197 protein-coding genes, 4 tRNA genes and 1 pseudogene (2 of these 202 cut by a window edge) are annotated in these 230,686 nt (G+C 66.1%); 97 read left to right on the forward strand and 105 right to left on the reverse strand.

Annotated elements, in window-relative coordinates; translation table 11 throughout:
* The 3 genes from WBP06_RS13710 to WBP06_RS13720 form a co-directional block, all read left to right on the forward strand.
* A protein-coding gene (locus WBP06_RS13710) for a GGDEF domain-containing protein (protein ID WP_395328754.1) crosses the window boundary here: on the forward strand, nucleotides 1-12 show its end. 855 nt of this gene lie to the left of the window's left edge; 12 of the gene's 867 nt are visible here — the last part of the coding sequence; its start codon lies beyond the left edge, outside the window; its stop codon occupies nucleotides 10-12.
* A gap of 116 nt (nucleotides 13-128) precedes the next feature.
* Entirely contained in the window at nucleotides 129-533 is a 405-nt protein-coding gene (locus WBP06_RS13715) for a DUF983 domain-containing protein (protein WP_395328757.1), read from the forward strand.
* Entirely contained in the window at nucleotides 530-1,327 is a 798-nt protein-coding gene (locus WBP06_RS13720) for a HesA/MoeB/ThiF family protein (protein ID WP_395328760.1), read from the forward strand. The genes WBP06_RS13715 and WBP06_RS13720 overlap by 4 nt, the downstream gene beginning before the upstream one ends.
* Here WBP06_RS13720 and WBP06_RS13725 read toward each other — a convergent pair.
* Both WBP06_RS13725 and WBP06_RS13730 read right to left on the reverse strand, forming a co-directional pair.
* On the reverse strand, nucleotides 1,306-1,644 hold the full coding sequence (locus tag WBP06_RS13725; RefSeq protein WP_395328763.1) for a GFA family protein: 339 nt from the start codon (nucleotides 1,642-1,644) through the stop codon (nucleotides 1,306-1,308). The two genes, WBP06_RS13720 and WBP06_RS13725, sit on opposite strands and share 22 nt — an antisense overlap.
* Nucleotides 1,641-2,342: an NAD-dependent deacylase gene (locus WBP06_RS13730; RefSeq protein ID WP_395334166.1), complete on the reverse strand. Its 702-nt coding sequence runs from the start codon at nucleotides 2,340-2,342 to the stop codon at nucleotides 1,641-1,643. Before WBP06_RS13730 ends, WBP06_RS13725 begins: the two co-directional genes overlap by 4 nt.
* A gap of 36 nt (nucleotides 2,343-2,378) precedes the next feature.
* On the opposite strand from WBP06_RS13730, the gene dapB reads away from it, so the two are divergent.
* From dapB to WBP06_RS13745, 3 genes are read left to right on the forward strand one after another with little or no spacing between them, the layout of a single operon-like run.
* Nucleotides 2,379-3,107 (forward strand): 4-hydroxy-tetrahydrodipicolinate reductase, encoded by a 729-nt coding sequence (gene dapB, locus WBP06_RS13735; protein WP_395328766.1) that lies wholly within the window; start codon nucleotides 2,379-2,381, stop codon nucleotides 3,105-3,107.
* On the forward strand, nucleotides 3,104-3,763 hold the full coding sequence (gene nth / locus WBP06_RS13740) for an endonuclease III (protein WP_395328769.1): 660 nt from the start codon (nucleotides 3,104-3,106) through the stop codon (nucleotides 3,761-3,763). The genes dapB and nth overlap by 4 nt, the downstream gene beginning before the upstream one ends.
* 15 nt (nucleotides 3,764-3,778) lie before the next feature.
* A complete protein-coding gene (locus WBP06_RS13745) occupies nucleotides 3,779-4,171 on the forward strand; it encodes a hypothetical protein (protein ID WP_395328771.1) in 393 nt (130 codons plus the stop codon).
* Nucleotides 4,172-4,318: 147 nt separating this feature from the next.
* Here WBP06_RS13745 and WBP06_RS13750 read toward each other — a convergent pair whose 3' ends face one another.
* Together WBP06_RS13750 and dapE are read right to left on the reverse strand one after the other, a co-directional pair.
* Nucleotides 4,319-5,638: a dicarboxylate/amino acid:cation symporter gene (locus WBP06_RS13750; protein WP_395328774.1), complete on the reverse strand. Its 1,320-nt coding sequence runs from the start codon at nucleotides 5,636-5,638 to the stop codon at nucleotides 4,319-4,321.
* Nucleotides 5,639-5,800: 162 nt separating this feature from the next.
* Nucleotides 5,801-6,958 (reverse strand): succinyl-diaminopimelate desuccinylase, encoded by a 1,158-nt coding sequence (gene dapE, locus WBP06_RS13755; RefSeq protein ID WP_395328777.1) that lies wholly within the window; start codon nucleotides 6,956-6,958, stop codon nucleotides 5,801-5,803.
* A 68-nt stretch (nucleotides 6,959-7,026) separates the two neighbouring features.
* On the opposite strand from dapE, the gene WBP06_RS13760 reads away from it, so the two are divergent.
* Nucleotides 7,027-7,491, forward strand: a complete 465-nt coding sequence (locus tag WBP06_RS13760) for a cupin domain-containing protein (RefSeq protein WP_395328780.1) — start codon at nucleotides 7,027-7,029, stop codon at nucleotides 7,489-7,491.
* Between the two features lie 161 nt (nucleotides 7,492-7,652).
* Here WBP06_RS13760 and WBP06_RS13765 read toward each other — a convergent pair whose 3' ends face one another.
* The 9 genes from WBP06_RS13765 to rpmH form a co-directional block, all read right to left on the reverse strand.
* Nucleotides 7,653-8,513, reverse strand: coding sequence for a S1/P1 nuclease (locus WBP06_RS13765; protein WP_395328782.1), 861 nt, complete (start codon nucleotides 8,511-8,513; stop codon nucleotides 7,653-7,655).
* An 8-nt stretch (nucleotides 8,514-8,521) separates the two neighbouring features.
* Entirely contained in the window at nucleotides 8,522-9,184 is a 663-nt protein-coding gene (locus WBP06_RS13770) for a glutathione S-transferase family protein (protein ID WP_395328784.1), read from the reverse strand.
* 330 nt (nucleotides 9,185-9,514) lie between these two features.
* Nucleotides 9,515-10,516: an anion permease gene (locus WBP06_RS13775; RefSeq protein ID WP_395328787.1), complete on the reverse strand. Its 1,002-nt coding sequence runs from the start codon at nucleotides 10,514-10,516 to the stop codon at nucleotides 9,515-9,517.
* A gap of 15 nt (nucleotides 10,517-10,531) precedes the next feature.
* Entirely contained in the window at nucleotides 10,532-11,668 is a 1,137-nt protein-coding gene (locus WBP06_RS13780) for a DUF47 family protein (RefSeq protein ID WP_395328790.1), read from the reverse strand.
* Between the two features lie 500 nt (nucleotides 11,669-12,168).
* A complete protein-coding gene (gene yihA, locus WBP06_RS13785; protein WP_395328793.1) occupies nucleotides 12,169-12,813 on the reverse strand; it encodes a ribosome biogenesis GTP-binding protein YihA/YsxC in 645 nt (214 codons plus the stop codon).
* Nucleotides 12,814-12,817: 4 nt separating this feature from the next.
* Nucleotides 12,818-14,590 carry a membrane protein insertase YidC gene (gene yidC, locus WBP06_RS13790; protein ID WP_395328796.1) on the reverse strand — a complete coding sequence of 591 codons (1,773 nt, stop codon included), beginning with the start codon at nucleotides 14,588-14,590 and terminating at the stop codon, nucleotides 12,818-12,820.
* Between the two features lie 72 nt (nucleotides 14,591-14,662).
* Entirely contained in the window at nucleotides 14,663-14,908 is a 246-nt protein-coding gene (yidD, locus tag WBP06_RS13795; RefSeq protein ID WP_395328799.1) for a membrane protein insertion efficiency factor YidD, read from the reverse strand.
* A complete protein-coding gene (gene rnpA / locus WBP06_RS13800; RefSeq protein WP_395328802.1) occupies nucleotides 14,905-15,291 on the reverse strand; it encodes a ribonuclease P protein component in 387 nt (128 codons plus the stop codon). The genes yidD and rnpA overlap by 4 nt, the downstream gene beginning before the upstream one ends.
* 151 nt (nucleotides 15,292-15,442) lie before the next feature.
* Nucleotides 15,443-15,577 carry a 50S ribosomal protein L34 gene (gene rpmH / locus WBP06_RS13805; protein WP_039388288.1) on the reverse strand — a complete coding sequence of 45 codons (135 nt, stop codon included), beginning with the start codon at nucleotides 15,575-15,577 and terminating at the stop codon, nucleotides 15,443-15,445.
* A gap of 273 nt (nucleotides 15,578-15,850) precedes the next feature.
* On the opposite strand from rpmH, the gene WBP06_RS13810 reads away from it, so the two are divergent.
* Nucleotides 15,851-16,093: a hypothetical protein gene (locus WBP06_RS13810; protein ID WP_395328805.1), complete on the forward strand. Its 243-nt coding sequence runs from the start codon at nucleotides 15,851-15,853 to the stop codon at nucleotides 16,091-16,093.
* Here the strand turns inward: WBP06_RS13810 and WBP06_RS13815 are convergent.
* The gene (locus WBP06_RS13815) at nucleotides 16,090-16,854 is read right to left on the reverse strand and encodes an alpha/beta hydrolase (protein ID WP_395328808.1); all 765 of its coding nucleotides are present in this window, start codon (nucleotides 16,852-16,854) and stop codon (nucleotides 16,090-16,092) included. The genes WBP06_RS13810 and WBP06_RS13815 overlap by 4 nt on opposite strands.
* Before the next feature lie 169 nt (nucleotides 16,855-17,023).
* On the opposite strand from WBP06_RS13815, the gene WBP06_RS13820 reads away from it, so the two are divergent.
* The 3 genes from WBP06_RS13820 to WBP06_RS13830 all read left to right on the forward strand — a co-directional run bounded on the left by WBP06_RS13820 (nucleotide 17,024) and on the right by WBP06_RS13830 (nucleotide 20,526).
* Complete coding sequence (locus WBP06_RS13820; protein ID WP_395328811.1) at nucleotides 17,024-18,532, forward strand: YifB family Mg chelatase-like AAA ATPase; 1,509 nt, start codon at nucleotides 17,024-17,026, stop codon at nucleotides 18,530-18,532.
* A gap of 107 nt (nucleotides 18,533-18,639) precedes the next feature.
* On the forward strand, nucleotides 18,640-19,566 hold the full coding sequence (locus tag WBP06_RS13825) for a hypothetical protein (protein WP_395328814.1): 927 nt from the start codon (nucleotides 18,640-18,642) through the stop codon (nucleotides 19,564-19,566).
* Nucleotides 19,567-19,641: 75 nt separating this feature from the next.
* Entirely contained in the window at nucleotides 19,642-20,526 is an 885-nt protein-coding gene (locus tag WBP06_RS13830; RefSeq protein ID WP_395328816.1) for an EamA family transporter, read from the forward strand.
* Here WBP06_RS13830 and WBP06_RS13835 read toward each other — a convergent pair.
* Both WBP06_RS13835 and WBP06_RS13840 read right to left on the reverse strand, forming a co-directional pair.
* Nucleotides 20,523-21,257, reverse strand: a complete 735-nt coding sequence (locus tag WBP06_RS13835; protein ID WP_395334168.1) for an esterase/lipase family protein — start codon at nucleotides 21,255-21,257, stop codon at nucleotides 20,523-20,525. The two genes, WBP06_RS13830 and WBP06_RS13835, sit on opposite strands and share 4 nt — an antisense overlap.
* Nucleotides 21,258-21,309: 52 nt before the next feature.
* A complete protein-coding gene (locus tag WBP06_RS13840; RefSeq protein WP_395328818.1) occupies nucleotides 21,310-21,846 on the reverse strand; it encodes a DUF3617 domain-containing protein in 537 nt (178 codons plus the stop codon).
* Between the two features lie 134 nt (nucleotides 21,847-21,980).
* Between WBP06_RS13840 and uvrB the strand changes: the two genes are divergently transcribed.
* The 4 genes from uvrB (at nucleotide 21,981) to WBP06_RS13860 (ending at nucleotide 28,956) form a co-directional block, all read left to right on the forward strand.
* On the forward strand, nucleotides 21,981-24,167 hold the full coding sequence (gene uvrB / locus WBP06_RS13845) for an excinuclease ABC subunit UvrB (protein WP_395328820.1): 2,187 nt from the start codon (nucleotides 21,981-21,983) through the stop codon (nucleotides 24,165-24,167).
* A 265-nt stretch (nucleotides 24,168-24,432) separates the two neighbouring features.
* Nucleotides 24,433-25,545, forward strand: a complete 1,113-nt coding sequence (locus tag WBP06_RS13850; protein WP_395328822.1) for a helix-turn-helix transcriptional regulator — start codon at nucleotides 24,433-24,435, stop codon at nucleotides 25,543-25,545.
* A gap of 127 nt (nucleotides 25,546-25,672) precedes the next feature.
* Nucleotides 25,673-27,178: an acetyl-CoA hydrolase/transferase family protein gene (locus WBP06_RS13855; protein WP_395328825.1), complete on the forward strand. Its 1,506-nt coding sequence runs from the start codon at nucleotides 25,673-25,675 to the stop codon at nucleotides 27,176-27,178.
* Between the two features lie 272 nt (nucleotides 27,179-27,450).
* Entirely contained in the window at nucleotides 27,451-28,956 is a 1,506-nt protein-coding gene (locus WBP06_RS13860; protein WP_395328828.1) for a S10 family peptidase, read from the forward strand.
* Nucleotides 28,957-29,067: 111 nt separating this feature from the next.
* Here WBP06_RS13860 and WBP06_RS13865 read toward each other — a convergent pair whose 3' ends face one another.
* The 5 genes from WBP06_RS13865 to tsaD form a co-directional block, all read right to left on the reverse strand.
* Nucleotides 29,068-29,709, reverse strand: a complete 642-nt coding sequence (locus tag WBP06_RS13865; RefSeq protein WP_395334170.1) for a hypothetical protein — start codon at nucleotides 29,707-29,709, stop codon at nucleotides 29,068-29,070.
* A gap of 169 nt (nucleotides 29,710-29,878) precedes the next feature.
* Entirely contained in the window at nucleotides 29,879-30,598 is a 720-nt protein-coding gene (locus WBP06_RS13870; protein WP_395328830.1) for an OmpA family protein, read from the reverse strand.
* Between the two features lie 42 nt (nucleotides 30,599-30,640).
* Nucleotides 30,641-32,164, reverse strand: coding sequence for a lipopolysaccharide biosynthesis protein (locus WBP06_RS13875; protein ID WP_395328833.1), 1,524 nt, complete (start codon nucleotides 32,162-32,164; stop codon nucleotides 30,641-30,643).
* Entirely contained in the window at nucleotides 32,161-33,174 is a 1,014-nt protein-coding gene (locus WBP06_RS13880; protein ID WP_395328836.1) for an NAD(P)H-dependent glycerol-3-phosphate dehydrogenase, read from the reverse strand. The genes WBP06_RS13875 and WBP06_RS13880 overlap by 4 nt, the downstream gene beginning before the upstream one ends.
* Nucleotides 33,171-34,205 carry a tRNA (adenosine(37)-N6)-threonylcarbamoyltransferase complex transferase subunit TsaD gene (gene tsaD, locus WBP06_RS13885; protein ID WP_395328838.1) on the reverse strand — a complete coding sequence of 345 codons (1,035 nt, stop codon included), beginning with the start codon at nucleotides 34,203-34,205 and terminating at the stop codon, nucleotides 33,171-33,173. The genes WBP06_RS13880 and tsaD overlap by 4 nt, the downstream gene beginning before the upstream one ends.
* A gap of 60 nt (nucleotides 34,206-34,265) precedes the next feature.
* On the opposite strand from tsaD, the gene hemC reads away from it, so the two are divergent.
* From hemC to WBP06_RS13900, 3 genes are all read left to right on the forward strand, one after another.
* A complete protein-coding gene (gene hemC / locus WBP06_RS13890; RefSeq protein ID WP_395328841.1) occupies nucleotides 34,266-35,219 on the forward strand; it encodes a hydroxymethylbilane synthase in 954 nt (317 codons plus the stop codon).
* A 68-nt stretch (nucleotides 35,220-35,287) separates the two neighbouring features.
* Nucleotides 35,288-35,917, forward strand: a complete 630-nt coding sequence (locus WBP06_RS13895; protein ID WP_395328844.1) for a uroporphyrinogen-III synthase — start codon at nucleotides 35,288-35,290, stop codon at nucleotides 35,915-35,917.
* 19 nt (nucleotides 35,918-35,936) lie between these two features.
* Nucleotides 35,937-36,857, forward strand: coding sequence for a hypothetical protein (locus WBP06_RS13900; RefSeq protein ID WP_395328846.1), 921 nt, complete (start codon nucleotides 35,937-35,939; stop codon nucleotides 36,855-36,857).
* A 332-nt stretch (nucleotides 36,858-37,189) separates the two neighbouring features.
* Here WBP06_RS13900 and WBP06_RS13905 read toward each other — a convergent pair whose 3' ends face one another.
* On the reverse strand, nucleotides 37,190-38,434 hold the full coding sequence (locus WBP06_RS13905) for a UbiH/UbiF/VisC/COQ6 family ubiquinone biosynthesis hydroxylase (RefSeq protein ID WP_395328849.1): 1,245 nt from the start codon (nucleotides 38,432-38,434) through the stop codon (nucleotides 37,190-37,192).
* The gene (locus WBP06_RS13910) at nucleotides 38,431-40,110 is read right to left on the reverse strand and encodes an alkaline phosphatase family protein (RefSeq protein ID WP_395328852.1); all 1,680 of its coding nucleotides are present in this window, start codon (nucleotides 40,108-40,110) and stop codon (nucleotides 38,431-38,433) included. The genes WBP06_RS13905 and WBP06_RS13910 overlap by 4 nt, the downstream gene beginning before the upstream one ends.
* 99 nt (nucleotides 40,111-40,209) lie before the next feature.
* Between WBP06_RS13910 and WBP06_RS13915 the strand changes: the two genes are divergently transcribed.
* A complete protein-coding gene (locus tag WBP06_RS13915) occupies nucleotides 40,210-42,273 on the forward strand; it encodes a protein-disulfide reductase DsbD family protein (protein ID WP_395328854.1) in 2,064 nt (687 codons plus the stop codon).
* A gap of 138 nt (nucleotides 42,274-42,411) precedes the next feature.
* The gene (locus tag WBP06_RS13920; RefSeq protein ID WP_395328857.1) at nucleotides 42,412-42,627 is read left to right on the forward strand and encodes a hypothetical protein; all 216 of its coding nucleotides are present in this window, start codon (nucleotides 42,412-42,414) and stop codon (nucleotides 42,625-42,627) included.
* Nucleotides 42,628-42,634: 7 nt separating this feature from the next.
* On the opposite strand, the gene WBP06_RS13925 is transcribed toward WBP06_RS13920, so the two are convergent.
* The 11 genes and pseudogenes from WBP06_RS13925 to WBP06_RS13975 all read right to left on the reverse strand — a co-directional run bounded on the left by WBP06_RS13925 (nucleotide 42,635) and on the right by WBP06_RS13975 (nucleotide 57,371).
* Nucleotides 42,635-42,790, reverse strand: coding sequence for a hypothetical protein (locus tag WBP06_RS13925; RefSeq protein WP_395328860.1), 156 nt, complete (start codon nucleotides 42,788-42,790; stop codon nucleotides 42,635-42,637).
* 65 nt (nucleotides 42,791-42,855) lie between these two features.
* Entirely contained in the window at nucleotides 42,856-44,922 is a 2,067-nt protein-coding gene (locus WBP06_RS13930; RefSeq protein ID WP_395328862.1) for an MGH1-like glycoside hydrolase domain-containing protein, read from the reverse strand.
* A gap of 162 nt (nucleotides 44,923-45,084) precedes the next feature.
* On the reverse strand, nucleotides 45,085-47,919 hold the full coding sequence (locus WBP06_RS13935; protein WP_395328865.1) for a TonB-dependent receptor: 2,835 nt from the start codon (nucleotides 47,917-47,919) through the stop codon (nucleotides 45,085-45,087).
* Nucleotides 47,920-48,124: 205 nt separating this feature from the next.
* Nucleotides 48,125-49,568: pseudogene (locus tag WBP06_RS13940) on the reverse strand (family 43 glycosylhydrolase).
* A gap of 103 nt (nucleotides 49,569-49,671) precedes the next feature.
* A complete protein-coding gene (locus tag WBP06_RS13945) occupies nucleotides 49,672-50,688 on the reverse strand; it encodes an arabinan endo-1,5-alpha-L-arabinosidase (RefSeq protein ID WP_395328868.1) in 1,017 nt (338 codons plus the stop codon).
* A gap of 2 nt (nucleotides 50,689-50,690) precedes the next feature.
* Nucleotides 50,691-51,323 (reverse strand): 2-dehydro-3-deoxy-6-phosphogalactonate aldolase, encoded by a 633-nt coding sequence (locus WBP06_RS13950; protein WP_395328870.1) that lies wholly within the window; start codon nucleotides 51,321-51,323, stop codon nucleotides 50,691-50,693.
* Nucleotides 51,320-52,213: a 2-dehydro-3-deoxygalactonokinase gene (locus WBP06_RS13955; protein WP_395328873.1), complete on the reverse strand. Its 894-nt coding sequence runs from the start codon at nucleotides 52,211-52,213 to the stop codon at nucleotides 51,320-51,322. Before WBP06_RS13955 ends, WBP06_RS13950 begins: the two co-directional genes overlap by 4 nt.
* Nucleotides 52,214-52,224: 11 nt before the next feature.
* Nucleotides 52,225-53,802, reverse strand: a complete 1,578-nt coding sequence (locus WBP06_RS13960) for an alpha-N-arabinofuranosidase (RefSeq protein ID WP_395328876.1) — start codon at nucleotides 53,800-53,802, stop codon at nucleotides 52,225-52,227.
* A 22-nt stretch (nucleotides 53,803-53,824) separates the two neighbouring features.
* Nucleotides 53,825-54,751: a Gfo/Idh/MocA family protein gene (locus WBP06_RS13965; protein ID WP_395328878.1), complete on the reverse strand. Its 927-nt coding sequence runs from the start codon at nucleotides 54,749-54,751 to the stop codon at nucleotides 53,825-53,827.
* Nucleotides 54,752-54,754: 3 nt separating this feature from the next.
* A complete protein-coding gene (araD1, locus tag WBP06_RS13970; RefSeq protein WP_395328880.1) occupies nucleotides 54,755-55,759 on the reverse strand; it encodes an AraD1 family protein in 1,005 nt (334 codons plus the stop codon).
* 85 nt (nucleotides 55,760-55,844) lie between these two features.
* A complete protein-coding gene (locus WBP06_RS13975; protein WP_395328883.1) occupies nucleotides 55,845-57,371 on the reverse strand; it encodes an aldehyde dehydrogenase (NADP(+)) in 1,527 nt (508 codons plus the stop codon).
* 130 nt (nucleotides 57,372-57,501) lie between these two features.
* On the opposite strand from WBP06_RS13975, the gene WBP06_RS13980 reads away from it, so the two are divergent.
* Nucleotides 57,502-58,254 carry a FadR/GntR family transcriptional regulator gene (locus WBP06_RS13980; RefSeq protein ID WP_395328886.1) on the forward strand — a complete coding sequence of 251 codons (753 nt, stop codon included), beginning with the start codon at nucleotides 57,502-57,504 and terminating at the stop codon, nucleotides 58,252-58,254.
* Between the two features lie 302 nt (nucleotides 58,255-58,556).
* Here WBP06_RS13980 and WBP06_RS13985 read toward each other — a convergent pair whose 3' ends face one another.
* The gene (locus WBP06_RS13985) at nucleotides 58,557-59,879 is read right to left on the reverse strand and encodes a sugar MFS transporter (protein WP_395328888.1); all 1,323 of its coding nucleotides are present in this window, start codon (nucleotides 59,877-59,879) and stop codon (nucleotides 58,557-58,559) included.
* A 240-nt stretch (nucleotides 59,880-60,119) separates the two neighbouring features.
* On the opposite strand from WBP06_RS13985, the gene WBP06_RS13990 reads away from it, so the two are divergent.
* From WBP06_RS13990 to WBP06_RS14000, 3 genes are all read left to right on the forward strand, one after another.
* Nucleotides 60,120-61,226, forward strand: coding sequence for an aldose epimerase family protein (locus tag WBP06_RS13990; RefSeq protein ID WP_395328891.1), 1,107 nt, complete (start codon nucleotides 60,120-60,122; stop codon nucleotides 61,224-61,226).
* Nucleotides 61,227-61,246: 20 nt separating this feature from the next.
* Complete coding sequence (locus WBP06_RS13995) at nucleotides 61,247-63,043, forward strand: IlvD/Edd family dehydratase (RefSeq protein ID WP_395328894.1); 1,797 nt, start codon at nucleotides 61,247-61,249, stop codon at nucleotides 63,041-63,043.
* A gap of 178 nt (nucleotides 63,044-63,221) precedes the next feature.
* The gene (locus WBP06_RS14000) at nucleotides 63,222-64,088 is read left to right on the forward strand and encodes an SMP-30/gluconolactonase/LRE family protein (protein WP_395328896.1); all 867 of its coding nucleotides are present in this window, start codon (nucleotides 63,222-63,224) and stop codon (nucleotides 64,086-64,088) included.
* 239 nt (nucleotides 64,089-64,327) lie between these two features.
* On the opposite strand, the gene WBP06_RS14005 is transcribed toward WBP06_RS14000, so the two are convergent.
* The 8 genes from WBP06_RS14005 to WBP06_RS14040 form a co-directional block, all read right to left on the reverse strand.
* Complete coding sequence (locus WBP06_RS14005; RefSeq protein ID WP_395328899.1) at nucleotides 64,328-65,083, reverse strand: sigma-70 family RNA polymerase sigma factor; 756 nt, start codon at nucleotides 65,081-65,083, stop codon at nucleotides 64,328-64,330.
* Complete coding sequence (locus WBP06_RS14010) at nucleotides 65,080-67,152, reverse strand: flagellar biosynthesis protein FlhA (protein ID WP_395334172.1); 2,073 nt, start codon at nucleotides 67,150-67,152, stop codon at nucleotides 65,080-65,082. Before WBP06_RS14010 ends, WBP06_RS14005 begins: the two co-directional genes overlap by 4 nt.
* 77 nt (nucleotides 67,153-67,229) lie before the next feature.
* Complete coding sequence (locus WBP06_RS14015) at nucleotides 67,230-68,126, reverse strand: lytic transglycosylase domain-containing protein (protein ID WP_395328902.1); 897 nt, start codon at nucleotides 68,124-68,126, stop codon at nucleotides 67,230-67,232.
* Nucleotides 68,127-68,223: 97 nt separating this feature from the next.
* Nucleotides 68,224-68,577 carry a flagellar protein FlgN gene (locus tag WBP06_RS14020; protein ID WP_395328904.1) on the reverse strand — a complete coding sequence of 118 codons (354 nt, stop codon included), beginning with the start codon at nucleotides 68,575-68,577 and terminating at the stop codon, nucleotides 68,224-68,226.
* A complete protein-coding gene (locus tag WBP06_RS14025; RefSeq protein ID WP_395328906.1) occupies nucleotides 68,577-68,888 on the reverse strand; it encodes a flagellar biosynthesis anti-sigma factor FlgM in 312 nt (103 codons plus the stop codon). Before WBP06_RS14025 ends, WBP06_RS14020 begins: the two co-directional genes overlap by 1 nt.
* Before the next feature lie 153 nt (nucleotides 68,889-69,041).
* On the reverse strand, nucleotides 69,042-69,539 hold the full coding sequence (locus WBP06_RS14030) for a flagella basal body P-ring formation protein FlgA (RefSeq protein WP_395328909.1): 498 nt from the start codon (nucleotides 69,537-69,539) through the stop codon (nucleotides 69,042-69,044).
* Complete coding sequence (locus tag WBP06_RS14035; protein WP_395328912.1) at nucleotides 69,536-70,063, reverse strand: hypothetical protein; 528 nt, start codon at nucleotides 70,061-70,063, stop codon at nucleotides 69,536-69,538. The genes WBP06_RS14030 and WBP06_RS14035 overlap by 4 nt, the downstream gene beginning before the upstream one ends.
* Complete coding sequence (locus tag WBP06_RS14040) at nucleotides 70,060-70,824, reverse strand: MotA/TolQ/ExbB proton channel family protein (RefSeq protein ID WP_395328915.1); 765 nt, start codon at nucleotides 70,822-70,824, stop codon at nucleotides 70,060-70,062. The genes WBP06_RS14035 and WBP06_RS14040 overlap by 4 nt, the downstream gene beginning before the upstream one ends.
* A gap of 220 nt (nucleotides 70,825-71,044) precedes the next feature.
* Between WBP06_RS14040 and flgB the strand changes: the two genes are divergently transcribed.
* The 13 genes from flgB to WBP06_RS14105 all read left to right on the forward strand — a co-directional run bounded on the left by flgB (nucleotide 71,045) and on the right by WBP06_RS14105 (nucleotide 80,966).
* A complete protein-coding gene (flgB, locus tag WBP06_RS14045; RefSeq protein WP_395328917.1) occupies nucleotides 71,045-71,392 on the forward strand; it encodes a flagellar basal body rod protein FlgB in 348 nt (115 codons plus the stop codon).
* A gap of 35 nt (nucleotides 71,393-71,427) precedes the next feature.
* Nucleotides 71,428-71,820 (forward strand): flagellar basal body rod protein FlgC, encoded by a 393-nt coding sequence (flgC, locus tag WBP06_RS14050; protein ID WP_395334174.1) that lies wholly within the window; start codon nucleotides 71,428-71,430, stop codon nucleotides 71,818-71,820.
* Complete coding sequence (locus tag WBP06_RS14055) at nucleotides 71,817-72,167, forward strand: flagellar hook assembly protein FlgD (RefSeq protein ID WP_395328920.1); 351 nt, start codon at nucleotides 71,817-71,819, stop codon at nucleotides 72,165-72,167. Before flgC ends, WBP06_RS14055 begins: the two co-directional genes overlap by 4 nt.
* A gap of 25 nt (nucleotides 72,168-72,192) precedes the next feature.
* On the forward strand, nucleotides 72,193-73,005 hold the full coding sequence (locus WBP06_RS14060; RefSeq protein WP_395328923.1) for a flagellar hook-basal body complex protein: 813 nt from the start codon (nucleotides 72,193-72,195) through the stop codon (nucleotides 73,003-73,005).
* Between the two features lie 15 nt (nucleotides 73,006-73,020).
* Nucleotides 73,021-73,779 (forward strand): flagellar basal body rod protein FlgF, encoded by a 759-nt coding sequence (locus WBP06_RS14065; RefSeq protein ID WP_395328925.1) that lies wholly within the window; start codon nucleotides 73,021-73,023, stop codon nucleotides 73,777-73,779.
* A gap of 13 nt (nucleotides 73,780-73,792) precedes the next feature.
* Nucleotides 73,793-74,581, forward strand: coding sequence for a flagellar basal-body rod protein FlgG (flgG, locus tag WBP06_RS14070; protein ID WP_395328928.1), 789 nt, complete (start codon nucleotides 73,793-73,795; stop codon nucleotides 74,579-74,581).
* Between the two features lie 17 nt (nucleotides 74,582-74,598).
* Entirely contained in the window at nucleotides 74,599-75,405 is an 807-nt protein-coding gene (locus tag WBP06_RS14075) for a flagellar basal body L-ring protein FlgH (RefSeq protein ID WP_395328931.1), read from the forward strand.
* A 53-nt stretch (nucleotides 75,406-75,458) separates the two neighbouring features.
* A complete protein-coding gene (locus WBP06_RS14080) occupies nucleotides 75,459-76,550 on the forward strand; it encodes a flagellar basal body P-ring protein FlgI (RefSeq protein WP_395334176.1) in 1,092 nt (363 codons plus the stop codon).
* A complete protein-coding gene (locus WBP06_RS14085) occupies nucleotides 76,547-76,900 on the forward strand; it encodes a rod-binding protein (protein WP_395328934.1) in 354 nt (117 codons plus the stop codon). The genes WBP06_RS14080 and WBP06_RS14085 overlap by 4 nt, the downstream gene beginning before the upstream one ends.
* A gap of 3 nt (nucleotides 76,901-76,903) precedes the next feature.
* Complete coding sequence (flgK, locus tag WBP06_RS14090; RefSeq protein WP_395328937.1) at nucleotides 76,904-78,241, forward strand: flagellar hook-associated protein FlgK; 1,338 nt, start codon at nucleotides 76,904-76,906, stop codon at nucleotides 78,239-78,241.
* A 20-nt stretch (nucleotides 78,242-78,261) separates the two neighbouring features.
* Complete coding sequence (locus WBP06_RS14095) at nucleotides 78,262-79,185, forward strand: flagellar biosynthesis protein FlgL (protein ID WP_395328939.1); 924 nt, start codon at nucleotides 78,262-78,264, stop codon at nucleotides 79,183-79,185.
* A gap of 82 nt (nucleotides 79,186-79,267) precedes the next feature.
* On the forward strand, nucleotides 79,268-80,131 hold the full coding sequence (motA, locus tag WBP06_RS14100) for a flagellar motor stator protein MotA (protein WP_395328941.1): 864 nt from the start codon (nucleotides 79,268-79,270) through the stop codon (nucleotides 80,129-80,131).
* Between the two features lies 1 nt (nucleotide 80,132).
* Nucleotides 80,133-80,966 (forward strand): flagellar motor protein MotB, encoded by an 834-nt coding sequence (locus tag WBP06_RS14105; protein ID WP_395328944.1) that lies wholly within the window; start codon nucleotides 80,133-80,135, stop codon nucleotides 80,964-80,966.
* A 426-nt stretch (nucleotides 80,967-81,392) separates the two neighbouring features.
* Here WBP06_RS14105 and WBP06_RS14110 read toward each other — a convergent pair whose 3' ends face one another.
* Together WBP06_RS14110 and WBP06_RS14115 are read right to left on the reverse strand one after the other, a co-directional pair.
* Nucleotides 81,393-82,454 (reverse strand): class I SAM-dependent methyltransferase, encoded by a 1,062-nt coding sequence (locus WBP06_RS14110; protein WP_395328947.1) that lies wholly within the window; start codon nucleotides 82,452-82,454, stop codon nucleotides 81,393-81,395.
* Nucleotides 82,455-82,630: 176 nt separating this feature from the next.
* Nucleotides 82,631-83,455, reverse strand: a complete 825-nt coding sequence (locus tag WBP06_RS14115; protein ID WP_395328949.1) for a flagellin — start codon at nucleotides 83,453-83,455, stop codon at nucleotides 82,631-82,633.
* A 271-nt stretch (nucleotides 83,456-83,726) separates the two neighbouring features.
* Here WBP06_RS14115 and WBP06_RS14120 point away from each other — a divergent pair, with 271 nt between their 5' ends.
* From WBP06_RS14120 to WBP06_RS14210, 19 genes are all read left to right on the forward strand, one after another.
* Complete coding sequence (locus WBP06_RS14120; protein WP_395328952.1) at nucleotides 83,727-85,070, forward strand: sigma-54 interaction domain-containing protein; 1,344 nt, start codon at nucleotides 83,727-83,729, stop codon at nucleotides 85,068-85,070.
* Nucleotides 85,067-85,468, forward strand: a complete 402-nt coding sequence (fliE, locus tag WBP06_RS14125) for a flagellar hook-basal body complex protein FliE (RefSeq protein WP_395328955.1) — start codon at nucleotides 85,067-85,069, stop codon at nucleotides 85,466-85,468. The genes WBP06_RS14120 and fliE overlap by 4 nt, the downstream gene beginning before the upstream one ends.
* A 6-nt stretch (nucleotides 85,469-85,474) precedes the next feature.
* Nucleotides 85,475-87,250, forward strand: a complete 1,776-nt coding sequence (fliF, locus tag WBP06_RS14130) for a flagellar basal-body MS-ring/collar protein FliF (protein WP_395328958.1) — start codon at nucleotides 85,475-85,477, stop codon at nucleotides 87,248-87,250.
* The gene (gene fliG / locus WBP06_RS14135) at nucleotides 87,250-88,257 is read left to right on the forward strand and encodes a flagellar motor switch protein FliG (RefSeq protein WP_395328960.1); all 1,008 of its coding nucleotides are present in this window, start codon (nucleotides 87,250-87,252) and stop codon (nucleotides 88,255-88,257) included. Before fliF ends, fliG begins: the two co-directional genes overlap by 1 nt.
* A complete protein-coding gene (locus WBP06_RS14140) occupies nucleotides 88,250-88,936 on the forward strand; it encodes a FliH/SctL family protein (RefSeq protein ID WP_395328963.1) in 687 nt (228 codons plus the stop codon). The genes fliG and WBP06_RS14140 overlap by 8 nt, the downstream gene beginning before the upstream one ends.
* On the forward strand, nucleotides 88,936-90,258 hold the full coding sequence (locus WBP06_RS14145) for a FliI/YscN family ATPase (protein ID WP_395328966.1): 1,323 nt from the start codon (nucleotides 88,936-88,938) through the stop codon (nucleotides 90,256-90,258). The genes WBP06_RS14140 and WBP06_RS14145 overlap by 1 nt, the downstream gene beginning before the upstream one ends.
* A gap of 4 nt (nucleotides 90,259-90,262) precedes the next feature.
* A complete protein-coding gene (locus WBP06_RS14150; RefSeq protein ID WP_395328968.1) occupies nucleotides 90,263-90,718 on the forward strand; it encodes a hypothetical protein in 456 nt (151 codons plus the stop codon).
* An 8-nt stretch (nucleotides 90,719-90,726) separates the two neighbouring features.
* Nucleotides 90,727-92,319: a hypothetical protein gene (locus WBP06_RS14155; RefSeq protein ID WP_395328970.1), complete on the forward strand. Its 1,593-nt coding sequence runs from the start codon at nucleotides 90,727-90,729 to the stop codon at nucleotides 92,317-92,319.
* A 33-nt stretch (nucleotides 92,320-92,352) separates the two neighbouring features.
* The gene (fliL, locus tag WBP06_RS14160) at nucleotides 92,353-92,958 is read left to right on the forward strand and encodes a flagellar basal body-associated protein FliL (protein WP_395328973.1); all 606 of its coding nucleotides are present in this window, start codon (nucleotides 92,353-92,355) and stop codon (nucleotides 92,956-92,958) included.
* An 8-nt stretch (nucleotides 92,959-92,966) separates the two neighbouring features.
* Nucleotides 92,967-93,848 (forward strand): FliM/FliN family flagellar motor switch protein, encoded by an 882-nt coding sequence (locus WBP06_RS14165; RefSeq protein WP_395328976.1) that lies wholly within the window; start codon nucleotides 92,967-92,969, stop codon nucleotides 93,846-93,848.
* A 56-nt stretch (nucleotides 93,849-93,904) separates the two neighbouring features.
* Complete coding sequence (gene fliN, locus WBP06_RS14170) at nucleotides 93,905-94,237, forward strand: flagellar motor switch protein FliN (protein ID WP_395328979.1); 333 nt, start codon at nucleotides 93,905-93,907, stop codon at nucleotides 94,235-94,237.
* 7 nt (nucleotides 94,238-94,244) lie between these two features.
* Entirely contained in the window at nucleotides 94,245-94,538 is a 294-nt protein-coding gene (locus WBP06_RS14175; RefSeq protein ID WP_395328982.1) for a flagellar biosynthetic protein FliO, read from the forward strand.
* Nucleotides 94,535-95,302 (forward strand): flagellar type III secretion system pore protein FliP, encoded by a 768-nt coding sequence (gene fliP, locus WBP06_RS14180; RefSeq protein ID WP_395328985.1) that lies wholly within the window; start codon nucleotides 94,535-94,537, stop codon nucleotides 95,300-95,302. Before WBP06_RS14175 ends, fliP begins: the two co-directional genes overlap by 4 nt.
* Nucleotides 95,303-95,306: 4 nt before the next feature.
* The gene (locus WBP06_RS14185; RefSeq protein WP_395328988.1) at nucleotides 95,307-95,597 is read left to right on the forward strand and encodes a flagellar biosynthetic protein FliQ; all 291 of its coding nucleotides are present in this window, start codon (nucleotides 95,307-95,309) and stop codon (nucleotides 95,595-95,597) included.
* A complete protein-coding gene (fliR, locus tag WBP06_RS14190; RefSeq protein ID WP_395328990.1) occupies nucleotides 95,594-96,376 on the forward strand; it encodes a flagellar biosynthetic protein FliR in 783 nt (260 codons plus the stop codon). The genes WBP06_RS14185 and fliR overlap by 4 nt, the downstream gene beginning before the upstream one ends.
* Complete coding sequence (locus tag WBP06_RS14195; protein WP_395328992.1) at nucleotides 96,373-97,509, forward strand: flagellar biosynthesis protein FlhB; 1,137 nt, start codon at nucleotides 96,373-96,375, stop codon at nucleotides 97,507-97,509. Before fliR ends, WBP06_RS14195 begins: the two co-directional genes overlap by 4 nt.
* Before the next feature lie 76 nt (nucleotides 97,510-97,585).
* Entirely contained in the window at nucleotides 97,586-99,037 is a 1,452-nt protein-coding gene (gene fliD, locus WBP06_RS14200; RefSeq protein WP_395328994.1) for a flagellar filament capping protein FliD, read from the forward strand.
* Nucleotide 99,038: 1 nt separating this feature from the next.
* Complete coding sequence (locus tag WBP06_RS14205) at nucleotides 99,039-99,410, forward strand: flagellar protein FliS (protein ID WP_395328996.1); 372 nt, start codon at nucleotides 99,039-99,041, stop codon at nucleotides 99,408-99,410.
* Nucleotides 99,411-99,664: 254 nt separating this feature from the next.
* Nucleotides 99,665-100,267, forward strand: coding sequence for a response regulator transcription factor (locus WBP06_RS14210; RefSeq protein ID WP_395328999.1), 603 nt, complete (start codon nucleotides 99,665-99,667; stop codon nucleotides 100,265-100,267).
* A 363-nt stretch (nucleotides 100,268-100,630) separates the two neighbouring features.
* Here the strand turns inward: WBP06_RS14210 and WBP06_RS14215 are convergent, their stop codons facing one another.
* Entirely contained in the window at nucleotides 100,631-101,068 is a 438-nt protein-coding gene (locus tag WBP06_RS14215) for a hypothetical protein (protein ID WP_395329002.1), read from the reverse strand.
* 198 nt (nucleotides 101,069-101,266) lie between these two features.
* Nucleotides 101,267-101,983, reverse strand: coding sequence for an alpha/beta fold hydrolase (locus WBP06_RS14220; protein WP_395329005.1), 717 nt, complete (start codon nucleotides 101,981-101,983; stop codon nucleotides 101,267-101,269).
* A gap of 86 nt (nucleotides 101,984-102,069) precedes the next feature.
* Between WBP06_RS14220 and WBP06_RS14225 the strand changes: the two genes are divergently transcribed.
* Nucleotides 102,070-102,630 carry a TetR family transcriptional regulator gene (locus tag WBP06_RS14225; RefSeq protein ID WP_395329008.1) on the forward strand — a complete coding sequence of 187 codons (561 nt, stop codon included), beginning with the start codon at nucleotides 102,070-102,072 and terminating at the stop codon, nucleotides 102,628-102,630.
* 11 nt (nucleotides 102,631-102,641) lie between these two features.
* The gene (locus WBP06_RS14230; RefSeq protein ID WP_395329011.1) at nucleotides 102,642-103,079 is read left to right on the forward strand and encodes a hypothetical protein; all 438 of its coding nucleotides are present in this window, start codon (nucleotides 102,642-102,644) and stop codon (nucleotides 103,077-103,079) included.
* Nucleotides 103,080-103,103: 24 nt separating this feature from the next.
* Here WBP06_RS14230 and WBP06_RS14235 read toward each other — a convergent pair whose 3' ends face one another.
* The 5 genes from WBP06_RS14235 to WBP06_RS14255 all read right to left on the reverse strand — a co-directional run bounded on the left by WBP06_RS14235 (nucleotide 103,104) and on the right by WBP06_RS14255 (nucleotide 109,305).
* The gene (locus WBP06_RS14235; RefSeq protein ID WP_395329013.1) at nucleotides 103,104-104,024 is read right to left on the reverse strand and encodes an SDR family NAD(P)-dependent oxidoreductase; all 921 of its coding nucleotides are present in this window, start codon (nucleotides 104,022-104,024) and stop codon (nucleotides 103,104-103,106) included.
* Between the two features lie 49 nt (nucleotides 104,025-104,073).
* A complete protein-coding gene (locus WBP06_RS14240) occupies nucleotides 104,074-105,282 on the reverse strand; it encodes a CaiB/BaiF CoA transferase family protein (RefSeq protein ID WP_395329016.1) in 1,209 nt (402 codons plus the stop codon).
* Nucleotides 105,282-106,301, reverse strand: coding sequence for an alpha/beta hydrolase (locus WBP06_RS14245; RefSeq protein ID WP_395334178.1), 1,020 nt, complete (start codon nucleotides 106,299-106,301; stop codon nucleotides 105,282-105,284). The genes WBP06_RS14240 and WBP06_RS14245 overlap by 1 nt, the downstream gene beginning before the upstream one ends.
* Before the next feature lie 137 nt (nucleotides 106,302-106,438).
* Nucleotides 106,439-107,575, reverse strand: coding sequence for a MaoC family dehydratase N-terminal domain-containing protein (locus tag WBP06_RS14250; protein ID WP_395329018.1), 1,137 nt, complete (start codon nucleotides 107,573-107,575; stop codon nucleotides 106,439-106,441).
* Between the two features lie 125 nt (nucleotides 107,576-107,700).
* Entirely contained in the window at nucleotides 107,701-109,305 is a 1,605-nt protein-coding gene (locus tag WBP06_RS14255; protein ID WP_395329021.1) for an acyl-CoA synthetase, read from the reverse strand.
* Nucleotides 109,306-109,423: 118 nt separating this feature from the next.
* On the opposite strand from WBP06_RS14255, the gene WBP06_RS14260 reads away from it, so the two are divergent.
* On the forward strand, nucleotides 109,424-110,212 hold the full coding sequence (locus WBP06_RS14260) for an IclR family transcriptional regulator (protein ID WP_395329024.1): 789 nt from the start codon (nucleotides 109,424-109,426) through the stop codon (nucleotides 110,210-110,212).
* A 416-nt stretch (nucleotides 110,213-110,628) separates the two neighbouring features.
* On the opposite strand, the gene WBP06_RS14265 is transcribed toward WBP06_RS14260, so the two are convergent.
* From WBP06_RS14265 to WBP06_RS14295, 7 genes are all read right to left on the reverse strand, one after another.
* Nucleotides 110,629-111,420: a DUF4019 domain-containing protein gene (locus WBP06_RS14265; RefSeq protein WP_395329027.1), complete on the reverse strand. Its 792-nt coding sequence runs from the start codon at nucleotides 111,418-111,420 to the stop codon at nucleotides 110,629-110,631.
* A gap of 148 nt (nucleotides 111,421-111,568) precedes the next feature.
* Nucleotides 111,569-112,123 (reverse strand): hypothetical protein, encoded by a 555-nt coding sequence (locus WBP06_RS14270; RefSeq protein ID WP_395329030.1) that lies wholly within the window; start codon nucleotides 112,121-112,123, stop codon nucleotides 111,569-111,571.
* Nucleotides 112,124-112,464: 341 nt separating this feature from the next.
* Entirely contained in the window at nucleotides 112,465-112,917 is a 453-nt protein-coding gene (locus WBP06_RS14275; protein ID WP_395329032.1) for a MaoC family dehydratase, read from the reverse strand.
* Nucleotides 112,917-114,758, reverse strand: coding sequence for an acetyl/propionyl/methylcrotonyl-CoA carboxylase subunit alpha (locus WBP06_RS14280; protein WP_395329035.1), 1,842 nt, complete (start codon nucleotides 114,756-114,758; stop codon nucleotides 112,917-112,919). Before WBP06_RS14280 ends, WBP06_RS14275 begins: the two co-directional genes overlap by 1 nt.
* A complete protein-coding gene (locus WBP06_RS14285) occupies nucleotides 114,755-115,228 on the reverse strand; it encodes a hypothetical protein (RefSeq protein ID WP_395329038.1) in 474 nt (157 codons plus the stop codon). The genes WBP06_RS14280 and WBP06_RS14285 overlap by 4 nt, the downstream gene beginning before the upstream one ends.
* Before the next feature lie 29 nt (nucleotides 115,229-115,257).
* A complete protein-coding gene (locus WBP06_RS14290) occupies nucleotides 115,258-115,569 on the reverse strand; it encodes a DUF3088 family protein (RefSeq protein ID WP_395329041.1) in 312 nt (103 codons plus the stop codon).
* Between the two features lie 5 nt (nucleotides 115,570-115,574).
* Nucleotides 115,575-117,176: a carboxyl transferase domain-containing protein gene (locus WBP06_RS14295; protein WP_395329044.1), complete on the reverse strand. Its 1,602-nt coding sequence runs from the start codon at nucleotides 117,174-117,176 to the stop codon at nucleotides 115,575-115,577.
* A 126-nt stretch (nucleotides 117,177-117,302) separates the two neighbouring features.
* Between WBP06_RS14295 and WBP06_RS14300 the strand changes: the two genes are divergently transcribed.
* Entirely contained in the window at nucleotides 117,303-118,160 is an 858-nt protein-coding gene (locus WBP06_RS14300) for a LysR family transcriptional regulator (RefSeq protein ID WP_395329048.1), read from the forward strand.
* A gap of 51 nt (nucleotides 118,161-118,211) precedes the next feature.
* Here the strand turns inward: WBP06_RS14300 and WBP06_RS14305 are convergent, their stop codons facing one another.
* The 7 genes from WBP06_RS14305 to WBP06_RS14335 all read right to left on the reverse strand — a co-directional run bounded on the left by WBP06_RS14305 (nucleotide 118,212) and on the right by WBP06_RS14335 (nucleotide 128,791).
* Complete coding sequence (locus WBP06_RS14305; RefSeq protein WP_395329050.1) at nucleotides 118,212-119,210, reverse strand: LLM class flavin-dependent oxidoreductase; 999 nt, start codon at nucleotides 119,208-119,210, stop codon at nucleotides 118,212-118,214.
* Nucleotides 119,211-119,299: 89 nt separating this feature from the next.
* Nucleotides 119,300-122,770: an indolepyruvate ferredoxin oxidoreductase family protein gene (locus WBP06_RS14310; RefSeq protein ID WP_395329053.1), complete on the reverse strand. Its 3,471-nt coding sequence runs from the start codon at nucleotides 122,768-122,770 to the stop codon at nucleotides 119,300-119,302.
* A 222-nt stretch (nucleotides 122,771-122,992) separates the two neighbouring features.
* Complete coding sequence (locus WBP06_RS14315) at nucleotides 122,993-124,081, reverse strand: DUF2889 domain-containing protein (RefSeq protein WP_395329056.1); 1,089 nt, start codon at nucleotides 124,079-124,081, stop codon at nucleotides 122,993-122,995.
* Between the two features lie 31 nt (nucleotides 124,082-124,112).
* Nucleotides 124,113-125,138: an NADP-dependent oxidoreductase gene (locus WBP06_RS14320; RefSeq protein WP_395329059.1), complete on the reverse strand. Its 1,026-nt coding sequence runs from the start codon at nucleotides 125,136-125,138 to the stop codon at nucleotides 124,113-124,115.
* 5 nt (nucleotides 125,139-125,143) lie between these two features.
* Nucleotides 125,144-126,466, reverse strand: a complete 1,323-nt coding sequence (locus tag WBP06_RS14325; protein ID WP_395329062.1) for a cytochrome P450 — start codon at nucleotides 126,464-126,466, stop codon at nucleotides 125,144-125,146.
* A gap of 2 nt (nucleotides 126,467-126,468) precedes the next feature.
* Nucleotides 126,469-127,269 carry an SDR family NAD(P)-dependent oxidoreductase gene (locus tag WBP06_RS14330; RefSeq protein ID WP_395329065.1) on the reverse strand — a complete coding sequence of 267 codons (801 nt, stop codon included), beginning with the start codon at nucleotides 127,267-127,269 and terminating at the stop codon, nucleotides 126,469-126,471.
* 13 nt (nucleotides 127,270-127,282) lie between these two features.
* Nucleotides 127,283-128,791, reverse strand: coding sequence for an aldehyde dehydrogenase family protein (locus WBP06_RS14335; RefSeq protein WP_395334180.1), 1,509 nt, complete (start codon nucleotides 128,789-128,791; stop codon nucleotides 127,283-127,285).
* A gap of 147 nt (nucleotides 128,792-128,938) precedes the next feature.
* Here WBP06_RS14335 and WBP06_RS14340 point away from each other — a divergent pair, with 147 nt between their 5' ends.
* Complete coding sequence (locus WBP06_RS14340; RefSeq protein WP_395329068.1) at nucleotides 128,939-130,393, forward strand: NAD-dependent succinate-semialdehyde dehydrogenase; 1,455 nt, start codon at nucleotides 128,939-128,941, stop codon at nucleotides 130,391-130,393.
* A 328-nt stretch (nucleotides 130,394-130,721) separates the two neighbouring features.
* Nucleotides 130,722-131,471 carry an SDR family NAD(P)-dependent oxidoreductase gene (locus WBP06_RS14345; protein ID WP_395329070.1) on the forward strand — a complete coding sequence of 250 codons (750 nt, stop codon included), beginning with the start codon at nucleotides 130,722-130,724 and terminating at the stop codon, nucleotides 131,469-131,471.
* A gap of 142 nt (nucleotides 131,472-131,613) precedes the next feature.
* Here the strand turns inward: WBP06_RS14345 and WBP06_RS14350 are convergent, their stop codons facing one another.
* A complete protein-coding gene (locus WBP06_RS14350; RefSeq protein WP_395329072.1) occupies nucleotides 131,614-132,708 on the reverse strand; it encodes a TauD/TfdA family dioxygenase in 1,095 nt (364 codons plus the stop codon).
* 65 nt (nucleotides 132,709-132,773) lie between these two features.
* Between WBP06_RS14350 and WBP06_RS14355 the strand changes: the two genes are divergently transcribed.
* From WBP06_RS14355 to WBP06_RS14365, 3 genes are read left to right on the forward strand one after another with little or no spacing between them, the layout of a single operon-like run.
* Nucleotides 132,774-132,977: a hypothetical protein gene (locus WBP06_RS14355; protein WP_395329075.1), complete on the forward strand. Its 204-nt coding sequence runs from the start codon at nucleotides 132,774-132,776 to the stop codon at nucleotides 132,975-132,977.
* A 28-nt stretch (nucleotides 132,978-133,005) separates the two neighbouring features.
* Complete coding sequence (locus WBP06_RS14360; protein ID WP_395329078.1) at nucleotides 133,006-133,488, forward strand: META domain-containing protein; 483 nt, start codon at nucleotides 133,006-133,008, stop codon at nucleotides 133,486-133,488.
* A 56-nt stretch (nucleotides 133,489-133,544) separates the two neighbouring features.
* Nucleotides 133,545-136,115: a mechanosensitive ion channel family protein gene (locus tag WBP06_RS14365; RefSeq protein ID WP_395329081.1), complete on the forward strand. Its 2,571-nt coding sequence runs from the start codon at nucleotides 133,545-133,547 to the stop codon at nucleotides 136,113-136,115.
* A 62-nt stretch (nucleotides 136,116-136,177) separates the two neighbouring features.
* Here the strand turns inward: WBP06_RS14365 and WBP06_RS14370 are convergent, their stop codons facing one another.
* Both WBP06_RS14370 and WBP06_RS14375 read right to left on the reverse strand, forming a co-directional pair.
* Nucleotides 136,178-137,524 (reverse strand): TldD/PmbA family protein, encoded by a 1,347-nt coding sequence (locus WBP06_RS14370; protein WP_395329084.1) that lies wholly within the window; start codon nucleotides 137,522-137,524, stop codon nucleotides 136,178-136,180.
* Nucleotides 137,525-137,790: 266 nt separating this feature from the next.
* On the reverse strand, nucleotides 137,791-138,267 hold the full coding sequence (locus WBP06_RS14375) for a hypothetical protein (protein ID WP_395329087.1): 477 nt from the start codon (nucleotides 138,265-138,267) through the stop codon (nucleotides 137,791-137,793).
* A gap of 262 nt (nucleotides 138,268-138,529) precedes the next feature.
* Between WBP06_RS14375 and lptB the strand changes: the two genes are divergently transcribed.
* From lptB to WBP06_RS14395, 4 genes are all read left to right on the forward strand, one after another.
* Nucleotides 138,530-139,312 (forward strand): LPS export ABC transporter ATP-binding protein, encoded by a 783-nt coding sequence (gene lptB, locus WBP06_RS14380; protein ID WP_395329090.1) that lies wholly within the window; start codon nucleotides 138,530-138,532, stop codon nucleotides 139,310-139,312.
* 98 nt (nucleotides 139,313-139,410) lie between these two features.
* Nucleotides 139,411-140,955 carry an RNA polymerase factor sigma-54 gene (gene rpoN / locus WBP06_RS14385; RefSeq protein WP_395329093.1) on the forward strand — a complete coding sequence of 515 codons (1,545 nt, stop codon included), beginning with the start codon at nucleotides 139,411-139,413 and terminating at the stop codon, nucleotides 140,953-140,955.
* A 175-nt stretch (nucleotides 140,956-141,130) separates the two neighbouring features.
* Nucleotides 141,131-141,814 (forward strand): energy transducer TonB, encoded by a 684-nt coding sequence (locus WBP06_RS14390; RefSeq protein WP_395329096.1) that lies wholly within the window; start codon nucleotides 141,131-141,133, stop codon nucleotides 141,812-141,814.
* Between the two features lie 299 nt (nucleotides 141,815-142,113).
* Nucleotides 142,114-143,478 carry a methyltransferase domain-containing protein gene (locus WBP06_RS14395; protein ID WP_395329099.1) on the forward strand — a complete coding sequence of 455 codons (1,365 nt, stop codon included), beginning with the start codon at nucleotides 142,114-142,116 and terminating at the stop codon, nucleotides 143,476-143,478.
* A gap of 64 nt (nucleotides 143,479-143,542) precedes the next feature.
* Here WBP06_RS14395 and WBP06_RS14400 read toward each other — a convergent pair whose 3' ends face one another.
* Both WBP06_RS14400 and WBP06_RS14405 read right to left on the reverse strand, forming a co-directional pair.
* Nucleotides 143,543-145,051 (reverse strand): arylsulfatase, encoded by a 1,509-nt coding sequence (locus tag WBP06_RS14400; RefSeq protein ID WP_395329102.1) that lies wholly within the window; start codon nucleotides 145,049-145,051, stop codon nucleotides 143,543-143,545.
* A 153-nt stretch (nucleotides 145,052-145,204) separates the two neighbouring features.
* On the reverse strand, nucleotides 145,205-147,433 hold the full coding sequence (locus tag WBP06_RS14405) for a tetratricopeptide repeat protein (RefSeq protein ID WP_395329104.1): 2,229 nt from the start codon (nucleotides 147,431-147,433) through the stop codon (nucleotides 145,205-145,207).
* Between the two features lie 198 nt (nucleotides 147,434-147,631).
* Here WBP06_RS14405 and WBP06_RS14410 point away from each other — a divergent pair, with 198 nt between their 5' ends.
* From WBP06_RS14410 to WBP06_RS14455, 10 genes are all read left to right on the forward strand, one after another.
* Nucleotides 147,632-148,684, forward strand: a complete 1,053-nt coding sequence (locus WBP06_RS14410; RefSeq protein ID WP_395329107.1) for a glycosyltransferase family 2 protein — start codon at nucleotides 147,632-147,634, stop codon at nucleotides 148,682-148,684.
* A gap of 5 nt (nucleotides 148,685-148,689) precedes the next feature.
* Nucleotides 148,690-149,076 (forward strand): GtrA family protein, encoded by a 387-nt coding sequence (locus WBP06_RS14415; protein ID WP_395329110.1) that lies wholly within the window; start codon nucleotides 148,690-148,692, stop codon nucleotides 149,074-149,076.
* Nucleotides 149,073-150,665 carry a hypothetical protein gene (locus tag WBP06_RS14420; protein ID WP_395329112.1) on the forward strand — a complete coding sequence of 531 codons (1,593 nt, stop codon included), beginning with the start codon at nucleotides 149,073-149,075 and terminating at the stop codon, nucleotides 150,663-150,665. Before WBP06_RS14415 ends, WBP06_RS14420 begins: the two co-directional genes overlap by 4 nt.
* A gap of 112 nt (nucleotides 150,666-150,777) precedes the next feature.
* Nucleotides 150,778-151,317, forward strand: coding sequence for a sigma-70 family RNA polymerase sigma factor (locus WBP06_RS14425; RefSeq protein WP_395329115.1), 540 nt, complete (start codon nucleotides 150,778-150,780; stop codon nucleotides 151,315-151,317).
* Entirely contained in the window at nucleotides 151,314-151,985 is a 672-nt protein-coding gene (locus tag WBP06_RS14430) for a DUF1109 domain-containing protein (protein WP_395329117.1), read from the forward strand. Before WBP06_RS14425 ends, WBP06_RS14430 begins: the two co-directional genes overlap by 4 nt.
* Before the next feature lie 230 nt (nucleotides 151,986-152,215).
* Complete coding sequence (locus WBP06_RS14435) at nucleotides 152,216-155,218, forward strand: response regulator (RefSeq protein WP_395329120.1); 3,003 nt, start codon at nucleotides 152,216-152,218, stop codon at nucleotides 155,216-155,218.
* A complete protein-coding gene (locus WBP06_RS14440) occupies nucleotides 155,215-156,171 on the forward strand; it encodes a CheR family methyltransferase (protein ID WP_395329123.1) in 957 nt (318 codons plus the stop codon). The genes WBP06_RS14435 and WBP06_RS14440 overlap by 4 nt, the downstream gene beginning before the upstream one ends.
* Nucleotides 156,164-156,826 carry a chemotaxis protein CheB gene (locus WBP06_RS14445; protein WP_395329126.1) on the forward strand — a complete coding sequence of 221 codons (663 nt, stop codon included), beginning with the start codon at nucleotides 156,164-156,166 and terminating at the stop codon, nucleotides 156,824-156,826. Before WBP06_RS14440 ends, WBP06_RS14445 begins: the two co-directional genes overlap by 8 nt.
* Nucleotides 156,823-157,998, forward strand: a complete 1,176-nt coding sequence (locus WBP06_RS14450) for an ATP-binding protein (protein ID WP_395329128.1) — start codon at nucleotides 156,823-156,825, stop codon at nucleotides 157,996-157,998. Before WBP06_RS14445 ends, WBP06_RS14450 begins: the two co-directional genes overlap by 4 nt.
* Nucleotides 157,985-158,434, forward strand: coding sequence for a response regulator (locus WBP06_RS14455; RefSeq protein WP_395329131.1), 450 nt, complete (start codon nucleotides 157,985-157,987; stop codon nucleotides 158,432-158,434). Before WBP06_RS14450 ends, WBP06_RS14455 begins: the two co-directional genes overlap by 14 nt.
* A 23-nt stretch (nucleotides 158,435-158,457) precedes the next feature.
* On the opposite strand, the gene WBP06_RS14460 is transcribed toward WBP06_RS14455, so the two are convergent.
* The 5 genes from WBP06_RS14460 to WBP06_RS14480 all read right to left on the reverse strand — a co-directional run bounded on the left by WBP06_RS14460 (nucleotide 158,458) and on the right by WBP06_RS14480 (nucleotide 167,195).
* Nucleotides 158,458-158,531: transfer RNA gene (locus tag WBP06_RS14460), tRNA-Gly, on the reverse strand.
* Between the two features lie 164 nt (nucleotides 158,532-158,695).
* The gene (locus tag WBP06_RS14465) at nucleotides 158,696-159,922 is read right to left on the reverse strand and encodes an alpha-galactosidase (RefSeq protein WP_395329134.1); all 1,227 of its coding nucleotides are present in this window, start codon (nucleotides 159,920-159,922) and stop codon (nucleotides 158,696-158,698) included.
* Nucleotides 159,923-159,945: 23 nt separating this feature from the next.
* Nucleotides 159,946-162,396 carry a glycoside hydrolase family 3 N-terminal domain-containing protein gene (locus WBP06_RS14470; protein WP_395329137.1) on the reverse strand — a complete coding sequence of 817 codons (2,451 nt, stop codon included), beginning with the start codon at nucleotides 162,394-162,396 and terminating at the stop codon, nucleotides 159,946-159,948.
* An 8-nt stretch (nucleotides 162,397-162,404) separates the two neighbouring features.
* On the reverse strand, nucleotides 162,405-163,952 hold the full coding sequence (locus WBP06_RS14475) for a tryptophan halogenase family protein (RefSeq protein ID WP_395329139.1): 1,548 nt from the start codon (nucleotides 163,950-163,952) through the stop codon (nucleotides 162,405-162,407).
* Nucleotides 163,953-164,063: 111 nt separating this feature from the next.
* Entirely contained in the window at nucleotides 164,064-167,195 is a 3,132-nt protein-coding gene (locus WBP06_RS14480; RefSeq protein ID WP_395329141.1) for a TonB-dependent receptor, read from the reverse strand.
* 214 nt (nucleotides 167,196-167,409) lie between these two features.
* Here WBP06_RS14480 and WBP06_RS14485 point away from each other — a divergent pair, with 214 nt between their 5' ends.
* Complete coding sequence (locus WBP06_RS14485; protein WP_395329143.1) at nucleotides 167,410-168,717, forward strand: ROK family transcriptional regulator; 1,308 nt, start codon at nucleotides 167,410-167,412, stop codon at nucleotides 168,715-168,717.
* Between the two features lie 136 nt (nucleotides 168,718-168,853).
* The gene (locus tag WBP06_RS14490) at nucleotides 168,854-169,774 is read left to right on the forward strand and encodes an ROK family protein (protein ID WP_395329146.1); all 921 of its coding nucleotides are present in this window, start codon (nucleotides 168,854-168,856) and stop codon (nucleotides 169,772-169,774) included.
* A 134-nt stretch (nucleotides 169,775-169,908) separates the two neighbouring features.
* Here the strand turns inward: WBP06_RS14490 and WBP06_RS14495 are convergent, their stop codons facing one another.
* From WBP06_RS14495 to accD, 7 genes are all read right to left on the reverse strand, one after another.
* Complete coding sequence (locus WBP06_RS14495; RefSeq protein ID WP_395329148.1) at nucleotides 169,909-171,399, reverse strand: carboxylesterase/lipase family protein; 1,491 nt, start codon at nucleotides 171,397-171,399, stop codon at nucleotides 169,909-169,911.
* Nucleotides 171,396-172,187 (reverse strand): GDSL-type esterase/lipase family protein, encoded by a 792-nt coding sequence (locus WBP06_RS14500; RefSeq protein ID WP_395329151.1) that lies wholly within the window; start codon nucleotides 172,185-172,187, stop codon nucleotides 171,396-171,398. The genes WBP06_RS14495 and WBP06_RS14500 overlap by 4 nt, the downstream gene beginning before the upstream one ends.
* Before the next feature lie 2 nt (nucleotides 172,188-172,189).
* Nucleotides 172,190-175,576 carry a glycosyl hydrolase 2 galactose-binding domain-containing protein gene (locus WBP06_RS14505; RefSeq protein ID WP_395329154.1) on the reverse strand — a complete coding sequence of 1,129 codons (3,387 nt, stop codon included), beginning with the start codon at nucleotides 175,574-175,576 and terminating at the stop codon, nucleotides 172,190-172,192.
* Nucleotides 175,577-176,067: 491 nt separating this feature from the next.
* On the reverse strand, nucleotides 176,068-177,015 hold the full coding sequence (locus WBP06_RS14510; RefSeq protein WP_395329157.1) for an acetyl-CoA carboxylase carboxyltransferase subunit alpha: 948 nt from the start codon (nucleotides 177,013-177,015) through the stop codon (nucleotides 176,068-176,070).
* 32 nt (nucleotides 177,016-177,047) lie between these two features.
* Complete coding sequence (accC, locus tag WBP06_RS14515) at nucleotides 177,048-178,397, reverse strand: acetyl-CoA carboxylase biotin carboxylase subunit (RefSeq protein ID WP_395329159.1); 1,350 nt, start codon at nucleotides 178,395-178,397, stop codon at nucleotides 177,048-177,050.
* 13 nt (nucleotides 178,398-178,410) lie between these two features.
* Nucleotides 178,411-178,869, reverse strand: coding sequence for an acetyl-CoA carboxylase biotin carboxyl carrier protein (gene accB / locus WBP06_RS14520; protein WP_395329162.1), 459 nt, complete (start codon nucleotides 178,867-178,869; stop codon nucleotides 178,411-178,413).
* Nucleotides 178,866-179,714, reverse strand: coding sequence for an acetyl-CoA carboxylase, carboxyltransferase subunit beta (accD, locus tag WBP06_RS14525; RefSeq protein WP_395329164.1), 849 nt, complete (start codon nucleotides 179,712-179,714; stop codon nucleotides 178,866-178,868). Before accD ends, accB begins: the two co-directional genes overlap by 4 nt.
* Before the next feature lie 478 nt (nucleotides 179,715-180,192).
* On the opposite strand from accD, the gene WBP06_RS14530 reads away from it, so the two are divergent.
* The 4 genes from WBP06_RS14530 (at nucleotide 180,193) to WBP06_RS14545 (ending at nucleotide 183,785) form a co-directional block, all read left to right on the forward strand.
* Entirely contained in the window at nucleotides 180,193-180,609 is a 417-nt protein-coding gene (locus WBP06_RS14530) for a secondary thiamine-phosphate synthase enzyme YjbQ (RefSeq protein ID WP_395329167.1), read from the forward strand.
* 43 nt (nucleotides 180,610-180,652) lie between these two features.
* Nucleotides 180,653-181,525, forward strand: coding sequence for a cytochrome b/b6 domain-containing protein (locus WBP06_RS14535; protein ID WP_395329170.1), 873 nt, complete (start codon nucleotides 180,653-180,655; stop codon nucleotides 181,523-181,525).
* Entirely contained in the window at nucleotides 181,522-182,286 is a 765-nt protein-coding gene (locus WBP06_RS14540; RefSeq protein ID WP_395329173.1) for a molybdopterin-dependent oxidoreductase, read from the forward strand. The genes WBP06_RS14535 and WBP06_RS14540 overlap by 4 nt, the downstream gene beginning before the upstream one ends.
* 119 nt (nucleotides 182,287-182,405) lie before the next feature.
* Nucleotides 182,406-183,785 carry an L-serine ammonia-lyase gene (locus tag WBP06_RS14545; RefSeq protein WP_395329176.1) on the forward strand — a complete coding sequence of 460 codons (1,380 nt, stop codon included), beginning with the start codon at nucleotides 182,406-182,408 and terminating at the stop codon, nucleotides 183,783-183,785.
* A gap of 211 nt (nucleotides 183,786-183,996) precedes the next feature.
* On the opposite strand, the gene WBP06_RS14550 is transcribed toward WBP06_RS14545, so the two are convergent.
* Together WBP06_RS14550 and WBP06_RS14555 are read right to left on the reverse strand one after the other, a co-directional pair.
* A complete protein-coding gene (locus WBP06_RS14550; RefSeq protein WP_395329179.1) occupies nucleotides 183,997-184,608 on the reverse strand; it encodes an LON peptidase substrate-binding domain-containing protein in 612 nt (203 codons plus the stop codon).
* 14 nt (nucleotides 184,609-184,622) lie between these two features.
* Nucleotides 184,623-185,522 carry a tetratricopeptide repeat protein gene (locus WBP06_RS14555; RefSeq protein WP_395334182.1) on the reverse strand — a complete coding sequence of 300 codons (900 nt, stop codon included), beginning with the start codon at nucleotides 185,520-185,522 and terminating at the stop codon, nucleotides 184,623-184,625.
* 202 nt (nucleotides 185,523-185,724) lie between these two features.
* Here WBP06_RS14555 and WBP06_RS14560 point away from each other — a divergent pair.
* Nucleotides 185,725-185,799 (forward strand) — tRNA-Gly (locus tag WBP06_RS14560).
* 60 nt (nucleotides 185,800-185,859) lie between these two features.
* Nucleotides 185,860-185,934, forward strand: a tRNA-Gly gene (locus WBP06_RS14565).
* Between the two features lie 147 nt (nucleotides 185,935-186,081).
* On the opposite strand, the gene WBP06_RS14570 is transcribed toward WBP06_RS14565, so the two are convergent.
* Complete coding sequence (locus WBP06_RS14570; protein ID WP_395329182.1) at nucleotides 186,082-187,236, reverse strand: aminotransferase class I/II-fold pyridoxal phosphate-dependent enzyme; 1,155 nt, start codon at nucleotides 187,234-187,236, stop codon at nucleotides 186,082-186,084.
* 123 nt (nucleotides 187,237-187,359) lie between these two features.
* Between WBP06_RS14570 and WBP06_RS14575 the strand changes: the two genes are divergently transcribed.
* Entirely contained in the window at nucleotides 187,360-188,424 is a 1,065-nt protein-coding gene (locus WBP06_RS14575) for an aldo/keto reductase (protein ID WP_395329185.1), read from the forward strand.
* A 504-nt stretch (nucleotides 188,425-188,928) separates the two neighbouring features.
* Here the strand turns inward: WBP06_RS14575 and WBP06_RS14580 are convergent.
* The 3 genes from WBP06_RS14580 to WBP06_RS14590 form a co-directional block, all read right to left on the reverse strand.
* Entirely contained in the window at nucleotides 188,929-189,729 is an 801-nt protein-coding gene (locus tag WBP06_RS14580) for an SDR family NAD(P)-dependent oxidoreductase (RefSeq protein WP_395329188.1), read from the reverse strand.
* Nucleotides 189,730-189,754: 25 nt separating this feature from the next.
* Nucleotides 189,755-190,507 (reverse strand): SDR family oxidoreductase, encoded by a 753-nt coding sequence (locus WBP06_RS14585; RefSeq protein ID WP_395329191.1) that lies wholly within the window; start codon nucleotides 190,505-190,507, stop codon nucleotides 189,755-189,757.
* 346 nt (nucleotides 190,508-190,853) lie between these two features.
* Nucleotides 190,854-191,963: a helix-turn-helix transcriptional regulator gene (locus WBP06_RS14590; protein ID WP_395329194.1), complete on the reverse strand. Its 1,110-nt coding sequence runs from the start codon at nucleotides 191,961-191,963 to the stop codon at nucleotides 190,854-190,856.
* 124 nt (nucleotides 191,964-192,087) lie between these two features.
* On the opposite strand from WBP06_RS14590, the gene WBP06_RS14595 reads away from it, so the two are divergent.
* The 8 genes from WBP06_RS14595 (at nucleotide 192,088) to istB (ending at nucleotide 199,849) form a co-directional block, all read left to right on the forward strand.
* A complete protein-coding gene (locus WBP06_RS14595; protein WP_395329197.1) occupies nucleotides 192,088-193,206 on the forward strand; it encodes an LLM class flavin-dependent oxidoreductase in 1,119 nt (372 codons plus the stop codon).
* 2 nt (nucleotides 193,207-193,208) lie between these two features.
* The gene (locus tag WBP06_RS14600; protein ID WP_395329200.1) at nucleotides 193,209-194,372 is read left to right on the forward strand and encodes a sulfotransferase family protein; all 1,164 of its coding nucleotides are present in this window, start codon (nucleotides 193,209-193,211) and stop codon (nucleotides 194,370-194,372) included.
* Nucleotides 194,372-195,181 (forward strand): sugar phosphate isomerase/epimerase family protein, encoded by an 810-nt coding sequence (locus WBP06_RS14605; RefSeq protein WP_395329203.1) that lies wholly within the window; start codon nucleotides 194,372-194,374, stop codon nucleotides 195,179-195,181. The genes WBP06_RS14600 and WBP06_RS14605 overlap by 1 nt, the downstream gene beginning before the upstream one ends.
* A 4-nt stretch (nucleotides 195,182-195,185) precedes the next feature.
* Nucleotides 195,186-196,421, forward strand: coding sequence for a hypothetical protein (locus tag WBP06_RS14610; RefSeq protein ID WP_395329205.1), 1,236 nt, complete (start codon nucleotides 195,186-195,188; stop codon nucleotides 196,419-196,421).
* Between the two features lie 118 nt (nucleotides 196,422-196,539).
* A tRNA-Thr gene (locus WBP06_RS14615) sits at nucleotides 196,540-196,615 on the forward strand.
* A 164-nt stretch (nucleotides 196,616-196,779) separates the two neighbouring features.
* Entirely contained in the window at nucleotides 196,780-197,472 is a 693-nt protein-coding gene (locus WBP06_RS14620; RefSeq protein WP_395329207.1) for a tyrosine-type recombinase/integrase, read from the forward strand.
* An 87-nt stretch (nucleotides 197,473-197,559) separates the two neighbouring features.
* The gene (istA, locus tag WBP06_RS14625) at nucleotides 197,560-199,080 is read left to right on the forward strand and encodes an IS21 family transposase (RefSeq protein ID WP_395334184.1); all 1,521 of its coding nucleotides are present in this window, start codon (nucleotides 197,560-197,562) and stop codon (nucleotides 199,078-199,080) included.
* Nucleotides 199,070-199,849 (forward strand): IS21-like element helper ATPase IstB, encoded by a 780-nt coding sequence (istB, locus tag WBP06_RS14630; protein ID WP_395329209.1) that lies wholly within the window; start codon nucleotides 199,070-199,072, stop codon nucleotides 199,847-199,849. Before istA ends, istB begins: the two co-directional genes overlap by 11 nt.
* Nucleotides 199,850-199,992: 143 nt before the next feature.
* Here istB and WBP06_RS14635 read toward each other — a convergent pair whose 3' ends face one another.
* The 7 genes from WBP06_RS14635 to WBP06_RS14665 form a co-directional block, all read right to left on the reverse strand.
* The gene (locus tag WBP06_RS14635) at nucleotides 199,993-200,751 is read right to left on the reverse strand and encodes a hypothetical protein (RefSeq protein ID WP_395329211.1); all 759 of its coding nucleotides are present in this window, start codon (nucleotides 200,749-200,751) and stop codon (nucleotides 199,993-199,995) included.
* A gap of 182 nt (nucleotides 200,752-200,933) precedes the next feature.
* A complete protein-coding gene (locus WBP06_RS14640; protein ID WP_395329214.1) occupies nucleotides 200,934-201,155 on the reverse strand; it encodes a helix-turn-helix domain-containing protein in 222 nt (73 codons plus the stop codon).
* Nucleotides 201,152-201,571 (reverse strand): CopG family transcriptional regulator, encoded by a 420-nt coding sequence (locus WBP06_RS14645; protein WP_395329217.1) that lies wholly within the window; start codon nucleotides 201,569-201,571, stop codon nucleotides 201,152-201,154. Before WBP06_RS14645 ends, WBP06_RS14640 begins: the two co-directional genes overlap by 4 nt.
* 84 nt (nucleotides 201,572-201,655) lie before the next feature.
* Nucleotides 201,656-203,668 (reverse strand): relaxase/mobilization nuclease RlxS, encoded by a 2,013-nt coding sequence (rlxS, locus tag WBP06_RS14650; protein ID WP_395329220.1) that lies wholly within the window; start codon nucleotides 203,666-203,668, stop codon nucleotides 201,656-201,658.
* A 524-nt stretch (nucleotides 203,669-204,192) separates the two neighbouring features.
* Nucleotides 204,193-205,101, reverse strand: a complete 909-nt coding sequence (locus WBP06_RS14655; RefSeq protein WP_395329223.1) for a HEPN domain-containing protein — start codon at nucleotides 205,099-205,101, stop codon at nucleotides 204,193-204,195.
* 57 nt (nucleotides 205,102-205,158) lie between these two features.
* Complete coding sequence (locus WBP06_RS14660; RefSeq protein WP_395329226.1) at nucleotides 205,159-205,404, reverse strand: RNA polymerase sigma factor; 246 nt, start codon at nucleotides 205,402-205,404, stop codon at nucleotides 205,159-205,161.
* A gap of 71 nt (nucleotides 205,405-205,475) precedes the next feature.
* Entirely contained in the window at nucleotides 205,476-206,390 is a 915-nt protein-coding gene (locus WBP06_RS14665; RefSeq protein WP_395329229.1) for an ArdC family protein, read from the reverse strand.
* Nucleotides 206,391-206,774: 384 nt separating this feature from the next.
* Between WBP06_RS14665 and WBP06_RS14670 the strand changes: the two genes are divergently transcribed.
* Complete coding sequence (locus WBP06_RS14670) at nucleotides 206,775-207,089, forward strand: hypothetical protein (protein WP_395329232.1); 315 nt, start codon at nucleotides 206,775-206,777, stop codon at nucleotides 207,087-207,089.
* Between the two features lie 93 nt (nucleotides 207,090-207,182).
* On the opposite strand, the gene WBP06_RS14675 is transcribed toward WBP06_RS14670, so the two are convergent.
* The 9 genes from WBP06_RS14675 to WBP06_RS14715 form a co-directional block, all read right to left on the reverse strand.
* Nucleotides 207,183-208,391, reverse strand: coding sequence for an HlyD family type I secretion periplasmic adaptor subunit (locus WBP06_RS14675; protein WP_395329234.1), 1,209 nt, complete (start codon nucleotides 208,389-208,391; stop codon nucleotides 207,183-207,185).
* Nucleotides 208,388-210,532, reverse strand: coding sequence for a type I secretion system permease/ATPase (locus WBP06_RS14680; protein ID WP_395329236.1), 2,145 nt, complete (start codon nucleotides 210,530-210,532; stop codon nucleotides 208,388-208,390). Before WBP06_RS14680 ends, WBP06_RS14675 begins: the two co-directional genes overlap by 4 nt.
* Nucleotides 210,529-211,995: a TolC family protein gene (locus WBP06_RS14685; protein WP_395329239.1), complete on the reverse strand. Its 1,467-nt coding sequence runs from the start codon at nucleotides 211,993-211,995 to the stop codon at nucleotides 210,529-210,531. Before WBP06_RS14685 ends, WBP06_RS14680 begins: the two co-directional genes overlap by 4 nt.
* 40 nt (nucleotides 211,996-212,035) lie before the next feature.
* Complete coding sequence (locus tag WBP06_RS14690) at nucleotides 212,036-222,703, reverse strand: Ig-like domain-containing protein (RefSeq protein ID WP_395329242.1); 10,668 nt, start codon at nucleotides 222,701-222,703, stop codon at nucleotides 212,036-212,038.
* A 501-nt stretch (nucleotides 222,704-223,204) separates the two neighbouring features.
* A complete protein-coding gene (locus WBP06_RS14695; RefSeq protein ID WP_395329245.1) occupies nucleotides 223,205-225,604 on the reverse strand; it encodes a TonB-dependent receptor domain-containing protein in 2,400 nt (799 codons plus the stop codon).
* Nucleotides 225,516-226,529, reverse strand: a complete 1,014-nt coding sequence (locus tag WBP06_RS14700; RefSeq protein ID WP_395329248.1) for a FecR family protein — start codon at nucleotides 226,527-226,529, stop codon at nucleotides 225,516-225,518. The genes WBP06_RS14695 and WBP06_RS14700 overlap by 89 nt, the downstream gene beginning before the upstream one ends.
* The gene (locus tag WBP06_RS14705; protein ID WP_395329251.1) at nucleotides 226,526-227,203 is read right to left on the reverse strand and encodes an RNA polymerase sigma factor; all 678 of its coding nucleotides are present in this window, start codon (nucleotides 227,201-227,203) and stop codon (nucleotides 226,526-226,528) included. Before WBP06_RS14705 ends, WBP06_RS14700 begins: the two co-directional genes overlap by 4 nt.
* 235 nt (nucleotides 227,204-227,438) lie before the next feature.
* The gene (locus WBP06_RS14710) at nucleotides 227,439-228,125 is read right to left on the reverse strand and encodes a response regulator (protein WP_395329254.1); all 687 of its coding nucleotides are present in this window, start codon (nucleotides 228,123-228,125) and stop codon (nucleotides 227,439-227,441) included.
* 5 nt (nucleotides 228,126-228,130) lie between these two features.
* A protein-coding gene (locus WBP06_RS14715; RefSeq protein ID WP_395329257.1) for a DUF4118 domain-containing protein crosses the window boundary here: on the reverse strand, nucleotides 228,131-230,686 show its 3' portion. It continues 102 nt past the right edge of the window; the window shows 2,556 of its 2,658 coding nt (coding positions 103-2,658); the start codon falls outside the window, past its right edge; its stop codon occupies nucleotides 228,131-228,133.

Here is a 230,686-nt window from a genome sequence, read left to right on the forward strand (position 1 = left end):
GGCAACGGCTGATCTGCCCCTCCCTCCTGATGCGGGGACGTCCATCCATACCCCCCCCCCGACTGGACGTCCCCGCATCTTCGTTTTGCACTTTGCCCGATACCACCCGATGCTGTAGGCGCGGAGGCATGACGCTTCCCGCCACTTACGGGCAGGCCGCGCTGCGCGGCATTCGCTGCCATTGCCCGCGCTGCGGCGAGGGCCGGCTGTTCCGCAAGTGGCTGAAGCCGCTGGAACGCTGCACCGCCTGCATGCTGGACCTGACGCCGCAACGCGCGGACGACTTTCCCGCCTATATCGCCATGCTGGTCACCGGGCACCTGATGGCGCCGGTCATCATCATGCTGTCCAAGGATTTCGGGATGGGGCCGCTGGGCATGTTCCTGATCGTGGTGCCGCTGGCACTCGTGATGATGCTGGGCATGCTGCAGCCCGCCAAGGGCGGCGTGATCGCCACCCAGTGGTGGTTCGGCATGCACGGCTTCGTGAAGGAACGCCTGCCCTCCGGCACCGGCGAAGCGGGCCGCGAATGATGCTGAATCCCGATCGCCTGGCGCGATTCGCGCGGCATATCGTGCTTCCGGAAGTGGGTGGGGCCGGTCAGGTCGCGCTGGCCGATGCCCATGTGGTGCTGGTCGGCTGCGGCGGAATCGGCAGCCCTGCGCTCCAGTATCTCGCCGCAGCCGGGATAGGACGCCTGACGCTGATCGATGACGACACGGTGGACGTCAGCAATCTGCAACGCCAAACGATTTATACGCCATCGGATATCGGCAAGCCTAAAGCGGAAGCGGCAGCCGAATGGGTGCGGCGCTTTGATTTTGGCCTTGAGATCCTGCCGCACGTTACGCGTCTCGGGGGTGACAACGTGGCAGAGATTCTCTCCGGCGCGAGCGTGGTACTGGACGGGTGTGACAACTTCGCGACTCGGCTGCTGGTGTCAGATTGCTGTGTAGAACTCGGCATTCCTCTGACGAGTGCGGCAGTTGGCCGCTTCCAGGGGCAAGTCGGCAACTTCGCCGGGCACCTGCCAGGCCATGCCTGCTACCGCTGTTTCGTGGGCGATGCCTTCGATGCGCAGGACTGCGATACTTGCGCTGCCGATGGTGTGCTGGGCGCGATGGTCGGCATGGTCGGCACCTTTGCCGCCATGCATGCGATGCGCGTGCTGCTAGACGGCAAGGCGGCGCTGGGCGTGCCGCAATATGGCACGATCCACCTGATCGACGGTATGGCCCCTTCGATGCGACCGCTCAGGATCGCCAAGGACCCCGGCTGTCGCGCCTGCGGCGTAGAAGTTACGGCTCAGGCCGATCTGCCATCGTAGTGATAGACGCGCAGGCCTGCCAGCAGGTCGGGCGCGAACAGGCGCATGTTCACGCCCATCCGGTCGCTCGCCGGATCCACCGGGCTCCAGTGCGTGGTGCACCCGCAGTGCGGGCAGTGCCAGAAGGTCAGCACCCGGTCGCCGGTCTGGTAGCCGACGAGTTCGCCTGCGATCCGCAGTTTCGACGGGCTGTGATAGGACCACAGCGTCCCCAGCCGATGACAGACCGAGCAGTTGCAATCGCAGACCTCGTGCGGCTCGTCTGCCAGTTCCAGCGTGACCGCGCCGCAGTGGCAGCTTCCCCGATGCACCGTCATGCGCCCAGCACCTCTTCCACCCATGCCGTGACCAGTTCGGTGGCCGGGCCATGGCGCGCTTCGTCGAACCACGATGTCCCTTGCGAGGGCTCCAGGTTCAGTTCCAGCGTTTCCGCCCCGAACTCGCGCGCGTTCCGCACGAAACCGGCAGCCGGATAGACCGCGCCCGAGGTGCCGATGGAGACGAACAGGTCGGCCTGTTCCAGCGCCTCGAAAATTGCGTCCATGCGGTAGGGCATCTCCCCGAACCAGACGATGTCCGGCCGCAGCGCCGCCTCTCCGCATTCGGGGCAGGCCGGGCGGTCCAGCAGCGGCCCGGTCCACGGCACGCGCGCGTCGCAGGCGGTGCACCAGGCGTTGAGATGTTCGCCATGCATATGAAGCACGCGTTTGGCCCCGGCCCGCTCGTGCAGGTCATCGACGTTCTGGGTGACGATCAGCAGATCGCCTTCCCACTCGCGGTCCAGCCTGGCCAGCGCGCGGTGGGCGGCGTTGGGCTCCTTGGTCTGGATCGCTTCCCGTCGCATGTCGTAGAAGCGCAGCACCAGATCGGGATCGCGGGCGAATGCCTCCGGCGTCGCCACGTCCTCCACCCGGTGCTGCTCCCACAGGCCGCCTCCATCACGAAAGGTATCGATGCCGCTTTCGGCGCTTACGCCCGCGCCGGTGAGGATGACGATGTTGCGGATGTCCTTCATCCCGGCCATGAGACCAGCCTTCAACGGAGACGGCAAGTGGCACGAATCGGAATTATCGGCAGCGAAGGACGCATGGGTCACGCGATCGCACAGGCCATTGCGGCTGCGGGCGAGGAACTTGCCGGCGGCGTGGACCGCGATGGCGACATCGGCGGGCTGGCCGCGCATTCCGATGTGCTGATCGATTTCTCCAGCCCCACGGCGCTGGAGGCCAACCTCGATGCGGCGGTGGATGCGGGCATTCCCATCGTGGTCGGCACCACCGGGCTTGAGGAACGCCACCACTGGCTGATCGACGCGGCCGCGCAGCACATTCCCGTGCTGCAGACCGGCAACACCTCGCTGGGCGTCACCCTGCTGGCCCACCTCGTGCGCGAAGCCGCCGCCAAGCTGGGCGAGGACTGGGATATCGAGATCGTCGAGACGCACCACCGCATGAAGGTGGATGCGCCCTCCGGCACCGCGCTGCTGCTGGGCGAAGCCGCCGCCAAGGGCCGCGAGATCAGCCTGTCGAACGCCGCCGTCCGCGCGCGTGACGGCATCACCGGCAAGCGCGAAGCCGGCACCATCGGCTTCGCAGCGCTGCGCGGCGGCACCGTGGCGGGCGACCACACCGTGCATTTCCTGGGCGACAACGAGCGCCTTTCGTTCTCCCACCTTGCCGAAAACCGCACGATCTTCGCCAAGGGGGCGGTCAAGGCGGCGCAGTGGCTGAAGGACAAGCACGCCGGCCGCTACACCATGCCGCAGGTGCTGGACCTTTGAACAAGGCCGAAATCTTCGAATTCTTCCGCCGCCTGGCAGAGCTTAATCCCTCGCCCGAGACGGAGCTGGAATTCGGCAACAACTATCAGCTCCTAGTCGCGGTGGTGCTGTCCGCACAGTCGACCGACGTCGGCGTCAACAAGGCCACGCGGGCACTGTTTCGTGAGGTGAAGACGCCTGCGCAGATGGTCGCGCTGGGCGAAGAGGGGCTGAAGGAACACATCAAGACGATCGGCCTGTTCAATTCCAAGGCCAAGAACGTCATCGCCCTCTCCGAAATCCTGGTCGAACGTTACGACGGGGAAGTGCCGGAAGACCGCGACGCGCTGGTCGAACTTCCCGGCGTCGGCCGCAAGACCGCGAACGTCGTGATGAACTGCGCCTTCGGGGCGGAGACCTTCGCGGTGGACACGCATATCTTCCGCGTCGGCAACCGCACCGGCATCGCCAAGGGCAAGACCCCGCTGGCGGTGGAGAAGCAGCTGGAAAAGCGGGTGCCGCAGCCGTTCCGGGTGGGATCGCACCACTGGATGATCCTGCACGGCCGCTACATCTGCAAGGCGCGCACGCCGGAGTGCTGGCGCTGCCCGGTCGTTGACTTGTGCGACTACAAGGACAAGGTTCTGCAGAAGGGAGCCGCGCGCAAGGCTGCCTGATCAGGAGGATGTCCAATGCTCCGTCGTCACATCGCACTCGCTATCGCACCGCTCGCCCTCACCGCCTGTAGCGATCAGGAGGCCAAGCCGCCGCCGCCGGTCAGCCCCGCCGCCGAAGCGATCGGCCCCGCGCAAGACTGCCTGCCGCTTTCCCAGTTCTCCAACACACGCATTCGCGACGACTGGACCATCGATTTCATGAGCGGCACCGGCAATCGCGTCTGGCGCGTGACGCTGCCCAATCGCTGTTCCGGCCTGCGGTCGGCGGACAGCTTCACGTACGGCACATCGCTCTCGCAGCTGTGCCGGCAGGATATCATCTATCCGCTGATGCGCGTGGGCAGTGGCTTCCAGCGTGGCGGCGGCTGCGGACTGGCGCCGTTCGTGCCGGTGAAGCTGGCGCAGTAGGCACGTCCTCCCCGGTTCGGGGAGGTGGCGGCGCGAAGCGCTGACGGAGGGGATTCGCGGCCTGACGCAAGCTGGCGCCGTAACGAGACTCCCCTCCACCACCCTGCGGGCGGTCCCCCTCCCCTTGCAGGGGAGGAGTTTCCAACCTCAGCTTTCGTACTGCTCGGGATCGATGTTGAGCCCGCGGCGGCCTTCCGACGACGAATGCGCGGGCGCCTTGGGCATCTGCTCGTCCGGATCGACCAGTGGCTGCAGCATGCCCTCGCTGCGGGTGATCACCGCCGTCGCCACCGCGTTGCCGACCACGTTGGTGGCGGAGCGGCCCATGTCGAGGAAGGTATCGACACCCAGCAGCAGCGCGATGCCTTCGACCGGCAGACCGAACTGCGAGAGAGTCGCCGCGATCACCACGAGGCTGGCGCGCGGCACGCCGGCGATACCCTTCGAACTGACCATCAAGGTCAGCAGCATCAAGATCTGCGTGCCGATCGGCACGTGGATGCCATAGGCCTGCGCGATGAAGATCGACGCAAAGCTCATGTAGATCATCGAGCCGTCGAGGTTGAAGCTGTAGCCCAGCGGCAGGATGAAGCCCGAGATGCGGCGCGGCACGCCGAAGCGGTCCAGCTGTTCGAACAGCTTGGGCAGGCTCGCTTCCGACGATGCGGTCGAGAACGAGAGCAGCAGCGGCTCGCGGATATAGCGGAACAGGGTGACGATCCGCCCGCGCAGGAACACGCCGCCGATCAGGAACAGCAGCAACCACAACAGCAGCATCGCGAAGTAGAACTCGCTGACAAGCACGCCGTAGGTGACGATGATGCCAAGGCCCTGCTTGGCGATCACGCTCGCCAGCGCGCCGAACACCGCGAACGGCGCGAAGCGCATCACGTAATCGGTGACCTGCAGCATCAGTTCGGACAGGGCCTCGCTCACCTTGACGATGATCGCGCCCTTCTCGCCGATGGCGGTCAGGCCGACGCCGACGAAGACCGAGAAGACGAGGATCTGCAGGATGTTGTTTTGCGCCATCGCATCGACGGCGCTGCTCGGGAAGATTTCCAGAATGAAGTGACGCAACGTCAGTTCACCCATTTCCAGCTTGCCGAGGTCCGATCCGGTGGTGAGGCCCGCGCCGACGCCCGGCTTGAACAGGTTGACCAGCACCAGGCCAAGGCCCAGCGAGATCAGGCTGGCCGAGATGAACCAGCCCAGCGCCTTGCCACCGATGCGGCCCAGCGCCGCACTGTCCCCCATGCCCGAGATGCCGGTGACGATCGTCGCGAAGACCAGCGGCGCGATGATCATCTTGATCAGCTTCAGGAAAACGTCAGGCAGCAGCTTGAAGTAATCGGCCCACTGCGCAAGGCGCGGATCGTCCGCCGGGATGGTCGCATGCAGCAGCCAGCCCATGGCGATGCCCAGCATCATGCCGATAATGATATAAAGCGTCAGCCGCCGGCCCATTCCCACCTCGCAATAAAATTGCTGGCGAGACTAACAGCGTGACCCGCCCGGTCAACGCCGGGCACGCCCTTATTCTTGACGTTGTCCGCGAAAATCAGGCGAATCAGGGCCGATGACAAGGCCGCCACAGACGGATTCTGGCGGCACCGGCCCTCTTCCGCGTCAAACCGCCAGCGCCGCTTCCGTCACCCGGCGATAGATGCGCACCAGCGCTTCCAGATCGTCCACTGCCACCGCCTCGTCCCGCTTGTGCATCGTTGCGTTGCACAGGCCAAACTCGATCACCGGCGACAGGTCCTTCAGGAAGCGCGCATCGGAGGTGCCGCCGCTGGTCGAAAGCTCCGGTTCCACCCCGGTTTCGGCGCGGATGGCGTCGGCCAGCAGGGTGGAGAAATTGCCGGGCTCGGTCAGGAACGCCTCCCCGGAAACGACCGGGCGGGCGGTGCCGCCGTGGCGCGCGGCAATCGCGCTGACGCGCTGCGACAGGCTCTCGCCCGTGTGCAGGTCGTTGAAGCGGATCGAGATGCGCGCCGATGCCTTGGCGGGGATCACATTGGTGGCAGGATTGCCGACGGTCAGGTCGGTCACTTCCAGATTGCTGGCCTGGAACCAGTCCGTCCCCTCGTCCAGCACGATGGCGTCCAGTTCGGCCAGCATGGCGACCAGCTTGGTGATCGGGTTGTCGGCCAGATGCGGATAGGCGACGTGGCCCTGCACGCCCTCGACCTCCAGCCAGATGTTCACCGATCCGCGCCGGCCGATCTTCATCATGTCCCCCAGTCGGCTGACCGAGGTAGGCTCACCCACCAGGCAGAGGTCCGGGATCGCGCCCACGGTGCGCATGTGATCGATCAGCGCGAGGGTGCCGTAACGGGCCGGGCCTTCCTCGTCCCCGGTGATGACGAAGCTGATCGAGCCCGCCTCGGCCGGGATTTGCGCGACGGCGGCGACCATCGCCGCGATCGAACCCTTCATGTCCACCGCGCCGCGCCCATAGAGCAGATCGCCCCCCGGAGCCTTGCGAATCTCGGGCGCGAAGGCCCCGCTCGACCACCCCTCACCCGGCGGCACCACGTCCAGGTGGCCGGCGAAGGCGAAGTGGCGCGATCCTTCCGGCCCCTTGCGGATCGCGAACAGGTTCTCGACCGGGCCGTCCGGCGCTTCGCCCGAAATCGCGCGGTGCACATCGAAGCCCAGCGGCGCCAGCTGCGCCTCCAGGCAATCGAACACCATGCCGGTGGCAGGCGTGACGCTGGGGCAGGCGATCAGGGCTTCGGCGAGCGTGACGACATTCGCGGTGGTCTGGGCGGCTTCGGTCATGCTGCGGGCCATTGCACAGGTCGGCACGCAAGACCATAGCCTCGGCATCGGCCAGCGCGGGAGCACCTATGCCCAAGATCGATATTGACGCCATCACCCCGTCCAACCGCACGGGCTACCCGGCCCCGTTCGACCAGCCGGTGGCCGGCCGCTGGTATCGCCGGCTGGCGCCTGCGAGCGGCTTGACCGAGATCGGGGCCAGCCATGTCACGCTGAAGCCCGGCGCCTGGTCCAGCCAGCGCCACTGGCACGACGATGAGGACGAGATGCTGGTGATGCTCTCGGGAGAGGCTGTGCTGGTGGAGGATGAGGGCCGCACCGTGCTCCGTGCCGGAGACATCTGCGCCTGGCCCAAGGGCGTGGCGAATGGCCATCACCTGATCAACGAGAGCGACGCCGACTGCGTGTTCGTCGCCATCGGCGCGGGCAATCAGGACGGATCGGGCGCCTATTCGGACATCGACATGAAGTTCGATGGCCCCGGCTATTTTCACAAGGACGGTACGCCCTATCCCACGGGCAGGCTGCGGTAGGGCGTTTCCCAGCGCCAAAGCCAGCAACACATCATCCCGTCATCCCCGCGCAGGCGGGGATCCCGCTTGTTCTTCCTTGCTCAGCGCTACGGCTCCAGAAAGCGGGGCCCCCGCCTTCGCGGGGGCGACGAGTACTATTAAAGCCGGAGTTGAGCGCGATCTCAGCCCAGCGCCTCATCCAGCATCTTGGCCAGACGCAGACCGGCCTGCTCGATGCGCTGGTCGACGATCGGGATCGCCGCTTCGATCGCGGCTTCGTTCCAGGTCGCCTTGGCGTCCTTCACATCGCAGGGCAGCTTGCCGCCGTAAGCCGCCGGATAGATCACGTCGCGGCTGATCTCCCACGATTCGCGGGCCCAATCCTCGGTCTTGCCGGTGGCGAGGCGGGCCTTCTCCTCGGCCGAATAGCGGCGCACCAGCGGCGGATTGGCCGAACTGACCGCGCGTTCGGCCAGCAGACCGTCCCACACCGAATGGAGATTGAAACCGGGAACGTCGCCGTAGCCGCTGTCCACCTTGTTGCCGCCCTGGTCGGCATTCTCACCCACATGGAGCGGCTGGTGCACGTCGCCCACGAAGTGCGTGACCAGGATCAGCGCCTCAAGCCGCATCGCCGGGGCCAGCTTGCGGTCCGCCAGCAGACGGGCGTTGCGGTCGATCTGTGCGGTGACGCAGTTGCCATCGCGGCAGTCGTTCTTGAGGTCGAACGTGCCGCAGACCGGCTGGTCGTGATAGTGCCACGACGACATGAAGGCGAAGCGCCAGCGCTCATCCTTGTTCTTGATGCAGTCCGGCCAGACGGCTGCATCCTCGAACGTCTTGGCGCTGCATTCGGGCGTATCGAGTTCGCCCTGATGGCGCAGCAGCGCGGCGATCTGCGCGCGGGTGGCGGGCTTCACGTTCTCCAGCGCGATGGCGGCGACGGTGCGGTGGCCCAGCGCGCCCCAGGCGAACGCGGGGGATGCGGCAAGCGAAACGGCAAGGCCGGCCATCGCGGCCAGCGTCATTACGATCTTCTTCATGGGGGAGGTCACTTAATCGGTGTTTCGTACTGTTCGATGACCCATTGCTCGGTCTGGGCGGCGTTTATCCATTGCTGCATCCACTCATGCTCCCACACCGCCTCCATATAGGCCTGTGCAAAGCCGGGAACGCCGATGCCGTACGTCAGGAAACGGCTGACTACCGGGGCGTAGAACACGTCCGCCGCGCTGAAGGTGCCGAACAGGAATGGCCCCCCGCGCCCGAACCGCGCGCGCGCTTCGGCCCAGAGGGTGAGGATGCGCACGATATCGGCGCGCACGTCATCGCCCAGCGTCGCGCCTTCGACGCGCATGCGGATGTTCATCGGGCAGGCGCGGCGCAGCGCGAAGTAGCTGGAATGCATTTCGGCAACCATCGACCGCGCCATGGCGCGGGCGTCGTCCGCCTTGGGCCAGAACCGATCGCGCCCCACCTTGTCGGCCAGGTATTCGACGATGGCCATGCTGTCCCACACGACCGCGTCGCCATCCCACAGGATCGGCACTTTGCCCTGACTGGGGGCGAGATCGTCCGACGTGCGCTGCACGTCCCATTCGTCGCCATAGAGCGGGACGGTGATCTCCTCGAAATGGAGGCCGGACTGCTTGCACGCCAGCCAGCCGCGAAGCGACCAGCTGGAGTAGTTCTTGTTGCCGATGATCAGCTTCACTTACGCGGATTCCCCATAGGTCCAAGTCCCAGGTCTAAACCCGGGGCCTATCGGTTCAGCCCCGACAAGTCGAGAATGAACAGCGAGTCTTTCGTTCGGCCTGACGGCCGAAAACGGCACCGGCCCACGCCCCCACCTGACTTCCCATCCAGGATACGCTGTTTGGGAGGTCGCCCCCTCAGCGAAAAGGTCCCCCGGACCTTTTCGTGTTCTTCGGGACGGGGCGTGGGCCGGTGCCGCTCAAAACGGGCGGATGCCCGTTTTGCCCGACCGTGAGGCCGGACGAAGGACTCTGCCGCAAACCATTCGCGGATGCGAATGGCGTACCCGTCAAAAGAGTCGCGTGATCTCGTAGAACAGTGCGCCGACAATCGCGCTGGCCGGGATCGTCACGAACCAGGCCACGATCACCCGGCTGGCCACCGACCAGCGCACCGCGCTGGCGCGGCGAGCGGCGCCGGTGCCGACGACGGAGCCGGTGATCGCATGGGTGGTCGAAACCGGAATGCCCATCGCACTCGCCCCGAACACCACGATCGCGCCTGCGGTGGAAGCGCAGAAGCCGGAATGATGGTTCAGCTTGGTCAGCTTCGAACCCATCGTCTTGATGATCTTCCACCCGCCGGACAGCGTGCCGATGGAAATCGCCAGATAGCACGAAATCACCACCCATTCGGGCACGTGGAAGGCGCCCTGCATGTGGCCGGTGGAATAGAGCAGCACCGCGATCACGCCCATCGTCTTCTGCGCGTCGTTACCGCCGTGGCTGATCGAATAAGCGGCGGACGAGAACAAGTGCAGCGTCTTGAACACACTGTTGGACTGGCGCGGGGTGGTGCCCCGAAACAGCCAGGAGGTGACCAGCATCATCAGCATCGCGATCAGGAAGCCCAGCACCGGCGAGGCGACGATGGCGATCACCGTCTTCACCGTGCCGTCCGATTCGACGACGCCCGGCCCGGCCGCGGCAATGCCCGCGCCCAACAGGCCGCCGATCAGCGCGTGGCTGGACGAGGACGGAATGCCCTTGATCCAGGTCAGCACATTCCAGAACATCGCACCCACAAGCGCGCCGAACACCACGGCGGGCGTCACGGCATCCTTGTTGATGATGCCCTTGCCCACCGTCTCGGCGACGTGGAGGCCCATGATCCAGTAGGCGGCGAAGTTGCCGAAAGCGGCGAACAGCACTGCGACCACCGGCGACAGCAGGCGCGTGGCGACGACCGTGGCAATGGCGTTGGCCGCATCGTGCAAACCGTTCAGGAAGTCGAACGCGAGCGCGAGCGCGACGAGGCCGATCAGCAGCGGCAGGGCAAGCGTGTGATCCATGGGAAAGTGCGACCGTCAGGCGTGATCGATGACGAGACCGTCGATCTCGTTGGCGACGTCCTCGAAACGGTCGACCACGCGTTCAAGGCGCTTGAACATCTCCTGGCGGACGATGAAGTGCAGCGCGTCCTTCCCGGTGTCCTGCTTGAACACGCGCTTCAAACCACGCGCGTGGATCTCGTCCGCATGGCCTTCCATGCGCACCAGGCGCTCGGTCAGTTCATGCAGGCGGTGGCCGTTGTCGGCGATCTTGCGCAGCAGCGGCATGATTTCGGCGGTAAGACGCGCGGCGTCGACGATGATCGCCGCCATGTCGATCATCTCGGGCTCGAACTCGGCAACCTCGTAAAGGTTCACCGCGCCGGCCACCTGCTGCATCTCGTCGATGGCATCGTCCATCGTCGTGATCAGGCTGGTGATCGACGAACGATCGAACGGCGTCAGGAAGGTGCGGCGCACGGTCTGCAGCACTTCGCGGGTGATGTTGTCCGCGTCGTGCTCACGCTCCTCGATCTCGCGGATGTGCTGCGCGCGGCCCGAACCGCCCTGCGCCAGACGCGCCAAGGCGTCGGCACCGGCGACGAGCGTCGCGGCCTGCTGCTCGAACAGATCGAAGAAATTGCCCTGCTGCGGAAGCAGCTTCTGGAACCAGGCAAACATTGTATTGATCCCTGTCTTGTCGGCCATGCGGTCAGCCATCGCGCCGATCAGGCGCGCGGGGCTGGCCGCAGCGCGGAACTCGCGCGCACCGAAAGACCGGATCAGCGCGCGAAGATCCTCTTCGTCGACCGCCTTAGCGGCGTCGGCGAGAGAGAACCAGCGGCGTTCGCGCTGATGCTGTTCGTCCCATGAGTCAAGTTCTTCGGTGACGGCGAAGGGAAATACATCCACATCCGCCCAGACCGATGCGCCGGAAGCACGCTGCTTGCGATAGCGGTACGAACCCAGCGGGATCGGGCAAGCCGCGCCCAGCACGCCTGCTTCCTCCTCCGCCTCCGCCGCCGCGGCGGCGTGGGGCAGCAGGCCCTTCATCAGGCCACCCTTGGGGATGACCCAGCGGCGGGTGCTGCGGGAGGTGATCAGCAGGATCTGGATCGGTGCATCGACGGCGGGGCCGATGGTGCGATAGGGAAGAACGGCGATCTGGCGCATGGCGAGTCTCCTTTCTTCTCTGACGCGCGACCGCGTGCCCCTAGGCGAAGCGAGCCGGTCACGCAATCGTCACATACGAGGTTTTCCGATGTGTTCCGGCAAGGATCGGATTCGTGAGGCGCCATTACGCCAGACGAATGCGACGCTGTCGTGACGAGGCACGATGCGATGACATCGTAAGCGATTGCACCAGAACGGAAAGTGCCAGGGCACTTACGACCTCGACAACCTACACTGCCCCGCTCTCCACCTCGTCGCCCCCGCGAAGGCGGGGGCCCCGCTTCTTTTGGGTTCAAGCGGAAGCCATCAGAAGTCGCGCGAACGGCGAAGCCACAGTTTGGCGCCCGTCACTGGGCCGGGCTTGAATGAGCGTCCGCCTCTCCGCGCTTAGAAAAGCGGCATCCCCGCCTACGCGGGGACGACGGATATGGGACACGAGGGGTTAGGGTTGGAGCATCGAACCGGGTCGGCCGGGATTTGCCCGCCCGACCCGATCGAACTCAGATCAGCGAATCGGCCAGAACCGCCGCGCGCAGTTCGGCAATGCCAAGGCCCTTTTCCGACGAGGTGACGTGCACCTCGGGATAGGCGGCCGGATGCTTGCGCGCTTCGGCGATCGTTTCGGCGTGAACCTTTTCCAGTTCGGTCGCCTTGATCTTGTCGGCCTTGGTCAGGACGATGCGATAGCCGACGGCGGCCTCGTCCAGCATCTTCATCATGTCGGCGTCGACGGCCTTCACGCCGTGGCGCGAATCGACCAGCAGCAGCGTGCGCTTCAGTTGCACGCGGCCACGCAGATAGTCGCGCACCAGCCGGCGCCACTTCTCCACCACCGCCGGGGGGGCCTTGGCGAAGCCATAGCCCGGCATGTCGACCAGGCGGAACTGCAGCGGCTCACCCACGTCGAAGAAGTTCAGTTCCTGCGTGCGCCCCGGCGTGACCGAAGTGCGCGCGATCGCCTTGCGGCCGGTCAGCGCATTCAGCAGCGAGGACTTGCCGACGTTCGAACGTCCGCAGAAAGCGATCTCAGGCACATTGGAATCGGGCAGGAACTGGAGCGCAGGCGCGCTCTTCAGGAACGTCACCGGTCCCGAAAAGAGTTTCCGCGCCTGCTCGACGATATCGTCCTCAAGTTCCGGGTTCATCGATTCAAGCCTTCTTCTCGCGCTCGCGGGCACGCGCCTTGTCTTGCGCTTCCTTGTCCGCCTGCGCCTTCAACTGGGGGTGCATCACGTAGAGCAGCTTCTGCTGACCGATCGCGAGCAGGTTGGAGGTGATCCAGTAGACCAGCAGGCCGGATGCGAACGGTGCCATGATGAACATCATGAACCAGGGCATCAGGGCGAAGACCTGCTGTTGCGCCGGATCCATCTGCTGCGGGTTCAGCTTGAACTGCAGGTACATCGTGATGCCCAGCAGCAGCGCCAGCACGCCGATGCCAAGGAAGGCCGGGGGCGTGAACGGCAGCGTGCCGAACAGGTTCAGGATGTGCGCCGGATCGGGCGCCGAAAGATCCTTGATCCACAGCACGAACGGCTGGTGGCGCATTTCGATCGCCAGGTTCAGCACCTTGTACAGCGCGAAGAACACCGGGATCTGGAGGAACATGGGGAGGCAGCCGGCAAGCGGGTTCACCTTCTCCTCCTTGTACAGCTTCATGATTTCAAGCTGCTGCTTCTCCTTGTCGTCCTTGTAGCGTTCCTGGATCGCCTTCATCTTCGGCTGGATGGCGCGCATCGCGGCCATCGAGGCGAAGCCGCGCTGGGCAACCGGGAACATGATGCCGCGCACGATCGCGGTCAGCAGGATGATGGCGACGCCGAAGTTGCCGGTGATGGCGAACAGCTTCACCAGCAGCCAGAAGATCGGCTTTTCGAACCAGCGGAACCAGCCCCAATCGATGGCGAGGCCGAAGTTGGCGACGCCCGCCTTCTCATAGGCGTCGAGCACCGCGTGCTCCTTGGCGCCGGCGAACAGCATGGTCTGGCGGCTGAGTGTCTGGCCCGGCTGGACCACGCTCTGCTCATAGACGGCGTCGGCGCGGAACAGCTGGTTGCCCAGCGAGCGGAACGATCCGGTGGCCTTGCCGTTGGCGGCCGTGTTCACCGGGATCACCGCCGACATCCAGTAAACGTCGGTGAAGCCGATCCAGTCGACCTTGCCGGCCTGGTCCTGCGTGCCCGCGGTGACCAGATCGTCGTACTTGGGGCCGAACACCACCGAGTTGTCGAACGCGCCGATGCCGCCGGTGCGCAGCGTCCAGGCATAGGCGGCGGCAGTGCGGTTGGTGCGGTTCACGAAAGCGAAGGGCTGCACCGTGACCGGCGCCGTGCCCTTGTTGATCACCTGCTGATTGGCGGTGATCATGTAATTTTCATCGACCTTGAAGGTCAGCGCATAGGTCTGGCCCTGGCCGTTGTCCCAGGTGAGCGTGACGGGCGTGGCCGGCGTCAGCTTGGCGCCCGCAGGCGCGGTCCATACGGTATTCACGTTGGGTGCGGCATTGCCCTGGCCAACCCAGCCGAACTGCGCGAACTGCTGCGCCGGCGTGCCGGAGGGCGAGAACATGCGGACCGGGCCGGAGTTCTTCTCCACCGTCTCGCGATGGCGGTTGAGCACCAGATCGTCGAGCAGCGCACCGTTGAGGTTGATCGAGCCCGAGACGCCCGGTGCCTGGATCGGCACGCGGCCACCCTTGGTCAGCGCGGTCTTCAGGTCCTGCTGTTCCAGCGCGACGTCAGCCGCGTTCAGCAGGCCGCCTTCACGGGTGGGCTTGGCAGCCGAAGCGGCAGGCGCGGTGGTCTGCGCCACCGGCGCGGGCTTGTTGGCCTCCGGATAGAAGTGGCTGACGCCGGCTTGCCAACCGAATAGCAGGAGCGCGGTCAGCACGACCGCCAGAATGATGTTGCGCTGGTTATTCACGAAGGCTTTCCTGTCGTAATCCCGTCGAAGGCGATGGACCGCGCGACGGCGCGGCCAATGCCCCAATTCATGTCAGTCCGGCACCGGGTCGTAGCCGTGCCCACCCCAAGGCTGGCAGCGCAATAGACGCTTGAACGCCAGCCAGCCACCCTTAATCGCACCGTGCTTGCGCACCGCAATGATCGCATACTGCGAACACGACGGCGAATAGCGGCAGGACGGCGGCAGCACTTGCGAAGGGCCCAGCTGCCACGCCCGGGCGATGCCGATCAGCAGCAGGCCCGGAAGGCGCGCAAGCAAGGCGAACAGGCGCTTCACTTTCGCGGCTTGCCCTTGCGGCCGCGATGGTTGCGCGGCGGATCGCCCTTGCCAGCCTGGGCCCGGCCCAGCGCCACCACCAGTTCGTCGCGCAGCAGCGCGAAATCGCGCTCCACCCCGCCCTCGCGCCCGATCAGCACGTGATCGGTATCGGCCAGGCCGTGTTCGGGCAGCAGTTCGCGCAGCAGCGCGCGAAAGCGCCGCTTCATGCGGTTGCGCACCACCGCATTGCCGATCTTCTTGGTGACGGTGATGCCCGCGCGCTGCCCCTGCCCGTCGTTGGCCCTGGCCAGCAGCACGAATCCCGGCCGCGCCACGCGAAGGCCACCGTTGGCCGCAACGAAGTCGGCCCGGCGGGTCATCGTGGAATAGGCGGCGGTCATGTCAGCCGGCAGATAGGGAGCGAAGGCGCACGCGCCAACCTCTCAGGCACAAACGGGCTCGGCCCGTGCCGCCACCCGATCTCCCGACTCGCGAGGGATCGGATGGCGGCACGGGCCGGTGCCGCATCCAGCCGTGAGGCCGGAGGAGTGCTTAGGCCGAGAGCTTCTTGCGGCCGCGAGCGCGGCGCGCACGAAGCACCTTGCGGCCACCGACGGTCGCCGTGCGGGCGCGGAAGCCGTGACGGCGGGCGCGGACAAGGCGGCTGGGCTGGAAAGTACGCTTCATGACGTTCCTCGAAAAAACCGAATAAAAGAGGCCGCCCGAACCCGGACGACCGCAAAACAGAGCGCGCCGATACTGGAGCGCCGAAACAGAGTCAAGGCAAAGGCGCCGTCGACACGACGCAAAAGCCGCCGGATGCCGCGTTTTCTTTCGAATCGGCCCTGCCGAACATCGCCTCTACCCCGGAAGGGCAGCGGCGGATAGCCAAGGGTTCGCAAGCCTTGCGCCCGGCCGGCATGATAGGCTGCGGCCAAACGGCAGCTTGCGGATGGTGCGATGGAAGAGAACGATCGGGTGGGCGTGCTGGTGGGATGGTCTTCACAGACCTTCGGCCCGAATCTGATCGTCGATCTGCAGAGTTACGAAAGATCGACCTGGAATTCAGGCGAAAATCCCGAAACCACGCGAATCTTCATGACGCGCAACCAGGCCGCCCTGCTGGCCAGCCACTTGTTCGAGATCAGCGGAAATTCGCCGCCGCCACGCCCCCCGGGGCGATTCGGGCGGTTCTTCGGTTAGGATCGGTCCAGCCGCACCCAGCGCGCCATTTCCGCGGTCCCGAACCACAGCGCCGATTCGAACGGCACCGAATTGGTCATGTCGTAAAAGGCCCGCGCTTCCTGCGCATCCATGCCCATCTGGCGATAGTAATCGAGGTAGCGCCGATTCTCCGGCGAATCGGCCGAATAGTCATCCGCCTCGTGCCCCGAATCGTCGATCCACGAATGGACCGCGAACTCCGCGCCGGCATCGGCATAGCGGCGGGCGCCCGCCAGGAACAGTTCCACCGCGCCGGACCGCACCGATCCGCCATCGGGCACATGGGTGGCGATGCCGCGTGCACGGATCATCCGCCCCAGCCGCAAGTTGGCCAGATCGTCCTCCGTCCCCGGGCATTCGATCATCTCGATCTCGGCAATGGCGGGCCAATCATGCAGCAGCGCCGCGAACTGGGCGGGGCTGCGCGAATCGGTGACGTCGACCAGCGCGACATGGCGGGCATCCACCACGCGGAACGGGCCATAGCGCGCCACCCCGGCCGGAATCGGCGCGGGCGGCGCCTTCTGCCAGCCGGTATCGACCAGTCGTTCGCCACCCGCCACGGCCACCGCCTCGTCGGCGATCATGCCGACGGGCTGCTGCACGTAGCCCGGCTCCTCGAAGAGGACCATTTCGTAGGCGATCGCAGGGGTGGCCGCGTCCTGCGCGCAGGACGGCGTCGGACCCAGCACCAGCAGGGCCATGAGCGATGCAGACAAGGCAGCGACGGTAGAGCGCATGCGGCAAGACTGCGCCGCAAGTCCTTACTCAAGCCGTGAGACTTGCGGTTAAAACGATGTAACGATTGGCTTGGGTAGCGCTTTGAATATCGACAGCCCCGGGGCGCAGTGTCATTCGGTGGATGTACCTAGTTCATCCCTCGTTTTTCCTGAGAGCCAAGGGTCCTTCGTGGTCGCACTCGTTTCGACTGTCGCCTACCTGGGGCTGGAGGCGCGTCCGGTCGAAGTCCAATGCCAGGTGGCGCCGGGAATGCCCGGGTTCACGCTGGTCGGCCTGCCCGACAAGGCGGTGGGCGAAAGCCGCCAACGCGTCAGCGCGGCGCTGACGGCAATGGGGCTGGCCCTGCCGCCCAAACGCATCACCATCAACCTCTCCCCCGCCGATCTGCCCAAGGAGGGATCGCATTACGACCTGCCGATCGCGCTTGCGCTGCTGGCGGCGATGGGCGTGGTCGATGCCGAACAGCTGGTGGATTTCGTGGCGGTCGGCGAACTGGCCCTGGATGGCCGGGTAATCCCCTCGCCCGGGGTGCTGCTGGCCGCGATTCATGCCCGTTCGCTGGACAAGGGACTGATCTGTCCCGCCGCGCAGGGGACCGAGGCCCGCTGGGCCGAAGGCGTGCCGGTGGTGGCGACGCCCAATCTGATCAGCCTGCTCAACCACCTCAAAGGCACGCAAGTCCTGCCGCCGCCCACCCTCGGCCGTGCCGATCCGCCCGAACGCGGGCCGGACCTCAAACAGGTGAAGGGGCAGGAAGTCGCCCGCCGCGCGCTGGAAATTGCCGCCGCCGGATCGCACAACCTGCTGATGAGCGGCCCGCCGGGCGCAGGCAAGTCGCTGCTTGCCTCCTGCCTGCCGGGCATCCTGCCCGAACTGACGCCGGCAGAGGCACTGGAAGTCTCGATGATTTCCTCGGTCGCCGGCACGCTGGAAGAAGGCCGCATCAGCCGCGCCCGCCCGTTCCGCTCGCCCCATCACTCGGCATCGATGGCGGCGCTGACCGGCGGTGGGCTGCGGGTGCGGCCGGGTGAAGTCTCGATGGCGCATCTGGGCGTGCTGTTCCTGGACGAACTGCCCGAATTCCAACGCGCGGTGCTCGATTCGCTGCGCCAGCCGCTCGAAAGCGGCGAGATTTCCGTCGCGCGCGCCAATGCCCACGTCACCTATCCGGCGCGCGTCCAGCTGGTAGCGGCGATGAACCCCTGCCGCTGCGGCTATCTCTCCGACCCGACGCTCGCCTGCTCGCGCGTGCCCAAGTGCGCCGCCGACTACCAGAGCAAGGTCTCCGGCCCCCTGCTCGACCGGATCGACCTGCATGTGGAGGTCGACCCCGTCCGCGCGGTGGACCTTGCCCTGCCGCCACCCAAGGAAGGCAGCGCCGAAGTCGCGGTGCGCGTCGCCCGCGCCCGCCAGGTGCAGACCGCCCGCCTCCACGGTACCGGCAAGCGCACGAACGCCGAACTCGACGGCGACCTGCTCGACGCCCACGCCACGCCCGACGAACCCGGCCGCAAGCTGCTGATGCAGGCGGCCGAGGCCATGCACCTTTCGGCACGCGGCTACACGCGCATCCTGCGCGTGGCCCGCACGATTGCCGACCTTGCGGGAACAGCCGAAGTGGGGCGGGTGCATGTGGCAGAAGCGCTGAGCTATCGGCGCCAGCCACCACGAGGATGATCAGGACAGGCCGCGCATGGAATTTCTGCTGGTCAAGCAGCTGAAATCATGGCGGCTTGATCCGATCCGTTGTTTCTACGCCCGCAATACAGATGGATGAGACGTTCATGCTCCTGATCCCGTCGATTCTGCTTGCCACATCTGCTCTGGCCACGAGCGGAGGCGCGATTCCCAGTGAAGCCGTTGCCGCCAAGGCCTGCACTGTGCCCCAGGGATGGTCCGAAATCGCAACTCGTCACCCGCGCTATGTCGTTTTCGGAGAACTGCACGGGACGCAGGAAAGCCCGGCGTTCCTTGGTAATCTCGCCTGCGGCCTGGCATCGCGCGGCGAACGCATTCTCGTCGCGATCGAACTGCAATCGGCTGCCGACGATGCCTTGCAACAAGCCTGGAAACTGCCCGATGACCGCTTCGTGCAGGCAGCATCTGCGGCGGGCTTCGCCCATCGCGAGGATGGCGTGGCCAGCCAGGCCATGTTCGCCATGCTCGTTCGCCTGCACGGATTGAAAGAAGCCGGCCTGCCTATCGACGTGGTGGCGTTCAACGGCACCGCGGACCAGGCAAGGCGCTTCCCCGAACTTGCGGCACAGGGCCCGCATGAAGCGGCGCAGGCAGAAAACATTCGGGAGGCGGCAAGCCGCGGCACGTACGACAACGTCCTGGTGCTGGTCGGCAATTTCCACGCAGGAAAAGTCCGCCACGGCGACGGCGCGGAAAGCTTCGATCCAATGGCTGTACGCCTTGCGTCGTTCGGCTCCGTGGTCAGCCTCAACATGCGATACGCAACCGGCACGGCATGGAATTGCCTCGTCAAACCGGGAATGAAATTGGTGCCCGGCCATCCTCTGCCCGACGATGCCCTCGATTGCGGCAATCATTCCGTCCAGAGCAGCGTCGATCTGCAACGCGCGCCCTTCATCCAACTCGGTGCCTTTCCGGGAGCCAAAGCGGACTCGGCGCCTCTTTACGACGGCTTCTTCTGGCTGGGTCCAATCAGCGGCTCGGCACCATTCTCGCCGACGAAGAAGCCGTAGCGAAGGCGCGACCAGAGGATCGGTCCTGCCACTATCCACTTGCCCCACGCCGCCGCCAAGGGCATCGCGCCGAACATGACCTCGCAGACCGACCGCACTGCCCTTGTTGCCGGCCTATCCATCATCGTTGCGCAAAGCTCGATCAATCTTGGCGCCGCATTTGCCAAGAGCCTGTTTCCGCTGGTTGGGCCGGAGGGCGTCGCCGCGCTGCGCACGACGATTTCGGCGCTGATCCTGCTGGCCATTGCCCGCCCGTGGCGCATGAAGTTCACCGGGCGGCAGTTGAAGTGGCTGCTGCTCTACGGCCTCGTGCTCGGCTGCATGAACCTGATGATCTACTGGGCGATCCGGCGCATCCCGATCGGCATCGCCGTCGCCATCGAGATCTGCGGACCGCTGAGCCTGGTCCTGGCAAGCTCCCGCTCGGTGAAGGATTTCCTGTGGCTGGCACTGGCGCTGGGCGGCATGGCGCTGCTGATCCCGTGGCAGGCCAATACCCATGCACTCGATCCGCTGGGCATCGTTTTCGCGCTGGCGGCGGCAACGTGCTGGGCGCTCTATATCCTCTGCGGGCGGCGCGCATCGGAAGTGGGCGGTTCGGTCGCGGTGTCGATGGGCATGGTGGTGGCCTGCTGCGTCACCGTACCGTTCGGCCTTGCCTCCGCGCCCGCCAGTCTGCCGCTGCATGCACTGGCGCTGGGCGCGGTGGTGGCCGTGCTGTCGAGCGCGCTGCCCTATGTGCTGGAGATGCGGGCGATGCGTCAGCTTTCCAGCCGCATCGTCGGCCTGCTCAGCAGCATGGCCCCGGCGCTGGGCGCCATCGTCGGCTATCTGGTGCTGGATGAACGGTTGAGCGGGCTGCAATGGCTGGCCGTCGCCATGCTGATCTCCGCCAGCGCCGGTTGTTCGCTGGCGTCGCGGCCGCCGGTCTCACGCCCCAGCGACGACGTGATGGCTTAGGGGGCTGTTTCCTCGACATCCAGCTGACGCAGCACTTCCGCCACCACTCGCGGATCGCTGGCAAAGCCCAGGTGCGAACAGCGGACGGCCACCGCCCGGTCGCGCTCGCCCGGCCAGCCGCATGCCGATCGCGGATGGATCACGCCGTCGCGCGGGCTCCACAGCGCGATCGTCGGCACCGGCGGCTTTGCGGTGAAGTCGCAATCGATCGGCGGCGAATGGACCGAATGGCCGGTCACCACCTGATAGGCCCGCCACGCATTGTTGGCGCGCGGATCGCCGGAGAACGGCGTGCCCATGGTGATCACCTTGGACACGCAATCGGGTTCGCGCCGCGCGATCTCACGCGCGAACAGGCCGCCGAGGCTCCAGCCCACCAGCGCGATCGGGCGCTTGTGCTGGCGTGCCAGCGCGCCCACCCGGCGCATCAGGAAGGTGAAGTTTTGCGGGTTGGGGCCGAGATTGAGGCCAAGGCCCCATTCGTGCACTTCATGCCCGGCTTCCGCCAGCGCCTCTGCCATCGGGCGCATCCGGTTGGGATGCGCGCCGAAGCCCGGCAACAGCATCACCGGCTGGGGATGCGCCGCCTTGCCGACCACAATCGGCTTCTTCCCACCCCGCCGCAACGAGGCGAGTTCGGCCAGGAACAGGCGCAAAGACGGCTTGCTGACGCCTTCGGGATGCGGCTCACGCGCCAGCGCTGCGCGGCGCGCGATGGCGCTGCGCATCATGTCCAGTTGCCGTGGGGCCGATCCGTTCACTTCAATCCTTTATCTGTCGCAACTACTTGCAGTCACCCACGCGCTGCGTGGTCATGTGCATCGCCATCTTCATCTCACCCGTGGGCGCCGGACCGCCGGACATGTCCATCTGGACGGTCACGTCCGAACCTTCCGCAGTAACGGTGCCGGCCAGTTGAATGACCGCCCGCCCCTGATCGTTGGACTTGCAGTCCATTTGGGCATCCAGCCGTCCGCCATCAACATCAAACCGCGAATAAGAGCATTCGCGACCCTTGCCGATATTGTCGAACATGTCGCGGTAGCCCTTGTCGGCTTCGGCCTGGGTCAGGCAGAACTGATTCACCTGCCCCTTCGCCATCATCGTCTTCATCTGCTCGGCCGCCTCGCTGGGCATGCCGGGCACGTCCATTTTCGTGATCTCGACCTTCTGGGTGTACTGGCCCGGCTTCGGACGCTGCAGTTGCGCGGCTTCCTGCTTCACCTCATCCATCGACTTGGCGGCACCGGAAGGGGATTCGCCGGCCTTGTTCTGGTCCTTCGAACCGCAAGCCGCCAAGACAAGCGCCAAGCATACCATCGAAACCGTCGCCATCCGCTGCATAGAATCGAGACCTTTCGCACCGTTCCCAAAGGGAGGGGAAGTATCATCCGGGCCGGCACGCTGCCAGTCTCTCATTGCGACGGCTGCCGACATACCCCATATGTTCTCCCATGGCAGAGCTGATCATTCGCCGGGGCCTTGAGGAACCGGACACTTCGGGCACGTTCGTCCCCCACAAGCCGGCGCGGCCGGACAAGTCGATGCCGGGCCGGCCGTTCACGGTCGTTTCGGACTACGAACCCAACGGCGACCAGCCCACCGCCATCGCCGATCTCGTCTCCACCGCCGAGGAGGGGGAAAAGACGCAGGTGCTGCTGGGCGTCACCGGATCGGGCAAGACCTTCACGATGGCCAAGGTGATCGAACACCTGCAGCGCCCCGCCCTGATCCTGGCGCCGAACAAGATCCTGGCCGCGCAGCTCTATGCCGAAATGAAGGACTTCTTCCCGGAGAACGCGGTCGAATACTTCGTCTCCTACTACGATTACTACCAGCCCGAAGCCTACGTGCCCCGGTCGGACACCTACATCGAGAAGGAAAGCTCGGTGAACGAGGCGATCGACCGCATGCGCCATTCGGCCACCCGCGCGCTGCTGGAACGAGACGACGTGATCATCGTCGCCTCGGTTTCCTGCCTCTACGGCATCGGCTCGGTCGAGACGTATTCGGCGATGATCTTCGACCTGAAGACCGGGGACACGCAGGACCAGCGCGAGATCATCCGCAAGCTGGTCGCCCTCCAATACAAGCGCAATGACGCCGCCTTCACGCGCGGCACCTTCCGCGTGCGCGGCGACAATCTGGAACTGTTCCCTTCGCACCTTGAGGACACCGCCTGGCGCATCTCGTTCTTCGGGGACGAGATCGAGGAGATCGCCGAGTTCGATCCGCTCACTGGCAAGAAGGGCTCCGTCCTCGAAAAGGTGCGGGTCTATGCGAACTCGCACTATGTGACGCCGGGGCCGACGATGAAGCAGGCGAGCGAGGCGATCCGCTTCGAACTGACCGAACGGCTGAAGGAACTGGAAGGCGAAGGCCGCCTGCTGGAAGCCCAGCGGTTGGAGCAGCGCACCAATTTCGACCTTGAGATGATCGCCGCCACCGGCAGCTGCGCGGGGATCGAGAACTATTCGCGCTTCCTCACCGGCCGCATGCCGGGCGAGCCGCCGCCGACCCTGTTCGAATACCTGCCGGACAATGCCCTGCTGTTCATCGACGAAAGCCACCAGACGGTACCGCAGATCGGCGCGATGGCGCGGGGCGACCACCGGCGCAAGATCACCCTGGCCGAATATGGCTTCCGCCTGCCCAGCTGCATCGACAACCGCCCGCTCCGCTTCAACGAGTGGGACGCAATGCGCCCGCAGACTTTCGCGGTCTCGGCCACGCCCGGCCACTGGGAGATGGACCAGACCGGCGGCGTCTTCGCCGAACAGGTGATCCGTCCCACTGGCCTGATCGATCCGCCGGTGGAAATCCGCCCGGTCGAGGACCAGGTGCAGGACTGCATCGTCGAGTGCAAGGCGACGGCCGAGAAGGGCTATCGCACCCTCGTCACCACCCTCACCAAGCGCATGGCGGAAGACCTGACCGAGTTCATGCACGAGGCCGGCGTGCGCGTGCGCTACATGCACAGCGACGTGGAGACGCTGGAGCGCATCGAACTGATCCGCGACCTTCGCATGGGCGTCTACGACGTTCTGGTGGGCATCAACCTGCTGCGCGAAGGGCTGGATATCCCCGAGTGCGGGCTTGTCTGCATCCTCGATGCCGACAAGGAAGGCTTCCTGCGTAGCGAAACCTCGCTGATCCAGACCATCGGCCGCGCCGCCCGCAACGTGGATGGCCGCGTGATTCTCTATGCCGATCGCATGACCGGCAGCATGGAACGCGCCATTGCGGAGACCGACCGGCGCCGCACCCGGCAGCAGGAATACAACGAGGCGCACGGGATCACCCCGCAGACGATCAAGCGCCGTATCGCCGATATCGTGGCGGATACCGCCAGCCGCGACGGCGTGCTGGTAGACATCGACGCGGAAGGGGAAAACAACCTCGTCGGCCACAACTTGCGCGCCTATATCGAAGACCTTGAAAAGAAGATGCGCAACGCCGCCGCAGACTTGGAATTCGAGGAAGCCGGCCGCCTGCGCGACGAGATTCGCCGGTTGGAAGCCAGCGAACTGGGCCTGCCGGACGAACACAAGAAAGCGCCCATCGTCGGCCGCAGCAACGAGGGCAAGCCCGGCACGCGCAAGACGCGCTATGGCAAGATGCAGAAGAAGTGGGGGAAGTGACCGGGCGCTGATCGCCGGCGCCGATCACAGGTCCGATTGCCGGGCCGTTCGTTACCAACGCCGTTCCCCGAAACAAGACGCCCGGGGCCTGCCGTGGCAGGCCCCGGGCCAGTCTCAGGATCGCATTTCGCCGATCCCTCGGGTCGCAAATCCGTTTTGGACGGAATGCGGCAGGTCAGCATACCATGTTCGTGGTAGCCTCTCTGAGCACGAGTGTGCGGTAACAGTACTTGTTAAGTAGTTTTGCAGACGGCATGAAGGTGGTGTGCCGGGAAACAGGGAATTCCGCAGCGACGCGGAAGTGGTGGGCAGCCTCTTCGCGCGTGCACCCTTCGAAAAAGAGGGGTGGAACACTGCGCTCCAGGCTTTGCGCGACGTAACGGGGTCTTCGCGGGCCCAGTTGCTGGCGTTGGGCAGCCGCTTCCAGGCCTTCAACTGGGCGACCGACACCCCCCCCGAATACGAGGCGGAGTTCATTGCAGCGGGCGGATTGCGTGCCGACGTTAACTACCGCGTGGGCGCCACTCGCGCCCCGATGGAGCTGACCTGGGAGGCGCATTATGATCAGGTGCGTCAAAATGGGACGGATGAGGCCTATCTCGACCATGTACGCAAGTACGATGCGGAGTTCGGCGCCCAGATCGTGCTCAGCCAGCGGCCCGGGATGTTCTTCGGCCTTGCCGTGCTGCACGGCCCTGCGGAAGGCCGTACCACCGAAACGCAGCGCGCCATTCTGGAAACGGTGGCGCCGGAAGTGCTGGCGGCGATCCGGATGCAGGATGCGATCGAGCATCAGGGGATAGCCCTGCTGCGCGGATCGCTGGAAGCCTTCCACAGCCCGGCGATCCTGCTCGATGCACTGGGCAAGGTCTGCGATGCTACCGAATCGGCCCGCAATCTGCTGGGCCCCGGCACGCTGCAAATCCGCGAGGGCGTGTTGCGCGCGCCGCGCCCCGATCTCGATCGGCTGCTGCAAGGCCGCATTGTCGCGGCTCTGGCCGGCCAGGGGGAAGGAGCGGCCGACCTCTGGCTGCGATCGGAGACCGGCCTGCTGCTGGTCGACGTGCGCACGCTGCCCCGGCAGGAATGGAGCTTCGGCTTCGCCCCCCGCGTCATCGTCACCTTACGCGCGCCGCTGGGCCCCGCGCAGGCACAGGCGCGCACGATCGGATCGGCATTGGGACTGACGCTGGCCGAAGGTGAAGTGGTGGCCCTGCTGGCCCACGGCCATTCGCGCCAGCAAGTTGCGACTCTGCGCGGCGTCAGCGTGCAGACAGTCATCAGCCAGTTGCGCACGATCTTCCAGAAGTGCGGCGTCAATCGTGAAGCCGAACTCGTGGCACTTGCGCGCGCCGTAATGGAAATGGGACCGCGCTAGAACGGGTTGCGCCTTCCGTGTTACTTGTCATGCGCTGGCCGCAATCGCTTCGGTACACTTTGCACTGTACGCGGGCGCCGGTCGGCGCGACTGGCTCGCTCGGAAAGTCACAATCGAAGAGGTTGCCATGCGGATCGAATGCCCGGAAATGCGTTCCAAGATCATGCCCGCCGAAGAGGCCGCCCGCCTCATCACCAGCGGTTCCACCGTGGGCATGAGCGGGTTCACCGGTTCCGGTTACCCCAAGGCCGTTCCCCTTGCCCTTGCCGCCGAGATCGAGGCCGAACACGCCGCCGGACGCCAGTTCCGCGTGCGCATGTGGACCGGCGCCTCGACCGGGCCGGAGCTTGACGGCGCGCTGGCCAAGGCGGACGGCATCGAATTCCGCCTGCCTTACAATTCCGATCCGATCGCCCGCGAACGCATCAACAAGGGCGAAATGAACTACTTCGACATGCACCTGTCGCAGGTGGCGCCGATGGCCTGGCAGGGCTTCCTGGGCCCGCTGGACACGGCGGTGATCGAAGTGGCCGGCATCCGCGCCGATGGCAGCCTGATCCCCTCCTCCTCCGTCGGCAACAACAAGACCTGGCTGGACCGCGCCTCCAAGGTGATCCTCGAAGTCAATTCGTGGCAGAACGAGGCGCTGGAGGGCATGCACGACATCTATTACGGCACCGCCCTGCCCCCCAGCCGCGTGCCGATCCCGCTGGTGAAGCCCGATGACCGCATCGGTTCGCCCTACCTGAAGGTCGATCCCGCCAAGGTGGTCGCCGTGGTCGAGACCGACCGGCCGGATCGCAACGCGCCGTTCAGCCCGCCGGACGAGAAGGCCAGGGCGATCGCCGGCCACATCCTCGAATTCCTCAGCCACGAAGTGAAGCTGGGCCGCCTGCCTTCGGCACTGCTGCCGATCCAGTCGGGCGTGGGCAATATCGCCAATGCCGTGCTGACCGGCCTGGTCGATGCGCCGTTCGACAGCCTGACCTCCTATACCGAAGTGATCCAGGACGGCATGCTGGACCTGCTCGACTCGGGCAAGCTGCGCATGGCTTCTGCCACCGCCTTCTCGCTCAGCCCGGAGGCCGCCGCGCGCGTCAATGCGGACATGGCCCGCTATCGCGACAAGATGATCCTGCGCCCGCAGGAAATCTCCAACCATCCCGAATTGATCCGCCGCCTGGGCTGCATCGCCATGAACGGGTTGATCGAGGCGGACATCTACGGCGCGGTGAACTCCACCCACGTCATGGGATCACGCATCCAGAACGGCATCGGCGGTTCGGGCGACTTCGCGCGCAACGCCTATATCTCGATCTTCATGACGCCCTCGACGGCGAAGGGCGGCAAGATTTCGGCGATCGTGCCGCAGGCCAGCCATGTCGATCACATCAACCAGGACGTGCAGGTGATCGTCACCGAACAGGGCCTTGCCGACTTGCGCGGCCTCAGCCCCAAGGAGCGCGCCACGGTAATCATCGCCAACTGTGCGCATCCGGACTATCGCCCGCTGCTGGAAGACTACTACGCCCGCGCGCTGAAGGATTCCTACGGCCTGCAATCGCCCTCGCTGCCGGGCGAGGCACTGTCGTGGCACCAGCGCTTCATCGAGACGGGCACGATGATGATGTGATGGATTGAAGGCCTTCATCCCACCGCCCCGCTCAGGCTGAGCCTGTCGAAGCCCCTTGGGGCGTGGCGCCATGCTGCCATCCTTCGACAAGCTCAGGATGAGCGGGGCAGTGGGAACGGAGCGGAAGACGGCTAAGCCGCCAGCCTCCCAGGGATGTGACTACGCGCATTTTAGGTAGTCACACTCTTGCCGTATACTATTTACCCGTTCTAAGCATCGGCCCCATCGGCGCCCCGGTCGTGGGCGCGAACAACAAGGGGTCGTACTTCCCGATGCGTACCGTTTCCCTCGCCTGCGTGGCGCTTTCGCTCGCCCTCGCCGCAGGCCCGGCCGCCACTTATGCCGCTGACAAACCTGCCCCCGACGCCAAGGAAGAGAAGAAGGACGACAGCCAGCTCGCCCCCTTCCCCGAGGCGAAGTCGATCAAGCAGTCGGCAGTGATCGGTGGCAAGACCGTGAACTACGTCGCCACCGTCGGCTCGCTTCCGGTGAAGGACGAAAAGGGCAAGACCATCGGCGAGGTGGTCTACACCGCCTATACGGTGCCCGGCGCCCCCACCAACCGCCCGGTCACTTTCGCGTTCAACGGCGGCCCCGGCGCGGCCTCGGTCTACCTGAACCTGGGCGCCATCGGCCCCAAGCGCGTGCAGTTCGGCGCGCAGGGTGACGCCCCGTCGGACCCGGCAGTGCTGCGCGACAATCCGAATTCGTGGCTGGACTTCACCGACCTGGTCTTCATCGACCCGATCGGCACCGGCTTCTCGCGCAGCCGCGTCGATGCGGAGGCGACCAAGAAGGCGTTCTACACCTCCGAGAACGACATCAAGTACCTCAGCCGCATCGTCTATGACTGGCTGAATGCGAACGGCCGCCTCACCAGCCGCAAGTACCTGGCCGGCGAAAGCTACGGCGGTTACCGCGTGCCGCGCCTGGCCTATTACCTGCAGACGCAGATGGGCGTGGGCATCAATGGCATGACCATGGTTTCGCCCTACCTCGACCCGCCGGCGATCGGCCAGGACGACGCGCTGTCGCCGCTGCCATGGATGATCAACCTGCCTGCGATGGCCGCCGGCCACCTGGAGCGCGAAGGCAAGCTGAGCGCCGAAACCATGGCCCCGATCGAGCAGTACCTGAAGACCGAATTCGTGGCCGATTTCCTGGCCGGCCCGAAGGACAAGGCCGCCACCGACCGGCTTTCGGCCAAGGTTGCCGAGATCACCGGGCTCGATCCCGCGCTGGTCCGTCGCATGGATGGCCGCGTCGACATCGGCACCTATCTGCGCGAAATCCGCCGCGATCAGGGGCTGGTCGGTTCGGTCTACGATTCGAACTTCACCGCGTTCGACCCGTTCCCGGCCAGCGCGCGTGCGCAATATGGCGACCCGCTGCTGACCACGCTGATCGCGCCCACCACGTCGGCCATGGTCGATTTCGTGACGCGTCAGGTCGGCTGGAAGGTCGACGCGCGTTACAACGCGCTGTCGTTCGAAGTGAACGAGGCGTGGGACCGCGACAACAGCGACAATCCGGTGAAGGACCTGCGCCAGGCGATCTCCATCGATCCGAAGATGACCGTGGACATCGTGCACGGCTGGGACGACCTTTCGTGCCCCTACTTCGGTTCGCGCCTGATCGTCGGCCAGATGCCCGAATTCGGCCGGGCGGACCGCGTGCGCCTGCACATGTACCCCGGCGGGCACATGTTCTATTCGCGCACCGACAGCGGCGCGGCGCTGCGCCACGACATCATGGAGAGCTACCGCACCGGGGCCTGACGGTTTCGCGTAACGGTTTCGGGGGCGGCCTTCGCGCCGCCCCTTCCAGCCACGAAAAAGGGGCCGTGCCAGCGAAGGCACGGCCCCTTTTCTGTTTGGCGTCTGATGGGATCAGAGCTTGCCGAACTTCGCCTCGTAATCGCCGGTATCGCCGCTGGCGAGCAGCTTGGCCTGCTCCACCCAGCTATCGCGGCGCGGGCGGCCGGCGAAGGCGCCCAGTTTGCCGTCCAGATCGTCCAGATCGGCATCGGTCCACGCGGCGATCTGGGCGAAGCGGGTGATCCCCAGCGATGTGAGCAGCGTCTGCATCTTGGGGCCAAGCCCCTTGATCTTGCGCAAGTCATCGGCCCCACCGGCGGGGGCAGCGGCAGGGGTTACCGGCGCGGCAACGGGCACCGCAGCCGGTGTTGAAGCCGGTGCGGGAGCAGGCGTTTCAGGCTCGGCGGCGATGGTCTGCGGCGGCACCGCATTGTCCACTTCCTCCTGCGCGGCCACCGCGATCACTTCACCGATCCCGGCCATCAGGCCCGCCATCGCCGGCGGATCGATGTGAACGGGCGCAGTGAACTGCGCGGCGGGCGGCGCGTCGTCTATCAGGGCCTGGTTGCGCTGCGCGGGCGCGGCGCCTTCGTCCAGCACGTCCGGACGGCGATCGCGCGGTGCCGGTTTCGAAGCCCGGGCGAACAGCCAGTAGGCGACGACGATGCCGATCAACAGGGCGGCGATGAAGACCAGCCAGTTGGCCTGGATCATTTGCAGCACGAAACTATCCCTTCCGGTTCCACAGAAGCCAGCCGATGCCGAACCCCGCAAAGTAGGTCAGCAGCACCGAAACGGCCATTTCAAGCCATAGCGGCATGGGCAGCTCCTTTCATAGTCTTTCCGCAGCCCGGAAGCATCAACTGGGGCATCAACTGGGGCATCAACTGGGGCCGGGCGTATCGATCGGCGTCGGCTTCACGGGGGCCGATGCGATCACGGAGAATTCGATGCGGCGATTGGCCGGATCGTGCGGGTCCAGCCCCTCGATCGGCCGCTTGGAGCCAACACCGGTGGCGCGCAGGCCATCGGCCGGGATGCCGCGCCCGATCAGCGCCCAGCGCACCGCCTCCGCCCGTGCACGCGAAAGCGCCACGTTGGCTTCGGGAATGCCGCCCGAATCGGTATGGCCGGTCACTGCGATGATGCTTCCCACGCAAGGTCGAAGCGCCTGCGCCACTTCGTCGAGCAGGCGCACGCTGGCCGGATCGATCTGCGCGCTTGCCTCGGTAAAGCGGATCGATCGGCTGGCCAGGATCGCCTCTACATCGTCCTGGCAGCGCAGCCTGGGGGATGCCGTGTCCTGCCCGGCCCAAGTGATCCCGCCGATCCCGGGCACTTCGGCCACGGCAGCGGCCACGCGGGTACGGGTGGCGTCATCCAGCGCCAGCCCGCCGGAAAGGATCGGGTGCCGGGTGATCCAGCCATAGCGGTCGCGGAACGTCAGCACGACGCCGCGCCCGCCTGCGGCATCGCGCACGGCAATGGCATCACGCTCCAGCCCGCCCACGAAATCCGGCCCTTCGATACGCGTGGCGATGAAGGACAGGGCAAGGCTGACTGCGGCGCCCACGGCGACGATGGAAGCGCGACGAGGATTCATTTGGCTAGCCTAGACGAACTTTTGGCGGACTGGAAAGCCGGCTCAGGCCGTCTTGGCCTTCTGGAACAGCTTGCGGTCCTCGGGGCCGAACGCCTTCTTCCAGATCACCAGGAAGTAGGAGCCCAGGATTGCCGGAATACCGAAGGCCAGTTCGGCCCATTCCGGCAGGAATTCGGTGGCAAGGTAACCGATGATCACCGCCGGCACCGCCGCCCAGACCAGCGCCCAGCGCCAGTTGTTGATCGATTCCCCCAGGAACTTGGCCAGCATGTGCGACTTCACCAGCGAGGCGAAGCCCAGCGAGACCATCAGCGCCGCCGCCGCCGTTGCCGCCTGATAGAGCGAATTGTACCCCCAGTGCTGCATCAGCAGGATGCCGCCGAACGTCAGCACCGCCTGCACGCCGATGGTGACGATGGAGACGACGAGGTTGCGCATCTTGGCGACGTAGATCAGCGCCGCCTCGCTGACGACGGCGGTGGCCGCCACCACTTCGGCGGCCAGCAGGAACGCCAGCGCGCCGGTGCCGCCCACGAATTCGCGGCCGACAAGGCCCATCACACCCTCGCCCGGAAGCCCCAGTGCCAGTGCGATCCCCGCCTGCGCGGCGGTGATCCAGAAGCCCACCTGGCAGACCTGCCGGGCGATCGCGGCATAGTCCTTTTCCTTCAGGTTGCGCGTGATCACCGGGCCCAGCACCGGCTCGAAGCTGGTCTTCAGCTTCTGTGGCAAACTGGCCACCTGCTGCGCGGCGTAATAGACGCCGACCGCAGAGGCCGGCGCCAGGAAGCCCAGCAGGAACAGGTCGACGCGGCGGGTGCCCCATTCGATGGTATCGGCCAGCGCGATCGGCGCCGAACGTAATGCCAGCTTGCGCATCTCGCGCGGCTTCGGCCGCCAGCCCCGAGGCATGCCGTATTCGCGTACGAAGGGGATGAAGGCGGTCAGCGCAGCGGCGAAGATCGAGCCGATATAGGCGATCGACAAGCCGCTGTGCGGCGCGATCCAGATCATTGCCCCGGCCAGGATGGAGATCGTCCACGGCTCCACGATCGCGCGCGACCACACCGTGGGCGTCACCCGCAGGCGATAGGCCAGCGCGGCCAGCCAGATCTCGGTCATGGTCAGCGGCGGAATGGCAATCACCATCAGCCGGTCCATCTCGGTATAATGCCCGCCCGGGAACATCGGGGCGGGCACCAGATAGAAGAACAGCGCGGCCGCGCAGCTGGCGATCACCGCCAGAATCGTGCCGTCGGCAATCACGTTGGCCGGATGGGTCTGCCCTTCGATATTCGAAAGACGCAGCGCCAGTCCGCGCTTTTCGCCCATCGTGCAGATCATCGAGGTCAGCTCGATCACCACCAGCGCCGAAGCGAAACGGCCCAGCGCGGCAGGGCCATAGACCGAGGCACGGCCGGCGATGAACAGGAACGGGATGCGCGCGGCAAGCCGCAGGAAAAATCCGAACAGGTTCGTCCGCCCGCCCTTGGCAAGCGCGGCGATATCGTCACGTTCCTTTTCCTGCCGCACGATGTCGTCGTGGGCGGCGATGCCGTCGGTCAAAGAATCGGCTCCTGCTCGGCGCGCAGGGGGCGGGCAAGGATGTCGCTCACCACGTCGCGGGCTGGCGCCTTGCCTTCCAGCAGGCGGCAGACCGCGTCCGCGATCGGCATCTCGATACCGTCACGCCGGGCCAGATCGACCAGCACGGGTGCGGTGGCGGCGCCTTCGGCCACGGTAGCCTTGCCGGACAGCGCCTGCGCGGCGGTCTGCCCCTCGCCCAGCGCAAGGCCGAGCGAGAAGTTGCGGCTGGAAGTGGACGAACAGGTCAGCACAAGATCTCCAAGGCCGCAAAGGCCCGACAGCGTTTCCGCCCGCGCACCGCGCGCCAGGCCGAACCGCAACATTTCCGCATAACCGCGCGCGATCAGCGCGGCGCGCGCGTTCTGGCCGAGCTTGAGCCCTTCCACCACGCCGCAGGCAATCGCCAGCACGTTCTTGATCGCCCCGCCGACTTCCGCGCCTATGACGTCGTCGGAATAATAGGGCCTCAGTGCCGGCCGTGCGATCAGCGGCGAAAGGCGGTCCCACTGCGCGCGACCGCCCGAACAGGCGAGGGTGACGGCGGTGGGCAGACCGGCAGCCACTTCGTGCGCGAATGTCGGGCCGGAAAGCACGGCAATCTGCGCATCGGGAACGGCCTCGGCGGCGACTTGCGCCATCAGCCGGCCGGTGCCGGCCTCGATCCCCTTGGCGCACAGCACGATATCGCGCGCGCCGCCTGCGAAACCAAGCGCGGGAAGCTGCGCCAGCACCCCGCCCAGGAACTGCGCGGGCACGACCGCCAGCAGCGCCGGCAGCGCGGCCAGTTCGGCAAGGTCCGAAGTCGCGCGGACGCTGGGTGCCAAAGTGGCGGCCGGTAGATAGACGTCGTTTCGGCGCATGGCGTTGATGCGTGCGGCCAGCTCCGGCTCGCGCGCCCAAAGCAGCACTTCGCTGCCGTCGCCAGCCGCAGCTTGCGCCAATGCGGTTCCCCAGGCGCCCGCCCCGATCACTCCAAGAGGCGCACTCATGCCTTCACCCCCGCGCCGCGCACGGCCCCGGCTTCGGGATCGAGCGGCCAGCGCGGCCGGGCCGCAACGTCCAGCGGGTCGGATTGGCCCAGCGCGAAACGTTCCACCCCGGCCCAGGCAATCATCGCCGCGTTATCGGTGCAGAGCGCCAGCGGCGGCGCCACGAAATCGAGGTCGTGCTCGGCCGCCAACGCTTCCAGCGCACCGCGGATCGCCTTGTTGGCCGCAACGCCGCCAGCGACGACCAATGCGTTCACCTTGCCCACCGAAGCCAGCGCCCGCTTGGCGCGGTCGATCAGGCAATCGATCGCCGCTTGCTGGAATGAGGCCGCGATATCGGCATCGCTGTACTGGCCGGACTGCTTGGCGCGCATCACCGCACTCTTGAGGCCGGCGAAAGAGAAGTGCGGCTCGTCCGAGCCCTTCAGCGGGCGCGGCAGCGGCACTTTCCTGGCATCGCCCTCCAGCGCCAGCCGCTCCATCGCCGGGCCACCGGGATAACCAAGGCCCAGCAGCTTGGCGGACTTGTCGAAAGCCTCACCCAGCGCATCGTCGATGGTGGTGGCCAGACGGCGGAACTGGCCCACGCCTTCCACCAGCAGGATCTGGCAGTGGCCGCCCGAAACGAGCAGCAGCATATAGGGATATTGCAGATCGCTATCGGCAAGGCGCGGCGACAAGGCGTGGCCTTCCAGATGGTTGACCGCGATCAGCGGCTTGCCGGTCGCCATGGCCAGCGCCTTGGCGGTGACCAGGCCAACCATCACCCCGCCGATCAGGCCGGGGCCTGCCGTCGCAGCGATCGCGTCCACATCGTCCAGCGTCATGCCGGCATCGGCCAGCGTGGCTTCGATCAGCGGGGCGAGGCGTTCGGCATGGGCGCGCGCGGCGATTTCGGGCACGACACCGCCATAGGGCCGGTGCGCCTCGTCCTGCGAGGCGATGCGCTGTGCCAGAATCGTGCGGTCGCTGGTTACCAGCGCTGCCGCAGTCTCGTCGCACGAGCTTTCGATGCCCAGTATCGTGCTCATCTTTTTAATACCCTGAACGGCCTTCCACTGAACGACATTGGCGGGTAGCACAACCCGCCGATGACGACGCCAACCAAAACGCATGAAACCCATTTCCGCCTCGGCACCCGCCGTTCGCCGCTGGCGATGGCGCAGGCCGAGGAAGCGCGCGACCGGCTTGCCGCCGCGCATGGAATCGATCCAGCGCATATAGAGATCGTGGCGGTGACCGCCAGCGGCGATCGCATCCAGGACCGTGCACTGGCCGAAATCGGTGGAAAGGCGCTCTGGACCAAGGAACTGGACGCCTGGCTGGCCAATGGAGAGATCGATTTCGCGGTCCATTCGGCCAAGGATGTCGAAACGATCCGGCCCGAAATGTTCACGATCGGCGCGATTCTGCCACGTGAGGACGTGCGCGACGTGCTGGTGGGTGCCGAATCGATCCGCGCCCTGCCGCAAGGCGCCGTTGTGGGCACCAGCGCGCCGCGTCGCGCCGCGCAGCTTCTCCACGCCCGGCCGGACTGCAAGGTGGTGACGTTCCGCGGCAACGTGGCGACGCGCCTTGCCAAACTGGCCGCCGGGGAAGCGGACGCGACGTTCCTTGCCGCCGCCGGCCTCAAGCGCCTGGGCGAGACCGGCACCGGTCATCCGCTGGACGCGAACGAATGGCTGCCCGCCCCCGCGCAGGCGGCGATCATGATCGAATGCCGCGCCGATGATGCCCGCACCAAGGCATTCCTTGCCGCCGTCGATCATATGCCAAGCCGCGCCGCCGTCGAGGCCGAGCGCGCGCTGCTGGCCGGGCTGGGCGGCAATTGCCACAGCCCGATCGCGGTGCTGACCCATCACGAGGGCAACGACCTGCTGATGCGCGCCGCGCTCTATAGCCCGGACGGTGCCGAGAAGGTGGAGAGCGAGGCCCGCTTCGCCGCCGGTGACCAGCAAGGCCCCGCTGCGCTCGCCGCCGATTTGCTGGCACGCGCGGTTCCGGCGATTGCCGTTCACTTTGCCGGGGCCGGAGCGGAAAGCTGACCGCCCTTCCCCTCATTGTCATCCGGCCAGAGCCCGGCGCGCAGGCGACATGCGCGGCAGCGCGCGACATGAGCCTCGACGCCCGCGCCTTCCCGCTCTTCGCGGTACGCCCGCTCGATTGGCAGCCGGTGGCGCGCGAAACGATCGACGCCCTGCTGCTGGGCAGCGCCAACGCCCTGCGCCACGGCGGCGCGGCGCTGGAACGCTATCGCGGCCTGCCCGCTTATGCCGTAGGCGAACGCACCGCCGAAGCCGCGCGTGAAGCGGGGCTGGACGTCATCCTCACCGGAAGCGGCGGATTGCAGGGCGTGCTGGGCCGCATCGATCCCGCACACCGCCGCCTGCTGCGCCTGGCCGGGCGGGAGCGGATCGTTCTGGACCTGCCGCCTAGCCTCTCGATCACCACGCGCGAAGTCTATGCCAGCGAAGCGCTGCCCCTGTCGGACAGGTTGAAAGCATTGCTGGCGAAGCCCGCCATCGTCCTCCTCCATTCGGGCGAGGCGGCGGCCCATTTCGCCGGGGCCTGCGCCGAAGCCGGAATCAACCGCGCGGCCATTCGCCTTGCCGCCCTTGGCCCGCGCATTGCCGAAGCCGCAGGCTTCGGATGGGCCGCCATCGCCATTGCCACCGAACCCAACGATGCCGCATTGCTGGCCTTGGCCCGCGACTTGTGCCAAGGCTTTACGCCGGGATCGTGATCTTACAGAAACGAGCGTGATGCAGGACCTGACCTCGCAGCCTTCCTTGATGCCGCACCGCCCGCGCTCCCGCGCCGGGGCGGTCTTCGTTGCGCTGCTCGCCTTCCTGCTGGGCGGCGCGCTGGCGCTGTGGGGCGCGCAGGAGGGCTATTTCGATCGCCTGCTGCCTGGCCACGAGGCGAACCCGCCGGCCACCCCTGTCGCCCTGGCGCCCACGCCCACCCCCGTCATGACGGGCAAGCCTTCTGCTGAGGATCTGGCCGCGCTCAGTTCGGTGGAGGGTCGCGTCGCGCTGTTGGAGGATCGCCTCTCGCGCGTCGATTTCCAGACGAACACCGCCTCCGGCAACGCCGCCCGGGCAGAAGGCCTGCTGATCGCCTTCGCCGCACGCCGCATGATCGACCGGGGCGAGCCGCTTGCCTACGTGGCCGACCAGTTGCGCCTGCGCTTCACCAATGCCCAGCCGCAGGCGGTGGAGACGGTGATCGAATTCGCCAAGAACCCGGTGACGCTGGACGAGCTTTCCGCCCGTCTGGAAGCGCTTTCACCCGAACTGAGCGAGAAGCAGAGCGACGAGAGTCTGTGGCAGAAGGCGCGCGCCGAATTCGCCAGCTTCTTCACGGTGCATCGCGATTCCTCAACACTGCTTTCGCCCACCGCCCGGATCGACCGCGCCCGCCTGATGGTGACCGCGCGGCGCATTTCCAACGCCATCAGCGAAGTGGAACGCCTGCCCAACGCCCAGGCGGCGGACACCTGGATCGCCGACGCGCGCCGCTATCAGGATGCGCAGAAAGCGCTGGATCTGCTGGAAACCACGGCGATGCTGGAGCCAAGCCGCCTGCAGGATTCCACCGGCACCGCGGTCAACCAGCAGAGCCCGCTGGCCACGCCGGGCTCCGAACCCACGCCGACCCCGGAGCCGACCGGCGAGGAGTGAGAGCGGCGCTTTGCACCTCATGATTGATTGAACGGTTGGGCGACGGTTTACGGGGCCCCCAACGCTCCCGATTGCCGATGCCGGCTACCACCACCTACACCCGCAAAATAAAAACCCGTCATCCCCGCGCAGGCGGGGATCCCGCTTAATTCTTCGCGCGCGTGGCAAAAGGAACCGGGGCCCCCGCCTTCGCGGGGGCGACGATGTGTCCTGTTGAAGGCTGGGTGCCTAAGTTAGCTGGGTGTCCAAGCTAGCTTCGGTCGCATAGCGGGCTTTGGATGTTCGCCGCTAAACTGCGGCGTCCAATCCTACCCGCGCAGCCCGCGCCCGCTTCAGCCCTGAAGCAGTTCCGGCAGCTTGCCCGACATGCCCCGCGCCTCGTCCATGAAGAAGCGCTTCAGCGTCGGCAGGCGCTGCACCGCGCCCATGCCCAGGCGACGCACCGCACTCGGCAGGCGACCGGGAATGCCGAACAGACGGGTCAACCCGTCGGTCACCGACATGACCATGAAGGCATCGAGGCTTCGCCACTTCTCGTAGCGCTTCAGCAATTGCATATCGCCCGGCTCCAGCCCGAGGCGCATACCCTCGGTCAGCACCTCGACCAGCGCACCCACGTCGCGCAGGCCAAGGTTGAGGCCCTGCCCGGCAATCGGATGCATACCGTGCGCGGCATCGCCGATCACCGCCAGGCGTTCGTCGATCACATGCCCGGCATGGTGGAAACGCAGCGGATAGCTCATGCGCGGGGCGGAGAGCGAGATCTTGCCCAGCACGCCCTGCATGCGGCTCTCCACCTCGTTCACGAACATCGCATCGCTCATGGCGATCACGCCGGCGGCGTCCTTTTCCGAAACGGTCCAGACCAGCGCGCTGCGGTGGCGGCCTGCGGCATCGTCCAGCAGCGGCAGCAGCGCGAAAGGACCAGCGGGATAGAAGATTTCCCAAGCCGTGTTGTCATGCGGCTTTTCGTGGAACAGCCCGGTCACCATCGCGCGGTGCTTGTAGTCCCACTTGGCGAGCGCAAATCCGGCCTCGTCGCGGGTGGGTGACTGGCGACCCTCCGCCGCGACCAGCAGGCTGGCCTTGAGCACGCGCCCATCGCTCAGTTCCACCTCGACGCCGTGCGGGCCACGGTCGCGCCTCACTGCCTCCGTCTTCACGTGCCAGGCGATATTCGGCTCGCCCTTCGCCGCATCGAACAGGGCAATCCGCAAGTCGCGGTTGGCGAACATGCGGCCCAAGGTGCCTTCATCCGGCTTGGGCGTGAAGTCGATACGGCCGGGCTTCATCCCGTCGGTAACCGCGATCGAATCGATCGGGCAGCCCAGATTCTTCAGCGCCGGGGCAAGGCCGATATTGCTGAACAGGTTCCAGCTAGCGGTGGAGATGGCAGAGGCGCGGCCGTCCGCGCCCTCTGCCGTCAGGTCCGCCGGATCGGCACGGTCGATCACGTGGCTGGTGATCCCCGCCCTCGCGGCCGCCAGCGCCAGCGTCATGCCGACGAGACCGCCGCCGAGGATGATCAGGTCGCGGCGATCCGCCGCTGTATCGAGCCTTGCTGCCGAGTCGTTCATCGACGGCAGCTATCGGCCTCCGATGCGTCGATGTCGAGACACCTTCCGTCCCAAGTACCCGCAGGCGCGGACAAACCCACCGTCGCGGCAAGGGTGGGGGCGATGTCCACCGTCTCCACCGGAGTGGGCTGTTCGAAGCCGGCCATCCCCTTGCGCCAGAACAGCATCGGCACGCGGCGATCGTAATCCCACGGGCTGCCATGGGTGGCGACCTTGCCGGGCGATGCCTTGCCGGGAACGACGCCGCGCTTGGTCAGCATCTGCACTTCGCCCGATCGGCCGGGCACGAACGAGGCGCGCACCTTCTGCTCCATCGTCCAGTCCTGCGGATTGCCCTTGGGTTCGGGCCACTGCATGATCTGGTCCTGCGTATAGACCGCCGCGATCTGCGGATTGGCCTTCAGCCGGGCGACCAGCGCCGGGATCACCTTGGCCTTGTCCGCATCGGTCAGTTCGGCGGAGAGCCAGACGCTGCCCGATTCGCCCGCGCCGTAGAACAGCGGGCCGTTCTTCACGGTCACCCCGGTATCCTGCGAGACGGCGGCTGCCAGCGCCTTGGCGGTCAGCGCGGTGTCGATGCGACGGGCATCGGGATTGCCGCGCAACTGCTGACGCTCCGGCGCGTCGAAGCCGCCATGGTCGGCGCTGAGCACTACCTCATAGTCAATCCCGCGCGCGTCCAACTGGTCGAACAGGTAGCCCAGCGCCTGATCCAGCACGTTCATCTGCACGCACATCTCGACACCCTCGGTGCCATAGGCATGGCCGACCTTGTCGGTGGCCGAGAAACTGACCGAAAGCACGTCCGGCACCGCGTCCTTGCCCATGCCCAATTCGTCCACCATGCGCACGGCCATCTCGGCCGTGGCGGTATCGACGCGCGGGCCGTTCACGAACGTCTTGTAGTCGCCGGCCGCGACCGGAAAGCGCCAGGTGCCGATGGTGAAATCGCCGATCGGCGTCGCGCGGTCGACATTGCCGCACCAGCCGGGCACTGCCAGCGGCCCGTCACCGGCGGCGATGCGGCGGGTGAGTTCGGCGTTCTCCGCCACCGTCGCCTTGGAGATGCGGCGGTTGGCGAAGGTGGTGAAGCCGTTGTCGCCGATCCAGTAGACGGCATCGGTATCGTGGCCGCTCATCATCACCGCCGCGCGGTCCTTGGCGGAAACGGCAGCGTTGATCGTCTTGGGATTGGCCTTCTTCATCAGATCGCCCAGGGTCGGTGCCATCAGGTGGCGGGTCGTCACCACCGGCTTGTCGGGCGTGGACTTCGGATCGGTCTCATCCTCGACGCAGTAGACTTCCTTTTCGGCGCGAGCGATCCCGGGCAGGAACCACGAGTTCGCGGTGATCCCCGTGCGCGCCGGATGCACACCCGTCAGCAGCGTGGAGTGGCCGGGGCACGTCTCTGTCGCGGCGTGCGACTGGAAGCCCTGCGCGAAAACCGCGCCCTGCAGCAATCGGGTGAAGCCCTTGGCATAGTGCTCGCGGTATTGCGCGAAGAGGTCGGCGGAGAACTGGTCCACCGCAATCGCGACGATCAGCTTGGGTGCGTCGGCCGGCACCTGCTCGGTCACCGCCGGCATCGCAGGCGCAGCAGCGGGCGCCTCCTTCGCCATGGCGGGCGCAGCCAGAGCCATGGCCATCGAAGCGAGCGAACAGGTCAGAAAGCGCATCGGGGGGTCTTCCTTGAAATCTGGACGGGTTGAGCGCAGATGCTTGGCTTGATCGGATCGCGAGAGCGACGCAACCCACGATCAACGCTCGGGAGTTTCATGAAAACGCGCCGCTATCGCCTCTCTGTGACAGTCCTGTGGCAAATGTTGGCGTTGCTTCTGCTGCCCCTCGTCGCCCATGCGCAATCCGGGGCGACGCCGCACATCGCCGCCGAACTGGTCGCCGCCCCCGCCACGCCGGGCGGCGAGGCTACGGTGGCAATCCACATGACGCCCGAGAAGGGCTGGCACGGCTACTGGTCGAACCCTGGCGATGCCGGGCTGGGCATGCAGCTGGACTGGACGCTGCCCACCGGCGCGAAGGCGGGTACGCCGAAGTATCCCGTGCCGCAGACGCTGGTGGTGTCTGGCCTGATGAACCATGTGTTCGAACACGACTATGCCGTGCTGGTGCCAATCGCCCTGCCCGCCGACGCGAAACCGGGCAGCCGCCTGCCGATCCGCGTCGCCGCGCAATGGCTGGCCTGTACGGAGCAGATCTGCGTGCCCGAACAGGCCGATCTGGCGGTCGAAATCCCGGTCGTCGCCAAAGCCGCCGCGCCGGACGCGCGCTTTGCCGAATGGACGCGCCGCCTGCCCGCCCCGCTGGACGCCAGCGGCACGTTCTCGCTCGATGCCAAGGCGCTGCGTCTTGCCATTCCGCTGCCCGCAACCACCCCATTGGCATCTCCGCATCTCTTCATCGGCGAGGACAAGCTGGTGGACTATGCCGCCAACCAATCCTTCGCCTGGAACGGCGACAAGCTGATCGTCACCATCCCCCGCGCCAAGCTGGACGCGCGGGACGCGAGCACGCTGACCGGTGTGCTGCGGCTCGATAACGAGGGCAACGGCATCGCCTTCTCGGCCAAGCCCGGCACGGTGCCGGCCGGCGTCACGCCGCTGGCCACCGATGTCGCCCCCACATCTGCCCTGGCATCGCTGCCTCTGCTGCTGTTGGCGGCACTCGCAGGCGGGTTGTTGCTGAACGTCATGCCCTGCGTCTTCCCGATCCTTAGCCTCAAGGCGCTGAGCCTTGCCCGCGCGGGCGAGAGCGAGGCCCATGCCCGGATCGAGGGGCTGGCCTATACCGCCGGCGTCGTCGTCGCCTGCCTTGGCCTGGGCGGCGCGCTGCTGGCGTTGCGCGCGGGCGGAGAGGAAGTGGGCTGGGCCTTCCAGTTGCAGGAGCCGCTGGTCGTCGTCGCGCTGCTGCTGCTGGCCGCCGCGATCACTGCCAACCTGCTGGGCCTGTTCGAACTGACGGTTCCGGGCTTCGTCTCCGGCGGATCACCCTCCAGCTTCACGCGCGGCGCCTTCATCACCGGCCTGCTGGCCGCCTTCGTGGCGACGCCCTGCACCGGGCCTTTCATGGCGAGTGCGATGGGCGCGGCGCTGCTGCTGCCGGTGCTGCCGGCAATGGCGCTGTTCGCAACCTTGGGCATCGGCATTGCACTGCCGTTCCTGGCGATCGCCTTCATCCCGCCGCTGCGCCGACGCATGCCGCGCCCCGGTGCATGGATGGTCACGTTCCGCCGCTGGCTGGCCGTGCCGATGGGCCTGACCGCGCTGGCGCTGGCATGGCTGACCTGGAAGGTGGGCGGGCCGTGGTTCGCCGGTAGCGCCATTCTCGGCCTGGCCCTCGTGCTTGCCGCCCTGTTCGTGATGGGCCGCACCCAGCGCAAGGGTGGATCGGCGCGCCCGGCGGCAGCCATCGCCCTTGCCATTGCGGTCTTCGCACTGGTCGTGCTGCCGCAGCCGGTCGCGCCCGTCGCGGCCGCCGATTCCCTCCTTGGCGCCAAACCCTTCAGCGAGAAGGCGCTGGCCGATGCGCTGGCCGCCGGAAAGCCGGTCTTCGTCTGGATGACCGCGGACTGGTGCCTGTCCTGCAAGGTGAACGAGGAAGTCGCCATCGAACGCGCCGAGACCAAGGCCGCGTTCGACAAGGCCGGCGTCGTGGTCCTGCGCGGCGACTGGACGCGCCGCGATACGGATATCACCCGTTACCTCACCGCGCAGGGCGCGGCCGGGGTCCCGCTCTATGTCTGGTACGGGCGCAACGGCAAGTCCACGCAGCTGCCGCAAGTGCTGACGCCTAGCCTGCTGGTGAGCACCGCCAGCCAGTGAACCGAGCGCCCGATGCGGCGCAATCGCGCGCAGCTAGGGCCCTCACCGTATTGTCTACCAATTAAGTTGAGATAATATGCCGTCATTCAGGGACGTATTCCAAGTCGACCTGTGAAAACCGATCGAGGAATTCCGCCCATGTATCATGCCGCTATCGCTTTCCCCCCGGATCGAAGCGCACAGACTTGCCGCGCCCACCTTTCCCGCCCGCCATCCACGGCGTGGGCGGAGCATCACGCCATCCGCCCGGATGACGGCATCGACCTCGGCAGGCGCTATCCGCTGCTGGGCCTTGCGCTGGCTACGGGCGTTTCGGCGTTGTGCTGGGCGGGTCTTGCTGCCCTGGTGCTCTGACCGCGTCTTACCGGATCTCATGCCGGAGCAGCCCGGCAAACAGCACAGCGCAGACGACATGAACCGTCACCACCCCGGCCAGCCAACCGGGCAGCACCGCCGAAAGGTCGACATAACAAGAGACTGCGGCGACCAGCGAAGCGAATGGATATCCGTGCGACATGGACACCAAAGGCCTCAAACGCGGTTAATTCCGGTTTGAGGCCTCGGGTTTACACGTAGGTAAGGTTAAATTTTTCCACCCGCGAAGGCCTTGATCTCGGCAAGGCGGATGGCCTTGCCGCTCGTCGGCGTCATCGTCACGCGCAGGCGCTCCGCCGTCACCGGCGACCACGAGAGCCGCGTCACGCCATTGGCCAGCGGCGCGGCGGTGGGTGCCGCCACCTGCTGCCAATGGCCATCCACCCACGCCTCGACCACGACCTTGCGCGGTGCCGCGAACTTCGTGCCATCGGCGAAGAAGGCCAGTTCGATGCTGCCCAGCGTCACCGCCTTGCCGAAGTCCACCGCATACCACTGGTCCGTCTTGCCGGCGGCCGAATCCCAGCCATTGGGAAGCTCGGGATAGAACCAAGCGCGGCCGTCGATGGCGTCGTGCAAGTTCTCCGCCTCGCCGCCCGAAGAGGCCGATGCCTTGGGGAAATTGCCGCGCACCAGTTGCACGGCCAGATTGGTCTCGCGCGCGATCGGTGCATTGGCCTTGCGCGCCAGCGGCACTTCCACACGGCCAAGATCGTCGCGATGCGCCACTTCCGCGCCGTCCACGGAGACCGTCAGCCCCTTGCGACCATAACGCTTGCCGTCCGCGTCCCAAGTCACCGAAACTTCGTGTCCGTGATAGGGCACGCGCTCGACATGGAACCAGCCCAGCGCCTGCGCATCGTTCGTGGCCGGCAGCAGCGGGTTCACTTCCAGCACGTCGTCCGCGCGCGGGCGGATGCCAACGAGGCCGGTCATGATCAGATCGATGTAGCCCGAATGGAAATAGTGGTGGCTGCGGTCCAGCCCGACGATCGGCTTGCCGGTCTCCGGATCGTAGTCCTCCTCCAGATCCAGTCGCGTGCCCTGGTAGTGCAATTGCGTGTACTGGCGCAGCATCCGCATGTAATCGCTGCGGGTGACCGGACCGTGATCGTCATAGTGATCGAGCAGGTTGCCCATCGCCGCCAGAACTTGCGTCGTCTGGTAGGGCCAGATCGGCCCGTTCCACTGGCACTCACGCGCGTCGCCCAGATAGCGGTACTGACGCATGTAGTACTCGTACCCCTTCTCGACCGTGCGCATACCGGCCTTGCCAGCCAGCGCATTGGTATCGAGCAGGTGCGACCACGCCGAGGCGTACTGGCCATCATTCGGCACCAGGTCGAACATCCACGGCAGGTAGCCGACCAGTTCGCGACTGCGGATCGGATCCCAGTACTTCACGAACTCGTTGTTCACCTGATAGCGATCGGCGAAGTGGCCCAGCGCGGGGTTCCACAGATCCTGCAGCACATGCGCCTTCAGCGCCTCCGCCCGATCGGCATATTCCTGCGCCATCGCGGTGTCGCCGGCCAGTTCCGCCATCTTCGAGAGAGCGCGGGCATTGGCGAACATGTAGCTGTTGATCGAGGGGCGGAAGGAATCGCCACCCCGGAACCCGTCCTTGCCACCCGATGCGTCGATCGAGGAGACGGTGTACTCGGTCGCGTCCAGCAGCGGCTCCACGAAGTACAGCCCCTTGGAAAAGTCGAACTTCTCGTCCCACAGCCGGTAGACGTGGCGCATCGTCTTCAGGTGCGCGAGCAGCGCCTGCCTGTCACCATCGACGAGATAGCGGCCCCAGACCGAGTCCGCCATGTAATCGGTGAAGTGGCGGTCGTTGCCGCCCTCGTACATGAAGTTGACGTAATCGTCGGTGAAGCGGCGGTCGTTCAGCCAGCGCCCTTCGGCGATGTGAAAGCCGCTGGCGTCGTTGAGGCTGGCGAAAGGCTCTCGCTGCCAGCCCACATCGTCCGCGAATTCGGTGGTGATATAGCCCTGCGCGCCAAGGTCGCGCTGGTGTGCCCGGAACAGGCCCCAGCGGTAGTAGTAGACCGCATCGATCTTGGGGTCGGCGCTTTCGAAGAAGGGGATGCGCTGCTGATACCAGGCGGCATCGTTACCGAAGCGGGCCTTGGCGATCGCGGCGATATCAAGCTGCGGCGCGGTGTGTGCGGCGGCAGCAACAGACCGAGTGGAAACGGCGGCGGGCGGGCTGGCCGCCGTGGCAAGAAGCGCCGCGGTGGCAAGGACAGTCCGTAGATTTCCGCGCATCGTTACCCCTTTTGGTCTGGCGAGCGTCAGGCAGCAATGTTCCTGAAAAAGCAAGAGCGGCCGATCCCCGGGGTATGTTGGGAGAGGAATCCCCCGGGAACCGGCCGCCCGAAGCAACCCGCGACGCGGAATGGCGATGCGTCGCGGGTTGCCGGTATCAAATCAGAACTTGAAGCGTGCGCCGACCGCGAAGGTACGATCGATCAGCAGCGTGCTCGAGTTCATGGTCACCGGACCGCCGGCAGTGTCGTACTTGTAGTAGTTCTGCTGCTTCGACTTGGTCAGGTTCGTGCCATCGAAGGTCAGGCCGATATCCTTGGTGATGTTCCAGGTGATCTGCATGTCGAGGCTGTTCTCAGGCTTGCGCCACATGCCGATCGGGTTGGCGAATGCGCGGGCCTCGTTGTTGTTGAGGAAGCCCTTGCGCCACACGTACGACAGACGTGCACCGATCGGACCGCGCTCGTAAGCCAGCGTGGCGTTGTACGAGAACTTCGACACCGCGAAGAACGCCGACTTGGTCAGCACCGTGTTGCCGAGGCTGTCGGTCTCGGGGATCGTCTGTTCCGAATCCAGGATCGTCGCGCTGCCCTGGAAGCCCAGGCCGTTGAGGATGCTGGGCAGATAGGTCGGGAAGTAGGTCAGACCGATTTCCACGCCCTTCAGCACGCCGTCCGAAGCGTTGGTCGGGCGGGTAACCTGGAAGTAGTCGGTCGCGGTGCTGCCGACGATCGTGTTGTTCGGAATGTATTCCAGCGTGGTGAGCGGAACGACCAGACCCTTGATCTCCCGGCGGAAGCCCGTGACGTAGATCGCGCTGTTGCGTTCGAAGTACCATTCCAGCGCAAGGTCGTAGTTCTTCGAAGTGGTCGCCTTGAGGTTCGCGTTACCGGCAGAACCGGTGCCGAAGCCCAGACCCGACAGGTCGCCGGTCAGCGAAACGTTGGGGTTGAGGGCGTCGAATGCCGGACGGCGCAGGGTTTCACCGTAGTTGAAGCGCAGGCGCAGGTTCGGCGTGATTTCGTAGCGCGCCGTGAAGCTGGGCAGGAACTTCACCTGGCCGGTCGAAACGCCGGTCCGTGCATAACCGTTATAGCGATCGAAGTAATCGTAGTCGGTATCCACGGTGACGAGACGCACACCGCCCTCAACCATCAGCGGGCGACCGAAGATATCGATCTGACCGTCCGCCATCAGGTAGGCAGCCAGAGTGACTTCGTTGATATCGAACACGCGGCCGAACGACATCTGGTCGGACAGCAGCAGGTTCGGGTTGGTCGCCTGGTACATCGTGCGGATGGCGTCGGCGTTCTTGTACAGCGTCGGACCGTTGGCCAGCACCCAGCTGGTCGGCACGTCCGCCTGTCCATCGAAGAAGCCGCTGTTGGTGAAGGTATAGCCCTCACCCAGCGAAGCCAGCGAAGTACCGAGGCCCGCGGCGCTCTGTTCACGCACGAAAGTGCTGGCGCTGCGGTTGTCGTAACGGAAGCCCGCCTTGATGCGACGCAGGAAGCCTTCGTCCCAGTCGTAATGACCGTCGAGCTGGAAGGTCCAGGCGCTGCCCGTGCTCTTGTTGCCGTTGTCGAACAGATCGCCGATCGTCCAGGCATTGGCATCGGTCAGCACTTCAGGCGTGCTGAAGTTGTAGGACGGGATACCGCCGCCGGCGTTGAAGTCGACGTCGACGTCCAGCGGACCGCGGTTGGTGCGCATCGCGAAGAACGAGGTCTGGTTCTTGCTGTCCTGGTAGGTCAGGTCGGCGGTGATCTTGCCGCGATCGCCCACGTCCCAGTCCGCGTTCAGGGCGTAGACGTAGCTGTCGGTCTTGTTGGTCGCGTAGTCGGCGCTGTTGAAGCCGGCCACGGCGCCAACCTGGCGCGACTTGACGATGTTGGTGCCGTCGTAGAGTTCGAAGGTCGAGCCCGGATTGGCGCCCAGGTTGCCCCACCAGTCGACGTAGCTGAACATCATCGAGTTGAAGGTGCTGCCACGGAAGCCCGAGTAGTAGAACTCGGCGGTGTAGGTCGAACGGTCGTTCGGCGCCCACTGGAAGGCAGCGTTGATCGACGGGCGTTCACGCTTGCCGTACAGGTCGGAGCTGATCACCGCGTCGCGCGACAGGTAATAGGGCACTTCGACGCCGTCGATATTCAGCGTCGAACCCGGCGTGGTGGGCAGACCTGCGTTCAGGCCCGGCGTCCAGTACGGGTTGTTCGGATCGGTGTTCGGGAAAATGCGCTGCAGCGGCGTGAGCCAGGTGTCCGAAGGCGGATTTTCAGTGGCGAACGGCACCAGCGCGCCGGCCTGCACGTTCTGGTTGCGATACTTGGCGCGCGTGTAGCTGCCGTTGATCAGGAAGCCCATCTCGCCGATGCCGGTTTCCCAGCGGTCGCTGACCAGCAGTGCCACGTTCGGATTGAACTTGTCCGCCAGCTCGCTGTAGACGCCGCGGGCAAGGCCGGAAATGGTGAAGCCGTCGAAGTCGAACGGACGACGCGTGGCGACGTCGATCTGGCCAGCAAGGCCGAATTCCAGCTGGTCGGCGGAACGCGTCTTGTAGACGTCGATCTTCTTCACGAGGTTCGCCGAAACGTCCTGCAGCGCGAACGAGGTACCCGCTGCGGTGAAGATGTTGCGACCGTTCCAGGTGGTGACAGGATCGGACAGACCGCGAATCGTGATGGTGGCGGTTTCGCCGCCGGCGCGGTCGGTCACCTGAACGCCGGTAACGCGCTGGAGCGCTTCGACAACGTTGTTGTCCGGCAGCTTGCCCACGTCTTCGGCGACGACGGAGTCGACGATCTGGATGTTGTTCTTGCGGCTGTTGATGGCGCCGACGATCGAGGCGCGGACGCCGGTGACGATGATGTCTTCAGCGTTGGGCGCGGCAGCATCGTCAGCGGTGGCCTGCGGGGCAGCATCCTGTGCCTGAGCGACGCTGGCGAGGCCAAGCGCGAGAACGGATGCCGTGCAGAAAGCAAATGGCTTAAGCGCCATGGATCAACCCTCCCATGTGGGGCTGGCCCATACCATGCCCCTTCCGATTACTCAGACTAATTATTAGTCGGACTAATCGGGCGCAAGCAGAAAAGCGGTCATGCTGTAAAAAAGCTGAAACAAGTGTGGCACAATGGCCGCAGGCGGCCCCTGCAGCGGCAACATTCGCTTGCCGCGTGCAGGGGATTGTCCGACTTTTATCTGATCAATCTGCCTTCCAGGCGCTGGCGGCATCCTTGCCGGGGGCAAGGTGAAGGCCTTCGGGAACGCTGGTCAGCGCCTTTGCCGAATCCGTTGCCGAGACGAATCGCACCGCGCCGCCACCGGCATCGGTGCGACGGAACTTCTCCGCGCCGGGCTGGGCGCCGGTCGCCTTGATCGGGGCGATGGCGACCGAACCGTCGGACTTGGCGACAAGGCACTGGTCGCGCAGCAGGATCGGCGAGAGCATCACGGTGCCGTCGCCCGCATCCAGCGAGCGGAACTGGGTCTGCGCCAGCGGCACCTTCGCGCCGGTGGTCGCAGCATCCTGGTGCGCCATGTAGGTGCCCGGGCGGGCGACCGAGATGAAACGTTCCGGCAGCGGGCCGTTGCCCACCGGCACGCCGAAATCGGGCGCACCCTTCTCGTCGAAGTAGAGGCGCTGCACGCGGGCGTGGCGGTCCGGGTTGAGCAGCGGGTCGCCTTCGATCTTCTCGTAGTCGCGGCCGTGGTAGACCAGCAGGTCGCGCCCCTTCTCGTCCACCGTGAAGCTGTTGTGGCCCGGGCCGTAGACCGAGGTTGCGACGTTAGTGGTGAAGACCGGCTTCTGCGACTTGGTCCAGGCGTGCGGATCCATGAGGTCCCCGTCGGCATCGGCGCTGAGCAGGCCCATGCAATAGACCGCGCCGGTGCCGCTGGCCGAATAGGTCATCAGCACCTTTCCGTTGCGGACGATCACCGAGGGGCCTTCGGCAACCTTGTACTGCTGGATTTCCCAGTCCAGCGTCGGCACCGTCAGGCGGATCGCCTTGGCCGCCGGGGTCAGCGCGTCCTTCATCGGCGCGAGATAGAGGTTCGAATTGGTCTCGATCCCCGGTTCGCGCTGGGCCCAGGCCATGTAGCGCACACCCTTGTGGTGGAACGAGGTCGAAATCGAGGTTAAAGCTGTCCCACGGCGTCTTCAGTTCGCCCAGCACGGTCCACTTGCCGGCCATCGGATCCTGCCCATCGCAGACCACGGCATACGTGCGGATGCGGAACACATCGGCTCCGCCGCCGCTCGGACCGGCCGCGAAGTAGACGATCCAGCGGCCATCGACGTAGTGCAGTTCGGGCGCCCAGAGGAAGCCGGACATCGGGCCGGTCTTCTCATGGCGCCACAGCACGCGTTCCTCGGCATCGGCGAGACCGGCGACCGTCTTCGAGCGGCGCAGGACCAGGCGATCGTACTCCGGCACCGAGCCGGTCATGTAGTACCAGCCGTCGTCCGCCCGCAGGACGTAAGGGTCGGCGCGCTGCTTCACCAGCGGATTGATCGGGGTCGGCGCAGCAGCCTGATCGGCGGCTTCCGAGGTGGCGTCGCCAGTGACCTTGCCCGCCTTCGAGCAGGCGATCGGCAGCAGCGCGGCCGAAGCGGCGAAAGCGCGGCGTGACATGGAAAAGTTCATGGTGTCCTCTCCAGAGTTATCGTTGGGGGTATTGGCTCATTCCCGGATCGCGCCGGGGAAAAGGACACCCCGGCCCGAAAGCCGGGGTGTCAGCTGGTGGGTCTCAGTATTGCGCCACGGGCCAGCCATCGGCGCCCCAGACGATCGGCGCGATGCGCAGCGTCGGGCGGCCTTCGGCAGTCTTGTCGTAGGCGTGGTAGGCCAGGTAGGTCGTGCCGTCCTTGTCGGTGAAGGCGCCCGCGTGGCCGGGGCCGCGGAAGCGCTGCTTCTCCTCCAGATCGGCGCGCAGCAGGATCGTGCCGCCGCCCTGCATCATGTCGCTGCCGTCCTTGCCCTTGTAGGGCCCGGTGATCTTCTTCGATCGCGAGACGACGGTGTAATAGGTGCTGTTCACGCCCTTGCAGCAATAGTCGTAGGACGCGATCAGGTAGAACCAGCCACCATGCGGGATGATGAACGGCGCCTCGATCGGGGCCGGTCCGCCGGCGGGCGCCGGGCGGCGGGCGATCGAATAGGGTTCGGTGCCCGGGGCAACCTTGCCGGTCTTCGGATCGAGCGGGAACAACTTGATCCCGCTCCAGAAACTGCCGAGCGTGAGCCACTGGCGGCCCTGATCGTCCTGAACGAAGTTGGGATCGATGGCGTTGAAGTCATCGTCATGCGTGGACATGACGACCAGGCCCTGATCCTTCCAGCCATAACCCTTGGCCTTGGGATCGAGCGTCTTGCTCGTCGCCAGGCCGATCGCCGAACGGTTCGAGCCGAACGTGGAGACCGAATAGTAGAGCCGATATTCGCCGTTCACATAGGAAATGTCCGGCGCCCAGATGCCCTCGGTGCCCGGCACGGCCTGCTTGGCCCAGGCCGGAATCTCGGCAAAGACCGCACCGGCGTCAGTCCAGTGCTTCAGGTCCTTCGAGGTCTTGATGCCGACATAGCGGCCCACGGTCGAGAAGACGTAGTAGGTGTCGCCCTCGCGGGTGATGACCGGATCGTGGACCACGAGGTCGCCGGTCATCTGCGAGTTCAGCGTCGGCCCGCCATCGGTCTGCTGGGCGCCGACGCTGCCGGTCAACCCCAATGCTGCGAGACCGAGCAGAAGCGAAAACTTGCGGATCATGATCAGCCTCCCGCCGCGTTCCATGCGGCGATCAGTTCGGCCGCCTTGGCGCCGACCGTCGCGGCATCGAAGCCGGGTTTGTAGAGGCTGCCGCCCACGCCGATGCCATAGACGCCGGCCGCGCGATATTCCGCGACATTGGCGGCGCCCACGCCGCCCACGGCCCAGACGCGGCTATGCTTGGGCAGAACTTCGCGGATCGCCTTGATGTAGCTGCTGCCCAGCACCGAGCCGGGAAACAGCTTCAGGTCGCTGGCGCCGGCCGCCACGGCCGCGAAAGCCTCGGTCGGCGTCAGGAAGCCGGGAAGCACGTCCATGCCGAGGTCGATCGAGCGCTTGATGACGGTCGGATCGACATTGGGCGAAACCATGAAAGTACCGCCGACGCCGGCCAGCGTCTCGGCCAGATCGGTGCCGATCACGGTGCCGCCGCCGATGGCCGCGCGGTCGCCCAGCGCCTGAACCATGGCGCCGATCGAGCCCGCCGGATCGGGCGAGTTGAACGGCACTTCGATGATGCGCACGCCGGCTTCGACCAGCGCTTCGCCGATCGCGACCGCCTCATGGGTCTGGATGCCGCGCAGGATCGCCACGACGGGAGCATGGCCTGCGGCCAGAACCTCTTCGATCTTCATGCCTTCTGTCCTTTCGCGATGGCAAGCCCGGCGAGGACCGCCGCATCGCCATCGATCTTGCGCGAGGTGCAGCCACGGGCCGCCAGCGCGCGATCATAAAGCGCGGAAAGCGCCGGATCGCCGATCAGCACGACCGAGATGCCTTCCGGCACTTGGGCGGCGACTTCGCCGCCGATCAGCAGGCCGGAGATATACCCGCGCGACCAGTCTTTCGAGCGTCCGTCGAGCATGCGCGCGGCGCGCGCCTCGAACAGCGCCCCGGTCAGCGGTTCCTCGCACCGGTCGAGGCCGCGCGCGAAACCGTCGTCAAAGCTGCCCTGCCCCGGCGTGTCCGGTCCAGTCAGCGTCGACTGGCCCGCCAGCAGTGCAAACAGTTCGCCGGTCGGATGGGTACGGAAGCCGACGATCGTGCCGTTCACCACCGAGACCCACTTGCAGTGGGTTCCGGGCAGCGCGATCAGATGCTCGCCCACCGCCAGTTCGGGATGGAGCGCGAGGGCGCCGAAGACTTGCGCCTCCTCGCCCCGCATCACTTCCGGCACGCCTTCGGAATCCTTGCAGCTCAGCCCCGGCAGCACCGAGACCGGGGTGCCGGCGACTTCCAGCCGCGTGCGCGAGGACAACCACTGGGCAGCGTCCGCCGGGCAGGCTGCATAGCCTGCCGCGACGAGCGCGCCCGGCGCACCGGCCATGCCGCAAAGCACGACTTCGGACAGCGGGCCTTCCGCCTTCCAGACGTCCAGCCGTTCGGCCAGCGCGTCCCTGGCATTGCCGGCGAGCGCGCCCGGCCCATCGAGCCGGGCATCGACATCACCGCCATCAGGCCCATTGGCCATGCGGAACAACCGCAGGCGCGTCGTGCCCCAATCGCCCAAGACAAAACGGGGCACGTGCGTCACGCTCATTGCAGTTCGAGCACCACGACCGACTTGGCCGGCAGGGTGACGACAAGGTTGCCGCCCTGCACCACGGCGCCCGAGAACGCTTCGGGCTTCACCACGCTGGGTGCGTCGAAAGTGTTGTGCGAGTTGATCGCCGGCGCCGTCAGGATCTTGCCCGAGACCGCCCCTGCCGACACGCCGTCCAGCTTGATCGTGACGGTGTTCGACTGGTTGGGATCGAGGTTCGACAGACCGACATGGATCTTGCCGTCCTTGCCCTTCACGGCCGAACCGCTGACGGCCGGCATCGTGAACTCGTCCTTAGCATACCACGGCGACTTGATCTGGATCGGCAGCACCGTGGCATCCTGCCACGGCTTGTACATGTCGAAGACCCAGTAGGTCGGCGTCAGCACCATCTTGTTGCCATCGGTGAAGATCATCGCCTGCAGCACGTTCACCATCTGGGCGATGGCGGTCATGCGCACGCGGTCTGCATGCTTGGCGAAGATGTCCAGGTGGACCGAGGCGATCAGCGCATCGCGCAGGGTGTTCTGCTGGCGCAGGAAGCCCGGGTGCGTGCCCGGATCCTGGGCGTACCAGGCACCCCATTCGTCGACCGCGAGGAAGACCTTCTTCTCGGGATCGTACTTGTCCATGATCGCCGAGTGCTTGGTGATCAGCTCGTCCATGTGGCGTGCGCCGTTCAGCGCATCGGCCCAGCCATGCTCGTCGAAATCGACGGCGGGCGCACGCGGCGGCCAGCCACCGGCGGGGTGGACGTAGTAGTGGAGCGAGAGGCCGTCGACGTTGCCGCCGGCAACGCGCATCATCGTCTCGGTCCAGTTGTAGTCGTCTACGTTCGCGCCGGAGGCGACCTTGATGATCTTGGTGCCGGCCGGGGCCTTCACGAACGTCGCATAGCGGCGCGTTTCGTCGGCGGCGAACTCGGGCCGCATGTTGCCACCGCAACCCCACAGCTCGTTGCCGACGCCGAAGTAGGCGACCTTCCACGGTTCCTTGTGGCCGTTGCGCGCGCGCTCATCGGCCAGCGAACCGGCAGGCGCGGTCATGTATTCGACCCATTCGGCCATTTCGCGCGGGGTGCCGTCGCCGACGTTGCCGGCGATGTACGCTTCCGCACCGACCTGGCGGAGCAGTTCGAAGAATTCGTGCGTACCCACCGCGTTGGGCTCGGTCACGCCGCCCCAGTGGGTGTTGACCTTGACCGGGCGCTTGTTCGGCGCGCCGATGCCTTCACGCCAATGGTATTCGTCGGCGAAGCAGCCGCCGGGCCAGCGGATCACCGGCACCTGCAGTTCGCGCAGCGCGGTCACCACGTCGTTGCGGAAGCCGTTGGTGTTCGGAATCTTGCTGTTCTTGCCGACCCACAGGCCGCCGTAGATCCCCGTGCCGAGGTGTTCGGCGAACTGGGTGAACACTTCCTTGTGGTAGACCGGGCCGGGCTTGTCCGCCTCGATCGTGGCGGTGGTCGGCTGGCCGTTGGTATCGGCGTGGGCCACCGTCGAAACCGTGCCTGCGAGCGCAGTGGCGCTCAGCAGGACGGCGGCGGTGGTGCGGCGAATCGCCTTCAACATTTCTTGTCCTCTCCCGGAGATATCAGTCGTGGAATTCTTCGACGGCCTCGCGCTTGCCGCGCAGGAATGCGTCGGCAACGAGGCGCAGCGGCGCGATGTCCACATCGCTGCGGCCGCCACGGATCAGGTTGGCAAAGCGCGCGTAGAGGCCAGGATATTCCATGTCCTCGGCATGCTCGGTACCGGTCGGCAGGGTGAGCACGGCGCCGCCGTTGGCCAGCTTCAGCGTGCCGGCGTCGGTCTCCACCACGATGTCCCACGACTGCGGGCCGGTCTGGCGCCAGTCGAGGTCCATGTGGATTTCGGCCCCGGCGGTATCGCGGAATTCGATATCGGCGGCGATCGGCGCGGCGCGGTTGGCCGGCAGGCTGAGCGTCGCTTCCTTCAGGAAGAACGGACGCGGCAGGATGTGGGTGGCGATCGAAAGGGCGTTGATGCCCGGATCGAACACGCCAAGGCCACCCGGCTCCCAGATCCAGTCCTGACCCGGATGCCAGACGCGCACGTCCTCGCGCCAGACGATCTTGGCGCTGTGGATGGTACGCTCGGCCAGCCAGGCGCGGGCCGGGGCTACGCCTGCGGCGTAGCGCGAGTGCCACGAGGCGAACAGCGTCGCCCCCACCTTCTCGGCGCGGCTTTCCAGCGCGGCCACTTCGGCCAGCGTGGCGCCCGGCGGCTTTTCGAGGAACACGTGCATGCCCTTCGCCAGCGCCTGTGCGGCCAGATCGTAACGGACCTGCGGCGGGGTGCAGAGCGCCACCGCGTCGATCGCCGGACCGTTCTCGATCAGGTCATCCAGGTTGCTGAAGTGCGGGATGCCTTCCGGGCCGCGATGGTGCGGGCTGACCGTGGCACCCAGGCTGAAGTTCGGGTTGCCTTCGATCGCGGGAATGTGCTGGTCGCGGGCGATCTTGCCCACGCCAACGATGGCAATACGGATCGGATCCATCGCTCAGAGCGCCTTCACGGTCGTCGTCGCCGCGGCCGGGGCGGCAGCGCGGGCCAGCGGGTTGGCCACCGGCAGCGTGAACGGCGCGGCCGAGATCTCGAACACATCGCCTTCCTGCGTGGTCACGCCGTCGCTGAACGAGAGCGTGGCGGTCCCGAAGAAGTGGACGTGCACGTCGCCGGCGCGGCGGAACAGGTCGTACTTGAAGTGGTGGTGCTCAAGGTTCGCGAACGTGTGCGACATGTTCGCCTCGCCCGAGAGGAAGGGCTTTTCCCAGATCGTTTCGCCATTGCGCACGATCTTGCTGGTGCCTTCGATCTTCTCCGGCGGGGTGCCGAGCAGCAGTTCCGGGCCGAGGGCGGCCTGACGCAGCTTCGAGTGGGCGAGCCAGAGGTAGTTGTGACGTTCGGTCACGTGGTCCGAGAACTCGTTGGCGAGCGCAAGGCCGAGACGGTAGACGTTGCCATCTTCACCGACGAGGTAGATGCCGGCCAGTTCGGGCTCTTCGCCGCCGTCCTTGGCGAAAGCAGGCATGGTCAGCGCTTCGCCGGGGCCGACCAGCAGCTGGCCGTCGCCCTTGTAGAACCATTCCGGCTGCTGGCCTTCGGTGCCGGCGGCGGGCTTGCCGCCCTCAAGGCCCTCAAGGAACATGCGCATGGAATCGGTAACGTGCTCACCCGAGGCGGCAGCGGCGTGCATCTTGTTGCGGCCTTCGGCCGAACCCAGGTGCGTCAGGCCGGTGCCGGTCATCAGCAGGTGGGCGGAATCGTCATGGTCGATCGGCGCGAGCAGCGTGCCCGCTGCGAATTCGGCCGCGATGTCGACTGCTTCGCCAAGCCCGGCAGCCTTGGCGGCATCGGCCAGCGTCACGCCTGCGGCGATGGCGCGCAGCGCGAGTTCGCGGGTGGTGGTGACGCCCTGAAGGAAGTGGGCGGCATCGCCCTCGGCAAGGATGACGGAACGCACGCCATCGGGCGCGCGATGCTGGAGCAGGCGAAGGTAGGTCATGGAGATCTCTCCCGGGGGGGCTTCTAAGCCCTATCCGCGGCGCGCCTTCTTGGGGGAGCGCGCCGCGGCAGTTGGGTTGGACTGATTAGAGGGTAAGCGTGCCGTCGATCAGGCGGGGGGCGCCGTCACCGAAAGCTGCGTCGCGCAGTTCTGCGGGGAGCAGACCCTGAGCGAAGTTCTGGTAGCTGACCGGACGCAGGAAGCGGTCGATCGCCATGCTGCCGACCGACGTGGTGCGCGGGTCGGAGGTCGAGGGGAACGGGCCGCCGTGCACCATCGCGTGGCACACTTCGACGCCGGTCGGCCAACCGTTGACGAGGATGCGGCCGACGCGGCGCTCCAGCACCGGCAGCAGGCGCGAAGCGGCGGCTTCGTCGGCGGCGTCCATGTGCAGGGTGGCGGTCAGCTGGCCTTCCAGGCCTTCCAGCAGGCTGGCGAGTTCGGCTTCGTCCTTGCAGCGCACGACGATCGACGCAGCGCCGAACACTTCGTGGCCGATCGCCTTGTCCGCCAGGAACTGCGCGGCCGAGGTCTGGAACAGGATCGCACCGCCGGTGGTCTTGCTGCCCTCTTCGCCCTTGGCGATGGTCTCGACGCCGGCATTGCCTTCAAGCGCTTCCACGCCCTTGGCATAAGCGGCGGCGATGCCGGTGGTCAGCATGGTCTGCGGCTTGGCTTCCGACACGCCACCGGTGGCGGCAGCGACGAACGCGTCCAGGCCTTCACCCTCGACGGCCAGGATCAGGCCGGGGTTGGTGCAGAACTGGCCGGCGCCCATCGTCAGCGAACCGACGAACGCGGTGCCGAGGGCTTCGCCACGGGCCTTCAGCGCTTCGGGAAGCAGCACGACCGGGTTGATGCTCGACATTTCGGCATAGACCGGGATCGGCACTTCGCGGGCCTGTGCCAGCTTGGCGAGGGCGAGACCGCCACCGCGCGAACCGGTGAAGCCAACCGCCATGATGCGCGGATCCTGCACGAGCGCGGCGCCGAGTTCGTTCGACGGGCCGACCAGGTGCTGGAACACGCCTTCGGGAAGGCCGGCGTCCTTGACCGCTTTGGCGATCGCGGCGGCAATCAGGCTGCCGGTGATCGGGTGGGCCGGGTGACCCTTGACCACGACCGGGCAACCGGCGGCCAGCGCCGAAGCGGTGTCACCACCAGCGGTCGAGAAGGCGAGCGGGAAGTTGGAGGCGCCGAACACGGCAACCGGACCAACCGGGATCATGCGCAGACGAAGGTCGGGACGGGGCAGCGGGGCGCGATCCGGCAGGGCGGGATCGATGCGCAGCTGCTGCCACTGGCCCTTGCGGACGACGTCGGCAAACATGCGCAGCTGGCCCATGGTGCGGCCACGCTCGCCCTCGCCACGTGCACGCGGCAGGCCGCTCTCAGCCATGTAGGCTTCGATCAGCGGCTCGCCGATGGCGAGGATCTCGTCCGCGATTCGCTCCAGGAACGCAGCGCGGGTTTCACGGTCGGTGGCGCGATAGGTATCGAAGGCCGCGGCGGCTGCGGCGCAGGCTGCGGCCACATCGGCCGTGCCGTTCACGGCCAGCGGTTCGCCCTGGGGCTCGCCGGTTGCGGCCACGATGGAACGGAATTCGGTCATTTGGGGTCTCCCTATTTACTCCGACATATTCCGAGCGCACAGGAAACGCAATGTTTGTCGTTCCTTCGCGCTGAAAGGGCTGTTAGGTTCCTTTCGGGAGGTGCCAATAACAGTGTCAGAAGCCAATTTCGTGAACGATGAAGAAAGTGCAAGGCCGGCCGACGAAGCCCGGGGTCCGGGCCGCCGCCTGCACGGTGCAATCGCCCATAAACTGGGAACGGCCATCTTGTCCGGCAAATATGCGCCTGGAGACATTCTTTCTGGTGAAGTTGCCTTCGCCGAGGAACTCCAGGTCTCGCGCAGCGCCTATCGGGAAGCCATTCAGGTGCTGACCGCGAAGGGTCTTGTGGCAAGCCGCCCCAAGGCCGGAACGCGCGTTCTGCCGCGCGATCGCTGGAACCTGCTGGACCCCGAAGTGCTCGGCTGGGCCTTCGCGGGGGAGCCGGACATCGAATTCGTGCGCAGCCTGTTCGAACTGCGCGCCATCGTCGAGCCCGCCGCCGCGCGCCTTGCCGCACAGCGCCGCGACAAGAACGACCTGAAGGCGATGAAGGATGCGCTGGCGGCGATGCGCCGGCACACCCTCACCACCGAAGCGGGTCGGGCCGCGGACCGCGATTTCCACAATGCGATTCTCCAGGCGACGCGCAACGATGCGCTGCTGGTGCTCAGCGCCTCGATCGGAGCGGCGGTGAACTGGACCACCCAGTTCAAGCAGCGCGCCCGCGCCCTGCCCCGCAACCCGATCCCCGACCACGTACGCGTCTACGACGCCATCGCGACCGGCGACGCGGCCGGCGCGGCGGAAGCGATGAACGTGCTGGTCGATCTGGCGCTGGAGGATACGCGCAGCGCCATGGTGCAGCCGGCTGAGGGGGAGTAAGTCTTCGGCCGATCTGTCGGCGCGGCGGCATCACTGCCGCACAACCCAAGGCCCAAGGCTCCAACACCGAGATAGCCAAACACATCTCGTCATCCCCGCGCAGGCGGGGATCCCGCTTGTTCTTCTTGCAGCAAGGCAAAAGGAAGCGGGGCCCCCGCCTTCGCGGGGGCGACGAGGTGCTTTTGCCTAGGTAGGGCGAGACAAGATCCGCTCCCAACTCCACCAACCCATAGAAAAAGGCCCCGGCGATCGCTCGCCGGGGCCTTTTCGTTATCACTCGAAGCCCAGTGCTCCGTGCGGTGTTATTCCGCCGCGGCCGGCACCAGATCCGGTTCCGCGTGCGTGGTCTTGCTGCCCCAGAGAGCATAGAACAGCACGTAGAGTTCGCAGATCGCGGTCAGCAGGAACGAGGTCTGCAGGCCGTAAGTGTCGGCCAGCCAGCCCTGCACCACCACCAGCGCGCCACCGGCGATCGCCATCACGAGCAGGCCCGAAGCTTCTTCGGTCAGCGGACCAAGGCCCTTGATGCCGAGCGTGAAGATGGTCGGGAACATGATCGAGTGGAACAGGCCGACGAGGATCAGCGACCACATCGCGACGGGACCGTGCGCGAAGACAGTGATCATCATGACCGCGAAGGCGCCGATCGAGAAGAACGCGAGCACCTTGCCGGCGTCGATCTTCTGCATCACCAGCGAACCGACGAAACGGCCGACCATCATGCCGCCCCACAGGAAGCTGAGGTAATTGCCGGCCTGCTCATGCGTCAGGTTGGCGATGTCCGGCTGGCTGACGAAGTTCACGAAGAGGTTGGCAACGCCGATTTCCGCGATCAGGTAGATGAAGATCGCCGGCACGCCGAACACCAGGTTGCGGTGCTTGAACAGTTCCGGATTGATCAGGCCCTTGCGCTTCGCCTTGTCGGCGGGCGAGGTCGACTTCATCGCCGGCAGCGGGAACTTGGCGATCACGACGGCCAGGATCACCAGCACCACAGCGACCAGCGCGTAAGGCAGGATCACCGAGTGCGCGTCGGCCATGCGCTCAGCCTCGGTCAGCACGGTGCCGGCAGTGGCCGTACCGCTCTTCGAACGGCCGAGAATCAGGTAGGCGCCGAACATCGGGGCCAGCATGGTGCCCATCGAGTTGAGCGCCTGCACCAGATTGAGGCGCGAAGAAGCGGTCTCGGGCTTGCCGACAACGGCGACGTAGGGGTTCGCGGCGACCTGAAGCAGCGTGATGCCGCTGGCGATCACGAACAGCATGACCAGCGTCACGCCATAGGACGGAATGCTGGCGGCCAGCATCATGCCCAGTGCACCCGCCGCCATGATCAGCAGGCCGGTGACCAGCGACTTCTGGTAGCCGATCCGCTCGATCAGCTTGGCCGAGGGGATCGAGGCGAAGAAATAGGCGATGAACCACACCGATTCGATCAACGTCGTCTGGGTGTAGCTCAGCGAGAACACGGCGCGCAGGTGCGGCAGCAGCGTGTTGTTGATGACGGTAATGAAGCCCCACATGAAGAAAAGGCTGGCAAGCAGCGCCAGCGCGGGGCCGTAGCGGACACCCGCCTGCGGCGTGTGCGCCACCGGGGCATCGGCAGATGATACCACTGAGGGCATGACTATCCTCTCGTTACAGAACTGCCGGCCTGTGATTGTCCAATCTGGGGCAAACCGGCTTGCGCTCTTTCTATTTGTCGGACTATATGCGCAGAACCTCTCCGTCAATGGCTTCTCGCGCTGGGCGAGCGCCGTTCACATGAGATTCGAACGCACACAGAAATCAGAATGGGAGCTAAGGGAATGGGGATTCTGCGCAAGGCATTTGTGAATTCTTCCGCGCTTTCTCTTGCCTGCGTAATGGCGAGCACAGTTGCAGGCACCGCATTCGCAGCCGACGCATCGCAGGCCCCTGCCGGCACGCTTTCCAACGGCAGCGCCGTCACCGCTGTGACGCTGAAGGCCGGCAACGGCGTTTCCGCCACGATTCTCAGCTTCGGCGCCACGCTGTGGAAGCTGAACGCGCCCGACCGCGACGGCAAGGTGGCCAACGTGCTGCTGGGCTATGACGACATCGCCAGCTACGAAAAGCGTCCGAACTACTGGGGCGCCACCATCGGCCGCTACGGCAACCGCATCGCCAACGGCCAGTTCAGCCTGGACGGCAAGACCTACCAGCTTCCCCAGAACGACCACGGCCAGTCGCTGCATGGCGGCGGCAAGGGCTGGGACGTGCAGAACTGGAAGGTCGAATCGATCAAGTCCGGCCCCGTCGCCACCGCCGTTTTCACGCTTGTCAGCCCTGACGGCGATTCGGGCTACCCCGGCACGGTGAAGACCAAGGTGACCTACTCGCTGGACGAGAAGGGCAACCTGCAGATCGTGTTCGAGGCGACGACGGACAAGCCCACGGTCATCAACATGACCAACCACGCCATCTTCAACATGGCCGGTGAAGGCAGCCCGCGCGACGCCATCCAGGACCTGCTGACGATCCCGGCGGGCCACTACACCCCGGTGAACGACAAGCTGATCCCGACCGGCGAACTGCGCGACGTGACCGGCACCGCGTTCGACTTCCGCAAGGCCACCGTCGTCGGCGAACGCATCCGCGACGGCAAGGACGAACAGATCGTCATGGGCCGCGGCTATGACCACAACTTCGCGCTCGACAAGGGTGTGACCAAGACGCCGGAACTGGCCGCCCGTCTTGAAGATCCCGTTTCGGGTCGCGTACTCGAACTGCTGACGACCGAACCGGGCGTCCAGTTCTATGCCGGCAACTTCCTCGATGGCACTTTCATCGGCAAGAACGGCCACCTCTATCGCATGGGCGACGGCATTGCACTGGAACCGCAGAAGTTCCCGGATTCGCCGAACCACGCGAATTTCCCGTCCACGCGCGTCGATCCCGGCAAGCCCTACAAGCATGTCATGATCTATCGCGTTACCACTTCTTCGCGCTGACAGAACGAAACGAACGCCCCATGACCGACAAGACTGCACCGAAGCTGCGCTCGCGCGCATGGTTCGATAATCCCGAAAACATCGACATGACCTCGCTCTATCTGGAGCGGTACCTGAACTTCGGCCTCAGCCTGGAAGAGCTTCGCTCGGGCAAGCCGATCATCGGTATCGCCCAGACCGGCAGCGACCTGTCGCCCTGCAACCGCCACCACCTGGTGCTGGCCGAGCGTATCCGCGAAGGCATCCGCGAAGCCGGCGGCATCGCCATCGAATTCCCGGTCCACCCGATCCAGGAAACCGGCAAGCGCCCCACCGCCGGCCTCGACCGCAACCTGGCCTACCTTGGCCTGGTCGAAGCGATCTACGGCTACCCGCTTGACGGCGTGGTGCTGACCACCGGCTGCGACAAGACCACCCCGGCGCTGCTGATGGCGGCGGCCACCGTGAACATCCCGGCGATCGCGCTTTCGGTCGGCCCGATGCTCAACGGCTGGCACAAGGGCGAGCGTACCGGTTCGGGCACGATCGTGTGGAAGGGCCGCCAGATGCTGGCGGCGGGCGAGATCGACGATGAGGGCTTCATCAAGCTCGTCGCGTCGTCGGCCCCCTCCACCGGCTACTGCAACACCATGGGCACGGCGACGACGATGAACTCGCTCGCCGAAGCGCTGGGCATGATGCTGCCGGGTTCGGCCGCGATCCCCGCGCCCTACCGTGACCGCCAGGAATGCGCATGGCGCACCGGCAAGCGCATCGTCGACATGGTGCACGAGGACCTGAAGCCCTCGGACATCCTGACGCTGGAAGCGTTCCACAACGCCATCGCCGTCAACGCCGCCATCGGCGGTTCGACCAACGCCCCGATCCACCTGGCCGCCATCGCCCGCCACATCGGCGTCGATCTGCCGCTGAAGGACTGGGAACGCATCGGCCACAAGATCCCGCTGCTGGTGAACCTGCAGCCTGCCGGTGAATACCTGGGCGAAGACTACTATCGTGCCGGCGGCGTGCCGGCCGTGGTCGCGCAGCTGATCAAGCAGGGCCTCATCCATGAGGGCGCGATGACCGTCAATGGCCAGACCATGGGCGACAACTGCCGCGATGCCACCATCGAGGACGAACGCGTCATCAAGACCTTCGACCAGCCGCTGGTCGAGGAAGCGGGCTTCCTGGTGCTGTCGGGCAACCTGTTCGACGCCGCGATCATGAAGACCAGCGTGATCTCCAAGGAGTTCCGCGACCGCTATCTGTCGAACCCGGCAGATCCGGACGCCTTCGAAGGCCCGGCCGTGGTGTTCGACGGTCCCGAGGACTATCACCACCGCATCGATGATCCGGCCACCGGCATCACGCCCGACACGCTGCTGTTCATGCGCGGCGCCGGCCCGATCGGCTATCCGGGCGCGGCGGAAGTCGTGAACATGCGTCCGCCGGCCTATCTGATCACCGAAGGCGTCACCGCGCTTCCGTGCATCGGTGATGGCCGCCAGTCCGGCACTTCGGGCAGCCCCTCGATCCTCAACGCCAGCCCCGAAGCGGCGGCGATGGGCGGTCTGGCCCTGCTGGAAACCGGCGACCGCGTGCGCATGGACCTGAAGAAGGGCCGCGTCGACGTGCTCGTTTCGGACGAAGTGCTGGCGACGCGTCGTGCGGCTCTGGAAGCCAAGGGCGGCTATGCCTACCCGGCCTCGCAGACCCCGTGGCAGGAAATCCAGCGCGCGGTCGTCGGCCAGATGGACACCGGCGCGATCCTCGAAGGCGCCGAGAAGTACCAGCGTATCGCCCAGACCAAGGGTCTGCCGCGCGACAACCACTAAGCCACAACCAAATGCCCGGACCGAAGCCACATCGCTTTGGTCCGGGTCGGCTCCGGCCCACTCTCCCACTGGTCCTGCCACCGAGTCTGCACAAGGCAGGGGGCTGGTGGAAGAGTGGGCCGGAACCGTATCTGCCCCACACTTCACATCAGCAAACCGACGATTTGGGAGACTTGGGATGACACTCTGGCGCAAGATCGATCGCGACGTCCGCGACACGCTGGGCGAAGGCGCACTGTGGTCCGCGCGCGACAATGCGTTCTACTGGGTGGATATCCTGGCCCCCGCGCTCAACCGCCTGAGCCTGTCCGACAACACCGTTACCCGCTGGGACATGCCTGCCCGCCTCGGCTGGGTCGCTCCGCGTGCGGAAGGCGGGTTGATCGGCGGTTTCCAGGACGGCGTCGCCAATATCACGCTCGATCCGCTGACGATTTCCGATCGCAACGATCCCGAACCGCACCTGCCCGGCAACCGCATGAACGACGGCAAGGCCGACCGCCACGGCGCGATCTGGTGCGGCACACTGGAAATGGCGGAAGAAAATGCCATCGGCACACTCTACCGCCTCTCGCCCAGCGGCGACTGGCAGGTGATCGATTCCGGCTACACCGTGCCCAACGGCCCGGCCTTCTCGCCCTGCGGCCAGTGGCTCTACCATACCGATTCGGCCCTGCGCACGATCTACCGCTTCAAGCTGGACGAACGCGGCGCCCCGCACAGCGAACATGATCGCGAGGAATTCATCCGCTTCTCCGAAGAGGACGGCTATCCGGACGGCATGACCACCGATGCCGAGGGTTTCCTCTGGGTCGCCCATTGGGATGGCGGCAAGATCACCCGCTTCGCACCCGACGGCACGCGGGAACGCTCGATCGAACTGCCCGCCAAGCGCATCACCAACATCGCCTTCGCCGGCGAGAACCTGGACCGCATGTTCGTGACTTCGGCTTCGAAGGGCCTTCCGGAATCGGAATCCGACGGCGCGCTGTTCGAGGTGGAATCGGGTGTGACCGGCAATCCGGCGGGCGTCTATCTGGGCTGAGGTTTGGGGCTCTGCCGCCCTAAACCAACATGCCTTTTAAAAAACGGACCTAGCCCAACAAACTCCGTCGTCCCCGCGCAGGCGGGGACCCCGCTTGTTCTTGCGGCGTGGCGAAAAGGAAGCGGGGCCCCCGCCTGCGCGGGGGCGACGAGAAGTTGGCGGGTAGGGCGTGCACATCCCGCCCCCATCCTTCGCCATTGCGAGCGTAACGAAGCAATCCAGCGGCGCGAGACACCCCCTCACACAATATCCGCCACACCCTCCAGACTTTCCCGCAGCTTGCCCAAGGCCTGCGCCTTCAACTGGTGCACGCGCGGGATGGAGACTTGCAGGACTTGCGCGATCTCGGCCAGATTCAGCTCCTCCACGAAGTAAAGCTGCACCACCAGCATCAGCCGCTCCGGCAGTTCGGCAATCGCGCTGACCACTGCCCCGCGCAGTTCCTCGTCCGCCAGCAGTTCCAGACTGTCCGGCCGATCGTCGGCGAAAGCCATGCTCTGGTCCGAATAGGTCTCGTCGATCGAATCGAAGCGCAGCGGCTGGCTGGAATCGCGCAGGCCGGCCAGTTCCGCCTCGTCGATCCCCATCGCCTCGGCCAGTTCGTGGGCATGGGGCTCCCGGCCGAGGGTGCCGCGCAAGTCGCGCTCCTTCTCCGCCAGTTGCCGCCGCCGTTCGTTGGCCCCGCGCGACATCGGCACGGTGCGGCGGATCAGGTCCACCATCGCCCCGCGCACGCGCATCTTGGCATAGGCGGCAAAGCCGTCCTCGCCCGGTCCCTGATGCTTCTGCGCGCATTCGGTCAGCGCGACGAGGCCCGCTTGCATCAGGTCTTCCACCTCGATCCCCGGCCGGCCGGAACCCTGCACGTGCCAGGCCAGGCGCCGGACCATGGGTAGGAAGCGGCGCACCCGGTCGGCAACGTCGCCCTGATAGGCCCCGGCAACGCGGGCGCCATAGGCTCCCAGAACGGTGAAGCCTCTCTGATCCTGTTTCATGCAGCCATGCTTTCGGCTTGGTCGTTATCGAAATCGGGGTGCGGCAGGCCCGCCATGCCCCGCTCGGGAACCGGCGCGCCCACAACGTCGATCACCTCGATCGGCTGGGTCGGCGGCAGTTCGGCAATGGAAAGCACCAGGCAACCCGGTGCGCGCAGCCGCAGCAGTGCCGCCAAGGCCCGCCGCGCGCGCGGCTGGACCACCAGCGCCAGCGGCGTTGCCCCGGTACCGCGCGCCGCGATCAGCGCGGCGATCCGCTCCCCGATCATGCGCGCAAGGTCGGGTTCGATCACCGGCTGGCCGGTGGTCGGATCCTGCATGCCCTGGATGATCGCGGATTCGAGCCCGGCGTCGAGCGTCAGCACCGGCAGCCGCTCGCTGGGCGGGCAGACGCGGCCGACGATCAGCGCCCCCAGATCGGCGCGCACCAGATCGACCAGCCGGTCATGCTCCACCGTTTGCTGCAGCGCGCGGCCAAGGCTGGCGAAGATCGGCAGCGGGTGGGCAATGGGAATGCCATCCTCCAACAGCGCGCGCAGCAGGCGGGTAAGCGCGGCGAGCGAGAGCGGCTGCGGATGCACCGTCTCCACCAGACCCGCCGAATGGGTCTTCAGCGAATCGACCAGCGCCTTCACTTCGTCCGGCCCCAGCAGGTCCTGCGGGCGTTCGGACAAGAGCTGGTTCAGGTGCGTGGCGATCACCGTGCCGGCGTCCACGGTCAAGAACCCTTCGGCGATGGCGTGATCGCGCGAGGCAGGGTCGATCCACAGCGCCGGGCAGCCGAAGCTGGGATCGTGCGTCGCCTCTCCGCGCAAGCTGTGGCCGGGCCGCGCCTCTCCGGCGTCGATGGCCAGCACGCGGTCGGCGCGGATCACGGCACCGCCGAGGTTCACGCCGCCCAGGGTGACGCGGTATTCGTGCGGCGGCATGTCCAGCGCGTCACGCACGCGGAATTGCGGGATGATGAAGCCGAAAGCTTGGCTCAACTGCTTGCGCACGCCGGTAACGCGGCTGACCAGCGGCGATCCGCGCCGCTCGTCCACCAGTTGCACAAGGCCATAACCCAGTTCGATGGTGACCAGCGTGTGGTCGGACACATCCTCCAGATCGATGCGTGAGGGATCGACGGCGGGCGGCACCTCCATCACCGGCTCGGCCGCCAGCGCCTGCCGCTGGCGCATCTTGTGCCAGATCCACAGCGCCAGCGCCGCCGCCGGCAGGAACACCGTCTGCGGCATGGCCGGGATCATGCCGATGGCACCCAGCACCACGCCCACCGGCAGCCATGTGGCCGGGGAAGCGAACTGGCCGCCGATCTGGGCGGCAAGGTCGCGCCCCTCGCCCAGCCGGTCGTCGGACACGCGGGTCACGATCACGGCAGCGGCGATCGAGAGCAGCAGCGCCGGAACTTGCGCCACCAGCGCGTCGCCGATGGCCAGCGTGATGTAGGTCTGCGCCGCCTCGCTGGCCGAAAGCCCGTGGCTGATCATGCCCAGGCAGAACCCGGCGACGATGTTGACGCCCAGGATCAGCAGCGCGGCGATGGCATCGCCCTTCACGAACTTGGAAGAACCGTCCATCGATCCGTAGAAATCGGCCTCGGTCGCCACTTCGCGGCGGCGGGCGCGGGCTTCATCGGCGGTCATCAGCCCTGCGGCAAGGTCGGCGTCGATCGCCATCTGCTTGCCCGGCAAGGCATCCAGCGTGAAGCGCGCGGACACTTCCGAAACGCGCCCCGCACCCTTGGTCACCACCACCAGGTTGATGATGATCAGGATCAGGAACACGAAGATGCCGACTGCGAAGTTGCCGCCGATCAGGAAGCGCCCGAAGCTTTCGATCACCTTGCCCGCCGCCGCCTCGCCCTCATGCCCGTGGACGAGCACCACGCGGGTGGACGCGACGTTGAGCGCCAGGCGCAGCAGCGTGGCGAACAGCAGGACCGATGGGAACGAGGAGAAGTCCAGCGGCCGCTGCGCATTCATCGCCGCCATCAGCACCGCCAGCGACAGCGCGATGTTCAGCACGAACGAGATGTCGAGCACGAAGGCCGGCACCGGCACGATCATCAGCACGATAAGCGTCAGGATGCCTGCGGGCAGCGCCGCTGCCGCCGGGTTGCCGAAGCGGGTGAGGAGGTTCCGGTTCACAATCCAAGCCCCGCAAGTCGGGCATAGGCCGCGCGCACATTCGCGGGCGCGGCAGTGCCGGTGGCGTTGAACATGCTTTGCAGTGCGTCAGCCATGGTGCCGCCGCCGCCCGATTGGGCGACTTGCGGCGCGTCCCCGGCGCGGCGGTGAAATTCACGCGCCACCGGGCCCATCGGCATATCGGGCTGCTGCGACACCGACTCGTAGGCGATGCGCGGGCTGGCAGAACTGGCCAGCATGTCGATCGAAGGCAGCCCGTCGGCGCCGCCCATCGCCGTGGAGACCTTGCCGCGCATCAGCGACATCACATCGCCCAGGCTGCGTGCCCCGCCGCCCGAATAGAAGATCGTGGGATTGGCCGCCGCCGCGCGCGGCAGGATCGATGCCGCGCTTTGCGAGGGGTCGGCGGAGAGCGCGGAAAGGAACTGGTTGGCCCCGCCCACGCCCAGAAAGTGTGCCAGATAAAGCTCGGTCGCGTCCGGTTCCCGGCCCAATTGCGCAGTCAGCCCGGCCTTGTTGTCGCTGGCGAGTTCGGCGGCCATCATCGCCGAGGCATCGGCGTCATAGCGCAGGCCCATGACTTGCGCGCGCATCCCGGGATCGGTCATCTGCCCGCCGGCGATCGCCTGCTGGACCCAGGCCATGCCGTGGTCCGCCGCGTGGCGCCCCAAGGTCTGCAACCAGGTTCCATCGGTAAACTGGAACAGCCCGGTGGCGCTGGAGGTGGAGGCGCGGGCGGTGGGGTCCAGGCTCGATTCAAGCTTGGCCTGCGCCAGCAGGTAGCGGAAATCCACCCCCGTCGCCTGCGCGGCGCGGGCGATGGCACCCTGCACCCGTGTTGCCGTGTTCGTCGCGCCCGCGCCGCTGGCGCCCGCAACTTGTCCTTCGCTCAACTCTTCGCTCCCGATCCGGATCGTTTCGGGAGATGTTCAGCAAGAGCCGTGCCAGAACCGGGCTGGCAACCGGCCGGAAGAGGGTTGGAAAGGGGCCTTAGCGCCGGCCCGCCGCCAGGGCGTAGTTCGCCCCGGCCCGATAGAGCCGCGAACTGCCGGTCAGGACATCCAGCCGCTTGGCGACATTGGCGGCGATGATGTTGCGAACCTGGCGATTTACCTCGTTCAGCCGCTTGGCGGTTTCCACCATGCCGCGGCATTCATCGTCGAGATCGTCGATCGTCGCATGTTCCAGTTCGCCGCAGAGCCAGTCCTTGGCCTGGGTGGCGCCGATGATCGCGTCGAGGTCCAGACCGGCAAGCGCCTGCCGCTCGCTTTCCAGAACGGCAAGCATTTGCCGCAGGGTTTCGTGCAATTCGCGACCGTCGCCTGCCGGATTCGTCTGCGTCATTACTCGGGGCTCCTGAGCAGCATTCCCGCTGCAATGATGGCATCGGCGATCTGGGTCGGGATCACCGGATAGGTGCCGTTCTCCACGGCCTTGCGGATCAGCGCCACGCGGTCGCTGTCGACCGGGATCTGACCGGGATCGAGCGCTGCGGAGGCTTCCACAGCGGTGCTGGCGGTGGCGGCGGTAGACCGCGCCTCGCTCGATTCCGCGCTGACGGTAACGCCGTTGGCGCCGGACAAGGTTTCACCGCCTGCCGTGCGGGCAAGCCGTGCACTGACCGCGCTGGTCGCTCCCACTTCGATAGGTGGCATGGTGCCGCTCCTTCCTAAAATCTGGCCCATCGGGCTCAAGTCTTGCCCTTGAAGGACGGTGCGGCCCGGGAAGTTTTAAGGATCACGGCGAGATTCTGCGCAAGATTTGCCGGATAGACCGAGGAAACCCACAAAATCAGCGGCGCAGAAAGGTTAAGGCAGCGGAACCGCCACGGTGCCAGGGCTGACGATCTGCGCGCGCAGTTCCTGCGTGCGGTTCATCGTGCCGGCACCGGACACCGGGCGCACGCGAATCCAGTCGCCTTCCGCGCCGCCTTCCAGCGCCATTCCGGGCTGGGTCACCGTGAACCCCTCCCCCGCGACCGAGATGGCCACGGCGTCGCCGCGCTTCACCACCTGCTCGGCCGGGGCCTGGGCCACGGTGGCCGGGCGGCGTACCGGCACGAACAGCCGCCAGCCGCCGGGATCGCCGCATTGAACCACTACGCTGTCCTGCCCGTTCCCGCGCCAGGAAAGCGCCACGCCGCTGCGGCACGGCGCCAGCCGCAGCCGGCGGTCCACCGGGGTGAGCGCACCGCCGATCTCGCCCACGGGCGCGCCGGTGAAGGCGGCAACCTGCCGGTCGATCGCGTCGAGATCGGCGAACGGGCTGGAGGCGGAGGCGCTGAGGATAAGCAGGGCAGGGATCATTGCGGCACGGGTCCATGGCTTGAGGCTTGCCCGGACGGACGCAAGCTTCGTGCCATGCCCTCCACCGAAGGCGACGGGGCCGGCGGCAAGGGGGGGATGGCGGGCGCATCGAACGCCAGCGCCGCCTGCGGCGGCCCGGCGCCGGGTTCGACGACGATCCGTGCCCCGCCGAAATCGGATGCCCCGGCCTGCGCCTGCCGCAGCATGGCCGCTGCCGTCTCCAGTGCCCGTGCTTCCGCGCCGGGTGCATAGGCGACGGTGATCGTCAGTTGCTGGCGGGGATCGCGCGGCTGCTGGCTCAGCCAGCGCGCCAGCGGCGGCGCACCGGGGCCGGCGATGTAGACCGCCAGCGCCTCGCCCCGGTCCGATGGTCCGGCAGGGGGGCGGGCGACGGCGGCTGGCGGCCTGTCGGGCCGGTGTCTGGCCGGCGGCCGATGCGTCACGGCAGCGGCCGTGATCATGAACAGGATCAACGACAGATCGGCAAGCGAGGTCTGCCAGCTGACCGCCGTGCGCGCGCTCACCAGCTTCCTCCCCGGCTCCAGTCGTCGCTTTCGTCCAGAACGGCGTCGGCCGGATCGGTTCGGGCGGATTCGGGACGCTCCTGCACCCCGTGATCGTCTTCACGCGGGATCGCCATGCGGCGCGGCTTGAGGTCGGACGGCAGGGCATCCACCACCTGCCCCTTCAGCCAGTCCAGCACTTTCTCCCGCTCCCCCTCCTCGTCCGCCGCGCGGCGCGCCACCACGCGGGCCAGCGGCGCGAAGACCAGATTGCCCAGCAGCAGACCGTAAAGCGTGGTCAGCACCGCCAGCGAGATCACCCGGGTGAAATCGTCCATCGCCGCATCGCCCCCCGGCATCTGCGCCAGCGAGATCAGCGTGCCGGCGAGGCCAAACACCGGCGAGAGATCCGCCGCCTGATGCAGCGTGCGCACCGCGCGCGCGGTCAGCTCTCCACGCCGCTGCTTGTGCGCGGCATGGGCGATGTTCAACGCATCCAGCGATCGGCTGGTGATGAACAGGCTGGTCGCCTCGTCGAATTCGGGATCGCCCGAACGGAACGGCTGTGCGCGGATCACCCCGTCGCGCTGCATTTCCTGGATATGCACGGCCAGCGCGGTCTTCGCGCGCGCCGCGCGAAAGCGGGGCCGCGCCAGTTCGCGCAGCGCGGCGCCGACCAGCCGGGTATCGGCCAGCCCACAGCGCAGCACCGTCCCCAGCAGGGTGCCGCCCACGACGATGACGGCGCTGGTGCCGTCGAACAGGGTACGCGGATCGATCACGCGGTCCTCCTTTTTCCAGACAAGAACGGCGGATCGCGCAGGCTTTCAGGCGGAGGCCGCGATTTGCCGCTTTCCGGCAAGCGATTGCCGCCCACGCCCCGGATCCGATGCACGACCCGGCCGGAACGGCGATTGGCACACCCCTTGCTATCCGAATGCGACAATGCCCGCTCAACCGGGGCCCCTTCAACTGGAGCCCCTTCAATCGGAGCCAAGAACAATGTCGCAAGATCTGTTCGGGATTCACGCCCAGGCGCTGGAGCTACGCTCCCGCCGCATGGGCCTGATCGCCTCGAACATCGCCAATGCCGCCACGCCCGGATACAAGGCGAAGGACATCGATTTCACCGCCGCGCTCAAATCCGCAGAGCGTGGGGGCAACATCGATGCCGCCGCCGACGATGCCACGCAGTACCGCATCCCCGTCATGCCCTCTCTCGATGGCAACACGGTGGAGATGCAGAACGAGCAGGTGGCGTTCTCCGAGAATGCGGTGGGCTATTCCGCCACGCTCCAGTTCATCAGCGCCCGGGTCAATTCCGTCACCCGCGCGCTGAAGGGCGAATGACCGTGGCCAGAGTTCCCTTGGGCAACCAACAGCCGATGACGATGTTCAGCCTGGCCCAGCGCGCCATGTCGGCGCAGCTGGTGCGGATGAACGCGGCGGCATCGAACCTGGCCAATGCCGGATCGGTCGCGGGCAGCGAGGACGGCACCTACAAGCCGATCCGCCCGGTCTTCGCCACCGATCTGGACCGCGAAAGCGGCCTCGCCTCGGTCGATGTCGAAGGCGTGCAGCGCGAACAGGCCGCCGCCGTGCGCCAGCACGATCCCAGCCACCCGCTGGCCGATGCCAACGGCGACGTCTGGGTCGCCCCCGTCGATGAGAATGCCGAGATGGTCGAGATGCTCGAAGCCTCCCGACATTACCAGAACCTGGTCGAGGCTCTTTCGACCGCCAAGCAGCTCATGCTCGACACTGTGAGGATGAAATGACCGTCAGCAACGTCAACAACAACGCCAGCACTGCCGCCACCAAGACGACGACGAAGTCATCGCTCGCCGATCTGGATCAGGGCGATTTCCTGAAGCTGATGATCACCCAGATGCAGCAGCAGGACCCGTTCAACCCCGTCGACCAGACGCAGATGCTGGCCCAGATGGCGCAGTTTTCCTCGCTCGCGGCCACATCCACGATGTCGGACACGCTCAGCACGATCTCGTCCAAGCTGGACACGCTCGTCTCCGCCCAGACCGCATCGCAGAAATCGCTTTCCGATCTGGTCAGCGCGGTCACCGGCGCGGCCGGCACCGCCGACAGCAGCCAGACTTCCGCCAGCTGACCCCCTTTTTTCCAGGAGCTTTCCCATGTCCTTCTACACTTCGATCACCGGGCTGAAGAACGCCCAGACCGACCTGAACGTCATCGCCAACAACATCGCCAACTCGGAAACGGACGGCTTCAAGAAGAGCACCGCCTCGTTCGCCGACATCGTCTCCGCCTCCGTGCTCAGCGATCCCAAGACCACCGTGGGCATCGGCGCGCGCGTCTCCTCGATCAGCCAGAATTTCGATCTGGGGGCGATCGAGCAGACCGGATCGGCGCTGGACGTGGCGATCAAGGGTGACGGCTTCTTCACGGTCGTCTCCCCCACTTCGGGCGACACCGAATATACCCGCGCCGGATCGTTCACGATGGATGGCGACGGCTACATCAAGAACCCGCAGGACGCGCGGCTGCAGGTGTTCCCGGTCGACGCCAGCGGCGCAATCACCTCCACCACGCCGCAGAGCGCGCAGATCCCCACCACCAATGCCGCCGGTTCGGAATTCGCCGGCGTCACCATCGGATCGACCGGCGAAGTGGTCGCCACTTATGCGGACGGCACCAATACCACTGTCGGCGTGCTGGCGCTGGCCTCGTTCGTGGCGCCCACCGGCCTCAAGCAGATGGGCGATGCCAGCTGGAAGGCCACCGGCGTTTCCGGCGCGGCGACTTACGGCCAGCCGGGATCGGGACAGTACGGTTCGCTGCTGTCGGGCTCGCTCGAACGGTCGAACGTCGATCTGGCGGAGGAACTGGTCTCGCTGATCACCGCGCAGCGCGATTTCCAGGCGAACGCGAAGGCGATCGATACCGCCTCGCAGATTTCGCAGACGATCATCAACCTGCGGACCTGACGCGGTAGCTGACCCATGGATCGCCTGATCTACACCGCCGTTTCCGGCCTCAATGCCTCGCTCAACCGCGAACGCGTGATCGCCAGCAACATGGCCAACACGCACACCACCGGCTTCAAGTCCGAAGTGCTGCAGGCCGCGCCGACGACGCTGGAAGGCCCCCAGCTGGAAGTGCGCGCACTTTCCAGCAGCGGGGTCATCGGCGCCTCGATGAAGCAGGGGGAGATTGCCCGCACCGGCAATCCGCTCGACGTGGCGCTGCAGGGCCAGGCCCTGCTGGCGGTGCAGGCCGGCGACGGGCAGGAAGTCTACACCCGCCGGGGCGACCTTTCGGTCACCGCAACGGGAGTGCTCCAGAACGGCGACGGGTTGCCCGTGCTGGGCGACAATGGCCCGATCACGGTGCCGCCGGGCGGCACCGTCACCATTGCCGACGATGGCGGCATCCTGGTGGCCGATCCCACCACGCCGGACGAACCGCCACAGCGGGTGGACAAGTTGCGGCTGGTCAGCGCCACCGGCAGCCAGATCGCCAAGGACCTTTCGGGCACGTTCCGCGTCGTCACGGCGAATGGCCAGCCCCCCGGCGCCCTGCCGGTGGACGAGAACGCACAGGTGATTCCCGGGGCCCTGGAACAGTCCAACGTCAACGCATCGGAGGTACTGACCGACATGATCTCGGCCCAGCGCCTTTTCGAGATGCGCACCAAACTGGTCGAGACCGCGCGTCAGGTCGACGAAGGCGGCGTCCGGCTCATGCGCATAGACAGCTGAGGAAACATAGAAAATGCCCAGTTCCGCACTACAGGTCGCCCGTACCGGTCTTGAGGCGCAGGACACGCGGATGCGCGTCATCGCCAACAACCTGGCCAACGTATCGACCACATCGTTCAAGCGCGATCGCGCCAATTTCGCCACGCTGGCCTATCAGGACGCGCGCGTCGCCGGCGCGCAGTCCTCCAACGAGACGGTCTACGCCACCGGACTGAACCTCGGCACCGGCGTGTCGATCCAGTCCACCTCGCGCATCGATACGCAAGGGACGCTGCAGACCACCAACAACACCTTCGACCTGGCGCTGGACGGCGACGGCTATTTCCAGATCAGCCTGCCCGGCGGCCAGTTGGCCTATACTCGCGCGGGCAATTTCACCCGCTCGTCCGAGGGCCAGTTGGTGACGACGCAGGGCTATATCGTCCAGCCGCCGATCACCGTGCCCGAAGGGGCAACCTCGGTCACCGTCTCGCAGGACGGCACTGTCTCGGCGCAACTGGCCGGCCAGTCGGACCCGTCGCAACTGGGCCAGATCACCGTGGCCAGCTTCACCAACCCGGCCGCCTTGCAGGCCGGTGCGGACAACTTCCTGCTGGAAACCGCCGCCAGCGGCCCGGTGCAATTGGGCATCGCCGGACAGGACGGGCGCGGGCAGATCCGGCAGGGGATGCTCGAAGCCTCGAACGTCAACGTGGTCGAGGAACTGGTCGACATGATCGAGACGCAGCGCGCCTACGAGATCAATTCCAAGATGATCTCCGCCGTGGACGAGATGCTGCGCAACGCGAACCAGACGTTGTGACCGCCATGGGGTGCGCGATGATTTCAGCTTTGGGCCAGCGTGATGGCGGGTCCTTCGACAAGCTCAGGACGGGCGGAGTGGGGGTGTTTCCGCCCATCCGCTCCATGGCACTCTCCCCGCTCATGCTGAGCTTGTCGAAGCATGCCCGCACCCCACTGAGCCTGCTCGCCGGCGCCGCGCTGTGCCTGACGCTCACCTCTCCCGCGCTGGCGAAGAAGCCGCCCAAGCCCTCCGGGTTCGAGCCGACCCTACCCGCGCCCCTGCCCGCACCGGCGCCGGAGGCCCAGCCGACCGGCGGCATCTTCAACGTCTCGCTCGGCTATGCCCCGCTTCACGGCGGCACGCGCGCCGCGCATGTCGGCGATGCGGTGACGATCGTGCTGGTGGAAAGCACCACCGCGGCCAAGACCGTCAGTTCCAAAAGCCAGAAGGGCGGCGGCGCCGCCATCGTGCCGCCCACCAAGGGCCCTCTGTCGTTCCTGAAGGCCGATGCGCTTAATGCCAGCAGTTCCTCGACGTTCAATGGTCAGGGCAATGCGGCGCAGACCAGTACGCTGGTCTCGACCCTGTCCGTCACCATCGCGGAAGTCCGCCCCAACGGCACCGCGCTCGTCAAAGGAGAAAAGAAAATGCTGGTCAGTCAGGGCGACGAATGGATCCGGTTTTCCGGCATCGTCCGCCTCGCCGATATCGACGAGGACAACCAGATCGCCTCGACCCGCGTTGCCGACGCGCAGATCGAATATACCGGCAAGGGCGCAATCATGCGTTCGGGCCGCCAGGGCTGGCTGGGCCAGTTCTTCAACATGATCTCGCCCTTCTGATGCGCAGCGAACGTGAACATCTGATCCACCGCATCACCGGCGCGATCCTGGGCATGCTGCTGATCGCCATGATTGCGCTGATCGTGTTCCTGGCCCCGGTCCAGGCCCATGCGGAACGCGTGCGCGACCTTGGCCAGTTCCAGGGCGTGCGCGAGAACCAGCTGACCGGCTACGGCATCGTCGTCGGCCTGCCCGGCACCGGGGACGACAATCTGGAATATACGACGCAGGCGATGAAGGGCGTTTCCGGCCGCATGGGCCTGACGCTGCCGCCCGGCGTCTCGCCCGGGCTGAAGAACGCCTCCGCGGTGATGGTCACCGCCGAACTGCCCGCCTTCGCCAAGCCCGGCCAGCGGATCGACGTGACCGTCTCCGCCATCGGCAAGGCCAAGTCGCTGCGCGGCGGTTCGCTGATCATGACCCCGCTCTACGGTGCGGACGGGCAGATCTACGCGATGGCGCAGGGCAACCTTGCGGTCGGCGGGCTGGGCATTTCCGGCAAGGACGGCTCCAACGTCACCGTCAACATCCCCACCGTCGGCCGCATTGCCGAAGGCGCCAGCGTGGAGCGCGCCGTCGCCACCGGGTTCGACAGCAACGCCGTGCTGCGCTGGAACCTGTTCGACGCCGATTTCCTGACCGCCGCACGCGTGCGCGATGCCATCAACAACCGCCTGCCGGGCACCGCCTCGGTCGAGGACGGGGTGACGCTGGCGCTGCACCTGCCGGCAGAGCCCGATACCCGCGCCAGCGTGATGGCCGCGATCGAGATGATCGAGGTCGACCCGGCCGAGACCCCGGCGCGCGTGGTGGTGAACAGCCGCACCGGCACCGTGGTCATCAATTCCGCCGTGCGCCTTGCCCCGGCCGCGATCAGCCACGGCAAGCTGACCGTGCGCGTGGAGGAGCGGCCAACGGTCGTCCAGCCCGCACCATTCAGCCAGGGCCGTACCACCGTGGAGCAGAACTCCACCCTGGCCGTGGAGGAGGAGAAGCGCGCGGTGATGCTGTTCAAGGGCGGCGCCTCGCTGGCCCGCGTGGTCGATGCGCTGAACCTCTTGGGCGTCACCCCGTCCGACCTCGTGGCGATCCTCGAAGCGCTGAAGCAGGCCGGCGCGCTGAAGGCGGAGATGGTGGTGATATGAGCACGATCGACACCACCCTTCCCGGCATGACCGTCCAGCCCGGCGCCACCGACCGGGAAAAGCTGAAGGCCACCGCCAAGCAGTTCGAATCGATGCTGGTGCGCCAGATGCTGGCCGCTGCGCGCAAGACCGACTTCGGCGGGGATGACGTGTTCGGCAGCCAGGCGATGGATACCTTCAACCAGATGCAGGACGAACACTTTGCCGACGTGACCGCGCAAAGCGGCGTGCTGGGCCTGGCCTCCATCCTGGAAGCGCAGATGCAGCGTTTCCTGCCCGCCGACGAAGCCGCGACCGCCCAGACCGCCGCGACTTCGACACCCACGACACCGTCTCAGGGGAAAGCCTAAGCCATGGCCTCGAACCTCATCTCGATCGCCAACTCGGGCGCCCGCGCCGCCAAGGCCGCGCTCGACGTTACTGCGCAGAACATCTCCAACGCCTCGTCCGATGGCTATGTGCGGCGCAGCGTCTCGCTGTCGGAAATGGCGGTCAACTCGGTCAGTTCCGCGCCCAACGCGATCAATCTGGCAGGCGTGCGCGTCTCCGGCATCGTGCGCAATGCGGACATGTTCCGCCAGTCCGAAGTGCGCCGCACCGGGGCCGATGCAGCGCGCGCCGATGCCGAAGTGCAGGGGCTGGAGAATGTCGAAAGCGCGGTGGAGCAGACCGGCGTCTACGATTCCGTCGTCAGTTTCGAAGCATCCCTGAAGCAATTGCTGTCCGATCCCACCGATGGGTCGCTGCGTGCCTCCGCGCTGGAACAGGGCCGCACGCTGGCGCAGACGATGAACACCGCCGCCTCCAGCCTGGACGCCGCCGGCCAGGGCCTGCGGTTCGAGGCGCAGGACGGCGTCTCTCAGGTCAACACGCTGTCCGCCGAACTGGCGCGCGTGAACTTGCGCCTTGCCCGCTCCTCCGATTCTTCCAGCGACCAGTCCAGCCTGCTGGACCAGCGCGATTCGCTGCTGGAAAAGATCAGCGGCTACGTCGACATTTCCACCAGCTTTGCCGACGACGGCACGGTGGAAGTGCGGCTGGGCGGCACCACCGGGCCCGATCTGGTCAACGGCGGCACCGCCGCCACGCTGGCCACGAACACCGAGAGCGACGGCACCCTCAGCTTCACGCTGGACGGCAATGCCGCCACGATCTCCTCCGGATCGGTGGCCGGCAAGAACCAGGCGCTCACCGAACTCGCCAATGTCCATTCGCAGCTCGATTCCATCGCCTCCGAAGTGATGACCGCGATCAACGGCGCACAGACCGCCGGGGTGGACCTGAACGGCAATGCCGGGCAGCCGATGTTCTCCGGCACCGATGCCGCCAGCATGTCGCTCTCCCTCACCAGCGGCAGCCAGATCGCCACGGCCCCGGCCGGCGCGGGGGCCAACAGCCGCGATGCCTCCAACCTGGAATCGATGCGCAGCGCGCTGGACGCGGCAGACCCGGCCGGGGACATGGACACGCTGCTGTTCGGCATTTCCAGCGCCGTTGCCGGCCGCACGGTCACGCGCGATTCGCTGGAATCGATCGCCAGCAACGCCAAAGTCGCGCTGGAAGCGCAGGCGGGCGTCGATCTCGATCAGGAAGCGGTGAACCTCACCCTGTTCCAGCAGGCCTACCAGGCCAATGGCCGGGTCATGCAGGTCGCCTCCGACATCTTCGATTCCATCCTCTCGATCAGCTGATCCGACCGGAGCCCACCCCTATGACTATCGTTTCGACCAGCACCGGCGCCTTCTTCGAGAGGTCGCGCAACGACATGAAGACCTTGCGCACGCAGGCGGAAAACTATCAGTCCCAGATGGCGAGCGGATTGAAGTTCGATCGTTCGTCGGACAATCCGGTGGCGGCATCGCGCCTGCGCAGCCTGTCGCGGCAGGAGGCGCTTTCGGGCATCGACAAGACCAATGCCCAACGCGCCAATGCCGATCTTTCGCTGGCGGATTCGACGATGTCGGACATGTCGGACACGCTGATGCAGGTGCAGGAACTGGCGACGCAGGCGGCCAGTTCCACCCTTACCGACGATCAGCGCGCCTCTATCGGCACCCAGCTGGACCAGATCTTCAGCAACCTGCTGGCACTGGCCAACGCCCGCGATTCCAACGGCCATGCGCTGTTCGGCGGGGCGAGTGCGGGCGATGCCTACTCGCTCGATTCCTCTGGCAACGCGGTCTACGTCGGCACCGCCAGTTCGGACAGCCTGCCGCTGGGCGACGGGCAGAGCGTGACGCGTTCGATGACCGGGCCGCAGTTCCTCAGCTTCACCAATGCCAGCGGCAACCAGACCGATCTGCTGGCGGTGGTAAAGGGCCTTGCCGATGCACTGAAGGGCGGCTCCGCCGACCCGACCGCGGCCGCTTCCTCCGCGCTGACCGACCTGAAGACCGGGCTGGACACGCTGACCACCGGCCAGACCGTGATCGGCACCCGCCTTGCGTGGATCGACGTGGTGGACGACCGGCGCACCAACTTGTCCGAACTGCGCTCCACCGAGGAATCGGACATCGGCGGCGCCGATCCCGCCACCACGATCGCCAATCTTCAGGAAACCATGACGGTTCTGGAAGCGGCCCAGTCGACTTTCGGCAAGCTCGCCTCGCTCAGCCTGTTCAACGCGATCAGCTGATCCGCAAAAACCGGCCGTACCAACCCTCAAGCCAGCCTGAGGGCGCGGCGGCCGGTCTTCAACACCACGGGGAACGTTAACCATGTTTGCAGTGATCGGCGTCGTCATCTTGCTGGTGATGGTGTTCGGCGGCTTCGCGATCACCGGCGGCGCGCTCGGCCCGGTGATGGAGGCGATTCCGCACGAAATGCTCATCATCGGCGGCGCCGCGCTGGGTGCCATCGTCACCGGCAATTCGATGCACGAGATCAAGGCCCTGGGCAAAGGCGTGGGCAAAGTGTTCAAGGGCCCGCGCCACAACAAGCAGGACCATGTGGATGCGATCATCCTGACGGTGCGGCTGATGAAGCTGCTGCGATCCGAAGGCCCGGTGGCGCTGGAAAGCCATGTGAATGAGCCGCAGAATTCCGCGCTCTTCGCCGAATTCCCGCGCCTGCTGGCCAATGATGCGCTGGTCCACCTGATCTGCGACACGCTGACCCTGATCGTCGTCTCGTCCGGCACGCTGGAAGTCCACGCGGTGGAGGACGTGATGGACAATTCGATGAAGACCCACTTCCACGAACTGCACGAACCACAGCACGCCTTCCAGAACCTGGCGGATTCGCTGCCGGCGCTGGGCATCGTCGCCGCCGTGCTGGGCGTGGTGAAGACGATGGGATCGATCGACAAGCCGCCCTCGATCCTGGGCGGCATGATCGGCTCTGCCCTTGTCGGCACGTTCATGGGCGTCTTGCTCGCCTATGGCATCGTCGGCCCGATGGCCGGCCGCATGAAGCAGATCAACGAGCAGGACGAACAGATCTTCCAGGCCGTGAAGCAGGTGATCATCGCGTCCTTGCACGGCTGGCCGCAGCCGCTGGTGGTGGAATCGGCCCGTTCCGGCCTTGGCCATGCCTTCCGTCCCGGCCTTTCCGAACTGCTCGACGCGATGAGGGGCCGCTGAGGTGGCCACGAAAAAGCCGAAGGAGGCGCCGCGGCCGATCATCGTCAAGAAAGTGACGGTGGTGGAAGCCGGGCACCACGGCGGTGCCTGGAAAGTGGCCTATGCGGACTTCGTGACGGCCATGATGGCCTTCTTCCTGCTGCTGTGGATCGTCGGCGCCACCACCGAAAAGCAGCGCAAGGGCATTGCCGACTACTTCTCCCCCACCCTGGTCAAGACGCGGCAGGGCAGCGCCGGATCGGCCAACGGGCTGCTGGGCGGATCGTCGCTGACGGAAAAGGACAACCTGCCCCACGCCGGCGGCACCGGCACCAAGACCATCACCATCCCGCGCGATGCCACCGGCGGTAACCGGGAGGGCGGCACCCCGATCAAGCGCACCTCGCTGGCGCGCGAGGCGCTCAATCGCAAGCTGCAGTCGACGGCGGAGCTGCGCAAGCTGGCCAAGCAGATCCGGATGGTGGACACCACCGAGGGCATCCGGATCGACATGGTGGACGATGCCGATTTCTCGATGTTCCGGCTGGGCACCACGATCCTGACGCCGCAGGCGCAGGAACTGCTGAAGGCGATTGCGGAGGCGATCGGCAAAGACGGCGGCCCGCTGACCGTGCGCGGCCACACCGATGCGATCCCCTATCGCGACGGCGTGCCCGGCAACAACTGGTCGCTCTCCGCCGGCCGCGCCGAGGCGACGCGCCAGCAACTGATCGCGGACGGCGTTCCCGACGACCGCTTCAAGCGCATCGAGGGCGTGGCTGACAAGGAACTGCTGATCCCGCAAGACCCGCATGATCCGCGTAACCGCAGGATTTCGATCACGATCGCGAACTAGGGGCGAGCTTTGTTCTCGCGAACCGTTAGGTTCCGGCGTTTCTCGATACGGCACGAACTTCGGAAAACGCCAACCGACGTAAAGACCTGAACGTCAGTCCCTAAACTTCGTCACCCCCGCGAAGGCGGGGGCCCCGCTTCCTTTGCACCCTCTCACTTTGGCACAAGACAAGCGGGATCCCCGCCTTCGCGGGGATGACGGGTTTGCCGCATTCAGGGGCGGGTGCGCAGGCCCACCCCGCTGCGGCTAGGCTCGCCTGCGGCTCACCAAGCCTCGCGGCCCTCCCGCTTGCGGGAGGGCCTAATTGTGCCTCGCTCGATCCGTTGTGCCGTTATCCCCTCCCGCAAGCGGGAGGGGCAGCGAGACTTGGGCTTGCAAAGCAAGTCCTAGTCGCAGCGGGGTGGGCAGGCGCAACCCCAGCGACAATCAAGCCGCCTCCAGCACCATGTTGAACGGCCCCTCCGTGGCCCGGCGCACGAACGTAAACCCAGCCTCCCGCATGATCGCGGACAGCCTGGCCTCCCCGGCCTGCGCCCCCAGCCCTTCGCCCACTTCCTGATCGAGCGAGGTCGGCACGCAGATCATGGTGGAGGCATTGTAGTAAAGCCGGCCGACCGGGTTGAAGTTCTGCTCCGGCGCATCGCCGGCGATCGGTTCCACCACCATCCAGCGCCCGTGCGGCGCCAGCATCTGGCGGATATGCGCCGCGCAGCCGCGCGGGTCGCCCATGTCGTGCAGGCAATCATACATCGTCACCAGATCGAACCCGCCTTCCCCGATGGTCTTCGCGGTGGAGACGTCGAAGCGGACCCGGTCCTCCAGCCCGTGGGCCTGCGCATGGCGGCGGGCCTCCTCGATCGAGGGTTCGTGGAAATCGTATCCGATGAACAGACTGTCCGGATAGGCTTCCGCCATCAGCATCGTCGAGAAACCCACACCGCAGCCGACATCGGCCACTTTCGCGCCCTTGCGCAGTCGGGCTTCCATGCCGTCCAGCGCGGGGATCCAGTTCTGGACGATGTTGTTGACGTAGCCGGGGCGGAAGAACGCCCCGGTGGCGCAGAACAGGCACCCGGCATGATCGCCCCAGCGCACGCCGCTGCCATCGTGAAAGCATTGCTCCACCCGGCCCTCGGCCTCGATCATCGCGGCGACCAGTTCGTAGGCGCCAGCCAGATAGACCGGGCTATCCGGCACCACGAAGACCATCGCCTGCTCGGGAGAGAGGCTGAACGTGCCGCCCGCCGGATCGTAGTTCACATAGCCGTTGGCAGCCTGTGCCAGCGCCCATTCGCGCACGTACCGGGCATGAAGGTTGCCGGCACGCTGCGCCAGTTCCTCCGCCGTCGCCGGGCCTTGCGCCAGCGCCGTGAACAGGCCCAGCCGCAGCCCGACCCGCACCGTCGGCACGCTCATCGCGCCGCCCAGATCGCCCAGCATCTTGCCGATGAAGGCGTGCAGCTTCGCTTCGTCGATATGGTCTGACATCGCGGATCCCCTCTCACCGAGTCGCTATCGTCATGGACCGCCCCTTGCGGCGCAGAATACCATGAGCAGCCGGGACCGGAGACGCAAAAACGGACCCGGCGACTGGGGAAAGCCCGCCGGGTCCGCAGGGCCGCCCCGAAGGCCGGCCCCAACAATCGATACGCTTGCGCGTCAGGTTAACGCAGCAGCGAGAGAACGTCCTGCTGGCTCTGGTTGGCCTGCGCGATCATCGCCGTCGATGCCTGGCTCAGGATCTGGGCCTTGGCCATCGCCGTTGTTTCGCTCGAATAATCGGCATCCTCGATCCGCGAACGCGCGTCCGACAGGTTCGTCACGTTGTTGGTCAGGTTGTTGATCGCCGATTCGAGGCGGTTCTGGCCGGCACCCAGCGAGGCGCGGGTGGAATTCACGTCCGCCAGGGCCAGGTCGACGTTGTCGATCGTGGTCGAAGCCTTCGCGGAGGTCGAAACGTCCAGCGCGGTGGCATTCAGGTTGGTGCCGTCGATCGCGTTCGAGGTCAGCGTCACCTTCTCGCCCGAGTTCGAGCCGGTCTGGATGTCGAAAGTGACGTCCGATCCCGACGTGGTGGAGAACAGCGTGTTGCCGTTGAACTTGGTCTGCGTCAGCACGTCGCTGATCTGGCTGGTCAGCGCGGTGACTTCCGACTGCATCGCATCGCGGTCGCTGTTCTGATAGGTGCCCGAGGACGACTGCACGGCCAGTTCGCGAACGCGCTGCAGCATGTTGGTCACTTCGTCCAGGCTGCCTTCAGCGGTCTGGGCAAGCGAGATGCCGTCGTTGGCGTTGCGGATGCCCTGGCTCATGCCGCGCACTTGCGAGGTCATGGACGTGGCGATGGCAAGGCCGGCGGCATCGTCCTTCGCGGAATTGATTCGCTTGCCGGTCGAAAGGCGCTCCATCGCGGTGCCGAGCATCTTGTTGGCCGAGGTCGAAGCGTTCGCGGCACGAATTGCGCTGATATTGGTATTGATCACAGACATGTAATTGCTCCCGTAGGGTAACCCGAGTTCCGAACGGCGGAAACCGGTGCATCCGGCCCAACCGTCGGCAGCTAGACCGGCAAGAGCCCGGCAAAATTAAGCCGCCCCCTTGCCGGAATGTTGCCGGAAGCCCTTTCGAACGCGTGGAAACGGGCGGCCGGAAACGGCCAAACTAAGGGTCGCTACGGGGACTTAAATTTTCGAAGGATTCGCCGTTTGGACGGCATACGCCCCCTTGGAAGAAGATTAATTCCACGGGGTATATCGAGACATGGTCGAAGAAATTTTCGACACCGAATTTGAGCGTCGCCACGGCCCGCTGGTGCACCGTGCGACAGCCATCGCCGGGTCCCTGCTCCAACCGGGATCGGTCGTGCTGCGGGATGCCCAAAGCAAATCGCCCGGCCCCGAGAGCAAATCGCAGGGGAAGGAAGGACAAACAGCCGCGCGGGTGGTGCACCTGGCGCGCGGTGCCGTGCCGGCGCTTTCGCGTGCGGCCAACGGATCGGTGACGGTGACCTACGCCGATCCGGTCAGCGAAGGCTCGCTGGCGATGGTGCTGGCGGCGCTGTCCGGCACGGATTCGCCGATCGCGGCCGATCCGGCCAGCCTTTCCGTCTTCGCGCTGGCCGATCGGCTGGCGACGAGCGACATTCCGGTGCTGATCAACGGCCCGACCGGCACCGGCAAGGAAGTGCTCAGCCGCTTCATCCACGCCCGCTCCGCCCGGCACGATGGCCCGTTCATCGCGGTCAATTGCGCGGCGATGCCGGAAACCATGCTGGAAGCGCTGCTGTTCGGCCACCAGAAGGGTGCGTTCACCGGCGCGACGCAGGCCAGCGAAGGCTTCATGCGCGCGGCCGACGGCGGCACCCTGCTGCTGGACGAGATCGCCGAACTGCCGCTGACGCTGCAGGCCAAGCTGCTGCGCGCGCTGCAGGAGCAGGAGGTCGTCCCCATCGGATCGACCAAGCCGATCAAGGTGGACATCCGCGTGATCGCCTGCGCCAACCGCGACCTGCCGACCGAAGTGGCCGAAGGGCGGTTCCGCGCCGACCTTTACTACCGGCTCAACGTCTTTCCGCTGACGCTGGACTCGCTGCGCGAACGGCCGGACGATATTGCCCCACTCGCTTTCGCCATGGCCCTGCGCCACGCGCCGGATCCGGCGCGCGTGCCCTGCCTTTCGGACTCGGCGATCGCCATGCTCAAGCTCCATGCCTGGCCCGGTAACGTGCGGGAACTGGAAAACGTCCTGCGCCGCGCCCTGCTGCTGGCCCACGGCAAGCCCACGATCACGCCCGAACACATCGTGTTCGACAGCCCTGCGCGGCTGATCACGCCGATCGTTCCGGGGATGGTCCATGGTGCCATCCAGGGCGGCGTGCATGGATCCCACGATGCGGACGATCACGAAGGGCCGCGTCGCCTGTCCAGCATCGTCCAGATCTCCGAAGCGCGCGCCATCGTCGAAACGCTGGAAGCCTGCGGCGGCAGCCGCGTGCGCGCCGCGCGCGAACTGGGCATTTCCGAACGCACCTTGCGCTACCGCCTCGCCTCGCTGCGTGAAGCCGGGATCGAGATCGGCCGCCATGCCGTGGGAGCCTTCCGATGAGCGCCATTTCCGGCATCGTCGGCGCCTCCAATGGGGGTGGCGGCATCCAGCAGATCATGGCCATGCGCCAGCAGATCATCGATCGCAGCGATCTGCTGAAGCAGATCCATTCCACGCAAGCCTCCACGCAGTCCACGGCGCTGACGACGACGGACGCCACCGGCGCCCAGCCGCCCGCGCAGGGCTTTGCCGACACGCTGAAGACCGCGCTCGACAGCGTCAATTCGGTGCAGAACAACGCCGAAAGCGTGACCGACGCCTACCAGAAGGGCGAAGTGACCGACGTCGCCAAAGTCATGCTGGCGCGGCAGGAGGCGGGCGTCGCCTTCGAAGCCACGCTGCAAGTCCGCAACAAGCTGCTGTCCGCCTATCAGGACATCATGCGGATGGGGCTCTGATAGATCATGGCCGATACCGCTTCCACGCCGATGCCCGATGGCTCCGGCACTCTGCCCGCCCCGCGATCGCTGTTCGCGCCTTTCGCGGACCCGCAGGGCGGCCCGGTGCTGACCCGCATCGGATCGTTCACCGCGCAGCCGGCCGTGCGCCGATTCCTGCCCGTGTTCATCGGTCTTGCCGCCGTGGGCGGGGCGCTGCTGGCGTGGGACACGCTGGCCCCGTCCCCCCAGCGCGTGCTCTATGCCCAGCTTGACGATGCCGACCGGGCCGGAGTGGCCGCCGCGCTGGAGCAGGCGGGCATCTCCTACCATATCGACACCGATTCCGGCGCGCTAACCGTGGGCGAGGGCGACTATTACCGCGCCCGCATGCTGGTGGCGTCCGACGGCGCACTGGCCACGCCGGAAAGCGGCGACCAGATGCTGGACAAGCTGCCGATGGGCGCCAGCCGCACGCTGGAAGGCGAACGCCTGCGCTCCGCCCGCGAGCATGACCTGCAGCTCTCGATCGCCGAGATCGACGGGGTGGACGGCGTGCGCGTGCACATTGCCGAGGGCGAGAAGTCCGTCTTCGTGCGCGACAATGTGCCGCCCTCCGCCTCGGTCATGGTCCGGTTGAAGAACGGCCGCCAGCTTACCGACAGCCAGGTCACCGCGATCGTCAACCTCGTCGCCGCATCGGTTCCGGGCCTCTCGCCCGACGCGGTGCGCGTGGTGGACCAGCACGGCCGTCTGCTCTCCCAGCAAGGCGGGCCGGAGACCGATCGGCTGGACCTGCAATCGCGCATGGAATCCAAGCTGCGTGAACAGGTCAGCCAGTTGCTGACGCCGATGCTGGGGGAGACCAATTTCACCACGCAGGCCCAGGTCGAACTCGACATGGACGATGTGACGCAGGCCCGCGAAAGTTACGACAAGGACGGCGTCGTCCGTAGCGAGACGCAGGAACAGTCGCAATCGACCGGCGCGGGGCCGGCGGCGGGCGTGCCCGGCGCACTGTCCAACTCACCGCCGCCGCCCACGCAGGCCCGGCCCGGCGCACCGCAAGGCACGCCCACGGCGGCCCCGAGCGGCACTCCGCCGACCAATGGCGAATCCTCGTCCAGCAAGAACTACGAACTGGGCCGTCAGGTCTCCGTCTCCAACTCGCGGCCGGGCGGGATCAAGCGCCTGTCAGTGGCCGTGGCGGTCAGCGATGCGGGCCTGAAAGGTGCGAAGGCGCAGGAGATCCAGGATATCCAGTCGCTGGTCAGCGCCGCCGTCGGTGCCGATGCCCAGCGCGGCGATCAGGTGAAGGTCGTCATCCGCAATTTCGAACCGACCGGCGCCGACAAGCTGCCGTTCTACGAAGCGCCGTGGTTCGCCATGGTGGTGCGCAACGGCGCGGCGCTGCTGGCCGTGCTGCTGGTGCTGCTGATCGGCGTGCGCCCACTGGTGAAAGCGATCCGGGGCGACCGCACGCCGCCGGCCAGGCGCGGCTCCAAAAAACAGGACAAGGCCAAGTCCGTCGCCCAGATCATGGGCCCGGACGAGGATGAGGAGGAAGAAGTGCACACCGGCCTCGTCGGCCGCATGCTCGGCTCTCACTCGTCGTCCTCATCCTCCCGCTCCGCCGCCAGCGAGAGCACGATCGACATGGATATCGACGTGACCCGGTCGGACATCCTCTCGCGGCAGGTCGATCTTGCCCAGCGGCTGGTTGCCGAAAAGCCCGAAAGCGCCGTCGCGGCACTGCGCCAGATGATCAATGACCCTGCCGAAGAGCAAACGAAAGCCGCCTGATGAGCGAGATCGCCCCCCTCCACCCCGCGGACAACGCGGCAGTGATGATGATGCTGCTGAACGAGGAGCAGACCTCGCGCATCCTGGCCGAGCTGGAGCCCGGCGAACTGCAACGCCTGGGCGAGAAGATGTGCGCGCTGGGCGAGATCGGCCCGGACCTGATTGCCGGGGCGATCAGCGGCTTCGTCGAAAAGACCGAGGCGCTGGGCATCGTCGCCCACGATCGCGTCGGGCAGGTCCGCACGATGATCACCCGGGCCATCGGCGAAGTGAAGGCCGAAAACCTGATGAGCCGCATCCACCCCGAAGCGCCGCGCCATTCCAGCATCGAACTGGCGCGCTGGCTGACGGCGGATTCGCTGGTGCCGTTGGTGAAGGACGAACATCCGCAGGCAATCGCCGTGCTGCTGGTGCAGCTCGATCCCCAAGTGGCTGCCGCCGTGCTCCATTCGCTGCCGGACGGCGTGCAGCCGGAGATCGTCCACCGCATCGCCACACTCGGCCCGGTGACGGTGCAGGCGATCGAGATGCTGGAGGAACTGCTGACCCGGCGGATTTCCGATTTCCACGGCCAGCGCCCGTTCGAAGTGGGCGGCATCCCGGAAGCGGCGGGCATCGTCAACGGCGTGAACCGTGTGGTCGAAAAGCGGGTGATGGGCGACCTGACCCGCCGCGACAAGGCACTGGCCAAGCAGATCGAGGACGAGATGTTCAAGTTCGAACACCTCTTCGTGCTCGATCCCAAGGCCATGGGAACGCTGCTGCGCGACGTGCCCAGCGATGCCCTGATCGATGCGTTGAAGGGCATCGGCGAGGACGAGCGCGAGGTGTTCTTCAGCGCCATGTCCTCCCGCGCGGCGGAAGGCGTGAAGGACGAGATCGAGGCACGCGGCCGCACCAAGCTGGCCGACGTGGTGGCCGCGCAGAAGGAAGTGGTGACCATCGCCCGCAGGCTGGCAGCGGAAGGCGCGATCATCTTCGGTTCGGGCGATGACGAATATGTCTGACCTGGGCTTCTCGCTCGGCCGTTTGGGCCGGAAGCAGTGGGAACCAGACGATGCCGACCGTGACCAGCGCAGCCGCGCCGCGTCCACGCTGTTCGAGACGCTGGCCCGGCCCGCCCGGTTCCAGCCGGACTTGCGCTTCACCGCGACCACGCCCGTCGCCGAACCGCCGCCGCAGGAACCCATGGTGGAGGCGCCGCCGGAACCCGAAGCGCCGGACCCGATTGCCGAAGCCTATGCCCAGGGCTTTGCCGAAGGGCATCGCCAGGCGGCGGAGGCTGCCGCCGACCGCGCCGCCGCCGATGCCGCCGCGCGTGAACGGCTGGCACTGTCCTTCGCACGGATCGACGAGCGGCTGGAGGAGGAACTGCGCCTGCGCCTGCGCGATACGGTGGCCGCGCTGTGCGAGGCCGCGATCGCCCCGCTGTCGCTCGATCCGGTGGCACTGACGCGCCGGATCGAAACCGCCGTCTCCATGCTGGCCCGCGCCGACGACGATCGGGTGATCCAGCTCAACCCCCGCGATTTCGACCTGATTTCGCCGCGCCTGCGCAGCGAATGGAAAATCCTGCCCGACCGCACGCTGGAACGGGGATCGGTGCGGATCGAGACCGCCAACGGCGGCGTGGAGGATGGCCCGGCAAGCTGGCGCCGCGCCATTGCCGAAGCGCTGCAGCAGTGATGAAGCTTTACGGATCGATCCTCGACGATCTGGCCGCCGGACCGCTCGACCTGGCACCGCGCCGCTACGGCCTTGTCGCCGCCTGCGACGGCGGGCTGCTGGAAGTGAGCGGCCTGTCGGTGCCGGTCGGCGCGATGTGCCGCATTGCCCATGGCCCGCAGAAGGCGCTGGCCGCCGAAGTGATCGGCTTCCGCAATGGCCGGACGATGATGATGCTGCTGGGCGACATGATTCTGCTGCGCCCCGGCGCGCGGGTCTGGGCCGAGGGGCGACCGGGGCTGCTGCCGGTGGGCGAACCGTTCCTGGGCCGCGCCGTCGATGGCGAGGGGCTGCCGATCGACGGTGGCTTTCCGATCCACAGCCGCATGGAATGGCCGGCCGGCGGCGTACGCACTTCCGCGCTGGACCGCAGCCCGGTGCGCCTGCCTTTCGACACCGGGGTGCGGGCGCTGAACGCGCTGACCACGTTCGGCGTCGGCCAGCGCATCGGCGTGATGGCGGGATCGGGCGTCGGCAAGTCGGTACTGATCGACATGATCGCGCGCGGGGCCTCCGCCGATGTCATCGTCGTCGGCCTGATCGGGGAGCGTGCGCGCGAAGTCTCCGATTTCGTCGAACGGCACATGCACGGCGCCAAGAAGGACAAGACCGTGGTGGTGGCGGTCCCCGCCGACCATGCGCCCAACCTGCGCCTGCGCGGGGCGATGCTGGCCACGTCGATGGCCGAGCATTTCCGCGCGAAAGGCCGCCGTGTGCTGCTGATCATGGACAGCCTGACCCGCGTGGCCCACGCCGCGCGCGAGATCGGCCTGCTGCTGGGCGAACCCGGCGCCGCGCGTGGCTATCCACCCTCCGCCCTGGCCACGATCACCAAGCTGGTGGAGCGCGCGGGCAATTCGGCGGCCTCCGGCGGGTCGATCACCGGGCTCTACACCGTGCTGGCCGATGGCGACAATCAGGACGACCCGGTGGTGGACACCGCCCGATCGATCCTGGACGGGCACATCGTCCTCTCCCGCGATCTGGCCCAGCGCGGGCAATATCCGGCGGTGGACATCGCCGCCTCGCTCAGCCGCGTGATGAACGACATCGTGCCGCCCGAGCATGAGCGATTGGCCCGCCAGTTCCGCGCGCTTTCCGCCAGTTACGAGGCGAACCGCGACCTTGTGCTGATGGGGGCCTACCGCGCCGGGGCGGACCCGCAACTGGACCGCGCGATCGCCATGCACCAGGCGCTTTCCGCCTTCCTCAGCCAGCCCGCGGGCGAGGTCGTGGACCTGGGCGAGAGCACCGCACGACTGACGCAACTGCTTTCAGGCTGAAGCGATGAACGCCGATCGCAAGCGCCTGATCCGGCTGCGGCGACTGGAAAAGATCCGCGCCATCGCCAAGCAGACCGCCGCGCTGGAGGCAGCCCAGGCGGAAAGCACGCTGTCTCAGCTGAAATCGCTGTCCGAACGCACCCGCGCGCTGGCGGCAGACTATGCCAGCCGCCGCGAGATGGCCGATGGCGCCGCACTCTATCAGGTGGGCCGGTTCGTCAGCGGCTTGCAGGCGATCAGCCAGACCACCGAAGGCGATGCCCAGCGCGCCCAGTCCATCGCCGATGCCAAGCAGCTCCAACTCGCCGCCGCCGAACGCCGCCGCGCCGCGATCGAGGAACGCGCCACCCTGCAGGAACGCATGATCGCCAAGGCCGGCGAAACGCCCGCGCTTTCGGCGCGACGGTCATCCGGCAGCGGTTCCGATGCCGATCCCGGTTCTGGCACGGGTCTTGAATAGGGACAGGCATGATGATCCCTTCCTCCCCATCCGTCGCTTCGTCCAGCCCGGCATCGACCGGCAAGGCGGCCGCCAATGCCCCCTCCAACGGCGTGGCGAACGGCGGCTTTGCGGCCATTCTTACCGACGCGGCGGCCGGAACGGGCACCACGGAAACGCCGCCCGCCGGGCCGACCGCTGCCGCGAAGGCCGCGCCGGTCGTCGCCTCCGAGTCTGGCGACCCGGGCGATCCCGGCAAGGCAACCGGCAAAGCCCTGCCGGGCGTTGCCGCCGCCACGCTCGTCAAGGACATCAAGACCGCCTCGGGCGAAGCGGAGGATGCCGATGCGCAATCCGACACGCCGCCGGACTCGCCGGACGGCGCCGAGATCGATCCCGCCGACACGCTGCTGGCGGTACTCGCCGTGTTGCCCCCGGTAACGTTGGACCCTGCAAAGACGCCGGCGACGGGAGCCTCGGTGAACACGATTGCGGTGTCCTCTGCCACCGCAAGCGGCCCCGCCATTCAGAGCCCGCTGACCGTAGTGACCCAACAGTCCGTCGCCCCGCCAGACGTCCTCCCGGCAAAGGCCGATGCAGGCCAAGATTCAGGCGCGGGCGCGAACACTCCCGCTTCCGTCGTCCCCATGAAAGTCGGCGTGCCGGCATCGCTGGAACAGGTCCGCCTCGCTCCGATAGAAGTCGCACCGGCAAACAGTCCGACCAGCCAGACGGTAAAAGTGCCCGCCGCCGCCACGCCACTGTCCGCAACGGCCACAGGTGAAAGCCTTCCCGACGCCCAGCCGAAAGCCGCGCCCCAAGCGCAAACCGCAACGGCCATGCCGACCCCGCCGGCAGCGAACACCGCAGCCGGCGTGCCCCCTCCGCCGCCGGTCAATGACCCGGCGGCACCGCAGACCCGCGTCGCGGCCAGCGTGGCGGAGCAATCGGCGGTGCCCGGTGAACGCGGTTCCGCGCCTGCCGACCGGCAGGCCGAAGTCCCGACCCTCGTCCGCGTGGCGTCGAACGAGGCTGCGCCGCTTGCTCAGCCGTTCGCCGCTCCGCACCTCGCCGCCACGACTACCCCGGTGGCGACACCGGGCAACGCGGCTCCGCAGGATTCCGTGCCGGGCCCGCAGGACTTTGCCACGCTTGTCGGCAAGATCACCGAAGCGCGGGAAGCGGCAGGCGCGCAAGTGGTCCGCACCGCCATCAACCACACGCAGTTCGGCTCCGTCTCGCTGCAATTCCGGCCGGACAGCAGCGGCCTCTCCGTCACCATGGCCAGCGCCGATCCCGCGTTCGGCACGGCGGTCCACGCCGGAGTCGCCGCCTCGCTCGCCGGCCAGATGAGCAGCGATCAGGGTGACGCCGCGCGCGGCGATGCACGGCAGGCGTGGCAACAGCCCGGCAGCGGCAGCCCTGCGCACACCGGCGGCAGTTTCTCGCAGGACCAGCGGCAGGCTTCTGCCCAATCCGGCAACCCGTCCGGCACGCTGGCAGGCGGGCACGACGGCGATCGGCGGCACGCCCCGGCGGCGCGCGGCGGCACATCCGCCGCAGCCGGTGACGACGGGGCTGCCCGCTCCGCCCGCCCGGATCGCGGCGGCATCTACGCCTGATCCCACACCACCACTGCATTGGGGAACACGATTGTGAGCGACAAGGGAGCCAAGGACGGCGCCGGTGACGGCGGTGGCGAGAAGAAGACCAAGGGCAAGCTCGGCCTGATCCTGGTGGGCGTGGGTATGCTCGTGCTGGGCGGCGGCGGCGGAGCCTTCGCGCTGGTCGCCACCGGCGTGTTGGGCAAGCACGACGCATCGAAGGAAGACAATCGCCCCCAGCTGATCCGCAAGGGGGAAACCGATCCTTACGCGCCGAAGCAGGAAGGCGGCGAAGCCGACGCCAGCGCAGGCGAAGTGGAAGGCGACGGCGGCGATCAGTACCGCACCGCCTACTACACCTTTTCGGACGATTTCACGTCGAACCTGAAGGATTCGGATTCGATGATCCAGCTCAGCCTGGCCTGCTCCACCCGGTATGACGGGCGGGTGCTGCAATGGCTGAAGAAGCATGAACTGGCGATCCGCTCCTCCCTGCTGGCGATCCTGGCCGATACGCCGGAGAACGACGTCTACACCATCGACGGCAAGACCCGCCTGCAGAAGCGGATGACCGACGCGATCAACCGCGTGCTGATCCAGAAAGAAGGCTTCGGCGGGGTCGACAACGTCTATTTCCGCAACTTCATCATCCAGTGAGCGCGGCGATGGCATCCTCCCCACCGTCCGCGAAAGCCAGGCATTCGGCCGAACTGCTGGGCAAAGAGCCGCAGCTGACGGACCTGGTGCCGGCGCTGTCGCTGATCGGCGAGCGGTTGAGCCGCACGCTTTCCGCCGCGCTGGCACACCTTTCGGGGGGCGAGCCGCCGCTGGTGCGCGTGGGCATGCCGATGGACGGCACGCTGGGATCGCTCCAGTCCGAACTGGACGGCCCCGCCGCGCATACGCTGCTGGTGCTTGGCCCCGCAGGGCTGCCCCTGCTGGCAACGTTCGAGGCGGGATCGGTGCTGCGCATCGTCGATCGCGCCTTCGGCGGGCGGGGCGACAAGCCGGAAACGATCCCGGAAACGCTGCCGCTTTCGGCACTGCTGCTGCTCGAACGGATCGAGACGGCGCTCGCCACGGCGCTGGGGCTGGCGTTCGGCGGGCATGACGACCTTAGAGTGCGGCCGCAGCGGCGCGACACCAGCCTGCGCCAGTTGGACCCGTTTCCGGCCAGCGCGGAACTGCTGACGCTTTCGCTCGACATAGAGGATCCGGGCTTCGCGCCCTGGTCGCTGCAACTGGCCTTTCCGGTAACGACGCTGGCCGCCGTCACCGCCGCGCCGCGCCCGGTGCCCTCGCGCCCGCGCAAGCCGCGGCCCGGCCCCACCGGCGAGCCTTTCGCCTCGATCCCGATCGAGGTGACTGCCGTACTGGTGGACATGCCCATCGCCATGTCGCGCCTGTCCGCGCTGCGACCGGGCGACGTGCTGCCCGTCGCCGTCGCCCGCAGCGTGCCGTTGCAGGTGGACGGCCAGACGATCGCCACCGGCACCGTCGGCGAGCTTGACGACCGCGTCGCGGTCCAGATCGCCCACGCTTTTTGACCGCGCCTTTTGACGACGCTTTTTAACCCGCGCTTTTTCCGAGGAACAGAACGTCCATGAGCATCCATCCCCGCAGCCTCGAATTCCTGCGCGACGTCGATGTGCGGCTGTCGGTCGAACTCGGCCGCACCCAGATGAAGCTGCGCGACGTGCTCTCGCTGGGCCCGGAAAGCCTGGTGGTGCTCGATCGCATGACCGACGAACTTCTGGACGTGCTGGTCAACGGCAAGCCGATCGCGCGGGGCGAAGTGGTGGCGCACAACGGCCGCTTCGGGCTGCGCATCGTCGAGATGACCGGCGACGAGGCCGCGAAGGAGCCTGCCGCCCTGCCTGAGTCCGGGCCCGATTCTGGGCCTGCATCTGGCGCCGAAACCGCAACGCAGGAGTAAGGCGGCGATGGGCTGGTATCTGCTCAAGCTGGTGCTGCTGCTGCCGCTGATCGCGGCGATGATCTGGGCCTGCCTGTGGCTGGCGCGGCGGATGCAGGAGCGTGTGGGCGGCCCCGCCACCGGGCGCTCGGTGCGGATCGTGGAAACGCTGATGCTGTCCCCCACGATGAAGCTGGCCGTGATCGAGTTCCACGGGCGGGAAATCCTCGTCTCCGCCTCCCGCCAAGGCCTGACGCGCTTGGCCGAGGCGCCCGCCAGAAGCTTCGAACAGGACCTTGCCATCGAGGACGAAACGCCATGAAGCGCGCCCTTTCCGTGACGGCGACGCTGGGCGCGGCACTGCTGCCCCTCGCCGTCCGCGCGCAATCGGCGATCCCCGGCGCGCTGGACCGGGCCCTGGGCTCCGTCGGCGGTACCGGATCGGGACCGGGCGGGCCGGGCATGAGCCTGTCGCTCCAACTCCTGCTAATCATGGGGCTGCTGACGATCCTGCCCAGCCTGGTGCTGATGATGACCAGCTTCACCCGCATTCTGGTGGTGCTGGCGATCCTGCGGCAGGCGATCGGCCTGCAGCAGTCGCCGCCCAATCAGGTGCTGATCGGGCTGGCGCTGTTCCTCTCGCTCTTCGTCATGTCTCCCACTCTGGAGCGGGTGAACGCCAATGCCATCGCCCCCTACGCGGCGGACAAGATCAATGCCCAGCAGGCGATCGAGGCGGGCGGGCGCGAGTTCCACGCCTTCATGATCCGCCAGACGCGCGAGCGGGACCTGACGATGTTCGCGGACATGGCGAAAGCCCCGCGCTTCGCCAACACGGCGGACGTGCCCTTCTCGATCCTGCTGCCCGCCTTCGTCACCAGCGAGTTGAAGACGGCGTTCCAGATCGGCTTCATGCTGTTCCTGCCGTTCCTGGTGATCGATCTTGTCGTTTCCTCCGTGCTGATGAGCCTGGGCATGATGATGATGAGCCCGATGGTCGTCTCGCTCCCCTTCAAGCTGCTGCTGTTCGTGATGGTGGACGGCTGGGCGCTGCTGATGGGATCGCTGGCGGCGAGCTTCGGGTAGGGCCATGGAAGACATCGGCGCCCTGCTCGATCTGGCGGACAAGATGCTGTGGGTGACCGCGCTGGTCGCCGCGCCGGTGCTGATCGCCTCGCTCGCGGTCGGCCTTGTCGTCGGCGTGATCCAGGCGGCAACTTCGGTGAACGAACAGACGCTGACTTTCGTGCCGAAGCTGGCGGTGACGGCGCTGGTGCTAGTGGTGCTGGGCAGTTCGATGATGACGCTGATCGGCGACTTCACGCAGGAGATCTTCGCGGAAATCGCCCGCACCGGGCAGGCCGAGCAGGTCGCGCCGTGAACGGCCTCTCCTTCGGGTTCGGGCCGGTAGAGCATGAGTTCTGGCGGCTGCTTTTCGTGATGACGCGGATCGGCGCGGCGCTGCTGGCCGCGCCGATGTTCGGGATCGCGGGGGTGCCGCCGCAGGCCCGCGTGATCCTGACCGGGGCCGTGGCGGTCATGGTCTGCGCCTGGACGCAAGTGCAGCCGCCCGCCGCACTGTTCTCGCTGATGGGCATGCTTTCCGTCGCCGGAGAGGTCTGCATCGGGCTGGCGCTGGGCTTCGCGCTGCAACTGGCCTTTGCCGCGCCGATCCTGGCCGCCGAAGTCGTCGGCGGATCGATGGGCATGAACATGGCCGTCTCGGTCGATCCTAATTCCGGCGCGCAATCGCCCGCGCTGGGCCAGTATTTCACCGTGGTGCTGACCATGGTGTTCCTGGCCCTGGGCGCGCACCTGCAATGGTTCGCGCTGCTGGTGGAAAGCTACCGCACGTTCCCGCCGGGGCAGACCTGGCTGGGCGCGCAGCGTTTCGCGTTGGTCGCCGCCTTCGCCACGCGCACTTTTGCCACCGGCGCGGCGATCGCCCTGCCCGCCTGCCTCGTCCTGCTGGTGGTGCAAGTGGTGACCGGGGTGCTCAGCCGCTCCGCCCCCGCGCTCAACCTTTTCGCGCTGGGCCTGCCGGCCGGGGTGCTGGGCGGGATCGCGGCGCTGCTGGCCAGCGCCCCGGTGCTGACCGACCTTGTCACCCGCCTCTCCGCCGATGCGATCGAGCAGGCGGCTGAAGTTCTCAAACCGTGACCGAGCAGGAAGGCGAAAAGAGCTTCGCCCCCACCGCCAAGCGCAAGAAGGACGCTGCCGAGAAGGGCGACGTCATCCGCTCGCGCGAGATGGCGACGGCGGCGGGCGTGGCGATGGGCGGGGCGTGGCTGGCCTTGGCCGGGCCCTGGGTGACGGACCGCCTGCTGCGCGCGCTGGCCACCGGTTTCACCTGGCGCCGCGCCGATATCGACGATTTCACCCCCGGCCAGCGGCTGCTGCAAGTCCTGGTCGAGCTGCTGCCGCCTATCCTCGTGCTGGGGATCGCCGTGCTGCTGGTCTCGCTGGTCTCGCAACTGGGCTTTGGCGAGGGGCGCTGGCTGGGCAGCAACATGCTGCCCAAGGGATCGCGCATCAATCCGCTTTCCGGGCTGAAGCGGATGTTCGGGCCATCGGGCTGGATCGAGATGGCCAAGGGGATCGCCAAGGTCACCCTGCTGCTGGCGATCGGCTGGTACTGGGCGCGGGGGCAGATCGAAACGCTGCTGCACCTTGGCAGCGGAGACCTGCTGGGCCAGGTCTCTGCCGCGTGGCACAGTATCGTCACGCTGCTGTTCTGGCTTTCGGGCGGGCTGTTCCTGATCGCCATGTTCGACCTGCCGGTGCAGATTATCCGCCGCCTCTCCCGCCTGAAGATGACGCTTCAGGAAGTGCGGGACGAGAACAAGGACGCCGAAGGCGCGCCGGAAAAGAAGGCCGCGATCAAGCAACGCCAGCGCCAGATCGCCATGGGCGCGCTGATCCCGGCGATGAAGGAGGCGCAGTTCGTCATCACCAACCCCACGCATTTCTCGGTGGCGCTGGCCTACGATCCGGCCAAGGCCCCCGCCCCGGTGGTGCTGGCCAAGGGGCGCGGAGAAAAGGCGATGGCGATGCGCGAACTGGCCGCCGAATATGCCGTGCCGATGCTGGCCTATCCGACGCTGGCGCGATCCGTCTTCTACACCACCCGCGAAAAGCAGATGATCCGCGAGGAACACTATGTCGCCATCGCCGCGATCCTGGCCTTCGTGCTCTCGCTGAAGCGCGGGGAGAAGCGCACCCCGCCCGAAGTGGCGGTGCCGGTCACCCTGCGCTTCGATGCCGATAGACGGCTGGAGGGGACGGGGACGTAGGACCGGCGCAAAGCGCCCCTGCCGGACAATCCTGATGCACCCTTAAATATTCGCCGCTCCCGCCGTCCTGCGCTGCATGGCTACTACCTCCACCACTTCGACGACGAGCGCGACATCCTCGCTCACCTCCACCTCGCTGGTAACGGCGCTGGGTGGTGGCAGCGGCGTGGACATGGCTGCGCTGGCCAACAACCTGGCCATCGCCCAGTTCGCCAGCCGGAACGACCGGCTGACGGCAAAGGCGGACCAGCTCAACACCCAGATCTCCACCGCGTCGAACATCAAGTCGATGCTGCTGGCGATCGACACGTCGCTGGGCACGCTGGTGCGCAGCGGCGATCTGGCGCGCACGCCGAAAGTGGCCAACCCCGCGGTGGCGACCGCCGCCCTGACCGGATCGACCACCCCCACCGGCAGCTATGCGCTGGAAGTCAGCAAGCTTGCCTCAAGCCAGCAGATCGCCAGCAAGGCCTATGCCGCCAAGACCGACCTCGTCGGCGCCGGCACGCTGACGCTGAACTTCGGCACCCTATCGGGCAGCAACTTCACGGCGGACACCACCCACGCGGCAGTCAACATCACGATCGACGACGACGATACGCTGGCCGACGTCGCCACCAAGATCAACGCGAGCAATTCGGGCGTCACCGCCTATGTCGCGCAGACGGTGAACGGCGCGCAGCTGGTGATGAAGGGTGCGGAAGGCGCCAACAATGCCTTCGTCCTGAACGCGACCCCGGCCGCCGGCACATCCGCCCTCTCCGACCTCGCCTGGAACCCGGCCTCCACCACGGGCACGGTGCTGTCCAGCGCCGGCGACGCCGCCTTCAAGGTGGACGGGCTGTCGATGACGTCTTCCTCCAACACGCTGACCGATGTGATCCCCGGCGTGAAACTGACGCTGACCGGCACCAATGTCGGTGCCGCCACCACGGTCACCTTTGCCGATCCCACCACTTCCATCGCATCGTCCATGCAGGATCTGATCGATGCGCTGAACGAAGTGGTGGGCGCGCTCAACACGGCCACCGATGTCGGCGGCGATCTTGCCAACGACAGCGGTGCGCGCGCGCTCAAGCGCTCGCTGTCCGGGCTGGGCAGCGCCACGATCATGCCCAATGCCACCGGGGCCGCGAAGACCCTGGCCGACCTGGGCCTCAAGACCCTGCGCGACGGCACGTTCTCGCTCGATACCGACCGGCTGAACGCCACCATCGCCGCCGATCCCGATGGGGTTGCCGCGATGTTCACCAACGGCATCAACGGCGTGTTCGGCACGCTCGACAAGATCTACCGCACCGCCAGTTCCGCCACCGACACCGGATCGCTGGGCGGTTCGATCGCCCGCTACACCAAGCAGCTGGCGAAAGTGGCCACCGACCAGGGCGACCTGGCCGACCAGCAGGAAAAGCTGCGCGCCCGGCTGGCTACGCAATTCTCCGTTTCCGAAACCCGGATCGGCATTTCCAAATCCACACTGAGCATGTTGCAGAGCCAGATCGCCCAGTGGAACAAGTCGAGCAGCTGACATGCTACGCCAACAGAACCCCAACGAAGCCTATCGCCGCGTCGACTTCGACGCCCGCGTCAATGGCGCCAAGCCGGCCGATCTGGTCCACTTGTGCTACGAACATCTGGTGGCGGCGCTGGGCACCGCGATCCATGCCGACAAGATCGGCGACAACGGCCTGCGCAGCCGCTCGCTCACCCGCGCGCTGACCGCGATCACCGCGCTGCAACTGGGCGTTTCGGGCGAAAACAGCATGGCCGGCGCGCTCAACCAGCTTTACACGGCGGCGCGGCGGACGCTGCTGGACTGTGCGATTACTTTCGATCCACGCCGGATTGGAACGCTGCGCAAGGATTTCGAAGAAATCGGCCGCGCCCTGCAAGGCAGCTGAAAGTCCGATCGGGCATACGTTCAATTCAAATTTCGCGGTATGTCGTGAAAACGTCCCTTCAATGCATTTTCAAAGGATAGCTAATTTCAGGTTACCGCCATAGCTAGGTCCGATTCGGTTTGCGTTTTCGCCCGAATTTCCTGCGTATTTACCGAAATGGACGGTGCTGCGTCGGTTTTGGATCAGGTCACGCGTCGGCTTTTTACCGCACTGAGATAACTTCCTTAGGGCAGATGCCGAATAAGGAGGATACCATGGAGCGGATTTCAAACCTCATCCTCATCGATAACGACATGCGTCGCCGAGCTGCCATCAGCCACGCCTTGTCCAGCGGCCATATCCATGTCGAACCGTTCGAGAACATATCCGAACTATCCAGTACTTGGCCAAGATCGGGGGTAATCCTGATCCATGACGAAGCCGGCGCGATCGACGATCTGATCGAATCCATGGCCCGCCACGGCGAATGGTTCCCGATCATCGCCTTCAGCGAAGCCCCATCGGCCAACCGCATCGTCGAGGCCATTCTGGACGGCGCGATCGACTACATTGCCTGGCCGATCTCCGCCGCCGAACTCAACGACACACTGTCACGCGCGATCGACCGGGCGGAAAGCGTGGGCAATGCCAAGCTGCGCGAAGTCATGGCCCGGGCCCGCGTGGAACGGCTGACCCGTCGCGAACGCGAAGTGCTGGGCGGCGTGGCCAGCGGCCTGTCGAACCGCCTGATCGGCGAAAGGCTGTCGATCAGCCCGCGCACGGTGGAAATCCACCGCGCCAACATGCTCAACAAGCTGGGTGCCAACCACACGTCCGATGCGATCCGCATCGCGATCGAGGCAGCGCTGGTCAATTGAGCCTTGGTTGAGCAGGCCGCTCCCGGGGGCCGGGCACGTTCGAGGCAATCCTTTCGAACGGGCCCGGATCAGCCCCTAGAGCGGCAGGCACGAAGGTTTAGCGGGTGCGCTGCTACCCCGTCCGTGCCGGCTCGCCACACGATTGATCCTGCCGGCATTCGGTTCCGCATTCCGCCGCAACAGCGGCCGGAAAAGACGGCACGGCCAGATACCCTCCCGGCCGGAGCCGTCGCGGTTCCCCCGATGAACAGACTGACGGCGCATCCGAAACCTCGTGCGACCCCTTCGGATGCGTCGTCCCGTTTGGGGCGAATACAGACTGGTGCCGCCCAAAACCCGCCCTCGGCGGATTTTCAGAGGCAATCAGTGCAGCCGCGCCCCGGCGGGCAACGTCAGCGGAGAGGATATCGCATCCTCACGCTCCAGCCCGGCCAGCAGCATCGATACGTAGGCCGCCAGCAAAGCCAGCGCCAGCGTCGCGCCTTCGCAGATCACTTCTTCCGATCCATCGGGAAGCACCAGCGTGGCCAGACAGGTCCCGGCGCTGCCGCGCGAGACCATGCAGTTCACGTCCGGCCCCAGGATCGTCAGCACCGCGCTTTCCGCGGCACCACACGCCAGCATCGCCTCGATCGTGGCCGGCTCGAACGTCGCGGCGGCATCCCCGGCGGGATCGTGCAGCAGCAGCACGGCTTCGCGGATGCGGTCGTGCTCCTCGACCGCCGCGCTGCCGGCGCAGTCGTGCAGGAAATCCCGCAGGCGCGCGGTCCATACTTCGGTTTCGGATACATGATCGGTCAAGACACTCGCCATCGTTAGCAACCCGTTTGAGCGGATAGCGCCAAAGTCCCCAAGTGGCTCCAACTGTCAATCCGCACAAATCACGTGGGTTCTCACCCCGTGCCAGGTTGCTACAGCCTATTCACCATTGATGAAGCAAGCGTTGACCAAGGCGAAAACGATTTCTCGACAGCAAGTAACTCCATAGTCGAGTGAATTTCAGCTTCGGGCGATGACATCCAGCCGTTCCGTCACCCACTCCGGCTCGGTCAGCATCAGATCGTGTCCGGTGTCGATATCCCACACGCGGCCTTGTGACCGTTCGGTCAACAGCGCCATATCGCGTCCGGGGATGGTCGAAGTGCAGATCAGATGGCTTTCGGGAATCGCCCGCATGGCCGATTCGTTGGTGAAAGCGATGTTCTGCGCGAAGCATTTCCACGGCTGCCGGGTCAGCCGCGCGTCGGTCCAGGCGCCCAGTTCGGGATCGGTCACGCCGAAGAACCCGGCGAAACCCGGCATGGGTTCCAGCACCACATCCACCCCGTCCACTTGCTGCATCGTCTGGCGCGCCTGATCGATCATCTCGAACGCGTGTTCGTGCAGCGATTCCCCGTCGCGCGGATAGGCGGCATCCAGATAGACGCGGTGGCCGACGCGGCCCGGCTGACGATCCGCCGCGCCGGTGATGACCATGCCGCCATAGCTGTGCCCCACCAGGATCGCGTCGGTCAGATCCTCATACTCCAGCAATTGGGCGATATCGTCGATATGCGTGTCCAGATCGATATCCGGGCTCAACAGGTGCTTGCGATCGCCCAGCCCGCTCAGCGACGGGGCATGAACCTCATGCCCCATGGCGCGCAGCCGCTGGGCCACCGGCTTATAGCACCAGCCACCGTGACCGCCGCCGTGCACCAGAACGAAAGTCGCCATTATCAGCCCTCTCCGCAGTTATGTTATCGACTGGTAACATCGTTCGCACTTGCCCTTCTGTCAATCCCGACGATAGCCTGCCGGCGATGGAAAGCACCCTGCCCCGAACGCGAAACGCCGAAGCGACCCGCGCGCGCATCCTAGACGCGGCGAAGCACCTGTTCTCCACCAGCGGCTATTCGCACACCGGCATCCGTGAGATCGCCGCGCGCGCCGGGATCAGTTCCCCCCTGCTGCTGCGCTATTACGGATCGAAGGCCGGCCTGTTCGAAGCGGCGCTGGACCATGCGATGGCGGTCGATCCGCTGCTGGCCGTCGCGCCGGAAGATTTTGCCCGGCACATCACTGCCGAGCTGCTGGAAAGCGCGGAATCGGTGCAGCCGATGCTGATGATCGCGATGGCATCGGGCGCGCCGGACGCGGCGGAGATTGCCGCCCATGTCTTCGCGCGGCGCTGCATCGCCCCGCTGGCAGAAGCGATGGGCGGAGAAAACGGCCCCGTCCGCGCGTTGCAGATCTCGATCCTGTCGATCGGCTTCGTGTTCTTCCTGCGCCATCTGCCGTTGACCGGCTTTGGCGAAAGCGAGCGCCAGCAAGTGGCGGACTGGTTCACGCGCAGCTTGCAGGACTTGCGCGGCGACACATAAAGGAGCCCCGGATGGCCATCGCGGCAGCCGAAGTGGAAGCATTCTTCGATCGCTATGCCGCCGCCTTCCTGCGCGGCTTGCAGGGTGCCCCCGATATCGCGGACGTCCGCTCGCTCTACTCCACGCAGTACATCGCTGCCGGCCCGGACGGCGTCATGGCCGGCGACAATGACGCGGGCTTCGGCGAATGGCTGGCCAAGGCCTACGACCACTATCGCGCGATCGGCACCACGGCGATGACCGTCACCGGCGTCGATATCCACCCGATCGACGAGAGCCACTGCCTTGCCCGCGTCGGCTGGAACAGCACGTTCGAAAAGGACGGGAAGCGGATCGATATCCCCTTCACCAACAGCTACCTGCTCGAACGGCGCGACGGTGCGCTGAAGGCCTTCGGCTGGATCACCGGCGACGAAGCCAAATTGCTGAAAGACGCGGGCCTGGTGTGAGCCCGCGCCCAGGCCGGTAACCGATCAGGCGGCAGTTTCCTTGCGGATCATGCCGAAGCCATAGAGCAGATGCTCCAGCTGGCCGTCCGGCACCGGCGGGAAGGCCAGCGTCTCGCCGCCATCACGGATGGTCCCGATGCTCTCGGCCACTTGTTCCAAGGTCCAGTCCTTGCGGAATGCCCCCTCGTTCTCGACGATCTTCGCGCGGGCCAGACGGCCGCCCATCGCAACGAACATCTCGCCCGAAGCCGCGCAATCTTCGTGGCAGAGGTAGCCCACCATCGGCGCCACCTGTTCCGGCTCCATCGGCGGGAACTGGCTGGTGTCGATCCCTTCGGACATCCGGGTGACGGCGGCCGGCACGATCAGGTTGGACTTCACGTTGGCGTGCTGGCCCTCGATCGCGGCGGTGTTGGACAGGCCCATGAAACCCGCCTTGCACAGCGAATAGGTCACATTGTCCGACTTGCCGTAGAGCCCGTTGATCGAACTGGTCAGCACGATGCGGCCATAGCCCTGCGCCATCATGTGCGGGAATGCCTCGCGCACGACGTGGTAGGCGCCCTTCAGGTGGACATCGAGGACGGCGGTGAAATCCTCATAGGCCAGATCGGTCAGCTTGCCGCGCCGGACATTGCCGGCCGAATGGATCAGGATGTCGATCCGCCCGAAGGCATCGAGCGCGGACTGGACGATCGCCTTGCCGCCTTCCGGCGTGGCGACGCTGTCGGTGTTGGCGACGGCTTCTCCACCCATGGCGCGGATTTCGGCGGCCAGCGCCTCGGCCGGGCCTTCATCGGTGGCGTCGCCCGCCATCGAGACGCCCGGATCGTTGACCACGATCTTGCAGCCCCGGCTCGCCAGCAACAGTGCATGCGCCCGGCCCAGCCCGCGCCCGCCGCCGGTGATCACGGCGACTCTATTGTCGAAGCGCAGGTCGGCCATCTGGAAATCCTCTCAAGTTCTTGTCGCCAGCCTTGCCCGATGCGGCGGATCAGGCAACCACTCCGGCACTCCGCAGCTGCGCAATTCGCTCCGGCGAAAGATCGAGCACGTCTTCGAGAATGAAATCGGTGTGTTCGCCCAGCACCGGCGGCGCGGTCGGCACCGGCTGCGGCGCATCGGTGAAGCGGATCGGGCGGTTGACGATGGGAATCGCGCCAAGCGTCTTGTGCTGCGTTTCCACCACCATCCCGCGCTCCACCGCCTGGGGCTGCGCCAGCGCTTCGGACACGCCCAGGATCGGTGCGTGCGGCACTTCGTGCACGGTGAAGATCGCCACCAGTTCGTCCACCGTGTGCCGCTCGGTAAAGGCGCTGACCACCGCGTTCACTTCGGCCCGCGCATCGCGGCGCTTTTCCAGCGTATCGTAGCGCGGATCCTCGATCAGTTCGGGCCGCTCGATGGAGCGGCAGATGCGGCTCCAGAACCCCGGCGTCAGGCAGGCGACGACGATCGAGCCCTCGCGCGCCGGGAAAATGCCATAGGGCACGAGGTTGGGGTGCTGCGATCCCACCCGGCTCGGGTCGGTGCCGTTGAAGAAGGCGAGCTGCGCGATGTAGCCGAGCATCCCGATCAGCCCGTCCATCAGGCTGACGTCGATGTGCCTGCCAAGGCCCGTCCGCTCGCGCTCGTAAAGCGCCGAGAGAATGCCGATCGGCCCGTTGATCCCGCCGACCAGATCGCCCAGCGGAATGCCCAGCTTGGTCGGCAGCCCATCCGGCTCCCCGTTCATCGACAGCGCGCCGGACATGGCTTGGAGCACGATGTCGAAACTGGGCCGATCCTTCAGCGGCCCGGTCTGGCCGTAGCCGGAGATCGAGCAGTAGATCAGGCGCGGATTGATCGCCTTCATCGCTTCGTAGCCAAGGCCCAGCCGGTCCATCACGCCGGGGCGGTAGTTCTCCACCAGCACGTCGCACTTCGCCGCCAGATCGCGGACGAGCGCCAGCCCTTCCTCGCTCTTCAGGTCGACGACGATGGACTTCTTGCCGCGATTGACCGCCAGGTAATAGTGGCTCTCGCCATCGCGCACCGGCGGGAAAGTACGCGTCTCGTCCCCGGTGCCGGGCGGTTCGATCTTGAACACTTCCGCCCCCATGTCGGCCAGCGCAAGGCTGGCGGCGGGGCCGGCCAGCACGCGGGTGAAATCGATCACCCGCACGCCTGCAAGCGGGCCAGCCCAAGGTTCATTTGCCGGCATCAGTTCAGATTCTCACAAAAGAAGGAGAGGATTGCCGCCACCGCGTCGCGCCCTTCGGGCATGTGCAGGCCGTAGTGGTAGCAGTGGCCCATCCCCTCGCCCACGATCAGCGTCGAGCGCACGCCCGCCTTCAGTAATTGCGAATTGGTGAAGATCGCCGGGCTGAGGTCCATGGCGCGGGTGCCGGTAATGATCAGCGTGGGCGGGAATGTCGCCATGACGTCAAGGTGGTAGCCCGGCCAGGCACTGGGATCGCGCGGATCGCAGTCGACGAAATAGCCGCGCGTGATGTCAATGCCCGCGCTGCCGTCGGCAGGCGGCGGTGGGAACGAACCGTCGATGTAGCCCGCGACATAGGCCGATTCACCCGCATCGAACGGCACGCCTCCAGCCCCGAAGATGCCGACCGCACCGGCCTGCGGCAATCCGTGCGCGGGGAGCCAGGCCGCCGCCTGCGCCGTCAGCGCGCCGCCCGCCGATCCGCCATAGATGCCGATTCGGCCGGGCGCGTAGTCTTCCAGCAGCGCGGCGTAGACCGCGGCAACGTCCTCCACACCCGCCGGATGGCGGTGTTCGGGCGCCATGCGGTAATTGACGCTGACGACGCGAAACTTGCCGAGTGCGGCGATGGGGATCGCCTCCATCATGGCGATCCCGTCCCACCCCACGGTGAAAGCCCCGCCGTGCAGGTTGATCAGCACGCGATCGGGATCGTGGCTGGCGTCTGCAGGCGTGACGTCCAACACCTCCACGCCGCCTATGGTTTGCGGGACGATCTCCACCGCGAAGTTCTCGCGCAGCCGGGCAACGCCCGTGGCGGCATAAGCATTGATCTGCTCACGCCGGGCGGCGATGTCGGGCTCCTGCGTCCCCGCCCCGTCGAACATCGGCATCGTCGCGCGAGTACGCTGGAAAGCCGCCGCCTCGGCGCTCAGCAAGCCGGACACGGGCAGGACGAAGGCCGGCACGCGCACGTCGCCATTGGCATCGAATTGCGGCACCGCCTGATCCTGTCCCATATCCACTCCGCTTATCATTTATCCGGCCGGACCATACGACACGGCCCGAACCTTCTGCAAAGGTCCGGGCCGAAATCGCTGCGCCGGTATGCGACCCCCGGGCTCTTTTAGCATCAGGCCCCGGATCAGCCCCCGGATCAACCCTTGCTGGGCAGTTCCGCAACGGCGGTGCCGAAGGCCGAAAGTTCGCCGCGATGGGTGGTCGCCTTCTGGTCGACGATCACGTACTTCTTGCCGTTCTCTTCGTACTTGCCCGCGACTTCACCGGTGATGATGATCGCGTCACCATCCGGGTTGTGGCGGCGGATCTGGCAGTTCGACTTGGTGAGGAAGCCGTCGTCGCCGATCCAGTTGGTCATGTGGTGCGTCAGCCACGAGCAGCGCTCCGGACCGTAATCGTAAGCGCCCGGCGCGCCCACTTCGAGGGCGAAGGCTTCGTCCCAGTGCACGCGCTCGGGGCAGTCCGGCACGTTGAAGCGGTTGCGGATGCCCAGGCCCGGGTGGGCCTTCTGCATCTTGTAGGCCAGCTTGTTGGCGCGGATGTAGAGGCCGCCCCAGCCCTGCGCGTAGCAGATGAAGCCGGTGACGGTCATCGGGCCCTTCATCATCGGCGGCAGCTTGTCGCCGACGTTCACGTCCTCGAAGTAACGCGGGGTGGCGCCGCGGATCTCTTCCTGGTCGTAGATGTCGTAGAATTCGTCCAGCTGTTCCTGCGTGAACGGCTCCACGCGGCCGCGCGCTTCGGTGTACTTGGTGCCACGCTCGCGCGCCTCGTCACGGTCGGTGCGGAACACCCAGCTGTCGGCACCGGCAACCTGCTCGCCGCGCTGGTTGTAGAAATCGACGTGGTAGATCTGCTGGAAAGAGCGGCCGGCGAACTTGGTCTGGTGCTCGACCAGGTCCTTCAGATAGGCGACCGTGGTGATGGTGTCGTTGCGCAGCACCGGCTGATGCCAGGTCCAGTCCGCGCCCGCCCACATGGCGTGCACGCCCGAAAGACCGCCGCAGTAGCCCGAGACGATGCGGCTGGTGGTGAACAGGAACGAAGGCAGCGCGACGATCGAGCCGTACTTGGTGTTCGCGGCATATTCCGGATCGCACCACAGCGGATTGTCGTCGCCGATGCCGTGGGCATAGTGACGGATCGCGTCGCGGGTGGCTTCGTAGTTCCACGGCTCGACGGTGTTCTCGATCTTCACGCCGATGCGGGCGCGCAGATCGTCGAGGCCCGCCTCGGTGATCTTGGGGAACTTGGACTCTGCTGTGGTTGCCATTTCGGTACTCTCCTGAATGTTCAAACTCTGCTTCGTCGCCCCCGCGAAGGCGGGGGTCCCGCTTCCTTCCCGCCGTGCCCGCCCAAAAAGCGGGGTCCCCGCCTTCGCGGGGACGACGGGAAAGGTCAGTTTACGGTTGCAACGGCTTCGGCAGCTTTCGCCGCCTCGCGATCGCGCAGCATCTTGCGGTGGACCTTGCCGGCCGGGTTCTTGGGAAGCTCTTCCACGAACTCCACGATGCGCGGGAATTCGTGCTGGGCCAGACGTTCGCGGGTGAAATCCTGAAGCTCTTTCACGAAGGCATCGTCGCCAGCGCGGTTGGCGACGACGAAGGCCTTCACCACTTGCCCGCGCTGCTCGTCCGGCACGCCGATCACGCCGCATTCGAGGACGTTTTCATGCCGCAGCATGGTGTTCTCGATCTCCACGGCGGACATCGTCCACCCCGCCGAGATGATCACGTCATCGGCGCGGCCGCAGTGGTAGAAGTAGCCTTCCTCGTCGATCTTCGCGCGGTCCTTGGTGGTCATCCACGCGCCGCCCCGCCAGAGCATCAGCTCGCCGATCTCGCCGGGCGCGGTGGGCGTGCCGTCGGGGCGCTGCACTTCCAGCTTCTGGCCCGGAACCGCCTTGCCCAGCGAGCCGGGCTTCACCGTGAAGTCCTCCGCGCCAGGGTAGTTCACCAGCACCACGCCGATCTCGGTGGTGCCGTACATCGAGCAGACCGGAACCTTGAACGCCCCGTCGATGAACTCCAGCGTCGCCGGGTCGATCGGCTCGCCGGTGTAGGACAGCTTGCGGAAGTGGAACGCGAATTGCTCCGCCGCGCCGCTGTTCTTCATCATGCGATAGTGCGTTGCCGCCGCCGACATGTTGGTGATGCCGTAATCGTCCAGCGCCTGCATCAGCCGCACCGGGTCGAAGCGCCCGGCAAAGGTGCCGGTGGTGACGCCAAGCCCCAGCGGCGCCAGCGTACCGTGCCACAGGCCGTGGCCCCAGGCCGGCGAGGACGGGCAGAAGAACTCATCCCCCTCCCCGTTTGCGGTCTTGGGCCGAATCCCGGTGCCGTAGAGCGCCGCGAACATCAGCGTGACCAATGCCTTGTGCGTGTGCTTCACCGCTTCGGGCAGTTCGCGCGTGGTGCCGCTGGTGTACTGGAACACGGCCAGGTCGCCCGCCTTGGTCTTCGGCTCGTAGGTCGCCGGGAACTTCGCGATCTCGTCCAGCAGGCCATCGTCGGCAACGATCACGCGCAGCCCGTTCTCGGCCGTCACGGCGCCACGCGCGAGGTCCGCCTTCTCGGCATTGGTGATCAGGATCGCGGGCTTGCAGTCGTCGATGCGCAGCTTCAGCGCGTCCGGCCCGAACAGCGTGAACAGCGGCACCGAGATCGCGCCGGTCTGCATCGCGCCGAACAGGCAGACGTAGAACGGCAGCGAGGGTTCCAGCATGAACGCAATGCGCTCACCCGGCTGCACGCCCTCCGCATCCAGCCAGTGCGCGAACCGCGCGGCACCGGCGGCAATCAGGTCGAAGCTGAGGATTTCATCGCGGCCGTCGGCATGGGCGATCCGGACCGCCGGGCGGCCCGAACCGTCTGCATGGCGGGTGATGCATTCATGCGCGATGTTGAGCATGTCGCGGTCGCCATCGAACAGCTCCCACAGCGCGGCCGACGAGGCATGCGCCTGCGCATCGGCATAGCTCGTCAGTTCGGTCAGCCTAACCATCGCTCATCCCACTCCACACCGACGCGACTCAGCGGCCGGCCATTTGTCCTTATGTTCAACAAATGTGATGAAGCGGGCTTGTTTTGTAAATATTGAATGTTATTCTATATATTGAACGATGAGCCGATCAGACCCCCTCGAAGACGCCGTGCGCGCCAGCAAGGCCCCCGCCATCGCTCGGGCGGCAGCAGTGCTGCGCCTGCTGGGCAAGCGCGGAACGCCGATGGGGGTGCAGGCCATCGCCCGCGAACTGGGCCTTGTCCCCAGCACCTGTCTCTACGTTTTGCGGGCCCTGGTGGCCGAGGAACTGGTGGCTTTCGATGCGGATACGAAGCGCTACGCACTCGACGCCGGGGTGCTCACGCTCGCCCGCGCCTGGCTGAAACGAGACCAGTTCAACGACCTTGCCCAGCCGCAACTCGATCGCATCTCGCGTGAGTTCGGGCTCACCACTCTGGGCGTGCAGGTCTTCGGGCTGGACCACATCATCGTCACGGCGATGGCGCAATCGGGCGAGGCGTTCCAGCTATCGACGCAAGTGGGCAGCCGCTTCCCCGCGCTCGTTTCCGCCACCGGCCGCTGCATCGCCGCCTTCGGCGTAGAGGACCTTGAAACCCTGCACCCCCGCTTCGAAACGCTGCGCTGGGACGAGGCGCCGTCATGGCCGGAATGGTGCGCGCAAGTGGCCGAAGCGAAACGCACCGGCATCGCGGTGGATGACGGGCACTACATCGCCGGCGTTACCGTGATCGCCGCGCCGGTATGGAAGGGCGGCCGCGAAGCCGGCGCCCCCACGCACGCGCTGGTGGCCATCGGCATCGGCGCAACGCTGCGTGGGGAGATGGACCGGGTGAAGCAGGCTCTCGTCAGCGCCGCGCGTTCGTTGAGCGAGCATCTGTCCGGCTAAAAGCCCACCCCCAACCCCTCCCGCCTGCGGGGGGAGGGGAGTATCAGCGCGCCGATGGAACGACAGCACAGTTCCGCCTTCCCGCAGGCGGGAGGGTCGCGAGACTTACGCAGCGCAGCGGAGTTAGTCGCAGCGGGGTGAGCCAATACACCGTCCGCTCAAACTACAATCTCAGCCGCACTCCAAAGATACCGCCCTTCCAACGGCAAGAAAGGATGCGGTTGCGCAGAACCCCTCACAAACCCGTCATCCCCGCGAAGGCGGGGATCCCGCTTTCTTCCTGCCCCGTCGCAAAGAACAGCGGGGCCCCCGCCTTCGCGGGGGCGACGAGGGGGTTGTGATGTGCTTTGGCCGCTAGCCCCCGATTTCGGTGATTCAAGCAGCCCGGAATCCAACCGAAAACCAGCCGATCAGGATCACTCGATCGTCACGCCCACCACGCGCCACTGTCCATCCTCGCGGTCGAGCGAGACCGTCTCCAGCGCATTCGGCTTGTTCGCGTAGCTGGTGCGGAACTTCACCACCTGATAGCCGTAAGGCGGCGCGGGCAGGTTTTCCTCGCTGACGAACGTGCGGGAGAGCACCGCGCCCAGCGGAACGCGCACCTGCCGCGAGGTATCGGCCCAGACTTGCGCCGTGTTCAGTTTCTGGAACGCCTTGCCGGTCGCCCGATAGCTGTCGTCCCACCGCCCCTGATCCACCAGCGCCAGCCATTGCCGGGCAGCATTGGTCGCTTCGGACTGGGCTGCTTCGGATTGCGGGGCTTCGGCGGCGGCGGTGGACGGCGATGGCGTATCGACCTGGGACAGGGTGGCAAGGGCCAGCAGGCCAAGGGCAAGCGTCATGAGCAGGGCTCCTATGATGATCCAGGACGGGCGGCTTTCCCGCCCCGCGCCGTCGATCGGCGTGCCGTCCTGATCCATCGGGCGCCTTGCGGCGTCTTCCCCTATTCCTGCGTCCCCCAGCGATTGGGGGATCGGCGCAACTGCTCCATCACCTTCCACTTCCAGCAGCAGGCGGGCCGCCTCGCGACTGCTGGACACCGTCATCTTGCGCCGTGCGTCGCGCAGCCGTTCGTTGATCGTATGCACCGAAAGGTCGAGGCTGCGGGCGATCGACTTGGCATCGTGCCCGCGCACGATCAGGCGAAGCGTCTGCTTCTCCTTCTCGGTAAGGCCCCAGGCATCGTCTCGTACCGGCATGTTCATACCTTCCGAGGCCTAGGGTAGCGGAGATGCCCGCCGCCACCCCCAAAAATTTGTACCCCGGAAACGCCGCACTCCCGATCGCGGAACTCCGGCCGGATGACCCGGCCGGCGATCCGGAAAATGCCCTTCGCCAGGCGCGGGTCTGAAATCAGTTCACGCCGGTAAACCGACCATCAAGATCGAACCGGCAGTTGAAGAACTGCGTGCCCTTGCTGCCATCGCGGTGATCGTACCAGCCCTGCACGAGGTAGCCGTTACGCTGCTGGATCGGGGCATTTGCGGTAACTTCGCTCGGCCGCCGATCGAACCGGGCCGCGGCCTCGTTCCGGCAGATCCGCGAAAGTTCATCCGGGGCGACATAGCCGTGGTGAGAGCGATCGTTGTCGGAATAGCGACGATCGCCACTGTGGGCATTCTGCCGGCAATCGGGCGCGGTGGTCGGCGTGACCGAGGCATAGCGGCCGTTTTCAGTGGCGATGGAAACGCACTGATGGCGTTGCTCGCTCCACCAATAGCTATAGCTGCGATCATCGCTCTTCTGGCTGCCGACATTGCGGTATCCGCGCCGCTGAAGCTCCGCTTCGGATGGCCCGGCCCGTGCGCCGACCATATCCTCCAGCCCGGTCGGCTGCGCCTGCACTGTGGCGGGCAGCAGCGCGGCGGTGAGCATGGCGAGCAGAACGGGACGAGCGAAGATGCGCATCGAAATCACCTCTTTGGCGGCGCCACGGTCGCGGCGCCGCGCCCACTATCCGATCTGAGGGCGGCGCAGGCAAGTCCGCGATGCAAAGCGTTTTCCTACCTCATCCCACGCTGCCATGATCGCGCGCGAAGCGATCTTTGACATTGTGGGAACGATGGCGGCGCGGCAGCGGAAAAGGCGCCGCAAGCTGACACGCACCGGCGGAGAGTGTCACCTTGCACCGGCGCAAGGTGACACTTTCGACGCGCAAGGTGACGGTTTGCCCCGCAAGGTGACACTTTTCACGGCCCGGAGGGCGTTTTTCCCTCTGGACCGTGTCACCCGTGTCAACCGCGTTGGATTTAGGCGTCGCGCTTCTTCAGCAGGACGGTCCGCAAGGTCGACAGCGCAATCTCGCCGCGCTGGTTGGTCAGTTCATGCTTGAACACGACGATGCCCTGCGTGGGGCGCGACTTGCTCTCGCGCATTTCCATCACTTCGGAATGGCAGGTCAGCGTGTCGCCAATGAAGGTGGGCTTGGGCGTCACCACCTTGTCGAAGCCCAGGTTGGCGACGAGCGTGCCCACGGTGGTGTCCGCGATCGACAGGCCGACGGCAAGGCTGAAGGTGAAAGTGGAATTGACCAGGATCTGGCCGAATTCGCTCCGCTTGGCGAATTCCGCATCCAGATGAAGCGGCTGCATGTTGTGCGTCATGGCCGAGAACATCAGATTGTCGGTTTCGGTAACGGTGCGGCTGGGCTGGTGAGTGATCCGCTCGCCCACGGTCCATTCGTCGAAAAACTTGCCGGGCATCAGGCGGTCTCCTCGATCCGGGCCAGCAGGGATTCGACCTGCACTTGCGCTCCGGCAGCGGCATTGAGTTCGGCGACGATGCCATCGAACGGCGCGGTGAGCGTATGCTCCATCTTCATCGCTTCCAGGGTGAGCAGCTTCTGCCCCTTGGTGACGGTCTGCCCCGCGGAGACTTCGACGGCGATCACCTTGCCCGGCATCGGCGCCAGAATCGCGCCCGAGGCATCGGCTCCGCCATGCGACCCGTCGCGCCGCCAGGGGGTGAGCAGCCAGGCCTGCCCCTGCTCGGTGACGAGCACGGCATCATCGGGTTCGTCGCTGCCCTCTCCGGTCAGCGCGATCTCGACCTTCTCGCCATCCAGCGAGAACCAGGCCGACCGCGCGGGCGCGGCATTGAGGCGGAAACCGGGCAGCGCGCGCGCCGGCACCAGCGAATCGGCAGCGGCCTCCAGCACCTCGTCCGAAGGCACCGGCGCCTCGGCCATGGCCTCGCCATCGCGGCCGATCAGGCCGGTATCGACCTTGCCCGCCGCGAAATCGGGGTGCTGCAGAGCTTTGACGAGGAACGAGGCATTGGTGCGCACCGGCCAGACGGCGCTGTCCTCCAGCATCTCGCCCAGTCGCTCGCGCGCTTCTTCGCGGTCCTCGCCCCAGGCGATGACCTTGGCGATCATCGGGTCGTAGAACGGGGAGACTTCGGCGCCCTGATAGACGCCGGTATCGATGCGGCCGCCTTCGGCCTCGCCGAACTCCAGCAGTTCCAGCTTGCCGATGCTGGGCAGGAAGCCCTTGGCCGGATCCTCGGCATAGAGGCGGGCTTCCATCGCCCAGCCATCGATGGTGAGGTCCTCCTGGCTGAGCGGCAGCGGCTCACCACTGGCGACGCGAAGCTGCCATTCGACCAGATCGACGCCGGTGATCTCCTCGGTCACCGGATGCTCGACCTGCAGGCGGGTGTTCATCTCCATGAACCAGATGCGATCGGCGGAAAGCTTGCCCGAACCATCGGCGATGAATTCGATGGTACCGGCGCCGACATAGTCGACCGCCTGGGCGGCGCGCACCGCCGCCGCGCAGAGCGCCGCGCGGGTCGCTGCGTCCATGCCGGGTGCCGGGGCTTCCTCGATCACCTTCTGGTGGCGGCGCTGGAGCGAGCAGTCGCGCTCGAACAAGTGGACGACGTTGCCGTGGCTGTCACCGAAGACCTGCACTTCGATGTGGCGCGGGCTGGCAATGTACTTCTCGATCAGCACATGGTCGTTGCCGAACGAGGACGCTGCCTCACGCTTGCACGATGCCAGCGCGTCGACGAAATCCTCAGGCGCCTCGACCAGCCGCATGCCCTTGCCGCCGCCGCCGGCAACGGCCTTGATAAGCACCGGATAACCGATCTTGGCGGCCTCTTCAGCCAGGAAGGCGGGTTCCTGGTTCTCGCCCATGTAGCCGGGCGTCACCGGCACGCCGGCCTCGGCCATCAGCTTCTTGGCCGCATCCTTGAGGCCCATCGCGGTGATCGAGGACGGGTTGGGCCCGACCCAGACCAGCCCCGCATCCTTCACCGCCTGCGCAAACTCGGCGTTCTCGGAAAGGAAGCCATAGCCAGGATGGATCGCCTCCGCCCCGGTCTGCTTCGCAGCGGCAATGATCTTCTCGCCGACGAGGTAGCTCTCCCGCGCGGCGGAGGGGCCAATATGCACCGCCTCGTCCGCCTCGCGCACATGCAGCGCGTCGGCATCGGCGTCGGAATAGACGGCCACGGTACGGATGCCGAGTTCCCGCGCAGTGCGGATGACACGACAGGCGATCTCGCCACGGTTGGCGATCAGAAGCGACTGAATCATTGGGTGCTTTCCGGTGCGTGAAGCCCGGCACAAGCCGAAAGCGGCTCGACCGTGTAACTGAGATTGGCGACCATCCACTTCCCCTCGCGCCTGACGATGGTGAAGTTGTCGATGCCGCAATGGCTGTTCTTCCCGTCGATCGAGAAGACGTAGGGCGCCCAGACCTGGGCCAGATCGCCCCGCTGGAGCACGGTGGGCACGCCGATCTTCTCGGCATAGCGCCGGCCCGAAGTATCGTCCGGCTCACCCACCAGATCGGCGTTGGGGCGAACCCGCCAGCTTGGCTCCGTGCCCCTGAGATCGAGCACATACGTGGTGCCGTCCGCCGCGAACGTGCGCTGCATTTCGGCCTGCTTGCCACTGGCGATCGCCGCCAGCATCTCGTTGGCGGCGAACAGAATCGCCGTGCGATCGTCCCCCGCCACGGGCGGTGGGACCATCATGATCGGCAGCAGCATCGCGAGGCTCATGTCATGGCACTCCTATGCAGGCCATCCGCTCAGGGATGGCGTTCGGGAAACCCGTGGCGCGTGTGCAGCGCCGCAAGGACGCCCTCGATATCGTTGGCGAAACCACCTTCGGCAAAGGCCAGTGCGGGAAGGTTCTGGTTTTCCTCACCCAAGGCGGCAACCACCGCCGCGCGCGGACGCGGCCAACCGACACGCACCACCTCGATATTGCCGGCACGTTCCGGGAACAGCGCCAGCAGGCCCTCCACCGTCACGCAGTCCTTGCAGTAGAAGCGCCGCTCGCCGCCGAACGCGGGGTCTGCGTAGTCGAAATCGAGTACGAAAAGAGTATCCTTGGCCATCGCCATCACATCCTGAACACGCCGAACTGCGGCCTTTCGGGGATCGGTGCCTCAAGGCACGCCGCCAGCGCAAGGCCCAGCACGTCGCGGGTCTGCGCCGGGTCGATCACGCCATCGTCCCACAGGCGCGCCGTGGCGTAGTAGGGATTGCCCTCATCCTCGTACTTCTGGCGGATCGGCGCCTTGAACGCCTCCGCCTCCTCGGGCGACCACTTCGCGGCATCGCGGTGGACGGTCGCCAGCACCGAAGCCGCCTGCTCGCCGCCCATCACCGAGATGCGCGCATTGGGCCAGGTGAACAGGAAGCGCGGATCGTAAGCACGGCCGCACATGCCGTAGTTGCCCGCACCGAACGAGCCGCCGATCAGCACGGTGATCTTCGGCACCGTGGCAGTGGCGACGGCGGTGACGAGCTTGGCGCCATGCTTGGCGATGCCCTCCGCCTCGTACTTGCCGCCGACCATGAAGCCGGAGATGTTCTGGAGGAACAGCAATGGAATGCGGCGCTGGCAAGCGAGTTCGATGAAGTGCGCGCCCTTCTGCGCACTCTCCGAGAACAGCACGCCATTGTTGGCCAGGATCGCCACCGGCTGGCCATGGATATGGGCAAAGCCGCAGACGAGCGTGCTGCCGTAAAGCGCCTTGAATTCGTGGAATTCGCTGCCGTCGACGATCCGCGCGATCACCTCATGCACGTCATAGGGCGCACGCACGTCCTCGGGCACGATCGCGTAGAGTTCCTCGGGATCGTACTTGGGCGGACGCGGCGCGCGCAGCGGTTGGTCGTGGTGATGCAGCGGGCCAAGGTGGCTGACGATGTCGCGCACGATGGTCAGCGCGTGCTCGTCGTTGTCGGCCAGATGATCGGTCACGCCGGACTTGCGGCTATGGAGATCGCCACCGCCAAGGTCTTCGGCCGAAATCACCTCGCCCGTCGCCGCCTGCACCAGCGGCGGCCCGGCGAGGAAGATCGTGCCCTGCTCCTTCACGATCACCGATTCGTCGCTCATCGCCGGCACATAGGCACCGCCGGCAGTGCAGCTTCCCATGACGCAGGCGACCTGCGGGATGCCCCGCGCGGACATCTGCGCCTGATTGAAGAAGATGCGACCGAAGTGGTCGCGATCCGGGAAGACTTCCGCCTGGTGCGGCAGGTTGGCGCCGCCGCTATCGACCAGGTAGATGCACGGCAGGTTGTTTTCCTGGGCAATCTCCTGCGCGCGGACGTGCTTCTTCACGGTGATCGGGTAATAGGTGCCACCTTTCACGGTGGCATCGTTGCAGACGATCATGCACTGGCGGCCGGAAACGGTGCCGATGGCGGTAATCAGCCCCGCGCCGGGAATATCGTCCTCGTAAAGACCCTCGGCAGCAAGCTGTCCCAGTTCCAGCAGCGGCGAACCGGGATCGAGCAGCCTCTCCACACGCTCGCGCGGCAGCAGCTTGCCACGGGCGACATGGCGTTCGCGCGATTTCTCGTTCCCGCCGAGCGCCGCCTTCGCGACTTTCGCGTGCAGCTCGGCCACCAGCGCACGGTTGTGCCGGTCCCGCGCCTGCGCTTCGGGGCTGTCGAGATTCAGGCTGGTCTGGAGCACCGGTGCGCTCATGCTTCCTTCTCCGGATCGGGCCGCGACGGGCTCTTCCCACGTTCGAGTGATGTGTCCCGACTATGTAGCCAAGCCGAAACGCCAGCGGAAATTGAAAGTTGCCGCCCTTCGTAATAGATCGTGTCTATGATCGACCAATATCTGCTGCGCTATTTCCTCGCGGTGGCCGAAACCGGCAATTTCAGCCGGGCGGCGCGGGCAGTCAGCGTTACCCAGCCCACTCTTTCGGCCGGCATCGCCAAGCTGGAACGCGAACTGGGCGCACGCCTGTTCGACAGGGATCGCCAGCGCGTTGCCCTGACCCCGGCCGGAAGCCGCTTCCTTGTCCGCGCCCGCCGCATCGCCGCTGAGTACGAACATGCGCTGGTCGAACTGGCCGAACCTGCCGAACCGAGCCTGCTGCGCGTGGGCGTGTTGAACACGATCCCCACCCACCTGATCGGCCGCGCGCTGGCGCAGCATGGCACCGAAGCGCTGGGCGAGGCGCTGGAACTGCTGGACGGAAGCGAGCGCGACCTTGCCGAACGCCTTGAACGAGGGCGGATCGACGTGGCCCTTACCGTCGTTCGCCCCCACCACGCCCGTTACCAGCCCGAAGTGCTCGCCCGCGAGCGCTACATGATGGTGCTGCCGCCCGACCATCCGCTGGCCGGCGAGCGCGAGATTCCCGCCGAACAGCTTGCGCAGGACCGCATGGCGCTGCGCCGGCATTGCGAGGCCCTGCCCGAAATCAACCGCTTCTTCACCCAGCGCGGCGTGCGCCCGCGCTTCGTGCTCAAGACCACCAGCGATGAGCGGGTTCTGTCAGTGATTCGCAGCGGTGCCGGAGTCGGGATGATGCCGGAGGGGTTTGCCGACGGCTCCGTCCGGTTCGTGCCGGTGCGCGATTTCGAACTGACGCGCGAGGTGGGATTGCTGCATGCAGGGGGCCTGCGGCCGAGCGCATTTCTGGATATCTTGCGAAGGCAGTATCGGGAGAATTAACAGTTGCGCAGCAAGGCTCGCACATCCCCCAGGACTTCTACTTTCCCGCCTTCACCCTTCAGCCTTCAAACGCGGCATCGTCGCTTCCAGAAGCTTCAGGCTTTTCCAGCCCTCCTCCGGTGAAAGTCCGCCCAGCAAAGGCTGGAAGCCTACGTGGCCAACGCCGCCCATGCTGCGCACTTTCTCGACGAGCTGATCGGGCGTCCACGCCACGAACATGCCTGCCTGGCGCAATACCGCCGGATCGGTAAGGCCCTTGAACGGGGAACTCGTACCGTCGCCTTCCTGCTCGGCCCACTTGGCATATTCGGTGATGACGTGGACCGCGTGCGGCGCGATCGCCTCCCAACCGGCATCCGGGTTCTCGCAAAGATGGATCGCCAGCGGCATCCCCGGCGTCGGGCGGAAATAGGTGCGCGGCGCGTGGCCCAACCGTTCGCATTCGGCAAGGTAGAGATCGATAAGCTCCGGCTTCATCGGCCCGAAGCCCACGCCGAACTTCGCCGCGCGCTTGGCCGATGCGGGCACGCCGCCACCGACCATGACGATATCCTCCGGCGCCTGAACCGGCAGCGGGCGGACGTAGATCGGGCGGCCGTCGAACTCGAACTTCTCGCCCCGCAGCGCCCGCAGGATCACCTCCAGCCCTTCGTCCATCAGCCGCGCTCGGTCCTTCAGGGACTTGCGGAACATGGCAAACTCGAACGGTACATAGCCGGCACCGAAGATGACATTGAGCCGCCCGTTGGACATCTGATCGACCACCGCGATCTGCTCGGCCAGTTCGACCGGATCGTGCAGCGGCAAGACCACCGCGCCCAGCATGAAACGGATGCGGCTGGTCACCGCCGCCATGCCGCCCGCCAGCGTGAAGGGCTGCGGCAGGTAACCATCGTCGGAGCCGTGATGCTGCATCAGCCCGATCTGATCCGCGCCGATCTTGTCGACGAAGGCGGCCATCTCGATCGCTGCGCGGTAGAGTTCGTGCGTGGGCGCGGCCCAATCGGGCGAGCGCATGTCGAACGAGACGTTGATGCGGATGTTCTTCATGGCCTCTCTCCCCTCCGGCGCTGAGGGGCCGGTGGTGCGGCAATCGCCGGCCTGCGGCAAATCTGGCGAGGGAGATACCGCCCCGGCGGTCAGGCCGGGACCAGTTCCACCACCACCGCGCGCGGTTCGAAATGCGGCAGGAGTTCGGCAACGCGGGCGCGGTAGGCGGCGACTCCGGCTTCCTTCACCGGGCCGTAGCCGGCGATCAACGCAGGGGTGGCGGCGAGTTCGATGGCGGTTTCCATCGTTTCGGGTCCTACCTTCCCGGCCACTTCTCGCACAAGGTCGCGATACTCGCCGATCAGCGCGCGTTCCATGCGCCGTTCGGCGGTGTGGCCGAACGGATCGAGCCATGTCCCCCGCAGCCCCTTGGCCTTGGCCAGCACACCGAACACCGGAAGGATCCAGCCCCCAAAGGCGATCTTGCGCGGGCGGCCGGTCTTGCGGTCCTTGCGGAAGGCCAGCAGCGGCGGGGCGAGGTGAAGCTTGAGGCGGGGCTTGCCGTCGAAGGTATCCGCCAGCCCTTCGCGAAAAGCCGGCGCGCTGTAGAGCCGGGCGACTTCGTATTCGTCCTTGTAAGCCATGAGCCGGCCGAGCTGGCGCGCGATCTCGCGCAGCAAAGCCTCGCTCTCCCCCACCCCGCGCGATGCCAGCACGGCGGCAATCTCATCCAGAAACGCGCGGTAGTCCGCGGCATAGGCCGCGTTCTGCCAGTCGGTCAGCAGGCGCGCACAAGTCTCCACGATCGCCGCCAGATCGCGCGGCGCTTCGGGCGCGGAGGGTGCAGCATCGGCAAGCGCAAACAGGTCCTCGCCGCCCGCCGCCGCCAGCCGCCCCAGCGACAGCGCCGCAAGGTTCGCGCGCACCGCCACGCCGTTCAGCCGCACCGCCTCTTCCACCGAAGCGAGCCGCACCGGCAGCAGCCCCTTTTGCGCGGCAAAGCCCAGCATCATCAGGTTGGTGAAGATCGAATCCCCCAGCAGCCGCGTCGCCAGCGAACCCGCGCGCAGCGACGCGATCATCGCCGGATCGACGCGCTTGCCAATGGCCTTGAGGAAGCGACTGGCAGTAAGATCAAGGTTGCGGTTGCGCTGGAATTCGCCGGTGGGCACCACGTCCTCGTTCGCCAGCACACGCGTATCGGCCCGCGCCAGCGCCATGACTTCGGGCGAGGACGCCACGACCAGATCGCAGGCGATCACCAGATCCGCCATGCCCGCACCCAGCCGCGCGGAGGGGATCGCGGCGGCGTCGGCGCCGATGCGGATATGGCTGGCCACCGCGCCGCCCTTCTGCGCCATGCCGGTCTGGTCCAGCACTTTGGCGGCCTTGCCTTCCAACTGCGCCGCCATCGCCAGCACCGCGCCGACCGTCAGTACGCCGGTCCCGCCGATGCCCGCCACCAGCATGGCCGTAGCGCCGCCGGACAAGTCCGCCACCGCCGGTTCGGGCAGCGCCGCAAGCATCCGCGCAAGCGCCGCATCGTCCATGCTGCGCTTCCGCAGCGTGCCGCCGGAAACTTCGACAAAGCTGGGGCAGAAGCCCTTGATGCAGGAAAAATCCTTGTTGCAGCTCGACTGGTCGATCGCGCGCTTGCGGCCGAATTCGGTCTCGATCGGCACCACCGACAGGCAGTTCGACTGTACCGAGCAATCGCCGCAGCCCTCGCAGACCGCCGGGTTGATCCAGAGCCGCCGGTCGGGATCGGGATAAGCGCCTTTCTTGCGCCGGCGACGCTTCTCGTTGGCGCAAGTCTGTTCGTAGACGATCGCGCTAGTGCCGGGCTGTTCGCGCAATTCGCGCTGCACTGCATCCAGTTCGTCCCGGTGCAGCACACGGGTTCCGGCGGGAAGGTCCGAGGCCGAGAAACGCGACGGGTCCTCGCTCACCAGCACCACCGGATGCACGCCTTCCACCACCAGTTCGCACACGATCTGTTCGGGGCTGAGCGCACCCTCTGCCGGCTGCCCTCCGGTCATGGCGACGGCATCGTTGTAGAGAATCTTGAACGTCACCCGGCTTTTCGCCGCCACCGCCGCGCGGATCGTCAGCAGGCCGGAGTGGGTGTAGGTGCCATCCCCCAGATTCTGGAACATATGCGGCGTATCGACGAAGTGCTGCGCGCCGATCCATGGCATGCCCTCCTGCCCCATCGACACCGTCTGCATCGTGTTGCGTTCCGGCATGTAGTGCGCAAGGCCGTGGCACCCGGTCGCGCCCATCGCCGCCGAGCCTTCGGGCACCACGGTGGAGGTGTTATGCGGGCAGCCCGAGCAGAAATAGGCCGGGCGGATCGCGGTGCGTTCCAGCGCGGCAGCGGAGTCCTCCCGCGCGCGCAGCATGGCATCGCGCGCGGCAAGATCATCGCGCAACATGCCTAACGCGGCCATGCGCGCGATCAGCGCACGGCGCACCGCCGCCGCATCGAGCACGCCGACCTCCGACAGCAGCGGCGCACCATCCGGCGCGGTCTTGCCGGACAGCGCCGGGGCATCGGCGCGGCCGTAGAACAGGCGGGCGATCTGGTCCTCCATGACCCGTCGCTTTTCCTCCACCACCAGAACTTCGGCGCTGCCGCCGCAAGCCTGCCGCACGAACGCCGCATCGAGCGGCCAGACAAGCCCCAGCTTCACCACCTTCAGCCCGAGCGCCGCGCATTGCGCTGCGTCCAGCCCAAGGTCGGCTAGCGCCTGGCAGAGATCGAGCCAGGCCTTGCCCGCGCTCACCACCGTCAGTCGGGGCGTGAATGCATCATGGCTCACCCGGTCGATGCGGTTGAGGCCGGTGAACAGCGACACGATCGGCAGGCGCCGCTCGATCACCATCCGCTCCTGCTCCAGCGCCGACATCGCGATGCGCAAGTTGGGTGACGGGCCTTGCGGAATCTCCGGCATGGCAATCGGGAAGGCGTGCCCCGGCAGCGTAACCGTGGTGGTCAAGTCCAGCGTATCGGTCACCGCCTTCATCGCCACGTAGAGCCCGCTGCAGCGCGACAGTGCCCAGCCGTACTGGCCGAACGCAAGGATTTCGTCGGTCGTCGCCGGGTAGAGCACCGGCACCATCGCAGTCATCAGCACGTGTTCGGACTGGTGCGCGGTGAGCGAGGACTTGGCCGCGTGATCGTCCCCACAGAGCAGCAGCGCGCCGCCTTTCGGGTGCGTGCCTTCGAAGTTGGCGGCCTTGATCGCCTCCCCCGCGCGCTCGACGCCGACGCCCTTGGCGTACCAGAGCGCGAAGACGCCATCGACACTGGGCTTGCCGTACCAGTCGAGCTGCTGGGTGCCGCGCACTGAAGTGGCGGCCAGTTCCTCGTTGAGGCCGGGCTCGAAGCGCACGTGGTGTTCGGTGAGCAGCTTTTCGCTCGCCCACAGTTGCGCATCGAGCGTGGTGATCGGGGAGCCGCGGTAGCCGGTGACATAGCCCGCCGTGTTCAACCCCGCCGCCCGATCCCGCCGCGACTGGTCGAGCAGCAGGCGCACCACGCCCTGCAATGCCGAGAGCATGACCTGCCCTTCGCTTTGCCTGTACTTGTCTTCCAGCGTGACGACCGTCTTGGTCACTCGGATCCCCGGTTTTCCTGTCCTTCCAGCGGCCTTTCAGATGGCGCGCGGGCGCGCAAGCGGGGAGCGCGGGGTGCGCCGTGGGGGTCAATTGGGGGTGCGGTTGGGGTTGGGAGCGGGCTCTGCCACCCCGCGAAATTGCTTCCGTCGAGGGCTAACTTCACACGACAGAACTTCGTCGCCCCCGCGGAGGCGGGGGCCCCGCTGCCTTTGCGTCACGACTCAAGAACAAGCGGAATCCCCGCCTTCGCGGGGATGACGGGGTGCCTGACAGGTTTTCGGTCGGGCCGGCTGGCGCAATTCCTCGACCAGCCTTGGCACGTCGGCCAGTGCGCGCAGGGCATCGTTGAGGTGGGTGCAGCCCTCCGGCCCGCGCAGCATTTCCAGCACATCCTCACGCACCTGGCCAAGATTGCGGCCGACAAGGCGTGCAACATTGTGGACCGCGCCGGGGCATTCGCGGAACGGCAGGATGCGCGCCTCCGGAGTGAGGCTCAGCACTTCCAGCGTCTCGGCATCGACCGTCGCAGCCAGATTGTATTCGTGGATCGCGACCCTGCCGCCCTCGCGCAGTTTGGCGCTGTCCTGAAAGGCGGAAGCGATCCGGATCAGGCCGCCGTCGCGAGTCACGTCGATACGGCGCGCGCGGCGAAAGCCGGGGCCTTCGTGTTCCAGGAACTGGTGCCAGCCCCCGGGATCGGCGGCGTTGCGCAACTCGCCCGCATCGGCATCGGCCACTTTGTCGAGCGGGGCATCGCCGGAAACGCCGCTGTTGCCCTCCTGCAAACCCCAGCAGACGTTGGCGCGCTGGGCGAGCGCGGAGGCGCCATCCGCCGCCCCCAGCCGCTGGCGCAGCAGTTCCATCCGCTCCGGGAACCACTGTCCCCAGGCGAAGGCGGAGACGAGCGCAGTGCCGGAAAGGTCGTCGAGCACGAGGTAGAGCGGGTCTGCGCGCGCGATCAGTTCGGGCATGATCTCGCGCAGCGCCATCCGCAAATGGCCACCCGCCCGCGCGCCGACGAGTTCTGCGATCGTCGCCGGGGCCGGATCGGCGGCGATCTCGGTGATCGTCTTGTCCTCGGTCATCCGCAGGCGGAATTCACCCTCGGCCAAAGTACGTCCATGGCCGTTCGCGCCGGTCAGGTAATCGCGCGCGCGGCCGACGAACAGGCGCTGGCCTTCGGGGCCATCGGGCCAGGCCACATCGATGCTGGACGTGCGGCGCAGCGAATTCACCGGGCGCGGCGGGGCGGGATTGGCCGTCTGGCGGGGCGGCGGCGGGTAGGACGCGGAAGGAATCTGCGTGGTCATGGCGGCATCCTGCGATTTTTGTTCTCGCCGGTCAGCCTGACACCTTCACCAGCAGCTTGCCTAGATGGTTGTTGCCAGAAAACACCCCGGCGAAGGCTTCGGGGGCGGATTCCAACCCTTCGACCACCGATTCGGGGCAGCGGATGCGCCCCTCGGCAATCCAGCCGGCGATGTCGTCCAACGCCTGCTGCCCACCGACGAGGAAACCGCCGAAGCCCTTGATCTCCAATCCTTTGGACATGATCGCGCGGAAGAAACCGGGCAGCTTGTCAGGCCCCGGCCCCTCCATGCCCATGCCGTAATAGGCGATGAACCCGCATACCGGCATGCGCGCACCGCGCTTCATGTGGGGCAGGACGGCCAGCATCACGTCGCCACCGACATTGTCGATGAACACGTCCGCGCCTTCGGGCAGGGCCTTGGCGAGTTGTTCGGCAAAGTCCGGCGCCTTGTAGTCGGCGGCAGCATCGAAGCCGAGGTCGCGCAAGCCCCGGCACTTGTCCGGCCCGCCGGCGATGCCCACCACCCGGGCGCCGCGAATCTTCGCGATCTGCCCGGCAAGGCTGCCCACCGCGCCCGCCGCTGCAGAGATCACCACCGTCTCGCCCGCCGCCACGCGGCCGATGCCGATCACGCAGGCGTGGGCGGTCTGCCCCGGCATTCCCAGCGCACCGAGCGCGGTGGAGACTGGCGCCCTTGCGGGATCGAGCTTTCGCGGCGGACCGCGCCAGTCGGCCTTGTCCGGCGCGACCACGGCATATTCGCGCCAGCCGGTGCGGTCCTCCACCACATCGCCCACCGCGTAACCGGGGTGGTTGGACTGGACGACCGTACTGACGGTCGGCCCGTACATCACCTCGCCCGGATGGACCTGGGTGACGCCGGAAAGCCGCTTTTCGTCGATGGCGAAGCGGATCAGCGGGTCGAGCCCGAGCCAGAGCGTTTTCAGCAGCACCTCGCCCTCGCCCGGCTGCGGGATCGGTGCATCTTCCACGCGGAAGTCCGATGGTTCCGGATTGCCGCTGGCGTAGCAGGCCAGCACGACCTGTTTCATCATGTCGCTCACCGCAGCGAGACCGTCACCGCCGACATGCCGCGATGATCGAGGCCCCGGTATTCCGGTTTGGGCTTGCCGGGGTCGAGCGTCATGTTCGGGAAGCGATCGAGCAAGCCGTTGATCGCCACCACCATCTCCTGTCGGGCGACATCCATGCCCAGGCAGCGGTGCGGGCCGAAGCCGAAGCCCATGTGATGCTCCTTGCGGCGGAAGATGTCGTATTCCTCCGGCTTGTCGAACACGGCAGGATCGTGGTTGGCGGCACCGAGGCACAAGTGGATGCGGGTGCCGGCGGGGACTTTCACGCCTTCCATCTCGGTATCCTCCATGCAGAGGCGTATGAACACCGGATCCGTCGCGCGCCAGCGCAGGCCCTCTTCCACGGCGAGGTCGATCAGGCTGCGGTCGTCGCGGCAGGCTTCCCAGAAGTGGCGGTGGTTCATCAGCGCATCGATGGTGATGCCCAGCTGCCGCCAGGTGGTGCCGCCCCCCGCGAAGATCGCCAGCTTGCAGTAGCCGAACAGTTCGTCCTCGGTCAGCGGGCGCTTGGTGCCGTCCTCGTGCGTGATCTCGCAGCCGATCAGCCCGGCGATCAGGTTGTCGCCCGGCTCGCGCTGGTTTTCCGCGATCAGGCGGCGCAGCGTGCCATCGACCCAGCCGCGGGCTTCGGCGGCTTCCTCGGGCGAGAGGTAGCGCGCGCCGAACGTTGCGCGGTTGAGCTGGTAGCGGAACTCGATCACGTCCTCGCCCTCCAGCCCGATGGCACGGGTTACCGTGGCCATCGGCAGGCGGGCGCAGAGGTCGCCGTTGAGATCGGAGGTCTCGCGATCGAGCAACTGGTCGAGCAGGACGTCCACCGTCTCCTCGATCCAGCGCTTGTTCCACCAGTCCAGCACCTTGGGCCGCTTGAACAGCGGCTGCGCGGCAGAGCGCAGGCGCTTGTGCGGCTTGCCCACCATCGACAGGATCGTGGTGCCCAGCGTCCGCACGCCGGCGCTCTCGTTATACCCTTCCGAAGAATAGAGCTGGTTTTCGCGAAAGCCGATCTCGCAGGCGCGATAGGAGAAGAACGTCATGTTCTCTCGCGGCGCGCCCAGCATCGAGACCATTTCCGGCACGCCCAGCAGTTCGCGCAAGGTGCCCTTGTGCACCGCGCCCGTCTCCCGCAGGCGGTTCATGTCCTCGGTATAGTCGCGGCTGGGGTCGACGCCGGAATTGGCGTCCACTTTGTCGACATCGAACATCTCGGCATAGCGCGGATTATCCGAAAGCAGCGATGCCAGCGCGTTCGAGCGGGAATCGCTTCCGGAATAGGGACAGGTCGCCATGGTCAGCCTCCTACCTTGCGTCCGGCCGAGAGCCCCCCGTCCACGGGAAGGTTCACGCCGGTCACGTTGCTTGCGAGATCGGAACAGAGGAACAGCGCCGCCGAAGCGGTGTCGCGCGGGTCGATCGCGCGGCCGAGCGGGTGCACGCGGCCCATGCCTTCGAGGATGCGGTCGCGGTGCGCGCTGTCGGGGTCCATCCCGGCATAGTGGGTGAGCATGCCGGCCGGGCAGACTGCGTTCACGCGGATGCCCCTGTCCGCCACTTCGATGGCGAGTGCGCGGGTAAGCTGGACCACCGCGCCCTTGGTGGCACCGTAGAACACCCCGCCATAGCCGATCAGCCCGGCGACCGAGGCGGTGGAGACGATGGCCCCGCCCTCTCCTTGTCTCTCGAACTGCCGGATCGCCGACTGGCAGCCGTGGACCACGCCCATCACGTTGACTTCGGCCACGCGGCGCATGTCCTCGCCCTCGCACTCGGTCAGGCTGCGCAGGCCCTTTCCGGGAATCGGGCTGATGGTGATGCCGGCATTGTTGTAGATGCAGTCGAGCCGCCCGTAGGTCTCGACGCCCGCCGCCACGGCGGCATCGACGGCATCGGGATCGGCAACGTCGCAGGCCACGGCGATGGCCTTGCCACCTTCGGCCCGCACCATCGCGGCAGTCGCCGCCGCCTCGTCCGCGTTCACATCGGCCGCAATCACTTTCGCGCCGTGTTCGGCAAAGAGCAGGCAGGCCGCGCGGCCGACGCCCGATCCGGCCCCGGTAATCAGTGCGACTTTGCCTTCGAGCAGTCCTTGCATCCCGGTCCTCCCCTTACCCGCCGATGTTGAGCGTGGTCATGATCTGGAATTCGCGCAGGCCCTCGACGCCGCGCTCGCGGCCGAGGCCGCTCATCTTGATGCCGCCGCCGCTGGCATGGCTGGAGGCGAGGGCGCCGTTGACGTTCACCGCGCCGCTGCGAATCTTCAGGCCCACTTCCAGCGCCTTGACCTTGTCCTTGCCGTGAACCCAGCCGGAGAGGCCGAAACGGCTGTCATTGGCCATTTCCACCGCGTGATCGAGGTCGCGGTAGCCGATCACGGAGACGACCGGGCCGAAGATCTCCTCCTGCGCGGCGGGGTTGGCGTTGTCGGGCAGGTCGAGCACGGTGGGTTCGAAGAAATAGCCCTTCTCCAGCCCCTCAGGCCGCTTGCCGCCGCAGATTACGCGGCCTCCCCCGGCGACGGCAGCGGCGACGAAATGCTCGCAGCGGGCGCGCTGGGCGGCGCTGACCACGGGGCCTAGCTGCGTCGCCGGATCACGCGCGGGGCCGATCTTCACGCCGGCCAGCAGCTTCGCCATCGCCTCCAGCACCTCGGCCTTGCTCTCCTGCGGCACGAAGACGCGGGTGCCGAGCACGCAGCCCTGCCCCGCGTGCGAGGTGCAGACCGAAAGCGCCGCCATGGCCGCCCGCTCCACCGAGTCCGGCAGGTAGATCTGCGCCGACTTGCCGCCGAGTTCGAGCACCAGCCGTTTCAGCGTGACCGCCGCCTGCCTGGCGACTTCCACGCCCACGGTGGAGGATCCGGTGAAGCTCACCATGTCCACGCGCGGGTCGCTGGTCAGCGCCTGCGCGCCCTCCACGCCCGCCTCGATCACCAGATTGAACACGCCCTTGGGCAGCCCTGCTTCCTCGGCCGCTTCTGCGAAGACCAGCGAAGACAGCGGCGTCAGAGGATTAGGCCGCAGGATCACCGTATTGCCCGCCATCAGCGCCGGCACGACTTTCCAGAGCGCGGTGTAGAACGGCACGTTGTAGGCCGAGATCGCCGTCACCACCCCGATCGGCGACCAGCGCTTGACGCTCTGCACCGCGAAATGGGCGTTCACCCGCTCGTGCAGCGGCAGCGCGTTGTCCTCGATTTCCGGCAGGCGCAGGAACATCTCGACGATCTCGCGCGCCATGCGCAGGGGGGAGGCGACTTGTGCGCCCATGACCGTGGAGGAAATCGGGCAGCCCGCCTCACGCACTGCAAGATCCTTCAGCCGGCCCGCGCGGGCAGCCATGGCATCGGCGAAGCGGATCATCGCCGCACCGCGTTCCTTCATGGAAAGGCCGGGCCATTCACCCGAATCGAACGCGCGCCGGGCGGCGGAGATCGCCGCTTCCACCTGCTCCGCCGAAACCCCGGCAACCCGCGCGACCAGGCTCTCGTCCGAAGGGTCCTGCACGTCGAACGCCGCGCCCTGCCCGGCAACAAACGCGCCATCGATGAAGCCTGCGTGATCCAGCGGCTCTCTCCCAGATAAATTCGTATTTGCGAATTTCTTTTCACAAAACAGACTATCGGAGCAAATGCGGAACGTCAATCGCGAGGGCGCTGGCTGGAACCTGACTGCCGACGGGCGGTTGCCTCGCTATCCGGTGCTGCCTATCTCCGCAGCAGCCCGCGCCACCACGCGCGAAAACGAGCGAGGACCCGCAAGACCATGGCCTTCACCGATTTCCTCCGTCAGCAGTGCTACATCGACGGCCAGTGGTGCGATGCCGATTCCGGGGCCACGTTCGAAGTGACGGACCCCGGCAGTGGCGCGGTGCTGGGCACCGTGCCGAAGATGGGGGCGGCCGAAACCAACCGCGCGATCGACGCGGCCGAACGCGCGCTGCCCGCATGGCGCGCGAAGACCGCCGGCGAACGATCGAAGCTGATGCGCAAGCTGTTCGACCTGATGATCGCGCATCAGGACGATCTGGGCGAACTGCTCACCCGCGAACAGGGCAAGCCGCTGGCCGAAGGCCGCGGCGAGATCGCCTATGGCGCCAGTTTCATCGAATGGTTCGCCGAAGAGGCCAAGCGCGCCTATGGCGATACCATTCCCGGCCATGCCGCCGACCGCCGCATCGTCGTGATCAAGCAGGGCGTCGGCGTCGTCGCCGCGATCACGCCCTGGAACTTCCCCAATGCGATGATCACCCGCAAGCTGGGCCCGGCGCTGGCCGCCGGCTGCACGATCGTCATCAAGCCGGCTTCGGCCACGCCCTATTCGGCGCTGGCCATCGCGCATCTGTGCGAACTGGCTGGCATTCCGGCAGGCGTCGTCAATGTCGTCACCGGCAGCGCCGGGCAGATCGGTTCGGCGCTGACCGCCAGCCCCAAGGTCGCCAAGCTGACCTTCACCGGATCGACCGAGATCGGCCGCGACCTGCTGCGTGAATGTGCGGAGACGATCAAGAAAACCTCGATGGAACTGGGCGGCAACGCACCGTTCCTGGTGTTCGACGATGCCGATGTCGATGCCGCGATCGACGGCGCAATGATCTCCAAGTTCCGCAACGGCGGCCAGACCTGCGTGTGCACCAATCGCTTCTACGTGCAGGACGGCGTCTATGACGAGTTCGTGGAGAAGCTAGCCAAGCGCGTCTCCGCCATGAAGGTCGGCTATGGCATGGACGCGGGCACCGAAGTCGGCCCGCTGATCGACGAGAAGGCGGTCGAGAAGGTGGAGGAACATCTGGAGGACGCCATTGCCGGCGGCGCCAGAGTGCTGGCCGGCGGCCAGCGCAACGAGCGCGGCGGTTCGTTCTTCAACCCCACCGTGGTTGCGGGCGTGAAGCCGGACATGAAACTGGCGAAGGAAGAGACCTTCGGTCCGCTCGCCGGCGTGATCCGCTTCAGCGACGAGGCCGACGCGATCCGCATGGCCAACGATACCGAGTTCGGCCTTGCCAGCTATTTCTACGCGCGCGACCTCAGCCGCGTCTGGCGCGTTGCGGAGGCGCTGGAGGCGGGCATGGTGGGCATCAACACCGGGCTGATCTCCACCGAAGTGGCGCCGTTCGGCGGGGTGAAGCAATCGGGCCTCGGCCGTGAGGGTTCGCACTATGGCCTCGATGACTACATGGAGGTGAAGTACCTCTGCATGGGTATCAAGCCGGCGGCGTGATCGCGGCGGGCGCGGGTTGATCCAGCAGCCATTGGGCGACTGGAACAACGCCCGCCAAAAACAATCCGTCATCCCCGCGAAGGCGGGGATCCCGCTGCCTTCTTCTTCCGCACAACCTCGCAAGGAAAAGCGGGGCCCCCGCCTTCGCGGGGGCGACGGAGTGTTATTGGCAGCATGGGTGACGGAGACCAGCACACCTGCACCCCCACCCAATTCCTACGCCCCTGCGAAGTTTGAACTTCCGTTCAAACTTGCTCTTCCCGACAAGCCCCATTTCCGTTTAGCCCTATTCCCCAACGAGGCGCCACGCGCCGAATGGGAGAATGAGATGTCCTACAAGGTTGCCATCGTCACCGGCGCTGCCGCCGGCATCGGCGCCGCTTGCGCGAAGCGGCTGGCGAAGGAAGGGGTGGCCGTGGGCGTGCTCGACCTCGACGCCGAACGCTGCGCCGATACCGTCAAGGCCATCCGCGACGGCGGCGGCACCGCCATCGCGCTGGGCGCCGACGTGTCCAATCGCGCATCCGTCAAGGCCGCCGTGGAGCAGGTCCGTGAGGAACTGGGCCCGGTCTCGATCCTGGTCAACAACGCCGGCGTCACCGACTTCACCCCGTTCGAGGAACTGACCGACGATCGCTGGGACTTCATCTATGCCGTCAACGTGCGCGGCCTGTTCATCATGACGCAGGAATGCCTGCCGGACATGAAGAACGCCGGCTGGGGCCGCATCGTCAACATCTCGTCCTCCAGCGCGCAGACCGGCGCGGTGAACATGATCCCCTATTCGTCCTCGAAGGGCGCGGTGGTGACCATGACCCGTTCGATGGCGCAGGAATTCGGGCCTTACGGCATCACCGTGAACAATATCCCGCCGGGTTCGGTGATGGGCACGATCATGTCCGAAGCCAACCGCGAACGTTTCCAGATCCCGACCGAAGTGCTGCTGCAGACCATCCCGGTTCGCCGCATGGGCGAGCCCGACGATATCGCCAACGCCTGCGCCTGGCTCTGCGACGAGCGCAGCCAGTACGTCACCGGCCAGACCATCGGCGTCAACGGCGGCCGCGTGGTGACCTGAACCAGACCCTCCCCTGCAAGGGGAGGAGCACCGCCTGAAGGGTGGTGGAGGGGGTGTCAGCCTCTCCACCACACACAACCGAACCGTTACACCCCTCCGTCAGCGCTTCGCGCTACCACCTTCTCTTGCAGGGGAGGAATTTTCAACTCATCAAACGCGGCACCGAGACCGAGAACACATCGAAGTGCGCGTCCGGATGCTCGGCCTGCCCGTCGCGCGGGGCCTGGCGCACTTGCACAACGCCGTTCTTGCCGAAGCCGTCCACCACCGGGCGGCCGGCATCGCGGCTCAGCCAGAGGCGCAGGAGGTGGCGCTTGCGCTGCGGTTCCGGCCAGTCCCAAAACGTGGTGCGGGCGTGCAACGCGGCGTAATTGGACAACCACTGGATGTCGCCGGGGCGGAAATCCATCTCGATCGCCATGCCCTCTTCGTACGTGATCGTGTCGAAGAGTTCGAGCACCTCGATCTGTTCGGGGCTCAGCTTGGGCACGCCCTCGTATTCCTGCGCGGTGAGGATGTAGAGCGAGCCCGCGTACATCGAGAATACCCCGTCCACCAGGCTGACGATCGGTGAGGTGTACGTGTCCGCCGGGGCATTGTGGTCCTGCCGGCGCCAGTCCCAATGGAAAGGTTCCAGCAGCAGCGGTGCCAGATCCGGGCGGCGGCGCAGGATCTCGTTGTAGATCTCCGCACCGGAGACGAGGCAGGAAAGGCCGCCCTCCTTGGCCGGGCGCAGGCACATCAGCGCGACGATGTCCGAACTGTCCGAGTGGTAGACCAGCTTGTCGCGCACCTTGGAGGAGAGTGCGGTGGGATCGTCCATGGTCTTGTCGCTGGTGGCGTAGACGTGGTCGATCAGGTCGCCCATCTCGTTCTGGCGGATCGGGTCGCCCATGTGCAGGCCAAGGATGTAGTAGATCGCGTTGGACAGCGCGTCCGAATAGAGTTGCGTGCGCAGGCCGCGCACCAGCACGAAGCCGCGCCCGTAATCGACGTCCGCGCCCCATTCCTGCACCGCATCGGCGCAGGCGACCAGCGGATATTCCTCCGCCGTGACCGTGCGCAGGTCCGGGTTCTCGGCCATGAAGCGGGTGCCCAGCGTTTCCAGTTCGTGCACTTGCGCGTCGGACAGCATGTAGATCCACTCGTCGCTCCCGGCGAGCCGATCCCCACGCCAGGCGGCGCTGGTGGTGACGGGCGGGAATACCTCTGCAGAGGTGGGGGCGGAACTGGCCATGCTTTCAGGTCCTTTTGCGCGGCATTGAATGATGCCCCTCTCTAGGCCGCCATCGCGCCCGCGACTTGTCACGCCATGTCCGAAAGCTTTCCGGAACGCGCATTCGCGGCCACGCCGAACGTCCGAACGGCATCGCCGCCCGCGACTATTCGCGCTATGCCGAAGGCGGCTATGTCGGTAACGATTCCACCGTGCCGCCCCGCGCCGATCACGGTTTCATCGGCCAGCCGGGACTCCACTGGAACGTCCTGCTGGCGCAAGGATGCTGATTCTTCACCCGAGTTGCGGAGATATGCGATGAACTGGAAATCCCTCGTTCCTGCCGCCTTTGGCCTTATGTCGCTTGGCGGCTGCGCGGAAACCGCCGCCCCTTCCGCATCGACGCCGCCGGCGACAGCGCCTGCCCCCGCCCCTGCCACGACCGGCCTTGCCGCGACCTCCTGGAAACTCGTCGGCTTCCAGTCGATGGACGATGCGCAAGGCACCACGAAGCCCGGCGAAGGGCGCACCTACACGCTGGAATTCGGCGCGGACGGCGCGCTGGCCATGCAATTGGACTGCAATCGCGGCCGTAGCACCTGGAGCGCGGAACCCGGCGGTGAAGGCGGATCGCTGAAGATCGGGCCGGTCGCCTCCACCCGCGCGCTTTGCCCGCAGCCCGACATCGGCCAGATGATGGCGGCGCGCCTGTCGGACGTCGCCAGCTATACCCTGCGCGACGGGCATCTTTTCCTTGCGCTGAAAATGGATAGCGGCATTTTCGAATTCGCCCCGCAATGATCCTAAGGTGACTTTGTCCGGCGGGGCCGCATGAGGGGGATTGATTGAGCTTCGCAATGTCCATGCCTGGCCAGGGTCTGCGAAACGGGAATGCGCGCGGCCGCGGCTTCGCGACAAGCGCCCTGCTGGTGCTGCTGATCGCCTGCCTGGCGGTCTGGAGTCCGGCGGCGTTTGCGCAGATTCCCGGCCTGTCGAAGCTGGTACCCAGCACCAAGGCCACCGCATCGCCGGCGCCGACGGACGCGCCGACGGACGGGCCGAGCGAGGTGCAGACGGATTCCCCACCGGCCCACCCCGCCAGGACGGAACCGACAACGCCGTTCGCCCCTGCCGAGACGATCGCCCGCTTCAATGCCGACGCCGCCGATGCACAGGCGGTGCTGCGCAAGCCGGTGGGCAAATACGATTACGAGGAAATCCACCGGCTCAACAAGCTGCGCGACCGGCTGGCCGCCGACCGTGACCTTGCCCGCCAGATCGCCGATCGCAGCAATCTGGATGCGCGGATCATCCAGGCCCAGATCGCCGCACTCGGCACCGCGCCGTCCGATGGCAAGGGCGAGGCCGGCGCGGTCACCCAGCGACGCAAGGATCTGGACGCCCAGCTCTCGGTCAAGCTGGCCCCGGTGCTGGACGCCCGCGATGCGCAGGCACGCGCCGCCACGCTGGTGACCGAACTGGACGAGCGGATCGCGACGCTGGAGCGCAATCGCCGATCCGAACGCACATCCTCCATCCTCGATCCGAACGCGTGGATCACCGTGGCCGGCGACGTTCGGCGCGGGTTCGACATTGCCGCGCCGCAAATCGCCAAGGGCGTGGCCGCCGATGGCGCCAGCGGCTTCGGCCTGCGCCTGCTGGCCGTGGCGGTGCTGGTCCTGCTCGGACCTTTCGCGGCGATTCGCCTGCTGCGCATCGCCCGGCGGCGCTTCACCATCCGGCGCGAAGCGATGCCGCAGGTGGCCAAACGCCTGATCATCGTCGTGGTCGAGGATGTGGTCGGGGCGATCCTGCTGTTCGTGGCGATCGGCTGTTCGGTTGCCGCCTTCGCCGTGCTGATGAAGCCGTTTCTGGCGACCCAGCCACTTGTCGGCCTCAGTCTGCTGCTGCTGATCGCCGCGCTGGTGGTCGCCATCGCGCAATGGCTGGCCAAGAGCACGCTGCGATCGCCGTTTCCCGAACTGCGGCTGGTCCAGCTGCGCCCGGACGTCAGCGTGCGGGCCGTCTCCACGATCCGGCTGCTGGGCATCGTGCTGGGCCTGGAACTGGTGGTGGAAGGGATAGAGGATCTGGGCTTTCTGGCCATCACCTTCATCGACCTGGCATCGGCCGTACTGCTGATCTGCGGCAGTGCGCTGGTCTGGCGCTTCGCCCTGATAATCGACAAGGGCCGCGAAGCGGCGGGCGAAGAGCCGACGCCCAAGCCGCATCAGGCCGGCGCTCGGGCCGGCGCGCGCAAGGATGGCAATCCGCTCGATTTCGCGGGGCCGCTGACCAAGATCCTGATGCTGCTGGCGGCCGGCTGCGTGGTGGCGGCGGTGGTCGGCTACATCGTCCTTGCCCGCGAAATCTTCTCCGACCTCGTCGTTTCGGTGGCAATCATCGCCATCGCCATCTTCCTGCACCGGCTGGTGACGCTGGTCGTCGGGATGCTCGCCGAAAGCGGGTTGAAGCGATACCGCACGGGCATCCACTTCGTGCCGATGCTGGCCGGCATCACGCTGACGCTGGCCGCACTGCCGCTGCTGGCGATCACCTGGGGCTACAACAGCCGCGAGATCGGCGATGCCATCGTCATCCTGCGCACGGGGATCACGTTCGGCAACGTCAACATCTCCGCCGGGGACATCCTGACTTTCGCCTTCGTGTTCCTGGCCGGCTATATCGCCACGCGCTGGGTGCAGCGGATCATCAACCTGACGATCCTGCCCCAGTTCGAAATCGATCGGGGGTCGCAGGCCTCCATCGTCACCATCATCGGCTATGTCGGTATCGTCGTTTCGGCAGCGGTGGCCGTCGCCACCACCGGGCTGGACCTCACCAGCCTGGCCTTCATCGCCACCGCCCTTTCGGTGGGCCTTGGCTTCGGCCTGCAATCGACGGTGGAGAACTTCACCAGCGGCATCATCCTGCTGGTGGAACGCCCGATCCGCGAGGGGGACTGGATCGAGGTGGGCACCTATTCGGGCATCGTGCGCAAGGTCTCCGTCCGCTCGACCCACCTGGAAAGCTTCGACCGGCACCAGATCATCATCCCGAACTCGCAACTGATCACCGGCAGCGTGAAGAACCTGAGCCTGGGCGAGCATCTGGCCCGCGTGGTGGTGCCGATCGGCGTCGCCTACGGATCGGACCTCGAAAAGGTGCGCAGCGTGCTGATCGAGATCGCCAAGGCGCAGGATGGCGTGCTGAGCTGGCCCGAACCCAACGTGACCTTGGACGCCTTTGCCGAAAGCGCGATCCAGATGCGCCTGCTGGTCTTCGTGCGCGATGCGACCGATGGCAGCGCCACCGCTTCCACCATGCGGTTCGAGATCGCCCGCCGCTTCGCCGCCGAGAATATCGAGATGCCCTTCCCGCAAATGGAAGTGCGCATCCACGAGGAAGACCCGCGCAAGAACCGGTAGGGGGCGTGGGCCGGTGCCGCCAAAATCCGCGTTCGGCGGATTTTCAAGCAGGCGTCTGCCGTTCAGTCTCCCGCGACGGTCAGGCCATCCACGCGCAAGGTCGGCACGTTCAGCGACCGGTCGCGCTCAAGATCGTTGGCCGGAACCAGCGCCGCGAACATCGCCAGCAGATTGCCCGCCACGGTGAATTCCGCCACCGGCCCGGCGATCTGGCCATCGACGATGCGGAAGCCCGACGCGCCCCGGCTGTAATCGCCGGTCACGCCGTTCACCCCCTGCCCGATCAGCTCGGTGATGTAGACGCCGTCCTTGATGTCCGCCATCAGCTCGGCGGGCGAGAGCGTGCCCGGCAGCAGGTCGACATTGCCCACCGAAACCCCGGGCGCACCGTTGCCGCCGCGCGCGGCATGGCCGGTGGGGGCAAGGCCCAGTTGGCGGGCGGAGGCGCTTTCCATCAGCCAGCCGGTCAGCCGCCCGTCCTCCACCAGATTGCGCGCGCGGGTCGCCAGACCTTCGCCGTCGAACGCGCGCGAACGCAGCCCGCGCGGGCGCAGCGGATCTTCCACGATGGTGATGCCGCTGGCGAAGATCGCCTGATCCAGCCGGTCGAGCAGGAAGCTGGACCGCCGCGCGATCGCGCTGCCCGACATCGCCCCCAGCAAGTGGCCCACCAGCGATCCGCCCACGCGCGGGTCGAACACCACCGGCATCGGCCCGCTGCGCAGCCGCCCCGGCGAAAGCTTGGCCACGCTCCGCTCGCCCGCCAGCGCGCCGATCGAGGCCGGCGTCGGCAGGTCTGACCAGTGGTGCATGGCGCGCCAGTCGCCATCGCGCTGCTTGTCCGCGCCCTCGCCCGCGACTACCGAGGCGCTGACCGAGCGGCTGGTGGAACCATAGGCCCCGCCGAAACCATGGCTTGTCGCCAGCGCGACCACGCCGCCGCCCGAACTGGCCGAGGCGCCGTCCGAATTGGTGACGCCGGCCACCGCGCGGGCCGCATCCTCCGCCTCTTCCGCCATCCGGCGCAAGTCCTGCGGGCCGGGCTCGCGGCTGTCCAGCAGGTCAAGGTCGGGCCACGGGCCGGTCGACAGCATTTCGTCGGGCGCCAGCCCGGCATAGGCATCCTCGGGCGCGCTGCGCGCCATCGCCAGCGCCCGGCTGGCCAATTCGTCCAGCGCCTGGGGCGACAGGTCGCTGGAACCGATGCTGGCCGATCGCTTGCCGACGAACAGCCGCAGCGAGATATGTTCGCTTTCCGAACGCTCCACATCTTCCAGCTTGCCAAGGCGCACCTGGATCGCTTCCGACGAACTGGCGCCATAGACCGCATCGGCGGCATCCGCACCGGCCCGGCGCGCACGCTCCACCAGCTGCTGCGCGCGGTCGAGCGCTTCGTCGGGGGTCAGCATCCTCTTTCGATCTCCATGGGCGGGGCGCAGAACAAGCGCGCGGCATTCCCTGCTGACCTAGGCGCACCGGCGGCAGAGCGCAAATCGCGGGAGATGCTGAGGGCCCGGCTCCGGCGAGATGTTGCGCCTGCCCACCCCGGACCCATCTCGCTTGCGGGAGGGGCAGCGAGACTTGGCAGCTTGCTGGCTAGTCGTAGCGGGGTGGGTCGTAGCGAGGTGGGTCGCAGCGGAGTGGGTAGAGCGCCAACGGAACGGTGGTATCGACCCTAGCGCGCCAGCACCAGCGCCAGCCCCTTGAACACCGCGGTCAGCGCGAACGGCAGGCCGATCGCCAGCCCCCACAGCATCATCAGGTCGCGGCGGTAGAACGGCTGAAGCGAGGGATCGTGCGCCTGTTCGTCGCTCAGGCGGTTCCAGCGGGCTTCGAAACGGCGGCAGGCGGGGATGATCGCGATCACCAGGATCACCAGCGCCAGATAGGGCAGCAGCGATTCGCCGCCCGCCTTCAGCGCACCGATGGTCACGAAAATCTGCAGCGCGGTGTAGACCAGCAGGGCATAGGCGATGTGGTCGCTCATCTTGCGGCGAAAATCGGGCAAGGGCTTCACCGGTTCCTTGCCCGGTTCGGGCACGGCACGGTGAACGGGCCGGGGTGTGGATGAGGAGCGAATTTCCGCGGGCCCCGCCTCGGCATCGCGGCCGAAACCGTCCGAAACCCCCACATGTCTGCCGGTCTTGGCCATCGAGCCCAACCTTTCTGTCCTGAGTGCGACCTTTTTTGTCTCTCCCGCGATCACTAGATCACGCTGCGCATGGATTGGCAAGTTCATGCCATTGAGGGCGCAATTTTCGATCCCCGGCGTATGAACCTTATCGCCCGTGAACCATAAGGTGAAACCATCGCATCGCCGCAGAGGTTCCGGCCGATATTCAGGCCCGCGAAATGCCGGCTAGGGGAAATGGCGGCTTGCGGTGGGCCGGTGGGCTGCGTAAACGGCGGGGAAGATGACCGAAACGAGCGAACGCATGCAGGAAACCCCGGCCGCCGCGGTAAGCGTGGCGCAAAATGGCGGGCTTGAGGTCATCTCGATCGCCAAGAGCTATGACAAGCGCGCGGTGCTGACCGATATCTCGCTGTCGGTGGCCAAGGGCGAAGTGCTGGGTCTGCTGGGCCCCAACGGCGCCGGCAAGACCACCTGCTTCTATTCGATCATGGGTCTGGTCCGTCCCGACTCGGGCCGCATCCTGATGGACGGCGTCGATGTGACGCGCCTGCCGATGTACCGCCGCGCGGTGCTGGGGCTGGGCTATCTGCCGCAGGAAACCTCGATCTTCCGGGGCATGACCGTCGAACAGAACATCGGCGCGGTGCTGGAACTCAACGAGCCGGAGAAGGACGTGCGCGCTTCCGAACTGGAGCGCCTGCTGGACGAATTCGGCCTCACCCGCCTGCGATCCAGCCCGGCAATGGCGCTTTCGGGCGGTGAACGCCGCCGTTGCGAAATCGCCCGCGCGCTGGCGGCCAAGCCTTCGATCATGCTGCTGGACGAACCGTTCGCCGGCATCGACCCGCTGTCCATCGCCGACATTCGCGATCTGGTGCGCGATCTGAGCGGGCGCGGCATCGGCGTACTGATCACCGACCACAACGTGCGCGAAACGCTGGATATCGTCGACCGCGCCTGCATCATCTACGGTGGTCAGGTGCTGTTCGCGGGCAGCCCCGAAGCGCTGGTGGCCGACGAAAACGTCCGCCGCCTCTATCTGGGCGAAGGCTTCACCCTGTGACGGGGCATCACCCCGTCGGAATGTTATGCGCTGTGAGGGGGCTCCACGGCGCGAACGGGGCGGCGGGAACGAGGCAGCCCCCTTCGGGAACCTGAGCCATGGCGCTGGGGCCCAGGCTGGACCTGCGGCAAAGCCAGTCGCTTGTCATGACGCCGCAGCTTCAGCAGGCGATCAAGCTGCTGGCGCTTTCCAATCTTGAGATCGAGAGCTTCATCGGCGAAGCGCTGGAGGCCAATCCCCTGCTGGACGTGGGCGGCGCCCCCTCTGGTCCGGATGTCGGCCCGGTAGCGGGCGAAGGGCCGGCCGAAACCCCGCGCCTGACCTCGCCGGAAACCTCCGCCGTGGACCGGCTGATCGGGGAAGGTCGCGGGGGAGAGGATCGCCCGCTCGACAACGAAGTACCCGCCAGCGAACGCGAGCGCGACACCGGTGACGGCAACGAGCGCCGCGAGGGCGAGACGGCCGCGGGCGACTGGAGCGGCGACCTGCGGCTTGGCGGCGGCGAGGAAGGCCCCGGCATCGACCAGCACGGCGGCGGCGAGGCTTCGCTGGTAGAGCATCTCGAAGCCCAGCTTGGCACTGCCACCGACGACGATCTGCTGATCGGCATCGCGCGCTATCTGATCGGCCTGTTGGACGAGGCGGGATACCTGCCGGTGCCGCTGGACGAAATCGCCATCGATCTCAGCGTCGGGATCGCGGAAGCGGAAGCGGGGCTTGCCGTGGTGCAATCGCTGGATCCCACCGGCGTCGGCGCGCGCACGCTCTCCGAATGCATCGCGCTGCAGGCCAAAGAGGCGGACCGCCACGATCCCTGCATGGCGCGGCTGATCGACAATCTGGACCTGGTCGCGCGTGGCGACCTGTCCCGGCTCAAGCGCATCTGCGGCGCGGATGACGAGGACATGGCCGACATGCTGGCCGAACTGCGCGGCTATGATCCGAAACCGGGCCTGCGCTTCGGCGGCGAACCCGGCGCGGCCGTGGTGCCGGACATTCTGATCACCCCGGCCGAGGCGAAGCAGGGCGGATTGCCCGGCTGGAACATCGCGCTGAACGAGGCGACGCTGCCGCGCCTGATCGTCAATCGCGGCTATTTCCTGGAACTGCGCAGCGGGTGCACCGACAAGGCATCGCGCACCTGGCTTTCCGAAAAGCTGACCGATGCCAACTGGCTGATCAAGGCGCTGGACCAGCGGCAGAAGACCATCCTGAAAGTCGCCTCCGAACTGGTGCGCCAGCAGGACGGTTTCTTCCGCCACGGCGTCTCGCACCTGAAACCGCTGACGCTGCGCACCGTGGCGGAGGCGATCGGCATGCACGAATCCACCGTCAGCCGCGTCACGTCCAACAAGTATCTCAATTGCCCGCGCGGGACGTATGAGCTGAAGTACTTCTTCACCTCCGGCGTGGCAGCAGCGGGCGGCGAAGGCGCGTCGGCAGAGGCGGTGAAGGCGGCGATCCGCCAGCTGATCGATGCGGAAGACCCCAAGGCGATCCTGTCCGACGATACCCTGGTGGACCTGTTGAAGGCGAAGGGTTTCGAACTGGCCCGCCGCACCGTGGCCAAGTATCGCGAAGCGATCGGCCTTGGCAGTTCGGTTCAGCGCCGCCGCCAGAAGGCCATTGCTGCAGCGCGGTAACTACTAAGCAGGGTGATAGTCAGTATTGCCAGTTAAATGCTTGTATTGCTGAGTATTATTTTATTTGAAATGATGGAATTCGTGTTAGCTTCCAATCCATGAAGTGCACCTGGCTTGCGACGGTTCGAACACCGAAATCGCAAGAATAAGAGGCACCATATTGGAGAGAATGCCGATGTCCTACGTCGACCGGAATTCCAATCCCAACCAGAAATTCCTCACCGGAGGAATTGTCGCACTGATCCAGGGGGGCGTGGCGCTGGCCCTGATCAATGGATTTGCGGTCACAATGTTACAGTCGGGTCCGAAGCACCACACAGAGGGCGTGATGGTCCATCTCGATCCGCCGCCGCCCCCGCCTCCGCAGCCCATGACGCAACCGGAACAGCCCAAGCTGATCGAAACCATCGCCACCACCACCCATTCCGATATCGTCAAGCCGACGACCAGCGAACAGCCCACCACCGTTCCCACCACGCTGCCGACGACCACCGGCACGCTCGACGGCGATCTGATCACCCCCTTCCCGCAACCGTCGACCACGCCCAGCCCACGCTTCCAGCCGCGCGGCGCGATGCCCCGGAACGATCCGTCGTCGTGGATCACCACGCAGGACTATCCCACCAGCGAGCTGCGGGCAGAACATCAGGGCATGGTGCGCTTCCGCGTGGACGTGGATGCGCGCGGCCGGGCCGGCCAGTGCACGATCCTGTCGTCCAGCGGCTATTCCGGGCTGGACGAGGCCACCTGCAAGTACGTCAGCAAGCGGGCGCGGTTCGAGCCCGCCACCAATGCCGACGGTGAAGCCGCCGCCGGCAGTTACATGGGGACGATCCGCTGGATCATCCCGCGGGACTGACCCTAGCCCCCTTTGGGTCAGACCGCCCGGAGCGGCGCACATCCGCACCACCGTGCCGCTCCGGCACGTCGAGGGGGCCGGGGTACTTTCCCCGTCCCCGGCCCACGGTCCCGTCCGCACGGCGTACCCCTCGCCGCGCGGGCGGGATGCCGTTTGGGGGGCCGGCCTGAAACCGACCCGCTCCACCGCACTAAGCATTTCCCCCGGTTCGCCCGTTCGGCCTCGATCAACCCTGTTGCCCTAGGCCTCAGCGATGGCGCCGCCCTGCCGGCGGCATCCTTGTGGGCGAGCGCAACGGCATGATCCCGAAGACCTTCCATTTCATCTGGGTCGGCGATGAAAGCCGCCGTCCCGACAATTGCATCGAAACCTGGCGCGCCGCGCATCCGGGGTGGGCCTTCCGCCTTTGGGGCAATGCGGAGCTGGACGGGCGCGAGTGGATCAATGCCCGACACATGGCCGAGATGCGCCAGCGCGAATGGAACGGCGTGGCGGACCTGATGCGCTGGGAAATCCTGCACGAACACGGCGGCATCGTGTTCGATGCCGACAGCATCTGCACCCGCCCGCTGGACGAGAACCTGCTCGATTGCGAGGCTTTCGCCTGCTGGGAAAGCGAGATCGCGCGACCCGGCCTGATCGCCGCCGGCTATTTCGGGTGCGAGGCGGGCAATGCCTTCGTGAAGCAGATCGTCGACGACATCGCCGCCAGCCCCTCCGTGATCGGCGAGATGGCGTGGAAGACGGTGGGACCGCAACGGCTGACCGATTGCTATCGCAAGTTCGCCTATACGCCGCTGCGCATCTACCCCAGCCACTACTTCATCCCGCGCCACTTCACCGGCGTGACTTACGAAGGCCGCGACCCGGTCTACGCGCACCAGCTATGGGGATCGACCAGCCGGAGCTACGACCGGATCCACAAGGCCGATGTCGGCGCGGTCGCGGCGCCGCCAGCACCGCGCGCCGCCGCCCCATCCGGCCCCGAACCATCCTGCACCGAACCATCCGGCCCCGAACCGGGCCAGGCCAACGGCGACGCCTCGCCATTGGAGGCGATTCACGCGCCCTATTTCCTGCAGCGCGTGCCGGTCAGTTCCGAACTGTCCGCGCTTGGCCGCATGGATGTCTTCGCCAGCTTGCTGTCCGGAAAGCGGGTGCTGCATGTCGGCTGCGCGGACTGGCCGATCACCGATCCGCGCACCTCGCTCCACGTGCGGCTGGAAGAACACTGCGCCCACCTCGACGGGGTGGACCCGCATGGAGAGGCGCTGGAACAGCTGCGCCCTTACGTGCGGGGCGAACTGTTCACCGACCTGTCGCAGGCCACCGGCCGCTATGACGTGGTGCTGGTGCCCGAAGTGATGGAGCACGTGCCCGATGTCGCCGGCTTCCTGGCCCAGATCGAGGCGGTGGACGCCGGGCTGTTCCTCATTTCCGTGCCCGACGCCTTCCAGTGCCGCGCCCGCCATTTCGACTATCGGGCGGAGACCGGCACTTTCCTTGAAGGCGTCCATCCGGACCACAACGTCTGGTACACGCCCTATACGTTCGCCAACACGCTGCGGAAATACAGCAGCCTGGAACTGCAGCGCATGTGGTTCTTCAACCGCATCTCGCTGCTGGCGCTGCTGAGCAAACCCGCGCTGGCGCAGGCAGCCTGAAGCGTTTTCCTGAAGCGGGTGATCCAATGGCATCGGATCACCCGCTTCAGGGACAGGCGAACCCCTAACTCTTGGGCATCATGCTGGCGACCACCGCATCGATGGAGAAACTGGCCGACTTGGCGCGCGGCGGGAATTCCTTGAAACTCTGCAGCCACTTCCCCAGCATCGGCGGGGCTGCATAGAGCAGGTAGTTCTGCTCCAGAAACCAGTCGTTGTACTTGATGCTCTCCTCGCCCCGCTCGAACGGGTCGGTGCGCAAGTCGAAGAACTTCGGAACGCGCATTTCCGACAGCGGTTCGCGCCAGGATTCCAGCCCTTTCGCACGCTGTTCGGCGAACACGATCTTGTAGCGGCCCATGCGCACGGCCATGCAATCACCGTCATCGCTCCAGTAGATGAAGCCCTCGCGCGGCGACTTCTCTTCCTTGCCCGACAGGAACGGCAGCAGGTTGAAACCGTCGAGATGGACCTTGTAGGTCTTGCCGCCCATCTCGTAGCCCTGCTTCACCTTGGCCACCAGGTCCGGCTCGCCATTGGCGGCGGCGAAAGTGGGAATGAAGTCCTGCAAAGACACGATGTCGTTGACGACCTGCCCCGGCGCCATGACGCCCGGCCAGCGCATCACGCAGGGAATGCGCCAGCCACCTTCCCAGTTGCTGTCCTTCTCGCCCCGGAACGGCGTGGCGCCGCCATCGGGCCAGGTGCACACTTCTGCCCCGTTGTCGGTGGTGAAGACCACGATCGTGTTGTCGGCGATGCCCAGTTCATCCAGCTTTTGCAGCAGCTGGCCGACATATCCGTCCAGTTCCACCATGCCGTCCGGATAGATGCCCAGACCCGTCTTGCCCTTCGATTCGGGTTTCAGGTGGGTGAAGACGTGCATGCGCGTGGGGTTGAAATAGCAGAACCAGGGCGCATCCTCCTTCGTCTTGCGATCGATGAAATCCAGCGCGGCGCCGATGAATTCCTCGTCCACCGTCTCCATCCGCTCCTTGGGTAGCGGGCCGGTATTCTCGATGGTCTGCCTGCCCACCTTGCCGAACTGCTCATCGACGGTGGCATCCTCGACATCGGTCGCCTTGCACTTCAGCACACCGCGCGGACCGAACTTCTTCCGGAAGGCCGGATCCTTCGGATAGTTGTCGTAATAGGGCTCTTCCTCGGCGTTCAGGTGGTAGAGGTTGCCGAAGAACTCGTCGAAGCCGTGGACGGTGGGCAGATGCTCGTTGCGGTCGCCCAGATGGTTCTTGCCGAACTGGCCGGTGGCATAGCCGAAATGCTTCAGGAACTCGGCCACCGAAGGATCATCGAAACTGAGCCCCAGCGTGGCGCCCGGCATCCCCACCTTGGTAAGCCCGGTGCGGATCGGCGACTGGCCGGTGATGAAAGCCGCGCGGCCGGCGGTGCAGCTTTGCTGGCCGTAGCAATCCGTGAACATCGCGCCTTCGCGGGCGATCCGGTCGATATTGGGCGTGCGATAGCCCATGACGCCCAGGTTGTAGGCGCTGACGTTGAACCAGCCGATGTCGTCGGCCATGATGAAAAGGATATTGGGCTTTTCCGCAGGCATGATTGTGGCTCCCATTGATCCCGCCGAATGTGGGTCAGGGCGGCAGCCGTCGCCATCGGGAGAAACCCGCCGTATGGCGTGGAATATATCCGGGGCGCCCTGCCGTAGCGGATGGGTGGAAGCGGATCGGGCGGCAGATCGGGGCAGGCCGCCCTAGTCCACCGCGAAGTGATCGGGCGTCAGGCCTGCCAGTCGGCGCCGCTGCATCTCCACATAGGCCGTCTCCAGCCGGCGCGTGTAATCCCGCGTGCGGAACAGCGGCGCGGTTTCGCGGTTTTCCGCCAGTCTGCCGCGCAAGGAGGCCAGACGCTGCGGATCGCCCGCCAAGGCCAGCGCGGTCGTCTCATAGGTGGCCGCATCCGCCACCGCCATTTCCGGCAGGCCCACGGCATGGACCAGGCTGGTGGCCACGCGCGCCGCGAACTGGCGGCCGGTCAGCGTCAGCACCGGCAAGCCCGCCCACAGCGCATCGGACGCGGTGGTGTGCGCATTGACGTTGAAGGTATCGAGGAACAGGTCGGCATGGGCCAGCCGGCCCAGGTGCTCGCCATGGGGAATGCCCTTGGTGAAGACCAGCCGCGCCGGATCGATACCGCGCGCCGCCGCCTCTCGCCGCAGGTTCGCTTCGGCCCATTCGTTGGAGCGCAGCAGCCAGAGCACGCTGCCTTCCACCTCGCCCAGCAGCCGCATCCAGATGGCGAACTCCGCCGGGCCGATCTTGTAGGTGTGGTTGAAGCAGCAGAACACGAAGCCCCGCCCCCCGTCACGCTCCGGCAGGCCCCAGTCTGCGCGGGATCGGTGATCGGGCACGATCACGCGGCGGTCGTCGTTGGCCTGATAGCAGCCGGCAAGGCGCACGATCTTCTCGCTGAACCACGCCTCTCCGCCCGGCGGCAGCGCGACTGCATCGGCCACGAAGTAGTCGATGCAGGGGTGGCCGATGGTGCCGGGGTAGCCCATGTGGCTCACCTGCACGGGGGCCAGCCGCAGGCCGAACATCGTGCTGCGGGTGCCGCGCGTATAGCCTTTCAGATCCACGGCAATGTCCAGCCCATCGTCGCGGGCAAGGTCGCGCACTTGCGCATCGGTCAGGTGGCCGATCTCGGTGAAGGCATCGACGTGGCGCCGCAGTTCGGCGCGGGAGGCATCCTCCTCGCGCGGCGGGCCGTAGCTGTAGAGGCGGATATCGAAGCGGGCCCGGTCATGCTCACGAAACAGGCCGCTCATCAGGTACATCGTGGCATGGTCGTGAAAGTCGGCCGAGAAATAGCCGATGCGGGTGCGGCCATCGGCGGCGGGCTCAGGATCGGGCAGGGTTTGGGCCGGGCCTTCCGGCCCTGCGCCGAACTTCACGGCGGCGCAGGCCAGCGAGCGGCGGTACTGGTGTTCCGGATCGTCCAGGAACGGCAATGTCGCGAAAGGCTGGACGGCAGCGGCCGACGGCCCATCGGTCAGCGCGAACTGGTCGCGGTGGCGCCAGTCGCAGATATGCGCTTCCTCGAACAGCGCCTGCAACAGCGCCGAACGATCGTCCGGGTCGATCGCGAAGGCGTGCCGGAAGGCGGCGATGGCATCGGGCAGCGCGCCTTTCAGCACCAGCACCTTGCCCCGATTGGCGATGGCCTGGGTATTCTCGGGCTCGGCCGCCAGCGCATGATCGTAGGCATCCAGCGCCTCGTCGATGCGATCCAGCAGCAGCAGTTCGCCGCCCATGTTGTTGTAGGCATTGGCGTGATCGGGCTTCAGCGTCACGGCCTTGCGATAGGCATCGACCGCCGCCCCGCGCGCACCCCGCTTCGCCCGCAAGTTGCCGAGGTTGTAGTGCGCCTCGACATAGCTGGGGTCGATCTTCACGGTCGCGGCGAATGCCACCTCCGCCTCCTTGGCGCGCCCGGCAAGGTCCAGCAGGTTGCCAAGGTTGTAATGGGCATCGGCATAGTCCGGGTGGCGGTCGATCACGGTGCGGTAGATCGATTCGGCTTCCAATGTGCGGTTCTGTCGCCGCAAGGTGATGGCAAGGTTGTTGTAGCAGGCGGCGGCGTCGGGATCGGCGGCAATGGCCCGGCGGAACGCCGCTTCCGCCGCCGGCAGCACGCCCAATGCCAACAGGGCCGCGCCTTGCAGGTTGTGGACGGTGAAGCTTTGCGGGAACTGCTCGGTCAGCCGGGCGCCGTGGCGCACCGCCTCGTCCATCGCGCCGGCGTGATAGGCGGCAATCATCGCATCCAGTTGCTCGGGCGGCGGATTGGCATTGGCCGCCTCCAACGCGTGGAGCGCAGCGCGGGCGCGCGAATTGCGGGGAAAGCGGTCCAGCGCCTCTCGATAAAGCGCCCGCGCGGCATCGGTCTCCCCGCGCCGCGCCGCGCCCCGGGCCTTGATCATCAATGCTTCCAGTCCGCTCACACCCGCCTCCCCGGCCATCGGTTCGTGCGCCTCGTGCTAAACAGACAGGGTTCACCATCGATGAGATGCCCCCTCCGCAAAAACCCGCAGGAAGCACCGTTTTACGCCGAGTTAACCATTCCCGGACAATAGTATGGAGGAACGCCGCCAGGGGCGCTTCGGGGGAACACGAAGACCATGAAGATGGAGCCGATCGCCGCGCAACTGGCCACCGCCCCGCCACGGCTCTCCGTCGTGGTGCCCTGCTATAACGAGCAGGCCGTGCTGGACATGCTGGAAAAGCGCCTTACCGCGGCCTGCGTGGCGCAGATGGGCGACGATTTCGAGATCGTGCTGGTCAACGACGGTTCGAAAGATGCCACCTGGGCGAAAATCTGCGCCATTTCCGCGCGCACCCCCCATGTTCTGGGCGTCGACCTGTCGCGCAATCACGGCCACCAGTTGGCGGTCACCGCCGGTCTGCAGGTCTGCCGCGGCGATCTGGTGATGATCATCGATGCCGACCTGCAGGATCCGCCCGAACTGCTGGGCGACATGCTGGCGAAGATCGATGAAGGCTACGATGTCGTCTATGGCAAGCGGCGGGAGCGGGCGGGCGAAAGCCACTTCAAGCGTGCCACCGCCGCGATGTTCTACAAGTTGCTCAACCGCATGGCCGACCACGAGATTCCGCTGGATACCGGCGACTTCCGGCTGATGACCCGCCGCGTGGTGGACCAGCTGAACGCCATGCCCGAACGCTTCCGCTTCATTCGCGGCATGGTCAGCTGGATCGGCTTCGCGCAAGCCCCCGTCGAATACGATCGCGATCCGCGCGCGGCGGGGGAAAGCCACTATCCGCTGCACAAGATGATCCGCCTCGCCCTGGATGCGATCACCAGCTTTTCCACGCTGCCGCTGCGCATCGCATCGCACCTGGGGGTGATGATGGGCATTGTCGGCTTCCTCATGCTGGGCTGGGCGCTGGTGCGCTGGATGGCCGATGGCACCATTATCGGCTGGACCAGCCTGATCGCCGTGGTGCTGATCATGGGCAGCGTGCAACTGCTGATCCTGGGCGTGTTCGGCGATTACCTCGGCCGTCTCTATCTGGAAAACAAGCGTCGCCCGCTGTTCATCGTGCGCGAGATGCGATCGCAGCGCACGCCGGCTGCCCAGCCCATCGCACGCGATCCGTACGATGCGCTGGTCCCGGCGTCCGGCTGGACGGTCGCGGCGGGACGCGATTGACCGCGATGCTGCACACCGGTTTCCGTTTCGGCATGGTGGGCGTGGTCAACACGCTTGTCGGACTCGCCGTGATCGCCGCGCTGCTATGGCTGGGCGCTGGCGACTGGATTGCCAACGCGGCCAGCTATGCGATCGGCCTGTGCGTTTCGTTCACGCTGAACCGGCGATGGACCTTCGGCGTCCGGGGGGCCGTAGCCTCACGGGAAATCGCCCTGTTTCTGGCGGTATTCGCAGTGGCCTACGGAACCAACCTTGCAGTTCTGGCCACGATGCGCAGCCTTGGCTTTACGGAGAACCTGATCGGCCAGGGTGCCGCGATGATCGCCTATTCGATCACGTTCTTCCTGCTTTCGCGTCGCTTCGTGTTCGCCCCGGCGGGTACCGCGCGATGAGGAACCTGACAGCGCGGGAACGCGCGGCAACCGGCGGGGCCGACTGGCGCAAGGGATATGTGCCGGGTGCTTGGGCACTTGTCCTGGTGCTGCTGGCCTGCGTGCCCCTGATCGTGCCGCAAGTGCCGCCACTGACCGATCTGCCCGCGCACATGTCGCGCTTCATGATCCAGCAGGACGCGGGGCGTTCGGCCGACATCGCACGCTGGTACCACTTCCGGTGGAACCTCATTCCCAACCTGGGAACAGACCTCCTCGCCTTCGTGCTGGAGCCGCTGCTTGGCCTGACGCTGACGATGAAGGCGATCGCCATCCTGATCGTGGCCCTGCAGACGGCGGGCTATCTGCTGCTGTCGCGTGCCGCGCACGGACGAATCGCCGCAAGTGCGCTGTTCGCGCTGCCGCTGGCCTATGGATATCCCTTCAATTACGGCTTCATCAACTTCACGCTGGCAACGGCGCTGGCAACGCTTTCGCTGGCCCTCTGGATCAGTCCGTGGATGGTGGCCCGCCCTCGCCTGCGCTGGCTGCTGTTCTGCCCGATTGCCGGAGTGGTGTGGATCAGTCATCTCGCCGGATGGGCCGTCCTGTGCATCGTGGTGGGCTGCTGCGAACTGGTTGCCCGCATCGAAGACGGCGACCGCTTCTGGCGCGCGGCCGTCACCGGCTTCGTCGCCAGCAGTTGCCTGCTGGTGCCCCAGGCGCTCAGCCTGCTGTGGCCGCACACGCCGGACCACCTGCCGACCCATGGCTGGTTCCTGCTGCCCCAGAAGATGTTCTTCATCGCCAATGTCCTGGCCGACCGCTGGGCCCAGTTCGATTCGCTGAGTGCGCTGATGCTGGTGATCCTGACGGTGCTGGCCTGGCGATCGCCCGCCGTCGCGGTGCACAAGGGGCTGACGCTGGCCGCAGCGGTGCTGCTGGGCGTGTTCTGGATCATGCCCGGCTGGGTCTACGGATCCTACTATGCCGACATGCGCATGGTGCCGACGATCTTCGCGCTGGCCCTGATCGCGCTGCGTCCGGTTGCCGGATCGCGCGCGCTGGGCTGGCTGGTCGTGCTGGGCCTTGCCTTCTTCGGCGCGCGGCTGGCCGGAACCACCATGAGCATGGCCCTGTGGGATCGCCAGATCCGCCAGGAAACCGCCGTGCTGGACCAGCTTCCGCGCGGATCGCAACTGGTTACCTTCAATGCCATGCCGTGCCGCCCCTATCTCCTGCAGGGCCGGCTGCGAAACGTGCATATCGCCAGCTATGCGCTGATGCGCCGCCATGCCTTTGCAAACGACCAGTTCGCCATGTCCGGTGGCCAGTTGCTGAGCATTACCAACCCCGCCGCCGCCCCGTTCGACCGCGATCCCACGATGATCGAGATCGGCGAGCCCTGTGCGGGCCTAGTGCAGGTGTTCGGCAAGGCGCCGGCCAATGCGCCGGTGCCGCTGTTGCAAAGCGTGGAACAAGTGCCGGGGACGGTCCCCTTTCTCTGGATCATCTGGCAGGATACGCGCGCCTTGCCGGTGCCGGGCTGGGTTCCTTTCGCCCGCGCCGGCGACCACGGCCAATCGATGCTCTACCGCCGCGCGCCATAGATTCGTTCCGCCGAGTGCGCCCATGCGCTCGCCCGCAGGCATAAATCCTCGCGCATCGTCCGCCAGCGTGTAACCTCCGCCCACGATGGGACGAACCCGTCAGGATATGCTGATGCGCACCGGCGAAACCGAACTCAGGGACTGGATGGTCCGCGCCCTCGATGGCGACGCCCGCGCCTATGCCCGCTTGCTGGAGGCGCTGGTGCCGCGCCTGCGCGCCTTCTTCCGGCGCCGGATGCGCGGGCAGGACGATGATATAGAGGATCTTCTGCAGGAAACGCTGATCGCCTTGCACTCCCGCCGCATGACCTACGACCCGGCGCGCAGTTTCACCGGCTGGCTCTATGCGATCGCCCGCTACAAGATGATCGACCACTTCCGGCGCCAAGGCCGCACGGTGCCGATCGACGGGCTGGAAGACAGTTTCTCGATCGACAGTTTCGAGGATGAAGTGGGCGCCAACCTCGACACCGATGCCCTGCTGGCGACGATCCCCGACAAGCAGGCCCGCGCCATTCGCGCCACGCGGATCGACGGGCTTTCCACCGCCGAGGCCGCAGCACGAGAGGGGATGGGCGAATCGGATGTGAAAGTCTCCACCCACCGCGGCCTCAAGGCACTGGCCGCGCGCGTGCGGGAGGCACTGAAATGAAGCCCCGGGACATGGATCGACAGCGGACCACTTGCGACCATCTCGTCGCCTCGCTCAGCGCGGACTTGTGCGCGGTGCCCCGCCATGCGGCGGCGCGACGGATCGTGACCGGCCTCCTGCTGGGCGCGGTGGTCACGGGAATCATGCTCGTGCTCGGCCTCGGCATCCGGCAGGATCTGGGGCAGGCCATGCAGGGCGGCGGGTTCTGGATGAAGACGGTCTATGTCGCCACGCTGGGCGCGGTGGGTCTGGTGGCGACGCTGCACCTTGCCCGCCCGGACTGCGGGCCGCAGCGGCGGCTATGGCTGCTTGTCCTGCCGCTGGGCTTGCTGGCCTGCGCGGCCGCGCTGGAATTGGCGCATACGCCGCCTGCGCAATGGCTGGGGCTGTGGCGGGGCCATAGCTGGAAGATCTGCGCCGCCATGGTCTTCGTGCTGGCGCTGCCGATGCTGGCCGGCCTGCTCTGGGCCTTGCGACGGCTGGCCCCCACCCGGCTGCGCCTGGCCGGGGCGATGGCCGGCTTTGCCGCCGGGGCATGGGCGGCATGTCTCTATTGCCTGCACTGTGCGGAAACCTCGGCGCTTTTCGTGCTGACCTGGTATTCGCTGGGCATTGCCCTTGCCACCGGTCTGGGGGCGCTGCTGGGGCCGCGCGTTTTGCGCTGGTAGGCGCGGCAAAAGCCCCCGTGCGTATTTCGCCGTAAGGGGCCATTAGACAATAAAAAGCGGTTTTCCGCCATCGTCTTACGGGCTGACTGGCGCCGCACGCGCAAGGACTTTCCGGGAGACGGAGCGAGGGACGGCGAGTCGCGCGCACAGGCAGCAAGCGCTTTTCCATTCCCTGCGCGTCGGACGCGAGACCGCGCCGCCGCAGCCAGCGAACATCAAAAGAGATGCCCATGACGCCCGCGCCGCCAAGGGAAAACCTTTTCGCCCGCCATGCCACGGGCATTGCCATCGGTGTAGTGACCGCCGCCTTCCTGCTGGCGGCGCTGATGTTCGCGATGCAGGACGCCGCGCTCACCCGCGCTCGTGGCTGGGTCGACCATACTTACACGGTCCGCCGGCACATATCGCTTTTGCGCGATCTCTACGAAAGCGCGACAGCGTCCCAGCCCGGCTATGTCGTCACCGGAAATCCGGACTTTCTCCAGACCTATCGCGATGCCTTGCGCGACGGGCGAAGCGCCCGGCCGAACGATGCGCGTACGCCGATGCATCGGTCCATCCGGCAGGAACAGGCACTGCTGCGCACCCTGACCGCCGACAATCCATCGCAGCAGGCCAATCTCGACGAACTCGACATCCGCAGCCGGGCGCTGCTGGACCATCTGGCAACCACCATCAAGACACGCGAAGCCCAGTCCGGGGAAACGGCGGAGGCAGCGGAAGCCAACCTGGCCCACGGCAATGCGCTGATGGCGCGGGTGCGCGAACAGCTTTCGATCATGACTGCGGAGGAAGAACACCTGCTGATGCAACGGCAGGAAGTGGATGCCGCCAACCTCGATCACAACAAGTGGCTGATGGGCAGCATTACCCTGGTCTCGTACTTCGGCATCATCATCGCCGTCTGGCTCTATCAGCGCAACCGCGCCCGCACGCAGGCCCTGCAGTTGCTCTACACGCAGGAACTGGAGAAGCGCGAGGAAGAGCTGAAGATGCAGCAGGAGGAACTCAAGGCCTCCAACGAGGAAATCGAGGTTTCGAACGAGGAGCTGGAGGAAAAGACCAGCGCGCTGGAGGAACAGAACGAGCGTATCCGCGCCCAGTCCCGCGATCTGGAAGAGGCCAAGCGCCTGATCGAACAGAAAGTGCGCGAGGTGGAGCAATCCTCCAAGTACAAGTCCGAATTCCTGGCCAACATGAGCCACGAACTGCGCACGCCGCTCAATTCGCTGCTGATCCTTTCGCGCAGTCTTGCCGCCAACGAGACGGGCAACCTGACGGACGAACAGATCGAGGAAGCCCGCGTCATCCACAGCGGCGGGCTGGAACTGCTGAACCTGATCAACGACATCCTCGACCTGTCGAAAGTGGAAGCCGGCAAGATCACCATCGTTGCCGAGGATACCCCGGTCGATGCGATCGTCGGCCGCCTGCAGCAAGGGTTCGAACGCGTGGCGCAGGACAAGGGCGTCGCCTTCCGCATCGAATGCGATCCCGCCCTGCCCGCGCGCATCGACACCGACACCCAACGGGTCGAGCAGATCATGAAGAACCTGCTGTCCAACGCCTTCAAGTTCACGGAGCAGGGCGCGGTCACGCTCTCGCTGCGGCGGGTTCTGGCGGGCGAGACGCTGCAGCGCGCGGATCTCGACCCCGCGGGCACGATCGCGCTTGCGGTGACCGACACGGGCATCGGCATAGAGGAAAGCAAGCTCAAGGACATATTCGAGGCTTTCCAACAGGAAGACGGCTCTATCGATCGCCATTACGGCGGCACCGGGCTGGGCCTGACGATCGCCCGCAAGTTCGCACAAGTGCTGGGCGGCGAAATCCACGTGCAGAGCGTGAAGGGCCAGGGATCCACCTTCACGCTGTTCCTTCCCATCGGCCGGACCGGCCTGTCCGCCCCGCTGTCCGCCCCGCTGATCGCCCCATCGCCGGCCGCCGCGCTGACCGTGCCGCCAGCGGACGCCTCCGCCGAACGCACGCCGGTGCGGCGCTTCATCGACGACGATCGGCTGGCGATCCATCCCGGCGACCGCGTGCTGCTGATCGTGGAGGACGATCCCGTCTTCGCGCGGATCCTGATGAAGACGGCGCACAAGCGCGGCTACAAGGTGCTGGCCGCCGGAGACGGCAAGAGCGGTCTGGTCATGGCCGCCGAATATCCCGTCACCGCGATCCTGCTGGACTTGCGTCTGCCCGATATCGGCGGGCTGGTCGTGCTCGATCAGCTGAAACACGCGCTGCGCACGCGGCACATTCCCGTGCACATCATTTCCGGGGTCGAGGATGTCGAGCCCATGGCCCCCCTTCGCAAGGGGGCCATGGGCTTCCTTGCCAAGCCCGTGGCCGAAGAGGACATCGATACCGCCTTCACGCGGATAGAAACCTTGCTTCATGCAGAGATCAAGCGGGTTCTGCTGATCGAGGACGACCGCGCCACCCAGACCGCGATCCGCACCCTGCTGACGCAGAAGAACATCGAGATCAGCGTTGCCGAAACCGGCGCCGGCGCGCTGACCCGGATGAGGCAGCAGGCCTTCGACTGCGTGATCCTGGACCTCAGCCTGCCGGACATGACCGGCTTCGAATGGCTGGAAAAGGCGGAAGGACTGATCGGGGAGGACGGACGCCCGCCGATCATCGTCCACACCGCGCGCGATCTGACCGAGGAGGAGAACCGCAACCTCGCCCACTACACCGAAAGCATCGTGATCAAGGGCGCCTCTTCGTCCGAGCGCCTGCTGGATGAAGTCACCCTGTTCCTGCACAGCGTCGAATCCAGCCTGTCCGACGACCAGCAGGCCCTGATCCGGATGCACCACGACCCGGACCTGACGCTGAAGAACCGCACCGTGCTGCTGGTGGATGACGACATGCGCAACACCTTCGCGCTTTCGAAAGTGCTGAAGAAGCACAACCTCAATCTGGTGATCGCGGACAACGGCCAGATGGCGCTCGAAAAGCTGCGCGAAAACAGGGGCATCGAACTGGTGATCATGGACATCATGATGCCGGTGATGGACGGCTATCAGGCGATGCGCGAAATCCGCCGCAATCGCGAATGGGATGGCGTGCCGATCATCGCGCTGACGGCGCGCGCCATGCCGGAAGAAGTCGACCACTGCATGAATGCCGGCGCCAACGACTACATGACGAAGCCGGTCGACATAGACAGGCTGCTGACGCTGCTGCGGGTCTGGCTGTTCCGCCAGGAGAAGGCGGCGTGAAACTGAAATTCACCCCCATCGCCCGCGCCCGCCCGCAGCCGGCGGAGGACGTTCCGGACGCCGGACCGGAGCCTTGGAGCGAGGGCCAGACCCTTGCTCCGGCAGGCACGCAGCCCCCGCGCGAGGATGTCGAAGCGATGGAGATCGCCCTTGTACTTGAAGCGATCCGCCGCCGCTGGAGCTACGATTTCACGCATTATTCGCACGCCTCCATCCGCCGCCGGCTGGATCAGGCGCGGCGCGCGGCCGGCATGAAGCACTTCAGCGAACTCCTCCCGCGCGTGATGCACGATCAGGGCTTCTTCGACAGGCTGCTGCGGTACATGTCGGTCACCGTGACGGAGATGTTCCGCGATCCACCCTGTTACCGCGCGATCCGCGAACGCCTGATCCCGGTGTTCAAGACCTATCCCTTCATCAAGATCTGGTGCGCGGGCTGCGCCACCGGAGAGGAAGTCTATTCGCTGGCAATCCTGCTGCACGAGGAAGGCTTTCTGGACCGCGCGCGCCTCTACGCCACCGATTTCAACAAGGATTCGCTCGATATCGCGCAAAAGGGAATCTACCCGGCGCGGGCGATGGCCAGCTATGCCGAGAACTACCGCCAGGCGGGCGGGCGCGGCGAATTCTCGGACTACTACAGTTCAAGCTACGGCTATGCGCGGATCAAGGGATTCCTGCGCGAACGGATCACCTTCTCCTACCACAATCTGGTGAGCGACGGCGTGTTCGGCGAGATGAACCTGATCACCTGCCGCAACGTGCTGATCTATTTCGACAAGACCCTGCAGGAACAGGTGCTGCACTTGTTCAACGATTCCCTGCGCCACGGCGGCTATCTGTGCCTGGGCGCCAAGGAGAGCCTGAACTTCTCGGCCGTGCGGCCCCAATACGATGCGCTGGATGGCCGACAGAGAATCTACAAGAAGCGGGGACTGGTCGCCCATGGTTGAACCGCGTTACGAAGCCGTGGTGCTGGGGGCATCCGCCGGCGGAATCCAGGCGCTGAAATCGCTGCTGTCCGCCCTGCCCGCACGGTTCGGCCTGCGCATGGCCGTGGTCCAGCACATCGACCCCAGTTCCACCGGCTATCTGGCCGAAATATTCGCGAAGGACTGCAAGCTTGCCGTCACCGAGGCGGAGGACAAGTCGGACTTTCTGGGCGGCACCGTCTATGTCTCGCCCGCCGGCTATCACCTGCTGGTGGAGCCCGACCGCAGCCTCAGCCTCTCGGTCGACGAGAAGGTCAATTACTGTCGCCCTGCCATCGACCCGCTGTTCGAAAGCGCGGCGGATACGTTCGGCCCGGGACTGATCGGCGTGGTGCTGACGGGCGCCAACCGCGATGGGGCAAGCGGCCTGCAATATATCCGCGCGCGCGGCGGGCGCACCATCGTCCAGGATCCGGCCACCGCCGAATCCCCCTCCATGCCTCGTGCCGCGCTGGATGCCGGGCCGGTGGACGACGTTCTGCCCTTGTCCGACATCGCCGCGCTGCTGGGTCGGCTGGGCAGCGATACCCCATCGCCCCCCGCGATCACGAAGGCCGAGTCCAAGGCCGGGCCCAAGGCCAAGTCGAAAGCCAGTTCAAAGGAACACCGGGCATGACGACCGCAACCCTTGGCAGCACCCTGCAAGCCGCCGGCCCCATGCCCCGGACGGAACTCCGCCCGAAGATCCTGTTGGTGGACGATCGCTGGGAAAACCTGCTGGCCACCGAAAAAGTGCTGAAGCCGCTGCAGGCGGACATCTTCAAGGCGGCATCGGGCAACGAGGCGCTTTCGCTGGTGCTGCGGCACGATTTCGCCATCGTCCTGCTCGACGTGCAGATGCCGGAGATGGACGGGTTCGAAACCGCCATGCTGATGCAGGAACACGAAAGCATGGCCGGCGTGCCGATCATCTTCGTGACGGCCATTTCCAAGGAGGACAAATATGCCTCCAAGGCGGCCGAGATCGGTGCGGTGGACTACATCTTCAAGCCGATCAATCCCGACATCCTGAAGAGCAAGGTGAAGGTCTATCTGGACCTCTATGTGCAGCGGCAGCAGATCCTGCACCTGAACGCCATCCTGTCGCAATCGAACGAGGAACTGGAGCGGTTCGCGTACATCTGTTCGCACGACATGCAGGAACCCGTGCGCATGATGAACGCCTTCGCCGGTCTGCTGGCCGAAAGTTCGGACGAAAGCCTGGGCGAAGGCGGCAAGCGATACCTGAACTTCATCCTCGACAATGCCCGGCGCATGCAGAAGATGATCAGCGACATCCTGACGTTCTCCCGCGTGGGGCGGGAAGAGATCGCGCTGGAAGAGGTCGATTGCGAGGCGATCCTCGCCGAAATCCTCATCGAATTCGAAGATCTGATCGAAAGCAGCGGCGCGCGGGTCACCTATGCCCCGCTGCCCCGTCTCGAAACCAGTTCGACGCTGATCCGCGTGCTGTTCCAGAACCTGATCGGCAATGCCCTGAAGTTCCAGAACGGCAATCAGCCGCCTGAGATAACCATCTCTGCCGCAAGACAGGGGCCATTCTGGCGATTTTCGGTGAAGGACAACGGCATCGGCATCGATGAAGGCTTCCGCGCGCGGATCTTCACCATCTTCCAGCGCCTGCACCGCAAGGAAGACTATCCCGGCACCGGCATCGGCCTCTCCACCTGCCGCAAGTTCATCCAGCTCTGCGGCGGGGACATCGATTTCACCTCGGCGCCCGGCCAGGGCACCACCTTCCATTTCACGCTCCCAAACAAGGAGGCCGGCCATCATGAAGCCATTTAAGATCCTGATCGTGGAGGACAACGAAGGCGACGTGGAGATGACGGAGCGCGCGTTGAAATCCGCCGAACAGCCCTGTTCGCTGACCATCGCCCATGATGGCGTGCAGGCGCTGGAAATGCTGCGCCCCGAACCCGGCGCGGACGGCGCCGCCGGTTCGGGCGGCGACCTGCCGCCGATCCCCCAGTTGATCCTGCTGGACATCAACATGCCGCGGATGGACGGCAAGGAACTGCTCGCCACCGTCAAGGCCGACGCCCGGCTGCGGCACATTCCGGTGGTGATGTTCACCTCGTCGGAATCGCCGAACGACATCCGCGAATGCTACGAGCGGCACGCCAGCTGCTATGTGGTGAAGCCTTTCAACGGCCGCAAATATGCCGAAGCCCTGCACGACGTGGTCAGCTTCTGGAGCACGACCAGCCGCCTGCCGCTGTGAACCCGATTTTCGCAAGAAGATGTTGGAGCGGGTGAGGGGAATCGAACCCCCGTATTCAGCTTGGGAAGCTGCTGCTCTACCATTGAGCTACACCCGCGCCGGCGCTTGGCCAGAAGCGAGCCATTGCCACGCCGACGCGCATTCCGTCAATACGCGCGGCGCCGATATTTACCGGCAGCGGGCATGAAAAAGCCCGGTTCGAGCGCATCGAACCGGGCAAGGGTGGATCTTTGAATCCATTCGAAACTTCAGGCCAGACCCTCAGGGCGTGAGGGTCACCATGACCACACCGTGGGGTTCGACTTCGGCCGAATAACTGCCTTTCATCGCGCCAAGGTCGCGGTGCGCCCAAAGGTCGCGCAGCTTGAGCGACTGGCCTGCCGGATAGTCCAGCTGCGCCCAGGTCACCGTCAGCTTCACCGGCGTCTCGCCCCGGTTGAACAGCAGTGCGGCGCGCTTGCCGTCGGCCAGGGTGCGGACCCAGACCTCGCCGTTGCCGTCCTTGGCAATACGGCGACCCTGGCGGCCCAGCTTGTCCTGATCGACCGCGATCACGTCCTTGTTGAGAAGGATCGCCTTGGTATCCGCACTCATGTTCGCGACATCGTTGCCGGCGATCAGCGGCGAGGCCATCATTGCCCAGAGCGAGAAATGGCTGCGGTATTCGGTGGTGGTCATGCCGCCGTTGCCGACTTCCAGCATGTCCGGATCGTTCCAGTGGCCCGGCGCGGCATAGGGCCACAGCGGCTCGTTCAGGTCGACGATATCGAGCATACCCAGCGCATAGCCGTGCTTGCCCGACCACTTGTCGGTAATGTCGCCCGTGGTGCGCCAGATGTTGCCGATCTTCGAGGCCCAGAGCCACGGCTTGTTGGTGCCCCATTCGCACAGCGAGAGCAGCACTTCACGCCCGGTGGAGCGCAGCGCGTCGGACATTAGCGCATAGGCTTCCTCCGCATTGCGGCTGCCGGTGCTGCACCAGTCGTACTTCAGGTAATCGACGCCCCACGACGCATAGGTGATCGCGTCCTGATACTCGTGCCCCTGGCTGCCCGGGCGGCCGCCGCAGGTCTTGGTGCCGGCGTCCGAATAGATGCCGAACTTCAGCCCCTTGGAGTGCACGTAGTCGGCCGTGGCCTTGATGCCCGAGGGGAAGGCCTTGGCATTGGCGGTGATGAAGCCCTTGGCATCGCGCTCGCCATGCCAGCAATCATCGACGACAAGATAGTTGTAGCCCGCATCCTTCATGCCGGTGGAGACGATCGCATCCGCCGTTTCGCGGATCGTCTTTTCCGAGATGTTACAGGCGAACTTGTTCCAGCTGTTCCACCCCATCGGCGGGGTCTGGGCCAGGCCGTTGGCCACGCGCGTCGGGTCCTGCGAGGGGGGCAGGCGGTTCTGGTCGACCTCATCGGCCAACGCCGGATTGGTAAGCGCCAGAGGAGCAAGGCTCAGGACGAGCGCGGCGATCTTCGCGAAACGCGACATGGTGGGGATTCTCTCTTTAATGCTTAGTTCGGGCAGATCGCGCCGGTGGGATCGGCATCGAGCTTGACGGTGGAGACGGAGATCGTCTGGCCCGCATTGCCTTGCAGCACGAAGGGACGCGAAATCTTCGTCATGTCCGCACCGGCCTTGGCGAAGCAGGACAGCGAAACCTTGACGCTGGCCCACTGACCCGGCGCGGCGGTGAAGACCTTGCCGCCATCGACGAAAGTCTCACCCACGCCCAGCTTCGGCGCAGCGGCGCCCGCCCCCGAACCTTGGGCGTCGACACGGTAGTCGATGCGCAGGCTGAGCATGGCGTTGCTCTGACGATTGAGATCGACCGTCGGCCCTTCGATGCGCACTTCGCCGGGGCCGGAGAAGCTGAACTGGCGCGCACCTTCCTGCGTGCCGCCGCCGTCGACGTTCTTCACCGCGACCGCACCGCCCGTGGCGAGTTTCCACGGCGTCAGCACCTTGCCCGGCAAGTAGTAGACCGAGACGTTGGACAGCGAGGCATCGAGCCCGGCCACTTCGCTCAACTGCGGGACCGAGGTCTTGTCCTTGTAGGTCAGGCCATAGCCATAGGCGAACTGCGGATCGTAACCCGGCTGGCCGACATTGTTGGCGAACTGGCCGGCGTTCTTCGGCCAGGAATAGCTGAGCTTGCCGCGGAAATCCTTGTTCGGCGTGCCGTCCTTCCTGGCGACCAGCACATCGGCAAGCCCCTCACCTTCCGAACCGGGCAGGAAGGCGGCGACGAAAGCGTCGGACTGGTTGATTTCCGGATTCACCCAGAGCGCGCGGCCGGAGATGAACACCGAGACCACCGGGATGCCGGCCGCCTTCAGCGCCTTCAGCTGCGCCAGCGCCTGCTTGTCGCCCGGCTGGAATTCCAGCGTGGAGATATCGCCGACCATTTCGGCATAAGGCGTCTCACCGAAGACGACGACGGCGACATCGGGCTTCGTCCCCGTCACCTTGCCGTCCGCACTCAGCGTGGCGGTGCCGCCCGCTGCCTCGATCGCGGTCTTCAAGCCGCCCCAGATCGAGGTGGCACCGGGGAAGTCGGCATTGGTGTTGCCGGTGCCCTGCCACGACATCGTCCAACCGCCGGTCTGCATGCCGATATCGTCGGCATGGGTGCCGGTGACGAGCACCTTTTGGCCCGGCTTGATCGGCAGCAGGGCGCCGTTGTTCTTCAGCAGCACCAGCGATTCCGCCGCCGCCTGACGCGCCACCGCGCGATGTTCGGGCGTGCCGAGTTCGGTGCGGTGCTCATAGGGGCGGGCCGGATCGAACAGGCCCAGCTTGAACTTCACGCGCAGGATGCGGCGCACCGCATCGTCCACGCGCGCCATCGGGATCGTGCCGTCCTGAACCTGCTTCAGCGTGTTGTTGAACAGGTCCTTCCAGTCGTTCGGCACCATCGCCATGTCGAGACCGGCGTTGAACGTCTGCGGGCAATTGCCGTTGGTGCAGCCGGGGATCTGGCCATGCGCATTCCAGTCGCCCACGGTGAAGCCTTCGAAGCCCAGACGGCCCTTCAGCACGTCGGTCAGCAGCGTCTTGTTGCCGTGGTTCTTGACCCCGTTCCACGAGGAGAAGCTGGCCATCACCGTCATCGCCCCGGCATCGATGCCGCTGACGTAACCGGGCACGTGCAGCTCGATCAGGTCCTTCTCGGGGACTTGCGCATCGCCTTGGTCGATACCGCCATGAGTGCCGCCGTCGGCGAGGAAGTGCTTGATCGATGCGGCGACATTGCCGTTCTGGATGCGGCTCTTGCCCGGCACACCCTGAAGCCCGCGCACCATCGCGGCGGAATATTCGCGGGTGATCTCCGGCCGTTCCGAATAGCCTTCGTAGGCGCGGCCCCAGCGATCGTCCTGCGGCACGGTGACGGTGGGACCGAAGGCCCAGTCGAAGCCGGAGGCGGCGCTTTCGGCAGCGGTGACCTGCCCGATCTTCTCCATCAGTGCCGGATCGCGCATCGCGCCAAGGCCGACGTTGTGCGGGAAAATCGTGGCGCCGAAGACGTTGGAGTTGCCGTGGACCGAATCCATGCCGAAGATCACCGGGATCGGCACGTGGCCGGGGCGTTTCTCGATCGAGACCTGGCGGAAGGCTTCGGCGGTGGCGATCCAGTCGCTGGCGGGGCCACGATCGTTGCCCGAAAGCGGCGGATCGTTGCCGCCGCCCAGGATCGAGCCGACCGGATATTCGCGCAGTTCTTCCGGCTTCATCGAGGCGATGCTGGGCTGGATCATCTGCCCGACTTTCTCGCGCACCGACATCTCGGCCATCATCTTGGTGATCTTCGCCTCGGTCTCCGGATCGACCAGGCCGACGCTCTTGGCCTTGGGCCAGAGTTCGGGATGCGCGGTGGCGGCCGCAGGCAACGGCGCGTCAGCCGATGCCGCGGCGAACGGAACGGCGGCGCAGGACAGGGCAAGAAGGGAAAGCGTCAGTCGCATCGGTTTTCCTAGGCGGAGTGTAGCGCGGATTGGGGCGCAGCATATTGCGCAGCAGACGCCGCGCAAGTCCCTGCAATGAACTCTTCATGCGTGGCGGCCTGCCCCACGGCACGGGCGATAGCGGCGCGCATCTGCTCGAAGGATCCGGCCAGTTCCTGGTTGGAAAACTGATCGGCCAGCGGGTCGTACCGCCGCGGCAAAATATCGAAACCGGCGAACATCGACAGCCAACTGGGCGCCTGGAACGAATCCCATTCGAAGCGCGGCAGCTTGCCCGAACCCTGATAAGTGCGGATGCGCTGCGCCAGCGTTTCCGGCAGGTCGAGCGCGCGGCATTCCTGCCACATCGCCTCATCCCGCTGCCCGCCCCAGTAGTGCAGCAAAAGAAAGTCGCGGATGCGCGCATATTCCAGCGCGGTGATGCGGTTGAACTCGTCCGCCAGCGTGGGATCGAAATCGCGATCGGGGAAATGGGCGAGCAGACGCTCGATCCCGCTCTGGATCAGGACGATCGAGGTCGATTCCAGCGGCTCCAGGAAGCCTGCCGCCAGCCCCAGCGCAACGCAGTTCTTCTCCCACACCTTGGTGCGGTGCCCGGTGCGGAAGCGCAGCATGTTGGGCTCTGCCAGCGCCTCGCCCTCAAGGCTGGCGATCAGCGTGGCGGTCGCTTCGTCGTCGGAAATGTGGCGACTGGAATAGACGTAGCCGTTGCCGACGCGATGCTGCAGCGGAATGCGCCATTGCCAGCCGGCGGAGCGGGCGGTGCTGCGGGTATAGGGCGTGAAAGCATCCCCGTGGGTGCAGGGCATGGCCACGGCACGGTCGCACGGCAGGAGATGCGTCCAGTCTTCGTAGGGAACGTCCAGCGTCTGGCCCAGCAGCAGGCTGCGGAAACCGGAGCAGTCGACGAAAAGGTCGGCCTCCAGCACGCGCCCGTCGCTCAGCGTGACCGAGGCGATACGGCCGTTCTCACCGTTGCGATCGGCACCGGAGATCGTGCCTTCGACATGGCGCACGCCCAGCAGATCGCGCGCGCGCTGCGACAGGAAGCGGGCGAACAGGCCGGCATCGAAATGGATCGCCCAGTCGAACACGCCCAGGTCGTTGGCGGGCTGTTCGGGCGGCAGCAGCATCAGGTTGCGCATCGCCGCCTGCGTGGGCAGGCAATATTCGGACAGCGGCGTCTGGTCGCCCGCCATGTGACGCTTCAGCCAGTACTGGTGGAACGGCACCGAAAAGGCATCGACGCCATAGCGGCCAAAGGGGTGGAAGAAGCTGGTTCCGGGGCGCAGCCAGTCGCGGAATTCGATGCCCAGCTTCACGGTGCCCTGCGACGCCTGCATCACTTCGGCCTCGGTCACGCCGATGGCCTTGAAGTAGTCGCGGATCGCGGGAACCGTCGCCTCGCCCACGCCGACGGTGCGGATGTCGGGGCTTTCGACCAGGGTAATTTCGATGGGCAGGCGGCGCAGGCGCGTTGCCAGCAGGTTGGCCGCCATCCAGCCGGCGGTGCCGCCGCCGACGATCAGGATCGAACGAATCGGTTCGTTTGCCATGGCTTACTCTCCCGGCAAGCTTGTTAGGCTGTAAACCTCACCGATGCTGCCTGAAAAAGGGATCCCCCCGCCCGGAGGAGGAGTGGGCGGGGGGAAGGGGGGGAGGAGCTGTTAGAACTTGACGCGAACGCCAGCGGTGTAACGACGCTCGAAGATGTTGTTGTAGGCCTTCTCGTCCTTCCAGGTGAGGTAGTACTTCTCGTACTCGCCCGTCAGGTTCGAACCCTGCGCATAGAGGGTCACGTTCGGCGTGACGTCATAGCTGACCGATGCGTCGACGTAGTTGGTCGGCGCCTGGTAGAGTTCGAGGCCCTGGATGCCGCCGAAGTCCGACTGGACGGCGCGCTTGGAACGGAAGTTCCATGCGACACGCGCCTGGAAGTGCGAGTCCTGATAGAACAGCGCGGCGTTGGTCTGGATCTTCGAGTTGTCCTGGAACGGAATTTTGCCGCCGGCCAGGTCCTTCTCACCCGTATCGGACGGCGAGAAGGTGAAGTTGGTGTCGATACCGAAGTTGCGCAGGAAGTCCGGCATGAAGCTGAGGTCGAGGAACGAGAGCTTGGCGCCCGCCTCGATACCCTGCAGCGTGCCGCCCGTGCCCTGCACCGGCGTGCTGATCGACACGGTACGGCCGCGCACCACGCCGTCGTTGTCCGGCAGGTCGGTACGGATGACGTTGCCGCTCTGGATGAAGCTGTCCACCGCGATGTGGAACGCACCCAGGCTCAGCAAGCTGCCGCGGCCCATGTAGTATTCCAGCGAGGCTTCGACATTGGTCGCGCGCCACGGATCGAGCAGCGGGTTGCCGTTCTGGCTGCCGCCGGTCACGCGGAACACCGGGGTGCCGGGAATGCTGGCGTCGATAGCGTAGTTCGGGGTCAGACCGCCGCCCCACTGGTTGAGATCGAGCAGCGTCATCGTCTTCGAGAAGGCGACGCGGAACTTCAGGTTCTGTGCGAAGTCGAAGGCGACGTTGAAGGCCGGCAGCACATCGGTGAAGCTGCGCTTGGTCTCCACCGAACCGGCCAGGGTATTGGCAAGGCCGTAAGGCTGCGGCAGGCCGGTGGAGTACTGCGTCACGTCCAGCTTGGTGTTGATGATCTTGACGCCGGCGTTACCCGAGAACGGCAGGCCGAACAGATCGCCCTTGAAGTCGGTCTGGATATAGCCCGAGATCTGCTTGACGCCCACCTTGTAGGACGAGCCGGGGTTCATCACCTCGACATTGCCGGGGTAGAAGCTGTCCTGATAGGCCTGCGCGTTGTCCATCGCCTTGGGGTTGAGGACGTACATGTTCGGCACGCCGGCAACGCCGGGGTTGAACAGCTTGACCATGCCGGACAGCGTCGGATCCGTCGCCGGGCGGGTCAGGCCGGCGGTATAGAAGCCGGAAGCGTCGCCCGCGTTGCACGAGTCGGAGTTCATCGGAACGTCGAACGCCTTCCACTTCACAAGGCAGCCGTTCGGATCGCTGGCCTGGCCGGCATAGAGCGGCGCGGCGCGATCGAATTCATAGTCGCTGACCGAGCGGTCCGAATAACGGGCGCCGAAGCTGACGGTGACGTTCGAGTTGGCTTCGTAGGAACCATCCGCACGCACGACCTTCATGTCGCCGTTCTTGCGGAAGTTGCCTTCGGACGACAGCGTCTTGAGCGCGTAGTTGCTCATGTCGCCCAGCTCGTTCACCAGCTGCGAGGGCAGCGTGAAGACAGGCTTGTTGCCGGTGAAGTCCACCGTAGCCGGCAACGAATTCAGGCCGGCAAGGGTGTTGACGGTGTAGCCGTTCGGATTGAACTCACGGTCGCCGTCCGGATAGTGGCCGATACCACCCGGCTGCCACTGCTGGCCGTTCGTCATGCTGAACTGGGTGTAGCTCTGGTCGTAGTACTGGTGCGCCTTGCCATAGACGCCGCGCAGGCTGGCCTTGAACGGGCCGCCGTTGTCGAACTTCAGTTCAAGGTTGTAGTTCTGCGACTGCGAGCGATAGCGGTCGGTCTGGGCATAGGAATCGAAGTTGCCCAGATCGTAGTCATACACTTGCGTGGTGTTGACATTGTAGGTGCGGCCATCGTTGCCAACCACGGTGGCGCCGGTGTCGCGGGACTGGCCGGGCATGAATTCCGCCGCCTGCCAGTTCACGTTCTGCATCTGGAAGCCGGCCGTGCGGTCGTGCTCGTCCTGCTTGGTGAAGAAGGCGTCGCCGGTCAGCGTCAGCGCATCGTTGATTTCCCACTGCGCCGAACCGTTGATGCCCAGGCGTTCGCGCTGGTTGATCTTGTTCCAGCCGGTGAAGCCCTGCGGGACGATGAACGCATCGTTCGAATCGCCATCGCCGTTCACGTCCACACCGCCGGCCACGGCCGTGCCGCGTGCGCGGTTGGCGGGCGAGAAGCCGTTGGTCGACGTGGCGTCGGCGGTGCCTTCGTTATGCAGCGCGGCGCCGTAGCCTTCCTGGATGCCGTTATGCGAATTCGACAGGCGCACATTCGAATAGGCGGCAGAGACCATGAAGCCGAAGCGGTCGTTGTGCCAGGAGATCAGGCCATTGAAGTTCGGATCGAACTCGTGCTTCGTCTTGTCGCCATAGGAACCTTCGGCGGCAGCCGCGAAAGTGAACCCTTCCTTCAGATCGAACGGACGGCGCGTGCGCAGGTTGACCGTACCGGTGATGCCCGAATTCAGCAGGTTCGCGGTGGTCGACTTGATGACGTCCGCGCCGGAGAACAGCTGGGAGGGGATGTCGTTGAAGTTCGGCTGGACCGAAGTGATCGACTGCGCGCCCAGATAGGTTTCGCCGTTCATCAGCGTCACCACCTGCGGCAGACCGCGGATGTTGATGGTGGAACCTTCACCGGCGCTGCGCAGGATCTGCACGCCCGGGATGCGCTGAAGCGAGTCCGAGATGGTGACGTCGGGCAGCTTGCCGATGTCTTCGGCGGAGATCGAATCGACCACCGAGGTCGCGTCGCGCTTGATGGCGACGGCGCGTTCCTGCGAACCACGGATACCGCTGATGACGATTTCGCCGCCGGCATCGGCAGGGGCATCGGCAGAGGTGCCAGTCGCCGCCTGCGGTGCGCCTGCGGGAGCAGCAGCGCCAATGTCGGCCATCGCCAGACGCGTTGCCGCACCGGTGACGACGGGTGCCGCCTCCTGCGCGAAGGCGCCATGCGCCGTGCCCAGCGCAACGATCGACGTTGCCGTCAGCAGCACGCCACGATTCAGGAAACCATGTCGGGTCATTCCCCCAAAACTCCTCTCCTCACACGCGCTTTGCGTGGTTCTGTTCTTTTTGCGGAGAGGGTGTCGGCCTTGGGGCCGCTTGCGGGTTCCTCTCCTGCCACGAGGGTTCTTGTGACTCGTGTTGCCTTAGACATCCGCGCAAACCCCAATGTCGTCAACTTAAATTTTTTCTTTTTTGTTAGTTTGCGTAACCAAGTGGATGTAGTCAGGGGCCATGAAAAGAGAGGATCGCACCCGCAAGGCTGCGGAGCAGGCTGGACAACAGACCGCCCCGGCTTCCGAAAATCCGGCCGGAAGCGGCGCGCGGCAGCACGCGGCACCCGCGCAGGGCCGCCGCCTGGCCGTTTCGCTGTCCGGCACCAATCTGGCGCGGGCCAGCGACTACAACCAGCGCATCGTGCTGCAGGCGATCCGCCTGGCCAGCGAAACCACGCGTATCGCGCTGGCCAACCAGACCGGCCTGACCCCACCGACGATCGCCAACATCACCACTCGGCTGGAGGATATGGGCCTTGTCGCGCAGATCGGGCGCAAGCACGGCGGGCGCGGGCAGCCTGCCCTGCGGCTGGCGATCGACCCCGATGGCGCCTTCGCGATCGGCCTCAATGTCGACCGCGATCACATCACTTTGGTCACCCTGGACCTTGCCGGCGAAGTCCGCAGCCGGGTGACGCGCGAAGTGCGGTTCGCCCTGCCGGCGGACGTGGTGGCGATCATCGCGGAAGAGCTCGACGGTTTGCTGACTGCCGGCAAAGTGGACCGCGGATGCGTGCTGGGCGTCGGAATTGCGCGGCCAGACGATCTGGGCGGCATCGCCCTACCCCACAAACCGGCCGGCTATGAAAGCTGGAGCGCGGTGGATTTCGCCCAGTTGCTGAAGGATGTCCTGCCTTGGCCGATCCATGTCGACAACGACGCGGCGGCGGCGGCGCTGGGCGAAGCGCAAGGCGTGGGCGGGCAGGAACGGCCAAGTTTCTTCTACCTGCTGATCAGCGCCGGCCTTGGCGGCGGCCCGGTGATCGACGGTTCCTACTATCGCGGCGCGCGATCGCGCAGCGGCGAAATCGGCCTGCTGCCCGATCCCGGCGGCGCCACGCCGGGTGCGGTGGTGCAGGATACCGTTTCGCTCTCCGCGATCGAGGAACGGCTGGAACTGGCGGGCCGCAAGCTTGCGCAGCTGGACGATCTGCTGGCCCTCGATCCGGTCATGGCCACCACCGTGGATCAGTGGATCGCCGATGCCACCCGCGCGCTTACCGCGCCGCTGACGGCGGTTTCCTGCCTGCTGGACCCTGACGCTATCCTGATCGGCGGGCGCCTGCCGCTGCCCTTGATCGAACGGCTTTCGGCGCGGATCGAGGCCGCACTGGGTCAAGTGCCGATGCCCAACCGGGTGCCGGTGCAACCCGCGCAGATGGCCAGCGATGCCCCCGCGATCGGCGCGGCGATCCTGCCGTTCCTGGACGAACTGCTGCCTTCGGACACGATTTTGATGCAGGCGGGCCGCTCGCTCGGAATCTAAAAAAAAGAAATTGTCTTAATTTCTCGACCTGCCATGATGGGCCTCCATGGCATGAAGCGGCGCGCGCCAGAGTGGGAAAGCGCGAACGCGACTGGAGAGGGCTTTCTATGAAGCGCATTATGCGCAGGGCAGCACCGTGACGCTGCGCATCGGTATCGATTTCGGCGGCACCAAGATCGAGGCAGCCGCCCTCGACGAGCAGGGCCTGGTACTTCATCGGCAGCGGACGGAAACGCCCGGCAGCTACGACGTGGCCTTGTCGACGCTGCGCGATCTTGTCGCCGCCGTGGAAGGCCGCCTTGGCCGCCGTGCGCTGGTCGGCATCGGCACCCCCGGATCGGCGGCGCGGGACACCGGGCTGATCCGCAACGCAAACTCCGTCTACCTCAACGGCCAGCCCTTCCAGCGAGATCTGGAACAGGTGCTGGGCCGCGAAGTGCGACTGGCCAACGATGCCAACTGCTTCGCCCTGTCCGAAGCCGTGGACGGCGCGGCGGCAGGCAAGGTTTCGGTGTTCGGGCTGATCATCGGCACCGGCTGCGGCGGTGGACTGGTTATCGACCAGAAGGTGATCGGCGGGCCGCATGGACTGACCGGCGAACTGGGCCATATGCCCCTGCCCGATCCCCAGCCCGACGAACTGCCCGCGCCCACCTGCTGGTGCGGCCTTCGCGGCTGCTTCGAATCGTGGGTTTCGGGCACCGGCTTCCGCCGCGCCTTTGCCGCGGCGACCGGGCGCGATCTTGGCGCCCCCGCCATTGTCGAAGCAGCGCTGAACGGCGATCCCGAAGCGATCGTGGCACTGGATCGTTACCGCGACCGGCTGGCGCGTGGCCTTGCCGTCGTCGCCAACCTGATCGATCCGGACGCCATTGTGCTGGGCGGCGGCATGTCCAACGTCGCGCCGATCTATGACGGGCTGGCCGAAGCCATCCGCGCGCGCACTTTCTCCGGCGCGTGGACGGGCGACGTGGTGCAGGCCCGCTGGGGCGACAGTTCCGGCGTGCGCGGCGCGGCGCTGCTGTGGACGGTCGAGGAGGCGGCTGCAGCCTCCTGAGATTTTCACGCGGAGGCACGGGAAAGGGTGACTTGCGCCGCAGGTTTCCCCTTCCTGCTCACCCTACCACATCGGGCAAGGTTGAGCAGGATGGCGCGGCTTCGCCGCTATCCCCTCCGCGCGAAACCCTGAATTCAGGGGACCGCGCGCAAGGCACAGGTCTTGGCGGACAGCCCTTCGACCTGCCGCGCGCCATCCACCGCCAGTTCAAGACTCACCCCTTGCGTGCCAAAGCGCGGCCATTCGGGCAGCCCCGGACCGTTCGGATCGCCGGTACGCGCGAAGTTCGTCCAATAGGCCGCCAGCGGCGCTGCCGCGTCCGATGCAGCGCCTTCCTCACCCAACACGAAGCGGATTTCGGAGGCATGGCTTACCCGCTTGTCGCCGGGGCCATCGACATCGAACTGATAATGCCAGGTGGTCCCGCCAGCCCGCGTGCGCTCGGCCGCGACATGGAGCGCCGGGCAGCGGAAGGTCATGTCATTGGCCAGTTGCAGGGCAAGGTCGGCCGGCGGCGTACCGCCCGGCGTCAGGCCGTAGACCGCCTTGGCCGCCCCCGCATTGCTGCCGAAGCCCTGCTCTATGGCACGCTCCGGCGTGCCGTAGAGGCCCAGTTCGTAGAAGTTGTTGCCCAGGATTAGCGGCACCTGGCTGCCGGTGCCCCGTGCGAGCGAGGCGGCGGGCGTTTCGGTGATCACCTGACCATCGACCACGGCCTGAAGCCAGATGAAGCTGTCGTCATCCAGGTTCGGCACATCGGCGTGCTCGCTCGCCTCGATCAATGCCTTGGCGGGCAGCGCGCGAAGCTGCGCGGCGGTGGCATGGGCGGGTGCCCCGGCGCCCTTGGCGATGATCTCGCCCACCGCCTCGTTATCCGCCAGTGAGCGTGGCGGCACGCCGAAACCGGGGGTACCGCTTTCCTCGATCGCCTTGTGGAACAGCCCCTTGGCGCCGGGCGAGAGCAGTTGCAGCCCCACGTCCTGTGCGCCGGCGGATTCGCCGAAGATGGTGACATTGCCGGGATCGCCGCCGAAGCGCGCGACATTGGCCTGCACCCAGCGCAACGCCGCCTGCTGGTCCATCAAGCCATAGTTGCCCGAATGCGCGCCCAGCGCCGGATGCGACATGAAGCCAAGCGCGGACAGGCGATAGTGCAGGCTGACCAGCACCACCCCGCGCGCGACGATCGGCGAATCCGCCGCGCCGGCATCGCCACCGGCGCGGTTGCCGCCACCATGGATCCACACCATCACCGGCAACGGCTTGGCCGGCCGCAGCGCAGGCGTGGCGACGTCGAGGTAGAGGCAATCTTCCGACTGGTTCGCCGCCGCGTCGTGATTCCAACCGTAGTCGATCTGGATGCAGGCGGGCGCGGACCGGGTGGCGTCGCGCGTGCCCTGCCAATGTCGCACCGGCTGCGGCGCACGCCAGCGCAAGTCGCCCACCGGCGGTGCGGCAAAGGGGATGCCCCGGAACACCGCACGGCCATCCTTGCCGGTCTCGCCCCGGATCGCGCCGGCATCGATCTGGACGACGGATGCCGGCCGGGGTGCGGGTGCGGGTGCGGGTGCGGCGGCGGCCGGCGTCGATGCCGCCAGCGCCACGGTGGCAAGCGCCAGGCTCATGGGATATTCGCTGCGGCGATGGGACGCGGTACGGGTTTGGCCATGGCCGCCTTGAACGCCGCTTCGGCCACCCTGTTCATCACTTCGTAGCCGGCGACGGTGGGGTGTACGTGATCGGACGTCAGCCCATCCCGCGCGCCGAGGCCGGATCCCTTCATCGCCGTCCAGTAATCGGCGTAGACCGAGCCGGTCTTGGCCGCATAGCTCTTCAGCCAGGTGTTGAGCTTGACGATGTGCATGCCCGTCTCCAGCCCCGGACGCCACGGAAACTGGTCCGCCGGCGGGATCGAGGCCAGAATCACGCGGATGCCGTTCGCCTGCGCCAGTTCCACCATCGATCGATAATTGCCCTGGATCGCTTCATCGCTGATCGGGCCGGTGTTGCTGGCGATATCGTTGGTGCCGGCCATGATCTGCACGACATCGGGCTTCAGGTCGATCACGTCCTGCCGGAAGCGCAGCAGCATCTGCGAGGTGGTCTGCCCGCCGATGCCGCGCCCGATCCGGCCCGGCGTGAAGAAGGCGCGGTCGAGATCGTACCAGCCCTGCGTGATCGAATCGCCCATCAGCACGATGCGCGGGCGCGGCGCCTTGGCGGCGTCCACCGCGTTCGCCTCACGATAGCGCGCGGCCCACGCCCAGTCGGTATGGAGCCGCTCTTCCGCCGCCTGCATCCCGGCATTGGCGGCAGCGTTCGGTGCCGCCGGGGCCGTGGGTGCGGGCTGGGCCATGACCGCCCCCGGCAGCAGGAACGCGGAAAGGGCAAGGCAGGCAAGATTACGCTTCAAGATCAATTCCCCACGGCAATGGTCTGGGCCGCGACGTTCCAGCCACGCAGCTTGACCGCGGGTGAACCGCCCGCAAGCACGCTGGGTGCGGTGACCGTCACCGTGCGCGTTTCGCCCGGCAACAACGATACGTAGTTGTCCGAGAAGTAGGCAGGAAGCACTTGCTTGCCCTTGGCATCGAACAGCGTCAGCTTGGTCTGGATCGCGGCCACCTTGCCGGGGTTGGTCAGGGTGACTTCGATCTTGGTATCGCTGCCTTCGGTGCTGACCTTGGCGGCACCCGTCAGCGGCACTTGCGCCATCGCACTCAGCGCCTGAAGCGCCTCGTCACTGGCAGCCTGCCAGTAGAAGTTGTCCGAAAGCCGCGCACCGGCGTTGTCCAGCGCTTCCAGGCGCACCAGCACCGGCCCCGAAGCCATCAGCGGCGCAAGGTCCAACGTGAAGGCATCGGCCACCTTGCCGGCCACCGCATCCACCCTGGCATCGCGCGTGGCAAGCGTGCGTCCGTCCAGCGCCTGCACCGTCGCCCGCACCGTCACGCCCGGCAGCGCGGCCATGCGGTTGTTGACCAGGATCACCTTGTGATCGGGCAGGTTCATCTGCACGTGCACCGGCTCCGACGCCTTTTTCATGCCGTAGAACGCGCCGTGGGTGTCGTAGTCGGACGAGAACACCTGCCAGGCCGAGCTGGGCCATGCCGGCTGCGTCATCCACAACATGCGGCCGGAGTTCGTGGTCCACAGCCCGGCGTTCATGCCTTCGAAGATCGCGCGGTAGCTTTCGTATTCCAGCATCTGCGCCTTGCGCTCGAAATCGGGGAGGCTGGTGGCCTTGCCGAATTCGCGGTCCATGGCATCGGTGAAGCTCTTCACCGCACCGTTCCCCGTCTGGTGCCAGTCGTGATAGGCCCAGGTGTCGCTGATCGGCCAGCGCTCGCTCGCCGGGATCGCGCGCTCCCACGATTCCAGCGTCGGGAACGACGGCGTGCCCACCTCGACCGCGAAGCCCTTCGAATATTCGGTGAAGTACTTCTCCGGCTCACGCCAGTTGTAGGGCCCGGAATCGTGCAGATTGATGCGGTTGGAAGAGGCCATGTAGAGCCGCGTGCCGTCTTCCTTGCGCAGCATATCGTCCAGTCCTTCGTTCAGGATCGGCTGCGGCACGCCTTCGTTGCGACCGAACCACAGGACGATGGACGGATGGTTGCGGAAGCGCGCAACCACGTCCTTCGCATTGTCCATGAACAGCGTCGGGTCCTGCGCCTCGATATTGTAGTCCTGCGTCGATTCCCAGAAATCGCTCATGACCATCAGGCCGTATTCGTCGGCCAGATCGAAGAAGCTGGCCTGCGTGTTCTGGCCCACCCAGTTGCGGATCACGTTGACGTGGGCGTCCTGGTGCAGCTTGAAGAACGGCTCCAGATGCGCGCGATCCACGCGCTTCATGAAGTCGTCCATGCCCACCGAACCACCACGCGCAGCGATGCGCACGCCGTTGACGCGGATCACGAGGAAGGGCGAAAGCCCCTCGTCCCCGGCAATCGGGGTGACGGCGGGCGACTTCTCCGCGCCCGGCACGAAGGAATAGGCCCAGCCGCCCGGCACCTGCCGGATCGCGTCATGCCGCTCATCGACGATATGCTGGCCCAGCTTGCGGGCCTTCTCCAGATCCACGGCCACGCGGTCCAGCTTGCCCTCGCCATCCACCAGCGACATTTCGTAGGTGACCTGACGCATGCCGAAGCGCACGTCCTTGCTGTCCGACGCCTGCCCGTCGATCGCGGTGGTCAGGTGCAGCATGTGCAGCGCCGGCGCGCCATAGCCGTTCGGCCACCAGAGCTTCGGATTGTTGATCGCGAGCGCGGCATCCGTCTCGGGCGAGAAGCGCACGTCCACCGACTGGCCGGCGGGTACGGTAACGCTGCGCTCCACGACCACATCGTCGAACGCCGCACGCACGGTGGCGGTGACGGCGCGGTCCGAAAGGTTGGCGACCGGCACGGTGATCTCGATATCGGCCACGCTGTTGTCCGCCTTGGGCAGCGTGGTGACGACCTGTGGATCGCCGATCTTCGCATCGCCGCTGGCCAGCAGTTGCACATCCTGCCAGAGCCCGGTCTGGCGATCGCGGATGGTCGGGATCCAGTCCCAGCCTTCCGATGCGCCGAAGGTGGGGCCGTCGAGCATCATCATGCCGCCGTTCTCGCCCACGCCGGCAGTCAGCGATTCCTCATGGGCAACGCCGGGGCGCGGCGGCGGCGAGACGCGCACGGCAATGGCGTTGCGGCCGGGCTTGAGCAGCGGCGAAACGTCGAACTTGCCGCGCACGAAGGCACCCTTGGTCGTGCCCACCTCGGTCCCGTTCACCCAGACTTGCGAGGCGAAGTTGACGCCGTTGAGCAGGAGTTCGAGGTGGCGGCCGCTGGCACCGGCGGGCAGGTCGAACTCGGTGCGATACCAGTAGTCCTGATGCGCCAGCTTCTCGGGGATGACCAGGTTGTTGAGGCCGTGCGCCGGGTCGGGATAGACACCGCGATCGACCAGCGTGGTCAGCACGGTGCCGGGGACGGTGGCAGCATACCACTTGGCAACGCCGAAGCCGGGGCGCGAGATCTTGGCGGCATCGCCATTCACATCCGGCGCGGCGGCGAGCGTCCATTTCTGCAGCGTCCACTTGCCAGCACCTGCCTCGGCCAGGGGAGCGACTTGCGGCACCGGCTTGGCCACCGGCTTGTCCGGCGCGGCACCGCGCGGCAGCGTCGATGCGGGCTGCGGAGTGACCTGACCCTGCATCTGGCGCACCTGCAGCGGCCAGCGCGGGCTGGTTTCGGCAAACTGGATCAGTGCGGGATTGGGCTGCGCACCGGTGGCCTTGATGACCCCGGCGTCGAGGCGCAGGCCGGCAAGATGCGCGGCGGGTGCGGGAGCGGAACCGACCAGCAGACGCGCTGGCTGCGCGGAAAGCGACTGACCAAGCGTTACGGCAGGCTTGCCATCGATGGCGAGAGACAGGCCCTTCGCGGTGTTGACCAGCGCGAAGTGGTGCCATCCGCCGCTGCGCAGCGCTGCGCCGCTGGCAGTCTGGCCATTGGCGCCGAGCACCGGCTTGCCACCGGTCACTGCCACCGAGACGAGCGCGGCATCGCTGTCCTTGCCGGCAAGCGCGGCCAGCGTGCCCCCTTCAGCGCCGTCGAGAGAGGCCCAGAAAGACAGCGTCCAGTCGCCCGCCGGAACGGTGACATCGCGCGACCACACGGGGCTGGCGGGGATCACGGCAAGGTCGAAAGGCCCGGCTACCTGCGCCGATGCGGCCTGCGTTGTCGCGATGACCGCCATGGCGCAAGCGCTCATCCATGCCGTGCGCGCGCGCAGTTTCGCCCCGTTGCTCATCCTCGTCCCTTTCAGTGTCGCGGCCCGATTTCGGGCTTTCACGGACACCAAACACGTCCCTGCGCAAAAAGCCAAATGTTTTTATATATTCGATTGCGGATTGCCGGACGTTTCGGCTGATCGCTTGGCACACTCGGATCGCCACGCCGACGGAACTGAGCGGACCACTTTGCCGAATAACCACCTTTGCCGAATAAACGTCGTCTGCCCAATAAACTTCGTCGTCCCCGCGGAGGCGGGGACCCCGCTTCTTCTTTTGGGCGCGCGGAGGCGCAGAGGGCTTTGCCACTGCACCACCATCTCTGCGTCTCTGCGTCTCTGCCTGAGCTCAAGAAAAGCGGGGCCCCCGCCTCCGCGGGGACGACGAAGAGTATGTTGGATAGGTGGGTGTAAGCCGTAAACGGCGGGAACCCAAAGCCCCCAAACGCAAACGGCGCGGGAAGAGCCCTGCCCTTCCCGCGCCGTGCGAAATCTCAGATCGAAGCCTGAACTCAGGCGCGACCGATCTTGAGGAAGCGTTCCTCGCGCCGGGCCAGCAGTTCCTGAGGAGGCAGGGCACGCAGCGTGTCCAGTTCCTGCTCGATGGCGCTGAGCAGCACCTGCGCCGTCCTGCCGGCATCGCGATGCGCGCCGCCGGTCGGTTCGGGCACCACACGCTCGATCACGCCCAGTGCCAGCAGATCCTGCGCGGTCACCTTCATCGCCTCGGCCGCGTCGGGGGCCTTGTCCGGCGTGCGCCAGAGGATCGACGAAGCGCCCTCGGGCGAGATCACCGAGTAGATCGAGTGTTCGAGCATCAGCACGCGGTCGGCCGCAGCCAGCGCCACCGCGCCGCCCGAGCCACCCTCGCCGACGATGGCCGAAACCATCGGCACCGGCACGCCAAGGCAGGCCTCGATCGAACGGGCGATCGCTTCCGCCTGGCCGCGTTCCTCGGCCTCGACGCCGGGGAAAGCACCGGCGGTATCGACCAGGGTGACCACCGGCAGGCCGAACTTGCCGGCCATTTCCATCAGCCGGATCGCCTTGCGATAGCCTTCGGGCTTGGCCATGCCGAAGTTGTGGCGGATGCGCGAAGTGGTGTCCGAACCCTTCTCGTGGCCGATCAGCATGACCTTGCGGCCATTGAGCTTGGCCAGACCGCCGATGATCGCCTGATCTTCGCCATAGAGGCGGTCACCGCCCAGCGGCACGAACTCGGTGAAGCCGAGCGCGAGGTAGTCCACGAAGTGGGGGCGCTGCGGATGGCGCGCCACTTGCGTCTTCTGCCAGGGCGAGAGCTTGGCATAAGTGCCGCTCAGCAGCGCCGCGCTCTTCTTTTCCAGACGGCCGATCTCGGACGCGATGTCGAGATCGCTGCCGCTGGCGGTGGCGCGCAGTTCGGCAATGCGCGCTTCCAGTTCCGCGATCGGCTTTTCGAATTCAAGAAACGAGATCATGCTCTATCCGTTCAGGTCTGTTGCCGCGCGCCTCAGGAGGCGCGCTTCGCCAGCCACTCTTCCAGCCACTTGATGGTATATTCGCCGCTCTGGAACTCGGGATCGTCCAGCAGCGCCTGATGCAGCGGGATCGAGGTCTTGACCCCGTCGATCACCATTTCATCCAGCGCGCGCTTCAGGCGCATGATCGCGCCCTTGCGGGTACGGCCCGAGACGATGAGCTTGCCGATCATCGAATCGTAGTAGGGCGGGATGCGGTAACCCGCATAGAGCCCCGAATCGACGCGCACGTTCATGCCGCCCGCCGCGTGGTAGGCAGTGACCTGCCCCGGCGAAGGCGTGAAGTTCCACGGGTCTTCCGCGTTGATGCGGCATTCGATGGCGTGGCCCTTGAACTCGATCTCTTCCTGGCGGAACGAAAGCGGGTTGCCTTCGGCCACGCGGATCTGTTCGCGGACAAGGTCGACGCCGGTGATGGCCTCGGTCACCGGATGCTCCACCTGCAGGCGGGTGTTCATCTCGATGAAGTAGAACTCACCGTTTTCCCAGAGGAACTCGATAGTGCCGGCGCCGCGATAGGCCATGTCGGCCATGGCCTTGGCGACGATGCCGCCCATGCGGTCGCGTTCTTCCGGGGTGATGACCGGCGAAGGCGCTTCTTCCAGCACCTTCTGGTGGCGGCGCTGGAGCGAGCAGTCACGCTCGCCCAGGTGGACCGCTTCGCCCTTGCCGTCACCGAAGATCTGGAATTCGATGTGGCGCGGATTGCCGAGGTACTTTTCCATGTAGACGGTGGCATCGCCGAAGGCGGCCTTCGCCTCCGAACGGGCCTGGCCCATCTGGCTTTCAAGTTCCTCGGCCGAGTTCACGACCTTCATGCCCCGACCGCCGCCGCCCGAAGCAGCCTTGATGATGACCGGATAGCCGATCGTCTCGGCCAGATCGCGCGCAACGGCGAAATCCTCGATCGCGCCGTCCGAACCCGGAACCAACGGCAGGCCCAGCGCGCCGGCGGTGCGCTTGGCTTCCACCTTGTCGCCCATCGTGCGGATATGCTCGGGCTTGGGGCCGACCCAGATCAGGCCATGCGCCTCGACGATCTCGGCGAACTGGGCGTTCTCCGAAAGGAAGCCGTAGCCGGGGTGAATCGCGTCGGCATGGGTGATCTCGGCCGCGGCGATGATCGCCGCGACATTGAGATACGAATCCTTCGCAGCCGGCGGGCCGATGCAGACCGCGTGGTCGGCAAGGCGCACGTGCATGGCGTCGGCATCGGCGGTGGAGTGCACCGCGACGGTTTCGATGCCCATCTCGCGCGCGGCGCGGTGGATGCGCAGCGCGATCTCGCCACGGTTGGCAATCAGGAGGCGCTTGATGGCCATCAGATTACGGTCCTCAGGCGATCACGACGAGCGGCTGGTCGAATTCGACCGGCTGCTGGTTGTCGATGAGGATCGCCTGGATCGTGCCGCCCTTGGGCGCGACGATCTGGTTCATGACCTTCATGGCTTCCACGATCAGCAGCACGTCGCCAGCCTTCACCTGCTGGCCGACGCTGATGAAGTTCGGCGCGGTGGGTTCGGGCGCGAGGTAGGCGGTGCCCACCATCGGCGACTTCACGGCGTCGACCGGAGCGGCCGGGGCGGTGGCTTCGGCAGCCGGAGCGGCGGCAGCAGCCGGGGCCGCGGCGGGCGCCGGGTAAGGGAATGCCGGGGCGGCGGCAGCGACAAGCTGCTGCGCAACCTGGCGCGTGACCTTGATCTTGCGTTCGCCGTCCTCGACCTCGATCTCGGTCAGACCGGTTTCAGCCAGGAGCTCGGCGAGCTCGCGTACCAGCGCGCTGTCGATGTTCACGCAACTTCCTTTCGTTCAAGATAACCGAGCAGCGATGCCAGCGTGCCTTTGAGGTCCTTGCGGTGGACCACCATGTCCACCATGCCGTGGGCATGGAGGTACTCGGCGCGCTGGAAGCCGTCGGGGAGTTTCTCGCGGATCGTGTCCTGGATCACGCGCTGGCCGGCGAAGCCGATAAGGGCGCCCGGCTCTGCGATGTGGATATCGCCCAGCATCGCATAGCTGGCGGTGACGCCGCCGGTGGTGGGATCGGTCAGGACGACGATGTAGGGCAGACCCGCCCGCGCAAGGCGGCGGATCGCGACGGTCGCCTTGGGCATCTGCATCAGCGAGAGGATACCCTCCTGCATGCGTGCGCCGCCCGCGGCGGTGAAAATGACGTAGCCGCAGTTCTCGGCAATCGCACGCTCTGCGGCTTCGACGAAAGCCTCACCCACGGCCATGCCCATCGATCCGCCCATGAAGGCGAAATCCTGCACGCCGAGCACGACCTTGCGCCCCTCGATCGTGCCGAGCGCATTGGTCAGCGCATCGGGGAACGGGTTGGCGGCGCGAGCGGCCTTGAGGCGATCCGAATATTTCTTGGAATCGCGGAAATTGAGCGGATTTTCCGGCACGCGCGGTGCCGAGAGGACGCCGTAGCCGGCGTCGAGAAGCTGGTCGAAGCGCTGCTGCGCGCCGATGCGGCCGTGATACTGGCAGCGCGGACAGACCGAGAGGTTGTCCTCGAACTCCTTGGTGAAGAGCATCTCGCCGCAACCGGGACACTTGGTCCACAGGTTGTCGGGCGTATCCCGCTTCTTCAGGTTCCCTAGGGAATTGCGTACTTTGCTAAGCCAACTCATGACCAACCCTTGCGTGAGACCCGAGCGGCCCGGTGATTGTCCGGGCTCATCTCGCGGCCGTCCGGACGCCGTATGAACATGCCGATTTCCGCCATGTCCTGCGACCGAACGATCCTTGCGGACGACAGACACCGTGCCGGTCTGCCGGCCCGTCGCCGAGCGCGGCAATACGCGGGAGATATGGCTTGATCAATCGCCTGTACGCGAAGGCATGGACAAAAAGTGCCATGCAAGGGCCACGTTCCCGCTGTGGGACAGTGCCGAACGGCGCAGGAATCCGGGATTTCCATGGTCCTGACGCCGCCCCTGTAAAGTTACATGGAAGCCCTGAATCTTTGCTGCATCCCATCACCTTCCCAATACGTCAAGGAAGAAATTATCCGTCCTTGGGAGCCCTCGCTGTTGCTCAAATGAGACATATTTGGCCGCCAATCTTCCGGTTGATCGAGAGAAGTCCTGCGATCAGGATGGCTTCCGCATGAAACAGGCGACCACAATCCTGACGTTCGACACCCTGGGCCGGGGGCTTACCGATATCACGCGGGCGATTGCCGGTTGGCAGCAGGACAGCGGCATCGGCGAGGGATTGCTGACCCTGCTGTGCCGCCACACTTCCGCCTCGCTGCTGATTCAGGAGAATGCGGCGCGCGAGGTGCGCGGCGATCTGGTCGCCTGGCTGGACCGCATCGCGCCCGAAGGTCCGTGGTACGCGCATGACGATGAAGGGCCGGACGACATGCCCGCACATCTGAAAGCCACGCTGACCGGGGTGAACCTGTCGATCCCGGTGATCGGCGGACGCATGGCGCTGGGAACATGGCAGGGCATCTATCTGGCCGAGCACCGCCGCGCGCCTCATCGACGGCAGGTGGCGCTGCATCTTTCCGGCCTGTAGACTCGCGCTGTAACCGGCTGAGGGCACGGGACGAACTGGAAGCATGAGCGAGATCGCCCCATCCACCGAATCGCCCCCACCCGTCGAAGCGGGGCCGCAGGCTGGCGATTTGGTGAAGCGCCACCGGCTTTCCACGCGAATCTGGCACTGGGCCAACGCGGTGACGCTGCTGATCATGCTGATGAGCGGGCTGATGATCTTCAACGCCCACGCCCGGCTCTATTGGGGCGAATACGGCGCGAACTTCGATACGCCATGGCTGAAGATCGGTTCTGCCCGGATCGGCACTTACGAATATGGCTATTTGCAAGTGGCGGGACACCGGATCGAGACGACCGGGTTGCTCGGCTACTGGAACGACCCGGACGGCACCCCGCATCGCCGTGCGTTCCCCTATTGGGCGACGATCCCCTCCAACTACAGCCTGGCCGATGCGCGAACGTGGCATCTGGCCTTCGCCTGGGTGCTGTCATTGGGGCTGGCGGCCTATCTCGTGTGGTCGCTGGTCAACCGCCACCTCCAGCGCGACATTCACATCAGGCGCGGTGAATGGCGGATGCGCCATCTCTGGCAGGAAGTGAAGGATCACGCCCGGCTGCGCCTGCCCAGTGGCGCGGCGGCGCTGCGTTACAACACGCTTCAGAAGATCGCCTATGCCGGAGTGCTGTTCGGGCTGCTGCCGCTGATGATCCTGACCGGGCTTGCACTGTCGCCCGGCACCGATGCCTGGCTGCCGCTGGTGACGGAAGTGTTTGGCGGCAGGCAGACGGCGCGGTCGATCCACTTCCTTTGCGCCTTCTCCCTTGTGGCGTTCTTCGTCATCCATATCGCCATGGTCGTGCTGGCCGGACCGTTCAACGAACTGCGCTCGATGGTGACGGGCTGGTATCGCCTGCCGAAAGAGCGAAACCGATGAGCAAGCTGATCCTTTCCAGACGGCGGCTGATTCAGGCGAGCGTCGTGGGCGCAGGCGGATTGCTGCTGTCCGGCTGCGACCGGCTGACGCGTGACCCCAAAGTGCTCGATTTCCTAGGGAAGGCCGAGGATCTGCACCGCGTGACCCAGCGCGGCCTCGCCGGCGATGCGCTGGCGCGCGAGTTCGCCGAATCGCAGATGTCGCCCACGTTCCGTGCCAACGGCAGCATGGCCGTGGCCGATCCGGTCTATCGCGCCCACTTCGCGCAAGGCTTCTCGCAATGGGCATTGCGGCTGGATGGGATGGTGGAGCGACCGCTCACGCTGCCGCTTACTGCGCTGAAGCAGTTCCCCCAGCGCACCCAGATCACCCGGCACGATTGCGTGGAAGGGTGGAGCGCGATCGGCAAGTGGACCGGCCCGCGCCTTGCCACCCTGCTCGACCTTGCGCGGTTGCGGCCGGAGGCCCGCTACCTCGTGTTCCATTGCGCCGATCTCTACGGCGGGCGCCCCTATTACGAATCGATCGACCTTGTGGACGCCTTCCATCCACAGACGATCCTGGCCTGGGCGATGAACGGTCGCCCGCTGGAAGAACAGCATGGCGCACCGCTGCGCCTGCGGGTGGAACGCCAGTTGGGGTACAAGCACGCCAAGTTCGTCACCCGCATCGAGGCGGTTGCCGCGCTCGACGGAATTTACGGCGGCAAGGGCGGGTACTGGGAAGATAACGGCCGCTACGCGTGGTATGCCGGGATTTAGTGGGCTGGCCCCCAGCATCCCCATTGCATCCCGGCCTATCTGGCTTATCCCCGCTGCTTCAAAAAAATATCGCGAGAGCGTGCCCCCGTGACTTCCCCCTTTGATTGTGAGTTTCCGTCGTGATTTCCGCGCTCGACCTGTTTCGCATCGGCCTTGGCCCTTCCAGTTCTCACACCGTCGGCCCGATGCGCATTGCCCTGCGCTTCCTTCAGGGGCTGGACGCCGCCGGACAGCTTGAAGCGATCGCCCGCGTGCGCGTAGACCTGCAAGGATCACTGGCGCTGACCGGCGAAGGCCACGGCACCCCCGACGCCTGCCTGATGGGCCTGATCGGCTTCGAACCCGAGACCGCCGAACCTGCCGAAGCCCACGCCGCTGCGGCTGCCGTGCGCGAGAGCGGGCGAATCGCGCTGCTCGGCCGTCATGAAATCGCGTTCGATTGCGCGCGCGACCTGATCCTCGATTTCGACCACATCCCCGACCTGCACCCCAACGGCATGGTGCTGACGGCGCTGGACGCGGCGGGGGAGGAACTGGCGCGCGGCGAATATTTCTCCACCGGCGGCGGCTTCTATTCCACCCGCCATCAACTGGAACAGCCCGCACCGGACGATCAGGTGGTCAACGGCCCACCGGTCCGCTTCCCCTTCGGTTCGGGTGCGGAACTGCTGGAAGTCTGCGCGACAAGCGGCCTGGACATCGCCGAAGTCATGCTCGCCAACGAAGCCGCGCGCCGGCCTGAGCAAGAGACGCTCGCCGGGCTGGACATGATCGCCGATGCCATGAACCGCTGCATCGATCAGGGGCTGACCAAGGAGGGGCACTTGCCGGGCCCGCTCAAGGTCCGTCGCCGCGCCCGCGCCATTCACCAGAAGCTGATCGCCCGCCCGCAGGACAATCAGGCGGAAACGCTGATGGACTGGCTGAACCTCTATGCCATGGCGGTGAACGAGGAGAACGCCAGCGGCGGCCGCGTCGTCACCGCGCCAACCAATGGCGCCGCCGGCATCATCCCCTCCCTGCTGCGCCAGTATTGCAGCGACGGGAATGCCGCGATCCCCGTGAAGGCCCGCCGCTACCTGCTCACGGCCGCGGGGATCGGCCTGCTCTACAAGCAGCGCGCCTCGATCTCCGGCGCGGAGATGGGCTGCCAGGGCGAAGTGGGTGTGGCCTGCTCTATGGCAGCGGCCGGGCTTGCGGCGGTCTGGGGCGGCACCCCGGTGCAGGTCTGCGCGGCGGCGGAGATCGGCATGGAGCACAACCTTGGCCTCACTTGCGATCCGGTGGGCGGACTGGTGCAGATCCCCTGCATCGAACGCAACGCCATTGCGGCGGTGAAGGCCGTGAACGCGGCCAAGCTGGCGCTGCATGCGGGAGAGACACCGCGCGTGTCGCTCGATCAGGTGATCGAGACGATGCGCCAGACCGGGCTCGATATGTCGAGCAAGTACAAGGAAACCAGCCAGGGCGGGCTGGCGATCAACGTAGTTGCCTGCTGAGCCTCAGCGGCCAATAGCTGGCCCGTCCCAAAACTCACCGTCATCCCCGCGAAGGCGGGGATCCCGCTTGTTCTTGAGCCGTGGTGCCAACGAAGCGGGGAGAAAGGTAAGGGGGCGCCTTCGCGGGGGCGACGGAGTTTGGATATTGCGGGATTCGGGTGTTACCGCGCTTGGGTGAGCAACTGAACGGAGCGTGTGCACAGCGTACGCACTACTGCAACGTCACTCCGTCCTCATCGTCGTCATCCGCGCGGCGGCCGAAGAACTGCATCAGTTGTACCAACAGTTCGCACCGCTCGCGCAGGCTCGACACTTCCAGCAGCGCCTGTTTGGCCGCAGCATCGAACGGTGCGATCTGCGAGACGCCGTTGATCAGCGACTGGTCGTCCAGCCTGGCGACCTGGTCCCAGTCCACCGCATAGCCCTGCGCATCGGCGAAGCGCCGCGCTTCACGCTCAAAACTGGCGCGCTCGATGGCGGCCAGCACTTCGTCGCCATCTTCGGGCAGCAGTTCGGCCTCGATCTGCCGGAACGGGGTGGAGACATCGAGTTCGCGCAGCAGGCGAAAGCGCGATTCGCCTTCCAGCAGGATATTGAACCGCCCGTCGTCCAGCGCCTCGACATCGCCGATGCGGCCAAGGCAGCCCACCGCATAGAGCGGTGCCCCTTCCACCGGGCGCTGCGGCTGGATCATGCCAATCCGCCGATCCCGCGCCAGCGCATCGCTGATCATGGCGCGGTAGCGCGGCTCGAAGATGTGGAGCGGCAGTTGCAGCCCCGGATAAAGGACGGCGCCCGGCAGAGGAAAGATGGTGATCCGCACGGGCGCCGCTCCGATCAGCCGAACAGCACGGTGGAAAGCTTGCGGCGCGTGGCGGCCACCCAGGGATCTTCCAGGCCGACCGCCTCGAAGATCTGGAGCAGCTTCGCACGTGCGGCACCTTCGTTCCACTCGCGATCGGCGGCGACCATGCGCAGCAAAGTGGCGGCGGCATCGTCACGCTCGCCGGCGGCGAATGCGGCGTTGGCGAAGGCAAGCTGCGCCTCCATGTCGGCGGGACGCTCGGCAGCGGCGGCGCGCAGGGCGGCGAGTTCGCTGTCCTCCGGCTTGTCCTTCGCCAGCGCCAGCGCCGAGCGGGCACGCTCCACCAGCGGATTGGCGGTGAGCTCCGGCTCAAGGCTGGAAAGCACCTGCTCGGCTTCCTCGATCCGTCCGGCGAGGACGAGGCCACGCACGAAGCCGGCGATCACTTCGGCATTGTCCGGCGCGATGTCGAGGATCTGCATGAAGATGGAGGCGGCGCGTTCGCCATCGCCGCCCGCCAGCGCTTCCTCGCCCATGGCGATCAGCGGCGCGATATCCTGCTGCGGTTCGCCGCCAGCCTGGATCGGCAGCTGCGCCAGAAGCTGGTCCAGCATCTGCTTCAGTTGCGATTCGGTGCGCGCATTGGTCAGGTCTGCCACCGGCTGGCCCTGGAAGATCGCGTAGACCGTCGGGATCGAGCGGACCTGGAACTGCCCGGCGATGAACTGTTCCTCATCGACATTGAGCTTTGCCAGAATCACGCCCTTGTCGGCATATTCGGCCGCGACCTTTTCCAGAACCGGGGTCAGCGCCTTGCACGGCCCGCACCATTCCGCCCAGAAATCCAGGATCACCAGCTTCGTCATCGACGGTTCGGCAACGGACTGACGGAAGCGGTCCACCGCCTTCTGTTCGTCGAGGTTGAGACCCATGCTGGCCAAGATTCTTGCTCCCGTGAATGTGCTTGAGGGCACTAGATCGGCCTTCGCGACCGATTTGTGAAGGGTTTATGGGCTTGTTGCAGGCCTTCGTACGATTCTTTCAATTTTGCTCTTGCCGACCCCAAAAAGCACTGCTAGTGGGCCGCCTCCACCCCGGACCTGCCGGTTAATCCAGCGGGTCTCGAACGTCAGAGCGGGCGTAGCTCAGGGGTAGAGCACAACCTTGCCAAGGTTGGGGTCGAGGGTTCGAATCCCTTCGCCCGCTCCAGTTCATAATCGGGTTTTCTGGCGGGAGCTCCGGCTCTTCCAGAAGGTCTCGAACGCCAGAGCGGGCGTAGCTCAGGGGTAGAGCACAACCTTGCCAAGGTTGGGGTCGAGGGTTCGAATCCCTTCGCCCGCTCCAGTTCGACTTCTCACGAAATCGCAGATCTGAAACGAAGCGCACAAGCCTTCCTTTTGCGTTTCGCCCTTCGCACAGCGCCTGCTTGAAAAATGTCCCGAAGGGCATTTTTGTCGCGGCAAAATCCGCCTGCGGCGGACTTTCAAACAATCACCGCGCGGCAAACCATTCGGCCATGCGTTCGATGGCCTGCTCGATCAGCGGTGTGGAAACCGCAAAGCTCATGCGGAAATAGCGGTGGCCGTCCACGGGATCGAAATCGATCCCCGGCGCGGTGGCAACACCCGTGTCGCGCAGAAGCTGGCGGCAGAACGCCAGGCTGTCATTGGTCAGGTGGCCGATATCCGCGTAGATATAGAAGGCCCCATCCGGCGGCGCGATCTCGCTGAGGCCAAGGCGGGGCAGCGCCGCCAGCAGCAGTTCGCGATTGCGCGCGTATGTATGCAGGTGACCTTCCAGTTCCTCGGTCGAATCCATGGCGATCAGGCCGGCGTGCTGCGCCAGCACGGAAGGCGTCAGAAACAGGTTGTTCATCCGCGCCCGCGCCGCGGCCACGACTTCGGGCGGAACCACCAGCCAACCCAAGCGCCAGCCCGCCATCGAATAGTATTTCGAGAAGCTGTTGACGATCACCGCCTCCGGCAGATGCTGCAAGGTGGACTGCGCAGCATCGCCGTAGGTCAGGCCGTGATAGATTTCGTCGGACACCACGCGGATGTTCTTGCGGCGGCAGACTTCGGCAATCGCGGCCAGTTCTTCCGGCGCAATCACCGTCCCCGTCGGATTCGCCGGGCTCGCCAGAATCAGGCCATCGGGCACGGGATCGAGCGCATCGAGTGCGGCCGCCGTCACCTGATAACGTTCGGCCGGGCCGCAGGGCATCTCCACCGGCTCCAGATAGAGCGTCTTCAGCGTATTTCGATAAGCAACATAGCCCGGCCGCGCCAATGCCACTCGCGCGCCCGGCGCGAACAGGCTGGTCAGCGCCAGCACGAACGCGGGGGACGCTCCGCAGGTCAGGATCACCTGTTCACGATCGACCGATACGCCGTAAGCCTCCGCATAGTGCCGGGCGATGCGGTCCAGCAGTTCGGTGCTTTCCCAATACCCGCCCGGATCGCTGTCCAGCACCTTGTGCGCGGCGGCAATCGCCGCCGCCGGCGCGCCGGTGGAGGGCTGCCCGTATTCCATGTGAATCACATCGCGCCCCTCTGCCTGCAATTCATAGGCAAGGCGGCCGATCGCCATGGCGTGAAAGGGATCGACCTGAGCGATCTTCTGCGCAATCTTCCGAGGAGCGTTCATCCCCGCTTGCTAGGTGCCTTGGGCCGCTCAGGCAATCCCGCTTGCCCGAGCGGGCAGGATGGGCCCGGTCATATGGTCCAAGCCCGCACCGCTCGGCAGACTGCGCACCGAAGGAGAGTACATTTGCCTACTCAGCTCGATCACTACCGTCTGCTGGGCCGCTCGGGCCTGCGCGTCTCGCCGCTTTGCCTTGGCACGATGACGTTCGGTGTCGGCCCCGGCGGGTGGGGCTCCACCGACGAAGAAGCGGCACGGATGCTGGACATCTACGCCGATCACGGCGGCAACTTCGTCGATACGGCGGACTTCTACGGCCAGATGGGCGGTTCCGAACGGCTGCTGGGCCAGATCGTGGGCGACCGACGCGAGAAGCTGGTGATCTCCACCAAGTATTCGATCACCACCAGCCCCGGTGACCCCAATGCGGCGGGCAATTCGCGGCGCAACATGGTTCGCTCGGTCGAAGCCTCTCTCAAGCGGATGAAGACCGACTGGATCGATCTGCTCTACCTGCACATGTGGGATTTCCGCACGCCGGTGGACGAGATCCTGCGCGCGTTCGACGATCTCGTCCGCAGCGGCAAGGTGCTCTACATCGGCCTGTCCGACACCCCCGCCTGGCAGGCCAGCCGGATGCAGGCGATTGCCGAAGTGCGCGGGTGGACGCAGTTCTGCGCGCTGCAGATCCAGCACAACCTGATCGAACGCACGGTGGAGCGTGAGATGATCCCGATGGCGCGCGAAATGGGGCTGGGCGTCTGCCCGTGGTCCCCACTGGGCGGCGGCGTGCTGACCGGGAAGTACAGCAGCGCCGATATTTCCGCCCCCGCCGGCGAGATGATGGGATCGCGCAAGGCCATCAATGTCGCGACCGGGCGGCTGAGCGAGCAGAACCTCGCCATCGCGCAAGTCACGGCCGATGTCGCGAAGGATATCGGCTGTACCCCCGCGCAAGTGGCGCTGGCCTGGCTGCTCGCCCATCCCGATGTCGATTCCCCGGTACTGGGCGCGCGCACGCCGGCGCAACTGGAAGACAATCTTGGCGCGCTGGAAGTGACGCTCTCGGAAGAACACCTCGCCCGGCTCGATACGGCCAGCGCCGTGCCGAAGGTCTTCCCGATGGACATGCTGACCGGCCCTGCGGAGCATATCATGACCGGCGGAGTAACCGTGGAAACGCGCCGCTGAGACTGAAGCGTCAGCCGGATTCGTCCCGATTAATCCGGGCGTGATCTTGCTCACGCTTTCCGCAACCGCGAAGTGCCATAAGAATGGTCATCCGGAACGGGCACCGTGAACCGCCTGTTCCGGATGCTGCCATAGCGCTGGAGCCGGTCCGACGTGGCGATCGGTGGAAACGCGCATGGATGGCCGTTTACGTTTTGATGAACGCGATGCGCGCGCGAAGTGGGGCCTTCGCGGCATCGGTTTCTTCCGGCTGGATTTCCGGCCATCCGGCACTGCCGGAACGCGGCATCGACCCGCATCGCCCTGTGGCTGAGCGACGAATCCGGGGGGAATTCGTCGCCCCTGGGGCGCCTTCTCACCGGGGGGAATTTCGCCGGAAGGCAGGGTGAGAAGCGGGTCGGTGCCGCGCACAGCCAAACGCGGCAGCCGAACCGGACACCCGCTCAGAGTGCGTTCGGAAAATGCCCTCGCGGGGCACTTTCATGGCGGCACCGGCCCACTCCCTCAGCCCGGATTGGCGCTGGCGATACCGGGACGTTCCGCCCCCATGCCCGAAAAGCCGATGCAGTAGCCGCCATCCACCGGCAGCACCACGCCGGTCACATAGGCGGCCTCGTCGCTGGCCAGATAGAGCGCGGCCTGCGCAATGTCCTTCGCCAGCCCCCAGCGCCCCATCGGGATGCCGGCCAGCACCGGAAACTCGGCCGGTGGCTCGGCATGGGTGCGGGAGGCTTCGACCAGCCCCGTCCACATCGTGCCGGGCGCGATGGCGTTCACGCGGATGCCCTGATCCGAATAGTCGAGCGCCGCCGCCTTGGTCAGCTGGTTCACCCCCGCCTTGGCCGCGCCGTAGACCGAATGGTGCTTCCACCCGATCACGCCCGAGGCCGAAGTCGTGTTCACGATCGCCCCGCCGCCGGTCTTCAGCATCGAGGTGATGCCATACTTCATGCCCAGAAACGCACCGCGCAAGTTGGTCGCGTGAACGCGGTCCCAGGTCTCCAGCGACTGCGTGTGCAGCGGCGCCATCGGCCCGCCGAAGCCGGCATTGTTGCAGAGCACGTCCAGCCGACCGAAACGGTCTTCCGCCGTGGCGATCATCGCCTGCACTTGCGCCTCGTCAGAGACGTCGCACTGCACGCCCACCGCCTGGCCGCCGAGCGATGCCGCCACTTCGTCCTGCTTGCCCGAAATGTCCGCCAGCACCAGCTTCGCGCCTTCCGCGTGGAACAGTTCGGCCATCGCCTTGCCCATGCCCGAACCGGCGCCGGTGATGATGCAGACTTTATCCTGAAGCCTTGCCATGTTCATTCTCCTCTCAGGTGCCGGATCAGGCGCTGGTGTCGATGGTCGGACGGATCGAGATTTCGGAGATGTTCGTCCGGCGCGGCATGGCGAGGATGAAGACCAAAGCCTCGCCGATGTCGCGCGGCTTCACGGCGCCTTCCTTGCTGACATGCGCCTTGATCGCGGTGCGCCACTGCGGGTCGGAGATCGAATCCGCCACTTCGGTCTCGGTCGCCCCCGGCATCAGCGTGGTGACGCGGATGTTGCGGCCGCCCAGTTCCTGCCGCATGCCGTCGGTCATCATGTTCACCGCGTGCTTGCTGGCCGAATAGGCGCTGGTCATCGGCCCGCCCTTGCGCCCGGCGAGCGAGGAGATGGTGATGATGTCGCCCTCGCCCTGCTCCAGCATGTGCGGCACGGCGGCGGCGCTGGTGTAGACGGTGCCCATCAGGTTGATGTCGATCACCCGGCGATAGATCGCGGTGTCGCAATTCTCGATCCCGCCGGCCTCCATGATCCCGGCCGAGTTGATCAGGATGTCGATCCGCCCGAACGCAGCGACGGTCTTCTCCACCGCACCGCGCGCATCGTCTTCCACGGTCATGTCACCGGGGACCGCCAGCGCGGTGCCGCCGGCCGCGTCGATCTGGGCGACCAGCCCCGAGAGCCGCTCCACCCGTCGCGCGCAGACGACCACGGTCGCCCCCGCCTCGGCCAGACAGAGCGCCGCCGCCTCCCCGATCCCCGACGACGCGCCCGTCACGAGCGCGACCTTTCCTGCAAGCTGGCCCGACATGGCTTCTCCACTCTCCCAACGCGGCACCTTGCGACCGCTTTCGTATCCATTGGCTGGAGGGTGGCGGGTGCGAAGTCAACGGAAAATGCTGAACAACTGTTCAAATCGCTACTGCGAGGTGCAGTGAATGTATCCATCTGCGATCTGGCAACGGTGTGCGGGAAGGATTTTCACGCGGAGGCGCGGAGACGCGGAGAAGAAAAGGCAGGAGCCGCGCGCAGCACCGAAGCCGCCTTCAAACGTCATCGGTGGCGCAATATGGGGCGATCACAGGAATGCCCCGGGCGGCAAGCGATCTCTTTGCGCCTTCGCGCGATTCAACTTTTTCCGTCTCCGCGTGAACCGATCAAGCAATCGCCAGCACACTGCGGTGGATGAACCGCACCAGATCCGCCTGCCCCCGTGCTCCGGTCTTGGCATAGATCCGCTTGGAATAGGTCCGCGCCGATTCCACCGTCAGGCCCACTTCCGGCCCCGCCTCGGCAATCGACAAGCCCCGACTCAAAGCCAGTGCCAGTCGCGCCTCGCTCGCGGTGAGGTCGAACAGTTGCGCAAGCTGCCCGCAACGGTCGGCGGAGGACCAATGATCGGCGTGGAGGTAGCACAGCACCGCAGGCGCCGCCCGCGTCGTCCCCATGCGCCGGCCAGAGGGGACCAGCAGCAAGTCGAGCCACGGCTCCCGGCACAGCACCAGCGCACGCGGCCGGGCATCGGGATCGCGCGCGAGTTCACCGATGGCTTCCGCAAGCTGCCGCCGCAGCTTCGTGTCGTGCGCGCTCAGCCGGCCATCGCGGGTCTGCATGAGCCCGGTCGAGCCTGCCAGCATCCGCGTGCCCAGCGGATCGGCGTCGAGCACCCTACCCTCACCATCAAGCGTCACCCAGCCGAAGTTCATCCGCCGCACCGCCTCGCGCTCGATCTCCGCCCCCATCCGCTCACGCTCCAGCGCCACGAAGCTGCCGAGCGCCGCGCGCAGATGGGGGGCCAGGTCTTCGAGCAGGCCGTCGACATCCGCCGCAAACTCGCCATCCCGGCGAGTAATCGTGATCCAGCCGTTCACCCCGCCGGGCTCGGCGAAGCGGATCATGCGCATGTGGTTCATGCCGGAGGGCACCAGAAGCTGGTCGAGATAGGCGTCGTGCCGCGGATCACCGAAGCGCAGCAATTCGTGCAGCGCGTGGCTGCGGCCCTCCTGCATCGCGTGGTAGGGCATGGGATCGCGCAAATAGAGGCTCTCACGATAGAGCCGCGAAACCGGCGGGGGCGAGGGCTGGCCGGAATAGAGGTGGATCACTCGCGCCTCCGGCGTGCCGAGCGGCAGGGGGCGGAACACGAGGCTGGCATAATCCGCCGAAACGCGCGCGCGCAGGGCATCGAGGAAGCGCCGCCAGGGCGGGTCTTCCACCAGTCCCTCGATCAGCGGCACCAGTAGCGCCGCGTCCTCTCCTTGCAGCATTTCCGCGATCCCCAAATGGGAATTTTCCTTGGCCGAGGGCTAACCCACAACCGGCCCCGGAGACAACGAGCGGCGCCGAACCATCACCCCAGCGGTGCGGACGCTGCCTGAGAGGGATGAGCCAATGAAAGTGCAGCCCGCAGCCTTCCTGCGAACCACCCTGCCACTCGGCATCGACATGGCGCAGGACTACGATTCGGGCCGCTATCACTCGATCTGGCTGCCCGATCACATGGTCAGCTTCTGGCCCGATTCGATCTGGACGCCGGAATTCACCGACCTTGCGAAAGCCTCGCCCAGCCCGCACCGCCATCTCGACGGGCTGGCCGTCGCCGCCGCCACCGCCGTGCTGACCAAAAACACCCCGCTGGCGACCACCGTGGTCGATACCGTGCGCCGTCACCCTTCGCTGCTGGCGCAAACGGCGCTGACGATCAGCCACTTGTCGAAGGGGCGCTTCATCCTTGGCCTCGGCTCGGGCGAGTTGGAGAACACCGTCCCCTACGGCTTCGATTTCGACAAGCCGGTGGGGCGGCTGGAAGAGGCGATCAAGGTCATCAAGCTGCTGTGGCATGCGGATGGCCCGGTCGATTTCGAGGGGCAGTTCTTCCACCTTCACCACGCGCGGATGGATACCGAGTTCCATGAGGGCAAGGCGCCGCCGATCTGGCTGGGCGCGGCGGGGCCGAGGATGCTCTCCATCACCGGGCGAGAGGCGGATGGCTGGTGGCCGGCGGGATCGTGGACGCCGGAGGACTATGCCGCGAAACTGAAGGTCATCCTGGACGCAGGCGACGCGGCGGGGCGCGACATGAGCCACTTCACCCCCGCCATCACGCAGATGTGCCTGATTGGCGAGCCCGACGAGATCGACGAAATGCTGCGCGCGCCGATGGTGAAGTCGATCATCCTGATGATGACCGCCAAGGATCTTGCCCAGTTCGGCTACGAGCATCCGATGGGGCCGGACTGGCGCGGCATCATGGATTTCGATCCGGTGCGCCTGAGCCGTGAGAAGATGCTGAAGTTCTGCGACGAGATGAACCCGCAGGCGATCCGCGACGTGCTGCCCACCGGCACGCCGAAGGAAGTCGCCCTGAAGATCAAGGGCTTCGCCGATGCCGGGATGCGCGTCTACAAGCTGATGGAATATGGCGCGATGGGCGGCATGAAGTTCTCCGCCACCAGCGCCGCCAAAGTCCGCGAGACCGAAGACGAAATCGCGCGTCTGGTGGAGGCTTGAGCATGGCCGATCTGAACGCGCAGCAACTGCTGCAAGAGGCAAAGACACGCACCGGCCTGTCCGACTGGGCCGATGACGGTTTCCCCGAACGCTTCGCCCTCGCCGTGGACCACATCAACGGCATCGCCATGGACGAGGCGGGCCGTGCGGCGGCGGCGGAAAACGTGCTCTGGCTGCTGACCGACCGCCTGCGCTTCTTCGAGGATCGCAAGCGCTTTCCGCTGGCCGAGGAAGCGATCGATCGCCCCATGTTCGTCAGCGGCGAACCCCGCTCCGGCACGACGCTGATGCATGCCCTGCTTGCAGTCGATCCCGCCGCACGCGCGCTGCGGTTCTGGGAGGTCATGCATCCCTCGCCACCGCCGGGGACGGTCGCGGGCACCGATCCCCGCATCTCGCGCGCTGACGCCGAATGGCGCGAGATCAATGCCAAGATGCCGCGCTGGCTGCACTGCCACCCCTACAACGACATGCTGGGTGACGGCCTGCCGGAGGACGAGCGCACGTGGGCTTTCGATTTCCGCGTGATGACGCCCACCGCATGGTGGCGCGTGCCGATGCAGAACCTTTCCTTCGGCCTGCCCACCGATCCGCCCACGCAGTACCGCATCCACAAGGCCATGCTGCAAGCGCTGCAATACAAGCGACCAACGCGTCACTGGGTGCTGAAGGGCTTCCACACCACGCGGCTGGACGCCTTCTTCGATGCCTATCCCGATGCCTCGCTCGTCTGGCTGCACCGCGATCCGGTGATGGTGGCCGCCAGTTCGACGATGATGATGGCAGACATCATGGACGGCGTGGTCGGCAGGATCGATCTGGTGAAGGAAGCCCGCGCCCATCTGGAGCGTGTGCGCTGGTCGATCGGCAATACGATGGCCCATCCACTGGCGAGCGATCCGCGCATCCATCACGTCCGCTACCGCGATTTCGTGGCCGATCCCATCGGCGTGATCCACGATTACTACGCCTTCGCCGGTCGCCCGTTCACGCCCGAAGCGGAAAGCGCGATGCGGCACTACCTCGCCGCGAACAAGGGCGACCGCCACGGCAAGTTCCACTACTCGACGCAAGTCCTGGTCGATGCCGGCTACGACATCGACGCGCTGAACGCGGAGTTCGCCCCGTTCCGCGAACGCTTCGGCGTCGAGATCGAGCAGCGCTGATGCACCGCCGCGTCAGCCTGCACCAAGTGGCGATGGTGGACCGCGAGACCGGTCCATTTCTGGACTTTTGCGGCGAGATCGGCGTGCAACATGCCACCCTCGTTTCGCCGCGATTGCTCCAGACCAGAGAGCTTCATGCTGCGCGCGAGGCGGTGCAGCACGGCCGCATGGCGATCGGCTGCATCAACCATCCCTTCGCGCTCCATCCCGATCTCGCCCGCGATAGCGGCACCGCCGCGCGCGACCTGATGCAGGTGATCGACATCGCCGCAGACCTCGGCGCGCCATCGATCTATCTCATCACCGGCGGACGCGGCGCGCTGTCGTGGGAGCAGGCAGCCGAACGCTTCTCCGAACTGCTCGCCCCCTGCCGCGAACACGCCGCGCGGCAAGGCATTGCGCTGCTGGTCGAGAACGCCTCGCCGCTGACGGTGGACATCCACATCGCCCACACCCTGCCCGATACCCTGCGCCTTGCCCGGCTTGCGCAGATCGGCCTTTGCGTGGACCTCCACGCCTGCTGGGTCGAGGCGGGCCTTCGCGAAAAGCTGGCCGAGGCCTTGTCGCTCACCGGCCTCGTGCAAGTGAGCGACCACGTGCCCGGCGATCGCACCACGCCCTGCCGCGCCGTGCCGGGGGATGGCGCCGTCCCCTTGGAAACGATCCTGCGCGACGTGCTGGACCTTGGCTACACTGGCCTGTTCGATCTCGAACTGGTCGGCCAGCGTATCGAGGCGGAAGGCGCCGCCCAAGCCTGCACCCGTGCCGCGCGCACCCTTTCCGACCTCCTCACCCGATTGGGAGCCTGACACGATGGCCTATGGCGACGGATCCGATGACGCAGCGCTCAAGACCGCGTGGGATACGTTCTGCGAACAATTGAAGCACGCCGGCATGTCCTCCTTCAAGGACGCGAACCCAGCCACCCCGCTCCAACGCGCCGACGCCTTCCGCTTTCTCACGCAGAACCTCGGTCAGGCTTTCGACCTCGCATTGGAAACGCGCGATCCGGCGTTCCCACAGATCCACTGGTTCACTACGCCGACGATGAAGCTGGGCGGCGATCTGGCGGATTTCACCTATCGGCAGGCATGGATTTCCGGCGACCACGTCTACCGCCTCAGCGGCAGACGTGGCACTGCCCGCTGGCTCAACGTGACGGTGCAGGGCCCTCGCCCGGAGACGATCCCCGGCACCGACTGGCCCAGCCTGCACGAACCCTTCGGCGATATCCCGGAAGCGAACCTGTTCGGCCACCAGATCGAAGCCGATGCCGATGGATACTTCGAAGTGACGATCGGCGGCCCGCCGCAGGACAGGAACTGGCTCCCCACCACGCCGGGCACGCGCAAGCTGTTCGTCCGCGAAGCCTTCGATGCCTGGGGGGAGACGCCGACCACCCTCTCCATAGAGCGGATCGGCATGACCACGCCGCGCCCCCTCCCCTCGCCCGCCACGATGACCGAGGCGATGGACTGGGCCGGCCATTTCGTCACCGGCCTGATGCGCGATTGGCCGGAACACGCCTGGCTCACCTCACGCGGAGTCTGCGATCCCGCCAGCCTCAACATGTTCCCGGCGGACAAGGCCGCCAACGACGCCAGCGATGCCAAGCGCGGGCGCATGGCCGCCCACATGGTCTGGCACCTCGAACCCGACGAGGCGCTGATCGTCGAGATGGACTGGCATGAAGGGTTCTGGCTGTTCGGCATGGGCGGCGCACTGATGGGGTCGATGGACTCCCTCCACCGCCCCGTCAGCTACACCCCCGCGCGCACCAAAATCGACGACGACGGAGTGGTGCGCCTGATTCTTGCGCATCAAGACCCGGCCCTTCACAACTGGCTGGACACACAGGGCTTTTCGGACGGAAACCTCACCTACCGCAACCTGATGAGCCAGCAACCGGCGACATTCCGCACACACCTGGTGAAGGCGGCGGAACTGCAAGACCACCTGCCGAAATCCACCGCGAAGGCTGCCCCAGAGGCCCGCGCGGCGATGTTGCTGGAGCGATATCGCGCGATCAAACTGCGGTACGGTCTGTGACGGACAAGAAATCCGAAAAAGTTCATCGCCTGTGGTTGCAAAGCCCCTTGCGCGATCCTGCGCCGCTCGGTAAAGGCGCCCCCTGCCCATGGCCGGCTTGCCGGTTCTCATCAGGCATGCCGCTTTAGCTCAGTTGGTAGAGCACATCATTCGTAATGATGGGGTCACGTGTTCGAGTCACGTAAGCGGCACCAGAATTCCCCTTTGTCAAGCGTTTTTTCGCTCCGAAAACCCCCGGAAATCAGGTATAATACGACATCGGCTTTCCGGTGGCGTCCCCCTCTGTCCACCTCCATCCAGGTGAATTGGGGGCCCCGAATCGGGGGCCTTTTCGATCCTCTCGATTCGGGGCCCCCAGATGCTGACCACAACCCAGATCAACGCCCTCAAACCCCGCGAAAAAGCTTACAAAGTCGCGGACAGCAAAGGGCTTTACGTCCTCGTTAATCCCAACGGATCGCTGCTCTGGCGGGTCAAATTCCGGTTCCACGGGATCGAAAAGAAGATGGCGCTTGGACGCTATCCGGATGTCGGCCTCAAGGAGGCCCGGGAAAAGCGAGATGAAGCCCGCGAGCAACTCGAAAGTGGCGTCGACCCTGTCGCGGCCCGGACGCAGGCTAGGGTGGAAGCGGAGATCGCCGCTCGCACCACATTCCGTCTGGTAGCCGACGAACTGATCGAAAAGATGGAGTTGGAGGGTAAGGCTGCTGCGACGGTCAAGAAGGCCCGCTGGTTCGTGGATGTCCTGGGCCCGGCCATTGGCAACCGCCCAATCGCCGACATAACTGCACATGAGCTACTCAAGGCTCTCAAGAAGCTCGAACGAAAGGGGCATCATGAATCGGCTATCCGCGCCCGATCGTTCGCCGGACGCATTTTTCGATATGCAGTCGCGACCCTACGAGCTCAGCACAATCCCGCCGACATCCTGCGCGGAGCTCTGATTAACCCCAAGGTAAAGCATCACGCCGCGATTCTGGAGCCGGCTCAGTTTGGCGAGCTCTTGCGCGCAATTGATGGGTATGGCGTGTTGATTGCCACTGAGATGTGACCCGGTGGGCGTATAAATTACCATTGAGAATTGACCCATGTTTCCCTCGCCTCCGGCTGCCAGTCGGAGGGTCGTGGAGTGATCGACATGGACTTACTCAGTGTGATCCGCCGGTGGCATTTCCGGCAGAAGATCTCCATTCGGGAGATCAAGAGGCGGACCGGCCTGTCCCGCAATACCATCCGCAAATATCTGCGTTCTGACGCGATTGAGCCGAGCTTCAAGGCTCCGATCCGGCCGAGCAAGCTCGACCCTTACGCCGAGAAGCTGACGGCCTGGTTGCGAGTGGAATCCAAGAAGTCCCGTAAACAAAGGCGGACTGCCAAGCAGTTGCATGCTGATCTGGTCGAGCTGGGATACGATGGCTCTTATAACCGGGTTGCCGCTTTTGCCCGACGATGGCGGACCGAGCTGCAATATGAGCAGCAGACCAGCGGGCGTGGAACATTCGTGCCCCTGGTTTTCCAGCCTGGCGAGGCGTTCCAGTTCGACTGGAGCGAGGACTATGCCGTGCTGGATGGCAAGCCCACGAAGCTGCAGGTCGCTCATACCAAACTGGCGCATAGCCGCGCCTTCATCGTCCGCGCCTATCTGCTCCAGACCCATGAGATGCTGTTCGACGCGCTGACGCAGGCGTTCCGAGTGCTGGGCGGCGTGCCCCAGCGTGGGATCTTCGATAATATGAGGACCGCTGTCGACAAGATCGGGACCGGGAAGGCGCGGCAGATCAACGCAAGATTTGCCGCCATGGCCAGCCACTATCTGTTCGAGACGGATTTCTGCAATCCGGCTTCAGGCTGGGAGAAGGGGCAAGTCGAGAAGAACGTCCAGGACGCTCGGCGCCGGTTGTGGCAACCGATGCCAAGTTTTCCGGGCTTGGCTGAGTTGAACGCCTGGCTGGAAGAGCAATGCATCACCCAATGGAGCGATATCCAGCATAGTGTCATGCCCGGCACCGTGGCCGATGTGCATGCCGAGGAAGTTTCCTGCCTGATGCCGCTGGGCCGGCCCTTCGATGGCTTTGTCGAGCAGATCAAGCGCGTGTCGCCGACCTGCCTCATCGCCTTTGACCGCAACCGCTATTCGGTACCCGCTTCCTTCGCGAACCGCCCGGTCAGCCTGCGGATCTACCCAGATCGTCTGGTCATAGCGGCCGAAGGCCAGATCGTGTGCGAACATGCCCGGCTCATCGAGCGCTCTCATCACAAGCCGGGACGCACAATCTATGACTGGCGGCATTATCTAGCGGTGATCCAGCGCAAGCCCGGCGCCTTGCGTAATGGCGCCCCCTTCCTCGAGATGCCCGAAGCCTTCCGGCAGTTACAAGGCCATCTGCTCAAGCGCTCTGGTGGCGACAGGGAGATGGTCGAGATACTTTCTCTCGTTCTGCATCACGACGAACAGGCTGTGTTGAGCGCGGTCGAGTTGGCTCTGGAGGCCGGTGTCGCCACCAAGACCCACGTTCTAAACGTGTTGCATCGTCTCATCGACGGCAAGGCGCCTCCAGCGTCGCCAATCGATGCGCCTCAGGCCCTGCGCCTAACGCAGGAGCCCGAGGCCAATGTCGTTCGCTATGACAGGCTGAGGGATATCCGCCATGCGTCATGACCCCGCCAGTGCCGCGGTCGTCGTCATGCTGCGCAGCCTCAAGATGTTCGGCATGGCTCAGGCCGCCGACGAACTGATCGAGCAGGGCGCGCCTGCCTTCGATGCTGCCGTGCCGATGCTCGCTGGACTCCTGAAGGCAGAGATGGCCGAACGCGAGGTCAGGTCCATCGCCTATCAGATCAAGGCGGCCCGCTTCCCGGCCTACAAGGATCTGGCTGGCTTCGACTTTGCCGCCAGCGAGATCAACGAAGCCCTCGTGCGCCAGCTTCACCAAGGCGACTTCATGGAAAACGCCGACAATGTCGTGCTGATTGGCGGGCCCGGAACCGGCAAGAGCCATATCGCAACTGCACTGGGCGTCCAGGCCGTCGAGCATCACCGCAAGAAGGTCCGCTTCTTCTCCACGGTCGATCTGGTCAATGCGCTTGAGCAGGAAAAGACCATGAACCGATCCGGCCAGCTGGCAGAACGCCTGCTACGTCTCGACCTGCTAATCCTCGACGAGCTGGGTTATCTGCCCTTCAGCCCATCGGGCGGAGCCATGCTCTTCCACCTGCTCAGCAAGCTGTACGAGCGCACCAGCGTCATCATCACCACGAACCTCAGCTTCAGCGAATGGGCTGGCGTGTTCGGCGATGCCAAGATGACCACCGCGCTGCTCGATCGGCTTACCCACCACTGCCACATCCTGGAAACTGGGAACGACAGCTTCCGCTTCCGCGCCAGCACCGCTGCCCCCAAAGCCAGAAAGGAGAAGCCAGCATCTTGAACCTGCCCCTCAACGGCAGCACATAACCCACACCCACCCGGGTCAATTCTTAATGGAAACCCCGGGTCACATCTCAGTGGCAATCAACACACGCGCATTAGAGCGTTCATTCGACGCCCAAATGACTGCGACTCGCACTGACGTCATGCGCTAACGAGGCAACGTAGCGTGTCCCGAACGATCGCCGACAGCGCGTCGATTTGCTTTTGGCTCACGGGAATGGCCTCGTGCAGCAAGGCGTTTCGGGCTACGTAAAGCTGGTCTAGCTCGCGTCTGACCGACTTCTCATCGATCCGCCCCGCGTTCCGCAATGTGTCGCCGACCATCTTGACGACCTGGCTGCGCTTGGCGCCACCACCCACCGGTATCAGCACCTCCAGCGCCGAAAGCAGGACGACAAACCGCGCAGTCTCGCCGCCTGCGAATGAGGATTCGGCATACAATCGAACTGCGGTGGCCAATTCTGGCCATTCGCGCAGGCGCTTGGCCGACCCATTCTTCTGTTCGGCGACTATTTCATTTGCGAGCACTACAAGATGATTGATGAGGGTAGCTGTAGCCCGCGCCCAATATGGCCGAGCTTTCAGGTCTGTTCGGAATATCGTTGGACTATTGCCATCATATGCAGCCACATCCGTGAGAATCGCCGGTTGATCTGAAATCCTGAAGCCGTGCTCGAGCGACAAACTCGCGCAGCGCAGAAAAGCCCCGAACTCGTCAGCAAACGCGGCAGCGGCCTCCTGGTCATCGAACCCTTCGATTATGAGGACGACAGGATAACCAGCATTATGGGGATGGTGGGTTAGGCGGAGGTTCCCCATCAGGGGTGGCACTATTGCGCGCGCGTCGCTGTGGAAGCTACGCCCTTCCGGAAGTGACAGCGGATAGGTGAGCGTGAACATCGTTCACCCGTTACAGTCTTGAATGGAACCGGCCAACTCTTTCTAGGATGGCGTTCGGCCTGAGATGGGGGTTAGTTCGCCACGGCCATTATGTCGGCGGCTCCAGACATCAATGCGCTGGATCAGGTATGTCCGCTATCCGATCGGGACCGCTCCGAAGCGGACCGAGCGCAATGTCCCACTCAAGGACGCTCGATCAACCGCCGGAGTGTTCGCATTGGCACCAAGGTGATCGCGCCGACCTTGATGGTCTCGATGTAACCGTCGGCTATCATCTGATAGAGCTTAGAGCGTCCGATCCCGGTCAATCGGCAAGCTTCGGGAATTCGAACGGCCAAAGGCTCGGTCGGCGACTGCTGCACGTACTTGCTGCTCATTGCCCTCGCCCGCTCTTCGTCCATCATTTCTCTCCTTTGCCTGGAATCCGACGTTCGCCTGCCTTTTCGCTGCCACTTCTTGCGGCCTGCTCCGCGACCAGCCGGACGAAGGCGTCATAGCGAGCCTGGCCAAGCTTGCGGGTCGCCACATCGAAGGCCGGATGATGCGCCGTCAGTGTCAGTTGATGACGCACGAAAAGCCCGACCACTTCGGTGAGGTAATCGAGCCTCCGCTCCATCCGTTCAACCGCCCTCGCCTGCCGCTCCAGCTTCTTCCCGAACTGCTGCTCTGCCTCGAGATCTTCGCGGCGCTCGAACCAAGCGCCGAGCGCATCAGTCATGATCGCGGTCTTGGAATTGTTCGGCTCGGCCGCCAATGCATCGAGGCGCGCCGAGAGGTGATCAGGCAGATAAAGCTGATGGCGGGACTTGCGCGTCTGCATGCCCGCCACGATGCCAGCCGCCAAATTCTCGGGATAGACACTCGCAGATGCACCGAAGCACCTTTGCGCTGCATCTCGTGACCATCATGAGATTTCGGGCCCACCGCGATCGAGCCCGCGCCGCCAGCTGATTCCCGCTTCCCTCATGATCCCCGACACCTGCTGGTTCAGGTGCCTCTCCAACTCGCGGCGCCAAGGCACCAGCGTAAATTCCCGCGACTTCTCGATCAGGGCAAACTTCTCGCCGCCGACCTCCACGGCCCGGCGATAAGTGCCTTCGATATGGGCATGCCGGTTTTCCGCGAAGGGAATGCCCAGTTCCTCCGAGAGCTGACCAGCCACGCGGCGAAGCTCACGTTGCTGAAGGTTGGCAAGGAGATTCGCCTTGAAGCGAACCGTGTTGCCGTCCTGCTCGGCGAGATCCTGCTCGATCAGCCATTGTCGGCGCTGTTGGAGCGCACCGCGCACCTCGCCCCCCATTCGGCCTTGAAGCTGCTCGGGATCTTTCGCAACGCATTGCCGGTCGAGCCAAGTCGGCCCATCATGCTGAACCAACTGCTCCAGAGGCCGTTCGGCAAGAACTTCCACTGTGACCGGACGGTTTTGCGCCAAGCGCTGTTCGTACTGCTCGACCCGCTCGAGATGATCTGCCGGGATTGTCCAGGTGCCGTCGAGATGGCGCTCCACCCCGCCCTGTGCTCGCCGAATGGCTTCAAGACGCCGCACATGGGCCTGGGCATAATCGTGGGTGGCCGTACGGTCATGAGCAAGATGCTTCGCGACGCTGTAGGCCCCGCCATTGGCAGCGGCGATTTCGGCGACTTTGCGATCTGCAATACGAGTGCCGAAGCGCGTCTGCTCGATCCTGACCAACCGCCCCTGCATGGCGCCGTCCGCCAGTTCGTGTCCAAGGTCGACGTAATGGGTGCGGCCGTCGGTGGCCTCGACGATCATGTAATGGCGATCCCGATGCTCGTCGGAGAGCCCACGAGCCTCGATGCGCCCGACGATGGCGCGGTCCGTGCCGGGCTCGAAGATGGCGTAGTCGTGGGGCGCCAGTTCCGGACGTGCTTTCAGGCGTTCATGCATGGTGGCAATGATGTCTCCGCGCTTTCCCATCGTCCGCAGGGTACTCTCGATATCGGGATCGAGGCGGTAGCGCCCCTTCTCCTCTTCGATAGCGAGCCCCATGCGAGCGAGGGTGCCCAGCCGCGCCGCGCGCAGGCCCTGCTCGACAGGATCACGATGCCAGGCGGGTGCCAGTCCTTGCTCATCGAGCGAGGTGAGCAAAGTTCGATCGAGGCGGGTGAAGCGTTCGGCGGTAATCTCGGAGCGCCGCGCTTCCTGGATTTCGAGCTCGGTGCGCGGGCCGAGATCAAGGCTGACGATCTCCGAAGCACGGGCGGCAATACCGCTGCTGATATAGTCGCGGGCGATGACCAGGTCCTTGCCGCGCTCGTCGACGCCGCGCACGACGATGTGGGTGTGGGGATGGCCGGTGTTGTAGTGATCGACTGCCACCCATTCGAGGCGGGTATCGAGATCTTTTTCGACCCGCTGCATCAGCCGGCGCGTAAGGTGTTTCAGGTCCTCGTAATGCTGGCCGTCCTCGGGCGAGACGATGAAGCGGAACTGATGGCGATCGCCAGCACCGCGCTCGAGAAAGGCCTTGCCATCCGCAGCATCGATTTCCGGACCGTAGAGCGTGCCGCGCTCGCCCTCGCGGGTGGTGCCATCACGCCGAAGATAACGCAGGTGCGCGGCGGCAGCCTTGGCACCCTTTCCGGCCAGCTTCACATAGCGGGTCTTGACGATGACCCGGCGCGAGCGCGGTCCGCCAAAACGATCGCCGCTTCCCAGCATCTTTCCGGTGGATCCGCCACGGCCAGTCCGACTGCCGGTGAAACGCCGCTTCCCGCCACCCGAAGGTCGCCGCGCGCCTCCGGCCTGATTGACTGCGCGCCGCAAGTCATGACGGAGGGGCCGTTCCTTGCCGACGTGACCGAGCCAAACCTGGAAGTCGTCATCCATCGCGCGTACCTCACCGGCAAAGACCTCGATGAGGGATTGCGCGCGCGTGGCTTCAAGGGCCTCCATCACCGTTCAAGCACAAACCCTTGGAATTCCGCCATTTCCGAGGCCAAACCTCCATCGGTGGAGGCAAGGTTCAGTTACTCCACACCCGGAATCTCGCAAAAAACGATGTGCAGACAATGAGTTGGATCGCGTGCGAGACAACGGCTTTTAACTTGCCTACGCCCCTCCCCCTTCCCGATCCGCAGCTCCCCCCTATTTCCGACGAGCATCGGGCCGACCTACCCCCGGCATGCGAGGGATGATTTCCGCCGCCCTGCCCAACGCTTCTCTGCAGTGGGTTCGCTGGCGGTTGCAGGTGGATCCGACTGGGTGGAACGGGTGGTGGCGCGCCCCGATTTGGTCTCGCCAACGGGTGCCGCCGCCAACCTCAAACCCTGCGCAACAAGCTCGGCGATACGCTCGCGTTCCAGTGGTCAACCGATCGGATCACGCCAGTTTTCCGTCCCGAAAGTTCGACAGAAAAGGGCGCCACCGATCACGGCGGCGCCCTGAAATTGGCGCTCGATTTGAAGGAACCAGCGCGCCTAGGTGCGACTGCCGTTCTTCTTCAGATGGGTCTCGCAGACCTCTTTCGTCAGCGCATGGAGCATTTCCACGCGTTGGACGATCCACTCAAGTTCGACATCCCGGATCGTGTAGTAAGGCGAGTATCTTGCCTTGACGTAAGCCTGCTGGAGCAGTTCGAAGCAACGCCGGGCGAACTTCGTGTCTCGCGGCCATACCGGGATCAGATCGCGGGCGATGTCCTCGCTCTTGTTCCGCAGAAACTCGATGTTGTGCGATTTCGGGCTGTAGAGCGTCAGCGTCAGCAACACCGTATGATAGGCATGCTCGGTGGCCTGATGGAGCATGAATGCAGCATGGTTTTTCAGATCGTCCGCAACCATGTGATGTGCCGCGCGAAGAAACCCGCTAGCGCTCTCAAACCACTGCTTGAAGTTCTGCTCGGCCTCCAGGAAGGCCACCGCCGTATCCAGCGGCTTGGGCATCTCGAAGTGCTGTTCTTCGAGCGAGTAGAGGACCACGCCTTCGCGCACGACATCCATGAAAAAGGGACGGCTGCGCGAGAGCTGACTGTTCACATCAGCCATGCTGTGGACCACCATGCCCACCGGCGCCGAGATGCGCTTGGCGATGCTCCATTCGCGCATCAGATGGTCCTGCGCACGGTGCCAATACTCTGGATCGGCAAGCCGCTCGTCGTTGACGATCACGAGGATATCGTAATCGGAATAGTAGCCGCCTTCGTGATCCTCGATCCAGTTTCCCCGGGCGTAAGAGCCATAGAGAATGACCTGAGCGATCCGCCCTTCCCGCTTCCACTTCTGCGTGGAAAGGGCGCGCGCATCCTCGAATTCCGAAAAGATGATCTGCACCACGCGTTCGAGATCGTGGCGCTTGCGGTCGGGGAGATGGTCGAGATCGGTCTTCATGGGCTTGGCTCGACTGTGGGCATAAGGGGCGGCAGGTGCAAGGAAAAGACGGCGGGGCTAAACCCCGCCGCTCTCCTCAAGCATTCGGGTGATAGTGCCGATAGCCCTGCTCATCCGCTTCTCGATATCCTTCACCGAGCGGCCGGTGCGCCGGGCGATTTCCATGTAGCTCATGTTGTCGATACGCACGGCAAGGAACACTTCACGATCCACGGCAGACAATGCCGCCATGGCCGCTTCCAGCCGCTCCACCAGTCCGGGTGGCGGCTCCCCCAACGCTTCCAGATCGATGGTGTGCGGCAAGATCGGCTGCGCAGGAGGTGTGCGACGAGCGCCTTGGCTCCTGCGCCACCGCAGCGAAAAGCGAAGGCCCTTCATGCCGCGTCTTCCCCGAATGCGAGGAGGAAATCGGCCGCCTTGCTGGCTGCACTCGCCGCCCGGAAGATGGCCTTCTCATCGGCACGCAAAGCCTCGAGCCAGGAGCCGATATAGTCGCTGTGCCGCACCGTCGGATGGATACCGAGCGAGGCGCAGGTAAATGCCGCCGTCATCTCCGCAACCAGCTCTTCCTTGGCGTACGAGGCCGATCCAAACCGCCCGGTATGATCGCGGTTCAAACGGCTGGTGTGCCCGCTCCAATGCCCCAGTTCATGCAGTGCGGTGCGGAACCAGTTCACCGGTTCATGGAAAGCAGCCTGCGGGGGAACCTGCACATAGTCGTGCTTGGGCGAGTAATAGGCCTCGTCCCCGCCGATCCGAAAGTCCGCGCCTGTAGCTGCAATCAGCCGGTCGACCTCGGCAATCGCCATGATTGGATCCGGAACCGTATCGACCTCTTCAAACCGCTCGGGCAGCCCCTCGATCTGATCCAGATTGAAGACGACAAAGCGCTTGAGAAAGGCAATCGTGCGCGCCTCGCGATCCTCGCCCGCTGCCTTCTCGGCCTCATCCTTGGGCGTGAAGCGGTCGGCGTAACAGATGACGGTCCCCTTCTCACCGCGCCGGACATGCCCGCCAACCTGCTGTGCCTGCCGATAAGTCAGCCAGCGCTGCGAAGCGAACTCCCGTTCGACTGCCTCGCACCACAGGATCAGGACATTGATCCCCGAATAGACCCGCCCGGACACGGCATTGCGCGGCATCATGCAGGGACACCGCGTGCTGTCCCACGGGCGCACCCAGGGAAGCCGCCCCTCTTCAAGCTCGGCGATGATGCGGGAAGTGACCTCTTCATACAGGCCAAGACGCTGAATCTGGCTCATTACCCTACTCCTTTCCTCAACCGCCATGGACCGGCGCCGGGGTGGCGGGGGGCGGCAGGAGCGGACCAGGAGCCTCGCCAAAATGGCGGGGTGCACCCGAAGGGCCGGAACGAAGAGGAGGACCTGGGCCCCGCCCAGGTTGCACCGCGCCATGGCGGGGCTATCGGTCCGTGACGCCCCCCGTCACCCTGGAGCCGAGGCATACGCCGCCGGGCCGCAGGCACGGCGACAACATCCGGCCCACCGGGCCGCCCCTGTCAGGGATCGTCACCCGAAGGGACGAGACGCCGTGAGACGGCTCGGTTGAGCGCAGCGAGATAGAGCCCGGCCGCGCAGCGCGCGGGACAGCCGGACTTCAATCTGCATTATCGAGAGGATAGATGTTCAGGCCCCTGCCCACGAAGGACGACCATGTCGCGCTACTATCCTGCATGGAACGGCATCCAGGTTCTGCCCGAAGACCTCATCAAGTTTGCCTGGTCCGAACCCATGCGCGACCTTGCCACCAAGATCGGCATGTCCGACGTGGGTCTCGGAAAACTCGTCATCTCGATGGACATCGTCGCCCGGCCCAGGGGCAACGGTTGTCAACACCACGCCGGTCCTTCGAATGCCCTGAAGCATGCAAAAACAAGGTATGAAATTCTGCTTCAGGACTCGAACTTCTGCCAATTTGTACAGAAATTTTTTTTGGGGCCCATCTGGGGGCTTACTAGGCTAGCCTGAAATATAAATCATTTTTATACAACAGGTTAGACATGAATTTCGAGTCACGTAAGCGCACCACTTTCCAACACAGTCAGACGCCGAAACCGCCGCCTAGCGTTCGCGCATGGCTTCTCGGGCCTTGTTGATGGGCTTCATCAGGTATTCCAGCACGGTCTTGCGGCCGGTGCGGACTTCCACCGTGGCGACCATGCCCGGCATGATCGCATGGCTGCGGCCGTCGCGCGTGGTCAGGCTGGACTTCGCGGTGCGCACGTAGACGCGGTAGTAGACCTGATCGCGGTGCACCTCATCCTGCAAAGTGTCGGGCGAGATGCGATCGACGGTGCCTTCCAGCGTGCCATAGATCGAAGAATCGTAGGCGGTGATCTTCACGGTCGCGGTCTGGCCCGGGCGGATGAAGGCAATGTCGCGCGGGGACATGCGCGCCTCGATCAGTAGCTGCTTTTCCAGCGGCACGATCTCCATCAGCGATCCGCCGGGCTGCACGACGCCGCCGATCGTGGTGATCTCCAGGTTCTTGACGATACCGCGCACAGGCGAGGTGAGCACCGTGCGGTCCAACTGGTCGCGGCGGCCGCCGATCACCTGCACTACCTGATCCAGTTCGGCGCGGGTCTTGGCGTAGTCTGCGCTGGCATCGATCACGAACTGGTTGCGCAAGGAATCGAGCTTGGCCTGGATTTCGTTCTCCTGCCGGCGAAGCTGGATGATCTCCACCTGGTTGGCGGCGCCGAGGTCGACCAGCGGCTCGGTCATCGCCAGTTGGCGGCGGGTGAGCGCCAGAGACTGGCTGAGGCTGGCCGTCGCCACTTCCAGATTGCGCCGGCGGGAGCGCATCAGTTCCATCTCACGCCCGACGAGACCGGGCACTTCCTTCACGTCCTGCGGGAACTGCGGCTGGCCGCCGCTGATTTCCGCCTCCAGCCGGGCCGAGGCCGCTTCCAGCGAGCGTGCCTTGGCCTCCGCCTCGCCCAGCATCGAGCTGAAGCGCGCACGATCCAGCCGGGCCAGCTTTTCGCCGGGGCGCACGATGTCGCCTTCGTGGACGTAGATGCCGTCGACGATGCCGCCCTCAAGGCTCTGGATCGTTTGCGATCGCGATGGCGGCGTCACCTTGCCGGGGCCGGTCGCCACCTCGTCCAGCACGCCGAAATAGGCCCAGACGAAGAAGGCCAGAACGCCGGCCGAGAGGATGGGAATGATCCGCAGGCGTTCCAGCGCGTGAAGCCAGCGCGCCTCACCCTCTCCGCCAAGGCCATCGAATGCACTGGCGGATGCACTGGCAGAAATCGCAGTCATGCGCGCTTCTCCTGTCCGGCCGCGCCCCCCGCCAGCACGGGCAGCACGGCGCTTTTCGGCCCATCCAGCGTCACCCGGCCATTGTCCATCAGCACCACGCGATCGACGAGATCGAGCAGTCCGGGCCGGTTGGTGGTGACGATCAGCGTGCGGCCGCGCAGCCATTGGCCGAGGTTGGCGACAAGGTTGCGCTCGCTGATCTCATCCAGCGCGGCAGAGGGTTCGTCCAGCAGCAGGATATTGCTCTTGCGCAGCAGCGCCCGGGTCAGCAGCAGGGTCTGGCGTTGGCCGCCCGATAGCCCCGCCCCGCCTTCCTGAAGCAGCAGGTCCAGCCCCTGCGACTGGTTCTGGACCAGACCGATGCCGCCGGTGACCGCCAGCGTGCGCAGGATTTCCTCGTCACTCACACCCGGCGCGCCGACGGCAAGGTTTTCGCGGATGGTGCCCAGGAAAAGCTGGGCGCTCTGGCCAAGGTAGGAGGTATCGCGGCGGATGTCGGCCGGGCTGATCTGCGCCATGGCAGTGCCATCCAGCAGCGCCTCCCCACTGGTCGGCAGGGCAAGGCCCGACAGCAGCCGCAACAGCGTGGACTTGCCCGCGCCGATCCGGCCCAGCAGCGCCACCCGCTCCCCCGCGGAGATGGTCAGTCGATCGATCTTCAGCGCGACGGGCGCCTCCGGATCGTAAGCATATGTCACGTCGCTCAGTTCGTAGTGCCCGCGCAGGGAGGGGCGACGCAGCAACCCGCGTTCGGGATCGTGATCGACCGGCTTGGTGAACAGTTCCTCCAGCCCGGCCAGCGCGATCCTGGCGTTCTGCCAGCGGGTGAAAACCTGCCCGAACGGCACGAACAGCACCAGCGCGCGGCTGGTGAGGATGGAGCAGGCGATCAGCGCGCCCATCGTCATCTCGCCGTCCATCACCCGGAACGACCCGGCGACGATTACCACCGTGTAGGCCAGTTGCTGCAGTGTCTGCGTCCAGTTGACGAAGAGCGCGGAGAGGAAGCGTTGTTCCGCGCCCACGCGGGTGCCGGTCAACGTCAGCCGTTCCCACAGCGACTGGAAGCGCGCCTCGGCCTGAGCGGCCTTGATCTCGTCTATCCGCTCTATCGATTCGACCAGGATGGCGTTGCGCAGGGCGGCCTCTCGCATGCCCTCAGTGGCCAGCCGCGAAAGCGGGCGTTGCAGCAGCAGCCCGGGCAGCACGATCAGCAGCGCCGCCCCCACCAGCACGAAAGTCAGCTGGCCCGCGAGCAGCGAGAACAGCAGCAGGAACATTGCGATGAACGGCAGGTCGATCAGCGCCGAGATCGTGGTGGAGGTGAGCATTTCGCGCAGCTGTTCGATATCGCGAAGCTGCGCGATCAGCGCGCCGGTGGAGCGCGGGCGTGCATCGCCGCGCAAATCCAGCGCGCGGGCGAAGACGCGGGACGATATGGCTAGATCCGCCCGTCGGCCGATACGGTCCACCAGTTGCACGCGCGCGCTGCGCAGCAGCAGTTCCAGCACCAGCGCCATGGCCGTGCCCAGTGCCAGAACCCAGAGCGTGGGGATCGATTGCGCCGGGATCACCCGATCCCACACCTGCATCGCGAACAGCGAAGTGGCGAAAGTCAGCAGGTTGCCGGTGAAGGAGGCCAGCGCCACTTCGCCATAACCGCGCCGGTCGCCGGTCACGATATCGCGCAGCCACGTCTTTGCGGGCTTGCGCAGGAATTCGTCCAGCCGGGCATCGCGCGATCGGGTGGACAGCGGCTCCACGAAGCCCACCCGGCCGGTTGCCTGCGCGCGCAGGGTTTCCAGCGACAGTTCCACCGGGGTATTGCCGCCCATGCCGGGCAACGTGGCCTGGACATGACCGGCGTGGCGGGCATGGACGATGGCCGCGCCATTATCGTTCAGCTCGAAGATCGCCGGCAGCAGCATCGGTGGCACGTCGTCGATGCCCGTCCGCAGGATTTCGAAGTGCAGGCCGGATAGCCGCGCGGCGTGGGCCAGCGTCGCCTCGCTGCCCTGCCCGTCGCTCCAGTAGAGGCGGCTGACCAGTTCCGGCTCGGCCACCGGCACGCCCTTCATCCGCCCGAGGGCCGCGATGGCGGCGATCCAGGCCTTGTTCGCGATTGCGGGGGCGTCAGTCATTGAACTTGTCCGCCATCGGGGTTGTCTTCCTCGCTAAGGTGGGCCGGCAGGCCGAGCGACGGCCGCAGGCTGCCGCAGAGGTTCTCGAACCGGACGTGGGCTTCCATGATGTCATGCTCCGCCACGATGCGGGCACTGGCCGCGCGGTAGATTTCCAGCTGAGTGTTCAGCAGTTCGGTCAGCGTGCGCTTGCCCAGCTTGTATTCCTCCAGGAAAATCCGGCTGGCGGTCACCGCCTGTTCTTCCTGCAGCGCATAGGCCGCGATCCGGGCATGGCCCGCGCGGATTTCCTGCTGGGCCGAAAGCGCGCGACCGCGCGCCTCGATCACCGTGCTGTCATGGGCGGCCTCCGCCGCGCGGCGGTCTTCTTCGGCCGCCTCGATCTGGTAGTGGTCGCTGCGGCGATAGAGATTGCCGGTTACCGTCATCGCCGCGCTCAACGCATTGTCCCGCGAGTTGTAGGTATAGTTGTTGCGGGTATAGCCCAGTTGCAGGCCAAGCCGGGGATAGCGTTCGGCCTTCGCCTCGCCGATCTTGGCGGCGGCGGCATCGGACGCCTGCTTCGCGGCGGCGACGGCGGGCAACTTGTCATAATCCGGCTCCTGGTCCGCCGGTTCGAAGCGGGAAATCAGGGCCGAGGCATCGGTCAACCGCCGCGGCATTCCGCCGATCAGGTTGGCCAGTGCAGCGCGGGCCATCGCGGCCGAGGTTTGCGCCTGAATGGAATCACCCCGCGCGCTTTCCACCCGCACATCGGCCAGCATCAGGTCCGACTTGTCCGAAATCCCGGCGTTCACCCGCATGCCGATCAGTTCGCGAAGATGGGCCAGATCACCCAGTTGCGTTTCCGCAGCCTGCGCCAGCAGTTCGAAGCGGCGCACTTCCAGAAAGGCCAGCGCGCTCTGTTCGGCCAGTTGATCGGCGGTGGCCTCCCGCTCGTACCAGCGCTGGCCGGTGGTGGAGCGGGCGGCGCCGATCTGCCCCTTGGAACGGCCGAAATCCCAAACCTGCTGCTCAAGGTAGACGCTGGGGCCGGCCATGTTCTCGTTGAGGCCGGAACTGTTGGTGCCCGCCAGCATGTGCGGGCCCAGGTTCGCCTGATAGGAAACCTGCGGCGTCCAGACCGATCGCGCCGCGCCCAGATCGGCCCGTCCGCGCGCCAGCGCGGCATTGGCCCGGGCGACGTCCGGATGACGCGCCAGCGTCAGCGCAACCGCCGTTGCCATGTCGAGCTGGGCCGGTATCGCCTCTGGCCCCTGCTCGGCGGCGAGGTCATCCGCCGGGGTATCTGCCGGGGTATCTGCCGGATCGGATGCCGGAGAAGCACCCTCATCCGCGTTTCGTGCTGACAAGGGCGGCAGTTCCTTGTCCTCGCCCGGGGCTTCGCCCCCCGCCCGTCCCGCCGCGATCACCAATCCCATCAGGGCACCCGTCATGGCAATCGTGCGGAACGTCAGCGTCATGCGTCCTCTTCATCTTCGACAAAACGACCTCTTTCGCTCGCTAGACGACCACCATCACCGCGTGTTCGACGTAGATGTCCGTCGCACCCAACTGGAAGTGGTTGTAGGCCTCTCCATTGATCAGCGTCTGGCCGGTCAGCGTCGCGCCGGTCATCGTCACCGAATCGTTACCGTCGCCCAGGATCGTCAGCGTGTGGTTGCTGTCGGTCGCGCGCAGCACGCCGGCTTCGGTCAGGGTGATCTGGCGGCCGGCATCGCCGGTGCCGAGGTCGATCCGCTCGATATTGTGGATGTTGGTGACGTTGTTGAGATTCAACACCGGCCCGGTGCCGCTGGTGATCACCAAAGTATCGGTGCCGGCACCGCCGTCGATCGAGGTATCGTTCGGATCGTAGATCAGCGTATCGTCGCCATTGCCGCCGTTCAGCGTATCGGCGCCAGCGCCGCCGCGCAGCAGGTCGTTGCCGTCGCCGCCGTTCAGCGTGTCATTGCCGGCAAAGCCGTAGAGCCGGTCGTTCCCGGCCGTGCCGGTAAGCACGTTGGCGCCGGAATCGCCCTGGAACAGGTTTGCCGAACCGCCCGAATTGAGCAGGCTGAGATCGAGCAGCGAACCCACGGCGGAGGAACTGGACAGGTTGGTCATGTCCGTGGCCGAGATCGACATGGCCGTCAGCACGTTGAGGCCCAGCAGCGTGACGTCCTGCTGGAAATGGACCGAGGCCAGCAGCTCGTTCACCGAAAGGTTGTCCATCGCACCGCCGCCGACGGCGGTGATCGTCAGCGTGGAACTGGGCGCGAGGAGGCCAAGCACGCCCGACGAATTGCTGACCGATATCTGCAGCCCAAGTTCCGCCGCCAGCGCCGTCGAGGCGGTCAGCGTAAACGCGCCCAGGTTCACCGACAGCAGCGGCGCATAGCTGACCTGCACGCTCTTGAGGTTGTTGTTGACGTCCATCGCCGTCAGCGATTGCGAACTGAGGTCCAGCAGGCCCAGCGCCTCCACGCCGACCAGCCCCAGCAGCGCGGTGCCGCTGGCCTGCACTATCGGCGCCTGCGCGGTTACCGGCGTGATCGTGAAAGTCTGCGAAGTGCCGTTGCCAAGGTTGCCCGCGGCATCGACGATGCGCGCGCCCACGGTGTGCGAACCGATCGCCAGCGTGCCGGGGCCATAGAACCAGCTGGTGCCCGCCGCCGTGGCATTGATCCATGCGCCACCATCGATCTGGACCTGCACTTGCTCTCCCACGCCCAGCCCGGCGCTGAGCGTGCCACTGATCGTCGGGCTGTTGTCCTGCGTGCTCCAGTCCCCCACCGTGCCGGTATCGACCGACAGAGTGGTGACGGCGATGGTCGCGGTGGGGGGAACGCGGTCCAGCGTCATCGCATAGGCATTGGACGCCGCGCTGGCATTGCCGGCGCTGTCCACTGCGACCGCCGTGAAATTGTGCACGCCGTCCGTCAGCAGGGTGGATGGCGTGAAAGTCCAGGCGCCCAGGGCATTGGACGTGGTGGTACCCAGCACCGTGGCGCCATCGTAGACGATGATCGCCGTATTGGCCGTGGCGGTCCCGCTCAGCGATGGAGAGGCATCGTTGCTTATTCCGCCGTTGGCCACGGTGCCGATGATCGGCGCCACATCGTCCGCGATGCTGACGATCACCGGAACCGTGGGCGGCGTGGTGTCCACGATGATGGTAAAGCCGGTGGACGCGACGCCCTGGTTGCCGGCCGCGTCGGTGGCGCGTGCCGTCAGCAGGTAGGTCCCCTCGATCAGCGCGACGGGCGGGGTGAAGCTCCAGTTGCCGCTCGGGTCGGCCAGGGCTGTGCCGATCGAGACGCCGTTGGCATAGATCGTCACCGTGGCGCCGATTTCCGCCGTGCCCTGCACCAACGGTAAGGTATCGTTGGTGAACCCGCCGTTGGTCACCGGCCCCTGCACGGTGCCGACATCGTCCGTCACGCTGACGATCGACGGCGCCCCTGGCGCGGTGGTATCGACGCGAACGACGAAGGGAGAGGATGCCGGCCCCTGGTTGCCCACCGTATCGGTGGCCCGCACGGTCAGGCTGTGATCGCCCGTGGTCAGGGCGATCGTCGGCGTGAAGGTCCAGGCGCCAAGGGCATTGGCGGTGGTCGATCCGATCGACGCGCCATTGTCGTAGATCGAGATCGTGGCATTGGCTTCCGCCGTGCCGGAAAGCGTCGGCAGGGTGTCGTCGGTACTGGCGCCGTTGGTCAGCGCACCGACCCGGATGCCGACATCGTCCGTCACCGTAACGATGGCGGGGGCTGCCGGGGCGGTGGTGTCCACGATCACCACATAGGGTGCGGATGTGGCGCCGACATTGCCCGCCGCGTCCCTCGCGATCGCCGTCAGGCTGTGCGATCCATCGGTAAGCTGGGTGGGCGGCGTGAAGCTCCACGCCCCAAGGCCATTGGCTGCGGCCGTTCCCAGCAGGGCACCATTGTCATAGACATAGACGGTGGAATTGGCCTCCGCCGTGCCCGCCAGCAACGGCGTGGCATCGTCGGTGCGCCCCCCCGTTGCCACGCTGCCTTGCGTGATCCCCACATCGTCGGTGGCGGAAACGATCACCGCCGCCCCCGGCGCGCCGGTATCCACGGTAAGCAGGAAGGCCGCCGTGGCCGTGCTGGGATTGCCGGCCGGATCGCTGGCGACCACGGTGAGCGAATGCAGCCCCGTTGCCAGCGCGCCGGGCGGCGTGAAGTTCCACGCGCCGAGGCCATCGGCCGTCACGCTGCCCAGCAGCGTCGCGCCGTCATAGACCGATACGGTCGATCCCGCATCGGCAGTGCCGGCCAGCGTCGGCCGCGTATCGTCGGTCACCGCGCCGCTGGAAAGCAGGCCCTGGATCGTGCCGACATCGTCGGTGACCGAAAGCAGCACCGGCAGGGCGGGCGGCGTGATGTCGACCGTCAGCGAAAAGCTTGCGGACGCACCGCTGGCATTGCCCACAGCGTCTACGCCAACCGCCGTGAACGTGTGCAGCCCCGCACCCAGCGGGCCGGAAGGCGTGAAGCTCCACGCGCCGGCCCCATCTGCCGGGACGGTACCCAACAGGTTGGCCCCTTCGTAAATCCGGACGCTGGCACTGCCGACTGCCGTGCCGGTCAGCTTGGGCGTGGTATCGTCCGTCACCCCCCCGGCAAGGACCGGCACCTGGATCGCGCCGACATTGTCCAGAGCGTTCACAATCACCGGGGCCGCCGGTGCGGTGATGTCGATCGTCACGGCATAGGCCGCTGAAGGGGCGCTGACATTGCCCAGCGTATCGGTCGCGGTGATGGTGAAGCTGTGGCCGCCCTCACCCAGCGCGACCGAGGGCGTGAATGTCCACGCGCCAAGGCCATCGGCCGTGGTCGCCCCCAGCAGCGTGGCCCCGTCATAGACGGTGACGGTGGCCCCCGCCTCGGTCGTTCCCGAAAGCGTGGGGGTGGTATCGTCGGTCGCGCCACCGTTGGGAACCGGCGTCAGGATCGTTCCGACGTCGTCGGCGATGCTGGCGATCGAGGGGGTTGACGGCCCCGCCCGATCGACGATCGCCGTGCCCACCGAAGACAGGTTGCCGGCCGCGTCCTCCGCCGTCGCCAGGATGACGGTGCCGTCCGAAAGCGGTGTGGCGGGCGTGTAGGACCAGTGGCCCGATCCGTCGGCAACGACATCGACATGGGAAGTGCCGCCGCTGTTGAAATCGAGATGGACCTGGGCACCCGCCTCCGCCGTGCCGGTTACGGTCGATCCGTTGGTGGCGTTGACCACCGGCATGCCGGGCGGAATGGTATCGACGGTGAAGGCGACCGGCGCGCTGTTCAGGCTTTCCAGCCCGCTGTTGCTGGCGGTCGCGGTGATGCTGTGCGGGCCGTCGCCCAGCGGAATCTGCACGGTCCAGTGACCCTGTGCATCCACGGACGTAGAGGTGACGAAGTTGCCGTTATCGTAAATGTTGACGGTGGCGCCGACGTCGGCCGTGCCGGAAACTTGCGGCAACCCGTCGTCGGTTGTCCCGCCGCTGGTGATCGCCCCCGTGGCGGTACCGACATCGTCGAAAATCGTCGGAATCGAAGGAACGGCCGGGGGCGTGGTATGGAGCAGGCTATCCACCACCGTGCCCACCGATCCACTGAGATTGCCGGCCGCGTCCACCGCCGTCACGCTGATCACCGTGGTATCTGCCAACGCCGGACTGAAAGTGACGCTCCACTGGTTGAAGCTGTCGACCGTCGCGGTCGCGTTCACCGAGCCGTCGTTATTGACGTCGATCAGGATCGTCGCGCCGATCTCGCCAGTGCCGGAAAGCGTGATGCCGTCGGTCGGCAATACGGTCGGCGTCGGCGGAGGCAGCGTGTCGACCGTGATCGTGTAGACCGGCGAAAGGCTGCTGACGTTACCCGCGGCGTCCGTCGCGGTGGTCTGCAAGTTGTAGGTGCCATCGGGCAGGGTCGGTGTGAATGACCAGTGGCCGGTGGTGCCATCCGCGACCGTCGTCGACGGATAGGCCGTACCGTTGATGTAAAGCGTGACCGTGGCGCCGTTCTCCGCCGTGCCGGAAATCGTCGGCAGAACGTCATTGGTCGCCCCGCCGGTGGGGACGTTGCCCATCTGCGGCGACACGTCGTCCGCTACGCCGGTGATCAGCGGAGCGGGTGGCGCGGTAAAGTCCACGGTGAAGCCAACGGGCCCGCTTGCCGTGCCGGTATTGCCGGCCTGGTCGGTGGCGGTCAGGGTGATGGCGTGCGCACCCGATCCCAGCGGGCCGGTGGGGGTGAAAGTCCATGCCCCGCCCGCATCCGCCGTTGCAGTGCCGACCGGCACGCCATTGTCGTAGACGGCAACGTTCGCAAAGGCCTCCGTCGTGCCGGTGAGAGTCGGCAGCGTATCGCTGGTCAATCCGATCGCGATGATGTCGTGCGACTGGTGGTCCGTGATCCCCGTCAGCGTCGGCGCGTTCGGCGCGCTGGTGTCGATGGTGACGTTGGCGGAAATGGATGTGTTGCCGGCCGCATCGGTCGCCGTTGCGGAAACGGCGGTGCCGCCGCCCGGATTGCCCGCAAAAGTGTAAGTCCAGATGCCCGAGGCATTGGCCTGCACTTGCGCATCGATCGAACCGTTGTTGCCGATGTCGATGGCGATGGTGGCATTGGCCTCCGCCGTGCCCGAAAGCGTCACCCCGTTGGTCGGGTTGATCAGCGGGGCGCCCGGCGGCGTTGCATCGATGGTGAACGTGAAGGCCGGCGATTGCGCGCTGACGTTGCCGGCCGCGTTCGTCGCGCTCACCGTGATGCTTTGCGCACCGCCGCCTAGCGTGGGGGTATAGCTCCACGCGCCGCTGCCGTCGGCCGAAGTCGTGGCGATCAGCGCGCCATTGTTGAAGATCGATATCTGCACGCCGGGCTGTGCCGTGCCGGACAGCGTGGGCGTGGTGTCGTTGGTCAGGCCGCCATTGGCCACAGGGCCGACGATCAACGGCGCGTTGTCCGTAACCGAACCGATCTGCGGCGTTGCAACCACGCTGGTATCCAGCGTGACGGCATAGCTGTTCGAAACGGGGCCCGAATTGCCTGCAGCGTTCGTGGCGATCGCCGTGAAGACATGGCCGCTGCCGGTTAGCGGGGCAGACGGAATCAGGCTCCAGTTGCCACTGCCGTCTGCGGTCGTCGTGCCGATCAGGCTGCCGTTATCGTAGACCGAGACATGTGCATTGATCGGCGCTGTGCCGCCAATCGCCGGCTGGGCATCGTCCGTGGTCGTGCCCTGGCCGACATTGCCCTGTCGGTCGCCCGTATCATCCGTGACGGAGGCAATGACCGGCGCCGCCGGCGTGCCGATGTCCACCGAGATGGTGTAGCCGGCCGAGGCCGGGCCCAGATTGCCGCTGGGATCGGTCGCCGTAGCGGTCAGCACATGCGTGCCGGGCGTCAACGCGGGGGAAACCGCAAGGATCCAGCCGCCACTGCCGTTCGCCACGGCCTGCCCGATCAGGCTGCCATTGTCATAGACCGTGATCGTGGAGCCGGGCTCAGCCGATCCGGTGATCACCGGCAGGGTATCGTCAGTGCTGCCGCCGTTGAGGACCAGCCCCTGTTGCGGACCCACATCGTCCGCCACGCCGGAGATCGTCGGTGCACCCGGCGGGGTATGGTCGATGGTGAGGCGCGTGGCGGCGGAAGTGTTGCCCACCGGATCGCGCGCGGCGACCGTGACCGTGTCGCCATTCGGCAGCGGTGTGCCGGGCGTGTAGCTCCACTGCCCCGCTCCGTCCGCCGTGGTCGTGGCATTGATGATGCCGTCGTCGTCGAAATCGATCAGGATCGTGGCATTGGCTTCCGCCGTGCCGGTCAGGATCGCCCCGTTGCTGGGATCGATCGTGGGCGGCGGCGGCGGCGTCAGATCGATGCCCAATGTGAAGGCCACCGAAGGCCCGCTGGTATTGCCGGCGGCATCGGTGGCGGTGGCAGTGAAGCTGTGCGCCCCTGCAGCCAGTGCCGTTGTCGGCGTGAAGGTCCAGCCACCGCCACCGCTCGCCACCACGCGGCCGATTTCGCTGCCGTTGTCCAGGACGGTCACCGTGGATCCCGCCACCGCCGTGCCCGAAAGCATGGGCAGGATGTCGTCGGTGATCGCACCGCTGGCCAGCGGGCCGATCACCGTCCCGGCATCGTCCATCGCGCCGGTGATCGACGGGATGGCCGGGGCACTGGTATCCACCGAGATCGTGAAACCCGCCGAAGCGGCGCTTCCCGTTCCGGCGGCGTTGACCGTCTGCGCCGTGAATACATAAGTGCCGTCCACCAGCCCCACGCCGGGCGTGTAGGCCCAGTTGCCCAGTGCATCGGCGTGAACCGTATCGACCGGGACGCCATTGCGCAGGATCGAGACGTCCGCATTGGCGAGCGCCGTTCCCGCCAAAGTCGGCTGGGTATCGTCGGTCACGCCGCCATTGGCCACCGGGCCGCGGATCGATCCCACGTCGTCCAGCGCGCCGACGATCGCGGGCGCGGCGGGAATGCTGGTGTCGACCGTGACGGTCCAACCCGTGGAATCGGCGCTGACATTGCCGGCCGCATCGGTGGCGGTCACCACGAAGTTATGGCTGCCCGGCGATAGTGCCGAGGCCGGCGTGAAGTTCCAGGCGCCCGCGCCATCGACCGGGGCCGTTCCCAGCAAAGCGCCGTTGTCGTAGATCGTCACCAGCGTGTTCGGCTCGGCGGTTCCGGCCAGCAAGGGGTGGGTATCGTCGGTGACCCCGCCGGCCACCACCGGGCCTTGAACGGTGCCGACATCGTCGGTCACCGAAACGATCCTTGGTGCGACCGGCGCAACGGTATCGATCGTCAGGGTGAAGGCGGTGGAAGTCAGGCTGACATTGCCCGCAGCATCGGCCGCGGTGGCCGTGAACACGTGGCTTCCCGTCCCCAGCGGCGTTGCCGGCGTGAAGTGCCAGATCCCGCCGCCATCGGCCACCGTCGTGCCGATCAGCACGCCGCCGTCATAGATCCGGACAGTGGCCCCGTTCTCGGCAACGCCGGTCAGCGCGGGCTGGCCATCGTCGGTAATCGTGCCGCTGGTGATCACGCCTTGCGAAGCACCGACATCGTCCTGCGCATAGACGATGACGGGAACGATCGGGGCCACGCCGTCAACCACGGTCGACGCGGGCAGGGACGTATTGCCGGCCGCGTCGGCGGCGGTGGCGATCACCACGCTGCCATCGGGCAGCGCCGTTGCCGGGGTGAAGCTCCAGACACCGGTCGGACCGGCCTGAACTTGCGCATCGGGCGTGCCGTCGCCGTTGAGGTCCAGAATCACGGTCGCCCCCGCCTCGGCCGTGCCGGTCAGCACGGTGCCGTTGGTGGGGTTCAGGGTCGGCACGGGCGGAGCAATCGTGTCCACCGTCAGCGCGAAGGCGGCAGAGGGCAGGCTTTCGTTGCCCACGGTGTCGGTTGTGGTGGCGGAAAGGCTGTGCGGGCCTTCGCTCAGGGAAAGAGGGATGCTCCAGTGGCCGGAACCGTCCGCCTGGGTGCTGCCCAGCAGAACGCCGCCGTCGTAGACCGATACGGTCACGCCGGCTTCGGCCGTTCCGCTCAATACCGGGGCCGGATCGTCGGTGGTGGCGCCGCTGGCGAGCGCACCCTGGATGGTGCCAACCGCATCCTCGGCAGCGAGAATGCTGGGCACCGGGGGCGGTGTGGAATCGATCGTGCCGTCCACCGTTTCGCTGGCGGCGGGGGAGGTATTGCCCGCCGCATCGGTGGCGGTCACACTCACGTGCGTGCCATCGGCCAGTGCGGGCGCGAACGTGACGCTCCAGCGCCCTTCGGCATTGGCAACCGTGGTCGCGTCCGGGCTGTCATCGCCATTGATGTCGACGGAGATCGCCGCCCCTGCTTCCGCCGTGCCGGAAAGGGTGGTGCCGTCGGACGCATTGAGCGTGGGCGCGGCCGGGGCGGTCAGGTCGATCGCCACCGCATAGCCGGACGAAGGGCCGCGCGGCACGCCGCCTTCCATCGTGGACGTCACCGAAAAGCTGTGCTGCCCTTCGGCAAGCGTCGGGGCAGTGAAGTGCCAGGCCCCCGAACCATCGGCGATGACCGTGCCCAGCAGCGCGCCATTGTCATAGATGCGCACGGTGGAGCCCGCTTCGGCGGTGCCGGCGATCACCGGCGTGGGATCGTTGCTGATGCCGCCGCTGGCGATCGTGCCCGTCACGCCGGGAAGATCGTCGATCACCGCAGTGACGATCGGCGCCACGACCAGATCGCCGTCGACCACCACCGTGGTGGGCGCAGAGGTATTGCCGGCGGCGTCGGTGGCAGTCACCACGATCGGCGTCCCGTCCGGAATCAGCGTGGACGGCACATAGCTCCAGTTGCCGCTTTCACCGGCGCGGGCGGTGCCGTCCACCGTGCCGTCGCCATTGATATCGATGCTGATCAGCGCCCCGGGCTCGGCCATGCCGGTCAACCCGGCGCCGCTGGTGGGCGCCACGGCGGGCGCGGCGGGGGGCGTGGTGTCCACCGTGATCAGGAAGGGTGCCGAACTGGCGCTGGTATTGCCCGCACCGTCGGTAGCGGTGAAGGTCAGCGCGTGCTCGCCCTCTCCCAGCGGAGTGGTGGGCGTGAAGACCCAGTGACCGTCGCCGCCGACGGTGGCGGTCCCGATCGGTTGCCCATTGTCGTAGACGGTGATGGTGGCGCCCGGCTCCATGCCGCTGCCATCGATGGTGGGCGTAGTGTCGTCGGTCGTCGCCCCGCTGGATATGTCGCCCTGGATCGAGCCGACATTGTCATCGACAGAGCCCGGCGTGGGCACTGAAGGAGGCGTCGAATCGACGCCATGATCCACCGTCACCGTGCCGTCGGGCGATGTATTGCCCGCGGCGTCCACCGCCACGGCGTGAACGGGCGCGCCGTCCGCCAGCGGTGGATTCAGCGTGACGCTCCAGTTGCCTTGCCCATCGGCAACGGTGGAAACATCGGCCGTGCCGTCCCCGTTGGTATCGACCTTGATGGTGGCGCCGGGCTCCGCTGTTCCGCTCAGGGTCGTGCCGTCGGTGGGGTTCAGCACCGGTGCCGCAGGCGCAACGGTATCCACGACCACCACATAGGGCGCCGACGCCGCGCTGACATTGCCCAGGGCATCGGCGGCAGTCACCGTGAAACTGTGTGAGCCATCGGGCAGGGCCGTGGCCGGTGTGAAGCTCCAGCTGCCGTCGCTTCCCGCCTTGACCGTGCCGACCAGCACGCCGCCGTCATAGATCGAGACGGTGGCCCCCGCCTCGGTCGTGCCGCTCAAGGTGGGCCGGGTATCGTCCGTCGCCCCGCCATTGGCGACCGTGCCCTGCACCGCGCCCACATCGTCCGTCACCTGGCCGACGGCGGGAACGGAAGGAGGCGCGCGATCGACAGTGATCGAGGTGGGATTGCTGACGTTCCCGGCCGCATCGACGGCGGTGACCCGCACGGTGGTGCCGTCCGCCAGGGGTGTTCCCGGAGTATAGCTCCATTGCCCGTCCGTACCGGCAGTGACCGTGGCTTCCACCGTGCCGTCGCCATTGACGTCGATCCGCACGGTGGAGCCGGGTTCGGCAGTGCCGTGCAGCGTGCCGCCATTGCTGGGATCGACCACCGGCGCAGCCGGCGGCGTGGTATCGGGCGGCGTGCTGCTGCCGCCCCCATTGTTGCCGCCCCCGTTTTTGCCGCCACCTCCGCCGCCGCCGGCGGCCAGGGCAACGCCGCCGGCCAGACCGGCCACGCCCAACCCGATCAGGGCCGGGCTGATGCCGCCGCCTGCCGCTTCGGCTGCGGTGGTGCTGGCGGCAGCGACGGAGGCATCCAGCGGCGAAAGGCTGTAGTTCAATGCCTCGCTGGTGGTATCGGTGGGCGTAAAGCAGGCCGCATCGCCCAGATGGGCCAGCCATTGTCCCGCACCGGTGGGATCCGCGAACGTCAGTTGCCCGATATCTTCCGGCGGACAGGCGAAATAGCCGTCCAGCCGGATGGAGGATCCATCGTCGAAGCTGATGATCAGGTCATCGCCCTCCCGCGTCATCGCGGTGACCGCCTTCGGCGATGCATAGACCTTGACGGCGGATCCGGGCTGGACCGGCAGCGCGTTCTTGCCGCCGTGGGTGACCGTGGTGCTTACCGCCTTGGTGGTGCGGTTGGTGACGTCGACGCGCGTATCCATCGCATGGTCTCCCACTGAGTGCCGTCGCCGGCAGGCACCGGCCCGCGATCACGTGCGGCCGGCTCATGGAAAAGGGATATCGAACCTGAAAACACCGGAGGCCGGCAATCGCCGCAACAGCCGATCGGGGGAACATGGACATGCTGCATTGCCGACACTCTGGACGGCGATTGTGCGAACGGCGGGTTCCTATCTCCCCCCTACGGACAATTAGGCTTATTATTCGAAGAGATAGATTCGCAGAGGGGCAACGAACAGCGCTATCCGCTCCAAATCGGACCGAACCCAGGCCGAACTTCGCGGCTTGCCCGGAATCCGCGCCGGCCCGCAGCCGTCCCTTGAGCCGCCTCCTTGGTCCGCCGCTTTGATCCGCCTACCCCGCGTGACGCACGTTTTCATGCATTGCGGCGCACAAATTCCATCGTATCCGGATCGAACTTCTATGGACCCGCTTCGGGCCCGCGCATCATGCGTTCACAAGTGCGCGCAGCACCCCGTCCCCTACATCGCCAGCGAGGCGGAAAGGAACACCGTCGCCGGGCCTTGCGGCGTAAATTGCGGCATCGTGCGATAGCGCAGGGCATTGCCGAAGGCGAAGACATTACCCTTGTCGCCCAGCAGGTTCTGCGCCGTCAGGGCCACCTGCCACGCCCCGTGGGACACGTGCAGTTCCGCGGTACTTTCCAGATAGTCCCCCATGGGACGGTCCAGATCGGGATCGAAGCTCATGCGCGCCGGGCCGACATAGCGCAGCCCCAACCTGGCCCATGCCGCCAGCGATCCCAGCGTGAAGTCATGCCGCAGATCGCCGCGCACGGTATAGCGGGGCACCACCGGCAGCCGCCGGTCGTCCAGCCGATAGCCCAGCGCATTGCGGGTCAGCTGCGCATCGGTCAGGTTGCCGCCCAGTTCGACGTGCCAGGTGCGCGCGACCGGCACAGCCACGCTGCCCTCCACCCCCAGAATGCGCGCGTCGCCCGCCGTCGCCGTGGTGATCAGGCCGTTGTCCTCCAGCACGTCCGACTGGACATCGTCCCACCGCGAATACCAGGCGCCCAGGTCGATCCGCGCGCCACCGGCCAGTTCCTCGCGCCAGCCCGCTTCCACCGAGGCCAGTTCGTCCCCCTTCAGCGTTTCCACCGCACCGTTCGAATCGATCATCGTCCCGCCCTGCCGGAAGGCGGAGCCGTAGCGCACGTAGAGCAGCCGCCCCGTACGCGGCCGCCAGGACAGGGCAAGGCTGGGCGTGACGCCGGACTTGTCCTGCTGCTGGGTGACGATGCCGGAATCCAGCCGGCGCTTTTCGCGGATGGACGAGGCGAACAGACGCGCCCCGCCGTCCAGCGAGAAACGCGTGCCCAGCGGCACCGTCACGTTGAAATAGGCGGCGGTATCGTGGCTGTCGCGGTGATCCTGATCCACCAGCAGGCTTTCGCCCGCCGCGCCCTGCAAGGTGGTGTCCAGCGACTGGCGCGCATCCAGATGCGAAAGCCCGGTCAGCCAGTCGGCCCCGGCCAGATGCCAGCGCAGCCGCAATTCGCTGTCCCACGTGCGATAGCTGCGCGTGTCCAGCAACAGACGGGGATCGGCCAGGCCGAAGTCATCGGCCCCCACGGTGGCGTCCAGCGTATCGTCGACATCGTGCCAGGTCATCGCCGTGGCCAGCATCACGTCGATGCCGGACAGCTTGCCCGTCAGCCGCCCGGCAAGGTGGGTCAGGTCATTGTCGTGCGGTTCCGCCAGCTGGGCATCGCGGGAATAGCTGCGCGGCGCATAGACATAGCGACTGTCGCTCGATTCGGTCCATTGGCCCAGCCCGGTCACGTCGAGCCGCCAGCCATCCACCGGCTCCACCCCCAGCAGCACGCGGCCGCCGCTGACATGCGTGGTGTTGCCGTCCTTGCGCGTGCCGGTATCGACCCAGCCCGGCTCCTGCGCGACATAACCCACGAACCGCAGCGCCGCGGTTCCCGGCAGCACCGGCAGATTGGCCACGGCAGAGCCCGAATAGCCCATCTCGCCATGGTTGGCGATGCTGCCGCCCCCGGTCAGCGACAGGCTCATGCTGTCCAGATCGGCGGGGTGCGAAACCATGTGATAGATGCCGCCCAGCGCGCCGGTGCCGTAGAGCGATCCCTGCGGGCCCTTCAGCACTTCCACCCGATCCATGTCCACCAGCCGGATATCGGGATCGGGCGCGGCGTAAGTCAGGCGCGCCTCGTCCAGCACCACGGCGACGGTCGACTGGCTCTCGCCCCCGAACGCGCTGTCGGCCACGCCGCGCAGGAACATGCGGTTGCGCCCCGGGCCCAGCGCGGTCAACGCCAGCCCGTCCACTTGCGCAGCCACGGTGCCGCTGGACCGGTGGGGATCGTCATGCCCGATGGCATCCCCCGAAACCACCGATACCGCCGCCGGCACCGTCGAGAGTTCGAGCGGCTGCTTGGTCGCGGTGACGATGATCGGCTTGCCCTCCACCGTTTCCGGCGGCGCTTCGGCAACGACCGGGCGTGGGATAACGGGCGGCGCGGCGGGCGCGCGTTCGATCCGCCAGGCGGTGCCGCCAACCTGCACCGCGCGATAGCCGCTGCCCGCCAGCAACCGCGCCAGCGCCGCGCCGATGCTCAGCCTGCCGTGGATCGGCCGCGTATGCAGCGGGGGCAGTGGCCCGTCGGTGCCGATCGAGACGCGCGCCTCACGCGCCAGTTCGGCGATCGCGTCGGGCAGCTGGGTTGCGGCGATGTCGATCTGCGCAGGGGCGGCGGTTCGGGCAGAAGTGCCGGCCTGACCGGCGGCCTGCCGCGCGAAAGCCTCAGGGCTGTTCCAGACGCCAAGCGCCAGCGTGGCCGCCGAGACGCAGCCCCATGAGCTGGACCAGATCGCGCAACGCCGTATCGCCATTGTCTACAATCAAGGTCCCCGAAAAGCGCCGGTCCCGCAAGGCAGGGGGCACATCCACCGTCACCCCGGCATAGCGGCGCAGATCGCCGGCGACCAGTGCCAACGTCGCGTTGTCGTAGGTGAGCCGGCCGTCCTTCCACGAGCCGACATCGCCGGAACTGACGGCGGCGACCGTCGCCGTGCCGGCACGGGGATCGAACGCCAGCCCCTTGCCCGCCGGCAGTTGCACGGGCGCGCCAAGTGCCTGGGCGCTGACCTGCACCTGCCCTTCCACCACCGCGACGCGCACGGCATCGTCCTGCGCCTGCACGTCGAAGCGTGTGCCGATATCGCTGATCGCCAGCGCACCCGCCGTGATCTTCAGCTGCCGATGCGGATCATGGCGGATATCGAACAGCGCACCACCCGACAGGGCAATGCGATCCTCATCACGCCCCGCCACCTTCAGCGTGCTGCGCGGGGCCAGCAGGATGGTCGATCCATCGGCCAGGGCAATGCGTTGCGACGTGCCGCCCGTCGCGTACTCCTGCGAAGCGCTGTCCATGAATTGCGGCACCGCGATCGCAGCCGCCAGCGATGCCGCCACCGCCACCCCGGCCCAGCGCCAGGTCCGGTGCCAAGTCCGATGCCAGGCCCGGCGCGGGGCACGTCCGGCCTCTGCCAGTGCGGGCCGTTCGACGCTCTCTTCCGTCACGGGTTCCGGCCAGAGTTCGGCCCGATCGGCATGATGATCCAGCAGCGCCGCGTCGGTCAGCGCGATCTCGTCGAAAGCCTGCCGATGGCGCGGATCGTGTTCCAGCCACCGCGTGAAGGCATCCCAGTCCATCGCATCGTCATTGCTGGCCAGATGCCAGGCTGCCGCCTCAGCCAGAATGTCGTCGGGAAGCTCTCTTCCGGGAATGAGCAAATGATCGTCGCGGTTCATTGTCCCTGTTCCCTCTGCGCGTGACCGCCCTGCAGTCGTTCTCCACCTTCCGGTCCTTGCGGGGAAGACGCCACCGTGCCGAAGCATCCACAGTCGGCCAGAGCCTGTCGCAATCGCTTCATCGCCAACGCCAGGTGTTTTTCCACGCCGCTGCGGCTGATTCCCATCACGCGGGCAATCTCGCTCTGCCCCAGCCCCTCGAACCGATAGAGCCGAAGTGCGCGCCCGGCGCCATCGGGCAGCGCGGCGATGGCGCCGCGCAGGATTTCCGCCTCCTGCCGCCGGGCGATCGCCTCATCGGCGGGTTCGCCGGGGTCGGTGCGATCCTCCGACGCCGTGGCGGGGTCCGCACCATCGGCATCCAGCCAGGCCCGTTCCCGCCGCATCGCCCGCTGTCGCCCCCGCGCGCGATCGAGCACCAGATTATTGGCCATCCGGAACAGATAGGCGCGTGGTGCCGCGATTGGCCCGGTGGCCTGCGCGCCCCCCACCTTGATCCACAAGTCCTGCAGGACATCCTGCGCGTCATCCAGCGAACCGCACCGGGCCGCCAGAAACTGCAGCAGTGCGCCGCGATTTTCCTCCAGCACGGTTATCAAGCCGGAAGTGGGCATCTGGCCGGAAGCCGGCATCTGACCCGAAGCGCGTGACGGCGGTTGCGGTAAACGGGCCATCTCTGTCTCCGCCTGAACCATGGTCAGCACTCGCCGATGGGCCGGCATGATGCCGGCGGCCTACCGGCGGAACGCATTCTTGCCACTTCATGCACGTCGACGCGCTCCCATGCAAACCCTGCCGGAGAAGCGCCGCGCAAGACAGTTCGCGCGGCAGCGGTCTGGGTAGACGCCGCAAGCGCGCGCGATCCTCAGTCGATCGCGATGAAAAAATCGCCCGGCCGTACGTGCCGCGTCAGTCCTGGCTCACCAGTCGGTAGCCGACCCCCGGTTCGTTGCGCAGCAGGGCGGGATTGGCCGGATCGTCCTCCAGCTTGCGGCGGATGCCGCGCGCGGCCACGCGCAAGTATTCCACGTCGCTCTCATGCCCCGGCCCCCAGACCGAACGCAGCAATTGCGCATGGGTGATGACCCGCCCCGGATTGCGCGCCAGTTCGGCCAGGAAGCCGTATTCCTTGGGCGTCAGATGCACTTCCGCCCCGCCCTTGCGGACCAGCCGGGCGACCAGATCGATCTCCACATCGCCGCGCCGCACCGGGCGCTCAGCCGCTTCGGCGGGAATCCGGTGGCGCAGCGCGGTGCGGATGCGCGCCAGCACTTCCTCGCTATCGAACGGCTTGGCCACGTAATCGTCGGCGCCCAGGTCCAGCGCGGCGACTTTCTGGTCGGTCGCCTCACGCGCGGAAACGACGATGATCGCCGCCTGCCCGCGCATCAGCGGGATCAGTTCCAGCCCGTCGCGATCGGGCAGGCCCAGATCCAGCAGCACGACTTCGGGCTTGTCGATGGCCATGGCATTCAGCGCCTCCCGCGCGGTGCCGGCCTCCACCACGGCGTAGCCGGCACGGGCAAGCCCGGCGTGGAACAGGCGGCGGATGGCCGGCTCGTCATCGACGACGAGGATGGTGATGGTCTGCGTCATAGTCCCTATTCCCCGGATTGGGGCCATTCCCTGAGATGCGCCTTGTCGAAATGGATGGCGAAGCGCGCGCCCCGCCCGTCCTCGCGATTGGTGGCGGTGACGGCAAGGCCCATGGCCATCGCGAAGCCTTTGACGATGGCCAGACCCAGCCCGGTGCCGCCCTTGCGGTCGGACCCCTCGATCCGCGTGAACGTCTCGAAGATGCGCTCTTCCTCGCCCGCCGGAATGCCGGGCCCACGATCGCTGACCGTCAGCACCAGCCCATCGGCCTGCCGCTGCGCCGCGATCGCGATGGGCGCGGCAGGATCGCCATACTTGGCGGCATTCTCGATCAGGTTGGTAAGGCAGTGGTGGAACAAGTTGGGATCCACCAGGATCATCGGCACATCGGCGTGGATGTTGGTTTCCACCGCGTGGCCGATCAGCAGGCCGCGCAACTGGTGCAAGGCCTCTCCCACCGCCTCGTCCAGATCGACCGGTTCGATCTTGCCGTGCAGCGCCCCTGCCTCGATCCGCGCCATGTCCAGCAGGTTGGTGACGAAACGGTGCAGCCGCTCCGCCTCGCCCCGCGCGGCGGCGATGGGCACTGCCTGCTGCGGCGCGCTCGCCTCGATGGCGGCCAGCGTGCCCATGATCGTGGTAAGCGGCGTGCGCAGGTCGTGGCTGACGGAGGAGAGCAGCGCATGGCGCAGCCGATCGCGCTCACGCGCCTGCGACAGTTCGGCCATCTGCCCTTCCAGCGCCATGCGTTCCAGCGCAAGGCCGGCCTGATCGAGCAGGCTGAGCAGCAGCGGCAACTGGTCCGGCCGCACGGCGGTGCGTGCATCGCTGCGGGCCAGGCCGAAGACCCCCATCACCGCGCCGCGGGCGGACAGGGGGTGGAACAGCCATTCGGACGCGGTCAGCGTGTCGGAGCCTTGCCCTGCGGGCGTGTTGTTGTCGAACGCCCAGTTGGCGGCGGCCAGGTCCAGCGTTTCAAGGCGCGCGGGTCGCGGCCAGCTCCAGCGGCGGGACAGTCCCTCGTCGCCCGGCATCAGCAGCACGGTATTGCCGTCGAACAGGCGGCCGATCTCTCCACAGAGCACATGGGCCAGTTCGTCGATCGTGCTGATCCCGGTCAACTGACGCGCAAAGCCCGCCAACGCGCTGTTCTGCGTGGCGCTCGCCTGCGCCTGCAGGGCATGTTCACGCACGCGGGCCGCCAGCTGGCTGCTGACCACGGCCACGCCCAGCAGCACCAGCACGGTGATGAAATTGCGTGGATCCTCGATCGTCAGCGTGTGCGTGGGCGGCAGGAAGAAGAAGTTGTAGGCCAGCGAGGATGCCAGCCCCGCCGCCACGCCGGTGCGCAGGCCATAGCGGGTTGCCGCAACCATGACGGGCAGCAGGTAGAGCAGCCCCAGATCGGTGATGTTGCCGCTGGACAGGATCAGCGTGCCCAGCAGCGTGACCGCCGCCGTCAGCCCCAGCGAGACGAAATAGCCGGCCGGCGATCCCCACTGCCCGCCCGGCCGCCGCCCGGGATCGCGTCCCTCGCCGCCCGTCGTCGGCACCACCTGGATCGACAAGCCTGGCATCTCGCGCACCAGCCGGTCGACGATCGACCCGTGGCGCAGTTCGAACCAGCGCGACCGGGCGGACTTGCCGACGATCAGCTGCGTCGCCCGCGCCTGCGCGGCAAAGCTCTTCAGCCCGTCGAACACCGTTTCGGCCGGCAGCGTCGCCACTTGCCCGCCCAGCTGCGTCGCCAGATGGAGCGCATCGGCAAGCTGGGCATTCTCGCCATCGGTGAACCCGGCGGCGCGCGGGGTTTCGATATGCACCGCCGTCCACGGCGCGCGCAGCGCATCGGCAAGCCGCTTGGCCGCGCGCACCAGTTCCAGCGCGCCGGGCTGCTCGCTCACCGCCACCATCAGACGGTCGCTGGCCGCCCACACCCCCTCGATCGCGTGGGCGCGCACATATTCCAGCATCTGCGCATCGACCGTCTGCGCCGCATAGCGCAGCGCCATCTCGCGCAAGGCGGACAGGTTCGACTTGGAAAAGAACGCCCCCAGCGCGCGGGTCGCCTCGTCCGGTACGTAGACCTTCCCCTGCCGCAGCCGCTCGATCAGTTCGTCCGGCGGAATGTCGACGACCTCGATCTCGGCATCGCCCAGCACCTTGTCGGGCAGCGTCTCGCGCACGCGGACCTTGGTGAAGGAGGCGACGACGTCGTTCAGGCTTTCGATGTGCTGGATGTTCAGCGTGGACCAGACGTCGATCCCGGCTTCCAGCAGTTCCTCCACGTCCTGCCAACGCTTGTCGTGGCGGCTGCCCGGCGCATTGGTGTGCGCCAGTTCGTCCACCAGCACCAGTGCGGGGCGGCGGGCGAGAACCGCGTCGATGTCCATCTCGTCCAGGACATGGCCCTGATAGGGCACGTGGGTTCGCGCGATCGCTTCCAGCCCGTGCAAACGCGCCGCCGTCTCCGCGCGGCCATGCGTCTCCACCACGCCCACCACCACGTCGACCCCGGCGGCCCGGCGGGCAAGCCCTTCGCCCAGCATCTCGTAAGTCTT

This window comes from Novosphingobium mississippiense (assembly GCF_044029535.1).
Lineage (GTDB): Bacteria > Pseudomonadota > Alphaproteobacteria > Sphingomonadales > Sphingomonadaceae > Novosphingobium.

Bases quoted from the DNA above. Each gene is read 5' to 3' on its own strand.
- fliD (WP_395328994.1), top strand. From the start codon at position 97,586: ATGGCTACTACCTCCACCACTTCGACGACGAGCGCGACATCCTCGCTC.
- WBP06_RS14455 (WP_395329131.1), top strand. From the start codon at position 157,985: ATGAAGCCATTTAAGATCCTGATCGTGGAGGACAACGAAGGCGACGTG.
- WBP06_RS13895 (WP_395328844.1), top strand. From the start codon at position 35,288: ATGAGCCTCGACGCCCGCGCCTTCCCGCTCTTCGCGGTACGCCCGCTC.
- WBP06_RS13725 (WP_395328763.1), bottom strand. From the start codon at position 1,644: ATGACGGTGCATCGGGGAAGCTGCCACTGCGGCGCGGTCACGCTGGAA.
- WBP06_RS13860 (WP_395328828.1), top strand. From the start codon at position 27,451: ATGCGTACCGTTTCCCTCGCCTGCGTGGCGCTTTCGCTCGCCCTCGCC.
- yihA (WP_395328793.1), bottom strand. From the start codon at position 12,813: ATGAACCCGGAACTTGAGGACGATATCGTCGAGCAGGCGCGGAAACTC.
- WBP06_RS14710 (WP_395329254.1), bottom strand. From the start codon at position 228,125: ATGACGCAGACCATCACCATCCTCGTCGTCGATGACGAGCCGGCCATC.
- WBP06_RS14210 (WP_395328999.1), top strand. From the start codon at position 99,665: ATGGAGCGGATTTCAAACCTCATCCTCATCGATAACGACATGCGTCGC.
- WBP06_RS14390 (WP_395329096.1), top strand. From the start codon at position 141,131: ATGTCCTACGTCGACCGGAATTCCAATCCCAACCAGAAATTCCTCACC.
- WBP06_RS14700 (WP_395329248.1), bottom strand. From the start codon at position 226,529: ATGAACCGCGACGATCATTTGCTCATTCCCGGAAGAGAGCTTCCCGAC.
- dapE (WP_395328777.1), bottom strand. From the start codon at position 6,958: ATGACCGAAGCCGCCCAGACCACCGCGAATGTCGTCACGCTCGCCGAA.
- fliE (WP_395328955.1), top strand. From the start codon at position 85,067: ATGAGCGCCATTTCCGGCATCGTCGGCGCCTCCAATGGGGGTGGCGGC.
- WBP06_RS13835 (WP_395334168.1), bottom strand. From the start codon at position 21,257: ATGATGCGCAGCGCCATCGCGCGCCGCGCAGCGCTGGCGCGTGAGCCG.
- WBP06_RS13905 (WP_395328849.1), bottom strand. From the start codon at position 38,434: ATGAACGACTCGGCAGCAAGGCTCGATACAGCGGCGGATCGCCGCGAC.
- fliG (WP_395328960.1), top strand. From the start codon at position 87,250: ATGAGCGAGATCGCCCCCCTCCACCCCGCGGACAACGCGGCAGTGATG.
- WBP06_RS13975 (WP_395328883.1), bottom strand. From the start codon at position 57,371: ATGACCGAATTCCGTTCCATCGTGGCCGCAACCGGCGAGCCCCAGGGC.
- WBP06_RS14570 (WP_395329182.1), bottom strand. From the start codon at position 187,236: ATGAACGCTCCTCGGAAGATTGCGCAGAAGATCGCTCAGGTCGATCCC.
- WBP06_RS13960 (WP_395328876.1), bottom strand. From the start codon at position 53,802: ATGTTGAAGGCGATTCGCCGCACCACCGCCGCCGTCCTGCTGAGCGCC.
- WBP06_RS14340 (WP_395329068.1), top strand. From the start codon at position 128,939: ATGGCCTTCACCGATTTCCTCCGTCAGCAGTGCTACATCGACGGCCAG.
- WBP06_RS13765 (WP_395328782.1), bottom strand. From the start codon at position 8,513: ATGAAGAAGATCGTAATGACGCTGGCCGCGATGGCCGGCCTTGCCGTT.
- WBP06_RS13945 (WP_395328868.1), bottom strand. From the start codon at position 50,688: ATGATCCGCAAGTTTTCGCTTCTGCTCGGTCTCGCAGCATTGGGGTTG.
- WBP06_RS14235 (WP_395329013.1), bottom strand. From the start codon at position 104,024: ATGGCCGACCTGCGCTTCGACAATAGAGTCGCCGTGATCACCGGCGGC.
- WBP06_RS13720 (WP_395328760.1), top strand. From the start codon at position 530: ATGATGCTGAATCCCGATCGCCTGGCGCGATTCGCGCGGCATATCGTG.
- WBP06_RS13935 (WP_395328865.1), bottom strand. From the start codon at position 47,919: ATGGCGCTTAAGCCATTTGCTTTCTGCACGGCATCCGTTCTCGCGCTT.
- WBP06_RS13760 (WP_395328780.1), top strand. From the start codon at position 7,027: ATGCCCAAGATCGATATTGACGCCATCACCCCGTCCAACCGCACGGGC.
- WBP06_RS14330 (WP_395329065.1), bottom strand. From the start codon at position 127,269: ATGCAAGGACTGCTCGAAGGCAAAGTCGCACTGATTACCGGGGCCGGA.
- WBP06_RS14555 (WP_395334182.1), bottom strand. From the start codon at position 185,522: ATGGGTCTCAACCTCGACGAACAGAAGGCGGTGGACCGCTTCCGTCAG.
- WBP06_RS14450 (WP_395329128.1), top strand. From the start codon at position 156,823: ATGACGACCGCAACCCTTGGCAGCACCCTGCAAGCCGCCGGCCCCATG.
- flgB (WP_395328917.1), top strand. From the start codon at position 71,045: ATGTCGCAAGATCTGTTCGGGATTCACGCCCAGGCGCTGGAGCTACGC.
- WBP06_RS14005 (WP_395328899.1), bottom strand. From the start codon at position 65,083: ATGAAACAGGATCAGAGAGGCTTCACCGTTCTGGGAGCCTATGGCGCC.
- WBP06_RS14475 (WP_395329139.1), bottom strand. From the start codon at position 163,952: ATGGCAAACGAACCGATTCGTTCGATCCTGATCGTCGGCGGCGGCACC.
- WBP06_RS14675 (WP_395329234.1), bottom strand. From the start codon at position 208,391: ATGACTGCGATTTCTGCCAGTGCATCCGCCAGTGCATTCGATGGCCTT.
- araD1 (WP_395328880.1), bottom strand. From the start codon at position 55,759: ATGACCTACCTTCGCCTGCTCCAGCATCGCGCGCCCGATGGCGTGCGT.
- WBP06_RS14260 (WP_395329024.1), top strand. From the start codon at position 109,424: ATGAGCCGATCAGACCCCCTCGAAGACGCCGTGCGCGCCAGCAAGGCC.
- WBP06_RS14220 (WP_395329005.1), bottom strand. From the start codon at position 101,983: ATGGCGACTTTCGTTCTGGTGCACGGCGGCGGTCACGGTGGCTGGTGC.
- WBP06_RS14595 (WP_395329197.1), top strand. From the start codon at position 192,088: ATGAAAGTGCAGCCCGCAGCCTTCCTGCGAACCACCCTGCCACTCGGC.
- WBP06_RS13810 (WP_395328805.1), top strand. From the start codon at position 15,851: ATGGAAGAGAACGATCGGGTGGGCGTGCTGGTGGGATGGTCTTCACAG.
- WBP06_RS13745 (WP_395328771.1), top strand. From the start codon at position 3,779: ATGCTCCGTCGTCACATCGCACTCGCTATCGCACCGCTCGCCCTCACC.
- WBP06_RS13825 (WP_395328814.1), top strand. From the start codon at position 18,640: ATGCTCCTGATCCCGTCGATTCTGCTTGCCACATCTGCTCTGGCCACG.
- WBP06_RS14305 (WP_395329050.1), bottom strand. From the start codon at position 119,210: ATGAAGAACATCCGCATCAACGTCTCGTTCGACATGCGCTCGCCCGAT.
- WBP06_RS14285 (WP_395329038.1), bottom strand. From the start codon at position 115,228: ATGAGCCTCGCGATGCTGCTGCCGATCATGATGGTCCCACCGCCCGTG.
- WBP06_RS14290 (WP_395329041.1), bottom strand. From the start codon at position 115,569: ATGGCCAAGGATACTCTTTTCGTACTCGATTTCGACTACGCAGACCCC.
- WBP06_RS14060 (WP_395328923.1), top strand. From the start codon at position 72,193: ATGTCCTTCTACACTTCGATCACCGGGCTGAAGAACGCCCAGACCGAC.
- WBP06_RS13730 (WP_395334166.1), bottom strand. From the start codon at position 2,342: ATGAAGGACATCCGCAACATCGTCATCCTCACCGGCGCGGGCGTAAGC.
- WBP06_RS14645 (WP_395329217.1), bottom strand. From the start codon at position 201,571: ATGCAGACGCGCAAGTCCCGCCATCAGCTTTATCTGCCTGATCACCTC.
- WBP06_RS14445 (WP_395329126.1), top strand. From the start codon at position 156,164: ATGGTTGAACCGCGTTACGAAGCCGTGGTGCTGGGGGCATCCGCCGGC.
- rnpA (WP_395328802.1), bottom strand. From the start codon at position 15,291: ATGACCGCCGCCTATTCCACGATGACCCGCCGGGCCGACTTCGTTGCG.
- WBP06_RS14365 (WP_395329081.1), top strand. From the start codon at position 133,545: ATGTCCATGCCTGGCCAGGGTCTGCGAAACGGGAATGCGCGCGGCCGC.
- WBP06_RS14225 (WP_395329008.1), top strand. From the start codon at position 102,070: ATGGAAAGCACCCTGCCCCGAACGCGAAACGCCGAAGCGACCCGCGCG.
- WBP06_RS14605 (WP_395329203.1), top strand. From the start codon at position 194,372: ATGCACCGCCGCGTCAGCCTGCACCAAGTGGCGATGGTGGACCGCGAG.
- WBP06_RS14345 (WP_395329070.1), top strand. From the start codon at position 130,722: ATGTCCTACAAGGTTGCCATCGTCACCGGCGCTGCCGCCGGCATCGGC.
- WBP06_RS14140 (WP_395328963.1), top strand. From the start codon at position 88,250: ATGTCTGACCTGGGCTTCTCGCTCGGCCGTTTGGGCCGGAAGCAGTGG.
- WBP06_RS14505 (WP_395329154.1), bottom strand. From the start codon at position 175,576: ATGAGCAACGGGGCGAAACTGCGCGCGCGCACGGCATGGATGAGCGCT.
- rlxS (WP_395329220.1), bottom strand. From the start codon at position 203,668: ATGGAGGCCCTTGAAGCCACGCGCGCGCAATCCCTCATCGAGGTCTTT.
- WBP06_RS14270 (WP_395329030.1), bottom strand. From the start codon at position 112,123: ATGCGCATCTTCGCTCGTCCCGTTCTGCTCGCCATGCTCACCGCCGCG.
- WBP06_RS13920 (WP_395328857.1), top strand. From the start codon at position 42,412: ATGTATCATGCCGCTATCGCTTTCCCCCCGGATCGAAGCGCACAGACT.
- lptB (WP_395329090.1), top strand. From the start codon at position 138,530: ATGACCGAAACGAGCGAACGCATGCAGGAAACCCCGGCCGCCGCGGTA.
- motA (WP_395328941.1), top strand. From the start codon at position 79,268: ATGTTTGCAGTGATCGGCGTCGTCATCTTGCTGGTGATGGTGTTCGGC.
- rpoN (WP_395329093.1), top strand. From the start codon at position 139,411: ATGGCGCTGGGGCCCAGGCTGGACCTGCGGCAAAGCCAGTCGCTTGTC.
- WBP06_RS13915 (WP_395328854.1), top strand. From the start codon at position 40,210: ATGAAAACGCGCCGCTATCGCCTCTCTGTGACAGTCCTGTGGCAAATG.
- fliF (WP_395328958.1), top strand. From the start codon at position 85,475: ATGGCCGATACCGCTTCCACGCCGATGCCCGATGGCTCCGGCACTCTG.
- WBP06_RS14410 (WP_395329107.1), top strand. From the start codon at position 147,632: ATGAAGATGGAGCCGATCGCCGCGCAACTGGCCACCGCCCCGCCACGG.
- WBP06_RS14115 (WP_395328949.1), bottom strand. From the start codon at position 83,455: ATGTCTGTGATCAATACCAATATCAGCGCAATTCGTGCCGCGAACGCT.
- WBP06_RS13750 (WP_395328774.1), bottom strand. From the start codon at position 5,638: ATGGGCCGGCGGCTGACGCTTTATATCATTATCGGCATGATGCTGGGC.
- fliP (WP_395328985.1), top strand. From the start codon at position 94,535: ATGAAGCGCGCCCTTTCCGTGACGGCGACGCTGGGCGCGGCACTGCTG.
- WBP06_RS14080 (WP_395334176.1), top strand. From the start codon at position 75,459: ATGCTGCTGATCGCCATGATTGCGCTGATCGTGTTCCTGGCCCCGGTC.
- WBP06_RS13715 (WP_395328757.1), top strand. From the start codon at position 129: ATGACGCTTCCCGCCACTTACGGGCAGGCCGCGCTGCGCGGCATTCGC.
- WBP06_RS14590 (WP_395329194.1), bottom strand. From the start codon at position 191,963: ATGCTGCAAGGAGAGGACGCGGCGCTACTGGTGCCGCTGATCGAGGGA.
- WBP06_RS13910 (WP_395328852.1), bottom strand. From the start codon at position 40,110: ATGCGCTTTCTGACCTGTTCGCTCGCTTCGATGGCCATGGCTCTGGCT.
- WBP06_RS14635 (WP_395329211.1), bottom strand. From the start codon at position 200,751: ATGTTCACGCTCACCTATCCGCTGTCACTTCCGGAAGGGCGTAGCTTC.
- WBP06_RS14695 (WP_395329245.1), bottom strand. From the start codon at position 225,604: ATGGCGATACGGCGTTGCGCGATCTGGTCCAGCTCATGGGGCTGCGTC.
- WBP06_RS14425 (WP_395329115.1), top strand. From the start codon at position 150,778: ATGCGCACCGGCGAAACCGAACTCAGGGACTGGATGGTCCGCGCCCTC.
- WBP06_RS13855 (WP_395328825.1), top strand. From the start codon at position 25,673: ATGCGGATCGAATGCCCGGAAATGCGTTCCAAGATCATGCCCGCCGAA.
- WBP06_RS13925 (WP_395328860.1), bottom strand. From the start codon at position 42,790: ATGTCGCACGGATATCCATTCGCTTCGCTGGTCGCCGCAGTCTCTTGT.
- WBP06_RS13775 (WP_395328787.1), bottom strand. From the start codon at position 10,516: ATGGATCACACGCTTGCCCTGCCGCTGCTGATCGGCCTCGTCGCGCTC.
- WBP06_RS14685 (WP_395329239.1), bottom strand. From the start codon at position 211,995: ATGACGCTGACGTTCCGCACGATTGCCATGACGGGTGCCCTGATGGGA.
- WBP06_RS14585 (WP_395329191.1), bottom strand. From the start codon at position 190,507: ATGTCGGGCCAGCTTGCAGGAAAGGTCGCGCTCGTGACGGGCGCGTCG.
- WBP06_RS14300 (WP_395329048.1), top strand. From the start codon at position 117,303: ATGATCGACCAATATCTGCTGCGCTATTTCCTCGCGGTGGCCGAAACC.
- WBP06_RS14370 (WP_395329084.1), bottom strand. From the start codon at position 137,524: ATGCTGACCCCCGACGAAGCGCTCGACCGCGCGCAGCAGCTGGTGGAG.
- WBP06_RS14540 (WP_395329173.1), top strand. From the start codon at position 181,522: ATGAGCAAGCTGATCCTTTCCAGACGGCGGCTGATTCAGGCGAGCGTC.
- WBP06_RS14165 (WP_395328976.1), top strand. From the start codon at position 92,967: ATGGCATCCTCCCCACCGTCCGCGAAAGCCAGGCATTCGGCCGAACTG.
- WBP06_RS14205 (WP_395328996.1), top strand. From the start codon at position 99,039: ATGCTACGCCAACAGAACCCCAACGAAGCCTATCGCCGCGTCGACTTC.
- WBP06_RS14265 (WP_395329027.1), bottom strand. From the start codon at position 111,420: ATGAACATGCCGGTACGAGACGATGCCTGGGGCCTTACCGAGAAGGAG.
- WBP06_RS14600 (WP_395329200.1), top strand. From the start codon at position 193,209: ATGGCCGATCTGAACGCGCAGCAACTGCTGCAAGAGGCAAAGACACGC.
- WBP06_RS14320 (WP_395329059.1), bottom strand. From the start codon at position 125,138: ATGATGAAACAGGTCGTGCTGGCCTGCTACGCCAGCGGCAATCCGGAA.
- WBP06_RS14360 (WP_395329078.1), top strand. From the start codon at position 133,006: ATGAACTGGAAATCCCTCGTTCCTGCCGCCTTTGGCCTTATGTCGCTT.
- WBP06_RS13985 (WP_395328888.1), bottom strand. From the start codon at position 59,879: ATGCCCTCAGTGGTATCATCTGCCGATGCCCCGGTGGCGCACACGCCG.
- WBP06_RS14095 (WP_395328939.1), top strand. From the start codon at position 78,262: ATGACTATCGTTTCGACCAGCACCGGCGCCTTCTTCGAGAGGTCGCGC.
- WBP06_RS14240 (WP_395329016.1), bottom strand. From the start codon at position 105,282: ATGCCGGCAAATGAACCTTGGGCTGGCCCGCTTGCAGGCGTGCGGGTG.
- WBP06_RS14680 (WP_395329236.1), bottom strand. From the start codon at position 210,532: ATGACTGACGCCCCCGCAATCGCGAACAAGGCCTGGATCGCCGCCATC.
- WBP06_RS14055 (WP_395328920.1), top strand. From the start codon at position 71,817: ATGACCGTCAGCAACGTCAACAACAACGCCAGCACTGCCGCCACCAAG.
- WBP06_RS13990 (WP_395328891.1), top strand. From the start codon at position 60,120: ATGGCGAGCACAGTTGCAGGCACCGCATTCGCAGCCGACGCATCGCAG.
- WBP06_RS14670 (WP_395329232.1), top strand. From the start codon at position 206,775: ATGTCGCGCTACTATCCTGCATGGAACGGCATCCAGGTTCTGCCCGAA.
- WBP06_RS14435 (WP_395329120.1), top strand. From the start codon at position 152,216: ATGACGCCCGCGCCGCCAAGGGAAAACCTTTTCGCCCGCCATGCCACG.
- WBP06_RS13870 (WP_395328830.1), bottom strand. From the start codon at position 30,598: ATGAATCCTCGTCGCGCTTCCATCGTCGCCGTGGGCGCCGCAGTCAGC.
- WBP06_RS14255 (WP_395329021.1), bottom strand. From the start codon at position 109,305: ATGGTTAGGCTGACCGAACTGACGAGCTATGCCGATGCGCAGGCGCAT.
- flgG (WP_395328928.1), top strand. From the start codon at position 73,793: ATGCCCAGTTCCGCACTACAGGTCGCCCGTACCGGTCTTGAGGCGCAG.
- WBP06_RS14075 (WP_395328931.1), top strand. From the start codon at position 74,599: ATGATTTCAGCTTTGGGCCAGCGTGATGGCGGGTCCTTCGACAAGCTC.
- rpmH (WP_039388288.1), bottom strand. From the start codon at position 15,577: ATGAAGCGTACTTTCCAGCCCAGCCGCCTTGTCCGCGCCCGCCGTCAC.
- WBP06_RS14405 (WP_395329104.1), bottom strand. From the start codon at position 147,433: ATGATCAAGGCCCGGGGCGCGGCGCGGCGCGGGGAGACCGATGCCGCG.
- WBP06_RS14145 (WP_395328966.1), top strand. From the start codon at position 88,936: ATGAAGCTTTACGGATCGATCCTCGACGATCTGGCCGCCGGACCGCTC.
- WBP06_RS14430 (WP_395329117.1), top strand. From the start codon at position 151,314: ATGAAGCCCCGGGACATGGATCGACAGCGGACCACTTGCGACCATCTC.
- WBP06_RS13900 (WP_395328846.1), top strand. From the start codon at position 35,937: ATGCAGGACCTGACCTCGCAGCCTTCCTTGATGCCGCACCGCCCGCGC.
- uvrB (WP_395328820.1), top strand. From the start codon at position 21,981: ATGGCAGAGCTGATCATTCGCCGGGGCCTTGAGGAACCGGACACTTCG.
- WBP06_RS14705 (WP_395329251.1), bottom strand. From the start codon at position 227,203: ATGGCCCGTTTACCGCAACCGCCGTCACGCGCTTCGGGTCAGATGCCG.
- WBP06_RS14185 (WP_395328988.1), top strand. From the start codon at position 95,307: ATGGAAGACATCGGCGCCCTGCTCGATCTGGCGGACAAGATGCTGTGG.
- istB (WP_395329209.1), top strand. From the start codon at position 199,070: ATGCGTCATGACCCCGCCAGTGCCGCGGTCGTCGTCATGCTGCGCAGC.
- WBP06_RS14395 (WP_395329099.1), top strand. From the start codon at position 142,114: ATGATCCCGAAGACCTTCCATTTCATCTGGGTCGGCGATGAAAGCCGC.
- WBP06_RS14150 (WP_395328968.1), top strand. From the start codon at position 90,263: ATGAACGCCGATCGCAAGCGCCTGATCCGGCTGCGGCGACTGGAAAAG.
- WBP06_RS14485 (WP_395329143.1), top strand. From the start codon at position 167,410: ATGAAAAGAGAGGATCGCACCCGCAAGGCTGCGGAGCAGGCTGGACAA.
- istA (WP_395334184.1), top strand. From the start codon at position 197,560: ATGGACTTACTCAGTGTGATCCGCCGGTGGCATTTCCGGCAGAAGATC.
- WBP06_RS14245 (WP_395334178.1), bottom strand. From the start codon at position 106,301: ATGGGACAGGATCAGGCGGTGCCGCAATTCGATGCCAATGGCGACGTG.
- WBP06_RS14535 (WP_395329170.1), top strand. From the start codon at position 180,653: ATGAGCGAGATCGCCCCATCCACCGAATCGCCCCCACCCGTCGAAGCG.
- WBP06_RS14580 (WP_395329188.1), bottom strand. From the start codon at position 189,729: ATGGCAAGGCTTCAGGATAAAGTCTGCATCATCACCGGCGCCGGTTCG.
- WBP06_RS14315 (WP_395329056.1), bottom strand. From the start codon at position 124,081: ATGACCACGCAGATTCCTTCCGCGTCCTACCCGCCGCCGCCCCGCCAG.
- WBP06_RS14280 (WP_395329035.1), bottom strand. From the start codon at position 114,758: ATGATTCAGTCGCTTCTGATCGCCAACCGTGGCGAGATCGCCTGTCGT.
- WBP06_RS14025 (WP_395328906.1), bottom strand. From the start codon at position 68,888: ATGCCACCTATCGAAGTGGGAGCGACCAGCGCGGTCAGTGCACGGCTT.
- WBP06_RS14030 (WP_395328909.1), bottom strand. From the start codon at position 69,539: ATGATCCCTGCCCTGCTTATCCTCAGCGCCTCCGCCTCCAGCCCGTTC.
- WBP06_RS14530 (WP_395329167.1), top strand. From the start codon at position 180,193: ATGAAACAGGCGACCACAATCCTGACGTTCGACACCCTGGGCCGGGGG.
- WBP06_RS14665 (WP_395329229.1), bottom strand. From the start codon at position 206,390: ATGGCGGTTGAGGAAAGGAGTAGGGTAATGAGCCAGATTCAGCGTCTT.
- hemC (WP_395328841.1), top strand. From the start codon at position 34,266: ATGACGACGCCAACCAAAACGCATGAAACCCATTTCCGCCTCGGCACC.
- WBP06_RS14275 (WP_395329032.1), bottom strand. From the start codon at position 112,917: ATGCCCGGCAAGTTTTTCGACGAATGGACCGTGGGCGAGCGGATCACT.
- WBP06_RS14230 (WP_395329011.1), top strand. From the start codon at position 102,642: ATGGCCATCGCGGCAGCCGAAGTGGAAGCATTCTTCGATCGCTATGCC.
- WBP06_RS14495 (WP_395329148.1), bottom strand. From the start codon at position 171,399: ATGAGCCTGGCGCTTGCCACCGTGGCGCTGGCGGCATCGACGCCGGCC.
- WBP06_RS13840 (WP_395328818.1), bottom strand. From the start codon at position 21,846: ATGGTATGCTTGGCGCTTGTCTTGGCGGCTTGCGGTTCGAAGGACCAG.
- flgC (WP_395334174.1), top strand. From the start codon at position 71,428: ATGACGATGTTCAGCCTGGCCCAGCGCGCCATGTCGGCGCAGCTGGTG.
- WBP06_RS14375 (WP_395329087.1), bottom strand. From the start codon at position 138,267: ATGGCCAAGACCGGCAGACATGTGGGGGTTTCGGACGGTTTCGGCCGC.
- WBP06_RS14690 (WP_395329242.1), bottom strand. From the start codon at position 222,703: ATGGATACGCGCGTCGACGTCACCAACCGCACCACCAAGGCGGTAAGC.
- WBP06_RS14110 (WP_395328947.1), bottom strand. From the start codon at position 82,454: ATGTCAGACCATATCGACGAAGCGAAGCTGCACGCCTTCATCGGCAAG.
- WBP06_RS14250 (WP_395329018.1), bottom strand. From the start codon at position 107,575: ATGGCAACCACAGCAGAGTCCAAGTTCCCCAAGATCACCGAGGCGGGC.
- WBP06_RS14620 (WP_395329207.1), top strand. From the start codon at position 196,780: ATGCTGACCACAACCCAGATCAACGCCCTCAAACCCCGCGAAAAAGCT.
- WBP06_RS13950 (WP_395328870.1), bottom strand. From the start codon at position 51,323: ATGAAGATCGAAGAGGTTCTGGCCGCAGGCCATGCTCCCGTCGTGGCG.
- accD (WP_395329164.1), bottom strand. From the start codon at position 179,714: ATGAGTTGGCTTAGCAAAGTACGCAATTCCCTAGGGAACCTGAAGAAG.
- WBP06_RS14400 (WP_395329102.1), bottom strand. From the start codon at position 145,051: ATGCCTGCGGAAAAGCCCAATATCCTTTTCATCATGGCCGACGACATC.
- WBP06_RS14480 (WP_395329141.1), bottom strand. From the start codon at position 167,195: ATGACCCGACATGGTTTCCTGAATCGTGGCGTGCTGCTGACGGCAACG.
- WBP06_RS13880 (WP_395328836.1), bottom strand. From the start codon at position 33,174: ATGAGTGCGCCTCTTGGAGTGATCGGGGCGGGCGCCTGGGGAACCGCA.
- WBP06_RS14510 (WP_395329157.1), bottom strand. From the start codon at position 177,015: ATGATCTCGTTTCTTGAATTCGAAAAGCCGATCGCGGAACTGGAAGCG.
- accC (WP_395329159.1), bottom strand. From the start codon at position 178,397: ATGGCCATCAAGCGCCTCCTGATTGCCAACCGTGGCGAGATCGCGCTG.
- WBP06_RS13995 (WP_395328894.1), top strand. From the start codon at position 61,247: ATGACCGACAAGACTGCACCGAAGCTGCGCTCGCGCGCATGGTTCGAT.
- WBP06_RS14010 (WP_395334172.1), bottom strand. From the start codon at position 67,152: ATGATCGTGCCGGTGCCGGCCTTCGTGCTCGACATCTCGTTCGTGCTG.
- WBP06_RS14415 (WP_395329110.1), top strand. From the start codon at position 148,690: ATGCTGCACACCGGTTTCCGTTTCGGCATGGTGGGCGTGGTCAACACG.
- WBP06_RS14470 (WP_395329137.1), bottom strand. From the start codon at position 162,396: ATGCGACTGACGCTTTCCCTTCTTGCCCTGTCCTGCGCCGCCGTTCCG.
- WBP06_RS14085 (WP_395328934.1), top strand. From the start codon at position 76,547: ATGAGCACGATCGACACCACCCTTCCCGGCATGACCGTCCAGCCCGGC.
- WBP06_RS14350 (WP_395329072.1), bottom strand. From the start codon at position 132,708: ATGGCCAGTTCCGCCCCCACCTCTGCAGAGGTATTCCCGCCCGTCACC.
- WBP06_RS14325 (WP_395329062.1), bottom strand. From the start codon at position 126,466: ATGGCGACCTGTCCCTATTCCGGAAGCGATTCCCGCTCGAACGCGCTG.
- WBP06_RS14420 (WP_395329112.1), top strand. From the start codon at position 149,073: ATGAGGAACCTGACAGCGCGGGAACGCGCGGCAACCGGCGGGGCCGAC.
- WBP06_RS13815 (WP_395328808.1), bottom strand. From the start codon at position 16,854: ATGCGCTCTACCGTCGCTGCCTTGTCTGCATCGCTCATGGCCCTGCTG.
- WBP06_RS14655 (WP_395329223.1), bottom strand. From the start codon at position 205,101: ATGAAGACCGATCTCGACCATCTCCCCGACCGCAAGCGCCACGATCTC.
- WBP06_RS14155 (WP_395328970.1), top strand. From the start codon at position 90,727: ATGATGATCCCTTCCTCCCCATCCGTCGCTTCGTCCAGCCCGGCATCG.
- WBP06_RS14465 (WP_395329134.1), bottom strand. From the start codon at position 159,922: ATGTCGCGTTTCGCGAAGATCGCCGCGCTCGTCCTGAGCCTTGCTCCT.
- WBP06_RS14175 (WP_395328982.1), top strand. From the start codon at position 94,245: ATGGGCTGGTATCTGCTCAAGCTGGTGCTGCTGCTGCCGCTGATCGCG.
- WBP06_RS13930 (WP_395328862.1), bottom strand. From the start codon at position 44,922: ATGCGCGGAAATCTACGGACTGTCCTTGCCACCGCGGCGCTTCTTGCC.
- WBP06_RS13965 (WP_395328878.1), bottom strand. From the start codon at position 54,751: ATGGATCCGATCCGTATTGCCATCGTTGGCGTGGGCAAGATCGCCCGC.
- WBP06_RS14065 (WP_395328925.1), top strand. From the start codon at position 73,021: ATGGATCGCCTGATCTACACCGCCGTTTCCGGCCTCAATGCCTCGCTC.
- tsaD (WP_395328838.1), bottom strand. From the start codon at position 34,205: ATGAGCACGATACTGGGCATCGAAAGCTCGTGCGACGAGACTGCGGCA.
- WBP06_RS14000 (WP_395328896.1), top strand. From the start codon at position 63,222: ATGACACTCTGGCGCAAGATCGATCGCGACGTCCGCGACACGCTGGGC.
- WBP06_RS14295 (WP_395329044.1), bottom strand. From the start codon at position 117,176: ATGAGCGCACCGGTGCTCCAGACCAGCCTGAATCTCGACAGCCCCGAA.
- WBP06_RS13830 (WP_395328816.1), top strand. From the start codon at position 19,642: ATGACCTCGCAGACCGACCGCACTGCCCTTGTTGCCGGCCTATCCATC.
- WBP06_RS14020 (WP_395328904.1), bottom strand. From the start codon at position 68,577: ATGACGCAGACGAATCCGGCAGGCGACGGTCGCGAATTGCACGAAACC.
- WBP06_RS14610 (WP_395329205.1), top strand. From the start codon at position 195,186: ATGGCCTATGGCGACGGATCCGATGACGCAGCGCTCAAGACCGCGTGG.
- flgK (WP_395328937.1), top strand. From the start codon at position 76,904: ATGGCCTCGAACCTCATCTCGATCGCCAACTCGGGCGCCCGCGCCGCC.
- WBP06_RS14120 (WP_395328952.1), top strand. From the start codon at position 83,727: ATGGTCGAAGAAATTTTCGACACCGAATTTGAGCGTCGCCACGGCCCG.
- WBP06_RS13780 (WP_395328790.1), bottom strand. From the start codon at position 11,668: ATGCGCCAGATCGCCGTTCTTCCCTATCGCACCATCGGCCCCGCCGTC.
- fliN (WP_395328979.1), top strand. From the start codon at position 93,905: ATGAGCATCCATCCCCGCAGCCTCGAATTCCTGCGCGACGTCGATGTG.
- WBP06_RS14640 (WP_395329214.1), bottom strand. From the start codon at position 201,155: ATGATGGACGAAGAGCGGGCGAGGGCAATGAGCAGCAAGTACGTGCAG.
- WBP06_RS13865 (WP_395334170.1), bottom strand. From the start codon at position 29,709: ATGATCCAGGCCAACTGGCTGGTCTTCATCGCCGCCCTGTTGATCGGC.